Annotated in this window: 215 protein-coding genes, 4 tRNA genes and 11 pseudogenes (2 of these 230 only partly in view); 99 read left to right on the top strand and 131 right to left on the bottom strand. The window is 68.6% G+C overall.

What is annotated here, in order from left to right:
* The 3 genes from KI388_RS03875 to KI388_RS03865 all read right to left on the bottom strand — a co-directional run.
* Positions 1-167, bottom strand: partial view of a hypothetical protein gene (locus tag KI388_RS03875; RefSeq protein WP_004050211.1) — the 5' portion only. 22 nt of this gene lie to the left of the window's left edge; only the first 167 of its 189 coding nucleotides appear in the window; it begins with the start codon at positions 165-167; its stop codon lies off the left edge, out of view.
* Positions 168-256: 89 nt separating this feature from the next.
* Positions 257-838, bottom strand: coding sequence for a hypothetical protein (locus tag KI388_RS03870; protein WP_215088066.1), 582 nt, complete (start codon positions 836-838; stop codon positions 257-259).
* A gap of 101 nt (positions 839-939) precedes the next feature.
* A complete protein-coding gene (locus tag KI388_RS03865) occupies positions 940-1,134 on the bottom strand; it encodes a methytransferase partner Trm112 (protein WP_215088065.1) in 195 nt (64 codons plus the stop codon).
* 142 nt (positions 1,135-1,276) lie between these two features.
* On the opposite strand from KI388_RS03865, the gene KI388_RS03860 reads away from it, so the two are divergent.
* Positions 1,277-1,558, top strand: coding sequence for a ribonuclease P (locus KI388_RS03860; protein ID WP_215088064.1), 282 nt, complete (start codon positions 1,277-1,279; stop codon positions 1,556-1,558).
* 23 nt (positions 1,559-1,581) lie between these two features.
* Here KI388_RS03860 and KI388_RS03855 read toward each other — a convergent pair whose 3' ends face one another.
* The 4 genes from KI388_RS03855 to glpK all read right to left on the bottom strand — a co-directional run bounded on the left by KI388_RS03855 (position 1,582) and on the right by glpK (position 6,415).
* Complete coding sequence (locus KI388_RS03855) at positions 1,582-2,262, bottom strand: HAD-IIB family hydrolase (RefSeq protein ID WP_215088063.1); 681 nt, start codon at positions 2,260-2,262, stop codon at positions 1,582-1,584.
* A 128-nt stretch (positions 2,263-2,390) separates the two neighbouring features.
* Entirely contained in the window at positions 2,391-3,563 is a 1,173-nt protein-coding gene (locus tag KI388_RS03850) for an AAA family ATPase (protein ID WP_215088062.1), read from the bottom strand.
* Positions 3,564-3,787: 224 nt separating this feature from the next.
* Positions 3,788-4,876 carry a hypothetical protein gene (locus KI388_RS03845; RefSeq protein ID WP_215088061.1) on the bottom strand — a complete coding sequence of 363 codons (1,089 nt, stop codon included), beginning with the start codon at positions 4,874-4,876 and terminating at the stop codon, positions 3,788-3,790.
* Positions 4,877-6,415, bottom strand: coding sequence for a glycerol kinase GlpK (gene glpK, locus KI388_RS03840; protein WP_215088060.1), 1,539 nt, complete (start codon positions 6,413-6,415; stop codon positions 4,877-4,879). It abuts the gene before it with no gap.
* A 380-nt stretch (positions 6,416-6,795) separates the two neighbouring features.
* Here glpK and glpA point away from each other — a divergent pair, with 380 nt between their 5' ends.
* The 14 genes from glpA to KI388_RS03770 all read left to right on the top strand — a co-directional run bounded on the left by glpA (position 6,796) and on the right by KI388_RS03770 (position 20,416).
* On the top strand, positions 6,796-8,571 hold the full coding sequence (glpA, locus tag KI388_RS03835; protein ID WP_215088059.1) for an anaerobic glycerol-3-phosphate dehydrogenase subunit GlpA: 1,776 nt from the start codon (positions 6,796-6,798) through the stop codon (positions 8,569-8,571).
* Positions 8,571-9,950: a glycerol-3-phosphate dehydrogenase subunit GlpB gene (gene glpB, locus KI388_RS03830; protein WP_215088058.1), complete on the top strand. Its 1,380-nt coding sequence runs from the start codon at positions 8,571-8,573 to the stop codon at positions 9,948-9,950. Before glpA ends, glpB begins: the two co-directional genes overlap by 1 nt.
* A complete protein-coding gene (locus tag KI388_RS03825; RefSeq protein WP_215088057.1) occupies positions 9,947-11,377 on the top strand; it encodes an anaerobic glycerol-3-phosphate dehydrogenase subunit C in 1,431 nt (476 codons plus the stop codon). The genes glpB and KI388_RS03825 overlap by 4 nt, the downstream gene beginning before the upstream one ends.
* A 134-nt stretch (positions 11,378-11,511) precedes the next feature.
* Positions 11,512-12,606, top strand: a complete 1,095-nt coding sequence (locus KI388_RS03820) for a hypothetical protein (protein ID WP_215088056.1) — start codon at positions 11,512-11,514, stop codon at positions 12,604-12,606.
* An 80-nt stretch (positions 12,607-12,686) separates the two neighbouring features.
* Positions 12,687-14,093: a CRTAC1 family protein gene (locus tag KI388_RS03815; protein WP_215088055.1), complete on the top strand. Its 1,407-nt coding sequence runs from the start codon at positions 12,687-12,689 to the stop codon at positions 14,091-14,093.
* Between the two features lie 103 nt (positions 14,094-14,196).
* Positions 14,197-14,397 (top strand): hypothetical protein, encoded by a 201-nt coding sequence (locus KI388_RS03810; protein WP_215088054.1) that lies wholly within the window; start codon positions 14,197-14,199, stop codon positions 14,395-14,397.
* An 84-nt stretch (positions 14,398-14,481) separates the two neighbouring features.
* Positions 14,482-15,207 (top strand): ribosome assembly factor SBDS, encoded by a 726-nt coding sequence (locus KI388_RS03805; protein WP_215088053.1) that lies wholly within the window; start codon positions 14,482-14,484, stop codon positions 15,205-15,207.
* Between the two features lie 91 nt (positions 15,208-15,298).
* A complete protein-coding gene (locus tag KI388_RS03800) occupies positions 15,299-15,784 on the top strand; it encodes a YbaK/EbsC family protein (protein ID WP_215088052.1) in 486 nt (161 codons plus the stop codon).
* Between the two features lie 130 nt (positions 15,785-15,914).
* Positions 15,915-17,006, top strand: a complete 1,092-nt coding sequence (locus tag KI388_RS03795) for a zinc ABC transporter substrate-binding protein (RefSeq protein WP_215088051.1) — start codon at positions 15,915-15,917, stop codon at positions 17,004-17,006.
* Positions 17,007-17,112: 106 nt separating this feature from the next.
* Complete coding sequence (locus KI388_RS03790; RefSeq protein ID WP_215088050.1) at positions 17,113-17,853, top strand: metal ABC transporter ATP-binding protein; 741 nt, start codon at positions 17,113-17,115, stop codon at positions 17,851-17,853.
* Positions 17,853-18,929, top strand: coding sequence for a metal ABC transporter permease (locus tag KI388_RS03785; protein WP_215088049.1), 1,077 nt, complete (start codon positions 17,853-17,855; stop codon positions 18,927-18,929). The genes KI388_RS03790 and KI388_RS03785 overlap by 1 nt, the downstream gene beginning before the upstream one ends.
* Positions 18,930-19,021: 92 nt before the next feature.
* Positions 19,022-19,306 (top strand): hypothetical protein, encoded by a 285-nt coding sequence (locus tag KI388_RS03780; RefSeq protein WP_215088048.1) that lies wholly within the window; start codon positions 19,022-19,024, stop codon positions 19,304-19,306.
* A 77-nt stretch (positions 19,307-19,383) separates the two neighbouring features.
* The gene (locus tag KI388_RS03775) at positions 19,384-19,827 is read left to right on the top strand and encodes a DUF393 domain-containing protein (RefSeq protein ID WP_215088047.1); all 444 of its coding nucleotides are present in this window, start codon (positions 19,384-19,386) and stop codon (positions 19,825-19,827) included.
* A 76-nt stretch (positions 19,828-19,903) separates the two neighbouring features.
* Positions 19,904-20,416: a GIY-YIG nuclease family protein gene (locus KI388_RS03770; RefSeq protein ID WP_215088046.1), complete on the top strand. Its 513-nt coding sequence runs from the start codon at positions 19,904-19,906 to the stop codon at positions 20,414-20,416.
* 21 nt (positions 20,417-20,437) lie between these two features.
* Here the strand turns inward: KI388_RS03770 and KI388_RS03765 are convergent, their stop codons facing one another.
* From KI388_RS03765 to KI388_RS03755, 3 genes are all read right to left on the bottom strand, one after another.
* Positions 20,438-20,920, bottom strand: coding sequence for an acyl-CoA thioesterase (locus KI388_RS03765; protein ID WP_215088045.1), 483 nt, complete (start codon positions 20,918-20,920; stop codon positions 20,438-20,440).
* A 113-nt stretch (positions 20,921-21,033) separates the two neighbouring features.
* On the bottom strand, positions 21,034-21,492 hold the full coding sequence (locus KI388_RS03760) for a bifunctional nuclease family protein (RefSeq protein ID WP_215088044.1): 459 nt from the start codon (positions 21,490-21,492) through the stop codon (positions 21,034-21,036).
* Positions 21,493-21,609: 117 nt separating this feature from the next.
* Positions 21,610-22,338, bottom strand: coding sequence for a winged helix-turn-helix domain-containing protein (locus KI388_RS03755; RefSeq protein ID WP_215088043.1), 729 nt, complete (start codon positions 22,336-22,338; stop codon positions 21,610-21,612).
* A gap of 127 nt (positions 22,339-22,465) precedes the next feature.
* Here KI388_RS03755 and KI388_RS03750 point away from each other — a divergent pair.
* From KI388_RS03750 to purM, 3 genes and pseudogenes are all read left to right on the top strand, one after another.
* Positions 22,466-24,240, top strand: a pseudogene (locus KI388_RS03750) (TraB/GumN family protein).
* Positions 24,237-24,908, top strand: coding sequence for a metalloprotease (locus KI388_RS03745; RefSeq protein ID WP_215088042.1), 672 nt, complete (start codon positions 24,237-24,239; stop codon positions 24,906-24,908). The pseudogene KI388_RS03750 and the gene KI388_RS03745 overlap by 4 nt, the downstream one beginning before the upstream one ends.
* A gap of 82 nt (positions 24,909-24,990) precedes the next feature.
* The gene (gene purM, locus KI388_RS03740) at positions 24,991-26,031 is read left to right on the top strand and encodes a phosphoribosylformylglycinamidine cyclo-ligase (RefSeq protein ID WP_215088041.1); all 1,041 of its coding nucleotides are present in this window, start codon (positions 24,991-24,993) and stop codon (positions 26,029-26,031) included.
* Positions 26,032-26,446: 415 nt separating this feature from the next.
* Here the strand turns inward: purM and KI388_RS03735 are convergent, their stop codons facing one another.
* The 3 genes from KI388_RS03735 to KI388_RS03725 all read right to left on the bottom strand — a co-directional run bounded on the left by KI388_RS03735 (position 26,447) and on the right by KI388_RS03725 (position 28,925).
* Positions 26,447-26,740 (bottom strand): DUF6360 family protein, encoded by a 294-nt coding sequence (locus tag KI388_RS03735; protein ID WP_215088040.1) that lies wholly within the window; start codon positions 26,738-26,740, stop codon positions 26,447-26,449.
* 2 nt (positions 26,741-26,742) lie between these two features.
* A complete protein-coding gene (locus tag KI388_RS03730) occupies positions 26,743-28,527 on the bottom strand; it encodes a ferredoxin--nitrite reductase (RefSeq protein WP_215088039.1) in 1,785 nt (594 codons plus the stop codon).
* Between the two features lie 92 nt (positions 28,528-28,619).
* Positions 28,620-28,925 carry a hypothetical protein gene (locus tag KI388_RS03725; protein WP_215088038.1) on the bottom strand — a complete coding sequence of 102 codons (306 nt, stop codon included), beginning with the start codon at positions 28,923-28,925 and terminating at the stop codon, positions 28,620-28,622.
* 216 nt (positions 28,926-29,141) lie between these two features.
* Between KI388_RS03725 and KI388_RS15485 the strand changes: the two genes are divergently transcribed.
* Together KI388_RS15485 and KI388_RS03720 are read left to right on the top strand one after the other, a co-directional pair.
* A complete protein-coding gene (locus KI388_RS15485) occupies positions 29,142-29,267 on the top strand; it encodes a hypothetical protein (protein WP_256441514.1) in 126 nt (41 codons plus the stop codon).
* Positions 29,264-29,473 carry a hypothetical protein gene (locus KI388_RS03720; protein ID WP_215088037.1) on the top strand — a complete coding sequence of 70 codons (210 nt, stop codon included), beginning with the start codon at positions 29,264-29,266 and terminating at the stop codon, positions 29,471-29,473. Before KI388_RS15485 ends, KI388_RS03720 begins: the two co-directional genes overlap by 4 nt.
* A 6-nt stretch (positions 29,474-29,479) precedes the next feature.
* On the opposite strand, the gene KI388_RS03715 is transcribed toward KI388_RS03720, so the two are convergent.
* The 12 genes and pseudogenes from KI388_RS03715 to KI388_RS03660 all read right to left on the bottom strand — a co-directional run bounded on the left by KI388_RS03715 (position 29,480) and on the right by KI388_RS03660 (position 40,146).
* Positions 29,480-30,019 carry a CBS domain-containing protein gene (locus KI388_RS03715; protein WP_215088036.1) on the bottom strand — a complete coding sequence of 180 codons (540 nt, stop codon included), beginning with the start codon at positions 30,017-30,019 and terminating at the stop codon, positions 29,480-29,482.
* Between the two features lie 68 nt (positions 30,020-30,087).
* Positions 30,088-30,462, bottom strand: coding sequence for a DUF555 domain-containing protein (locus tag KI388_RS03710; protein ID WP_215088035.1), 375 nt, complete (start codon positions 30,460-30,462; stop codon positions 30,088-30,090).
* A gap of 92 nt (positions 30,463-30,554) precedes the next feature.
* The gene (locus KI388_RS03705) at positions 30,555-31,553 is read right to left on the bottom strand and encodes an isocitrate/isopropylmalate family dehydrogenase (protein WP_215088034.1); all 999 of its coding nucleotides are present in this window, start codon (positions 31,551-31,553) and stop codon (positions 30,555-30,557) included.
* Positions 31,554-31,558: 5 nt separating this feature from the next.
* Positions 31,559-32,182 (bottom strand): 3-isopropylmalate dehydratase small subunit, encoded by a 624-nt coding sequence (gene leuD / locus KI388_RS03700; RefSeq protein ID WP_215088033.1) that lies wholly within the window; start codon positions 32,180-32,182, stop codon positions 31,559-31,561.
* A complete protein-coding gene (leuC, locus tag KI388_RS03695; RefSeq protein ID WP_215088032.1) occupies positions 32,182-33,642 on the bottom strand; it encodes a 3-isopropylmalate dehydratase large subunit in 1,461 nt (486 codons plus the stop codon). Before leuC ends, leuD begins: the two co-directional genes overlap by 1 nt.
* A 52-nt stretch (positions 33,643-33,694) precedes the next feature.
* Entirely contained in the window at positions 33,695-34,753 is a 1,059-nt protein-coding gene (gene ilvC / locus KI388_RS03690) for a ketol-acid reductoisomerase (RefSeq protein ID WP_215088031.1), read from the bottom strand.
* A gap of 45 nt (positions 34,754-34,798) precedes the next feature.
* The gene (gene ilvN, locus KI388_RS03685; protein ID WP_215088030.1) at positions 34,799-35,518 is read right to left on the bottom strand and encodes an acetolactate synthase small subunit; all 720 of its coding nucleotides are present in this window, start codon (positions 35,516-35,518) and stop codon (positions 34,799-34,801) included.
* Positions 35,515-37,323, bottom strand: coding sequence for a biosynthetic-type acetolactate synthase large subunit (gene ilvB, locus KI388_RS03680; RefSeq protein ID WP_215088029.1), 1,809 nt, complete (start codon positions 37,321-37,323; stop codon positions 35,515-35,517). The genes ilvN and ilvB overlap by 4 nt, the downstream gene beginning before the upstream one ends.
* Before the next feature lie 373 nt (positions 37,324-37,696).
* A complete protein-coding gene (locus KI388_RS03675) occupies positions 37,697-38,857 on the bottom strand; it encodes a 2-isopropylmalate synthase (protein ID WP_215088729.1) in 1,161 nt (386 codons plus the stop codon).
* Positions 38,858-39,188: 331 nt separating this feature from the next.
* Positions 39,189-39,461, bottom strand: a pseudogene (locus KI388_RS15550) (ABC transporter ATP-binding protein); the annotation flags it as partial.
* A pseudogene (locus tag KI388_RS15545) lies at positions 39,447-39,611 on the bottom strand (aliphatic sulfonates ABC transporter substrate-binding protein); the annotation flags it as partial. The pseudogenes KI388_RS15550 and KI388_RS15545, both read right to left, overlap by 15 nt.
* A 256-nt stretch (positions 39,612-39,867) precedes the next feature.
* On the bottom strand, positions 39,868-40,146 hold the full coding sequence (locus tag KI388_RS03660) for a hypothetical protein (protein ID WP_215088028.1): 279 nt from the start codon (positions 40,144-40,146) through the stop codon (positions 39,868-39,870).
* A gap of 128 nt (positions 40,147-40,274) precedes the next feature.
* Between KI388_RS03660 and KI388_RS03655 the strand changes: the two genes are divergently transcribed.
* Positions 40,275-41,204, top strand: a complete 930-nt coding sequence (locus tag KI388_RS03655; protein WP_215088027.1) for a 1,4-dihydroxy-2-naphthoate polyprenyltransferase — start codon at positions 40,275-40,277, stop codon at positions 41,202-41,204.
* Positions 41,201-42,319 (top strand): enolase C-terminal domain-like protein, encoded by a 1,119-nt coding sequence (locus KI388_RS03650; RefSeq protein WP_215088026.1) that lies wholly within the window; start codon positions 41,201-41,203, stop codon positions 42,317-42,319. The genes KI388_RS03655 and KI388_RS03650 overlap by 4 nt, the downstream gene beginning before the upstream one ends.
* Before the next feature lie 77 nt (positions 42,320-42,396).
* Here the strand turns inward: KI388_RS03650 and KI388_RS03645 are convergent, their stop codons facing one another.
* The gene (locus tag KI388_RS03645) at positions 42,397-42,831 is read right to left on the bottom strand and encodes a halocyanin domain-containing protein (RefSeq protein ID WP_215088025.1); all 435 of its coding nucleotides are present in this window, start codon (positions 42,829-42,831) and stop codon (positions 42,397-42,399) included.
* Between the two features lie 125 nt (positions 42,832-42,956).
* Between KI388_RS03645 and KI388_RS03640 the strand changes: the two genes are divergently transcribed.
* On the top strand, positions 42,957-43,406 hold the full coding sequence (locus KI388_RS03640) for a DUF5799 family protein (protein ID WP_215088024.1): 450 nt from the start codon (positions 42,957-42,959) through the stop codon (positions 43,404-43,406).
* A gap of 44 nt (positions 43,407-43,450) precedes the next feature.
* Here KI388_RS03640 and KI388_RS03635 read toward each other — a convergent pair whose 3' ends face one another.
* On the bottom strand, positions 43,451-43,600 hold the full coding sequence (locus KI388_RS03635) for a hypothetical protein (protein WP_215088023.1): 150 nt from the start codon (positions 43,598-43,600) through the stop codon (positions 43,451-43,453).
* 105 nt (positions 43,601-43,705) lie between these two features.
* The gene (locus KI388_RS03630) at positions 43,706-45,820 is read right to left on the bottom strand and encodes a hypothetical protein (protein WP_215088022.1); all 2,115 of its coding nucleotides are present in this window, start codon (positions 45,818-45,820) and stop codon (positions 43,706-43,708) included.
* Between the two features lie 142 nt (positions 45,821-45,962).
* On the opposite strand from KI388_RS03630, the gene KI388_RS03625 reads away from it, so the two are divergent.
* Entirely contained in the window at positions 45,963-47,018 is a 1,056-nt protein-coding gene (locus KI388_RS03625) for an aminoglycoside phosphotransferase family protein (protein WP_215088021.1), read from the top strand.
* 30 nt (positions 47,019-47,048) lie between these two features.
* On the opposite strand, the gene KI388_RS03620 is transcribed toward KI388_RS03625, so the two are convergent.
* Positions 47,049-47,846 carry an aldo/keto reductase gene (locus KI388_RS03620; protein WP_215088020.1) on the bottom strand — a complete coding sequence of 266 codons (798 nt, stop codon included), beginning with the start codon at positions 47,844-47,846 and terminating at the stop codon, positions 47,049-47,051.
* Between the two features lie 163 nt (positions 47,847-48,009).
* On the opposite strand from KI388_RS03620, the gene KI388_RS03615 reads away from it, so the two are divergent.
* Positions 48,010-48,897, top strand: a complete 888-nt coding sequence (locus KI388_RS03615) for a DUF5821 family protein (RefSeq protein WP_215088019.1) — start codon at positions 48,010-48,012, stop codon at positions 48,895-48,897.
* Positions 48,898-48,958: 61 nt separating this feature from the next.
* Here KI388_RS03615 and KI388_RS03610 read toward each other — a convergent pair whose 3' ends face one another.
* Positions 48,959-50,479, bottom strand: coding sequence for an aldehyde dehydrogenase family protein (locus KI388_RS03610; protein WP_215088018.1), 1,521 nt, complete (start codon positions 50,477-50,479; stop codon positions 48,959-48,961).
* Positions 50,480-50,548: 69 nt separating this feature from the next.
* Positions 50,549-51,379, bottom strand: coding sequence for an RIO1 family regulatory kinase/ATPase (locus KI388_RS03605; protein ID WP_215088017.1), 831 nt, complete (start codon positions 51,377-51,379; stop codon positions 50,549-50,551).
* Between the two features lie 110 nt (positions 51,380-51,489).
* On the opposite strand from KI388_RS03605, the gene KI388_RS03600 reads away from it, so the two are divergent.
* A complete protein-coding gene (locus tag KI388_RS03600) occupies positions 51,490-52,638 on the top strand; it encodes an acyl-CoA dehydrogenase family protein (protein WP_215088016.1) in 1,149 nt (382 codons plus the stop codon).
* A gap of 42 nt (positions 52,639-52,680) precedes the next feature.
* Here the strand turns inward: KI388_RS03600 and KI388_RS03595 are convergent, their stop codons facing one another.
* Positions 52,681-53,271, bottom strand: coding sequence for a hypothetical protein (locus KI388_RS03595; protein WP_215088015.1), 591 nt, complete (start codon positions 53,269-53,271; stop codon positions 52,681-52,683).
* Positions 53,272-53,450: 179 nt separating this feature from the next.
* On the opposite strand from KI388_RS03595, the pseudogene KI388_RS03590 reads away from it, so the two are divergent.
* A pseudogene (locus KI388_RS03590) lies at positions 53,451-53,985 on the top strand (halocyanin domain-containing protein).
* Between the two features lie 77 nt (positions 53,986-54,062).
* On the opposite strand, the gene KI388_RS03585 reads toward KI388_RS03590, so the two are convergent.
* Positions 54,063-54,581 (bottom strand): hypothetical protein, encoded by a 519-nt coding sequence (locus KI388_RS03585; RefSeq protein ID WP_215088014.1) that lies wholly within the window; start codon positions 54,579-54,581, stop codon positions 54,063-54,065.
* Positions 54,582-54,760: 179 nt separating this feature from the next.
* On the opposite strand from KI388_RS03585, the gene KI388_RS03580 reads away from it, so the two are divergent.
* Positions 54,761-55,036: a cytochrome C oxidase subunit IV family protein gene (locus KI388_RS03580; RefSeq protein ID WP_215088013.1), complete on the top strand. Its 276-nt coding sequence runs from the start codon at positions 54,761-54,763 to the stop codon at positions 55,034-55,036.
* A gap of 181 nt (positions 55,037-55,217) precedes the next feature.
* Positions 55,218-55,877, top strand: coding sequence for a thiaminase II (tenA, locus tag KI388_RS03575; protein ID WP_215088012.1), 660 nt, complete (start codon positions 55,218-55,220; stop codon positions 55,875-55,877).
* A gap of 56 nt (positions 55,878-55,933) precedes the next feature.
* Here tenA and KI388_RS03570 read toward each other — a convergent pair whose 3' ends face one another.
* Complete coding sequence (locus tag KI388_RS03570) at positions 55,934-57,421, bottom strand: aldehyde dehydrogenase family protein (protein ID WP_215088011.1); 1,488 nt, start codon at positions 57,419-57,421, stop codon at positions 55,934-55,936.
* A gap of 146 nt (positions 57,422-57,567) precedes the next feature.
* On the opposite strand from KI388_RS03570, the pseudogene KI388_RS03565 reads away from it, so the two are divergent.
* Positions 57,568-58,529: pseudogene (locus KI388_RS03565) on the top strand (ArsR family transcriptional regulator).
* A 732-nt stretch (positions 58,530-59,261) separates the two neighbouring features.
* Here the strand turns inward: KI388_RS03565 and sod are convergent.
* Positions 59,262-59,861 (bottom strand): superoxide dismutase, encoded by a 600-nt coding sequence (sod, locus tag KI388_RS03560; RefSeq protein ID WP_215088010.1) that lies wholly within the window; start codon positions 59,859-59,861, stop codon positions 59,262-59,264.
* Between the two features lie 202 nt (positions 59,862-60,063).
* Between sod and KI388_RS03555 the strand changes: the two genes are divergently transcribed.
* Both KI388_RS03555 and KI388_RS03550 read left to right on the top strand, forming a co-directional pair.
* Positions 60,064-60,861: a pirin family protein gene (locus tag KI388_RS03555; protein WP_251133200.1), complete on the top strand. Its 798-nt coding sequence runs from the start codon at positions 60,064-60,066 to the stop codon at positions 60,859-60,861.
* Positions 60,862-60,925: 64 nt separating this feature from the next.
* On the top strand, positions 60,926-61,675 hold the full coding sequence (locus tag KI388_RS03550) for a GNAT family N-acetyltransferase (RefSeq protein ID WP_215088008.1): 750 nt from the start codon (positions 60,926-60,928) through the stop codon (positions 61,673-61,675).
* Positions 61,676-61,699: 24 nt separating this feature from the next.
* Here KI388_RS03550 and KI388_RS03545 read toward each other — a convergent pair whose 3' ends face one another.
* Together KI388_RS03545 and KI388_RS03540 are read right to left on the bottom strand one after the other, a co-directional pair.
* Positions 61,700-62,689, bottom strand: a complete 990-nt coding sequence (locus KI388_RS03545; RefSeq protein ID WP_215088007.1) for an NAD-dependent epimerase/dehydratase family protein — start codon at positions 62,687-62,689, stop codon at positions 61,700-61,702.
* A gap of 58 nt (positions 62,690-62,747) precedes the next feature.
* Positions 62,748-62,891, bottom strand: a complete 144-nt coding sequence (locus KI388_RS03540) for a hypothetical protein (RefSeq protein ID WP_215088006.1) — start codon at positions 62,889-62,891, stop codon at positions 62,748-62,750.
* Positions 62,892-62,968: 77 nt separating this feature from the next.
* Between KI388_RS03540 and KI388_RS03535 the strand changes: the two genes are divergently transcribed.
* Positions 62,969-63,478 carry a zinc ribbon domain-containing protein gene (locus tag KI388_RS03535; RefSeq protein WP_215088005.1) on the top strand — a complete coding sequence of 170 codons (510 nt, stop codon included), beginning with the start codon at positions 62,969-62,971 and terminating at the stop codon, positions 63,476-63,478.
* Between the two features lie 29 nt (positions 63,479-63,507).
* On the opposite strand, the gene KI388_RS03530 is transcribed toward KI388_RS03535, so the two are convergent.
* Positions 63,508-66,006: a cbb3-type cytochrome c oxidase subunit I gene (locus KI388_RS03530; protein ID WP_215088004.1), complete on the bottom strand. Its 2,499-nt coding sequence runs from the start codon at positions 66,004-66,006 to the stop codon at positions 63,508-63,510.
* Positions 66,003-66,779, bottom strand: coding sequence for a cytochrome c oxidase subunit II (gene coxB, locus KI388_RS03525; RefSeq protein ID WP_215088003.1), 777 nt, complete (start codon positions 66,777-66,779; stop codon positions 66,003-66,005). Before coxB ends, KI388_RS03530 begins: the two co-directional genes overlap by 4 nt.
* Positions 66,780-67,029: 250 nt before the next feature.
* On the opposite strand from coxB, the gene KI388_RS03520 reads away from it, so the two are divergent.
* Positions 67,030-67,452 carry a hypothetical protein gene (locus KI388_RS03520; protein WP_215088728.1) on the top strand — a complete coding sequence of 141 codons (423 nt, stop codon included), beginning with the start codon at positions 67,030-67,032 and terminating at the stop codon, positions 67,450-67,452.
* Between the two features lie 57 nt (positions 67,453-67,509).
* On the opposite strand, the gene KI388_RS03515 is transcribed toward KI388_RS03520, so the two are convergent.
* A complete protein-coding gene (locus KI388_RS03515; RefSeq protein ID WP_215088002.1) occupies positions 67,510-70,008 on the bottom strand; it encodes an MMPL family transporter in 2,499 nt (832 codons plus the stop codon).
* Positions 70,009-70,131: 123 nt separating this feature from the next.
* Complete coding sequence (locus KI388_RS03510; RefSeq protein WP_215088001.1) at positions 70,132-71,844, bottom strand: hypothetical protein; 1,713 nt, start codon at positions 71,842-71,844, stop codon at positions 70,132-70,134.
* 168 nt (positions 71,845-72,012) lie between these two features.
* Between KI388_RS03510 and KI388_RS03505 the strand changes: the two genes are divergently transcribed.
* On the top strand, positions 72,013-72,729 hold the full coding sequence (locus tag KI388_RS03505) for a TetR family transcriptional regulator (protein WP_215088000.1): 717 nt from the start codon (positions 72,013-72,015) through the stop codon (positions 72,727-72,729).
* A gap of 14 nt (positions 72,730-72,743) precedes the next feature.
* On the opposite strand, the gene KI388_RS03500 is transcribed toward KI388_RS03505, so the two are convergent.
* On the bottom strand, positions 72,744-73,445 hold the full coding sequence (locus KI388_RS03500; RefSeq protein ID WP_215087999.1) for an HD domain-containing protein: 702 nt from the start codon (positions 73,443-73,445) through the stop codon (positions 72,744-72,746).
* Between the two features lie 171 nt (positions 73,446-73,616).
* Between KI388_RS03500 and KI388_RS03495 the strand changes: the two genes are divergently transcribed.
* The gene (locus tag KI388_RS03495; protein ID WP_215087998.1) at positions 73,617-74,540 is read left to right on the top strand and encodes a cation diffusion facilitator family transporter; all 924 of its coding nucleotides are present in this window, start codon (positions 73,617-73,619) and stop codon (positions 74,538-74,540) included.
* 69 nt (positions 74,541-74,609) lie between these two features.
* Positions 74,610-75,314: a DUF2071 domain-containing protein gene (locus KI388_RS03490; RefSeq protein ID WP_215087997.1), complete on the top strand. Its 705-nt coding sequence runs from the start codon at positions 74,610-74,612 to the stop codon at positions 75,312-75,314.
* Positions 75,315-75,359: 45 nt separating this feature from the next.
* Here KI388_RS03490 and KI388_RS03485 read toward each other — a convergent pair whose 3' ends face one another.
* Entirely contained in the window at positions 75,360-76,649 is a 1,290-nt protein-coding gene (locus KI388_RS03485; protein ID WP_215087996.1) for a Glu/Leu/Phe/Val dehydrogenase, read from the bottom strand.
* A gap of 171 nt (positions 76,650-76,820) precedes the next feature.
* Here KI388_RS03485 and KI388_RS03480 point away from each other — a divergent pair, with 171 nt between their 5' ends.
* Positions 76,821-77,285, top strand: coding sequence for a PH domain-containing protein (locus KI388_RS03480; RefSeq protein ID WP_215087995.1), 465 nt, complete (start codon positions 76,821-76,823; stop codon positions 77,283-77,285).
* A complete protein-coding gene (locus KI388_RS03475) occupies positions 77,282-79,405 on the top strand; it encodes a PH domain-containing protein (protein WP_215087994.1) in 2,124 nt (707 codons plus the stop codon). The genes KI388_RS03480 and KI388_RS03475 overlap by 4 nt, the downstream gene beginning before the upstream one ends.
* Before the next feature lie 18 nt (positions 79,406-79,423).
* Here KI388_RS03475 and KI388_RS03470 read toward each other — a convergent pair whose 3' ends face one another.
* Positions 79,424-80,614, bottom strand: coding sequence for an acyl-CoA dehydrogenase family protein (locus tag KI388_RS03470; RefSeq protein ID WP_215087993.1), 1,191 nt, complete (start codon positions 80,612-80,614; stop codon positions 79,424-79,426).
* 177 nt (positions 80,615-80,791) lie between these two features.
* Between KI388_RS03470 and KI388_RS03465 the strand changes: the two genes are divergently transcribed.
* Complete coding sequence (locus tag KI388_RS03465) at positions 80,792-81,853, top strand: phytoene/squalene synthase family protein (protein WP_215087992.1); 1,062 nt, start codon at positions 80,792-80,794, stop codon at positions 81,851-81,853.
* A gap of 30 nt (positions 81,854-81,883) precedes the next feature.
* Here KI388_RS03465 and KI388_RS03460 read toward each other — a convergent pair whose 3' ends face one another.
* The 3 genes from KI388_RS03460 to guaB all read right to left on the bottom strand — a co-directional run bounded on the left by KI388_RS03460 (position 81,884) and on the right by guaB (position 86,195).
* On the bottom strand, positions 81,884-83,899 hold the full coding sequence (locus tag KI388_RS03460; protein WP_215087991.1) for a DEAD/DEAH box helicase: 2,016 nt from the start codon (positions 83,897-83,899) through the stop codon (positions 81,884-81,886).
* Between the two features lie 78 nt (positions 83,900-83,977).
* Entirely contained in the window at positions 83,978-84,565 is a 588-nt protein-coding gene (locus KI388_RS03455; protein ID WP_215087990.1) for a HalX domain-containing protein, read from the bottom strand.
* Positions 84,566-84,707: 142 nt separating this feature from the next.
* The gene (guaB, locus tag KI388_RS03450) at positions 84,708-86,195 is read right to left on the bottom strand and encodes an IMP dehydrogenase (protein WP_215087989.1); all 1,488 of its coding nucleotides are present in this window, start codon (positions 86,193-86,195) and stop codon (positions 84,708-84,710) included.
* Positions 86,196-86,726: 531 nt separating this feature from the next.
* Here guaB and KI388_RS03445 point away from each other — a divergent pair.
* From KI388_RS03445 to KI388_RS03425, 5 genes and pseudogenes are all read left to right on the top strand, one after another.
* Positions 86,727-87,746 carry a DUF5794 domain-containing protein gene (locus tag KI388_RS03445; protein WP_215087988.1) on the top strand — a complete coding sequence of 340 codons (1,020 nt, stop codon included), beginning with the start codon at positions 86,727-86,729 and terminating at the stop codon, positions 87,744-87,746.
* A 58-nt stretch (positions 87,747-87,804) separates the two neighbouring features.
* Complete coding sequence (locus KI388_RS03440) at positions 87,805-88,029, top strand: DUF5795 family protein (protein WP_209546124.1); 225 nt, start codon at positions 87,805-87,807, stop codon at positions 88,027-88,029.
* A gap of 137 nt (positions 88,030-88,166) precedes the next feature.
* Positions 88,167-88,341, top strand: a tRNA-Trp gene (locus tag KI388_RS03435).
* Between the two features lie 192 nt (positions 88,342-88,533).
* Positions 88,534-88,749 (top strand): hypothetical protein, encoded by a 216-nt coding sequence (locus KI388_RS03430; protein WP_215087987.1) that lies wholly within the window; start codon positions 88,534-88,536, stop codon positions 88,747-88,749.
* A gap of 209 nt (positions 88,750-88,958) precedes the next feature.
* Positions 88,959-89,471, top strand: a pseudogene (locus tag KI388_RS03425) (transposase); the annotation flags it as partial.
* Positions 89,472-89,730: 259 nt separating this feature from the next.
* On the opposite strand, the gene purT reads toward KI388_RS03425, so the two are convergent.
* The 3 genes from purT to KI388_RS03410 form a co-directional block, all read right to left on the bottom strand.
* Positions 89,731-90,933: a formate-dependent phosphoribosylglycinamide formyltransferase gene (purT, locus tag KI388_RS03420; RefSeq protein WP_215087986.1), complete on the bottom strand. Its 1,203-nt coding sequence runs from the start codon at positions 90,931-90,933 to the stop codon at positions 89,731-89,733.
* A gap of 110 nt (positions 90,934-91,043) precedes the next feature.
* Complete coding sequence (locus KI388_RS03415; protein WP_215087985.1) at positions 91,044-92,948, bottom strand: ABC transporter ATP-binding protein; 1,905 nt, start codon at positions 92,946-92,948, stop codon at positions 91,044-91,046.
* A 96-nt stretch (positions 92,949-93,044) separates the two neighbouring features.
* Positions 93,045-94,265 carry a lactate 2-monooxygenase gene (locus KI388_RS03410; RefSeq protein ID WP_215087984.1) on the bottom strand — a complete coding sequence of 407 codons (1,221 nt, stop codon included), beginning with the start codon at positions 94,263-94,265 and terminating at the stop codon, positions 93,045-93,047.
* Positions 94,266-94,712: 447 nt separating this feature from the next.
* Here KI388_RS03410 and KI388_RS03405 point away from each other — a divergent pair, with 447 nt between their 5' ends.
* A complete protein-coding gene (locus KI388_RS03405; protein ID WP_215087983.1) occupies positions 94,713-95,033 on the top strand; it encodes a hypothetical protein in 321 nt (106 codons plus the stop codon).
* Between the two features lie 35 nt (positions 95,034-95,068).
* Here KI388_RS03405 and KI388_RS03400 read toward each other — a convergent pair whose 3' ends face one another.
* Together KI388_RS03400 and KI388_RS03395 are read right to left on the bottom strand one after the other, a co-directional pair.
* Entirely contained in the window at positions 95,069-95,470 is a 402-nt protein-coding gene (locus KI388_RS03400; protein ID WP_215087982.1) for a DUF4864 domain-containing protein, read from the bottom strand.
* Between the two features lie 620 nt (positions 95,471-96,090).
* Positions 96,091-96,375 carry a hypothetical protein gene (locus KI388_RS03395; RefSeq protein ID WP_251133199.1) on the bottom strand — a complete coding sequence of 95 codons (285 nt, stop codon included), beginning with the start codon at positions 96,373-96,375 and terminating at the stop codon, positions 96,091-96,093.
* A gap of 257 nt (positions 96,376-96,632) precedes the next feature.
* Between KI388_RS03395 and KI388_RS03390 the strand changes: the two genes are divergently transcribed.
* Positions 96,633-96,959, top strand: coding sequence for a hypothetical protein (locus KI388_RS03390; RefSeq protein WP_215087980.1), 327 nt, complete (start codon positions 96,633-96,635; stop codon positions 96,957-96,959).
* 78 nt (positions 96,960-97,037) lie between these two features.
* Here KI388_RS03390 and KI388_RS03385 read toward each other — a convergent pair whose 3' ends face one another.
* The gene (locus KI388_RS03385; protein ID WP_215087979.1) at positions 97,038-99,092 is read right to left on the bottom strand and encodes a cryptochrome/deoxyribodipyrimidine photo-lyase family protein; all 2,055 of its coding nucleotides are present in this window, start codon (positions 99,090-99,092) and stop codon (positions 97,038-97,040) included.
* A gap of 755 nt (positions 99,093-99,847) precedes the next feature.
* Here KI388_RS03385 and KI388_RS15620 point away from each other — a divergent pair.
* Together KI388_RS15620 and KI388_RS03380 are read left to right on the top strand one after the other, a co-directional pair.
* A pseudogene (locus KI388_RS15620) lies at positions 99,848-99,979 on the top strand (oxidoreductase); the annotation flags it as partial.
* 492 nt (positions 99,980-100,471) lie between these two features.
* On the top strand, positions 100,472-101,908 hold the full coding sequence (locus tag KI388_RS03380; RefSeq protein ID WP_215087978.1) for an ATP-binding protein: 1,437 nt from the start codon (positions 100,472-100,474) through the stop codon (positions 101,906-101,908).
* A gap of 1,202 nt (positions 101,909-103,110) precedes the next feature.
* On the opposite strand, the gene KI388_RS03370 is transcribed toward KI388_RS03380, so the two are convergent.
* Together KI388_RS03370 and KI388_RS03365 are read right to left on the bottom strand one after the other, a co-directional pair.
* Complete coding sequence (locus KI388_RS03370) at positions 103,111-103,692, bottom strand: HAMP domain-containing sensor histidine kinase (protein WP_251133198.1); 582 nt, start codon at positions 103,690-103,692, stop codon at positions 103,111-103,113.
* A gap of 429 nt (positions 103,693-104,121) precedes the next feature.
* The gene (locus tag KI388_RS03365; RefSeq protein WP_251133197.1) at positions 104,122-106,590 is read right to left on the bottom strand and encodes a PAS domain-containing protein; all 2,469 of its coding nucleotides are present in this window, start codon (positions 106,588-106,590) and stop codon (positions 104,122-104,124) included.
* A gap of 224 nt (positions 106,591-106,814) precedes the next feature.
* On the opposite strand from KI388_RS03365, the gene KI388_RS03360 reads away from it, so the two are divergent.
* A complete protein-coding gene (locus tag KI388_RS03360) occupies positions 106,815-110,990 on the top strand; it encodes a PAS domain S-box protein (RefSeq protein WP_215087976.1) in 4,176 nt (1,391 codons plus the stop codon).
* On the opposite strand, the gene KI388_RS03355 is transcribed toward KI388_RS03360, so the two are convergent.
* From KI388_RS03355 to KI388_RS03340, 4 genes and pseudogenes are all read right to left on the bottom strand, one after another.
* Positions 110,991-111,215, bottom strand: coding sequence for a hypothetical protein (locus KI388_RS03355; protein ID WP_215087975.1), 225 nt, complete (start codon positions 111,213-111,215; stop codon positions 110,991-110,993).
* A 259-nt stretch (positions 111,216-111,474) separates the two neighbouring features.
* On the bottom strand, positions 111,475-112,923 hold the full coding sequence (locus tag KI388_RS03350; RefSeq protein ID WP_215087974.1) for a response regulator: 1,449 nt from the start codon (positions 112,921-112,923) through the stop codon (positions 111,475-111,477).
* Between the two features lie 421 nt (positions 112,924-113,344).
* Positions 113,345-113,719 (bottom strand): annotated as a pseudogene (locus tag KI388_RS03345) (IS4 family transposase); the annotation flags it as partial.
* A 263-nt stretch (positions 113,720-113,982) separates the two neighbouring features.
* Positions 113,983-115,950, bottom strand: a complete 1,968-nt coding sequence (locus KI388_RS03340) for an ATP-binding protein (protein ID WP_251133196.1) — start codon at positions 115,948-115,950, stop codon at positions 113,983-113,985.
* 227 nt (positions 115,951-116,177) lie between these two features.
* Between KI388_RS03340 and KI388_RS03335 the strand changes: the two genes are divergently transcribed.
* Positions 116,178-116,687, top strand: a complete 510-nt coding sequence (locus tag KI388_RS03335) for a DUF5821 family protein (protein ID WP_321169312.1) — start codon at positions 116,178-116,180, stop codon at positions 116,685-116,687.
* 129 nt (positions 116,688-116,816) lie between these two features.
* Here KI388_RS03335 and KI388_RS03330 read toward each other — a convergent pair.
* Positions 116,817-117,455, bottom strand: a pseudogene (locus KI388_RS03330) (IS6 family transposase).
* 41 nt (positions 117,456-117,496) lie between these two features.
* Between KI388_RS03330 and KI388_RS15220 the strand changes: the two are divergent.
* From KI388_RS15220 to KI388_RS03320, 3 genes and pseudogenes are all read left to right on the top strand, one after another.
* Positions 117,497-117,865, top strand: coding sequence for a hypothetical protein (locus KI388_RS15220; protein ID WP_251133195.1), 369 nt, complete (start codon positions 117,497-117,499; stop codon positions 117,863-117,865).
* Between the two features lie 213 nt (positions 117,866-118,078).
* Positions 118,079-118,189 (top strand): annotated as a pseudogene (locus tag KI388_RS15215) (VapC toxin family PIN domain ribonuclease); the annotation flags it as partial.
* A 165-nt stretch (positions 118,190-118,354) separates the two neighbouring features.
* Positions 118,355-118,591, top strand: a complete 237-nt coding sequence (locus KI388_RS03320; RefSeq protein ID WP_215087972.1) for a hypothetical protein — start codon at positions 118,355-118,357, stop codon at positions 118,589-118,591.
* Positions 118,592-118,635: 44 nt separating this feature from the next.
* Here KI388_RS03320 and KI388_RS03315 read toward each other — a convergent pair whose 3' ends face one another.
* A complete protein-coding gene (locus KI388_RS03315) occupies positions 118,636-118,836 on the bottom strand; it encodes a hypothetical protein (protein ID WP_215087971.1) in 201 nt (66 codons plus the stop codon).
* 111 nt (positions 118,837-118,947) lie between these two features.
* Between KI388_RS03315 and KI388_RS03310 the strand changes: the two genes are divergently transcribed.
* Positions 118,948-120,249, top strand: a complete 1,302-nt coding sequence (locus KI388_RS03310; protein WP_215087970.1) for a PQQ-binding-like beta-propeller repeat protein — start codon at positions 118,948-118,950, stop codon at positions 120,247-120,249.
* Between the two features lie 24 nt (positions 120,250-120,273).
* Here KI388_RS03310 and KI388_RS03305 read toward each other — a convergent pair whose 3' ends face one another.
* On the bottom strand, positions 120,274-120,471 hold the full coding sequence (locus KI388_RS03305) for a DUF5800 family protein (RefSeq protein ID WP_215087969.1): 198 nt from the start codon (positions 120,469-120,471) through the stop codon (positions 120,274-120,276).
* Positions 120,472-120,965: 494 nt separating this feature from the next.
* Complete coding sequence (locus tag KI388_RS03300; protein ID WP_215087968.1) at positions 120,966-121,145, bottom strand: DUF5786 family protein; 180 nt, start codon at positions 121,143-121,145, stop codon at positions 120,966-120,968.
* 176 nt (positions 121,146-121,321) lie between these two features.
* Between KI388_RS03300 and KI388_RS03295 the strand changes: the two genes are divergently transcribed.
* Complete coding sequence (locus tag KI388_RS03295) at positions 121,322-122,464, top strand: polymer-forming cytoskeletal protein (RefSeq protein ID WP_215087967.1); 1,143 nt, start codon at positions 121,322-121,324, stop codon at positions 122,462-122,464.
* Between the two features lie 288 nt (positions 122,465-122,752).
* Complete coding sequence (locus KI388_RS03290; RefSeq protein ID WP_215087966.1) at positions 122,753-123,634, top strand: hypothetical protein; 882 nt, start codon at positions 122,753-122,755, stop codon at positions 123,632-123,634.
* 77 nt (positions 123,635-123,711) lie between these two features.
* Here KI388_RS03290 and KI388_RS03285 read toward each other — a convergent pair whose 3' ends face one another.
* Positions 123,712-124,482, bottom strand: a complete 771-nt coding sequence (locus KI388_RS03285; protein WP_215087965.1) for a ribonuclease H-like domain-containing protein — start codon at positions 124,480-124,482, stop codon at positions 123,712-123,714.
* Between the two features lie 134 nt (positions 124,483-124,616).
* Here KI388_RS03285 and KI388_RS03280 point away from each other — a divergent pair, with 134 nt between their 5' ends.
* Both KI388_RS03280 and KI388_RS03275 read left to right on the top strand, forming a co-directional pair.
* On the top strand, positions 124,617-125,303 hold the full coding sequence (locus KI388_RS03280; RefSeq protein ID WP_215087964.1) for a glycerophosphodiester phosphodiesterase: 687 nt from the start codon (positions 124,617-124,619) through the stop codon (positions 125,301-125,303).
* Positions 125,304-125,363: 60 nt separating this feature from the next.
* The gene (locus KI388_RS03275) at positions 125,364-126,098 is read left to right on the top strand and encodes an SOS response-associated peptidase (RefSeq protein ID WP_215087963.1); all 735 of its coding nucleotides are present in this window, start codon (positions 125,364-125,366) and stop codon (positions 126,096-126,098) included.
* Positions 126,099-126,129: 31 nt separating this feature from the next.
* Here the strand turns inward: KI388_RS03275 and KI388_RS03270 are convergent, their stop codons facing one another.
* The 4 genes from KI388_RS03270 to KI388_RS03255 form a co-directional block, all read right to left on the bottom strand.
* Positions 126,130-127,605, bottom strand: coding sequence for a methyltransferase (locus KI388_RS03270; protein WP_215087962.1), 1,476 nt, complete (start codon positions 127,603-127,605; stop codon positions 126,130-126,132).
* Positions 127,606-127,631: 26 nt separating this feature from the next.
* A complete protein-coding gene (locus tag KI388_RS03265; protein WP_215087961.1) occupies positions 127,632-128,405 on the bottom strand; it encodes a prephenate dehydrogenase/arogenate dehydrogenase family protein in 774 nt (257 codons plus the stop codon).
* 101 nt (positions 128,406-128,506) lie between these two features.
* A complete protein-coding gene (locus tag KI388_RS03260) occupies positions 128,507-129,838 on the bottom strand; it encodes an MFS transporter (RefSeq protein WP_215087960.1) in 1,332 nt (443 codons plus the stop codon).
* A gap of 104 nt (positions 129,839-129,942) precedes the next feature.
* Complete coding sequence (locus KI388_RS03255) at positions 129,943-130,611, bottom strand: DsbA family protein (protein WP_215087959.1); 669 nt, start codon at positions 130,609-130,611, stop codon at positions 129,943-129,945.
* Between the two features lie 112 nt (positions 130,612-130,723).
* On the opposite strand from KI388_RS03255, the gene KI388_RS03250 reads away from it, so the two are divergent.
* On the top strand, positions 130,724-131,140 hold the full coding sequence (locus KI388_RS03250) for a DUF5779 family protein (protein WP_251133194.1): 417 nt from the start codon (positions 130,724-130,726) through the stop codon (positions 131,138-131,140).
* Between the two features lie 42 nt (positions 131,141-131,182).
* Here the strand turns inward: KI388_RS03250 and KI388_RS03245 are convergent, their stop codons facing one another.
* A complete protein-coding gene (locus tag KI388_RS03245; protein ID WP_215087958.1) occupies positions 131,183-132,799 on the bottom strand; it encodes a long-chain-fatty-acid--CoA ligase in 1,617 nt (538 codons plus the stop codon).
* A 99-nt stretch (positions 132,800-132,898) separates the two neighbouring features.
* On the opposite strand from KI388_RS03245, the gene KI388_RS03240 reads away from it, so the two are divergent.
* The 4 genes from KI388_RS03240 (at position 132,899) to KI388_RS03225 (ending at position 135,490) form a co-directional block, all read left to right on the top strand.
* Positions 132,899-133,138: a hypothetical protein gene (locus KI388_RS03240; RefSeq protein WP_215087957.1), complete on the top strand. Its 240-nt coding sequence runs from the start codon at positions 132,899-132,901 to the stop codon at positions 133,136-133,138.
* A gap of 181 nt (positions 133,139-133,319) precedes the next feature.
* Positions 133,320-133,394 (top strand) — tRNA-Met (locus KI388_RS03235).
* Positions 133,395-133,628: 234 nt separating this feature from the next.
* Positions 133,629-134,240, top strand: coding sequence for a translation initiation factor IF-2 subunit beta (locus KI388_RS03230; protein WP_215087956.1), 612 nt, complete (start codon positions 133,629-133,631; stop codon positions 134,238-134,240).
* A 74-nt stretch (positions 134,241-134,314) separates the two neighbouring features.
* Positions 134,315-135,490: a Xaa-Pro peptidase family protein gene (locus KI388_RS03225; RefSeq protein WP_215087955.1), complete on the top strand. Its 1,176-nt coding sequence runs from the start codon at positions 134,315-134,317 to the stop codon at positions 135,488-135,490.
* A 72-nt stretch (positions 135,491-135,562) separates the two neighbouring features.
* On the opposite strand, the gene KI388_RS03220 is transcribed toward KI388_RS03225, so the two are convergent.
* The 3 genes from KI388_RS03220 to KI388_RS03210 all read right to left on the bottom strand — a co-directional run bounded on the left by KI388_RS03220 (position 135,563) and on the right by KI388_RS03210 (position 138,940).
* Positions 135,563-135,715, bottom strand: a complete 153-nt coding sequence (locus tag KI388_RS03220; RefSeq protein ID WP_215087954.1) for a hypothetical protein — start codon at positions 135,713-135,715, stop codon at positions 135,563-135,565.
* 86 nt (positions 135,716-135,801) lie between these two features.
* Positions 135,802-138,171, bottom strand: a complete 2,370-nt coding sequence (locus KI388_RS03215) for an ATP-dependent DNA helicase (protein ID WP_215087953.1) — start codon at positions 138,169-138,171, stop codon at positions 135,802-135,804.
* A gap of 112 nt (positions 138,172-138,283) precedes the next feature.
* Positions 138,284-138,940 carry an HAD family hydrolase gene (locus KI388_RS03210; RefSeq protein WP_215087952.1) on the bottom strand — a complete coding sequence of 219 codons (657 nt, stop codon included), beginning with the start codon at positions 138,938-138,940 and terminating at the stop codon, positions 138,284-138,286.
* A 136-nt stretch (positions 138,941-139,076) separates the two neighbouring features.
* Here KI388_RS03210 and KI388_RS03205 point away from each other — a divergent pair, with 136 nt between their 5' ends.
* Positions 139,077-139,538, top strand: a complete 462-nt coding sequence (locus KI388_RS03205) for a TIGR00725 family protein (protein ID WP_215087951.1) — start codon at positions 139,077-139,079, stop codon at positions 139,536-139,538.
* A gap of 28 nt (positions 139,539-139,566) precedes the next feature.
* Here the strand turns inward: KI388_RS03205 and KI388_RS03200 are convergent, their stop codons facing one another.
* Positions 139,567-140,721 (bottom strand): cobalamin-independent methionine synthase II family protein, encoded by a 1,155-nt coding sequence (locus tag KI388_RS03200; protein WP_215087950.1) that lies wholly within the window; start codon positions 140,719-140,721, stop codon positions 139,567-139,569.
* Between the two features lie 164 nt (positions 140,722-140,885).
* On the opposite strand from KI388_RS03200, the gene KI388_RS03195 reads away from it, so the two are divergent.
* Complete coding sequence (locus tag KI388_RS03195; RefSeq protein WP_215087949.1) at positions 140,886-141,086, top strand: hypothetical protein; 201 nt, start codon at positions 140,886-140,888, stop codon at positions 141,084-141,086.
* The gene (locus KI388_RS03190) at positions 141,083-141,298 is read left to right on the top strand and encodes a hypothetical protein (protein ID WP_215087948.1); all 216 of its coding nucleotides are present in this window, start codon (positions 141,083-141,085) and stop codon (positions 141,296-141,298) included. The genes KI388_RS03195 and KI388_RS03190 overlap by 4 nt, the downstream gene beginning before the upstream one ends.
* A gap of 392 nt (positions 141,299-141,690) precedes the next feature.
* Here the strand turns inward: KI388_RS03190 and dph2 are convergent, their stop codons facing one another.
* On the bottom strand, positions 141,691-142,734 hold the full coding sequence (gene dph2 / locus KI388_RS03185; RefSeq protein ID WP_215087947.1) for a diphthamide biosynthesis enzyme Dph2: 1,044 nt from the start codon (positions 142,732-142,734) through the stop codon (positions 141,691-141,693).
* Between the two features lie 167 nt (positions 142,735-142,901).
* Between dph2 and KI388_RS03180 the strand changes: the two genes are divergently transcribed.
* Both KI388_RS03180 and KI388_RS03175 read left to right on the top strand, forming a co-directional pair.
* A complete protein-coding gene (locus KI388_RS03180) occupies positions 142,902-143,555 on the top strand; it encodes a dienelactone hydrolase family protein (RefSeq protein WP_215087946.1) in 654 nt (217 codons plus the stop codon).
* 65 nt (positions 143,556-143,620) lie between these two features.
* Positions 143,621-143,995, top strand: a complete 375-nt coding sequence (locus KI388_RS03175) for a YlbF family regulator (RefSeq protein ID WP_215087945.1) — start codon at positions 143,621-143,623, stop codon at positions 143,993-143,995.
* 11 nt (positions 143,996-144,006) lie between these two features.
* Here the strand turns inward: KI388_RS03175 and KI388_RS03170 are convergent, their stop codons facing one another.
* On the bottom strand, positions 144,007-145,290 hold the full coding sequence (locus KI388_RS03170; RefSeq protein WP_215087944.1) for an RNA-guided endonuclease TnpB family protein: 1,284 nt from the start codon (positions 145,288-145,290) through the stop codon (positions 144,007-144,009).
* A 259-nt stretch (positions 145,291-145,549) separates the two neighbouring features.
* Here KI388_RS03170 and KI388_RS03165 point away from each other — a divergent pair, with 259 nt between their 5' ends.
* Both KI388_RS03165 and KI388_RS03160 read left to right on the top strand, forming a co-directional pair.
* Entirely contained in the window at positions 145,550-146,248 is a 699-nt protein-coding gene (locus KI388_RS03165; protein ID WP_215087943.1) for a P-loop NTPase, read from the top strand.
* Positions 146,249-146,369: 121 nt separating this feature from the next.
* Positions 146,370-146,990: a transcriptional regulator gene (locus KI388_RS03160; protein ID WP_215087942.1), complete on the top strand. Its 621-nt coding sequence runs from the start codon at positions 146,370-146,372 to the stop codon at positions 146,988-146,990.
* A gap of 38 nt (positions 146,991-147,028) precedes the next feature.
* On the opposite strand, the gene KI388_RS03155 is transcribed toward KI388_RS03160, so the two are convergent.
* Positions 147,029-147,289 (bottom strand): hypothetical protein, encoded by a 261-nt coding sequence (locus tag KI388_RS03155; protein ID WP_215087941.1) that lies wholly within the window; start codon positions 147,287-147,289, stop codon positions 147,029-147,031.
* 115 nt (positions 147,290-147,404) lie between these two features.
* Positions 147,405-148,331, bottom strand: coding sequence for a peptidylprolyl isomerase (locus KI388_RS03150; RefSeq protein ID WP_215087940.1), 927 nt, complete (start codon positions 148,329-148,331; stop codon positions 147,405-147,407).
* A 170-nt stretch (positions 148,332-148,501) separates the two neighbouring features.
* On the opposite strand from KI388_RS03150, the gene cyaB reads away from it, so the two are divergent.
* Positions 148,502-149,083 carry a class IV adenylate cyclase gene (gene cyaB, locus KI388_RS03145; RefSeq protein WP_215087939.1) on the top strand — a complete coding sequence of 194 codons (582 nt, stop codon included), beginning with the start codon at positions 148,502-148,504 and terminating at the stop codon, positions 149,081-149,083.
* 11 nt (positions 149,084-149,094) lie between these two features.
* Here cyaB and KI388_RS03140 read toward each other — a convergent pair whose 3' ends face one another.
* Positions 149,095-149,580 carry a MaoC family dehydratase gene (locus KI388_RS03140; protein WP_215087938.1) on the bottom strand — a complete coding sequence of 162 codons (486 nt, stop codon included), beginning with the start codon at positions 149,578-149,580 and terminating at the stop codon, positions 149,095-149,097.
* Between the two features lie 445 nt (positions 149,581-150,025).
* On the opposite strand from KI388_RS03140, the gene KI388_RS03135 reads away from it, so the two are divergent.
* Complete coding sequence (locus tag KI388_RS03135; protein ID WP_215087937.1) at positions 150,026-150,907, top strand: CoA ester lyase; 882 nt, start codon at positions 150,026-150,028, stop codon at positions 150,905-150,907.
* A gap of 108 nt (positions 150,908-151,015) precedes the next feature.
* Positions 151,016-152,269 (top strand): Glu/Leu/Phe/Val dehydrogenase, encoded by a 1,254-nt coding sequence (locus KI388_RS03130; protein WP_215087936.1) that lies wholly within the window; start codon positions 151,016-151,018, stop codon positions 152,267-152,269.
* Between the two features lie 45 nt (positions 152,270-152,314).
* Here the strand turns inward: KI388_RS03130 and KI388_RS03125 are convergent, their stop codons facing one another.
* From KI388_RS03125 to KI388_RS03105, 5 genes are all read right to left on the bottom strand, one after another.
* Complete coding sequence (locus tag KI388_RS03125; RefSeq protein ID WP_215088725.1) at positions 152,315-153,031, bottom strand: diphthine--ammonia ligase; 717 nt, start codon at positions 153,029-153,031, stop codon at positions 152,315-152,317.
* A 59-nt stretch (positions 153,032-153,090) separates the two neighbouring features.
* Positions 153,091-153,660 (bottom strand): hypothetical protein, encoded by a 570-nt coding sequence (locus KI388_RS03120; protein ID WP_215087935.1) that lies wholly within the window; start codon positions 153,658-153,660, stop codon positions 153,091-153,093.
* 165 nt (positions 153,661-153,825) lie between these two features.
* The gene (locus KI388_RS03115) at positions 153,826-154,170 is read right to left on the bottom strand and encodes a glutaredoxin family protein (RefSeq protein WP_215087934.1); all 345 of its coding nucleotides are present in this window, start codon (positions 154,168-154,170) and stop codon (positions 153,826-153,828) included.
* 560 nt (positions 154,171-154,730) lie between these two features.
* Positions 154,731-155,366, bottom strand: a complete 636-nt coding sequence (gfcR, locus tag KI388_RS03110) for a transcriptional regulator GfcR (protein ID WP_215087933.1) — start codon at positions 155,364-155,366, stop codon at positions 154,731-154,733.
* The gene (locus KI388_RS03105) at positions 155,353-156,423 is read right to left on the bottom strand and encodes a glucose 1-dehydrogenase (protein ID WP_215087932.1); all 1,071 of its coding nucleotides are present in this window, start codon (positions 156,421-156,423) and stop codon (positions 155,353-155,355) included. Before KI388_RS03105 ends, gfcR begins: the two co-directional genes overlap by 14 nt.
* Before the next feature lie 105 nt (positions 156,424-156,528).
* Here KI388_RS03105 and KI388_RS03100 point away from each other — a divergent pair, with 105 nt between their 5' ends.
* The 3 genes from KI388_RS03100 (at position 156,529) to KI388_RS03090 (ending at position 158,269) form a co-directional block, all read left to right on the top strand.
* Positions 156,529-157,338: an NRDE family protein gene (locus KI388_RS03100; RefSeq protein ID WP_215087931.1), complete on the top strand. Its 810-nt coding sequence runs from the start codon at positions 156,529-156,531 to the stop codon at positions 157,336-157,338.
* A gap of 70 nt (positions 157,339-157,408) precedes the next feature.
* Positions 157,409-157,762 (top strand): MarR family transcriptional regulator, encoded by a 354-nt coding sequence (locus KI388_RS03095; protein WP_215087930.1) that lies wholly within the window; start codon positions 157,409-157,411, stop codon positions 157,760-157,762.
* A 147-nt stretch (positions 157,763-157,909) separates the two neighbouring features.
* Positions 157,910-158,269 carry a hypothetical protein gene (locus tag KI388_RS03090; RefSeq protein WP_215087929.1) on the top strand — a complete coding sequence of 120 codons (360 nt, stop codon included), beginning with the start codon at positions 157,910-157,912 and terminating at the stop codon, positions 158,267-158,269.
* A gap of 42 nt (positions 158,270-158,311) precedes the next feature.
* Here KI388_RS03090 and KI388_RS03085 read toward each other — a convergent pair whose 3' ends face one another.
* The 14 genes from KI388_RS03085 to KI388_RS03020 all read right to left on the bottom strand — a co-directional run bounded on the left by KI388_RS03085 (position 158,312) and on the right by KI388_RS03020 (position 172,334).
* Complete coding sequence (locus tag KI388_RS03085) at positions 158,312-160,090, bottom strand: Na(+)/H(+) antiporter subunit D (protein WP_215087928.1); 1,779 nt, start codon at positions 160,088-160,090, stop codon at positions 158,312-158,314.
* On the bottom strand, positions 160,087-162,216 hold the full coding sequence (locus KI388_RS03080) for a cation:proton antiporter (RefSeq protein ID WP_215087927.1): 2,130 nt from the start codon (positions 162,214-162,216) through the stop codon (positions 160,087-160,089). Before KI388_RS03080 ends, KI388_RS03085 begins: the two co-directional genes overlap by 4 nt.
* On the bottom strand, positions 162,213-163,889 hold the full coding sequence (locus KI388_RS03075) for a proton-conducting transporter membrane subunit (protein WP_215087926.1): 1,677 nt from the start codon (positions 163,887-163,889) through the stop codon (positions 162,213-162,215). Before KI388_RS03075 ends, KI388_RS03080 begins: the two co-directional genes overlap by 4 nt.
* The gene (locus tag KI388_RS03070; RefSeq protein ID WP_215087925.1) at positions 163,882-164,403 is read right to left on the bottom strand and encodes a cation:proton antiporter subunit C; all 522 of its coding nucleotides are present in this window, start codon (positions 164,401-164,403) and stop codon (positions 163,882-163,884) included. Before KI388_RS03070 ends, KI388_RS03075 begins: the two co-directional genes overlap by 8 nt.
* Positions 164,403-165,137: an MnhB domain-containing protein gene (locus KI388_RS03065; RefSeq protein ID WP_215087924.1), complete on the bottom strand. Its 735-nt coding sequence runs from the start codon at positions 165,135-165,137 to the stop codon at positions 164,403-164,405. The genes KI388_RS03070 and KI388_RS03065 overlap by 1 nt, the downstream gene beginning before the upstream one ends.
* Positions 165,134-165,724 (bottom strand): DUF4040 domain-containing protein, encoded by a 591-nt coding sequence (locus KI388_RS03060; RefSeq protein WP_215087923.1) that lies wholly within the window; start codon positions 165,722-165,724, stop codon positions 165,134-165,136. Before KI388_RS03060 ends, KI388_RS03065 begins: the two co-directional genes overlap by 4 nt.
* On the bottom strand, positions 165,721-166,053 hold the full coding sequence (gene mnhG / locus KI388_RS03055) for a monovalent cation/H(+) antiporter subunit G (RefSeq protein ID WP_215087922.1): 333 nt from the start codon (positions 166,051-166,053) through the stop codon (positions 165,721-165,723). The genes KI388_RS03060 and mnhG overlap by 4 nt, the downstream gene beginning before the upstream one ends.
* Positions 166,050-166,355: a cation:proton antiporter gene (locus tag KI388_RS03050; RefSeq protein WP_053772262.1), complete on the bottom strand. Its 306-nt coding sequence runs from the start codon at positions 166,353-166,355 to the stop codon at positions 166,050-166,052. The genes mnhG and KI388_RS03050 overlap by 4 nt, the downstream gene beginning before the upstream one ends.
* On the bottom strand, positions 166,352-167,680 hold the full coding sequence (locus tag KI388_RS03045; protein ID WP_215087921.1) for a monovalent cation/H+ antiporter subunit E: 1,329 nt from the start codon (positions 167,678-167,680) through the stop codon (positions 166,352-166,354). Before KI388_RS03045 ends, KI388_RS03050 begins: the two co-directional genes overlap by 4 nt.
* A gap of 150 nt (positions 167,681-167,830) precedes the next feature.
* Positions 167,831-169,000: a bifunctional phosphopantothenoylcysteine decarboxylase/phosphopantothenate--cysteine ligase CoaBC gene (coaBC, locus tag KI388_RS03040; RefSeq protein WP_215087920.1), complete on the bottom strand. Its 1,170-nt coding sequence runs from the start codon at positions 168,998-169,000 to the stop codon at positions 167,831-167,833.
* A gap of 52 nt (positions 169,001-169,052) precedes the next feature.
* Positions 169,053-169,568 carry a hypothetical protein gene (locus KI388_RS03035; RefSeq protein ID WP_251133193.1) on the bottom strand — a complete coding sequence of 172 codons (516 nt, stop codon included), beginning with the start codon at positions 169,566-169,568 and terminating at the stop codon, positions 169,053-169,055.
* A 229-nt stretch (positions 169,569-169,797) separates the two neighbouring features.
* Positions 169,798-170,955: a DUF63 family protein gene (locus KI388_RS03030; protein ID WP_215087919.1), complete on the bottom strand. Its 1,158-nt coding sequence runs from the start codon at positions 170,953-170,955 to the stop codon at positions 169,798-169,800.
* A 107-nt stretch (positions 170,956-171,062) separates the two neighbouring features.
* Complete coding sequence (locus tag KI388_RS03025) at positions 171,063-171,512, bottom strand: Lrp/AsnC family transcriptional regulator (protein WP_215087918.1); 450 nt, start codon at positions 171,510-171,512, stop codon at positions 171,063-171,065.
* Positions 171,513-171,569: 57 nt separating this feature from the next.
* Positions 171,570-172,334: a 4-phosphopantoate--beta-alanine ligase gene (locus tag KI388_RS03020; RefSeq protein WP_215087917.1), complete on the bottom strand. Its 765-nt coding sequence runs from the start codon at positions 172,332-172,334 to the stop codon at positions 171,570-171,572.
* 199 nt (positions 172,335-172,533) lie between these two features.
* Here KI388_RS03020 and KI388_RS03015 point away from each other — a divergent pair, with 199 nt between their 5' ends.
* Positions 172,534-172,770, top strand: a complete 237-nt coding sequence (locus tag KI388_RS03015) for a hypothetical protein (protein WP_215087916.1) — start codon at positions 172,534-172,536, stop codon at positions 172,768-172,770.
* A gap of 681 nt (positions 172,771-173,451) precedes the next feature.
* Here the strand turns inward: KI388_RS03015 and KI388_RS03010 are convergent.
* Positions 173,452-175,152: a methylmalonyl-CoA mutase family protein gene (locus tag KI388_RS03010; protein ID WP_215087915.1), complete on the bottom strand. Its 1,701-nt coding sequence runs from the start codon at positions 175,150-175,152 to the stop codon at positions 173,452-173,454.
* Between the two features lie 127 nt (positions 175,153-175,279).
* Between KI388_RS03010 and KI388_RS03005 the strand changes: the two genes are divergently transcribed.
* A complete protein-coding gene (locus tag KI388_RS03005) occupies positions 175,280-175,633 on the top strand; it encodes a hypothetical protein (RefSeq protein WP_215087914.1) in 354 nt (117 codons plus the stop codon).
* A 44-nt stretch (positions 175,634-175,677) separates the two neighbouring features.
* On the opposite strand, the gene KI388_RS03000 is transcribed toward KI388_RS03005, so the two are convergent.
* The 16 genes from KI388_RS03000 to ribH all read right to left on the bottom strand — a co-directional run bounded on the left by KI388_RS03000 (position 175,678) and on the right by ribH (position 190,087).
* Positions 175,678-177,372: a potassium transporter TrkG gene (locus tag KI388_RS03000; protein ID WP_215087913.1), complete on the bottom strand. Its 1,695-nt coding sequence runs from the start codon at positions 177,370-177,372 to the stop codon at positions 175,678-175,680.
* Between the two features lies 1 nt (position 177,373).
* Entirely contained in the window at positions 177,374-178,057 is a 684-nt protein-coding gene (locus KI388_RS02995) for a TrkA family potassium uptake protein (protein WP_215087912.1), read from the bottom strand.
* Between the two features lie 94 nt (positions 178,058-178,151).
* Positions 178,152-178,592 (bottom strand): universal stress protein, encoded by a 441-nt coding sequence (locus KI388_RS02990; protein ID WP_215087911.1) that lies wholly within the window; start codon positions 178,590-178,592, stop codon positions 178,152-178,154.
* Between the two features lie 120 nt (positions 178,593-178,712).
* On the bottom strand, positions 178,713-180,281 hold the full coding sequence (locus KI388_RS02985) for a TrkH family potassium uptake protein (RefSeq protein WP_215087910.1): 1,569 nt from the start codon (positions 180,279-180,281) through the stop codon (positions 178,713-178,715).
* Between the two features lie 104 nt (positions 180,282-180,385).
* Positions 180,386-181,888 carry a TrkH family potassium uptake protein gene (locus KI388_RS02980; protein ID WP_215087909.1) on the bottom strand — a complete coding sequence of 501 codons (1,503 nt, stop codon included), beginning with the start codon at positions 181,886-181,888 and terminating at the stop codon, positions 180,386-180,388.
* Between the two features lie 7 nt (positions 181,889-181,895).
* A complete protein-coding gene (gene trkA / locus KI388_RS02975) occupies positions 181,896-183,233 on the bottom strand; it encodes a Trk system potassium transporter TrkA (protein ID WP_215087908.1) in 1,338 nt (445 codons plus the stop codon).
* 84 nt (positions 183,234-183,317) lie between these two features.
* Positions 183,318-184,211 (bottom strand): mechanosensitive ion channel family protein, encoded by an 894-nt coding sequence (locus tag KI388_RS02970; protein WP_215087907.1) that lies wholly within the window; start codon positions 184,209-184,211, stop codon positions 183,318-183,320.
* On the bottom strand, positions 184,211-184,456 hold the full coding sequence (locus KI388_RS02965) for a YhbY family RNA-binding protein (protein WP_215087906.1): 246 nt from the start codon (positions 184,454-184,456) through the stop codon (positions 184,211-184,213). Before KI388_RS02965 ends, KI388_RS02970 begins: the two co-directional genes overlap by 1 nt.
* A 66-nt stretch (positions 184,457-184,522) precedes the next feature.
* Positions 184,523-184,978, bottom strand: coding sequence for an SHOCT domain-containing protein (locus KI388_RS02960; RefSeq protein ID WP_215087905.1), 456 nt, complete (start codon positions 184,976-184,978; stop codon positions 184,523-184,525).
* Between the two features lie 113 nt (positions 184,979-185,091).
* Positions 185,092-185,598 (bottom strand): DUF5797 family protein, encoded by a 507-nt coding sequence (locus KI388_RS02955; RefSeq protein ID WP_215087904.1) that lies wholly within the window; start codon positions 185,596-185,598, stop codon positions 185,092-185,094.
* On the bottom strand, positions 185,595-186,899 hold the full coding sequence (gene gatA / locus KI388_RS02950) for an Asp-tRNA(Asn)/Glu-tRNA(Gln) amidotransferase subunit GatA (protein WP_215087903.1): 1,305 nt from the start codon (positions 186,897-186,899) through the stop codon (positions 185,595-185,597). The genes KI388_RS02955 and gatA overlap by 4 nt, the downstream gene beginning before the upstream one ends.
* Positions 186,900-187,205 (bottom strand): Asp-tRNA(Asn)/Glu-tRNA(Gln) amidotransferase subunit GatC, encoded by a 306-nt coding sequence (gene gatC, locus KI388_RS02945; RefSeq protein ID WP_215087902.1) that lies wholly within the window; start codon positions 187,203-187,205, stop codon positions 186,900-186,902.
* 102 nt (positions 187,206-187,307) lie between these two features.
* Positions 187,308-187,736, bottom strand: a complete 429-nt coding sequence (locus KI388_RS02940) for a DUF5788 family protein (RefSeq protein WP_215087901.1) — start codon at positions 187,734-187,736, stop codon at positions 187,308-187,310.
* A 91-nt stretch (positions 187,737-187,827) separates the two neighbouring features.
* Entirely contained in the window at positions 187,828-188,352 is a 525-nt protein-coding gene (locus KI388_RS02935) for a universal stress protein (RefSeq protein WP_215087900.1), read from the bottom strand.
* A 105-nt stretch (positions 188,353-188,457) separates the two neighbouring features.
* Complete coding sequence (locus KI388_RS02930) at positions 188,458-189,660, bottom strand: pyridoxal phosphate-dependent aminotransferase (protein ID WP_215087899.1); 1,203 nt, start codon at positions 189,658-189,660, stop codon at positions 188,458-188,460.
* Between the two features lie 22 nt (positions 189,661-189,682).
* Positions 189,683-190,087: a 6,7-dimethyl-8-ribityllumazine synthase gene (ribH, locus tag KI388_RS02925; RefSeq protein WP_215087898.1), complete on the bottom strand. Its 405-nt coding sequence runs from the start codon at positions 190,085-190,087 to the stop codon at positions 189,683-189,685.
* A gap of 477 nt (positions 190,088-190,564) precedes the next feature.
* Here ribH and msrA point away from each other — a divergent pair, with 477 nt between their 5' ends.
* Together msrA and KI388_RS02915 are read left to right on the top strand one after the other, a co-directional pair.
* Positions 190,565-191,104: a peptide-methionine (S)-S-oxide reductase MsrA gene (msrA, locus tag KI388_RS02920; protein WP_215087897.1), complete on the top strand. Its 540-nt coding sequence runs from the start codon at positions 190,565-190,567 to the stop codon at positions 191,102-191,104.
* 429 nt (positions 191,105-191,533) lie between these two features.
* Positions 191,534-192,214, top strand: coding sequence for a metallophosphoesterase family protein (locus tag KI388_RS02915; protein WP_215087896.1), 681 nt, complete (start codon positions 191,534-191,536; stop codon positions 192,212-192,214).
* Between the two features lies 1 nt (position 192,215).
* On the opposite strand, the gene KI388_RS02910 is transcribed toward KI388_RS02915, so the two are convergent.
* Positions 192,216-194,441, bottom strand: a complete 2,226-nt coding sequence (locus KI388_RS02910; protein ID WP_215087895.1) for a prolyl oligopeptidase family serine peptidase — start codon at positions 194,439-194,441, stop codon at positions 192,216-192,218.
* Positions 194,442-194,498: 57 nt separating this feature from the next.
* Positions 194,499-194,816, bottom strand: coding sequence for a hypothetical protein (locus tag KI388_RS02905; protein ID WP_215087894.1), 318 nt, complete (start codon positions 194,814-194,816; stop codon positions 194,499-194,501).
* A 179-nt stretch (positions 194,817-194,995) separates the two neighbouring features.
* Here KI388_RS02905 and KI388_RS02900 point away from each other — a divergent pair, with 179 nt between their 5' ends.
* On the top strand, positions 194,996-196,072 hold the full coding sequence (locus KI388_RS02900; protein WP_215087893.1) for an NAD(P)/FAD-dependent oxidoreductase: 1,077 nt from the start codon (positions 194,996-194,998) through the stop codon (positions 196,070-196,072).
* Positions 196,073-196,287: 215 nt separating this feature from the next.
* Here KI388_RS02900 and KI388_RS02895 read toward each other — a convergent pair.
* A tRNA-Gly gene (locus KI388_RS02895) sits at positions 196,288-196,358 on the bottom strand.
* Between the two features lie 238 nt (positions 196,359-196,596).
* Between KI388_RS02895 and KI388_RS02890 the strand changes: the two genes are divergently transcribed.
* Both KI388_RS02890 and KI388_RS02885 read left to right on the top strand, forming a co-directional pair.
* Complete coding sequence (locus tag KI388_RS02890; RefSeq protein ID WP_215087892.1) at positions 196,597-197,121, top strand: DoxX family protein; 525 nt, start codon at positions 196,597-196,599, stop codon at positions 197,119-197,121.
* 13 nt (positions 197,122-197,134) lie between these two features.
* Entirely contained in the window at positions 197,135-197,419 is a 285-nt protein-coding gene (locus KI388_RS02885) for a hypothetical protein (protein ID WP_215087891.1), read from the top strand.
* A 79-nt stretch (positions 197,420-197,498) separates the two neighbouring features.
* Here the strand turns inward: KI388_RS02885 and KI388_RS02880 are convergent, their stop codons facing one another.
* The 4 genes and pseudogenes from KI388_RS02880 to KI388_RS02865 all read right to left on the bottom strand — a co-directional run bounded on the left by KI388_RS02880 (position 197,499) and on the right by KI388_RS02865 (position 204,841).
* A complete protein-coding gene (locus KI388_RS02880; RefSeq protein WP_215087890.1) occupies positions 197,499-200,111 on the bottom strand; it encodes a methyl-accepting chemotaxis protein in 2,613 nt (870 codons plus the stop codon).
* 60 nt (positions 200,112-200,171) lie between these two features.
* Positions 200,172-200,822: a class I SAM-dependent methyltransferase gene (locus KI388_RS02875; RefSeq protein WP_215087889.1), complete on the bottom strand. Its 651-nt coding sequence runs from the start codon at positions 200,820-200,822 to the stop codon at positions 200,172-200,174.
* Between the two features lie 43 nt (positions 200,823-200,865).
* Positions 200,866-203,105 (bottom strand): annotated as a pseudogene (locus KI388_RS02870) (type II secretion system F family protein).
* The gene (locus KI388_RS02865) at positions 203,102-204,841 is read right to left on the bottom strand and encodes a type II/IV secretion system ATPase subunit (protein WP_215087888.1); all 1,740 of its coding nucleotides are present in this window, start codon (positions 204,839-204,841) and stop codon (positions 203,102-203,104) included. Before KI388_RS02865 ends, KI388_RS02870 begins: the two are co-directional and overlap by 4 nt.
* 161 nt (positions 204,842-205,002) lie before the next feature.
* Here KI388_RS02865 and KI388_RS02860 point away from each other — a divergent pair, with 161 nt between their 5' ends.
* On the top strand, positions 205,003-205,485 hold the full coding sequence (locus KI388_RS02860) for a DUF5793 family protein (protein WP_215087887.1): 483 nt from the start codon (positions 205,003-205,005) through the stop codon (positions 205,483-205,485).
* Between the two features lie 18 nt (positions 205,486-205,503).
* Here KI388_RS02860 and KI388_RS02855 read toward each other — a convergent pair whose 3' ends face one another.
* Both KI388_RS02855 and KI388_RS02850 read right to left on the bottom strand, forming a co-directional pair.
* Positions 205,504-206,427 carry an SAM-dependent chlorinase/fluorinase gene (locus tag KI388_RS02855; protein WP_215087886.1) on the bottom strand — a complete coding sequence of 308 codons (924 nt, stop codon included), beginning with the start codon at positions 206,425-206,427 and terminating at the stop codon, positions 205,504-205,506.
* Positions 206,428-206,959: 532 nt separating this feature from the next.
* On the bottom strand, positions 206,960-207,490 hold the full coding sequence (locus KI388_RS02850) for a nicotinamide-nucleotide adenylyltransferase (protein ID WP_215087885.1): 531 nt from the start codon (positions 207,488-207,490) through the stop codon (positions 206,960-206,962).
* Between the two features lie 170 nt (positions 207,491-207,660).
* On the opposite strand from KI388_RS02850, the gene lonB reads away from it, so the two are divergent.
* From lonB to KI388_RS02825, 5 genes are all read left to right on the top strand, one after another.
* Positions 207,661-209,949: an ATP-dependent protease LonB gene (gene lonB / locus KI388_RS02845; protein ID WP_215087884.1), complete on the top strand. Its 2,289-nt coding sequence runs from the start codon at positions 207,661-207,663 to the stop codon at positions 209,947-209,949.
* Between the two features lie 96 nt (positions 209,950-210,045).
* Positions 210,046-210,828 carry a CBS domain-containing protein gene (locus KI388_RS02840; protein ID WP_215087883.1) on the top strand — a complete coding sequence of 261 codons (783 nt, stop codon included), beginning with the start codon at positions 210,046-210,048 and terminating at the stop codon, positions 210,826-210,828.
* A 151-nt stretch (positions 210,829-210,979) separates the two neighbouring features.
* Positions 210,980-211,210: a glycine zipper domain-containing protein gene (locus tag KI388_RS02835; protein ID WP_215087882.1), complete on the top strand. Its 231-nt coding sequence runs from the start codon at positions 210,980-210,982 to the stop codon at positions 211,208-211,210.
* 72 nt (positions 211,211-211,282) lie between these two features.
* Positions 211,283-212,227 (top strand): NOP5/NOP56 family protein, encoded by a 945-nt coding sequence (locus KI388_RS02830; protein WP_215087881.1) that lies wholly within the window; start codon positions 211,283-211,285, stop codon positions 212,225-212,227.
* Positions 212,220-212,858 carry a fibrillarin-like rRNA/tRNA 2'-O-methyltransferase gene (locus tag KI388_RS02825; RefSeq protein WP_215087880.1) on the top strand — a complete coding sequence of 213 codons (639 nt, stop codon included), beginning with the start codon at positions 212,220-212,222 and terminating at the stop codon, positions 212,856-212,858. The genes KI388_RS02830 and KI388_RS02825 overlap by 8 nt, the downstream gene beginning before the upstream one ends.
* Here KI388_RS02825 and KI388_RS02820 read toward each other — a convergent pair whose 3' ends face one another.
* From KI388_RS02820 to KI388_RS02810, 3 genes are all read right to left on the bottom strand, one after another.
* The gene (locus KI388_RS02820) at positions 212,859-213,053 is read right to left on the bottom strand and encodes a helix-turn-helix transcriptional regulator (RefSeq protein ID WP_215087879.1); all 195 of its coding nucleotides are present in this window, start codon (positions 213,051-213,053) and stop codon (positions 212,859-212,861) included.
* Positions 213,050-213,466: a DUF2178 domain-containing protein gene (locus tag KI388_RS02815; protein ID WP_215087878.1), complete on the bottom strand. Its 417-nt coding sequence runs from the start codon at positions 213,464-213,466 to the stop codon at positions 213,050-213,052. The genes KI388_RS02820 and KI388_RS02815 overlap by 4 nt, the downstream gene beginning before the upstream one ends.
* 143 nt (positions 213,467-213,609) lie before the next feature.
* Positions 213,610-213,918, bottom strand: coding sequence for a transcription initiation factor IIB family protein (locus KI388_RS02810; RefSeq protein WP_215087877.1), 309 nt, complete (start codon positions 213,916-213,918; stop codon positions 213,610-213,612).
* 120 nt (positions 213,919-214,038) lie between these two features.
* Between KI388_RS02810 and KI388_RS02805 the strand changes: the two genes are divergently transcribed.
* The 5 genes from KI388_RS02805 (at position 214,039) to KI388_RS02790 (ending at position 217,104) form a co-directional block, all read left to right on the top strand.
* Positions 214,039-214,740 (top strand): endonuclease III, encoded by a 702-nt coding sequence (locus tag KI388_RS02805; RefSeq protein WP_215087876.1) that lies wholly within the window; start codon positions 214,039-214,041, stop codon positions 214,738-214,740.
* Positions 214,741-214,782: 42 nt separating this feature from the next.
* Positions 214,783-215,022 (top strand): hypothetical protein, encoded by a 240-nt coding sequence (locus KI388_RS15210; protein WP_251133192.1) that lies wholly within the window; start codon positions 214,783-214,785, stop codon positions 215,020-215,022.
* Positions 215,022-215,354, top strand: a complete 333-nt coding sequence (locus tag KI388_RS15205) for a phosphatase PAP2 family protein (protein WP_251133191.1) — start codon at positions 215,022-215,024, stop codon at positions 215,352-215,354. Before KI388_RS15210 ends, KI388_RS15205 begins: the two co-directional genes overlap by 1 nt.
* Before the next feature lie 68 nt (positions 215,355-215,422).
* Positions 215,423-215,507 (top strand) — tRNA-Leu (locus KI388_RS02795).
* A gap of 310 nt (positions 215,508-215,817) precedes the next feature.
* Entirely contained in the window at positions 215,818-217,104 is a 1,287-nt protein-coding gene (locus KI388_RS02790; RefSeq protein WP_215087875.1) for a sulfatase-like hydrolase/transferase, read from the top strand.
* An 8-nt stretch (positions 217,105-217,112) separates the two neighbouring features.
* Here the strand turns inward: KI388_RS02790 and KI388_RS02785 are convergent, their stop codons facing one another.
* The 4 genes from KI388_RS02785 to KI388_RS02770 all read right to left on the bottom strand — a co-directional run bounded on the left by KI388_RS02785 (position 217,113) and on the right by KI388_RS02770 (position 220,353).
* Entirely contained in the window at positions 217,113-217,595 is a 483-nt protein-coding gene (locus KI388_RS02785) for a metal-dependent hydrolase (RefSeq protein WP_215087874.1), read from the bottom strand.
* 90 nt (positions 217,596-217,685) lie between these two features.
* On the bottom strand, positions 217,686-218,708 hold the full coding sequence (locus KI388_RS02780) for an NADP-dependent oxidoreductase (protein ID WP_215087873.1): 1,023 nt from the start codon (positions 218,706-218,708) through the stop codon (positions 217,686-217,688).
* Between the two features lie 216 nt (positions 218,709-218,924).
* Positions 218,925-220,079, bottom strand: a complete 1,155-nt coding sequence (locus KI388_RS02775; RefSeq protein ID WP_215088723.1) for a CapA family protein — start codon at positions 220,077-220,079, stop codon at positions 218,925-218,927.
* Positions 220,080-220,152: 73 nt separating this feature from the next.
* Positions 220,153-220,353, bottom strand: coding sequence for a hypothetical protein (locus KI388_RS02770; RefSeq protein WP_215087872.1), 201 nt, complete (start codon positions 220,351-220,353; stop codon positions 220,153-220,155).
* Between the two features lie 246 nt (positions 220,354-220,599).
* Between KI388_RS02770 and KI388_RS02765 the strand changes: the two genes are divergently transcribed.
* The 4 genes from KI388_RS02765 to KI388_RS02750 all read left to right on the top strand — a co-directional run bounded on the left by KI388_RS02765 (position 220,600) and on the right by KI388_RS02750 (position 224,816).
* Positions 220,600-221,709, top strand: a complete 1,110-nt coding sequence (locus tag KI388_RS02765; protein ID WP_215087871.1) for a GTPase — start codon at positions 220,600-220,602, stop codon at positions 221,707-221,709.
* Positions 221,710-222,139: 430 nt separating this feature from the next.
* Positions 222,140-223,327, top strand: a complete 1,188-nt coding sequence (locus tag KI388_RS02760) for a redox-regulated ATPase YchF (protein ID WP_215087870.1) — start codon at positions 222,140-222,142, stop codon at positions 223,325-223,327.
* A gap of 93 nt (positions 223,328-223,420) precedes the next feature.
* Positions 223,421-224,251, top strand: coding sequence for an amidohydrolase family protein (locus KI388_RS02755; RefSeq protein ID WP_215087869.1), 831 nt, complete (start codon positions 223,421-223,423; stop codon positions 224,249-224,251).
* 79 nt (positions 224,252-224,330) lie between these two features.
* Entirely contained in the window at positions 224,331-224,816 is a 486-nt protein-coding gene (locus KI388_RS02750; RefSeq protein WP_215087868.1) for a DUF371 domain-containing protein, read from the top strand.
* Between the two features lie 447 nt (positions 224,817-225,263).
* Here the strand turns inward: KI388_RS02750 and KI388_RS02745 are convergent, their stop codons facing one another.
* Positions 225,264-225,389, bottom strand: the end of a protein-coding gene (locus tag KI388_RS02745; RefSeq protein WP_215087867.1) for a CoA pyrophosphatase. It continues 474 nt past the right edge of the window; 126 of the gene's 600 nt are visible here — the last part of the coding sequence; the start codon falls outside the window, past its right edge; its stop codon occupies positions 225,264-225,266.

Here is a 225,389-nt window from a genome sequence, read left to right as displayed (position 1 = left end):
TCGAGCGCGTCCTCGGGGACGCCGGTCTCCTGCCCGTCCTCGAAGCTGACCGTGTACGTCGCGTCGCCGAACATCGTCTCCATCACCTGCGTGATCGTCCCCGTCTCGCCGTCGTACTCGCTGTGTTTGTCGTGGAGCACGACCTCGTCTTCCTTCTCGAAGCTCATGGCCTCTCGTTCCGGTGGGACGCTTAAAAGCGCGCGGATCCCGAGCGGCGCGCCGGGGAGCCGACAGGGGGTCACCGCGCCCCGCGGCGTCAGACGGCCGCGAGCAGCGCCGCCCCGAGCGCGACCGTCAGCGCGACGCCGACGGCGAGCCAGACGAGGGCGCTGTCGACGGCGAGCGCGACCGCGACCGCGGCGGCGACCGCGACCAGTCCGAAGGCGGCGCCCGCGACCCCGCCGCGCCGGACGAGGCGGTCGAGCGCGTTCACCGCGCGCTGCCGCGGCGGGGGGTCCGGACTCCGCTCCGGGGGCGCAGAGAGGGTCTCGTCGACGGCGACCGGCTCCGCCGGGGTCTCGGGCGACGGGTCGATCCGCACGTCGACGTAGCGCGTGTTCGACCCGTAGCCGGTGACGACCTTCAGCTTCCCGCGGACCGGTTCGTCGACGGCGGCCGTCGAGACGTGGACGTGCCGGGTGGCCTCGTCGGCGACGAAGTGGTTCACCTCGTCGACGGCGGTCACCCGGTCGAGTTCGTCGTCGAAGTGGAGGTGGACGTGCGTCGAGCGCCCGCTGTTCTCGAGCACGACCGGAAACGGCCCGTCCGCGGCGAACGAGTCCGGCGCGTCGATGTCGTGGACCGCCTCCCCGTTCAGTTCGACGTCGAGTGTCGGCACGGTCGAGACCACGACCCCGTACTAAAAAAAGATTCACACGAGCGAGGGGTTTCGGGGAGGGTGTCGCCCCCGTCGCCGCGGTCCGTCCGCGTCGGAGAGTCCTACGCCGCGGCCTCTTCGCGCATGTCCGGCGGCAGGAGGTTCGGAATCCCGTCCTCTATCGGGTACGTCTCGCCGCACTCGGCACAGGTAAGCGTCCCGGCGAGGACCTCCTCGTCGTCCGCGTCGTCGACGTCGAGTTCGAGGGTCGCCTTGTCGAGCGGACAGCAGATCACGTCCATCAGGGATTCCTTCATACCGCTCGGTTGGGTCGGACCGATAAAAAAGCGTGCGGGTCGCGCCCGCCGCGTCGCGTTCGGCACGTCCGACCGGTCCGGAAGGCGGCCGCGCCCGGCCCGGATAACAACCTCTTTGCCGCCGCGCGCCGCCTCCCGTGACATGAGCATTCCGGCGGAGCGGATCGAGCGGCTGTTCGCGCTCGCGCGCGAGGCGGTCGTCGACGACGAGTGCGACCGCGCCCGCGAGTACGTCGCCCGCGCCCGCCGTATCGCGGAGCGAAACCGCTGTGGGATCCCCTCTGAGCTCTCCAGACGCGCCTGCGACGACTGCGCCGTCTACCTCCGGCCCGGGAAGACGAGCCGCGTCCGGACGCGACCCGGGCGCGTGGTCGTCCGCTGTACGGAGTGCGGGTCGACGGCGCGGTACCCGTACGGGGAGTGAGAGAGGGGGAAGGAGGCCTCCGACTACTCGGCGCGCTCGCGCAGCCGTTCGAGCACCGAAATCGTCCCGTCCATGAACCCCTCCTCGATCAGCTCGCCGGCCGCCTCGCGCGCGGCGGCGTCCGCGTTGGCGACCGCGTACGACTCGCCGGCGACGCCGAACGTCGAGACGTCGTTCTCGCTGTCGCCGACCGCGACGAACGAGGCGGGGTCGAGCCCGAGCGCGTCGGCCACGACGCCGAGCGCCCGGCCCTTGCTCACGCCCGTCGACTTGACGTGGTAGGCGTAGCCGGTGTCGACGACCTCCACGCCGTCGACGGCAGCGGCGACCTCGCGCAGGAGCGCCGCGTCGGCGTCGGGCGAGAGCGCGACCTCCGTCTCGCGCCACCGGTTCACCGTGTCCCCGTCGCCCCAGCCGACCTCGCCGCCGCGCTCGCGGAACGCCTCGACGACGGCCCGCGCCGTGTCCGGGTCGCCCACGATAGTCGTCTCGCCGTCGGCGTACGCGACGCCGCCGTTCTCCGCGATCACCGTCTCCTCGCGGCCGAGGAAGTGGGCGAGCGCGACCGGGTACGGGAACGCCTTCCCGGTGGCGAACACGACCGGCGCCTCCCACGCGGGCAACAGCTCGAAGACCCGCGGGTCGATCCGGCCGGTCGGCGTCGTCAGCGTGCCGTCGATGTCGAGCGCGAGGGGCGGAACCATACCCGAGACTCGACGGCTCGACGACAACTGTCTTCCGTTCGATCGAGAGGGAGGGCTCCGACCCGGCTTGGCGGGCGTACCGGGTCGCCGGGCAAACCGACTTGACCCGGCAAGCGCGCCGGACCGGCCTATCCGGTCCGAGTCTGCCGGTCGAACAGCTCGCGGAAGACGACAGTCGGGAAGAGGGGCACGAGCCGGCTCGGCGGCCGACCCTTCCCGCCGCTCTGGTGGACGGTGACGCGTTCGAGCAGGCCGTCGTCGGCCTGCTCGTAGAGCACGCGCCGCACCGTCGACGCCGAGAGGTCGACGCCGGGGCGCGCCGCGATGGCCTCCGTGGCCGCACCCACCGTGGACCGCTCGTCGTCCGAGAGCCCGGCGAGCTCGTAGAGGAGCCGCTGGCGGCTCTCGGGCAGCGCGAGGACGCGACCCAGCGCCACCGAGGGGCGCGGAACTCCCTCAATCCCGGCGTCGACGTCGGCCGAGCGGACCGTCGACGCGCCGGCCCGCTCCGCGCTGACCGCCGCGCCCATCACGGCGGCGAGCGCGTCGTGGGCGTCGCCGGCGGACCACTCGACTATCTCGCGGATCTGGTCGTGGGAGAGCGCTTCGCGGCCGAGCCCGGTCGAGCACCGGCTCGTCAACAGCTCGACGAGGACGTGCCGGCGGTACTTCGCGAACTCGACGGTGGTCTCCGGTTCCCAGTCGATCGCGTCCGGCGGGTCGCGGCCGAGACACGCCGGAGCGAGCCGCTCGCCGACGTCGGTGAGCCAGTCGACGAGCGTCGCCGCGGTCGGGGTCTCCGGCTCGTTCGTGTGGTCGACCGCGACCACGAGGTCCGGGCCGGTGCGCATCGCGTCGCGCAGCGAGTCGGCCAGCTCCTCGGTCCCGATCCCGTGGTCGGGGACGGGCTCGTCGCTCATCGCGGCCAACATCTCGTGGTACAGCCGGAATCGGGTCGACGCACACCGAGCGTCGACGTAGACGAATCCGGGTATCGTCGGCTTGACCGCCCGGGTCGTCGTCTGGATCGCCTGTCGCGGGCCGCTGTGGGCCGCGAGGCGGTCGAACAGCGCGGAGACGACCGCCGACTTCCCGCTCCCCTTCGGGCCGTACACGTAGAGGCTCGGCGGGAGCGACCCGGAGAACGCGGGGGCGAACACGTCGAGCAGGCGCTCGATCGACGGGCCGCGACCGACCGGCGACTCGGTGTGCGAGACCGGCGAGACGGCCTCGAAGTCCGCGAGCACGCTCAGCCCGGTGTCGTAGCCGAGCCGTCGCTCGATACGGTCGTCGATGTTCACGGCCGACCCTCCGAGACGATCGAGGAAAACTGGTGCGAAACGGAGTCAATGCGCGGCTCGTCGCGGTCGAGAGCGGCGTCGCTCTCGGAACGGTCGCGTCGGCCGTCGCGTGTCCGGTCTGGTCTCATTGGTGTCCGGCGGCTTGGTCAGAGGGTGTTTCGCGCGTGGAACCGTCCTCGGCCGCTACGGGGAGGCCGACGCCGCGTCGGCTCCCGCGAGCGGGCTCAGAGGTACCCGGCGTTCGGCAGGACGCCGAGGATGCCGAGGATACCGACGACGAGCATCATGATCGCGATGGCCATCGCCGGCGGGTCCACGTGGGTTCCGGAGTGCGAGTAGAACATCCGCTGCGTGACCTCGCCCACGAGGCCGCTGAGCGCCCCGAGGACGCCGCCCGCGAGCAGCGCCACGACGCTGCCCGCGACGGGGTCGATGACGACCGCGCCGACCGCGCCGAGCAGCGTGATGTGGTGGGTCACCGGAATCTTCTCGACGCCGAGGTTGAGGAACAGCAGGCTGATGGCGGAGATGGCGTAGCCGAGGAAGATGCTCCCCGTCTGCAGCCAGATGTAGCCGCCGAGGATGCCGCCGACGAGACCGATGGCGGTGACGCCCGACCACTCGTACTGGTGCGGGAGCCACGGCTCGGTCGCGGGGCGACCGGCGTGTTCCTCGTCCGTGTCGGCCTTCGGGTGGTCCTCGCCGCGCTCGAACGGCGACATGTCGAGCAGTCCGTCGCCCGCCGGCTTCCCGACGATCGGGTACCCGAAGACGGGCCGAGCGAGGAACGCGGTCGCGAACACCGACACCGCGATGAAGTCGGTCGGCGGCGTCATCTCCAACACGTTGAGGAAGAGCCCGTTCGCGAGCTGGGTGATCAGCATCCCGAGCACGCCGAAGATCGCTCCGACGGCGAGGATGTCGGGCTTCGTGCCGAACGCGTACGTGATGTCCTTCCCGAAGTGGTACCCGCCGTCGGCGGGGTTCATTTCGGGGTACTTCTTGCCGGCGTACGCGGAGGCGGCCACGCCGCCCGCGAAGGCGATGTGCGGGCCGGTGATCGCCCCGAAGCCGATGACGCCGGTGATGCCGGCGGCGAGCTCGCCGGCCGGGATCGCCTCTGTCGCACCGACCTGCCGCTGGAGTATCCCGATACCCTCACCGAGGAAGACGACGAACCCGGTGAAGATGAACGCGGGCAGCGCGCCGATGGCGGCGCCGAACGCCCCGCCGGCGAGGGCGGTGATGAGGAGCAGCAGGAACGGCTCCACCTCCATCCCGATGACCGGGATCTGGAGCAGCAACTCGTTCATTTACTCCTCCTCCTCGTCGATCGCCCAGTTCTTCGAGCGCTCGACCGCGTCGTCCCAGCGGCTGTACAGCTTGTCGACCTCGCCCTGCGACTTCTCCGGGTTGAAATCGCGGTCGACCTGCCAGTTGTCGCGGAGCTCGTCGACGTTGTCCCAGTAGCCGACCGCCAGCCCGGCGGCGTACGCCGAGCCGAGCGCGGTCGTCTCGTCGACCTCCGGCCGCACGATGTCCGTCTGGATGATGTCGGCCTGGAGCTGACAGAGGAAGTTGTTCTTGACCGCGCCCCCGTCGACGCGGAGGCTCGTCATCTCGACGCCCGAGTCGGCCTCCATCGCCTCCGCGAGGTCGCGGGTCTGGTAGGCGATGCTCTCCAACGTCGCCCGGACGATGTGTTCTTTGGTGGTGCCGCGGGTCATCCCGACGATGGTCCCGCGGGCGCGGCCGTCCCAGTGCGGGGCGCCGAGCCCGGTGAACGCCGGGACCATATAGACGCCGTCGGTCGAGTCGACCGAGCTGGCCAGCTCCGCGGTCTGTGCGGCGTTGTTGATGAGGTCGACGTCCTCGAGGAACTCGATCGCCGCGCCGGCGATGAAGATCGACCCCTCCAGCGCGTACTGTACCGGTTCGCCGGACATCTGGAAGCCGACCGTCGTGAGCAGTCCGTTGTCGGACGCGACGGCCTCTTCGCCGGTGTTCATTAGGTAGAACGCACCGGTCCCGTAGGTGTTCTTCGCGTCGCCCTTGTCGAAACACGTCTGTCCGAACAAGGCGGCCTGCTGGTCGCCCAGCGCGCCCGCGACAGGGATTTCCTCGCCGAGGAAACCGTCGGCGTCCGTGTGCCCGTAGTAGTCCTCGTCGGAGGAGGGGCGTACCTCGGGCACCATCTCCTTCGGCACGTCGAACTCGTCTAAGAGCTCGTCGTCCCACTCCATCTCCCGGATGTTGTACAGCATCGTCCGGGAAGCGTTGGTGACGTCCGTGATGTGGTTGCCCGTCAGGTTGTAGATGAGCCACGAGTCGATCGTGCCCATGACGAGCTCGCCCTCGCGAGCGCGGTCACGCAGGTCGCCGCCGCGCGAGCTCTGCATCTTGAGCGGCTCCGCGTTGTCGAGTATCCACTCCGTCTTGGTCGCGGAGAAGTACGCGTCACATTCCAGCCCGGTCTTCTCGCGGATCTCCTCGACTTTCTCGTCCTCCTGAAGCTCCTCGACGCGGTCGGTCGTCCGGCGGTCCTGCCACACTAGGGCGTTGTGGACGGGGCGGCCGGAGTCTTTGTCCCAGACGATGGTCGTCTCGCGCTGGTTGGTGATGCCGATCGCTTCGAGCTGATCGGCCTCGAGCCCCGCGTCCGCGAGGCCGTCGAGGACGACCTGTTGGGTGTTCTCCCAGATCTCGATCGGGTCGTGTTCGACCCAGCCCGGGTTCGGGTAGATCTGTTCGTGCTGTTCGTATGCGTTCGCGACGACCTGGCCCTCGTGGTCGAACACCATGAATCGGGTACCGGTCGTCCCCTGGTCTATCGCACCGACGTACTGTGTCATGTTGTGGATCCCTCCTGTGGCGCTGGTCCGTGCGCGGCGGTGACCGGGTCACCCTCGCCGTCGAGGGCGACCCCAGTGCCGCGTTCGCCGTCGCGTCGCGCGACCGCTCGGGCAGACCCGTCCGGAGTCGGCCCGAGACGGCCGTGAGGCGCATCGGCCCCGTCGCGACATATCTTCACGGAAGCTACCACGCCGGTCGTGAACATAATGTACTACCATAATAATCTTCCTGTTGAAATCCGGATTTCTGCGTGAGTGAAAAAGTATGGTATATAAACTAATCGGCCGCGACAGCGATTACACCACTTGAATGACCCTGATAGTTATGCGTGGGGCACCTCGGGAGGTAAAGTAAAGTGGTCGTGGGACAAGGACCGCCCATGGACAGACAAGTTGACGTCGTCGTCGTCGGTGGGGGGTCGACGGGGTGCGGCGTCGTCAGGGACCTGGCGCGACGCGGACTCGACACGGTCCTCGTCGAGAAGGGGAACCTGACGCACGGGACGACCGGCCGGATGCACGGACTCCTCCACAGCGGGGGGCGCTACGCGGTCTCGGACCAGAAGAGCGCGGAGGAGTGTATCGAGGAGAACATGGTGCTCCGCGACATCGCGGCCCACTGCGTCGAGGAGACCGGCGGGCTGTTCGTCAAGCGACCGGAGGACTCGGAGGAGTACTTCCAAGAGAAGCTGGAGGGGTGTAAGGCGTGCGACATCCCCGTCGAGGTGATCGACGGCGAGGAGGCGCGCCGCCGCGAGCCGTACCTCGCGCGCGACGTCGAAAAGGCGATCGCCCTGCCCGACGGCGCGGTCGACCCCTTCCGGCTCTGCGTGTCGAACGCCGCGGACGCCCGCGAACACGGCGCGCGGGTCGAGACGCACGCCCCGGTGACGGACGTGCTCGTCGAGGGCGGCGAGGTCGTCGGCGTCGAGATAGAACACGAGACCGGTCCCGGGAAGCGCGTTCACCACGAGCCCGGGACGACAGAGGAGATCCGCGCGCGTCACGTCGTCAACGCGACCGGCGCGTGGGCGGGCAACGTCGGGGAGATGGCCGGCGTCGACGTGGAGGTGCGCCCCTCGAAGGGCGTGATGACGGTGATGAACACCCGGCAGGTCGACACCGTGATCAACCGGTGCCGACCGAAGGGCGACGCCGACATCATCGTCCCCCACGAGACGGCCAGTATCCTCGGCACGACCGACGAGGAGGTCGACGACCCCGAGGACTACCCCGAGGAGGACTGGGAGGTCGACCTGATGATCGAGACGCTCTCGGAGCTCGTGCCGGCGCTCGAAGACGCCCGCACGCTCCGCTCCTTTTGGGGCGTCCGGCCACTCTACGAGCCGCCGGGAACGGGCACCGAGGACCCGACGGACATCACTCGCGACTACTTCCTCTTGGACCACGGCGACCGCGACGACCTGCCGGGGATGACGACCATCGTCGGCGGGAAGCTCACCACCTACCGGATGATGGCCGAGTCCATCTCCGATCACGTCTGCGAGACGCTCGGCTACGAGGCGACCTGCGACACGGCCGACGCGCCGCTCCCCGGCTCGGAGAGCGAGGCGCGCATGGCGGAGCTGATGAACGAGTTCGGCCTCCGCTCGCCCGTCGCGCGGCGGTCGGGCCAGCGGCTCGGCTCGCGGGCCGACGACGTGCTCGACGAGTACGACCCGAACCCGATCGTCTGCAACTGCGAGAGCGTGACGCGCGCGGAGGTCCAGGACGCGATAGGGGAGGCCGGCTCCGACCTCAACGCCGTCCGCCTGCGGACCCGCGCCTCGATGGGGAACTGTCAGGGCGGCTTCTGTACGCACCGGATCGCGTCGGAACTCGCACAGGAGTACCCCGAGCCGGTCGTCCGCGACGCCGAAGACGAGCTGTATCAGGAGCGCTGGAAGGGCCAGCGCCACGCGCTGTGGGGCGAGCAGCTCTCGCAGGCGATGTTGAACCACCTGCTCCACGCGACGACGATGAACCGCGACGGCGACCCCGCGAACCTCGACGAGGAGGTCGACTTCGGCGCGTTCGACGCCGGAGCGGAGTCGCCGGACGCCGCCGGCGCCGACGAGTCGGGAGGCGAAGAGGGGACTGTGGCCGCCGACGGCGGCTGCGCAGGTGACGACGCGGCCGCCGAGGGGGACCGCTGATGGCGATAAACAGCGACGTCCTCGTGGTCGGCGGCGGCCTCGCCGCGGTCGCGGCCGCGGTGTCCGCCGCCCGCGAGGGGGCCGACGTGCGGCTCGTCTCCCACAAGGCGAGCACGCTGCGGCAGGCCTCCGGGCTGATCGACGCGCTCGGTTACGTCCCGGCGACCGAGCCGGCGAAGCCGCTGCGCGACGGGCCGCCGACCGCGGGCCGGAACCTCGACCCCGACGAGTGGCCCGACCCGGAGGGACCGCTCGCGGACCCGTTCGAGGGGATAGACCGGCTCCCCGAGTCGCACCCGTACCGGGTCGTGGGCGGCGACGCGCTCCGCGACGGGCTGGACCTGTTCGACGACCTCGCGGGCGACGCGTACCGCGGCGGCCACACCGAGCGCAACGCGCTCGTGCCGACGTTCGGCGGCGCGGTGAAGCCGACGGCGCGGTACCCCGCGGCCGCCGAGGCCGGACTCGCCAGCGACGACCGACCGATGCTGGTCGTCGGGTTCCGGTCGCTCACGGAGTACGACGCGCGCGCCTTCGCGGGGCGGCTGGAGGCCGCGGGCGTCCCGTTCGACGTCGCCGGCGCGGAAGTCGAGTTCGCGGAGGCGTTCCGCGCCGACGCGAAGATAACCCGGGTCGCGAAGGCGCTCGACCACGACGAGGAGATAGACGGCGTCCCCGCCCGCGAGGCGCTCGCGAAGGCGGTCGCGCCACACCTCCACGACGTAGTCGACGAGTCGGGCGGCGTCGACCGCGTCGAGCGCGTCGGCTTCCCGGCGTTCCTGGGTGACGACGAGGGCGACGAGGTCCGCGAGGAGCTCGCGGACCGGCTCGGCGCGGACGTGTTCGAGATACCGATGGGGCCGCCGAGCCTCCCCGGCCTCCGCTTAGAGGATCGGCTGTTCGACGCGCTCGACGCCGAGGGCGTCCGGTTCGAGACCGGCAACCCCGTCGTCGGCGTCGAGTCCGCGAGCGACGGGCGGGTGGAGACGGTCGCGGTCGACCGCAATGGGCGGACGACGCCGTACGGCGCCGACGCGTTCGTGCTGGCGACCGGCGGCCTCGTCGGGAAGGGCCTCGACTCGGACCGCGAGGGCGTCCGCGAGCCCGTCTTCGACCTCCACGTCGACCAGCCCGAGGACCGGTACGAGTGGTTCGTCGACGACGCGTTCGGCGATCAGCCGTACGCGCGGTTCGGGGTCCGACCCGACGAGCGGTGTCGGCCCGCCGACGCCGAGGGGAACGTACAGTACCAGAACGTGTTCGCGGCCGGCGGCGTCGTCGGCGGCGCGGACGCGGCGAGGGAGAAGTCCGCGAGCGGGGTCTCGCTCGCGACCGGCATCGTGGCCGGGCGGCAGGCGGCGACGGAGGCGAGCCAATGACACGACACACGGACGACGACGGAGACGCAGGGGACGCGAACGGGACGAACGAGCGCGGCGACGACCCCGTCGCGGAGCGCGCCGCCACCGACGGCGGCGTCGAGAGCGCCTCGGGCGGCGCCGAGAGCGCGACCGGCGGGACCGACTCGACGGAGCTCGACCCGGACGCGTACGACCCGGTCGACGTGTTCCCCGGCGGCGACCTCGACCTCCGTGAGGGGGCCGACTCCTGTTACAAGTGTACGAGCTGTGATACTTCCTGCCCGGTGGCGGAGGTCGACGACGAGTTCCCCGGCCCGAAGTTCCAGGGGCCGGAGCAGTGGCGGCTCAAGCGGAAGGAGGACCACGACATCGACGAGTCGATCACCTCCTGTTCGAACTGTATGCGCTGTGACGACGCCTGTCCCTCCTCGGTGCCGCTCTCGCAGATGCACAACGAGGCGCGCGGGCAGTACGTCGAGCGACAGATGGAGAAGCTCTCCGTCGAGTACATCCGGAACCGGATCCTGGCCAACTACCGCACCTCCGCGAGCCTCGCGAGCAAGTTCCCGCGCACGGCGTCGTTCGCGATGAACTTCGGGCCGGCGCGGTGGGCGATGGAGAAGGTGATGGGGATCCCCAAGGAGCGCGACTTCCCCGAGTTCGCCACGGAGACGTTCCGCGAGTGGTGGAAGGCGCGCGGCGGCGCGAAAGTGGAGAACCCCGACAAGCGAGTGGCGTACTTCCACGGCTGCTACTCCAACTACAACACTCCCGAGGTGGGCAAGGCCATGGTGCGCGTCTACGAGCACTTCGGCTACGAGGTGATGGTCCCGCCCCAGAAGTGCTCGGGCACGCCGATGTTCGCGAACGGAATGCTGGACGACGCCCGACGCCACGCTGAGACGAACGTCGAGAACCTCGTCGAGGCCATCGGGCAGGGCGCCGACGTGATCGCCTCCTGTACCTCCTGTTCGATGTCGCTCCGGCAGGAGTACCCCGAGCTGTTCGACCTCCACGGGATCGAGGACCTCGCGGAGCACACCTTCGAGGCGCTGGAGTACCTCCGGATCCACGAGGACTTGGAGGGCGAACTCGACGCCGCCGGCGGGCTGGACGACGAGCGCGCGTTCGCGTACCACGCGCCGTGTCACGCCCGGAATCAGGGGCTCTCGCGACAGGCCGTCGAGACGTTCCGCGACGTCGACGGCGTGACGATGGAGGACGTGGGCGACTCCTGTTCGGGCATCTCCGGCACCTACGGCTGGAAGGAGGAGAAGTACGAGAAGTCGATGGAGATAGGCGAGGAGATGTTCGAGCACATGGAGGACGCCGAGGGCGAGGTCGGCATGACGGAGTGTCCGACCTGCGCGATGCAGATGGAACACGGGACGGGGTACGAGATTGAACACCCCCTCCAGCTGTTGGAGGACGCGCTGGGCGCGTAACCGGTTCGGACGGCCGGTCGCCGGACCAGACCCGTTTCGGGGATCGGGACCTCCCGACCGCCCGACACGCCCGTTCTTAGATATGATAGCTACGCGGGAACCCTTATGAGTCGAACTCTCGCAGTCCGGACTACGTGACCCTCGAACGGTTTCTCGATCGCTTCGACGGACCCGAGCGCTCCGTGGTCATCGTCAACCGGACCGACCCGGACCCCACCTTGAGCATGCTCGTGGACACGTTCGGCGACGACGCAGTACGGGTGGTCGACGGCCGCGTGACCGACGGCGCGGGCGACGGCCGCGTGACCGACGGCGCGGGCGACGGCCACGTGACCGACGGCGCGGGCGACGGCCGCGTGACCGACGGCGCGGGCGACGGCCGCGTGACCGACGGCGCGGGCGACGGCCGCGTGACCGACGGCGCGGGCGACGGCCGCGTGACCGGCCGGTCCGTCGGTCTCACCGCGCGAGAACTGGCGAGGACCGGCGTGGTCGACCGGAACGGCGAGGCCGTCCCGTCGCTCGACGTCGAGGTGCTCCGCCGCCACGACGACGTCCCGTTCGACGGCGGCGACCCCGACGAAATCGAGAACCTCGTGTTGCTCATGGAGGGCGACGAGGTCGTGGCCGGGTCGACGCTGGACGAACTCGGTGACGCGGTGCTTTTCGTCAACTCCGACCTCTACACCACCGGCGCGCGGTCGCTCAGCGATATCGACCTCCCGTCCGTGATAAGCGGACTCGACGACGCGACGTTCACTCTCCGGGGGTACCCCGAGTCGAACCGACAGAAGCTGCTTCTCATCACCATCTCGCGGTTCATCGAGCGGGTGGCGTGGGTGGCCGGCGACGGCACCCTCCGCTCGTCGTTCCAGCGGCTCTCGCGTATCGACGACGAGGTCGGCACGCGGGCGGTGTACGAGCGCATCTCCGGTACGGCCGTCGACACGCACCTCTACGGGGTCCCGGACGATATTCCGGAGGACCTCGACGCGGTGATCCACGCCGGCGCCGAGCCGGACTTCACCGACAGCTGGTTCGTCGTGTACCGACCGCCCGAGGGGCCGCATTCGGCGGAAAGCGACCCGGAGAACGACCTCAAGCGAGGGGTAGAGGGGGGCGTCGGGCTCCTCGCGGTGGAGGCGGAGCCGCGCGTCTGGCGCGGCCTCTGGACGTTCGACGCGGATCGCCTCTCGCAGATGAACCGGTACATCGAGCGGAACCTGTAGGCTCGCTGTATATTTCTCCCGCCGAAGTCCGCCCGTATCCAACCCGTGCGTTCATATCCTCGGAGCGGTGACGGGCGGCCATGTTCACGGAGCGGTCCGCCCTCGTCGACGACGGACGCCCGATGCGCGGGTACGGCGTCGCGGTGACTCCCGGCCGCGACGGGCCGCTCGTCCTCGTCGCCGGCTACGGCGAACCGAACCGGCTGTACGCCCGAGAGGGCGACCGCTTTTCGGACACCGCCTGCGGCATCGTCGCGGACGGGACGCGCCACGGGATGGGCGTGTGCGCGGCCGACCTCGACGCCGACGGCTGCGAGGAGGTGTACGTCCACAACTGCGCGCGCGGCGTCGACGGCGGCGACCCCGACCTCCTCTTGAGCCGGCTGGAGGCCGACCGGTACCGCTGGACCGACGTGTTCGCGCGGGAGGTGAACGCCGACCGGCTCGACGTCCGCGCCGGCCGGTCGGTCGCCGCGCTCGACCGGCTGGGAACGGGTCGCTACGGCGTCGCCGTCTCCGGCTACGCCGCGCCGCTCGCGTTCTACGAACTGGGCGACGACGGCGAGGTGACCGACATGGCCGAGGCGGTCGGGCTGGAGGTGGAGAGCGGCTGTCGGTCGCTGCTCGCGGTCCCGTACCGCTCCCGCGAGGGGGACCTGTTCGCGGGCGTCGAGGGCGGCCCGAACCGACTGTTCAGCAACCGCGACGGCCACTACGCCCGGACCGACGGCGGTCCCGAGCTCTCGGACCCCGGCGGAGACACGCGCGGCGCCGCGCTCGTCGACGAGGGCGGCACGTTCGCGCTCGCGGTCGGCAACGAGGCGGCGCCGAGCCGCCTCCTGCGCTGTTCGCCCGGCGGCGGCTACGACGACGTGGCGCCGCCCGCGCTGCGCGACGCGGGCGCGGTCCGGACGGTCGTCGCTGCGGACTTCGATAACGACGGCCGCGAGGAGCTGTTCTTCAACGTCTGCGGCGCCGAGAACCGGCTGTTCGAACGGGTCGACGGGTCCGGCGAGCCGTCGCGCTGGGAGCCCGTATCCCTCGGCGCGGCGGCGGAGCCGGACGGGTTCGGCACCGGGGCGGTGGCGGCCGACCTCGACGGCGACGGGGCGCTTGAGCTCCTCGTCGTCCACGGAGAGGTCGCCGCGCAGCCGGTGACGGCCTACGGCGACCCGGACGCGCCGTCGGCCGGGTGGCTCCGCGTGCGCCCGACGACGCGTCAGGGCGCGCCGGCCCGGGGGGCGGTCGTGACGTTGGAGACCCCCGACGGCGTCCAGCGGCGGACGGTCGACGCCGGCGGCGGCTGCCTCTGTCAGACGGAGCCGGTCGCGCACTTCGGGCTGGGGGACGCGGAGCCGCTGCGCGTGGACGTGCGGTGGCCGGACGGCCGCGAGCGGACCGTCGTCGGCCCGAGCGCGGACCGCGAGATCACGGTCAAACACCCGTCGCGGAGGGCGACCGACCGCGACGCGCGGACGACGAGATAGCGCCCGAACGGTCTCGGCCGAGCCGTCGCGCGGACGGCCGCGACCCGTGGCCAGAACTTGCCGCCCTTCGCGGGTTCAAGTGCCCCCGGGCGTACGGTGAGGTATGGTGGATCCGACCTCGGAGCTCGAGGAGGACGTCGACGAGGAGTCCGCGCCGAGTTGCGCGACGTGCGGCGAGCCGGCCCTCGGGAGCGGTCACCGAACAATCACGTGGGTCGACGGCGACGACGTCGTCCACCGGCACTTCTGCTCGGAGTCGTGTCGCGCGGACTGGGACGACGAGCGACCGCCGGCGGCGGGGTGACCGGCGCGGCGGGGACGGCGACGCTCGGCGCGGCGACCGGCGGCGGCGGGAGGCTTTTTGCCCGCGGGGGTGGTAGCGTTCGGTATGATATCGCTCGACGAGGCCGTGACGGCCCGACTGGAGTCACACGGGGAGCGCTTCGAGGTCCTGATAGACCCCGACGCCGCGCTCGCGATCAAGCGGGGAGAGTTCGACGAGGACTTAGAGGAGGTCATCGCCGCGGAGGACGTCTTCGAGAACGCCTCGCGGGGCGACCGGCCGGCCGAGGAGGACTTAGAGACCGTCTTCGGCACGACGGAGCCGCTTGAGATCATCCCCGAGGTCGTCGAGCGCGGGGAGATACAGATCACCGCCGAGCAGCGCGCGGAGATGCAAGAGCGGAAGCACAACCAGCTCGTCACCACCATCACGCGCAACGCCGTGAACCCGCAGATGGACGACTCCCCGCACCCGCCGGAGCGGATCGAGCGCGCCCTCGAGGAGGCCGGGTTCCAGATCGACCCGATGGAACCGGTGGAAAACCAGATCGACGACGCGCTCGACGCGCTCCGCCCGGTGATCCCGATCCGGTTCGAGGAGGTGACGATGGCGGTGCAGCTCCCGGCCGACTACGCGGGATCCGGACAGGCGCAGATCAGGGAGTTCGGTGACCTCGAACGCGAGGAGTGGCAGAACGACGGCTCGTGGGTCGGCGTCCTCACCTTCCCCGCCGGCCTCCAGAACGAGCTGTACGACCTCGTCAACGAGGTCACCTCCGGGGAGGGGGACGCCCGGGTGGTCAAGGACAAAGACGAGCTTCGGACCCGCTGACGGCTCCTGACTCCCTTCGACACGACGCGAGCGCCCGCGCAGTTTCACCGCCTCCGGGAGCTTGATACCGACGGGACGCGGCTCGGATCGCATGCATCCACGCGCGGCGGAGTTCGAGGAGCGGGCGCGGGAACGGTACGGGGTCGACCTCGACGTGGTGGAGTTCGAGGCGGGCACGGAGACGGCGGCCGCCGCGGCCGACGCCGTCGGCTGCGAGACGGGCGCCATCGCGTCGACCATCGTCGCGGCGCTCTCGGGCCGCGAGCGAGACGGGGCGCTCGTCGCCGCGGTCACGAGCGGCGCGAACAGACTGGCTCTCGACGCCGTCGCTGACTACTTCGACGCCGACGCCGCCGAGATGGGCGACCCGAGTCGCATCCGCGAGGTGGTCGGCTGGAGCATCGGAGGCGTCCCGCCGATCTGTCACGACACCGCGGTCCCGACCGTCTTCGATCCGGCGCTGACCGAGTACGGCACCGTCTACGGCGCGGCGGGGACGCCGAGCGCGGTGTTCGCGGTCGACCCCGAGACGCTCGTCGGCCTCGCGGACGCGACCGTCGTCGACCTCACCGAGTGACTCGCGGCGTGGCTTCCCGTCGCGGGCACCGCCGGCGAGTTGTTAAGCCGAGACGCTCTCGACGCCCGAGTTATTAATATAGAGTTGTGAAATAACAACCTTTTTCTATTAATCGACGGTACCGATCGGTATGACTCACTCACGACGGTCGGTGCTGCGGCGGGGCGCCGGACTCGCGGTCGCGGGGACGGCGGCGTCGCTGGCGGGATGTTCCGGCGCCGCGGACGGCGGGTCCGAGGGTTTCGACTCCGGGTACGCGGCGTTCTTCACCCTCAACGACTGGGCGAACGAGGTCGCGGGCGACCGCGCGAGCTTCGAGGACCCCGTCGACGTGGGGCGGCTCGGCCACGGCTGGACCCCGGACGGGACCCTCGCCGCCGACGTCGCCGCGACGGACGCGTTCGTCTACCTCGACAGCCCGGAGTTCTCGTGGGCGCAGGACCTGGCCGGAACGCTCGAAGCCGACTACGACACGGTGGCCGTGATCGACGGGCTGGCCGGGCTGGAGGACGACCTCCTCGACTGGGACCACGCGCACGGCGGCGAAGACGAAGAACACGACGAGGGCGGCGAGACCCACGACGGAGAGGGAGGGAACCACGACGGAGAGGGGGAGGACCACGACGGAGAAGGAGGGAACCACGACGGAGAGGGGGAGGACCACGACGGAGGGGGCGAGGAGCCCCGGTACGACCCGCACGTCTGGGTCGACCCGGTGTTGGCCGCGGACGTCGTCGACACGATCGCAACGGGGCTGGGCGAGGCGGACCCGGACAACGCCGACGCGTACGCCGACAACGCCGACGCGTACGCCGAGGAACTCGGCGCGGTCGACGACGCCTTCGAGTCGATCGCGGAAGACGCCGCCCGGGACGTGGCGGTGCTGGCGGGCCACAACTCCTTCCAGTACCTGGAGGCGCGCTACGGCTTCCGGCTCCGCTCGCCGGTCGGCGTCTCGCCGCAGAACGAGCCGACGCAGTCGGAGATCGCCGACACCATCGACCTCGTCGACGACGAGGGGATAGACGTCGTGCTGTACGACCGCTTCCAGTCGCCCCGGCTCGCGGAGTCCATCGTCGAGAACAGCGACGCGACGGAGGCGCTCCCGGTCACGCCCGCGGGGGGAACGACCCGCGAGTGGAACGACGCCGGGTACGGCTACCTCGAACAGATGACCGAGATCAACGTCCCCGCCTTCGAGCGGGCGTTCGGCGCGCAGTGACCCGGTCTCCCAACGAGCGCGCGGTGCTCGCCCCCGAGACCGACCGCCGCCGCGACGCCGGAGTAAAAGAGCTAAACGTGCGGCCGGCTCAGATCGGAGACACATAGTGAGCGCAATCGTCGACCTCGACGGCGTGACGTTCGCCTACGGCGACACGGTCGCCGTGAGAGACGTCTCTCTGACGGTCGAGGAGGGCGACTTCCTCGGGCTGGTCGGGCCGAACGGCTCCGGGAAGACCACCCTGCTCCACCTCATGCTCGGCCTCCACGAGCCCGACGAGGGGTCCGTGGAGCTGTTCGGCCGCCCCGTCGACGAGTTCGACGACGGCGGCCGGATCGGCTACGTCTCCCAGAAGGCGACGAGCCGGGGCGGCGCGATGCCGGTCACCGTCCGCGAGTGCGTCACCATGGGCCGGTTCGCGCACGCCGGACGGGGGCGGCTCTCCGAGGCCGACCGCGCCGCCGTCGCGGACGCGATCGAGACCGTCGGGATCGGGGGCCTGACCGACAGGCTCGTCTCTGAGCTGTCCGGCGGGCAGAAGCAGCGGGCGTACATCGCGCGGGCCCTCGCGAGCGACGCGGACCTACTCGCGCTGGACGAGCCGACCGTCGGCGTCGACGCCGAGTCGCGCGACGCGTTCTACGCCCTCCTCGACGACCTCAACGGCGAGGGGATCACCGTCATGCTCATCGAGCACGACATCGGCGTCGTCACCGACCGCGCGAACCGCATCGCCTGTATCAACACCGAGCTGTACCACCACGGGGACACCGAGTCGTTCGTCGAGAGCGACGCGCTCGCGGAGGCGTACGGCACGACCGGACAGGTCGTTCACCACCACCACTGATGAGCGGAGAGACACCGGCGGACGGCGGCGACTCGACACGGTCCGAGCGTCGCCCCCGCCAAGAGAGAGGGCTCCGCCGGACCGCGGAACTCGCCGGTATCGGCGTCACCGCGGTCGTCGCGGCCGTCATGCTCGGATTCGTCCTGCTGTACTGGGCACAGGACCTCCCGGTGGCGAGCGACCTGTACGCCGCGTTCCGCTCGCTCGGGCGGGGGATGGACGCCGCGTTCGGCACGAACGTCTTCCGGCACCCGATCATGTGGCAGTCGATGGCGGTCGGCGTGCTCGTCGGCGTGGTCGCGCCCCTCGTCGGCTCGTTCCTCGTCCACCGCGAGATGGCGCTGATCGGGGAGACGCTCGCGCACACGGCGTTCGCCGGCGTCGCGGTCGGAATCCTCGTCACCTCCTCAACTGGGTGGAACGGGTCGCTGCTGCTCGTCGCGCTCGTCGTCGGGGTCCTCGGCGCGCTCGCGGTCCAGTGGCTCACCGACCGCACCGACGCGTACGGCGACGTGCCCATCGCGATCATGCTCAGCGGGAGCTTCGCGGTCGGCACCCTGATCATCAGCTACGGCGACGGGCTCACGGGAGTGAACATCCAGGGATACCTGTTCGGGAACCTCGCAGTCGTCACCCCCGAGGGAGCGCGGCTGATGGGCGCGCTCTCGCTTCTCGTCGTCGCGGGCGTGGCGCTGACGTACAAACAGCTCGTCTTCATCACCTTCGACGAGCAGGCGGCGCGGGTCGCACAGCTGAACGTCACCGGCTACAACACCCTGCTCGTGGTGTTGACCGCCGTCGTCGTCGTCGGCGCGATGCAGGTGCTCGGCGTCATCCTCGTCGCCGCGATGCTGGTCGTTCCCGTCGCGGCCGCCTCGCAGGTCGCCCGGAGCTTCCGCGAGACGGTGTACCTCGCGGTGATCTTCGGCCAGCTGTCGGTGCTCGGCGGCTTCGCGGTCTCCATCGGTCTCGGGCTCCCCTCCGGGGGATCCATCGTCGTCACGGCCATCGCGGTGTACCTCGCGAGCATCGTCGGCTCCGGCTTCTCCGTGAAGGCCATCTCGGCGCACGGATGAGTTCGATCGACCGCGCGAGCCTCGGGAGCGGCGCGCGCGCCGCGCCCGTCCGGTTTCCACAGACCCTTATGTCGCGGCCGCGACCCGCCAGTATGGGAGACACCGAGACATACACGATCAGCGGTCCCGACGGTGACGAAGAGTCGTTCGAACTGCCCGCCGGCCTCGTCGACGTCCTCAGCGAGCAGGGCGAGCCGGCGACCGCCGTCGTCTCCGACGTGGTCGTTCAGGCGATGGCCCAGCAGGCGCACGTCATCGTCCACCACAGCGAGGGCGACGTGCCCGAGGACATCGCACAGATGGAGGAGACGGCCGCGGAGCTGTTCGAGGAGCGGTTCGGACAGCCTCTCGAAGAGGCGCTCGGCCACTCGCATTAACAGAGTCGACGCCGCAGTTCACCCGAACAAGTTCGCCCGACCGGCCGCTTAAGCCGGTCGAGACCGTATCTTTTCGTATGCCTACCGACCCGGACGACGCCGACGCGCCGGTGTTGATCTTCGACGGCGACTGTCCCTACTGCTCGGTCGCGGCGGTCGCGCTCCGCCGGCTCGACGGCGTGGTCGCGGTCCCGTGGGAGGCCGACCCGGTCGGGCCGTTCCTCGACGCGCAGTTCGGCTCGCGCCCGTTCGCGATGGTGCTCGTCGACCCCGCAGAGCGCCGGGTGTACGCCGGTCGGTCGGCGGCCGAGGAGCTGGCCGGCCGCGCCGGGACGCCCGGGATCGTCGGCGGACTCGTCCGCGACAACTACGACGCGATCGCCGGCGTCGTCGGCGCGCTGTCGGGCCGCGACCGCGACCCGGCGGACTTCCACGACACCTACCCGCTCGACGGCGACGCGGGCGAGATGGTGACCTCGCTCCGGACGGCCGCCGACGAGGCGCCGGCCGCGCTGTCGTGAGGGCGGCGACACCTCCGGGGGTTGGCGCCGCGACAGGCGACGTCCCGTCGGTCGACGCTCCGGCGGCGATCCGTCGATGAGCGACGCCGACGGCGGCAGCTACACGCTCGTCGTCGCCCTCACGGACGACGCGACGCTGTCGGCGGGCGCGCTCGGGGAACACCGGTTCCCGGCCGGCGCGTACGCCTACACGGGGAGCGCGCTCGGCTCGGGCGGCTTCTCGCGGGTGGACAGACACCGCCGGACCGCGCGCGGCGACCACGACGTCCGCCACTGGCACGTCGACTACCTGCTCGGGCACCCGGCCGCGCGGATCGACCGCGTCGTCCGGAGCGTCAGCGTCGACGTCGAGTGCGCGGTCGCGGAGCGGCTGCCGGCCGGGCCGATAGCGGGGTTCGGCGCCTCGGACTGCGGCTGTCCGAGCCACCTCGCGAGCGGCGACCGGGACGAGACCGCCGAGTGCGACGGCGATGCCGGCAACGCCCTCGACGCCCTCGCGGAGCGCGCGCTGGCGGCGCACGAGGCGGCGGTCGCGGAGACCGACGACTTAGACGCGACCGTCGAGGTCGTCGCGGGTTCAGAGGAGTAGGGCCGTCCGGACCGCGCCGGCTCAGAGGTCGTACCGGTCGACGACCTGTCGCAACTGCTCCTCGCGGCCGCTCATAGCGTCGTCGCGGAGCGCCGCCTCGTCCTCGCTCGGACACTCCAGATCGGGGACCGGCGTGGGGCGGCCGTCGTCGTCGAGCGCGACGAAGGTGAAGTAGGAGGTGGTCGTGCGGCGCGTCTCGTCGGTTCGGGGGTTCTCCGCGCGCACGTCGACCTTCACGTCGACGCTCGTCCGGCCGGTGTTGAACACGTACCCCTCGATGATGGCGACCTCGCCCATCTCGATGGGCGCGATGAAGTCGACGTGGTCCATCGAGGCGGTGACCACCTGCCGGTTCGAGAAGCGCATCCCGGCGATGGCGCCGCAGATGTCCATCCAGTGCAACACGGCGCCCCCGAGCGCGCGGCCGAGGTTGTTCGTGTCGTTCGGCAGCAGCATCTCCGTCATCTCGGTGTGCGAGGAGGCGAGCGTGGCCGTCTCGTCCATGCCCGTCGTGGGACGGCCGGCGACTTGAACGGTCGGCTTTGGCGGCGGCGCGGGTGGAATTCGGCGGCGGCGCGACGGCCTGCGAACTCGACGGCGCGACGGCCTGTGAGCCCTCAGCGCTCCTCGGAGGGGTCGCCGTCGCCGCTGAACTGGACCGAGTCCGACGGGCGGCCCGCCTCGTCTATCACCTCGTCGGTCACGACGATGGGACAGTCGACGCGCACCGCGAGCGCGAGCGCGTCGGAGGGGCGCGCGTCGAAGACGAACCGCTCCGGCTCGCCGTCGTCGTAGCGCTCGGCGTCGACCTTCGCGTAGAAGGTGCCGTCGCGGAGGTCGTCGACGCGGACGCGGTCGATGGCACCGCCGAACTCCGTGAGGATATCGACGAGGAGGTCGTGCGTGAGCGGTCGGTCGAACGGTTCCCCCTCCAGCGCCATGCCGATCGATCGAGCCTGGTCGCCGCTGACGAATATCGGGACGTACTCGCCGCGAGCGGACAGGATCACCGCCGGGACGTCGCCGCTCGGCGCCGACCCCGCACCGACCCCGACGACCTCGGCCTCGTGTTCCATACGCGAACGTGGTGACGGCGGCTTGAATAGCTGTCCCACGCGCGGGTCGCTCGGGTCGCGTCGCGGCCCGACAGAGCGGCGAAGCGGTGCGGCGCGCCACCTCGTTCGACGGGCGCCCTAGTTCGACGAGCGGTACCAGTACGCCCACGCGAGCGTGAACACGAGCGCGGCGGCGACGAAGAAGACGACCCCCGGCTCGACGAGCGAGACGGCGTACTCCGCGAGCGGGTCGCCCACGAGTTCGATCGCGCCGTCGGCGCCGTCGGCGGCGGTGTTCTGGTCTTGAACGCTCTCTATCCCGGGACCGTCGGCGCCGTCCGCTCCGCTCCCGTCCGCGCCGTCGGTCGTCGCCGTCCCCGCGTCGCCGCCGCCGGACGCGCCCGCGTAGCCGGCCGCCCCACCGAGCGAGCCGACCGCGAGGAGCCGCTGGGCCGCGACCGCCGCGAGGCCGATTACCCCGTAGCCGCCGAGCAGGCGCATCAGCGCGGTCTTGATCCCGGTCGACTCCTCGGAGCCGCCCGCGAACAGCACGAGCGGCTCGTCCGCGGCGGCGTACACGTCCATCTCGCGGCCCTTCTCCGAGTAGGCGGTGTCGACGACGTCGACGAGGTCGGCCTCGTCGAGCCGCGAGAGGTGGTACTGGACGTTCTGGAGCGAGGTGTCGACCTCCTCTGCGAGCTCGGACTTCGTCGCCGGGCGGTCGTGGAGCGTCGAGAGGATCGCTCTGGCGGTCTCGGAGCCGAGGGCGGCGATGAGGTCGTCGGCCTCGTCGTCGTCGACGCCGACGACCCGGGGCTCGCGCTCCTCGGGACTCGCGTCCGGCAGGGAGGGCAACAGCCGGGACATACGGTCTCGTGGGACGCGTGAGGATACAAACTTGTTGGATCGCGGGGGACGTACCGGCGGTCGGGCGGCGGCACGGAGCCGAGACCGACTCACAAACCCTAAACGCGGTGACCGAGTACGTCAGGTGATGACAGAGACGTCACGGGGGCCGGAGGAGGCGCCCCCGTCGACCGACTCGTCCCCGCGGACCGACGGCGGCGAGTTCGACGAGCCGACGCGTCGCGACCCCGACGGCGACGGGAGCGTCACGGTCGTCGGGACCGCGCACGTGTCGGAGCGCTCCGTCGACGAGGTCGAGGAGACGATAGAGCGGGAGCGACCCGACGTCGTCGCGGTCGAACTCGACGAGGGGCGCTACCGTCAGCTCAACGGCGAGACCCCCGAGGACCTCGACGCCGGCGACCTGCTCAAGGGGAACACCGTGTTCCAATTTTTGGCGTACTGGATGCTCTCGTACGTCCAGACCCAACTGGGCGAGCGGTTCGACATCGAGCCGGGCGCGGACATGAAGGCCGCCGTCGACGTCGCGGAGTCGCTCGGCATCGACGTCGCCTTGGTCGACCGCGACATCCAGACGACGATCCAGCGGTTCTGGGCGCGTATGACGATAACGGAGAAGCTCCGGCTCGTCGGCGGGCTGGCGTTCGGCGTCAGCGACCCGCGCGTCGCCGGCGTGATCGGCGGCCTCTTCGTCGGGATCCTCGCCGGCCCGGCTATCGGGCTCTTCGGCGGCGCCGTGGGGATCACGGAGGCCGTGCTGACGAGCGTCGCCGCGGGCGTCCTCGTCGCGCTCGTCGTCGGCATCGCCGTCGACCAGGTCGGGACGCTCGCGCTCTCGCCGATCAGCGGCTCTACGCCGCGGCCGGCACCGGGCTGGCGGCCGGCGTCGCCGCCGGAGTCACGGGCGCCGCCGACGGACTCGTCTCAACGTACCTCGGCGGGTTCCCCGTGACGGCCATCGGCGGGTTCGGGATCGGCATCGGACTCGGGCTGGTCGTCGGCGCGGTCCTCGCGGTCGCGGTCGGCGCGGTCGCCGGCGGCGAGGTCGACGCCGAGGCCGGCGGGATCGAGGAGTTAGACGAGGCCGACCTCACCGACACCGACGTGGTGACGATGATGATGGAGGAGTTCCGGCAGTTCTCCCCGGGCGGCGCGGAGGCGCTCATCGACGAGCGCGACGCGTTCATCGCCCACCGGCTCGTCGCGCTCCGCGAGGCCGGCCACGACGTGGTCGCGGTCGTCGGCGCCGGTCACCGTGCGGGGATCGAGGGGTACCTCGCGAACCCGGCGACGCTCCCGCCGATGGAGAGTTTGGTCGGACAGGAGTCCGGCGGGGGGCTGCCGTGGAAGAAGGCGATCGGCTACGCGATCACGGTCGGATTCGTCGGCTTCTTCCTCCTGTTAGCGCTGGGCGGGGCCGGCAACGCGTTCCTGCTCCGGCTGTTCGGCGCGTGGTTCCTGATCAACGGCGTCTTCGCGTTCGCGTTCGCGAAGGTCGCCGGCGCGCGCTGGCTCTCGGCCGGCGTCGGCGGCGCCGTCGCGTGGATGACCTCGATCAACCCGCTGCTCGCGCCCGGCTGGTTCACCGGCTACGTCGAACTCCGGAGCCTCACCGTGAACGTCGCGGACATCGGCGCGCTCAACGACCTGCTCGCCGACGAGACGCGGTCGGTGACGGAGCTTGTCTCCGCAATGCTCGACGTGCCGCTGTTCCGGCTCATCGTCGTCGTCGCGATGACGAACGTCGGCAGCATCGTCGCCAGCTTCCTCTTCGCGGCGTACGTCATCCCGGCGATGTTCGGCGCCGAGGTCGGCGGCGTCGAGGACGTCGGGCGGCTGCTGGTCGACGGCGCGGTCAACGGCGCCGACCTCGTGCGCGGCGCGGTCGGGGGGATCGCATGAGCGGCGCGACCTTCTCCGGGCGCCGGATCGGCGGCCTCTACTTCAGCGGCGCGGAGCTCCGCGACCTGCTCGTCGCGTGGCTCGCGCTCGGCGTGGCGTTCACGCTGTTCTTCGTCGGCGGGTCGGGGGGGATCGGCCGGATCCTCGCGGCGGGCGTGCTCCCGCCGCTGTTCGTCGCGCTCGCGACCGCCGGGGTCGCCTTCCTCCTCCACGAGGTCGCGCACAAGGTGGTCGCGGTCCACTACGACCAGGTCGCGGAGTTCCGCGCGGACAGCGGCATGCTGTTTATCGCCGTGATGAGTTCGCTTCTCGGGTTCATCTTCGCCGCGCCGGGCGCCGTCCACCACCGCGGGCGGCTGACGCCCCGCGAACACGGCCACATCGCGCTCGCCGGCCCCGTCGTGAACCTCGGGCTGATGGTCGTCTTCTTCCCGCTGTACGCGCTCGGCGGGATCGTCGGCAGCGAGATAGTGACGGTCCTCGGCGCGCGCGGCATCGCGATCAACGTCTTCCTCGCGGCGTTCAACCTCGTCCCGTACGGCCCCCTCGACGGGAAGACGGTGCTGAACTGGAGCAAGCCCGTCTGGGCCGGCTCTTTCGCCGTCTCCGTGCTGCTCACGGTGTGGCTCGTGTTCGTCATCGGACTCGGCTTCGGCGGCCCGTTCTGACGCGAGGGGGTCCGCTTTCCCCGTCTCTCGTCCACCCGGAGGGAACGGTGCGTTTTTGCTCCGCGGGCGTGCTCTCACACACATGTCCGAGGGCGACGAGGGCGACGACGGGGGACCGGGCGGGGCGACCGACGGCGACGAACTCACCTACGCGGACGCGGGCGTCGACATCGACGCGAGCGAGGCCGCGACCGCGGCGCTCGTCGGCGCGGTCGGCTCGGATCCCGACGCGGACGACGCCGGGAGCGACTACGCCGGCCTGCTCGACATCGGCGACCGCTACCTCGCGCTCGCGACCGACGGCGTCGGAACGAAACTGCTCGTCGCGGAGGCGCTTCGCGACTACTCGACGGTCGGGATCGACTGTATCGCGATGAACGTCAACGACCTCGTCGCGGCCGGGGTCCGCCCGGTCGCGTTCGTCGACTACCTCGCGGTCGACGAGCCGGACGAGCGGTTCGCGGAGCAGGTCGGTGCGGGGCTCTCGCGGGGGGCGGAGCTGGCCGACGTCGAACTCGTCGGCGGCGAGACAGCGGTGATGCCCGACGTGATTCGCGGGCTCGACCTGGCGGGGGCCTGCGTCGGTCTCGCGGCGAAGGACGGCGTGTTCGACGGCCGGGCGGAGCCGGGCGACGCCTTACTCGGCTGGCGCTCGTCGGGGATCCACTCGAACGGGCTCACGCTGGCGCGGGAGGCGGCGACCCGCAATCACGAGTACACCGACGCCTGTCCGTTCGAGGGGTACGAGACCGTCGGGGAGGCGCTCTTAGAGCCGACCCGAATCTACACCGACCTGCTCGACCCGATGCGCGAGCGCGGCGTGCGCGGCGCGGCCCACGTCACCGGCGGCGGCTGGACGAACCTGACGCGGCTCGGCGCGAACCGGTACGTCGTCGAGGACGCGTTCGACCCCCAGCCCGTCTTCGAGTTCGTCCAGCGCGAGGGGGGCGTCTCCGACGAGGAGATGTACCGGACGTTCAACATGGGAACCGGCTTCGTCGCGGCGCTCGACGCTGACGACGCCGAGTCGCTGGCCGACGAGACTGACGGTCGCGTGATCGGGCACGTGGAGGAGAGTGAGGGCGACGGGGGGAGCGTCGCGATCCGCGGACTGGATTTATAAGTGGGTGCCGCCGACGCCGTTCTCGATCGCTTATAAAACCGCAACTTCGGCTCGACGGCGAGTACTTCCAAAGCCTTCGCTCATTTATAAATCGTTGCTGCCGAACCGACGGTGAACACCTCCAAAGCCCCAGCCGCGAGGACTCGCGCGGCTTGCTGCGCTCCTCGCTCGCGTTGCTCGCTGCGGTGCTTACTGCGCCGTACTTCGCCCTCGCGACTGCCCCTTTGAGTCCCTCCCCGCACCGCACAGCACCTCACGCCTCCCCAGCCTCGCGGCTCCCTTCGCTTCGCTCCGGTCGCCGCGTCCAGCGAGAATCGAAGATTCTCTGGCAGCCGGCGGCTTCGCTGCCGGCGACCTCGCGCGTGCGACTCGCGCCCTGCGGGCGCTCGTCGGCACGCGCCACAGCGTTGTCCACTTATAAATCGTCGCCGTTCTGCGCGGCTTCGACGCGGTCCGCCGTCGACTCCAAGGCCTCGGCCAGCGTTCTCGCTTGCGCGGGCGAGAGGTCGAACTCGTCGGCGTGGGCGGCGAGGTCGTCGATTTCCGTTCCGTCCAGTTCGACCTCCAGCGTGACGTGGTCGGGGTCCTCCCGTGGCGCGGTGACGTTCACGACGCCGGGCGCGTCGCTCTCGAACTCGTGGCCACGGGCGCGCCCGTCGACCAGATCCAGCGTCGTGTAGGCGTTCACGCGGAGCAGGCGGTTCGGCATCGTCAGTCGTCCGCCGGGGTCGGCGGCGCGTCGTCCATCGAGTCGTCCTCGGCGTACGGGTACCAGGTGCGCTTCGTGTTGTGCATCATCGGGTCCTCGTAGTCGGTCTCCTCCGGCTCCACGAGGGCGTCGAGTTCGTCCTCGTCGTGGCGGGCGACGAACGCCCGGAACGACTCGCCCTCGTCGCGCTCGGCGGCGAACGACTCGATCAGGTTCGCGATCGCCCCCGGGACCTCGTCGACGGGCACGCGCTGGGTGACCCAGCGGGCGAACCCCGGGTCCTCCCCGAGGCCGCCGCCGAGGCCGACGTCGAGCGCCTCGACCGGGTCGCCGTCCTTTCGGGTCTTCATCCCGCGCAGACTCACGTCAGCGATCTGCGGCTGCGCGCACGAGGCCGTACACCCGGAGAGGTGGACGTGGAACTCGTCGACGCCGTCGGGGAGGTCGACGTTCGCCTTCAGCCAGCGCGCGAACCGGACCTGCCGGTTCTTCGTCTCGACGATAGACAGCGAGCAGAACTCGGTGCCGGTACACGCGACCGATCCGCGCATGAACGGCGACGGGTCGGGCGAGTAGTGGTCAAAGAGGGGTTCGTCGAGGAACTCGTCGAGGGCGTCGTCCGGCACGTCGGTGACGATGACGTTCTGTCGCTGCGAGAGCCGGACCTCGCCGGAGCCGTACTCCGCCGCGAGGTCGGCCAGTTCGAGCACGTCGTCGGCGCCCATCCGCCCGACGAGCACGTTCAGGCCGACGAAGTTCGTCCCGTCCTTCTGGTCGTGGACGCCGATCAGGTCGTTGCGCTCGCCCTCGCCGGCGTTGTAGGTGTACTCCTCGCGCACGTCGCGGCCGGCGGTCTCCAGCTCGAAGTCGACGTACTCCTCCTGCAGCGTCTCGCGGACCTCCGCCGCGCCCCACTCGTCGACAAGGAACTTCACCCGGGCGTTGTACCGGTCCTCGCGGTCGCCGTGGTCGCGGAACAGCGCGGAGAGCCCGCCGGCAACGTCGGGGACCCGCTCCGGCGGCACCCAGACGTCGATGTCGCGGGCGAACCGCGGCTCGTTGCGCGCGAGCCCGCCGCCGACGCGGACGTTGAAGCCGACCGCGTCCCCGCTCTCGTCGCCCCCGTTCTCGCCGTCCTCGCCGTCCCCGCCGACCGTCTTGTACGCCGGCTCGAACGCGAGGTCGTTGATGTCGCCCTGTCCGGAGCCGTCGGCCGAGCCGGTCACCGACACCTTCCACTTGCGCGGGAGGTTCGCGTGGTCGTCGTTCCCCTTGAACCGCTCGTTGAGGTCGTGGATGACCGGCCACGCGTCGATCACCTCCTGTCCGTCCTTGCCCGCGACCGGGTTGCCGACGATGTTCCGCCACGAGTCACCGCAGGCCTGCTGAGTCGAGAGGCCGTTCGCCTCCAGCTTCTCGAATATCGCCGGCACGTCCGACAGCTCGATCCAGTGTAGCTGGATCGACTGTCGGGTAGTGAAGTCGGCGTACGCGTCACCGAAGACCGGGTTCGTTCCGGGACCGCGGGCGTACTCGTCAGCTATCTCCCCGACGACGCGGAGCTGTCCCGGTTCGAGCACGCCGTTCGGGGTCCCGATCCGCAGCATGAAGTGCCCCTCCTGTCCGTTCCGCTGGTGGTACAGGCCCCACCATTTGAACCGCTCGAACCACGCGTCCCGCTCGTCGTCAGGGATCGAGTCGAACCCCTCCTCGGCGAACTCGAACAAGCGGTCGCGCACCTCGTTGCCGTACACCTCCGATTTCCAGTTCTCGACGTCCGTTGGCATCGATCCGGCATACAGCCGACTCCCACATAGCTGACGGCGTGGCGTCAACCTTCCCCGGTGCCCCACCGATCTGGCACGTGTTGCCGCTACCCTCACCGCCGCACCCGTCGAACGGCGGAACGGTCGAATTCGACGAACTCGCCCCCGCGTACCCGTCCAATTGGCACCCACCCGGTGATCCCGGTCGCCCCGCACGCGATGCACTGGCCGTACACCTTCGCCTCCACGGTCGGGCCGTCGACGCCGACCGACTGGAAGTTCTCGACGACCAGGTCCGCGAGCGCGCACTCGCACAGGTCCGGCGCGTCGAGCCGCCACAGTTCGCTGACACGCACTTCCCGGCTGTCGTTGACGGAGATCCACGCACCGTCGTCGAGGACGCGCAGTCGAGTGGTCACGCCCGGGTTTCGGCCGCGACGACCCAATGGGTGACGCTGCTCGCAACCGTCGACAGTACCGATGACGGCCCGACGGCGGAAAACCGGCAGACTACGCCGAGACACCGTGTGAAATTAGTCTCCGATCTACCGGACACGAAATCCGGTATCCGAGAGTAGTGGTCCGATTTACGCGCGTGCCGACGCTTATGGCTCGCGCCCGCGTACGTCGGTGTGATGACCGATCCGGTTCCCGACGCCGCCGACGATCGACCGGTCGACCCGCCCGACGTGACGCACCGACAGCACGCGTCCGCGGACGTGGCGCCCGAACTCTTCGAGGACGTCCCGGAGCGACGATGACCGAGCGAGGCGATTCCCGAGCGACCGACGACGACGAGCAGAGCGACGTCGGGAATGAAGTCGACGCGGAGGAGGAAACGGACGCTGAACCCGACGCCGAGGGGGAAACGGACGCTGAACCCGACGACGACCACCTCGACGACGTCGAGGACGGCGCGGGGTGTACGGAGATCTGGGAGCGGCTCTCCGAGCGGCGGGGGGAGTAGCGGGCGTTACGACAGCTGCGCCGCGATGTCGGCCTCGGTGATGATCCCGACCGTCTCGCCGCCGTCGGTGACCATCACGGCCTTGTAGTGGTCGAGGAGGTTCCGGACCTCGTCGACGGTCGCGGACGGCGCGACCGTCGGGAACGACTCGCTCATCACCTCGCTGACGGGGTGGTCCCCGACGTTCTCGCCCGCGTGGACGATGTCCCCCTGACTGATCGAGCCGACCGGCACGCCGTTCTGGAGGACGGGGAGCTGCGAGTACGCCTCCGCCTCCATCAGGTCGATCGCCTCGCTCACGGCGTCGTCGGGCGCGACGCTGATCACGGTCTCGTTCATCAGGTCGGTCGCGCGCACGACCTCGCCCTCCGCCTCCTGGAGGGCGTTCACGATGCGGCGCAGCGTCGAGAGCCGCGGGTCGACGTCGCCGCCCTCGATCCTCGCGATGAGGGGCTGGGAGACGTCCGCGGCGTCCGCGAGTTCGCTCTGGGTGAGCTCGAGCGCGGTCCGGCGCTCGCGGAGGTCCTGTGGCGTCGGCAGTTCCATACCGACGGATTACTTAAGGTTATTAGAAAAGCTTTCGGCACCGACCGAACTCGCCCCGGCGGCTCCGCCTATCGCGCCGCGTCCTCGTCTTCCTCGTCCGCCTCGGTCTCGAAGACGTCGATGACTTCGAGAGGGACGTCGCGGAGCGCGCCGCCGACCTCGCTTTTCGCGATCCGCTCGGCGTGCTCCTCGCTGTCGGCGTTGAAGATGTCGATCTCTAAGAGGAGCCCCACGAGCGCCGTGTTCGCCGCGAGGAACGCGGCGTCGAACGGCTCGCCGCAGGCGGGACAGCCGGTGACGCCGGGTTCGACCTCGACGTACTGCTTGTCCGTCTCGTTGAGTCGCTTGCCGGCCTCGCTGACCGCGACGCCGATGGCGTCGTCGGTCTCCTCGACGTCTCGGACCAACCAGGCGGCTTCCATCGCGACTTCGTAGTTGCTCATATTCGGCCGGAGGTGCCGCAGGGTTTCTTGTCTTGTGGTTCGCCCGCGGTCACGACCGCCCCGTCAGCGGGACCGATTCAGGGGAACCGCCCCTACAGCCGGTCGACGATGGCCGCGGTGACCTCGTCGGTCGCCGCGTCGCCGCCGAGGTCCCCGGTGCGCGGGCCGTCCGACAGGACGCCCTCCACCGCGTCGCGGACGCGCTGGCCCTCCTCAACGTGGCCGAGGTACTCCAACAGCATGGCGGCCGAGAGGACCGCCGCGGTCGGGTTGGCGACCCCCTCGCCCGCGATGTCGGGCGCGGTGCCGTGGACCGGCTCGAACAGGCCGTTGTCGTGGCCGACGTTCGCGGAGGGGAGCAGCCCCAGCCCGCCGACGAGGCCGGCGGCCAAGTCGGAGAGCACGTCGCCCGCGAGGTTCGGGCAGACGATCACGCCGTACTCCGTCGGGTCGAGCGGGAGCTTCGTCGCGAACGCGTCCATCAGTTCCTCGTCGGCGTCGACGCCGCGCTCCGCCGCAACCGAGAGGACCTCCTCGCGGAAGCGCCCGTCCGTCTCCCGCATCACGTTCGCCTTGTGCGCGACGGTGAACCCCTCGTCGGGGTCGCCCGCGGGGCCGCGGCCGTCCCGAACGAACTCGCAGGCGTACTCCGCCAGCTCCCGCGAGGCCGACGAGGTGACGACCCGCGTCAGCGTCGAGAGGTCCTCGGAGAGCCGGTCCTCGTGGCCCGCGTAGACGCCCTCGGTGTTCTCGCGGAGGAACACCACGTCCGTCTCCGGGCGGAGCGCGTCGACGCCGGGGTACGCCCTCGCAGGGCGGACGTTGACGAACGAGTCGACCGCCTCGCGCAGCGGGAGGATGACGTCGGCGGCGGTCTCGCCGGCCGCGCCGAACAGCGTCGCGTCCGCGGCCGCGACCGCGTCGTACGTCTCGGCCGGGAGCGCCTCGCCGGTCGCCTCCCGCGTCGCGTCGCCCGCTTCCGCCTCGACGAACGCGAAGTCCAGATCGAACGACTCCAGCACCTCGACGGCGGCGGGCACTACCTCGCGGCCGATCCCGTCGCCCTCGATGACGACTATCTCGTCGCTCATCCGGCTCAGTCGTCCCCCTCGACGTACGGCAGGCCGGCGACCGTCTCGTCGACCTTGCTCCGGTTCGAGTACATCAGCGCGGTCGTGTCCCAGATCCCCTCGACTAATGCCTCCCGCATCGCGTCGTCGACCTCGACGTCGATGATGGTGTCGCCGTACGTGACCGTCTCGTCGTCGACGTCGACCTCGATGTCGCCGTCCGGGTTCGCCTCGATCCACTCCTGAAGCGCCACGACGGTCTCGTGGTCCGCGGTGACGGCGGGGATGCCGAGCGATTTGCAGTTGTCGCGGAAGATCTCGGCGTACGACTCGCCCACGACCCCGTCGACCCCCCAGCGCATCATCGCCTGCGGCGCGTGCTCCCGGGAGGAGCCGCAGCCGAAGTTGGAGTTGACGACCGCGATCGACGCGCCCTCGAAGCGGTTGAGCGGGTGGTCGTTGAGCTCCCCGTCCTCGTCGCGCCGGGCGTCGTAGAAGAGGTAGTCCGCCATGTTGTCGAACGTGACCTCCTTCATGAACTGCGCCGGCAGGATCTGGTCGGTGTCGACGTCGTCGCCCGGGATGGGGACGCCGGTGCCGGAGACCTCGGTGATGTGCTGATCGCCGCCCGCGTTGGCGTCGGGGGCCATCAGTCGGCCACCTCCTCGACGCCGCCGGCGCCGCCGGTCGGCCCGTCGTCGAGGTAGTCGCGCGCGTCGACGACCTCGCCCTCGACGGCCGCGGCCGCGACCATCGCGGGGCTCATCAGCACCGTCCGCCCCTCCTTCGACCCCTGCCGGCCGACGAAGTTGCGGTTTGACGAGGAGGCACAGACCTCGCCGGCGCCCAGCTGGTCGTCGTTCATCGCGAGGCACATCGAGCAGCCGGCGCGCCGCCACTGGAAGCCGGCCTCGATGAACGTCTGGTCGATGCCGCGCGCCTCGCATTGCGCCCGGACGGTCTCCGAGCCGGGCACGGCGAGCGCGCGCACGTCCTCCTCGACGCTGTGGTTCTCTAAGATTCGCGCGGCCTCCTCGAAGTCGGAGAGCCGACCGTTCGTACAGGTGCCGAGGAACGCCACGTCGACGTCGTAGCCGAGCATCGACTGCCCCGGCTCGACCTCCATGTGGTCGAGCGCCTTCTCGGCTGCCTCGCGGTCCGTCCGCGCCTCGAAGTCGTCCGGGTTCGGCACCGGCTCGTCGACCTCGACGACCTGCCCGGGGTTGATCCCCCACGTGACGAGCGGGTCTAGCCCGTCGGCGTCGACGGTGACCACGTCGTCGTACTCGGCGTCGTCGTCGGACGCGACCGACTCCCAGTACCGCTTCCGCTCCTCGAACGCCTCGCCCTCGGGGACGTACTCGCGGCCCTTCAGGTACTCGTAGGTGGTCTCGTCGGGGTTGACGTACCCCGCGCGGGCGCCGCCCTCGATGGACATATTACACACCGCGAGCCGCCCCTCCATGTCGAGCGCCTCGATGGCGGGGCCGCCGTACTCGTACACGTGGCCCACGCCGCCGTCGACGCCGAGGTCCTTGATCACTTTCATGATCACGTCCTTCGCGTAGACGCCCTCACCGAGTTCGCCCTCGACCTCGATTCTGCGCACCTTCTGTTTGTCCGCCGCGATGCAGCCGGTCGCGAGCACGTCTCGGATCTGGCTCGTGCCGATGCCGACGCCGATGGAGCCGAAGGCGCCGTGCGTCGCCGTGTGGCTGTCGCCGCACGCGACCGTCATCCCCGGCTGCGAGAGGCCGAGTTCGGGCGCGACGACGTGGGTGATCCCCTGTTTCCCGGAGTCGAACCCGAAGAAGGTGATCCCGCTCTCGCTGGTGTTGCGTTCGAGCGCGGAGAGCATCTCCTCGGCCTGGTCGTCGGCCAGCGGTCGCTCGCGCTTGTCGGCCTCCGTGGGCGCGATGTGGTCCGTCGTCGCGAACGTCCGGTCCGGGTACGCGACGTCGAGGTCGCGCTCGCGGAGCATGCCGAACGCCTGCGGGCTGGTGACCTCGTGGACGAGGTGGAGCCCGACGAACAGCTGGTCCTGCCCGTTCGGGAGCTCCGTCACCTTGTGGCGGTCCCACACCTTGTCGTACAGCGTTCCCTCGCTCATCGGGAGTCACCCCGGACCGCCGCGCCACCGACCGCCGGCTCCGATACGCCCATCAGGCGGTCACCTCGGGGCTCTCTTCCTCCTCGTCGTCGGCCGACTCCTCCCACGCGAACAGACCGCGGAGCTCCTCACCGACGGCCTCGATCTCGTGGTTCTTCTCCGCTTCGCGGAGCTGCGTGTAGGAGGGCCGCCCCGCCTGGTTCTCCGAGATCCACTCGCGGGCGAACTGCCCGTTCTGGACCTTTTCGAGCACTTCCTCCATGTTCTCGCGGGCGTGCTCGTCGACGACCACGTCTCCCTGCGTGAGCCCGCCGTACTCCGCGGTGTCGGAGACGGAGTCCCACATGCCGCCGAGCCCGTCCTCGTACATCAGGTCGACGATGAGCTTCAGCTCGTTGAGACACTCGAAGTACGCCATCTCCGGGGAGTAGCCGGCGTCGACGAGCGTCTCGTACCCCTGTTTCACCAGCGAGGTGACGCCGCCGCAGAGGACGGCCTGCTCGCCGAACAGGTCGGTCTCGGTCTCCTCGCGGAACGACGTCTCGACGACGCCGGCGCGGGTACAGCCGATCGCGGCCGCGTACGCCAGCCCCTCGTCGTGCGCGTCGCCGGTCGCGTCCTGATACACCGCGAGCAGGCCGGGCGTCCCCTCGTCGTTCTCGTAGTTGCGGCGGACGAGGTGGCCCGGCGACTTCGGCGCGACCATCGTCACGTCGACGTCCTCGGGCGGCTGGATCTGGTTGTAGTGGATGTTGAACCCGTGCGCGAACTGGAGCGTGTCGCCCGCGTCGAGGTTCGGTTCGACCGCCGCCTCGTACACGTCCGGCTGGACGGTGTCGGGGACGAGGACGCTCACCACGTCGGCCTCGGCGGCCGCGTCCGCGGGGGTCTCCACGCGGAGCCCGTCGCTCTCGGCTGCGCTCCGGGAGGAACTGTCCTCGCGGAGGCCGACGATCACGTCGACCCCGCTCTCGGAGAGGTTCTGGGCGTGCGCGTGACCCTGCGAGCCGTAGCCGAGGACGGCCACCGTCTTGTGGGCGATGGCCTCCTCGTCGGCGTCGTCGTCGTAGTATACTGTCGAATTGAACGTCTGCGTGTCTTCTTCGGTCATATGTATCGTGTGTGGGTTCGCTGTGTGTTCGGGTGCGTCTGCGCGTCAGTCGTCGTGGGTGGTCGGTTCGCCGGCCGTTCCGGGTTTCTCTCCCGGCGCCGTCGGGGTGTCGCCGCGCGCGAGGGCGGTCGGTCCCGTCCGCGCGATCTCGACGATGCCGAACCGGTCGAAGGCGCCGATCGCGTTGTCGATGCTCGCCTTGTCGCCGGTGAGTTCGACGGTGATCGTCTCCGGGCCGGCGTCGACCGTCCGGCCGTCGTACATATCGGAGACTGCGTGGACCGCCGCCGGGTCGTCGGCCTCGACCTTCAGCAGGACGAGCTCGGAGGTGACCGCGTCGCCGGCGACCTCGCCCACCGAGATGACCGGCTTCAGCTTCGCCATCTGCTTTTCGATCTGGTCGATGCCGGGGTCCGTCTCCTCGACGACCATCGTGATCCGCGAGTGGCCGTCCACGGTCGTCGGCCCGACGGTGAGGCTCTCGATGTTGAACTGCCGCCGCGAGACGAGCCCCGAGACGCGCGCGAGCACGCCGGGTTCGTCCTCGACGAGCGCCGAGATGACGGCGCGCCGCGACTCGTGTTCGGCCTCGACGACGGGGTCGATCCGGATCCCTTCGAGGTTCCGGCGCCCCTCGGGGTGGTCGCGCTCGTCGGGACCGGGCTGCTCGCCCGGCAGGGGTCGGGAGTCGGTCTCGGGCGCGCCGGCGCCGGCGGCGGAGCCCCCGTCCGTCGCGGGGCGGGAGTCGGGCGAGTCGCCGCTCATAGCTGGTCCTCCGCGGCCGCGAACTTGCCGTTCGCGCCGCCGCTCGGCACCATCGGCAGGACGTTCTCCTCGGGGTCGACGTGGAAGTCGACCACGGCGGGACCGTCGTAGTCGAGCGCCTCCTCGACCGCGGGCGCGACTTCGTCGTAGTCGTCGACGCGGATCCCGAGGGCGCCGAACGCCTCCGCGAGCTTGTCGAACTCGGGCATCCACGTGTAGTCGGACGCCATGTGGCGTCCCTCGTAGAAGGCGTCCTGCCATTGCCGGACCATCCCGATGTACTCGTTGTTGAGCACCGCTATCGTGACGTCGAGGTCCTCGCGGACCGCGACCGACAGCTCCTGCATCGTCATCAGGAAGGAGCCGTCGCCGTCGAAACACACCACGTCGCGGTCCTCCTCGCCCATCGTGTCGGCTGCGACGCGCGCGCCGACCGCGGCCGGCACGCCGTACCCCATCGTCCCCAGCCCGTGCGAGGAGACCCACGTCCGCGGCTCCGAGTACGTCCAGAACTGCGAGGCCCACATCTGGTGTTGGCCGACGCCGGTCGTCACGATGGTGTCGTCGTCGGTCGCCTCGTCGAACGCCTCGACGACGAACTGCGGCTTCAGCGGTTCGTCGTCGGGCGTCGCGTACGTGAGCGGGTACGTCTCCGTCCACTCCTCGCACCGGTCGCGCCACGCCTCGGCGGCGGGCGCCTCGCGGACGGCGGCGGTCAACTGGTCCAAGACGCGTCCCGCGTCCCCGACGAGCGGGTAGTCGGCGTGGACGTTCTTCGATATCTCCGCGGGGTCGATGTCGACGTGGATCACCTCGGCCTCGGGCGCGAACGTGTCGATCCCGCCGGTCAGCCGGTCGTCGAACCGGGTGCCGACCGCGATCAGGCAGTCGGTGTGGGTGATTGCGAGGTTCGCGTAGCCGGTGCCGTGCATCCCCGCCCACGAGAGACAGAGGTCGTCGTCCTCGGGGAACGAGCCGATGCCCGGCATCGTCGTCGTCACCGGAATCCCGTAGCTCCGGGCGAAGGTCCGCGCCTCGGCGCTCGCGTCGCCCTTGATGACGCCGCCGCCGAACAGGCAGACCGGTCGCTCGGCCGACTCGATGGCGCGCGCCGCCTCCTCGACCGCGTCCGGGTCGGCGTTCGGGTCGGGGTCGGTCCCCGCGGGCGGCGTCGCCGGCCCGGGCGTCCGGTCCGTCTCGTCCTGCGTCACGTCCTTCGGGAGGTCGACGAGCGTCGGCCCGGGGCGCCCGGCCCGCGACAGTTCGAACGCCTCGCCGACGGTGTCCCCGACGGTGTCGGCGCCGCCCGCGAAGTAGTTGTGCTTCGTGATGGGGCGGGTGACGCCGACCGTGTCGGTCTCCTGAAACGCGTCGTTGCCGACGAACTCCGTGGGGACCTGCCCGGTCAGCGCTAACATCGCGTCCGAGTCCATGTCGGCGTCCGCGATGCCGGTGACGAGGTTCGTCGCGCCCGGGCCGGAGGTGGCCATACAGAGCCCCGGCTCGCCCGCGACGACGCCGTACGCGTCCGCGGCGTGGGCGGCGCCCTGCTCGTGGGCCATCGTTACATGTCGGATCGACGAGTCGTACAACGCGTCGTAGACGGGCATGATCGCGCCGCCCTGAACGCCGAAGGCGGTCTTCGCGCCCGCGGCCTCGAGGGCGGCGACGACCGACTCGGCGCCGGTCGAGACGGGCCCCGCGGCGGGGGCGTCGTCGGCGTCGGGCGTCCCGTCGTCGGCCCCCGCCGGCTCCGCGGAGCCGTCCGGGTCGTCCTCTCGTGTGTGTGCTGCTGTGTCGCTCATTGTCGTGGTGGTGTTCGGTGTGGGGTCTGGCGGCTGGTGTCGGTCGCTGCGAACGCGGGACGGGCGGGGTCGAGGCTCGCGCCTCCGAAACTGAACTCCGCGCGTCGGAAACGGCCCGCTCGCCCGCGTTCGGCGGTACGTCGGGTCGGTGAGGAAGGGATAGTGTAGGGGCTTATACCCCTACAATGATCGGCGCGACGGCTGCGGGAACGCCCGTTCGCTCCGCGACCGCGGTGTGCCGTCGCATCTCGCCCGAAGCAACGCGGCCGGGGTATAAATTCCTGTCGGGAGTCCGGAACGGGTCCGCGGCCGGACCCCTCCCGCGACCGCGACGGCGGTCGCTCGGGGCGCGCTCCGGTCGAGGACCGGGTCATCAGACCCGGACCTCCTCCTCCCGCGTGACGTCCGCCTCCTCGGCGAACCGCTCGACGTCGCCAGCGGTCACCTGCCGCTTGCCGGAGCCGTACTCCTTGACCCGCTTCGTAATCGACCGGACCTCGCTGTCCGTCGGGTCGAAGCCGGCCTCCACCAGGTGCTTGCGCACGCTGTGGGTGCCCGTGTGTTTGCCCAGCACGAACTCGCGCTCGGCGCCCACCATCTCCGGGGTCATCACGCCGGTCTCGAACGTGTCGCTGTTCTCGATGACGCCGGCGGCGTGGATGCCCGACTCGTGGGCGAACGCGTTCCGCCCGGTGACGGGCTTGTTCGCCGGCACCGGGATGTCCGAGGCCTCCTCGACGATCCGGGCCAGCTTGGTGATCTGGGTCGTGTCGATACCGGTGTCGACGCCGTACACCGACTCGACGGCCATGACGACCTCCTCGTAGGCGGCGTTGCCGGCGCGCTCGCCGATCCCGTTGACCGACACCTGCGCCTGCTCCGCGCCGTTCTCGAAGCCGGTGACCGCGTTGGCCGCGGCCATGCCGAAGTCGTCGTGGGTGTGGACGTCGACGCGGGCGTCGGTCGCCTCGACGACGGCGTTCACCGTCTGTCCGAAGCTGGTCGGCATCCCGACGCCGCAGGTGTCCGGGATGTTGATCCAGTCGGTGCCCGCTTCGGAGACGGCCTCGACGATGTCCACCAGGTAGTCCGGGTCCGTCCGGGTGGCGTCCATCGGGGAGAACATACACTCGACGCCGGCGTCTTTCACCTGCTCGACGGCGTCGACCGCGCGTTCCTTCGCCTCCTCGCGGGTCGCGTGCATCGAGTCCTCCAGCTGAACGTCGCTGGTGGAGACGAACACGTGGACCATCTCGACGCCGGAGTCGATGGCGGCGTCGATGTCGCCCTCGACGACCCGCGCCAGCCCGCAGACGGTGGTGTCCGTCGCGGCGGCGATGTCGCTGACGGCCTCGAACTCCGCGTCCGAGTTGACCGGGAACCCCGCCTCGATGACGTGGGTGTTCATGTCGTCCAGCGTCGCCGCTATGCGGCGTTTCTCCTCGTAGCTGAACGACGTGCGTGGTGACTGTTCTCCGTCTCGCAGGGTCGTGTCGAAGATCCGTACAGGACCGATTTCGACGTTAGAAGCTATCGTGCCCTGGAAGAACTCGATCCGCCGGGGTGTCCGACGAAGCCTCCGTGATGTCTGTCATCGATCCAGGACAAGACGGTCGGGTACTTAACGGTTTGGACGATCGCAAAATCGGAACTAACCGCTAGTCGCCTCCCAGCAGAGACCTAAACGAAAACCGCACGACTGCGTCGGTGTCAATACACCTTAAGGAAGTTATACGCACACCGATGATCCGACGTGTATTCCGATTCGGAAGCGGGTTAATAAGCCGGATCGACGTTCGTTTCGTTCGGAGTCGGGCCGGCGCGCGGGTCGTGACAGCTATCCGCACGGGCGAGGCGGGACGCCGCTACCGGCCCAGCGCGCCGGTCACCTCCCGCCGGAGCGCGACCAAGTCGGCGTCCGCCCGCTCGCGGGGGCGCTCGATGTCCACGTCGACGACCGACTCCACCGTGCCGGGCTGGCCGCCGAGGACGACGACCCGGTCCGCGAGGTAGACGGCCTCCTCGACGTCGTGGGTGACGAGGACGACCGTCGTCCCGCGCTCCTCCCACACGTCGAGCAGGTGGTCCTGCTGGTCGGCCTTCGTCAGCCGGTCGAGCGCCGAGAACGCCTCGTCGAGCCAGCCCTTCTCGCGCAACACGAGGCTGACCGGGTTGTAGTACGCGTAGTCGACGGTCACCGTTCCCGATCCGCCGCCCCCCGCGCAGCCGGCGAGCGGCGAGCCGCCGATCGCCGCACCGGTACCGCGCAGGAATTGTCGTCGTTCCATCGTGGTTCCCCCTACCGGCGCCGCTCATAAGCAAATATGGCTACTGAGAATATTTAATTCCGATTGTGATGTTTGATAGTTATTTATTTTCGACAGTAAGCGTCGTTCACACGGGCTTCGATCGGCCCCTCACGACGGTTAACGCCCGGTCGTGCGCTCACGAGTCGCGTTCCCTCGCCGCCGAAGCGGTTCGGCTCCCGTTCCGGGTAGCGGACGATGTTGCTGGTTGATCGCCGGCGGGGCGCCGACGGCGCGGCTACATCCCCATGTCGGCGGCGGCGTCCGGCACCGGGAGGTCGGGGACCGCGACGCCGAGCAGCTCAGCGGCGTGGTCGAGCGCCATGTCGAACCCGTAGTACCGCTCTAGCTCGTCTCCGTCGGGACCGGCTCGGACCTTCAGCATGGCGTACCCCTCGGCGTTCTGTGCGACCGTCGCCTCGCGGCCGTCTCGGGAGAAGGTGAGCAGGCGCTCGCCGTCGGTCTCCTCGTACCGTGCCTCGATGCCGTTCCCCGACTCGGCTTCCGTGTCGGTCATACGGGACACACGGGCCGGTCCCTGTCGAACCTGTCGGTCGCCGCGGGGGGCCCGGTGGTGAACTCGCCGCGCGGCCCGCGGCGTCCGCGATGGCAAGGTTAAGGGACGCCACGCACCAATCGACAGTAATGAGTACCGAGGTGACCCGTCGGCGGGCGTGGGTGATCGCCGCCCGGCCTCAGACGCTCCCCGCGGCGGCCGCGCCGGTGATCGTCGGCGTCGGACTGGCGCTCGCAGACGGGGTGTTCGCTCCGCTGCCCGCGCTGGCGGCGCTCGTCGGCGCGGCGCTGATCCAGGTCGGCACGAACTTCGCGAACGACTACTACGACGCGATCCAGGGCGCCGACACCGACGACCGCGAGGGGTTCACCCGGGTCGTCGCCAGCGGCCTCATCGAGCCGGCCGAGGTGAAGCGGGCGATGTGGCTCACCTTCGCGGCCGCGATCGGGGTCGGCACCTACCTCGTCGCCGTCGGCGGCGTCCCCATCCTCGTGATCGGGCTCGCCTCCGTCGCGGCCGGGATCGCCTACACCGGCGGCCCGTACCCGCTCGGCTACCACGGGCTGGGAGACCTCTTCGTGTTCGTCTTCTTCGGGGTGATCGCGGTGACCGGGACCTACTACGTCCAAGCGGCCGCGCTTCTCTCCGGGTGGTTCCCGGTCGGGGTCCCCGACGGCACCGTCGCGCTCGCCGCGGTCGTCGCGAGCCTCCCGATCGCCGCGCTCTCGACGAACATCCTCGTCGTCAACAACCTCCGCGACCGCGAGGAGGACGCCTCGACGGGCAAGCGAACGCTGGCCGTCCGCTTCGGCTACCGGTTCGCCCGCGCCGAGTACCTCGCGATGCTCGCTGTCGCGTACCTCGCCCCGCTCTGGTTCGTCGCGCGCGGCGACGACCTCGCGACGCTGCTCCCGCTCGTTACCCTCCCGCTGGCGGCGACCGTCGCCCGGACGGTGGTGACCGAGACGTCCGGCGAGGCGCTCAACCCCGCGCTCGAATCGACCGGCAAACTGCTCGCGGCGTACGCCGTCGCGTTCGCGGTCGGACTGGCGGCGTGACCGACCGCCGACCCACCGACGGGAACCCGACTCTCGCGGTGCGACACCGCCCGTTCGCACTCGACCTGACCCGCCCGCTCGGCACCGCCCGGGGGGAGATACGCAGCCGAGAGGGGTTCGTGGTGACGGCCGGCGGCGAGGGCGACGAGTCGGCCGCGGTCGGCGTCGGTGAGGCCACGCCGCTCCCGGGGTGGACGGAGTCGTACGAGGCGTGCGCGGCGGCGCTGGACGGACTGTCGGAGGGGACCGGCGACGGGCCGGTGGGCGACGCCCTCGACGACGGGGCGACCCCGGCGGCCAGACACGGCGTCTCCCTCGCGCTCGCTGACGCCGCGGCCCGGCGGTCGGGAGAGCGGCTCGCGGACCGGCTCGCGGCCGGGGCCGGGGTCGACGCGTCGGTCGCGGACGCCGTCCCGGTCAACGCGACCGTCGGAGACGGCGAGCCGACCGAAACCGCCGACGAGGCGGCGCGAGCGGTCGACGAGGGGTTCGACTGCCTCAAGCTGAAGGTCGGCGCCCGCGACGTCGGCGCCGACGTCGAGCGCGTCCGCGCGGTCCGCGAGGCCGTAGGAGGCGCGGTCTCGCTCCGGCTCGACGCGAACGGGGCGTGGGACCGGGAGGCGGCGCGGCGCGCGCTCGACGCGCTGGCCGCGTTCGACCTCGCGTACGTCGAGCAGCCGCTCCCGGCGGACGACCTCGACGGGCTGGCGGCGCTCCGGGGAGCCGAGCGCGGCTCCGGGGTTCCGGTCGCGGTCGACGAGTCGGTCGCGGCCCGGGGGATCGGCGCCGTCTTGGACGCGGACGCCGCCGACGCGGTCGTCCTCAAGCCGATGGCGCTCGGCGGTCCCGACCGCGCGCTGGCGGCCGCGCTCCGGGCGCGGTCGGCCGGCGTCGACCCGGTCGTCACCACCACCGTCGACGCGGTCGTCGCGCGCGCCGCCGCCGTCCACGTCGCGGCCGCGGTCCCCGAGGTGTCGCCCTGCGGGCTCGCGACCGGGTCGCTGCTCGACGAGGACTTAGCGCCCGATCCGTGTCCGGTCGCGGCGGGCCGGGCGACGGTCCCGTCCGGTCCGGGGCTCGCGGGCGGGGCGTTCGACGAACTGCGCCGTTCGTAGGCGGTCACCGCTCTGGGGCGGGCGACCGGCCGGCGGAGATGGGTGAGCGACCGGTCGGAGAGGGGGATCGACCGGGGTCAGCCGTCGCCGGGCGAAACGACCTTCACGCTGCCGCGCATGCCGCGGGTCTGGTGGGGCGTACAGACGTACTCGTGGGTCCCCGGCGTCTCGAACGCGCGCTCGTAGGTGTGGCCCTCCTCGGCCACGAGTTCGGACTCGAACGAGCCGTCGACCGCGTACACGTTGTGGCCGCCGCCCTTCCCGGTCCACTCCCAGACGACGGTCGTTCCGGGGTCGACCCGGACGTGCGCCGGCGCGTACGCGAACCCGTCGTCCGCGCCGACGTCGACCGCGACCGTCTCCTCGCCGGTCCGGTCGACCCGCTCGTCGCCCGACCCGCCGGCGTCGTCGCCTCCCGCGCCGGGGAGGACGGCGTCGGCACAGCCCGCGAGGGCGGTCGCGCCCGCGGTCCCCGCGGCGGCGAGGAGCGCGCGACGGCTGCTGTCTCTCATACCTCGGTTGAGGGACTCCGGCGTATAAACTCCTCCGCGTCGTCGCCCGCGACGGGAACCGGTTCGCGGCCGACGGCTCGCCGCGGGGGAACGGACTTTTCACCGCGACCGTCGAACGGAGGCGTATGAGCGAGTGGACCGACGCCATCGTCGGCGAGCGGATGACCGTCGACAACCAGTTCAACGAGCGCGTCGCCTCGTCGCGCTTCTCCAGCCAGGAGTGGGGACTGATCATGACGGCGACCGAACTGGAGATCGAAAACGCCGACGACCCGGAGGCCGCCCGCGTCGTGGCGGACACGTCGAGCCTCCCCGCGATCATGCCCGAACTGGAGAACCTCCGGTCGCAGATGGCGGGGATGGGCGGCGCTCCCGGTGGCGACGCCGGGGGGTCAGGCGGCGGCCTCGTCGACTCGATCAAGGGCGCGCTCGGTCTCGGCGGAGGCGGCGGCGGGACCTCGGACGAGGAACTGGAGGCCGCGGAACGGCTCGTACAGGAGTATGCCGACGAGCTACAGGCCCACCTAGAGGAGGTCGGCAAGTGGGAGCAGGTCCGCGTCGCCTATCAGGAGTAGCCGCCGTCGGGTCCCGCCGACCCGGTGCGTCCGTTCGGCTCCCGTTACTCTAGGTCGCTACCGCGGAACAGGGTCAGCTCCTCCGCCTCGTAGATGTTGATGAGTTCGCTGACTATCTCGTCGTACTCCTCGTCGTCGACACGGAGCGCGTCGAGTCGCTCGACCGTCTCCTCGTCGAGGTGGATCTGGGGCATACGCGGCGGTTCGTCGGCCGGGAAATAAAGGATGTCGGCGGGCGTAAGACTCAGAGAACGCGGGCAAGCACGGTCGGCATCGTAGGGAGAACACGCGGGGGCGGCTCAATCCCGGCACTGCGATTCGACGCCCGACCCGGAATTTGATTCCGGCGGATCGTCGGCGGCGAGCGCACGGCGGGCCGAGGCCTCGATTTCCTCGACGGTGAGTCCATCGTTCTGGAGGAAGATGTCACCGAACAGGTGAAGCACGGGCCCTTTTTCGTCGTGAATACGGAGAATTCCAGAAGCGTCTGTTTCCCCGACGGTGCGCTCTTTGCCGGCCAGAGACGGCGTCGAGTCGAACAACTCGGAGACCACCTGATAATCTGTCCCGAGCAGTACCTCTGTCGAGAGGAACGTCCGGGATCGAACTTGGAACGAGTCCGGTGCGGTAGGGTGACAGGGGAACACCTGCGTCGGGAGTCTCCTGTCGGTGGCAACCGCCATTCCCGAGTCACCGACGAACCGTGCCGCCGGACCTGTCGAGTCGAGCGCCAACCGAGCCGCGGCGACGACCGGGCACCCCGCGGCAAGCAGTCCAACGAACGACCGGATTCGGTCCGGTGCGATGGTGCTGTCGAACGTCGCCCCTCCGATCCCGCCCCGATCGACCGAGTCGAGGACGGGAGTGACGTCGTCAGTTCCCTCGAAGACGGACACCGCCGGGGCACTGAGGTCCGATCCGGCGGATCCGCTCTGAATTTCGACCGGTCCGTCGGCCGCCTCAACGACGCCGTTCCGCGTCGGGAGCCCGCAGAGAACGAGGTCGAGCGACGGGTCGGACAGCGTTCCGGCGACCGCGTTCCGGTTCGGAGAAACATCCACGGACCAGGAACCGATCCCGTCGGGGACCGCGGGAGTCGTCAGCGAGTGTCGGAGTTTCCGGGCCCGCTCGTCATCGTCGAGCAGGAACGCGACGCGTACCTCCCCTCGGTCAGCTAGCTCTCTGCGTAACCGAGTCTCGTAGGTGGCGGGCGTCAAGACGGACGTTCCCGCCGGTATCGGGTCCGTTTCCGGATTCGGAGCCGGGTCGGGCGGGGAGTCCCAGCCCGGCGTCGCTAGTCCGATGGGCGCGTCCGACCGCGTTGGCTTGGCGGCACCGCGGACGCGAACCGGTGCGAGGACCCGCGCGAGATGCGGGAGCAACTCCGCGGCGGCGGGCGTGGGACGTAGGGTCGCCTCGGTCGGCCACGCGGGGGCGTACGGTGCGACCGTCTCCGCGTCGACTTCCAGATACTCCATCAGCCGCTCGCTCATCGACAGGTCTGCGAGATTGGGCGGGTAAAAGGGGAGGTCCGATCCGACGGCCTCGTACTCGTACCGGTTCGACGGCGTGTACCCCTCGATCCGCGCGAGCGTGTCGAGGAAGAACCACGTCCGCGACAGCTCCTCGACGCGCGCTTCGAGCGCACGACGCTCGGTAGGTAGCCGTTCCTCGTAGCCGTTGTCGAGCCGGATCGCCGGCGCGTCACCGGTCCGCATCCGAGCACCGAGATAGAACGAGAGCGTCGAGAGCCGGTAGACGTCGGCGTACGTCGGGCGGACGATCACCTCGATACCGGTGTCCGGCGCGACGAGGGGGCTCGGGATGTCGAGCGCGTCGCCGCGCTCGATCCGCGGCGGGTACCCGCGGAGGGTCGGCCACGACCGCTCCGGCGAGAACTCCCGGATCGACGACCCGAGCACCGACACCGCCTCCGCGAGGGCGCTCGGGTCGTCGGGGACCGTGATCGTCGCTTCGGGGCGCGTGTGGAAGGACCGAGCGCCGACCGTCACGGTGCGCGGCCGGTCGAACGCGAACTCGATCGGGTCGGAACCGCGCATCCCGCTCATCGCGATCTCGACGTCGTTCACCCGGACGTACGCCTTCGTCGTCCCCGTGATCTCGATATAGTACGACCCCCGCGGGAGTTCCGTCGCCTCGTTGGTACGCCCGACGAACTCGCCCTCGTCGTCGCGGAGGATTATACTGGAGTACTCCGCGACCGACACCGACTCCGCCTCGAAGCTGACCGCCCGGTCGACGGGCAGGGGGAAAAGCGCCGTGAGCGCCGACGAGAGGTCCGGCTCTCGGTCGACCCGGATCCGCATCCGCTTGCCCTCGATCGCGTCGCGAACGGTGAGCGTCGTCCCGTCGACCTCGAACCCGATCCGTCCGTCGGCTGACCAGTCGTTCACTAGATTAGTTTGATTCGCCAACACGTATGAGCGTGTCGGTGAAACGGCGCCGAGCGACACGCTGCCCCGCGTCTAAGACTTCACGTGGGGTAAACGAACGTGTGACAATAATCTTAACAACGCCCCGTCCGGAGGGTGTCGCATGGACGGCGTCGAGTCGACGACGGTCGCACGGGCGCTCCGCGAGGCGTTCCCGGGCCGACCCGTCGACCGGGTGACGGGCGTCGGCCCGTCGTGGAACGGCGCCAACGAGACCGTCGGGGTCGTCTTCGTCGACGGCGGGCGGGCGTTCCTCAAGGTCGCCCTCGCGGACGAGAGCCACCGGCTCGCCCGCGAGTGCGCCGTCCTCCGGTACCTGCGGGCGAACGGACCGCTCCCGGTCCCGGAGGTGCTGGCGGCCGACCCCGACGGCGACCCGGCGTACCTCGCGACCGCGCCGGCGCCCGGGCGAGAGCTGCTGGGCGCCTACGAGGCCGCGAGCGACGACGAACGCGAACGCCTCCTCCGGCGCGTCGGCGGCGCGCTCGCCGCGCTCCACGCCGACCGCTTCGCGGCGCACGGGGAGATCGTCGGCCCGGGGACGGAGACCGGATCGGCCGCTAGCGGGGGCGCGATCGGGGAGAACAACCAGCCGACCGGACTCTCGGTCGAGTTCGCGTCGTGGACGGAGGTGTTGCTCGCGACGATCGAGCGGACGCGCGAGATCGGCACCGCGGAGCGGCTCGCGGGCCACTACGACGCGGTCGTCGACTGCGTCCGCGCGAACCGGGACCTGCTCGACGGCGCGCCGGCCGCGCTGCTCCACGGCGACGTCGCCAAGCCGAACCTCTTCGTGACGAGCGACCCGGACGAGGACGGCTCGCTCGGCGGGTGCGGTCTCGGCGTCTCGCCGATCGACTGGGAGCTGTCCCACGTCGGAGACCCGGCGCGGGACCTGGTGCGCGCGGAGGACCAGCTTCTCAACGGGTTCGACTCGACCGGCCCGGACCGGTTCGCAGCGTCCCTCCGCGAGGGGTACCGCGACCGCGCCGGGGGGCTTCCGGAGGGGTTCGAGCGCCGCCGCCCGGTCTACGAGGTCGTCAGGATCCTCGGCCGCTCCGGGTTCGTCGACCAGTGGGCGACGCACCTCGACGAGCCGCTCGACGACTTAGTCGAGCGCGCGGACGCGGAGCTTCGGGCGCGGCTCGACGCGGTCTGAAGGCGGCGACGAACCGGAAACCGGGCCCTCTCAGCGGTTCCACGCCGCGTCGTCGGGGTCTATCCGGCGGTCGCCCGGGTCGAGCGCGTCGATCTTATCGAGGTCGGCGTCGGGCAGGTCGACGTCGACCGCGCGGAGGTTCTCCCGGAGGTGGTCGCCGCGCGCCTTCGGGATCGGGACGACCCCGCGGTCGAGCGCCCACGCGAGCGCGACGACCGCCGGCGAGAGATCGTTCCGCTCCGCGACCTCGGCGATTTCGGGGTCATCGATGATCTCGCCGCGGCCGAGCGGGGAGTAGCCGACGAGGCGGTGGTCGAACTCGGCGGCGAGGTCGCGAAGCTCCGGCTGCCGGAACCGCGGGTGACACTCGACCTGATGGGCCGCGATCGGCGCGTCAAGGATCTCGCGGGCCTCGCGCAGCAGGTCGGGGGTGAAATTCGAGACGCCGACGTGGTCCGTGACCCCCGCGTCGCGGAGGTCGTCGAACGCGGGCAGCGTCGCCTCGGCGTCGTACGCGCGAATCGGCCAGTGGACGTACAGGAGGTCGACGCGGTCGAGACCGAGTCGGTCCAAGCTCGCGCGCGCCGTCTCGCGGACGTCGTCGGGCGCGAGGTTCTCCGGGTGGACCTTGGTGGCGACGACCACGTCCTCGCGGTCGACGTCGCTCTCCGCGATCCCCGCGCCGACCGCGGCCTCGTTGTCGTACATCTGCGCGGTGTCGACGTGGCGGTAGCCGGCCTCGAGCGCCGCGGCGACGGTGTCGGTACAGGTCTCGGGGTCGTCGAGCCCGGACGTTCCGAGCCCGATCGACAGGTCGAGCGGTGGCACGCCTCCGGGTTCCGAGCGCGAGGTGAAAAAGGCGTGCGAGCCGGCAGGTCGGGAGCCGCGATCTCTCCCGCTACGGTGCGTCTCGGTCTCCCGCGCTCCGGTGCGCCGCGGTCGCCCCGCCACGTCCCGCAGACTTAATCCGTCGCGTCCGTAGGATCGGTCGATGGCGACCGGTCCCGCACTCCCCTCGTCCCCGGAGCCGCTCCCGCTGGGCGCGCTCTCGGACCCGCTCCTCGTCGACCCCGGGCCGCGGCTGCTCCGGGCCGTCGTCGAGGCGTACCGCGAGGCCGCGCCGGCGCTCGTCGACCCGAGCGTCGCGGAACTGGCGGACGGGGAAACTCCCCTCGACCGGTCCTCGGATCTTCCCGCGCTGAAGGTGTTCGCGGGCGAGGCCGCGCTCGACGCCGCGACCGCGGGGTTCCGACCGGCGAGCCGGCTCGCGGCGCTGGCGGACGGCGACGCCGTCGACCTCCGGGTCCTCGACGCCCCCCAGCCGAACTCGGTGCTGGCGGGTTCCGAGACGGGGTTCGCGCTGATCGAGGGTCGGGAGACGACCGAGGACGAGACCCGATGGCACCGCGTGGGCGACGACGCGTCGCTCCGTGGACGGTACGCGTCGGGGTTCGCGGACGCCGAGCCGTACCGGCTCCGAACCCCGAGCCGGCGGCGCGCGTACGAGGGGTTCGCGTCGCGGTGCGACGAGTCGGTCGCCGCCGCGGTGCTCCGCGCGCTCGACGCCGAGGTCGAGTCGGCTTCCCCCGAGTCGTCGGGTCCGGACGCGGAGGAGACTCGGGTCCGCGCCTACGCGGTCGGCGCTCGCGAGGGCGTCCTCGACCGCTCCCTCCGGCGGGCCTGCGAGGACGCCGGACTCGGGAGTCCGTCGACGTTCACGCGGATAAAACGGCTCCTGCGGGAGGCGGACCTGATCGAGACGGTCTCCGAGCCACAGCCGGTGGGACGCCCGCGGGAGCGGCTCGCGGCCCACGGCGCGCTCGCGGCGACTGAGACGCCCGAGGAGACCGCCGCGGCGGTTCGGGGCGTAACTGAGTGACGCCGGGCGTCGCGGCGGTGCGGGACGTGACGGAGGCGAGAGAGGCGCGCGTCCGGCTATCTTACTCGTCTTTCGTCTTGATGTCCGCGGAGAGGCCCTGCGCCATCTCGATCTCCTTCGAGTTGTTGAGGGTCCACGCGGTGCGGTCGGTGACGGCCTCGATCGCCTCGCGGGCGGAGGGGTAGCCGTTGCCGGACTTCTTCACGCCGCCGAAGGGGAGCTGGACCTCAGCGCCGATACACGGGAGGTTCCCGTACGCCAGCCCCAGTTCGGCGCGGTCGCGGTAGTAGTTGATCTGCCGGTAGTCCTCGGAGATGATCGCGCCCGCCAGCCCGTAGTCGACGTCGTTCTGGATCTCGACGGCGCGCTCGATGTCCCCGTCGTACTCGAGGAGCGCGACGTGAGGACCGAACACCTCCTCGTGGGTACACCGCAGGTCCGCGTCCGGGTCCGCCTCGTAGACGAACGGGCCGACCCAGTGGCCGTCCCCGTGGCCGTCCGGAATCTCGTCGGGAGCGAGTTCGGTCCGGTCGACGAGGACGTTCACGCCCTCCTCGCGGGCGAGTTCGTTGTACTCCGTGACCTTCTCTTGGTGCTCCGCCTCGACCAGCGGGCCCATGAACGTGTCCTCGTCGAGCGGGTCCCCGACCGCGACCGACTCCGCGACCTCGACGAACCGCTCTTTGAACTCGTCGTACACGTCGCTGTGGACGATCAGGCGCTCGGAGGAGACGCAGCGCTGCCCGGTCGTCTTAAACGAGGACATCACCGCGGAGTGGACCGCGACGTCGAGGTCGGCCGCCTCGGTGACGACGACCGCGTTCTTCCCGCCCATCTCGCAGGCGGCCCGCCTGCCGGGGACGCCGCCGAGCTTGTCCTGAATGTGGTGACCGACCTCCGCGGAGCCGGTGAAAAGCACCGTCGGGACGTCGTCGTTCTCGACTATCGCGTTGCCGGCGTCGCCAAAGCCCTGTACCATGTTGAACACGCCGTCCGGGATGCCCGCGTCGTCGAACATCTCCGCGACGACCTGCGCGCACCACGGCGTCTGCTCCGCCGGCTTGAACACGACGGTGTTCCCCTCGACCAGCGCGATGGCCATGTGCCAGTACGGGATCGCGACCGGGAAGTTCCACGGCGTGATGCAGCCGGTGACGCCGCGGGGCTTCCGACGCATGTACGCGTCCTTCGACGGGATCTCCGAGGGGACGATGTCGCCCTTCGGGTGGCGGGCGTCGCCCGCGGCCCACTCGACCATGTGCGCGGCCTCGACCACGTCCGCCTTCCCCTCCGATATCTCCTTGCCGCACTCCTTCGAGACGATCTCGCCCAGCTCGTCGGTGCGCTCGCGGAGCTCGTGGTACACGTCCCAGAGGTACTCCGCGCGCTGGATCCGGGAGAGCTCGCGCCACTCCTCGAACGCCGCGTCCGCGGCCTCGACCGCGCGGTCGACATCGTCGGGGGTACCGCGTCGGAACTCCCCGAGCGACTCGCCCGTCGCGGGGTTCTCGCTCTCGAACGTCTCGGACCCGTCGCCGTCGACCCACTCGCCGTCGATGTAGTGCTGGTACGGCTGCGCCATGGACGCAATATTTGCGTGTCCGGGTAAAAAGTCACCTCTCCGTCGGCGCGGTCGCGCGAACGCCGGCGTTCACTCCGCCCGCGACTCCTCGCCGGACCGGAGTTCGCCGGCCCGCTTGTCGAACTCGCCGCGCAGCTCCGCGGCGTCGAACTCGTGGTCGGGACGGATCGCGACGAAGTCGAGGAACCGCTCGCCGGCGAGCAGGTCCTCGGTCGAGTAGCTCGTCAGCGCGGCCTCGACCGCGTCGGCCGCGCCGATCAGCGGCTCCAGCGCCGCGAGCGCGCTCGCAAGGTCGTAGGCGCGCGCCGCCTCGCGGCCGTCGTCGCTCACGCGGGTCGCGTCGATGACGTACAGCTCCCCGTCCGCGACGAGGACGTTCTCGGCGCGGAGGTCGCCGTGCGCCATCCCCGCGTCGTGGACCGTCCGCAGCGTCGCGAACAGCTCGGGCGCGAGCCCCGCGACGGCCGCCCGGTCGAGCTCACCGAGGGTTCGGAACTCCGGGAGGTACTCCAACACGAGGACGCCGAGGCCGTCCACCTCGAACGCCTCGACCGGTGCTGGCGCGTTGACGCCCAGCTCGCGGACGCGTCCGGTCGCCTCCAGCTCGTGGCGCGCCATCTCGTAGGGCGTCTCGTAGCGCTCGAAGAAGCCCTCGGTGCCGGCCGAGAACGCCCCGAGGTTCCGCCCGGTGGTGAACAGCGCGTGGACGAGCGTGTTCTGTCGGGTGATCACCTTCACGAAGAGGTCGTCGTCGACGACCATCGGGGTCGACAGCCAGTTGTCGGCGTCGAGGAACCGCACGCGCACCTCGTCGCGGTCGTACCGGGCCGCCAGCTCGCGGGCGACCCGCTCGACGTCGGGCCAGTCGACGCGGCCGCGGACGAGCTGTCGGAACTCCATACCGGCGGAACGCGGCGGCGCCTCATAAGTCGTCGGCTCGCGGCGGGCCCGTGCCGCGGTCTGTCACGGTCGTTCGCATCGTTTATGTCCGCGGGTCGCAATTCTTGCCCATGGACTTCGAGGTACCCGCAGAACACCGGATGATACGAGACACCGTCCGGGAGTTCTGCGAGGCGGAGATCGCGCCCGTCGCTCAGGATATCGAGGACGAACACCGCTTCCCCGAGGAGGTGTTCGACTCGCTCGCGGAGCTCGACGTGATGGGGATCCCGGTCTCCGAGGAGTACGGCGGGCTGGGCGGCGACCAGCTGATGTACGCCCTAGTCACCGAGGAGCTGGGCCGCGTTTCCGGCGGCATCGGCCTCTCGTACGCCGCGCACACCTCGCTGGGCGCGAAGCCGATCGACCTGTTCGGCACCGACGAACAGAAGGAGGAGTGGCTCCGCCCGCTCGCGGAGGGCGAGGGGCTCGGCGCGTGGGCGCTCACCGAGCCGGGCAGCGGCTCGGACGCCTCCGACATGGACACGACCGCGGAGTACGACGCCGACGCGGGCGAGTACGTGCTGAACGGCACCAAGCAGTTCATCACGAACGCGAACGTCGCCAACTCGGTGCTCGTGAAGGCGGTGACGGACCGAGAGGCCGGCTACGACGGCATATCGACGTTCATCGTCGACCCGGAGAACGACGACGGCTTCGAGGTGACGACCGTCTGGGACAAGATGGGGCTCAACAGCTCGCCCACCTGCGAGATCAGCTTCGACGACGTGCGGATCCCGGAGGACCGGCTGCTGGGCGAGGAGGGCGACGGGTGGACACAGACGATGAAGACGCTCGACGGCGGCCGGATATCCATCGCCGCGCTCTCCGTCGGCCTCGCGCAGGGCGCCTACGAGGCGGCGAAGGAGTACGCGGGCGAGCGCGAGCAGTTCGGCAAGCCGATCGCGAAGTTCGACGCGGTTCGCGACAAGGTCGTTCATATGCACCGCCAGATCGAGCGTGCCCGGCTCCTCACACACCGCGCCGCGTCGCGGTACGACGCCGGCGAGTCGGTCACCCGGGAGTCGGCGCTCGCGAAGCTCGACGCCAGCGAGGCGGCCCGCGAGGTGGCCGAGGAGGCGGTCCAGACGCTCGGCGGCTACGGCTACACCACCGACTTCGCCCCGCAGCGGTTCTACCGCGACGCGAAGCTGATGGAGATAGGCGAGGGGACGAGCGAGATCCAACACGTCGTCATCGGTCGCGAACTGGGGCTGTAAGCGGTCGCAGCCTCGGACTGGGGAGCTGATTTTCGGGCCGCGTCAGTGGAACTCGATCAGGTCGTCGTCGACGCCGCGTAAGCTCTCCGCGAGCCGCGAGTCCGCCGGTACCGCCCGCCGGAACGGCTTCGACCCGAATCGGACCTCGCCGTTGACGGAGACTAACCCGAGCGCGGCCGGGTCGCCGTCGAGTCCCGTCAGGAACGCGACGGTGCGGACCGCGGGCACGTCGCCGGCCCGCCCCTCCGGGTCGACGGAGCCGTACAGCGTCCGGTTCGTCGCGACGTGGTGGACGCAGGTCGGCGTCGGCGCGAAACACAGCAGGTAGCGGGCGCCCGGTTCGGTGCGACCCAGTTTGGGTCGGAGGGCGTGGCGCTCGTCGGCGTGGAAGTACCGCTCCATCCGACGGTACTGCCGGAGGACCTCGTTCGCGCCGGTGGCGCGGCGGACCGCGGCGTCCGACTTGAGTTCGATCACTCGGTCGACCGGCTCGGGCGTCCGCGTCCGGACGAACAGGTCCGCCACGCCCTCTCGCCCGTCGGCGTCGTACGGCTCTTCGAGCCGGATCGCCGGGTCGTCGGCCGTCGCCTCGTAGTGCTCGACGAGCCGGGTCGCCAGCGCGTCTTCGCGCATGCGTCTCCGGAGGGAGCGAAGGGCGATAAACCCGACTCTCGGCGCGCGCGCAGCGGGGCGGATCGGGTGCCAACCGGGAAGGCTCCGGTGCGAATCGGGCGCACGGCGAGACGGGGAGGCGTTCCCACGAGCCGAAAGCCGTCACGGGGTTTGTAAGGCTTCGTCCCCTACCTTCGCTGATGTCTGATAAACTGTCCAGACGGCGGTATCTCGCCGGAACCGGAGCCGCGTTGACCATCGGAACCCTCGCCGGCTGTTCCGGCGGCGGGGACGGCGGCGACGGGTCGGACGGAAGCGATGGCTGACGGCTCTGACGGCTCTGACGGCTCTGACAGCGGGTCCGGAGACGTGCCGGGCGAGATCGACGAGTACCTCTCCGACGCCAACCAGTACGACGGGGCGATCGAGGACCACACCGGCGAAGACCAGGTCACCGTCGAGGTCGGCACCGGCGACGTCGGGTTCGGCTTCTCGCCCGCGGCGATCCGGATCGACTCCAGCACCACCGTCGTCTGGGAGTGGACCGGGAACGGCGGCGCCCACAACGTCGAGTCGGTCGAGGACTCCGAGTCGGACTTCAGCAGCGGCGACTCCGTCGCCGAGGAGGGGACGACCTTCGAGCAGTCGTTCGACAACACGGGGATCCAGCTGTACCAGTGTACGCCCCACCAGGCGAACGGGATGCTCGGCGCGATCGAAGTCGTCGAGGCGTAAGCCGCCTTCGGCGGACCGTTCGGACGCGAACCGGCTTTTTTCGACGACGGTTCGACCGACGAGAGGAACGACCCGAGCTACGAGAGGAACGACCAGCGGACGTCGACGATCCGGTCGCGCTCGCTGGTGACCGTCGGCCGGGCGAGGTGGTCGTTGGCGTTGGCGCCGGCGTCGGCCAGGTGAGCGAGCGCCTCGTCGAGCGTGCGGTCCGAGCGCTTCACGCTGGCGTCGCGCTCGTAGGGGGCGTCGATCGGGTCCGCCCGCGAGTTCGAGATCGCGATCGCGTCGGTGAGGTCGCCGCCGATCGCGTGCGGCGGCTGGTGGAAGTGCCAGTCACCGACGGTGAGGAACAGCCACACGTCGCCGTTGATGGCGTGGTACTCGCCGGTGACCCGGTCCGCGTCGTACGCGACCATCCGCGAGAGGACGGCGGTCTTGAGGCGGTAGAGCGCGTCTTTCCGGGCCGAGCGGACGTTGCTCTCGGTGACGTCGCCGCGCTCGTAGGCGGCGGTGGCCTCGTCGGCGAACTGCTTCGCGACCTTGTTGACGACGTACAGCGATTCGAGCAGGTCGTCCGTCGGTTCGAGCGGAGTCACGTGGGGTCCCGATCGCGTACTGCGACCGGCCGGAGGTCCGGCCGTCGCGCGGATAGGCGTTTCGGGATCCGAAACGTCGTCACAGGCCCGCTCGGCGCCCCCGCGGGACTCGTTCGGGAGCGACACCGGGACCCCCGGATGGTTAATTCTTTAAGCGCAGGGACGAAGTGGGGTGTAAGATGGCGCACGACTCCGTGAAGCTGTATACGGCGATATACGTCGCCCTTCTCGCGGCGGCGACGCTGAACTTCCTCCTCTTCGAGTCGGCCTTCGTCGAGTTCACGTACGCCCAAGCGGTCGGCGGCACGCTGCTGATCGCGACGGTCAAGACGCTGCTCATTGTCGCGTACTTCCAGCACCTCCGCTGGGAGAACCGCTCGCTCACCTACCTGATGGGACTCGCACTCGCGCTCACCATGCTGCTGATGGCGGCCGCGACGTACTCCATCTCGTAACGACTCCGCGTCCGCGCTCCCCTCGAAGCCCTCTCGAAGTACGCTGTCTTCCCGACCCCGTTTTTTTTCGACCCCGTTTCGTCCCGCCCGCGATCCGCGTCCTCGACGGCGGCCGTCCGAGATGTTATTAGTAGGTGGTATCAGTTAGTTATATCACTCCCCGAAACGAGGCTCCGACGAGATGGGATTCAGCGACCGACTCCTCGAGGCCGGATCGGACGTCTGGGACGCACAGAAGGAACACCCGTTCGTCGTCGAACTGGCGGAGGGAAGCCTCGACGAGGCGGCGTTCCGCCACTGGGTGAAACAGGACTACCGGTACCTGCTCGATTACGCGCGGGTCTTCGCGCTCGCGGGCGCGAAGGCGGACGACGAGGAGACGACCCGGCGGCTGACGGCGACCGCCCACGCCACGCTGGACGACGAGATGGACCTCCACCGGTCGCTCGCCGCCGAGTGCGGGCTCTCGCCCGCGGAGTTGGAGGCCGTCGAGAAGGCCCCGACCTGCGCCGCCTACACCGACTTCCTCGTCCGGACGGCCCACGAGGGGTCGATCGCGGAGATAGCCGCCGCCGTCTACCCGTGCGGACAGGGGTACCTCGACGTGGCGGACCACATGGCCGCCCTCGCGACCGAGGACCACCGGTACACGCCGTTCATCGAGAAGTACACGAGCGAGGAGTTCCGCGAGACGGTCGGGTGGATGCGCGACCTCGTCGACCGGTACGGCGAGGCGTCCCCCGGCGAGCGCGACGCGATGCGGGCGGCGTTCCTGCGGAGCGCCCGCCTCGAGAACGCGTTCTGGGAGATGTGTTACACCGAGGAGGCGTGGAGCGTCTGAGGCGACGCGCCGACCGAGGCGGCTCGGTCAGCGGCCGGGTGACGGGGGAGGCCCGCTCAGAACGGGTACTCGCGCGGCTCGTGCTGGATCGAGATCCACTTCGTCTCGGTGATCTCGTCGAGGAAGGCGTCGCTGTTGTAGTGGCCGACGCCGGAGGCGCCGATGCCGCTGAACGGGACGTGCGCCTCGTCGTTGATCGGTTGGTCGTTGATGTGGACGTTGCCGGTCTCCATGCGGTCGGCGATCTCCTTCGCCGTGCCGAGGTCGCCGGAGTGGACCGCGCCGGAGAGACCGTACTCCGTGTCGTTGGCGATCTCGACGGCCTCGTCCACGTCGGAGAACGGGATCACCGGCGCGATCGGACCGAAGTGCTCGTTCGCCGCGGCGGGCATGTCGTTGGTGACGCCCGAGAGGACGGTCGGAGCGACGACGAGCGAGTCGTCGACACCGTCGACGTCCACCGCGTGGCCGCCGGTCTCCAGCGTCGCGCCCGCGTCGACCGTCTCGTCGACGTAGCCGAGCATCTCGTCGCGCTGCGACTCGTCGATGATCGGCCCGACGATCGTCTCGGGGTCGTGGACGCTACCGGTCGGCAGCGACTCGGCGCGGTCGACGAGCCCCGCGACGTACTCGTCGTAGACGTCCTCGTGGACGACGTGGCGGTTGATCGAGATGCACACCTGTCCCTGGTGGACGAACGAGCCGAAGGCGGCGGCGTCGAGCGCGCGGTCGAGGTCGGCGTCCGCGGTGACGACGTGCGCGTTGTTTCCGCCCAGCTCCATCGCCGGGACGGCGAGGTTCTCGCCGGCGAGGCCGGCGACGCGCTTGCCGACGCTCGTCGAGCCGGTGAACGCGACGACGTCGCTCTCGGGGTGGCTCGCGACGCGGTCGCCGATCTCCGAGCCGCGACCGGTGACGACGTTTATCAGGCCGTCCGGGAGGTCGGTCTCCTCGAACAGCTTCGCGAACAGCAGCCCGCCGGTGACCGGGGAGTTCGTCGAGGGTTTGAGCACCACGGCGTTGCCGGCCGCGATGGCGGGCGCGACCGCCCGCATCGAGAGGTTCAGCGGGAAGTTCCACGGCGAGATCACCGTGACGACGCCCTTCGGGCCGACCTGAAGCTGGTTCTCCTTGCCGGGGATGTTCGAGGCGGCGTGCTCGCCCTTCATCCGGCGCGGGAGCGTCGCGGCCTCGCTGGCGTGGTCGCTCGCGATCTGGATCGACGTCTCGCCCATGATGGCCGAGCCGCCGACCTCGTACTCTAACAGCTCGATGATCTTGTCGGCGTGGGCGTCGAGCGCCTCGTGGAACTGCTCGACGACCGCCTGTCGGCGCGCGGGCGGCTGCTCGCCCCACGACTCCTGCGCCTCGGCGGCGGCCTCGTAGGCGGCGTCCACGTCGGCCTCGGTCCCCGAGGCCACCTCCGTCACCGTCTCGCGCGTCGAGGGGTCCTCGACGGCGATGGTCTCGCCGCTCTCGCTGGCCCGCCACTCGCCGTCCACGTAGAGGCGGTCCCAGTCCGCGTCGATCGATAGGTCAGTCATTGCGTTTTACCAAACGGTAGAAAAAGCAAAAAGCGGACAGATAGCGGAGATGCCCGCCGGATCGGTGGAATCGGCCGACCGAGACGCCGCCCCACCGCCCCCGACGCTCCAACAGACTTTACCGGGTGGTAAACGAGGGGTGACGTATGAGTCAGTTCGACCGGTCCGGCGGCGTCGCCTCCGACGGGGAGCGCGCGGACCGCATCGACGGCGCCGACGCCACGGCCGCGACACCGCGGACCGAATCCCGGATCCCGCCCGCCGAGGTGTTCGCCGTCCTCGGCAACGAGACGCGGGTCGCGGTCCTCCACGCGCTGCTCGAACTCGGCGGCGACGAGTCGCCCGTGAGCTTCACCGACCTGTTCGAGCGGGTCGGCGCGACGGACAGCGCGAACTTCAGCTACCACCTCGACCAGCTCACCGACCACTTCGTTCGGCGGCGCGACGAGGGGTACGAGCTCCGCGCCCCCGGGCGGAAGGTCGTCAGCTCCATCTTCACCGGCACCCTGACCGAGCGGGCGCAGCTCGGCTTCTTCCCGGCGGAGGGGTCGTGTCACGCCTGCGGGGGCGACCTCCACGCCTGGTACGTCGACGACACGCTCTCTATCGGCTGCGCCGACTGCGGCGCGATCCAGGTGAGCTACCCGTTCCCCGCGGGCGCGCTCGACGGGCGCTCGACCGACGACCTGCTCGAGGCGTTCCACCACTACGTCCGCCACCACTACTGCCTGGCCGCCGACGGCGTCTGCCCCGAGTGTACCGGGACCGTCGAGACCGACCTCGTCCGGACGCCCGAGGAGGGCGGACGGGAGGTCGCGGTCGAGCACGCCTGTCAGCGCTGTAGCTACGACCTCCGCTCGACCGTCGGCCTCCTCCTGCTCGACGACGCCGACGTGCTCCGGTTCCACGCGGACCGCGGCGTCGACCTGAGTTCGGCGCCGTTCTGGGAGTTCGACTGGTGCGTGAGCGACGCCGCGACGACGGTCGTCTCCGGGGACCCGCTCCGCGTCCGAGTGACCGTCGCCTGTGCGGGCGACGAGATGCGCGTGGCGTCGACGAGAGCGGGACGGTCGTCGAGACCGACGGCCCGGAACTCGACGCGCGGTAACCGCCTGCGCTCGCAGCCCGCGGTCGACGACCGCGGAACGGTGACGACTATTTATAAAGGAACTGCGGTGGCGCGTGCCTGCGAGGCCGCTTCGCGGCCGAGCAGCACGCGCGAGGTCGCCGGCGCTACGCGCCGGCTGCCAGAGGGACCTTCGGTCCCTCGCTGGAGTCAGTCGGCCGGAGCGTAGCGGAGGCCGACTGACGAGGCTGGGGAGGCGTGGGGTGCGGTTGCTGTGCGGGGTGGGACTCAAAGGGGCAGTCGCGAGGCGGGCGCAGGCGTTCACGAGAGCGGAGCTCTCGTGAGCCAATCAGAACGCGAAGCGTTCTGATGACGACGTAAGCACCGCAGGAACGAGCGGAGCGAGTGACGAGGAGCGTGGTTCGAGAGAGCGAAGCTCTCTCGTCATCCCGAAAATCGGAGATTTTCGGGCGACAGCGAGCGTGCGCGCCTCGCGACGCCCGCGCTCGCGACTGGGGCTTTGGCGGTGCTGGCCACCGATCAGCAGTAATCTACGTACAGCCGAGCGACTGGGGTTTTGGCGGTGTTTGCTGCCGGTCTGTGGTTAACTAGATATAAACGGGCGATGAGATATCCGGAGAAACGGCTTCGGAATCGAGAAGACAGAGAGAAAGAGGCCGCCGCGGCTGCCCACAGTCCCGCTCCGTCGCCGGCGGCCGGGCACGAGGAGCGTGGAACCGGCATCTTGGACGCGTGACGCGTCCGATTACCCGATTACTCGAACAGTTCGACGGCCTGCTCGAAGCGGGCGGACGGCTCGTCCCAGTCGACGACTTCGAAGAAGTTGTCGACGAACTCGCCGCGGGCCGGGCCGTAGTCGTGGTAGTAGGAGTGCTCCCAGACGTCGAGCGCGAGGACCGGGTGCCCGCCCCAGACAGCGCCCTGGTCGTGCTTGTCGACCACGACGTTACGGAGCTGGTTCGAGAACGAGTCGTACACGAGCAGGGCCCAGCCGCTCGCCGCGGAGGCCGCCGCTTCGAACTCGCCCTTCCAGGCCTCGTACGAGCCGAAGTCCTTCGCGATGCGGTCCGCGAGGGCGCCTTCCGGCTCGGCGCCGCCCTCGGGCGACATGCTCTGCCAGAACAGGTCGTGGAGGATGTGACCCGAGGAGTTGTGGGTCACGTCGCGGATGGCGCCGCCGGACGAGGAGAAGTCGCCCGCGTCGCGGTTCGCTTCGAGCGTCTCCTCGGCCGAGTTCCAGCCGTTGACGTACCCCTGGTGGTGGGTGTCGTGATGCCATTCGAGCACCTGCTCGGAGATGTGCGGTTCGAGTGCGTCGTAGTCGTACGGCAGCGGATCGAGTTCGTAGCTCATTGTTGCGTTCCGTCGTACTCGCGCCACGGGTAAGAAGATTCTCTGTAGCGCGTTCCAGTAAACTATCTGTTTATTAGCGAATACTCGAAGGGCAGCTCAATAAGGTTACTGGGCGGCGTTCACAAATTCACAATAAGGAAATTGACTATTTCTCGGTTCCGTAATCGTGATGCTTATCGCCCGCGGTCGGCTCGGGTCGAACGTGACTGAACACGAGTCGAGCGCGGCCCGGACGGCGCCCCGCTCGGGCCAGACCGTCCGCCACGGCACCGGGGTGAACTCGAACCGAGCGTTCCCCACCGAGGCGTTCCCGCGGCACCTCGATCCGTTCGTCCTCTTCGAGCGGTTCTACATCGAGCCGAACGAGGGGTTCCCGATGCACCCGCACCGCGGGTTCGAGATCGTCTCGTACATGATCGAGGGCGGGATGGACCACGAGGACAGCCTCGGGGTGACGAACACCGCCCGCGAGAACGAGGCGATGCACATCACGACCGGCGGCGGGATCCGACACTCCGAGTTCCCCGCGGACGGCGCCGGCTGTAACGGCCTCCAGCTCTGGGTGAACCTGCCGCGCGAGGACAAAGAGATGGATCCCGACTACTCGGACGCCGCGGCCGGCGAGCTTCCGACCAAGGGGGTCGACGGCGCGACGGTCACCACCGTCATCGGAGAGGGCTCACCGCTCGCGACGCACACGCCGCTGGAGTACCTCGACGTCGAGGTCACCGGCTCGTGGCGGTGGTCGATTCCGGACGGCTGGACCGGCTTCCTCTACGCCGTGGACGGCGCGGGGACGGTGAGCGCCGGCGGAAGAGAAGCGACCGACGGAACGGCGGACGACGGAGCGGGAGGCGACTCGATTACGGAGGGCGAGGTGCTCCCGGTGACCGACGCCGACGCCGTCGACGTCGGCAGCGAGGGGTCGCTCCGCGCCGTCGCGGTCGCGGGGCGTCCCCACGGCGAGCCGATCGACCAGCGCGGGCCGTTCGTCCTCTGAGGTCCGCCGGGTCGCGGTGAGAACGCCGACCGAGTTTTTTGTAGCCGGGGTGCGATCTACCCGCATGGACCTACGCGCCGCAACCGCCGCGGACATCGACGCGGTCCGCTCGGTCGCCCGCGAGTCGCTGGTGGCCTCGTACGGACACGCCGTCGACGAGGAACTGTTGGACGAGGCCGTCGAGGAGTGGTACGACGCCGGCGACCTCGGCGAGGACGTCAACGACGACGACGCGGTGTTCCCCGTCGCGCTCGTCGACGGGGTCGTCGTCGGCTTCGCGGAGAGCTACGTCGTCGGGCGCCGCGAGCGGGTCGGGGAGATCGACTGGCTCCACGTCCACCCCGACCACCGTGAGTCCGGCATCGGCTCCGCCCTGCTCGAACGCGTCGAGTCCGCGCTCCGCTCGGCCGACGTCGACCGCATCGAGGCGCGCGTTCTCGTCGACAACGAGGCGGGGACCGAGTTCTACGAGCGCGAGGGGTACGAACTCGCCGGCGAGCGCGACGTCGACATCGGCGGCGAGCGGTTCGCGGAACGGGAGTACCGCAAGCAGGTCGGCCGCCTCACCGGCATCTCCGAGGCGACCTACGAGACCGAGGAGGACGAGACGGTCCACGTCGCGTTCGACGAGAGCGACCGCGGATCGCGGGCGCCGTTCTACGTCGCGTACGCCGATCCGGACCACGAGCGGCGGTACGGCTACCTCTGTGGCAACTGCGAGGGCACCGACGTCGCGATCGACACGATGGACCGGATGGAGTGTCGCGCCTGCGGGAACCGGCGGAAGCCGACCCGGTGGGACGCCGCGTACTGACGGTCGTCGTCGCGACTTTCCCCCTCAGAGCGTCTCCTTCACGCCGATAACGCGTTCCTCGGCCTCGCGGCCGGGGTCCCACTCGCTCCCGTCGCGGTCCGAGTCGCGGTGTTCGCTCACGGTGCGTTCCATCGCCTCGTCGACCGGGGTCGACTCCCAGCCGAGGTCGGCCAGCGCGCAGGTGTCGAGCAGGTGCGGGTACTCGCGGTAGAGGGTGAAGTCGTCGGGTTCGAGTCCGCCGGCCGCCAGCGCGTCCTCGCTCGCCGGGACGATTTCCGGGTCGACGCCGGCGGCGTCGGCTATCGCCTCTAGTGTCTCCCGCAGCGTAAGCGCGCGCCGGTCGCCCACGTTGTACGCCGCGCCCGGTTCGCCGCGCTCCGCGACGATCCGCAGCGCGCTCGCGACGTCCTCGACGTACGCCCGATGCCAGAGGTTCTGCCCGTCGCCGGGAACCACCACGCGGTCGTAGTTGAGCACGCGGTCGATCCAGTAGTCGAGCCGCTCCGTGTAGTCGTGCGGGCCGTAGACGATACACGGGCGGACGGCCATCGCGGAGACCCCCTCCTCGGCGGCCGCGAACACCGCGCGGTCGCCCTCGGCCTTCCGGTTGCCGTACGTCTCGTGGGAGTCGTCGGTCGCCTGCTCGGCTGTACACGGCTCCAGCGGCGTCTCTCCCTCTCGCTTGGGGATCTCCTCGGCGGCGTAGCTGGACCCCGACGAGATGTACACGTAGCCGTCGACGTCGGAGAATATCTCGGTGGCGGCCTCCACGTCGGCCGGCTGGTAGGCGACGCAGTCGATCACGACGTCTGGTTCGACCGACAGCTTCGCGGCGCGGAGCGCGGTCTCGTCTTTCCGGTCGCCCTCGACGCGGGTGACGCGATCGTCGTCGAAGGGGTTCTCGTGGTTGCCGCGGTTGAATATCGCGACCTCGTAGTCGTGCGCCAGCAGTTCTCCGACCGCGTGTCGACCGATGAAACGCGTCCCGCCGACGACGAGCGCCGTGTCTGTCATACTCGTGATCGGACGAGCGAGGTGAAAAGCGTGGCCGAACCGGAATTCGAGCGTCGGTTCAGTCGTCGCCGTCGCGAGGACCGTCGCCCCGCCACCGGCGGTACAGGAGGTAGGCGACGCCGAGGCCGATCCCCCAGGTCCCGACGCCGAAGACCGCGAACGCGGCCCCGGAGAGGAAATCGCCGAGCGGAACTCCGAGCATACCCGAGTTCAGCGCGTCCGCCACATAAACGCTCCGAGAGAGGTAGCTTCTCGGGCCGGGGGGCCGTACGGCGGCCTATGACGGAGCACACTCGTCGACGGCCCTGGCTCGCCGCCCTGCTCGCGCTCGTCGTCTCCGGGCTCGGCCACGCGTACCTCCGCCGGTGGGCCCGCGGGCTCGGCTGGTACGTGGCGGTCACCGCGGCGGTGTTCGTGTTCGTCCCCGAGTCGGCGATCTCCGGCGCGCTCGCCGGTGACCCGCCGCCGGTCCGGGAGGTCGCGCCCGCCGCCGCGGTCGTGGGCGCCAGCGTGATCGACGCGTACGTCGTGGCGATCCGGAACAACCGGGCGTACGAGCAGGAGCGAGAAGCGGCCCGCGCAACCGGCCGCACGGAGTCGCTCGACCACGAGACTGCGGAGGAACCGAGCGCGCAGTCCGCGGGGATGACAGCGGAACCGGACGCGCGGTCCGCGGGGACGGCGGACGGCGACGGGACCGTGCGTTGTCCGGAGTGCGGGAAGGAGACCGATCCGACGTTCGACTTCTGTCAGTGGTGCGCCGAACCGGTCGGTGAAGGCGACGCGTAGGAGAACAAAAAACCGAACCGCGGACCGCCTCAGAAGAGGTAGAACAGCGGGAAGACGAACACCCAGACGATGTCCACGAAGTGCCAGTAGAGGCCGAAGTACTCGATCGGCCGCTCGTCGTCGAGGTAGTGGCCCTGGTAGGTCCTGACGAACAGGAAGATGGCTACCACTAATCCGAGCAGTACGTGGATCCCGTGGAGTCCGGTCGTGACGTAGTAGATCGACGCCTGAATCGGGTCACCGTGAGCGTTCGCGGAGATCGTCACACCCTTGTCGAAGACCTCGTGGTTCCACTCCCACATCTTGATCGCCATGAAGACGAACCCGAGCAGGATGGTCGACCCGAGCGACGCCAGCAGGCCCTGCCGGCTCTTCCGGCGGGCCGCGACCAGCGCCAAGATTACCGTGAACGATGACGTGAGCAGCACGAATGTGTTGATCAGTCCGGGTAGCGGGTCGGTCAGCGGCTCCCACGTCATCCAGCCGGCGTTGTACCGGATGAAGATGGCCGCAGACAGCAGGGCGCCGAAGACGAGAACGTCGGACGCCAGGAAGAACCACATCCCCAGTTTGACCTTCTCGACGCCGTTGAACGGCCAGCGCTCGGCGAACTCGGTCGGCGGGGCGTAGAAGTCCTCAGTCCCCCACTTCACGCCGGTGTAGAGGAGTCCGCCGATCCCGGCCAAGATCGCGGTCGGGTAGAGCAGGTTGGAGATGACGACGTCGCTCTGGAGCGCCGTCTCGCCCAGTTCGACGGTGACGGAGTCGGCGAAGCCGGAGAGGCCGAACAGCATCACTCCGAGGGCGAGCGACAGCGCGAACGGCCAGATACTCGCGTGACTCGGATGTTTGTCCCAGTGAGCGTATCTCGAGATGTGCGACGAGTGGGTGTCGCCGCCGTCGGTTGCGACGTCGCCGTTGTCGTCCGTCTTCATCGCGGGGCCGCCGTCCGGCACGTAGTCTTTCACGAACTCCAGCTTCCCGGAGGCGTACGACGGCCGGTTAGGCCAGTTCTCGAGCGGCGGGGGCGAGGAGACCGCCCACTCCGCGGTCCGCGAGTAGTCCCACGGGTTGTCGCCGGCCGGCTCGCCGGAGACGTAGGACTTCCCTAGGTTGTAGAACATGATGAAGAAGGAGAACCCGAGCACGAACGCCCCGATCGTCCCGAACTGGTGGTAGATCTGGAACTCGGGATTGTACTCGAACACCCGGCGCGGGGTCTCCCAGGCGAGGAACATCGAGAAGTAGACGGCGTTGAAGCCGAGGAAGAAGATCGCGAAGTGGAGCTTCCCGAGGAACTCGTCGTACATCTTCCCGGTAACTTTCGGGAACCAGTAGTAGATCGCGCCGACGAGCGCTGTCGCCCCACCGAACATCACGTAGTGGAAGTGCGCGACCACCCAGTAGGTGCCGCGGAACTCGTAATCGAGCACGATGGCGCCGAGGAAGACGCCCGTGATCCCGCCGAGGATGAACAGGAGCAGCGCGCCGAACGCGAACAGGAACGGCGTCGTGAACTGGATCCGGCCCTTGATCAGCGTGTAGATCAGCGAGAAGACGATCAGGTCGAAGGGAAGCGAGATACCGATCGTCGTCGCCATCATCAGCGTCTTGATCTCCAGGTTGATCGTCGTCAAGAACATGTGGTGCATCCACACGAGGAACGACTGGACGGCGATCAGACAGATGGAGATGATGACCCACTTACGACCGACGAGGCGGCGGCCGGAGAACGTCTGGAACAGCTCCAGCATGACGCCGAGCGCCGGGAAGAAGACGATGTACACCTCCGGGTGGCCGAAGAACCACCAGAGATGGCTCCACAGCAGGGCCCCTCCCTCAGTCGCGGAGAAGTAGACGCTCCCGAGCACCCGGTCGGAGCCGAGGATCAACAGCGCGCCCAGCAGCGCCGCGAACGCGAACAGCATCATCCACACGGTCGCGAGGATCGACCACGAGAACAGCGGCATGTCCATGATGCCCATCCCTTCAGCGCGGGAGTGATGGATAGAAGTGAGGAAGTTCACCGTCGACGCGGTGACGCCGATAATGAACATTGTGAGCGCGAGGATCGCGCCGGTCGACCCGATACCGGGCGTGTACATCGGCACGTTGAGCGGCGCGTACATCGTCCAGCCGGCGGTCAGCGTACCGCCTTGGAAGAAGCTGATCCCGAGCAGCACGCCCGAGAACAGGTACAGCCAGTACGAGAGGGCGTTGAGCCGCGGGAACGCGAGGTCGTCCGCGCCGATCTGGAGCGGGACGAAGTAGTTTGCGAAGCCGAACGCGAACGGCGAGAGGAACCAGAACACCATGATGAGCCCGTGGGCGGTGACGGCCTCGTTGTACGCCAGCCCGGAGAGGATCTGGCTCGTCGGGTCCCACAGCTGGAGGCGGATGAGCAGCGCCATCACGCCGCCGAACAGCAGGAAGAACAGCGCGGTGATCGTGTAGAGGATGCCGACGTCCTTGTGGTTAGTCGTGACGAACCACCGCTTGACCGAGGTCGTCGGCGGTAGTTCGCTCATGCGCTCACCCCGCTCGGTGTCACAGCTCCGAGCTCGGAGGCCTCGATACTGGCGCTTTCAGAGCCGTTTCCGGTGTTAGCGTACCACTCTTCCCACTCGTCTTCCGGAATAACGGTTATCTGTCCATCCATTGCGGAGTGACCCGGACCGCACAGTTCGAAGCACTCGACGGGGTACGTCGCCTCACCGCCTTGCGCTGCGACGTCCTCGGAGCTCACGGAGAACCAGTTCTCGTTGTAGTCACCGGGAATAGCGTCGGTCTTTATTCGTAAATCCGACGAGCCGAAATTGTGCCAGACATCCCTTGAGGTCACGTTGATATCGATTCGCTGGTCAGCAGGCACGATCAGTTCACCCCGTTCGGTGTGGCCGTTCGGGTACTCGTACTCCCAACCGTACTGATATCCTTCGACCATGATCTCGATGTCACCCTCGTCGCCGGTGTCTGGTCCCTCTTCGACGTAGAGGAGCAGGCCGTACGAGTACACGACCAGACTGATGACGACAATCGCGCTCAACCCGAACGAGAGGAAGAGCTTCTTCGCTTTCGGACCGCCCTGTCCCGTCGGGAGCTCGCCGACGACCGGCGCGTCGAACTCCTCGTCCGACCGGTTCCCGTCGTCGCGGTACTTGTACACGTTCCACAGCGTGTACGCCACGACGATGGTGCCGACGAGGGTGCCGAGCGCGAGGAAGACGAAGAAGATCTCGTCGAAGACCTCCGCCTGTGCGCGCCAGTCGCTCCCCTGTTGTAGGATAACTGGGTCTATCATGTTCGTCTGTCTGCTCTTGTCTCTCCCTTGGCGATGGTACACTTATCTCTTGTGTAGCGGGGCGGGCGGTCAAGGGTCGAAGTGCCGACCCTCCGCCCCGGACGCGACCCGGCACGCGGTCGAGCGACGCGTCGAACACGGAGCCGTCGATAGGGGCGGAGGACGCGCGTCGAAGGGTATTTGTACGCACGAACGGACGCCCTAACAACGGATATCCATGACATCACTCAGCCTCTTGAGTACGGGCCTGATGGGCCTGCTCGTCGTCGCCACCTTCATCGCGGTCGCCGAGGTCGGAGGGAAACGTGTCGCTCCCGGCCGCGACGAGGCCGGCGGAAGCTACGAGGCGCTCGTCGAGACCCTCGCCGGCGTCGTCCGGACGCCGGTCGTGTGGGCGGTCTCGTTCGTCGGTATCACCGTCCTCGTCGGTGGGAGCATCCTCCTCGGCGTCGGGAGCTTCGGGATCCCCGAGGGGCTCGCCGGGACGCTGGTGAGCGTCGCGTACCTGATCGTCGGGCTCCTCCTCGTGGGGTTCGTCTTCCTCGGCGCCTACTTCGCGACGCGGAGCCGCGGACTCGGGAACGCGCACGGCGTCGCCGTCGGAACCCTCGCGACCGGCGCGGCGTTCCTCGTCCTCGTCACCGTCCAGCTGGTCGTCGGCGTCGTCGGCTGATCGGCCCCGTCGCCGCTTCTTCGTTGCCCGCTCCCTGAGTCGCGAAAAGCGCCGCCGTCAGCGCCCGCTCTCGGCGTTCGCTCCGCGGAGCCCGTCGTCGAGGCCGAGCCCGACGAGCGGGCCGTACCGGTCCCACACGACGACGAGCGACGGGACGAGCAGGATCGAACAGAGGTAGGCGTAGAACACGCCGAGCGCGAGCAGGATACCGAAGTCGCGCAGCAGGGGGATAACCGCCAGGAACAGGACACCCAGCCCGGACACCGTGGTGAGCATGCTCCCGGTGAGCGCGCCGCCCGTCCCGGCGATGGTGACGTCGAGCGCCTCGTCGATCGGGAGGCCGGACTTGAACTCGTCGACGAACCGGTGGACGAAGTGGACCGTGTAGTCGACCCCGAGGCCGATGGAGACGGAGAGAATCGGCGCGTTGATCGGCGTCAGCGGAATGTCGAACAGCCGCATCGACCCGACGAGCAGCCCGACGGTGACGAGGACGGGAACTAGGTTCAACAGGCCGTAGACCGCCTTCCCTTCGAGGTACGCGTACGACAGCGCCAAGAACAGCGCCGTGAGCCCGAAGGCGGCGAAGAGGCTCCGGATTGCCGACTCGGTCAACAGGTCGATCACGGCCTCGTTGACGACGAGGTCGCCGGTCGGCACGGCTTCGAGCGGGGTGCGCTCGGCGAGGGCGCGCACGTCCGCGACCGCCTCGGAGTTGTCGACGCCCGGCTCGATCGTGTAATCGATCCGCGCGCTGCCGCGGTCGGCCGCCACGTACCCGCGGGCCTGATCCCCCGCCGGCGAATCGAGCAGCGCGTCGTACACCTCGTCGACGTTCCGGTCCGGCACGCCGTTGCCGAGGCGGTCGTTGCGCTCGACCAGCGCCGCGAACTCGGGGTCCTGCGCCGCCCGGTCGTCGATCACGGTGACGACGCTGGTCGACTGCGCCCGGCGCTCGTCGGTCGTCGCGAAGGTGTCGGGCGGGTTCCGCGTCGTCCGGTCGATCAGCTCCAAGGAGTCGTCGTCTCTGACCGATTGGTCGATGTACAGCGTCACCGACCCAACGAAGTCCTGTTCGAACTCCTCCTCGAAGAGGTTCAACACGTCGAGGAAGGTGTACTCCGTCGGCGCGAACGGTTCCGGGAGGTTCGAGTACGTCTCCAGTCGGTCTTGGTCGGGGAAGAACGCCTCCTCCGAGAACTCCGTGTTGACGCCGGTCCCGTAGGCGCCGCCGACCGCACCGCCGACGAGGAGGAGGGCGACGACCGCGACCGGGGCGATCCGCGAGAGGTCGACCCCGACGTGGAGGACCCTCGCCAGCCGCGAGCCGCCGGAGCCGAGCGCGCTCGTGCCGAACTCCGGGATCGGCAGTCCCTCTCGCCACCGGTCGATGAGCACCTTCGCGGCCGGGAGGTAGACGCCGAATATCACCAGCGTGAAAATGATTCCGGCGGCCGCGACGATGCCGAAGTCGCGGTTGGGGTCGAAGGGACTCACCACGTTAGAGACGAGCCCGAACACCGTGGTGATAGTCACCAAGAGGAAGGCGATGAGCAGCTGGTCCGTCGTGGTCCGCATCGACGCCTCGATCCCGGTCCCGGTCGCGCGCTCCTCGCGGTAGCGGTTGACGATGTGTATCCCGAAGTCGATCCCGACCGCGAGCAGGAGCGGGAAGACGGTCACGAGCGAGTCCGAGAAGGGAATCCCGGCGTACCCCATGAAGCCGAACGTCCACAGGAGCGACAGCAGCAGCGCCGAGATGCCGATCGCCATGTCGAACGGGTCCCGGTACGAGAAGATCAGGAACCCGACGATCAGGATTAGCGCCGCCGGAAAGACGATGATCGCGGTGTCGGTCAACAGGGCGGTGATCTCCGACTGGAGGACGCCGTCGCCGAAGAGGATCGCGTTCTCGCCGGCCTCGTTGCCCGGGACGGAGTCGACGATGTCGACGCTGCGGGTCTGAAGCTCCGTCACCCGCGCCGTCGTGGCCGCGTCCGGCAGGTCGTAGGTGATCCCCACGATGGCGGTGTCGGCCGCCTGCGCGGTGGGGTTGTAGTCGACGGACACCTGCGCCGCGATGGCGCCCGCGGCGTCCGCGTCCGCGATCGCCGTCCGCAGTTCGGCGGGCGTCGCCTCCGCCACGGCGTCGCGCCGCTCGGCCGCGCTCGCGGCGTTCGGGTCCAGCTGTCTCGCGATCGCGTCCGCGTGGCTCGACGTCGACGCGACCCGGAGGGTGGAGCGCGACTCCAACCGGTGTTGCGTCTCCAAGGTCCGAACCAGGGCGTCCCGCGAGAGGACGTTGTCGTCGGAGACGATCACCTGCGCCGAGGTGGCGGAGCCGCCGATCGACGTCTCGAACTCCTCGTCGATCTCGTCGAGCGCCTGCTGCGCGGGGATGTCCTGCGTGAACTGGTCCGCGCCCGCGCTCGTCTCGATGCCCGTCAGGCCGCCCGCGAAGGCGACCGTGAGGAGGAGGAAGACCGCCAGAACCGCCAGCGGCCGCTCCGTGACGACGCGGTCGATCTCCTCGATGAGGCGGTCGGCCGCGGTCACCGGCGCCCCGCTGTCCGGCGTCTCGCCGTCGGGCGCCCCGGTACCGGTCGAGCCGACGCGCTCGTGGCCGGCCGAGCGCGGACTCCGTCTCGCGGTCGAGCGGTGGCGTGTCCCGTCATCCGATCACCGCCGTCGGTACCAGACGGCGCCGCCGACGGCAGCGACGACGAGCAGGACGCCGACGGCGATCAGTCCGGTTGGCGTCCCCCCGTCGTCGACGGGAGCGGTCACCGACACCGGGACCTGCGTGACGTCCGAGATGCGGTCGTTGCCCCGCTCGTCGTCGTACCGGAAGTCGAGTTCGATCGGGTGGTCCTCGACGCTCGCGCTCGACGCGGCGGACACCTCGAACCAGATCTCCTCGGACTCGCCGGGCTCCAGTTCGTCGACGAACGCCTCGTCGTTGACGGCCGTCAGCGGGCTGTCGGCGTACAGCCCGACGTTGATCGACGAGAGGGTCTCCGGCCGCTGGTTCGTGATCGTGGCGTTGATCCGTCGGGTCTCGCCGGCCGGGACGGTGGCGTTGTCGACCGCGAGCTCGAACTCGGGCTGCCGGGGCGCCACCTCGACGCGACGGGTCTCCTCGACGGCGACCGTCGAGTCGCCGCTGTCGTACTCGGTGGTGAACCGGAACTGCCGCGGTCCGGGGTCCGCGCTCCCGCTCACGTCGGCGTCGAACGAGAACTCCGTGGACTCGCCGGGCGGGATCGTCGGGAGCGCGTAGCGGCTCTCTCCGAGGCTCACGCGGTTGCTCCCGGAGTCGGCCACGAGGACGGCGTCCTCGACGGGGAGCGGTCCCTCGTTCGTGATCGTCCCGGACACCGTTCCGGAGTAGCCGACTTCGAGCGTCCCGGAGACGTCCTCCAGCGAGAACGACTGCTCGCGGATCGGGACGACCCCGGCGCGCGCGGCCGCCGCGGTCGCGTCGACGCCGTCGGGGTCGCGGTAGTCGACGGTCGAAGAGAGCGCGTACGCGCCGCCGCCGAACGACTCCGTGACCGCGGAGTCGAACGTCACCGTCCGGTTCTCGCCGGGCGCCCAGTTACCGACGAACGACTCGCCGCCGCCCTCTCCGAGGCGGACGCCGGGCGCGGTCGTGGTCCCCGAAACGACCGCGTCGCGGGCGGTCTCGTCGCCGACGTTCGCCATCGTGACGGTCACGTCGCCGCTCCCGCCCACCTGCGCGTCGGTGTCGGTCTCCAGCACCGCGAAGCGCGCGCCGTCGTCGACGACGATTGTCAGGTCGAAGTCGTCGACGCCGCGGCGGTCCTTGTGGTCGTTGAACTCGGGGATTATCTCGAAGGTGTACTGGTAGCGGGCCGTCGCCTCCACCTCGTACCTGCCGTCGGGCACGTCGTCGGGCACGGTCACGTCCAGTTGGACGGGGACCGGGCTCGCGGCGGTCGAGACGTCGCCGACCGGTATCTCGCCGTCCTCAACGTCGATCGGCACGTCACTGTCGTCGATCTCAAGGGTGAGCCCGCGCGCGGTCGTGACCCGGGAGTTGAGCTGGTTACCGATCTCCATCTCGCCGGTGTTGACGATGTCGACCGTGACGGTAGACTCCGCTCCGGCCGGCACCGACCGCTGGGAGGCGAACAGCTCCAACACGGGCGACCCGCGGACCTGTCTGTCAGTCGGGTCCGATTCGGTACCTGCCTGCGCGACTGCGCCATCGGCGAGCGGGCCGTCGATTCCGGAGAGCGCGGCCGCATCGCCGCCGTCCGCCGTCCCCGCGCTCGGCGCCGCGGCGCCGGCCAGCGAGACGCCGACGAGCAGCGCGCTCGCGGCGACGACGGCGAGCGCGACGGTCGCGATCCGCGTCGACCGACTCATCGATCCCCTCCGCCGGTCCCGCGAGCGAGTCTGGTCGCCCGCGGCGACCGGCCGTACCGTGACGCGTCGGAACGAGTCATACAGATCGCTGGGTCGCCCGAGAAATAAGCGTGTTGAATGAACGTTCAATCAGGGCTGCTATATATCGCAGCCGCCTACGAGCCTCGTATGAACGACCCGTTCGCGGAGCCGTCGGACACCCGACAGGCCATCCTCGGCGCGGCGTTCCGCGCGCTCTGTGAACACGGGTACGCGAACGTCACGATCCAGCGGATCGGCGACGAGTTCGACAAGAGCCCGTCGCTCGTGTACCACCACTACGACGGGAAAGACGACCTGCTTATCGACCTGTTGGAGTACCTCCTCGACGAGTTCGAGGCGTCGATCGCGGACGGCGCCCCCGCGGAGGCGTCGGCGGCGGACGACGTGCCGGAGATGGCTCCGGAAGAGGCGTTCGACCGCTCGGCGCGCGAGCAGCTCGACGGCTACCTCACGGCCGCGGTCGACCCGGCGTCGCTCGACGACGAGTACGCCCCGGACGCCCGGTTCGTCACCGTGATGACCGAACTCCGCTCGCAGGCCGGCAGCGACGAGGCGTACCGCGAGCACTTCGATCGCAGCGACCGCGTCTTCGGCCAGTACCTCGAACGGCTCGTCCGCGAGGCGGCGGCCGAGACGCCCCGCGGGGACGCCGAGCGGGCGGACGGCGACCGGACCGTCCCCGCGTCGGAGGTCGCGTCGACGCTCCAGACGTTCGCCACCGGAGCGATGTTCCGGTGGGCGACGACGAACGAGCGGGAGTGGGTCGCGTCGTCGCGGGCGGGGATCGATCGGTACCTGGAGGCGACGCTGCCGCTCGTGGAGACTACCGGTTCGGGGGAGTAGGGACGGAGGCGCCGTCAGCGGTCGGTGACGCCCTCGGCGTCCATCCGCGAGACCTCCTCTTCGAGCCACTCGCGGATCCACTTCACGCGCTTGATTCGCTGGTGCGCGATGCTCTCCGCGGTGTCGGAGACGACGCGCTCGGTGTGGTCGTGCGCGCGCTGGAGCACGCGGTCGACCATCTTCGCGCTGTCCATGTGCGTGCGCGACTCGTATCCCATCCGCAACAGCATGAGGACGGCGCCGTTTGCGCCGACCTTGTCGAGCACGTCGGCCTCGATCAGGCATCGGCTCTCTAAGGACACGTTAGCGAGGTCGCCGGTGTACGAGTGGTCGACGACGGCGCCGCACACCTCCTCGATGAACGACTCGGGGTAGTTGCCGCGGCTCTGGAGGTACTCGCGGGTGACGCGCGCGCCGGCCTCCGCGTGGACGTCCTGTTCCGCCTCCAGTTTGGCGACGTCGTGGAAGACGGCCGCGACTCGGACCACGTCCACGTCCGCGCCCTCGGCCTCCGCGATCTCCGTCGCGAGGTCGACGACGTTGAGGATGTGGTTGAAGCGGTATGACGACGAGTGCCACGGGTACCAGCGCATGCGTCCGCCGTCGTCCTCGCCCTCGACGCTGGCCGCGAGGTAGTCGCGGACGAACCCCTTCATCTCCTCGAAATCCTCGTCGCGCACCTCCGTTTCCTTAATTTCGACGCCCACCGGGACCACCTCGGGCGAAAAGATCGTGATTCATTACCGTCACCGAGGAGCGTTTCGGTCTTAGGCGTTACGACGGAGTCTCCCGGCGGAGACGGCCGCCGACGGCGGCCGCCGTCGGGCGACGAGGCACCCCCGGCGCGACGCGGGACGCTTAACAGGATAGGGGGCACACCGGCGTCTATGTCGAGTCCCTTCGGGAGCGGCGACCGCGCTCGGTTCCAGCGGGCGGCGGCGGTGAACGTCGCCGGCAACGCGGTGAAGATCGCGGTCGAGGGGGCGGCGGGGCTCGCGTTCGGCAGCGTCGCGCTGGTGGCCGACGCCGCCCACTCCGTGGCCGACCTCGTCGCCAGCGCGGTCGTGTTCGTCTGGGGGGGCTCGCGGTACGAGAGCGCCGACGAGACCCACCCGCACGGCCACCAGCGGATCGAGCCGCTGACGGCGCTTTTCGTCGGCGCGACGATCGGTATCCTCGGCTTAATCCTCCTGCGCGAGTCGCTGCTCGGGTTCGTCGGACCGGTGGAGGTGACCGCCAGCCCGGTCCTCGTCGCGGCCCTCGTGTTCGCGGTTGCCGACATGTACCTGCTGTACTGGTACACCGAACTGGTGAACGCCGACCTCGGCTCGACCGCGCTGACCGCCCTCGCGGCCGACTGCCTCAACGACATCTACACCACTATCGCGGCGCTCGTGGGCGTGTTCGGCGTGTTCCTCAACGTCCCGATCCTCGACCCGGTCGCGGGGGCGCTCGTCAGCGTCCTCGTCGTGTATCAGGGAGTCGAGATCGGCCGCGAGAACGTCACCTACCTCGTGGGGGGTGCCCCGCCGCCGGGCGACCGCGAGCGCGTCGTCGCCGCGCTCCGCGATCAGCCCGCCGTCGAGGGGGTCCACGACCTCACCGTGTTCTACGACGGGACCGACCTAGAGGTGGAGGTCCACGTCGAGGTCGACGGGGAGATGACCCTCCGCGAGGCCCACGACGTGGAGACGGAACTCGTCACGTCGCTCCGGGCGCTAGAGGACGTGGGCGACGTCCACGTCCACCTCGACCCCTCCGGACTCGGGGAGTGGAAGGACTCGCCGGAGGGGTCGGACGCCGCCGAGTGAGACCGTGCGCTCCGGGCCGAAACCGCCGGCAGCGTGCGGGTTTTGCCCCTCCGGCCCCGACGATCCGATATGCTCGGTCGCCGCTGGCTGGAGATGACGTGGCGGGACGGACTGTTCGCGCACTGGCCCGTCGACCCGGCGACCGTCGCCGCGGCGCTGCCCGACGGACTCTCGGTCGCCACCCACGAGGGCGACGCCTACCTCGGGGTCGTCCCGTTCGTGATGGACGACATCCGCCCTCGGGGAGTCCCGATGGGGCTGTCGTTCCCCGAACTCAACCTCCGGACCTACGTCGAGGGACCGAACGGTCCCGGCGTCTACTTCCACAGCCTCGACGCCGACGACCGCCTCGGCGTCGCGGTCGCCCGCGGGCTGTTCCGGCTCCCGTACTACCGCGCCGAGACCGACGTGCGGCGGACCGTCGCGGACGGCGAGTTCGATACCGTGCGGTTCGCGAGCCGCCGCGTCCACGAGGGCGTCCCGCACGCGCGGTTCGACGCGACCTACGCGCCGACCGGCGAGGCGTTCACGCCCGAGCCGGGGTCGCTGCCGGCCTTCCTCCTAGAGAACTACCGGTTCTACACCGCGGGGGCGGGCGGGCGGCTGTACGTCGGTGAGATAGACCACGAGCCGTGGACGCTGCGGCCCGCGGAGGCGGAGATCCGGGCGAACACGCTGTTCGCGGCCAACGGCTTCGAGGCCCCCGAGGGCGACCCGGTGATCCACTACGGCGAGCCGATCGCGGTCACCGCGGACCGGATCAGGCGGGCCTGAGGGCCGGCTGGGGGTCCGCGGGGAGCCCGGCGGCGGTCGGTTCGCTCACGGGAACAGCCCGCGGTACTCGTGGGCCTTCGCGGTGCGCTCCAGCGCGAGCGTGTAGGCGGCGGTGCGCAGGTCGGGGAGGTCCTTCGTGTCGTACTGCTCGATGGTCTTGTCGAAGGCGCTCCCGATGCGGCGCTCTAGCTCGGCGTTGACCGTCTCCAGCGGCCACGAGAACTCCTGTGCGTTCTGGACCCACTCCAGGTACGAGACGATGACGCCCCCCGCGTTCGCGAGGATGTCCGGCACGACCTGGATGTCCCGCTCGCTGAGCGCCTTGTCGGCGGCGACCGTCGTCGGGCCGTTGGCGGCCTCGACGATAGCCGACGCGCGGAGGTCGTCGACGTTGTCGGCGGTGATAACGCCCTCGACGGCGGCCGGGATGAGCACGTCCACGTCGAGCGTCAACAGCTCCGCGTTGGTGATCGCGTCCGGGTCGTCCCAGCTGGAGCCGTCCGCGTTCCCCCGGTACTCGCCCGCGACGTACTCCTCTATCAGCCCGCCGGCGTCGACGTGCGCGCCGAGCGCCGCCACGTCGAGCCCGTCGGGGTCGTACGCCGCGCCCGTGACGTCCGAGGTCGCGACCACGTTCGCGCCCGACTCGTCGAGGAGCCGGGCCGCGTTCGACCCGACGTTTCCGAACCCCTGAATCGCGATGGAGGCGTCGGAGAGGTCGCGGTCGAGGTACTCGAAGAGCCGTTCGGTGACGAGCGAGACGCCGCGACCGGTCGCCTCCACGCGGCCGGGCGTCCCGCCGATCTCAAGCGGCTTGCCCGTGACGACCTGCGGGATGGAGTGTCCCTCGTACATCGAGTAGGTGTCCATCATCCACGCCATCGTCTGCGGGTTCGTGTTCATGTCCGGGGCCGGCACGTCGGTCTCGGGACCGATCATCCGGCGGATCCCCTCGGTGTACCGGCGAGTGAGGCTCTCCAAGTCGTTCTGGGTGAGGTCCTTCGGCTCGCAGATCACGCCCCCCTTCGCGCCGCCGTAGGGGAGGTCGACCAGCGCGGTCTTCCATGTCATCCACCCGGCGAGCGCCTCGACCTCGCGCTGGGTGACCGACGGGTGGAAGCGGACGCCGCCCTTGAACGGCCCGCGGGCGCTGTCGAACTGGCAGCGGTACCCCTCGAACACCTCGACCTCGCCCGAGTCGAGTTCGACCGGGAGGGTCACCTTCAGCGTGCGCTCCGGGTGTTTGAGCCGCTCGAACACCCCGTGGTCCACGTCTGCGTACTCCTCGGCGCGATCCATCTGGGCGAGCATGTTCTCGAACGGGTCGTCGGCCATGGCTGGCACGACTCGATCACCCGTGATATCGGTTTCGGCAAGTATCGCCATCGGTAGAGAATATATCCCATGATTTTTCGACCGGAATTCCCGGTCGTTTCCGGCCGGACTTATACGTCGGGACCGTCAACCGCCGGCCATGACACGCGGACACGCGACGGGGGACCGTCGATGACGGCACAGACGCTCCACCCCCGAGTCCAGGTCGTGTGGGTCCTCCGCGCGGTGCTGCTCTCGGCGTTCGTCACCGCTCCGTTCGTCGGCGGCGTGTACTTCGAGTACCTCCCGCGGTGGGCGCCGGTCGCCGTCGGGGGCGTCGTCCTGACGCTCACGGTCGCGCACGCGCTGCTGCGCTACCGCCGCTGGAGCTACGAGATCCGCGAGGACGCGATCTACCTCGACCGCGGCGTGATCACGCAGGTGCGGACCACGGTGCCGCTGGTGCGGATCCAGCACGTCGACTCCCGGCGCGGCCCGATCGAGCGGACCGCCGGGCTCGCCTCCTGCGTGGTGTACACCGCCGGGTCGCGGGGCGCGGACGTGCGGATCCCGGGGCTCACGCCGGACGGCGCGAGCGACCTCCGCGAGGAGCTGAAGCGGCTGGCGATCCGCGCCGACGGGGAGGACGCGGTGTGAAGCTGGCGCCGCAGTCGGTCCCGTACCGCGCGCTCCAGAAGGCGGCCGGGACCGCCGTCGGGCTGTTCGTGATCGTGAACAGCGGCGGGTTCGGCCTCCCGCTCGCGGTCGGGGGCGGGGTCGCGATCCTCCTCGCGATGCTCGCCTACGAGGTCGCGTACTACCGGCGGTTCGAGTACGTCCTCACCGAGGACACGCTCGACATCTCCTCCGGCGTCATCTCCCGGCGCGAGCGGGAGATCCCCTACCGCCGCATCCAGAACGTCGACGTGAGCCGCGGCGTGCTACAGCGCGCCATCGGCGTCGCCGCGGTCGATCTAGAGACCGCGGGCGGCTCCAGCACGGAGGGGTCGATCCGGTACGTCACGCCCGACGAGGCGACCCGGCTCCAGCGCGAGGTCCAGCGGCGGAAGTCCGACGCGAGCCGTCCGGACGACGCCGCCGAGGGGACGTCGACCGGCGCCGACGCGGTCGACCGCGGCCGCGACGACGCGTTCGCGCCGGACGAGGAGGAGCTGTTCGCCATCTCGTCCGGCGAACTCGCCTTAGTCGGTGCGCTGTCGTTCGACGGCCGCCTGATCGGGCTCTTAGCGTTCCTCAGCTCCGGGTCGTTCCCGGTGCTCTCGGGATTCCTGCCGGAGACGTCGGCCGCCGCGCTGACCGCGACGGCGATCGTCGGCGTGGCGGCCCTCTTCATCGCGTCGTGGCTCATCGGCGCGGGGGTCGCCTTCTCGAACTACTACGGGTTCCGCCTCTCGCGCGCCGGCGACGAACTCCGCTACGAGCGCGGGCTGTTCCGCCGGTACAGCGGGTCGATCCCGACCGAGAAGGTCCAGACGCTGCGGATCACGGACAACCCGGCCAAGCGTGCGCTCGGCTACGCGAGCCTCTCTATCGAGACCGCGGGGTACGCCCCCGGACAGGGGGGCGACTCCGGCAACCAGTCCGCGGTGCCGATCGCCGCGACCGACCGCGTCTACCGGCTCGCACACGAGATCGAGTCGTTCGGGACCCCTGAGTTCAACCGGCCGCCGAAGCGGATCCGATGGCGCTACGTCATCCGGTACGCGATGGTCGTCGGCGTCCTCACGGGGATCGCGTACGGCGTGAACTGGTACGTCTCGCCGTCGCTCCCGTGGTACGGGGTCGCCGCGCTCCTCCTCGCCGTGCCCCCCGCGGCGCATCTGAAGTGGAAGCACCGCGGCTACTGGCTCGGGGAGGACCACCTGCTCACGCGGAACGGGTTCTGGAGCCGGACCGTCGCCGTCGTCCCGTACTACCGGATCCAGAACGTGATCGACAGCCGGACCGTCTTCCAGCGCCGGTGGGACGTCGCGACGATCGTCGCGGACACGGCGGGGACGGGGTCGCTGACCGGCAGCGACGCCGCCGCCGTGGACTTCGAGATCGAGGAGGCCGAGGCCCTGAAGGAGACGCTGACCGATCGCCTCGCGACCGCGATCGCGGCGCGGCGCAGCGAGGGGAGCGACCGCTTCGAGTGGGTCGACGAGGGCGACGGTCGGGACGGCCGCAACGGGAGCGACGAGCGCGTCGGCCGCGACGAGGACACTGAGAGCGCCGGAGTCGACGCGGAACCGGACACGGCGCCAGACGAAACGGAATCTGCCGCGGAGCCGGAGTCCGCCAGTTCTGGCGCCGAGACCTATGTCGACGCGCCGACCGGCGGTCCGGAAACCGATGACGGACCGACAGACTACACGCCGACCGACGACGAACCGACAGACTACACGCCGACCGACGACGAACCGACAGACTACACGCCGACCGACGACGAACCGACCGACGACGCCCCCGACGTTCCGGACGACGGCGTCGTCCGTCCGGACTTCTCGCCGAGCGACCGCGACTACTCGGAGCCCGCGGAGCGGATCGACACCGGCGGGTACGCGGTCGACCAGAACCCGTCGGACGCCGACGTGGCGCACGGACCCCGGGCCGACGAAGCGGGCGACGCAGGCGAGACGGAAAATGACCGGGACGGAGACGGGACGAACGGCGACCGCAACGGGGACCAACGAGCGGACGCCGCCGACGCTGACGACCATCCCGAGAACGACGACGAAGACCCCGAGAACGGCGACCCCGACTCGCGGCCCTGACTGACGGGACGGGCGGCGTTACTCGTCGAGCAGCTGCTGTGCGATCGTGTTCCGCAGCACCTCGCTCGTCCCCTCGTAGATCTCCGAGAGCTTCGCGTCGCGGTAGTATCGCTCGGCGGGGAAGTCCTTGGTGTAGCCGTAGCCGCCGTGGATCTGGATCCCCTCGTTGGCGACCTCGCGGGCGATCTCGGAGGCGTACAGCTTCGCCTGCGCGGCCTCCTTGATGTACTCCTCGTCGCGCATCTTCAGGTCGGCCGCCTCGTGCATCAGCAGCTCCGCGGCGCGCGCCTTCGTGTCCATGTCCGCGAGCTTGTGCTGGATCGCCTGGAAGTCGCTGATCGGACGGTCGAACTGCTCGCGCTGTTGCGCGTACGACTTCGCCTCGTCGAGCGCGGCGCGCGCGATCCCGACCGACCGGGCGGCGATGGTGATCCGGCCGCCGTTGAGCGTCTTCAGCGCGTGGACGAACCCCTCGCCCTCCGCACCGAGCAGTCGGTCCTCGGGGATCCACATGTCGTCGAACCGCAGCTCCGCGGTCGGACACCCCTTGTCACCGAGCTTGTCCTCGGTGCCCTCGACGACGAACCCGTCGTCCTCCTCGGGACGCACGACGAACGACGAGATGCCCTTCCGGCCCGCGTCGGGGTCGGTCTTCGCGAAGAGGGTGACCGTGTCCGCGACGGAGCCGTTCGAGATCCAGAGCTTCCCGCCGTTGACGAGGTAGCCGTCGCCGTCCCGCTCCGCGGCGACGCCGCTCCGTTCCGAGGCGCTTTGCGCCTCGCGCTCCGCGGTGGTCGACATCGCCGGCACGTCCGAGCCGGCCTCGGCCTCCGAGAGCGCGAAGGCCCCGATCTCCTCCCCGGTGTTCAGGGCGGTGAGGTACTCCTCCTTCTGGGCCTCGTTCCCGAACTCGTAGAGCATGTTGCCGGCCAGCGACGTGTGGGCGGCAACGACGGTTCCGAGTCCGCCGGAGCCGCGGGATATCTCTTCGAGTCCGATCGCGTAGCTGTGGTAGTCGAGGCCGGCGCCCTCGTACTCGACCGGGAAGGGCATCCCCATGAGACCGAGGTCGGCCATCTCCTCGATCAGGTCGGCGGGGAACTCGTCGTTCTCGTCGATCTCGGCCGCGCGCGGAACGACCTCCTCGTCGACGAACTCCGCGACCGTGTCGCGGATCTGGCGCTGCTCTTCGGTGAGCGTGAACTCCATGACGGGACGTTCGGCCGGGCTGACTTAGCCGTTTCCACACGGTTGTACACGGGTCGGCGGCTCGTCGCCGCGAGCGGCGGCGGGGTCGTTCGGTTTCGGCGCCGCGACCGGCGCGCGGCGGCCGGCGACCGTTCCACGAGGCTTTTTACCCGTTGTGCCGTAAGGACTGGCAACTGAATGAGCGGACGAGAACACGGCCCCGGCGAGGCCGACCTCGCGTGGTGTCACGAGGCGGTCCAGGGGGTCTCGCGGACCTTCGCGCTGACCGTCGACGTGTTAGAGGAGCCGATGGCCTCGCAGATCTGCGTCGGTTACCTCCTCTGTCGCGTCGCCGACACGGTCGAGGACGCCGGCCACATCCCGCCGGACGCCCAGAGCGACGTGCTCCGGACGTACCGGCGAGCGATCGATCCGGACGACGCCACCGAGATCAGCGAGTTCCGCGAGGCGGTCGACGAGTGGCTGCCCGCCGAGCGCGACGACGACTGGACCGTCGTCGCGGAGGCGCCCACGATCGCCGCGACGTTCGGGGAGCTCGACCCGGAGGCGCAGGCGGCGATCGTCCCGCCGGTGTTGGAGATGGTCGACGGGATGGCGATGTTCGTCGACCGCCACGCCACCGAGGGCGGCCTCCGTATCGACGACCGCGACGAGCTGGAGCAGTACTGCTACTACGCGGCCGGCACCGTCGGCAACCTCATCACGAACCTGCTCACCCGCGGCGACGTGGGCGAGGAGCGCGCGGAGCGCCTGCGCGAGACCGCCGAGGAGTTCGGCCTCCTCCTCCAGCTCGTGAACGTCTCGAAGGACGTCTACGACGACTACACCGAGGAGAACAACGTCTACCTCCCCGCCGAGTGGCTCGAAGCGGAGGGCGTCGACCAGGAGCGCGTCGTCCACCCCGAGAACCGCGAGTCGTCCGCGCGCGTCGTCGACCGCACCGCCGACTACGCCCGCTCGTTCCTCGACGACGCGCAGGCGTACTTGGAGACGATGCCGCTCTCGAACGGAAACACGATGGAGGCGTGGACGGTGCCGTACCTGCTCGCGGTCGGCACTCTCCGCGAACTCGGGAGCCGCCCGGAGGACGCGCTCACCGAGACGGGCGTGAAGGTGTCCAGACAGGAGGTGTTCGCGGTGATGTCAGCCGCGAGCGACGTGGGCCGCGACTCGCTGGCGGAACTGCGACAGACTATCGCGCGGACCCCCTTCCACCGCGCGGTCGGCTCGGCGGACTGACCGTCCCGGCCGGACGCTCCCGCTGACTTCTCACAGCCGCGACCGCGCCCGCGACACCGCGGGGACGCTGATACCGGTCGTCTCGCCCAGCGCCTCGGCCGCGCTCAGCAGCCACTCCGCGCGCTCAACCCGCGAGTCGAGGTCGCCCGGCCCGATCCGGTAGCGCTCGACCAGCTCCTCGACGGTCGCGCCGCCGATCCACTCGTCTAAGATGCGCGCGGTCTTCACCGACTCCAGCCACCCCTCGAAGTCGTCGGGGTCGGTCATGTCCGTCGTCAGGCGGGCGGCGTTCGTCCGCGCGAACTGGTAGACGTCCGCGCGCTCCTCGTTTCCGAGGTAGGTGTCCTGCATGTCCGGCGTGTCGCAGATCACCTCGAAGGCGGTGAGCGTCGTCGCGTCCGGCAGGTCCGCGGCCGCCCGGAGCCCGGCGACGATCCGCTCGCCGGTCTCGGGGCGGACGTACTGCTTCGAGGTGGTCTCGCCGACGGCCGTCGCGACGAGCCGGTAGTCCTCGACGCCGCCCGTCTCCCGGGCGACCATCCCGGCCGCGACGAGGTCGTCGACCGCGACGGCGACCGCGTCGGCCAGGCCGCCCGCGCCGGTCTCCCGCGCGTAGAACGTCCCCTCGAACACGTCGAGGACCTCCGTCTCGGTCGCCGCGAACCCCGTCGCGACCGCCGCGAGGACGTGGGTGCGGAGCGCGCCCGGGTCCGCGAGCTTCGACTCGACGGCCTCCGGCTCCCCCTCGACGTACCGCTCGCGCACCGCCTCGCGCGTGTCGGCGTCCGCGACGAGGACCGCCTCGCCGTGCGGGTCGAGTCCGGGGCGCCCCGCCCGCCCGCACATCTGGTGGACCTCGAGCGTCGGGATCCACGACATGCCGCCCTCCCCGTACCGGCGCTGGTCGCGGACCACGACCCGCCGGGCGGGGACGTTGACGCCGGCGGCCAGCGTGGGCGTGGCGCAGATACAGGCCACGTCGCGCTCGCGGAACGCCGACTCGACGACCGCGCGGTGGCCCGAGCGGAGGCCGGCGTGGTGGAACGCGACGCCGGCGCGCAGGCAGTCCGCGAGCTGCCGGCCCGTGAGCGTCCCGTCCACCTCGGTGGCTTCGTCCGCCGCCGCGGCCGCCGCGTCCTCGACCCCCAGCTCCGACGCGAGCCCGTCGTCCGCGAGCCGCTCCGCGAGGTCGACCGCCTCGCGGCGGGAGCGGACGAACGCGAGACACTGGCCGCCGTCCGCGACCGCGTCGGAGACCAGAGCGGCCGTGACCTCGGTCGGGTCGGTCTCCGCGTCGTCGTCTCCGGCGTCGTCGCCCCCGGAGCCGCCGTTGACCGCGTCGGGATCGACGTCGTCGACGCCCGTTTCGCGGTCGGCCGCGACGTCGACGGAGAGGCTCGTACCGTCGTCGAACGCGACGTCTCCGCCCACGGCGACGCCAGTCCGCAGCTCGACGGGGCGCCAGTCGGACTCGACGAGGGCGGCGTCGAGCCAGTCCGCGATCGCCTCGGGGTTGTCGACGGTGGCCGACAGCGCGACCGTCTGGAGGTCGGGGTTCCGGCGGCGGAGCGTCGCCAGCGTCACTTCGAGCGTCGGCCCGCGCCGCTCCGCGCCGAGCAGGTGGACCTCGTCGACGACGACGCAGGCCAGCTCGTCGACCCACGAGGCGCCGTTGCGGATGGCCGAGTCGACCTTCTCGCTCGTGGCGACGACGACGTCATTGCCCGCGAGCGCCTCGCCCGTCGCGTCGAAGTCGCCGGTCGAGATGCCGACGTCGACGCCGGGCAGCGCCGCGAACGTCTCGTACTTCTCGCGGGCGAGCGCGCGGAGCGGACAGACGTACAGCCCGGGGCCCTCCGCGGTCAGCAGCGCCAGCTGGGCGACGAACGTCTTGCCCGACGCGGTCGGCACCGCGGCGACGACGTCTGTCCCCTCGCAGACGCCCGCCTCGACCGCCGCGCGCTGTGGCGGGTACAGCTCGCGCACGCCGCGCTCGGAAAAGTGGTCGACGACGGACTGCGAGAGCGGCAGGTCCCGGACGCGCATGTACCGCTCGTTCGGCTCGATCGGTCATAAAGAGTCGGCAGAATCCCCCTCGCAACGGGCCGTGCGTCGGCGTCGGAGCTAGGAGTCGGCGTCGAACTCCTGAAAGAGCTTCTCGTAGTCCTCGTCGTCGGTCGCGACCGCGTCCCGCGACTCGTCGGCCTGCTCTCGGAGGTCGGCGATCCGCTCGGTGAGCCGCTGGTACTCCTCGTTGTCCGCGAGGTCGCTCGCGCTCTTTTCGGACTCTAGCATCGCCTTCTTCGAGGTCAGCGAGAACAGCTCCTGAACCTCCGAGTCGTACTCGCCGCGCCGCAACAGCCCCTCGACCGTCTCCCGAAGGGTGTCGCTGGTGACGGGCTTGACGAGGTAGTCGTCGAACCCCATCTCCAGGATGTCGAAGTCCGGCTCGACGGCGGTGACCATCGCGACCCGGCAGTCGATGCCGCGCTCGCGGACGGCGGTAAGCACCTCGTCGCCGGAGAGTCCGGGCATCCGTCGGTCGAGGAGGATGGCGTCGACGTCGTTGTCGGCCTCGTCGAGCTGATCGAGGGCCTCGTGGCCGCCGTACGCGGTTCGGACGCGGTACTCGTCGCCGAGCCAGGCGGCGTACAGATCTGCCAGATCGGGTTCGTCCTCGACCACGAGGACCAGCGGCGGTTGCTCACTCATGGATGACGGGAGCGAGGGGGTGTTCGCTCACACGTTTCCTCTCTTCGCTGGCTATATTAAAATACCTCTTCGACGCGCCGCGGGATCGGTCCCGCCGTCGGGCTCGGGCCCGGTCGCGCCCGGCCGAGCCGACGGTCCGGAATTACTCGTCCGGGCTGTAGTTGGGCGCCTCGTCCGTGATCATCACGTCGTGCGGGTGGCTCTCGCTCTGACCCGCGGTCGAGACGCGGACGAACTCCGCGCGCTCGTGGAGGTCGGGGACGGTCTCCGCGCCGACGTACCCCATTCCGGAGCGAATCCCGCCCGTGAGCTGGTGAAGCTCGGAGGCGAGGCTCCCCTTGTACGGAGTGGCGGCCTCGACGCCCTCGGGGACGAACTCCTCGTCTTCCTCCTCCTCCTTGAGGTAGCGGTCGCCGCCGCCAGATTTCATCGCGCCGACTGACCCCATCCCGCGGTACTGCTTGTACTTCTTCCCGTTCATCGTGATGACGCGGCCCGGCGCCTCGTCGGTGCCGGCGAAGTAGGAGCCGAGCATCACCGCGTCCGCGCCCGCCGCGAGCGCCTTGATAGCGTCGCCCGAGTAGCGGATGCCGCCGTCCGCGATGACCGGCACGCCGTGTTCGGCGGCGACGTCCGCGACCTCCGCGACCGCGGTCATCTGGGGCATCCCCGCGCCGCTGACGACGCGCGTGGTACAGATCGAGCCCGGCCCGATACCGACCTTCAGCCCGTCCGCGAAGTCGACGGCGGCCTCGGCCGCCTCGCGCGTCCCGACGTTGCCGACGACGACGTCGGCGTCGACGGTCGCTTTGATCGCCTCGGCGGAGTCCAAGACGTTGAGATTGTGCGCGTGCGCGCAGTCGATGAAGATGATGTCGACGCCGGCCTCGTCGGCCGCGACGGCGCGCTCCTCCTCGAAGGGGCCGACCGCGACGCCGGCGAGCAGGCGGCCGTCATCGTCGCGGGCGGCCTCCTCGTGTTCGCGGCGCTGGAGGACTCCCTGCATCGTAACGAGTCCGACCAGCCGCTCGGCGTCGTCGACGATCGGGACGCGCTCGATCTTGTGGTCGTACATCAGTTCGAGCGCCTCGCGCGCGTCGACGTCCTCCGGCGCGGTGATGACCTCGTCGGTCATCGCCTCGCGGACCGCGTCGTCCTCGCCCACCTCCAGGTACGGGCGGATGTCGGTCCCGGAGATGATCCCGAGGACCGTGTCGTCGTCCGCGACGACCGGCGCGCCGGAGACGCCCTGCTGTTCCATCACGGCGTCGGCCTCGCGGACGGTGTCGTCCGGCGAGACGGTGACGACGTTCTCGCGGCGGATGACGAGTTCGTGCGCGCGCTTGACGCGCTCGACCTCGGCGGCCGTCTCCTCGACGGTCATGTTACGGTGGAGGACGCCGAGACCGCCCTCGCGGGCCATCGCGATGGCGAGGTCGCTCTCGGTGACCGTGTCCATCGCCGCCGACAGCACCGGGACGGTCAGTTCGACGGTCTTCGACACACGAGTGCTCAGGTCCGCGTCGTCCGGCTCGACCCGGCTCTCCTTCGGGCGGAGCAGCACGTCGTCGAACGTCAGCGCTTCCGGAACGTCGAGCTTCTCGGAGAATCGGCCAGAATCTGTCGCCATATAATCCGTCATGAACGGCCGATGAAAAGCGTTGCGAGACGGCACGGACGTGGTGGTTGTTCACATTCAAATACGTGTTTTACCCACGTTCATGTGTACACAGAGGGCAGACGCGGTCGCGTTCGGAGCGACTCGACGCCCGTGCCGCTTCGGGTGAGAATCGGGCCGGCCGGGCGTGACCGGTTCAACTGCCGAGGAATGATCGGAAAAACGCGGAGTCAGCCGACGTATCCTCGTCGACGAGAGACGTTCGCCGTCGATCCATCGTGTCGTGCGGACACGTCTCACACAACCTTTAACGCGACCGAAACACGTATATTAGGTATGGACTCCGACAGTCCCGTGAACGCGCGCATCGCCGGCCAGTCGAACGCCGACCTCGGCGTCCGCTTTACAGCCGGCAATCCGCGCAAACACTTCACATGGGCTCGTCGGACCTCCCGCGGCGTGGACTCCGCGTGCTGGTCCCCGGACCATCGCGAGTCGCACGCGTCCCACCGCCGCCCCGTCGGTCAGGGCTATCGTCCCTAAATGAGCACTTCACGCCACCCGGTCGCCCTCCGATTAGAACAGCGGGTCGGGAGCGCGACGCGGTTGCTCGCGACCGTGATGGTCCTGCCGCTCGTCGACGGCATCTTCCCCGCGTTAGTCGTCGCCGGCGTCCTCGGGTCGGCCACCGGCGTCGTCGAGACGGGAATCCTGATCTTCGGCGGCTCCGCGACCGCCGCGGTGATCCTCGCGGAGATGGACGGCACCCGCCGGGAGATGGTGACCTCCGTGCTGCTGATCGGCGCGGTGATCATCCCGGTCGCCGCCGTCGAGGCCGCCCTCGCGCCGACCCTCCAAGGCCTCCTCGACCTGCTCGTCTTCGAGCGGTTCGCCGGGCTGGTCATCCTGACGATCGCCGCCAAGACCGCAAGCTCCGAGATCGGCGAGTACCTGCCGAGCCCGGGCGTGATCATCGGGCTCGGTCTCGTCGCGAGCTTCGACCCGTCGGGCTTCGCGTTGGAGACGTCGACCGAGTACGTGGTCAACGGCACCGCGGCCGCCGCCGTCGGCGTCGGATTCGCGCTGTCGATCGCGCTGCTGTCGCCGCACCTCCGCGGCCGCGTCGACATCGATCGCTTCCGGTTCGGCTCCGCGGTCGCGCTGGGCGTACTCGCGCTGCCGATCCTGCTCGGCCCGTTCGACCTCATGCAGACCGACGCCCCGGTCGCGCTCGCGGTGCTCGCGGTGACGACCCTGTTCGCGTACGACCCGAACGCGGAGGGCGTGGGGTCCGCCGACGGCGACGACGCGCCGGACGATGGCGACGGGCCGGCGGACGGGTCCGCCGACGAGGGGGAGACGGACGGCTCGGAGTCGACCGATTCCGACGAGTCGGACACGGACGCGCCGGGCGAACCCCCGCTCGACGCCCCGCCGGAGGGCCCGTCTCCCGTCGTCGACGACGACGTGGCGGTGCTCGCGAACGGCGGCGAGGGTCGAGAGAGCGACGACGACGCAACGGACCCGTTCGCGGACGACGACTCGCGGGCGCCGTGGCTGTGACCCGTCCGCGCCCCGCGCGTGTCGCCGGGGTTTAGGTACTCGGTCCCGAACGGCCGGTATGTCGAACCGCGTCGTTCAGGGGCGGATGGTGACGCCCGAGAAGCTCGCAGAGCTGGTCGAAGGAGAGTCGGTGCTGGAGGCCGAATCGATCACGGACGCCGACCGCGACTGCCCGGAGTGCGGCGGCGACGTCATCTCGGTCGGGTACATGCCGAGCGTGACCGAGTTCGTCACCGGCTACAAGTGCCAAGACTGCGACTGGAGCGACGACGACCGGGAGTAGCGGTACGCTCCGCCCTCGTCGCCCGGCGCGAGGAGCGCCGGTTTTCGCGGGACCGAGAGCGCGTCGCCGTCCCCCGAACGGCTTCGATCGAAACCCCTTTATCCGCGTTTCGGCAACGGTCTGATGCGAGATCACGCGGGGCTGTGGCCAAGCCAGGCATGGCGACTGACTCCAGAGGCTTGCGCCCGGGACGACACTCCAGACTGATATACCGAGCGGCCGACTGATCATCGGTCGTGTTGACGACCCTCTGGAGTTCCGAGGCGCACCGGAGATATCAGTCGATCGGGGGTTCAAATCCCTCCGGCCCCATTTTCTGCTGCCGCGAGCAACGTCGCGAGCGGCAGCGATATGCCGAGGAGGGATTTGAACCCAGCGGACGAGCGGAGCGAAGTCCGCGTGGTTCACAATCCCTCCGGCCCCATAGCGGTTTTCACCCTAACGTATCACTTCTTAGTAACAGGTATTCGAGAAAAACAGGTCCGTAACCGGAGGTGTCGGCGCGTGAGCCTCGGCTACTCCGGGAGCTTCACCGCCGAGAAGGACCGCGAGTTCTTCTGCGACACCTGCGGTGCGCGCTGTACGCGCAGCATCAACGGCGACCTCGAGTACGGCCACCTGGTCGGCTGTCCCGAGCGCCTCGACGAGTTCAAGATCGGTACCTCCGAGGGCCGGCGCTACCGTCCCGACGAGGGCTCAGACGGGGGTGCGTCCGCGTGAGCGACGACGACCTTGGTCATGCGAGTTCGCTCGCGGAACAGCTCCGGGTCGCGGAGGAGACGGGAACCTTCCCGACGAGCTCGCAGAGAAACGCGAGGACGACGAGACCGAGGAGGTGGACGATGTCGAGTGAACGGGTCACCGCGCCCGGCGTGGGCCACGTCGGCCCGCTTCTCTCGGCGCGCTGTACGGGCTGCGGGAAGACCTCGGAGAAGGGGTCGAACAACTACGAGAAACAACGAGTTGAAGTTGCCAAAGTCAAGCGTCGGATCCGTCGGAAGGTGCTGGACTACCAGCACAAGATAACGACATGGCTCGTCCGTGAGTACGACGCCGTATTCGGCGAAGACCTGAACGTGAAGGGGATTCTTGAACAGTCGCACAACACTCGAAACAAGCAGGATGCGGCGTAGCGACAGTTCATGACCCTGCTCGAATACAAAGCAGAACTGTACGGCAGTCACGTCGTACAGGTCGAAGCCCGAGGCACGACCAGAGAATGCGCGTCGTGTGATGTGGAGACAGCGAAACCCATCTGGGTCAGGGAACACTCCTGTCCGTCGTGTAGATTTGAGACGGACAGAGACGCGAATGTGGCGATGAACGTCTTACAGAGAGGATGTTCTGAATTAGGGCTGGGATGGCCCGGAAACACGCCCGTGGAGACTGTGACCGCTACGGACACGACTTATACAACGCAAGGAGAATACCTGCGCCTTTAGGCGCGGGATGAATCCGGCAACTCGTTCAACAATCCACCGCCGATGGCAAGGCCGGGTACTTCACGCTCTCAGCCGAACCTTTACAAGAGAAACTCATCCTGAGTCCGTGTCTGTAAGTCACGTCGTGGGAATGGGAAGCCCTTGGGCTTGACCCCGAGGCGATTCACGAACCGGCGTCTCCACGTATGAGAGTTCGCCAAACTTCACCGAAAATCTATATCGGCGTAGGCACAGACGTTGGTTCCTGAGTGATTGACGCTCATTGCTCTTCGACGACAGAGAGTTGATCAAGAGCGTCGCTAGCACGCCCTTGAGCAACCTCCGTATCCGTACCGGTCGCAACGACGACACCCATGCGCCGACCGTCGTACGCCTCTGGTTTGCCAAACAACCGGATAGCCGTCGCTGGTGTCTTGAGCGCATCAGCAACGCCGGTGAACGCTGGCATCTCGATCGATTCGTCGGCGACTAATGCCGCGCTCGCGCCAGGTTCATCAACGGTCACGTCTGGGACCGGAAGCCCCAGAATAGCGCGTAAGTGAAGTTCGAACTGGCTGTGTTGTTGCGACCCAAGAGTTACGAGCCCCGTGTCATGCGGACGCGGCGACAGCTCACTAAACAACACTTCTCCATCGCGGACGAAAAATTCGACCCCGAAGATTCCGTTTCCGCCAAGCCCAGCAGTAACCTGCTGGGCCATTTCTTGAGCAGCCTCCAGTTGCGTGCTAGTGAGTCGGTGAGGCTGCCAGCTTGTCCGGTAGTCACCACCTTCCTGTGTGTGTCCTATCGGTGGGCAAAACGTTGTTCCGTCGGCGTGTTGGACCGTCAAGAGAGTGAATTCAGCGTCGAAATCGACTAACTCCTCAACAATGACCCGTCCAGTATCCGAGCGGGATCCAGCTCGAGCAGCCTCCCAAGCGTTATCAATCGTATCGGCGTTGCGCACGATCGACTGGCCTTTTCCAGACGACGACATCGTCGGCTTGACGACGACCGGAACTCCAATATCCGCAACTGCCTCACTGTACGCGTCGTAATTGTCAGCGAACGCGTACTCGCTCGTCGGGACTCCAATATCCTCTGCGGCGAACTCACGAATCCATTCGCGATCCATCGTCAGCCGCGTCGCTTTGGCAGTAGGAACGACATCATACCCCTCGTCTTCGAGTCGCTCCAACTCATCTGTCGCAATCGCTTCAATTTCTGGGACGATCAAGTCGGGCGTTTCTGCCGATACGACATCTCGGACGGCGACCGCATCAGTCATATCGATAGTGTGTGACCGGTGGGCTGCCTGCATCGCCGGGGCGCCCTCGTACCGGTCGACAGCGATTGTTTCAATACCCAGCTGTTGAGCCGCGAGCACGACCTCTTTGCCGAGTTCTCCACTCCCGAGTAACAGTACCGACGTCGAACTGTTCGCACCGGGCGTCCCGAGCCGATCCGCGTGTGTTGGCGACACACGTAGTTGATCGGACGAGCAACCAAAAAGATGGGAGTGACACCAGAAACCGACCTCAAATATCGGGTCATTCTGAGACTAATTTTGGGTGACAGGGACTAGTTGAAGTGTCAGTCGTTGGCAGCAGAAACCTCGGCCTGCCCCTGCCAGAGGTTCGCATATGTTCCCTCGCCCGCAACCAGTTCTTCGTGCCCACCCCGCTCGACAATCTGGCCCTCATCCATTACGATAATCTTGTCTGCGTTCTGGATCGTTGAGAGCCGGTGCGCAATGATGAATGCGGTTCGCTCCTCGACCAGCCGCTCAAGACTTTCTTGAATCAGCTCTTCGGTCTCCGTATCAACATCTGATGTGGCCTCATCAAAGACGATGATCTCAGGATCATTGAGTAGTGCCCGGGCGATGGCGAGACGCTGCCGTTGGCCGCCCGAGAGTTTGATACCCCGCTCGCCAACTTGCGTGTCGTATCCATTCGGGAGGTCTGTAATGAACTCGTCAGCTGCGGCGGCCTCTGCCGCCTGCTCAACCTGATCGCGGGCGCTTTTGTCAGGGTCTTCTGCCCACTCGGCGTCAAGTATCTCGCGGTCGCCGTACGCGATATTCTCTGCGACAGTCCCCGAGAACAGGTACGGATTCTGCTCCACAATCGCGATCGAATCCCGTAACGACTGGAGATCACACTCCCGGACGTCAGTCCCGTCAACCCGGACTGCCCCGTCATCGACATCGTGGAAGCGGGGAATGAGTTTCAGGAGTGTTGACTTGCCGGCCCCGGTCGCCCCGGCAAGCCCGATGGTTGTTCCCGCGGGAACATCAAGCGAGACGTTTTGGAGGACAGGCTCGCGGTCCCCGTAGGCGAACGTCACATCGTCAAACGTGACCCTCCCGTCGACCGACTCAGGGACGTACGCCGAGTCAGGGCTGGTTATTGTCGGCTCGCGGCCAAGTAACCCGAACACCCGCTCGGCACTCGACTTCGCAAGCTGGTACTTATTTGCTGACTTCCCGACACGACGCATCGGCGAGTACAGCCGCCGCAACAGGAGGAAAAAGAGCGCGAACCCACCAAGGGTCAGTGCCCCTGCCTCGCCAGGAACGCCAGTGATGATATCAGTGCCACCGATGTAGAGAACGAGGACGAACACGACGCCGGTTAACAGCCGCAGCGTCGCAAAGAACCCACGTCGGATTCGCAGCGCCGCGACCTTCTCATCGTGGTACGCCTCGCTCTGCTCAGCAACCCGATGCTTCTCAAAGCCATACCGGTCGAACGACTTAATCACCGCAGCGCCACCAAGGTTGTTCTCAAGCCGCGTGTTCAGTCGAGCGACGGTCTCGCGAATCGATTTATACCGCGGCTCGATCCAGGTGAGAAACTGGCTACTCGCCAGTCCGATGACCGGGACCGGTGCGAGCGCGACGAGCGCCAGCTTCGGCGAGTATGTCCACAAGATGATCGCAATCCCGCCGACCGTTGCGATCACGCGGATGAGTTGTCGAAACTCCGTGTTCAGGAACTGCTCAAGCCGATTGATATCGCTGTTGAGGATCGACATCATGCCGCCTGTCTGATGATCGGCGAAGAAATCCATCGAGAGCCGCTGGAGATGGTCGTACGTGTCGTTTCGCAGATCACGCTGAACCTTCTGCGCAGTCGCTTGAAGCAGATACCGGGACACAAACCGAGCGACCGACCTGACCAAGTACGCGAGAACCGCGATGAGCACGAGTTGTTCGAGCACCGCGAGGCGAGCCGCTTCGCCGGTGATCTCACCCGGGGACAGCAAGCCCACGTCGGTCAACAGTCCCGCGTCGGCCGAGCCGCGGATCGCTCGATCGATGGCGGCCGCGACGACAATCGGTGGGATCAGTCGGGCAAATCTCGTGAGGAACGCCGCGAGCACGCCGAGCGTGAGAGTTACCCAGTAGGGTTTGGCGTAGCTGAGCAAACTCACCATCGGGTGGCCGTCGACGTTCTCCCGAGCGTGTTCGAACCCGCCGTGGTCGTCTGTCACTGGATTCGCTAGTGTGCTCGCGCACAAGTATTCGGTGACATGGCGCTGTTACGGGGAATCAAGAGGAAAGCTTCGCGCTTCAGTGCGGGGAGGACGTCAAAGCGTTCGTTCGTCGCGGATCGCCTCGGACCCGATCGATTTCGCTTCGTCGATACCAGCTAATCCCATCGTGAGGTCGAACTGCGAGAGCGTGTTCTCTAAGACATTTCGCACGCCAGCCTCACCGGAGTGAGCGAGTCCGTACGCGAACGGGCGTCCGATCATGACGGCGTCGGCTCCCAGCCCCATCGCCTTGAACGCGTCTTCGCCGCGTCGGATGCCCGAGTCGAACAGCACGGCCGTCCTGTCGCCGACTGCGTCCGCGACCTCTGGCAGCGCTTCGACTGCCGAGATCGATCCGTCGACCTGCCTACCGCCGTGGGTTGACACTTGGATCCCATCGGCACCGTATTCGACCGCTGTCTTGGCGTCCTCGGGGTGGAGCACACCCTTGATAACCACCGGGAGGTCCGTCCGATCGAAGACGAACTCGAGGTCGTCCCATGTGAGCGACGCGTCACCAAACACCTCCAAAAAGTGGTCGACAGCCGCTTGCGCGTCTTCCTCGGGTGGGGCGTCGAGCGATTCACGGAATGCGGGATCAGAGAAGTAGTTTGCCATCCCCTCTCCTTCCAGGAAGGGGTAATACCCGCGCTCTAACAGGCGCTCGCGCCACCCAAGCGTTGGCGCGTCGACCGTGACAACAATAGCGTCGTAGTCGGCTGCCTCCGCGCGGTCAAGGAACGACGCGGCGACCTCACGATCCGAAGACCAGTAGAACTGAAACCACTTCGGGGTGTCTCCTAGCGTCTCCGCCACCTCTTCAAGTGGCGTCGACGACAGCGACGACAGCACGAACGGCACGTTCAGTTCCTCGCACGCACGAGCGGTCGCGGTCTCTCCCTCCTCGTGTAGTAGCGTCTGGACACCGAGGGGCGTGACCATGAGCGGATACTCGTGTTCGGTTCCGAGCACGTTGACCGAGAGGTCACGGTCGGCTACCCCCCGTAGCATCCGCGGCACGATTCGCCACCGCGAAAAATCCTTATTCCGCTCGAATGTCTCTTCGGTGCCCGCTCCGCCGTGGACGTACGCCTTCGCGTTCTCTGACATCCGCTCGAAGGCCGCTTCCCGGAGTTCGTCGTACGAAAGCGGGAAATCAGGCGTTTCCCCGTTGTACATGCCGCGACGATACGCCTCACGAATCCGCTTCACTCCGAATTGCTCAGCATGAACATCGCCGCTTTCTCTCGAATCGCCTGGCTCTCCTGTGTCCATCTGTTCCTCAGGTTTAGTCACAAAGTAACAGGGTAGTTCAGTATACCTAATTATAAATAATAAAGTAATACCGGACGCGGCCGGAACCACTATTACGGTGAATCAGGAGCGGACACACAGTACGTACCCTCCAAAATTTCTCTCTTAGGGGTTGGTGACTAGGGGACGGGAGGCGACCGTGTTGACGACAATACATCCGCTGAAAATCAAACGGAGTTCAAACAGGTTGTGATGGCGTTTTCAACATTACTAGACAAGGGGAGAAGCGGGAAGGCTATTTCATTGAGTATAAAGAGACACTGAGACAGTTGGGAGAGTCCCTACGGGATGGAAAAATCAACGGTGCCGGGATCTATTGATCGCAACGGACCGCTTGTCCGGTAGAGGAATACGGTTGGGTAGTGGGGAAAGCCGTATGCGTACTGAGGCTTGTATCTCAAGTGGCGAATGGACCAGCGAACGCTCGGCGGCGACAATATAACTTCGTTACGCGGGAGATATCTTCAACGGGTTACCGAAGCACTCCCCGAGGCGGCATCCGAAGCCGGCGACTGGCCAATCCACCAAGACCACTGTTTTGCCCGTGTGGTGCTGGACACGCTGTTCCAAGGCGTCTGGTATGACCACATCGATGGGACTCCCGCGTACGAGCAACTGTCAATCGAGGAACTGCGGGAGGCGATCGAAATCGCTGATAGGATGCTCGAAAATGGAGAGCCCACCGTTGAGTCCCTAAATCGGCAGTCGCTCGAATGGCGGGATCACTGACTCGGACACAAGCGCTCACTAGACGGTCGGTCAGGCTACTCTTGAACGACGCTGTCTGTCAGCCAGTGCTCATCGAATTCGCCGCGTCGACGTCGCGATAACCTGAAAGCGTATGTAACCGTCCGACCGTTGGGACCGGTCAGCGTGACGCGCTGTGTGGCGCTATCGTCGTCGCGCTCAACAGGGCCTGTCGTCGCCTCGACGTGGTCGATCATCGGGGCATACCGTGGATTGTGTACCATCTGTCGAAAGCGGTCAAACGGGCCTGTCGCTCGCCTGTTCGCCGGGGATGCGAAGTTGTACGCGGTGCCAATGCCAGCGTCTTCGAACGGCTCGTCGTTGGTTGCTAGTGCCTCGAGTTGGACTGAGACCACTCGGCCGGGTCCGTACGTGGGGCTCGGCGTTGGGAGCTCCGCTATCGGGTACTGCTCAGACATCTTGATACCGGACTTAGGGTCGCGAGCGGCATCAAGCGTCCGCTGAGACGGACTTTACCTGAGTTGAATCTCGATACGAGAGCCGATTCGTCGCGGCCGTGACCACTGTCGTCGCGGTCCCGTCGTGCGTTGGTTAGTGCGTCGAAACTACTGTTTCGACTCAGGAACAATGTCCATCGTAATCTCAATGAGCAGCACGAAGTATCCGGCGAGGTCCCCGAGTGTCACCGCGTGGGGCGTGCCGCTGCGACGGTCTACTGACAGGGTCGCGACGAGAAGTGCGATAGGTGAGCCGAAGCGAATCACTAGACGGCGCCAGCGGCGAGCCATCCGCTCCGGCCACCGTGCGAACACGACCTCAACGAGCACTACGACGACCACACCGCCAAAGAATGGGACCGGCCGAACATCAACCGTGGAGGCAGCCCCTCCTGTCGTCTGGCGAGCCAGACGACGAGTGCGACCAACGTAGCCGAAGCGGCGTCACTACGTCGTGTCGACATGGTTCATACTCTATCGGCTCTTTGAGTCTCGATGTTGATCGTGACCGACCTGACCGGCGTCACACGCTGTACCCACTAGTGCTAGAGATAAAACCGCAGCCGAACCCGCAGCTGATCCTACCGCGCCTCGTCCTCGTTGACAGCCGCGAGAACATGATTGAGTTCTCGGCTGACTGCGTCTACGGCGGCATCGAGTGAATCGAATGTGTTGCTCCCCGCATCACTACAGCCGCGCTTACGGACAAGTCGGACGGTTGCATCGCTCAGGATATCAGGACGAACTGCGATTTTCGCCGCAGTACAGGGACTGTTTTTGTCTGGAAGTCGGTACTCGACGATGCCACCGGGCTCTTCGTTCCGTTCCCAGTTACCTGGTGCTGCTGGAAGCTTGTCGATCAGCATCTGCGGGTTGGCTGCCGTTGCGACAGTTGTATTTGACATACAATTTGTTGGGTTTTCACGCACAAACCGGTGTCGGCGTCGTTCAGCCAGACACCCAATCACCGGCAGAGTCCCACGGCTTGGTAGCGGAATCGGCACGAGGTAGCTCGGGCTACCGAGGGCGAACATCCACCGTTCAGCGGTCGGGGTTAGCATCGCTGTTGGTGTGGGACTGACGGCAATTTTACTCTTATCCGTCGTGGGCTCGTAACTACTGTATGAGTACGATTGTGACGGAGCACGACGGGCTCATGTTGGCTCGGTTCGAGAGCAGCGACCGCGTGTTCGAGGTGAGCTTCGACGCCCTTGAGCCGACTGACGTGACGCTTAGATTTCGCCGAGACGGTGAGCGTGTCGGCAGTATTTATAATGACAAGGGGACCGACCGGACGATGGCGCGGTTGACCACGGCCCGCGACGGGGCCGATTTCATTGGCGTCGAAGTACCGAAGGGATTCGTCGAGGAGGTTCTAGACGCTGCTACTGAAGCTGGACGAGTCACGGACGAGACCGCCGCTACCGGGTACCGACTTCGAGTGCTCTGACGGCGAGGCCCGGTCGGCTGCTTTGTTGACGAGAACGTCCCAACAGCGCGTGCTGTCGACGAGCCACCGGGACGTTCGTCATTCGAAGTCGCGGAATCGAGTCTGTCCGGTGTGCTGTATGTCTATTTCTTCATCAGACTCGGCATCTTCGTCGCTATCTCCGCGTGGTCCCGAGGCTGCCGCGCGGTCGTCCGGTGACGGCTCACCAGCATTTTGTCCCGCTCCAGTCGGGATGGTCATCTGCGTATTCGACTCGCGCGGATCAGCCGGTGTTGAGTCGGTCGATTCTGTCGCGTTCGTCTGTTTCGGTGGCCTCAACCTCCCTTCCTCCACCTTAGCAGCACCATCCGTGTCAGTGAGTTCGCCGAGCGAGATCTGCGTTCCGTCCGGCGTGTCAGCGTCAACTGCCCCGTGTTTGTCCGCGATGGCTCGAGCAGCGTCATACCCGCCAGAGAATGAGGCCCGTTTTGCGATCGCTGGCTGTCGAAGCTTTCGCGCGGCCTCAGACCGCCGATCTTCATACCGTGACCAGAACTGTTCGCGGCGCGCCTCAAAGTCGACAACCGGACGCGGGTACATCTCACCGACGTGGACCCCACATTCCTGCTGGACGGCAAGCGGCGCCTTCTCAGGTTGATCAAGGAACTCACTGGGCAGGTCAGCAAGCTCGGGAACCCATCGCGTGATCCAGTCGCCATTAGGGTCTTGATCGCGAACCTGCTTTCGAGGGTTGTACACCCGCTGTGACGGTTTCCCGATGAGCCCCGCCTGACTCTGCCACTGTGTGTAGTTGATTCCGACATCGCTGTCGATGAGGTGATGGTGATACCAGTCCGCCCCGATCCACCACGGTTGGTGGAGAATATGCGTGAAAAATGACGCACACATCGCACGCATCCGGAAGTTGAGCCACCCGGTTTCTTGGAGACACCGCATCGATGCGTCGACCATTGGAAACCCCGTCTGTCCGCGTTTCCACGCGGTAACGAGATCTGGGTCGTGAAACGCCTCATTGCGGCCTTCGAACACCGGATTAACCGCCTGCTCAGTCCAACCCGGCCAGTCGACGAGTTTCTGATTGTAATGGAGGTTCCAAACGAGCCGACTCTCGAACATATCTGCTCCCCGGCACGACGGCGCATTATCGACAACGTACTGGTGTGCCTGCCGGACTGAGAGCAGCCCAAAATTGAGGTACGGCGAGAGTCCACTTGTGCCGTCCCGAGCGTCCTGCGGTGCTGAGATGTTGCTCGGGTACGATCGGACGCGGTCGGCGAACTCTCGTAACGCAGTCATCGCCGCTCGGTGGGTACCCACCGGAACTTGGGTCTTTGTGGGGGAGATATCGAAGTGACGGTCAATCGCTGCCGGCGTGACGCCGGTGCGGATTGTAGCTCGAAGCGGATTGCGGTCGCCCCACCCTGGCGTGTGTTGTTCGGCCGCGAGCCACTCGGTGATTTGTGTCTGCCAGGCTGACCGCGGCCACTCTTCGTCGCGAACGAGTCCGTCACCAGAGACGAACGTAACTGCGTCGCCACAAGTGTCCCGCACACGCTCGTCCCGTCGCTGACCGTAGCGGCTTGTTGGCGTCGCCATCGTGATGATTTGCCAGCCGCGGTCGACGAAGCGAGACAAGATATTGACCGGATTGCCGTACCCAAGAGTCAAACCCGGTGGGTCTGGTCGTTGGAGCGCCTCCGGCGACTCGCTGGCAGCCCCAGCCGTAGACGTATTCGAATCCAGAGTGTCAGCGAATTGTGCTGCTGAATCCGTTGTGCCCACATGCGTCGCGCTAGGTGGTGTCGCGGCGTACAGCCGGTCAAGGCTCGCAACTGCTTCCTCGAACAGGCGGATCCGAGCGTCGCACGCAAGGCCGCTGTCTGCGTAGAACGTCGGGTCGAACACAAACAACGGGCAGAACACGTCACCGTCAGCGACCGCACGTGATACTGCCAGCTGATCCTTCAGGCGAAGGTGTTTCCGATGCCACACGACGATACCAGTCGGGTTGACGGCATCACAGATCGCGTCTGGCGGCGGGATCTCTGCCGGCAGCGGACTCGTTGGCTGTGACAGTTTGCCGCTATCTACGGACGCCGAGCGCTCGGTCTCGCGATCGATGTCGCCCGTCATTCACAATGATAATATTACAGAGACAGAATTTTAATCCGTCGACCGGCGAACCGAATTCCCGGCGATATCGGCTGTCAGCGTGTCAGTCGCGCGGTCGGGGCTTGGCGTATCGATTGGCAGGTCGTAACGAGTATCCGCATGGCGCCGGATATCATAATATGAACTGGCGCTCGACTTCCAGCCTCGGGGCGTCACACGACTCGCCAACGAAAGGCGATATCGACGCGAAACGGCCTCCTCACTTCCGCCCATGCCAGTAACGACGCATCTCAGTCTCGTCTCGCCCGATCGGAACGCACTACTAGATGTCATCGATGACGCTGAGGCAGCGTTTTTCGAGTACGGACTAGCGCCCGACATCAGCGACGTCCAACACCTGACGGGCACGGTGTCGGATTCAATCGAGGGCAGCCGCGTGACCACTAACGACGCGCTTCCAGATCACTTCTCGTCAGAATTCACCGCCGAAATATCGCAGTTCGACGCTGACAGGGTTTATTACGCGGCCATGCGCGGACTTCCGGTAATTGGACGGGTTGTTCGTGAAGAGACACCAAGTCGGCCGGGCGTGGTCATCCAGTCGAACAGACAAACTGGGAGCGGCCCCAGCTGTAGGGTGTACCGGCACGACAAGCTCACTAGTGACTACAAATTACTCTCGAAGGGTGACAGCCGTCTGGGCTAGTGAACCGAACATCAGCTGCCAGTCGCGCCGTTTGCGGGTCTCAAACACAGAGGCAGGCGTGGACACGTTACCGCGAGGGCGTCCCGCCTCGTTCGATGATGTTGCTGCTCCGCTGTGGTTCTTTTTCAGTGATGCGGCCGACTACATCAGCAGAAAGAACGTGGCGGTCGATGGCGGACGGATGCCTGAGTTCGACAGTTGAATCGATCGGCGTGCGCCACAATTGAGATGCCTCACCGGTGTAACCGACCAAAGACAGATGCCGGGAAACACGTCACCTGACGAGTCACAGAGGATTCCTGTCGATCCGGTAATCCATGTCGAAACGTTTGCTACTCATCGGACGTTACCGTGGAAATCTGGGACTCGGGCGCAGTTCGTCGAAGCGGTCCGTGCGCTTGACGTAGTGCCGTCAACGGCGTCAGTAGTCGTCAACGACACGGCCGTTGCCGGGCGGCAGCACCACTCAGTCTCGGACCTCGAAAGCGTGAGTAACACTACAACGTATCTTCGGATCGAGCCGGACGCCTCGTGGACGCTCTCATGGGAGCAACGAACGGACCCAACTGTTTCTGTAAGCGGAACGCCGTCAGCAGCGCTGTGCCGTCGTCTTCACTGCCACACGACCGGCTGCTTAGACTGGTGTGACGAAGTGAGTAACAAGCAATATGTGGGTGCGCCTACAGTAATATGTATGTCTAGACTGCGAGGATCAGCCGTGGTCATGACATTCGGTGGTCTGCTGTTAACCCTATCCGTTGGCCACCATGTACGAGAGATTGCTGCACTTTCCACTCAACTTGGACCGATGATCGCACTATTTTTAGACGGGAGCCTCAGTCTCGGATTAATATACGCAGGATACTGGCTTCGTCAGGAAAATTTGACCCCTACAACGGAATGGTCCGTTGGTATTTGGACGATTTTGGGTGGTCTTGTAGGAGCTACTATTGCGGGAATGACACTTGTAGTGGAGGTAATTGAGGGTCGGCCTCTCATAGAACCGCAGTTTAGGGTACTCGTTTCTGCGGGTGGTGGCGCGTTAGTACTGTTTACTGCCGGATACTACGCGGCCCGTCAACAAACGCTCAATCACCGATACGAAACCCTGTTCAATAACACGATTCAAATAACCGGCCTCTTACGATTAGACGGGAGCATTATCGAGGTCAACGATACGGCACTAGAGTTTGGTGGGCTTGAGCGTGACAACGTCATAGATAACCAGTTCGACGAGATCTCGTGGTGGACGCACTCTGAAGAGGTCCAAGAACGTATTCAAGATGCGATAGCACAAGCAAGAGACGGTGGATTTGTTCGTTACGAAACTGAAGCGAGGGGAGCCGATGGCCTTCGAACTATTGAGGTTTCAGCGAAGCCAGTTACTGATGAGAACGGTGAGGTCATACAGCTCATCGTGGCTGGCTACGATATAACTGACAAACAACGGCAAAGAGAGCACCTCCGAGTTCTCCACCGTTTGATGCGTCATAACATACGAAACGATTTGATGAAACTTAATGGCTGGACACAGATGGCTGCGACAGCGGTCTCTCGTGAGAAGCGTGTGTCTCACGCAAATAGAGTCAAGAATACTTTGGACTCATGGGAAAAAATAACAAATGATATGAAAGAAATCCAATATATAGTTGAGTCAGAAACGGGACAACCAGATCATGAACCGCCCGGTGAGTTATTACCAGATATCGTTGAGTCCCAACAATCTAAACATCCTGACGCCGAGATCTCGTTGACACTAGACACTCCACTCGCTGGGCGCATCCCAAGGTATGTAACGAAAGCAATCATCGAAGCAATTGATAATGCCGTGGCGGCAAGCACTGAAGAAACACCAACAGTAGGTGTGACCGTGTCGAACCCGGACAACGATTGGATCAGGATTACGATTGCGGATGATGGACCCGGAATCCCACCTACAGAAGCTGCGGTATTAGAGACAGGGCAAGAATCGGCATTAATGCACGGTAGCGCCCTAGGAATCTGGAAAATTCGGATGGCAGTCAGGCAAGCGGGCGGCAATATCTCAGTTGATGACCTCGATAGCGGGACCGCAATCCAGTTTCAACTCCCAAGCAGGGGTGAACAACAACAGTCACTTGCCAGTGTGTGATTCTCAGACCATATTCAGCACAGTCGCTGGAACGTATTGCGTCCACTCGCTAAGCCCCCTCCCTACTGCGCTACTCGGTCGCTTCGCTTTTTGCGTTGCTCCTTGAGGAAGGGGGTTTAGCGCCTAATTCCACCTAAACACTCTTGCTGGCCAGACGTACGAGGTCTTAGCTATGTGAATTCCACTCTTTGGATCCGATAGAGCGCTGTATCATACTAAGGTACAAACGATCTAGTGTCGTCACACCGACGATACGTCGTTCCGTTTGACAGAGATCGTAATCGCTTTCGAGCAGATTCAGTACCAGCGGTGAGGGGCGCTGCGCCGTATTCGTGTTCATCAAAGTCTGAAATTCGTGGCACCTCTCTAGTCTCAATACCGAGTGTATGTGGGTTAGCCAGATACGCCTCTGGGTCCGAGGGCAGCGTTGTAGATGGTCTCATATCGGTCGCCCGATCGTTAGGAACGGACGTGTAGGTGACTCCAGTGCGAGTGAGAGCACGCTGAACCGCACGGTCACGCTGACGAGCCAGTTGTGAGTGATCTTGATTCCACACGACCCGTTCGGCTCCAATAGTTCTCGCGATACGACTCACGATGTCGGTCGGGTCTCCGTGCTGTATCACGAGGTCACTACCATAGCCTCGATACCAGTCTCGAAGCTTGCGGAGAGAACCGAGCATGAACGCGACTCCTAAGCCGTCGGCCCGTGACAAAATCGAGTCATCCAGCACGAACACTGGCACCACACCGCTATCATCCCGTTTAGCACCGATGAAGGCAGTCGAAAGCCCCGGATTCGGACTTGGTTGGAGCGTGCGACGGTGCCAATACAACTGCATACATACGAATAGAGGCTTTCGGTAAGAAGGGTTTTGAAACCCGACTAAAGAGATGATCCAACCTCACAGTAGACGTACCACCCACTTGCCGGAGTTAGTTGAACCATGATCGAATTCGATCAAACAAGCCAGTAGTGTTACTCAGATTAGCAGCTGAGACTGTCCCTGATGTTCCAACTCTATATCTGGCGCGTCCTCTGATAACAAAGAACACGTTGTATGGCTCTGTTGAAACACCACTCTTCAGACATATTCTCACCTGAAACAGCCGGTTGATGAGATTTGCGAATCCACCAATGAGAATTGTATACCTGATCTAAGTTCTCAGGAACATATCAATATAATGCGCGTATCGGCCACTCAACTGTTTTCTATTCCAGTAATCTCGAACCGCGCCCCACCCTCGGCACTCTCCGTGAGGTGTATCTCCCAGCCGTGTGCTTCAACAATGTCACTCACGATTGAGAGCCCAAATCCGATGCCGTCGTCAGCAGTCGTATAGCCTGCCTCAAACACATCGTCTCGCTCGTCTTCGGGGATGCCGTCTCCGTCGTCTGCGATATAGATTCCGTCCGTAACTTCACCGATAGTGACCGTCACAGTCTGTTCTGTATGTTCAATCACATTCCGTATCAGGCTCTCGAACACGTGTGCCAGTCGTCCTTGGTCAGCCTCAACTGTGCCAGTAATATCGAGCTGTATCGTTGCGTCGGTCGTCTTGATGTTTCGCCAGCAGTTCTGGAATAGCTCGGCGAGGTTGACCGACTCCGTGTCATTCAGGTGTTCATCTGTACGGGCCAACTGGAGGAGATCCTCAATGAGGTCATCCATCCGAGCGAGTGCTGACTCGATAGTCTCGATTCGGTCGCTGTTACATCCTTCCCGCAGTAGTTCCAGATTCCTCTCTGCGACAGACAATAGATTGCGGAGGTCGTAACTCACGACGCTTACAAACTTGTCGAGTCGTTTATTCTGGCGTTTGAGTTTCTGCGTTCGGACTTTCCGTTCAGAGATGTCTCGTAAGATTCCAGCAGAACCGTTGAAATAGTCTCTTTCGTATGGAAGAGCGGTCGTATGATCTTCACATAAGTCTATTTGTCACTTTTTGCTCGTATTTCCGTCTCAAAGTATACATTGTCAGCCCCTTCAGCGGATAATATCTGCCTGAGATTTGCTCGTCCCTATTCCATGGCTGTCTCGTCCGTGACTAGTGAAATATCGTTCCCGAGTAGTTCATCCTGTTCGTAGCCAAACCTCGTCGGCGCAGGCAGCTTTCCAACCGATTCGCCCAATTTCCCACTTAATCCGGGGTTAGGGCCCGAGCGGCGACCGTCTGCCTCGATCGATCTCACTCGCTTGCCCCGGCCCGTCTCACTCCCCGTCGGCACGCGGCAGTTCGACGACGAACCGAGCCCCTCCGCTTTCGCTGTCTTCGACCCACACGGCGCCGCCGTAGCGGTCGACGAGCGTCTTGACGAGGTACAATCCGAGCCCCGTCCCGTCGCTGTCGATCCCCTGCGTACCCTCGTTGAAGATGGTCCGCTTCAACTCGTCCGGCACCCCGGGACCGTTGTCGGCGACGGCGACGCGGACCCGGTCCGGAAGCGCCTCCGTCGAGACGCGGATCGACGGGCTGTCGCTGTCGTTGTGAATCGCGGCGTTGCGTAACAGGTTTCTGAAGACGGATTTCAGCATCTCGTCGGCGAGTACGGGCTTCTCGTCGGACCTGCCGACTCTCGTCACGCTGACCGACCGATCGCCCGAGCGGACGGCACTGATCTGCCGGGTGAGTACGGGGGACAGCGGCACCGGTACGGGGTCCCTGTCGGCCTCCATCAGGAGTTCCGTGACTTCCCTGGCCGAGACGGTGATATCGACCGCTTCGTCGGCGGCCGTCCGGATGGCCTCGAGAAGCCGGTGGTTCTCGGCATCGAGACGGTGCTCGAGGAGTTCCGCGCTTCCGCTGACGACTTGGAGCGCGTTGCGGATGTCATGGCGAACGATCTTGTTGAGGACGGAGAGACTGTCCCGCTGCCGTTCGAGACGGTGCTCGTATCGACGGAGCGGCGTGATGTCCCGAGCGTATCCCAACATGGCGTCGTCGTCCGTGCCCGCGACCCGGTACGGAATCTTCGTCGTCTGAAACAGCCGCGTCTCGCCGTCGGCCGTCGTCAACTCTTCCTCAGGGATCTCGAGCTGTTCGTCCGACTCGATCACCCGCTGGTCGTCGGCCCGGAAGTGAGTGGACTGGGCGCTGTCCGGGAGGATTTCAGCGTCCGTGCTCCCCTCCGTCTCGGCGACCGTCAGCCCGTACGCCTCCGCGGTCGCTTCGTTGGCGAGGAGGTACGTTCCGTCGTCACGTTTTGCGAAGATCAGGTCGGGGACGAGGTCGATTACCTGCCGGAGCTCGTTCCGGGCGCGTTCGATCGCCGCCTCCTGTTCCTTCTGTGCGGAGATATCGAGATGGATCCCGACGGCCCGCGTCGGGCGGCCGTCGGCGTCGCGGTCCACGACCTTCCCGGCGTCCCGAATCCACAGCCAGTCGCCCTCGGCCGTGCGCATCCGGTGATCGCAGTCGTACATCTCGGTCTCGCCCTCGATGTGAGCGTTGAGAGCCGCCTTCACACGCGAGATGTCATCGGGATTAACGCGGTCTTCCCACGTGTCGAGACTGGGTTCGATAGCGTCCGGCGAGAGGCCCAGCATCGTCGCCCACCGGTCGTTGAACACGACCTCGTCGGTCGTCATGTCCCAGTCCCAGACGCCGAGGTTAGCGCCCTCGACCGCCAAGTCGAGCCGCTCGCGGAGTTGGTCGAGCTGTTCGTCGCGCCGCTTTCGCTCGGTGATATCCTGAAACACGCCGACCGCCGCGACCACGTCCCCGTTCGCGTCGGTCCGGGGTTCGCCGACCGTCCGGACCCACCGCGTCCGGTCCGCCGCGGTAACGATCCGGAGTTCGAGGTCGTACGACTCCCCCTCGTCGACGAGGCGGTCGAACGCGTCGGTGACGACCCCCCTGTCCTCGGGGTGGTAGAAGTCGAACCCGTCTTGTAGACTGATGTGCGCGTCGACGGGCAACTCGTGGATCCGATACACCTCGTCGGTCCAGTGTAACGATTCGGTCGTGAGATCGACCTCCCAGCCGCCGACGGCGGCGCTCGCCTGCGCGCGCTCAAGGAACTCGCGGGTCTGTTCGAGCTCCCGTTCGCGGGCCTTCCGCTCGGTGATGTCCTTGTTCACGCAGACGAGGGTGCCGTCGTCCAGAAGCGAGAGCGAGACGTCTTGGGGGACGCCGCTCCCATCGCTGCGCCGCCCCTCGGTTTCACCGCGCCACTCCCCCTCCCGTTCGAGCTGCGGAAACACCTCTCGTTCGATCCGCTCCTCCTCCGCGTCGCCGTACAACCGCCGCCAGCTCTTCCCGAGCAGCTCGTCGGGCTCGAAATCGAAGATCGCGGCGTGAGCCTCGTTCATGTACACGTACTCCTCGTCGTCGAGGATCGCGATACCGTCTATCGCCGCGTCCGCGGCCTCCGACAGCCGCGTCCGGTCGCCGTCCGGCGCCGGCGAGACTGTCACGGTCATCCCGGTCGCCGACGGATGCGCCCCCATGCGGACCCACTGCCGGTCGGTCCCGTCGTACGCGGTCACAGACCGCGTCGCACTCGCCTCGAACGCCTCCCGGAGACGGGCCTCGGCCTCCACGCCGAATCTGTCCCGCAGCTGCTCCCAGACGGTCTCATCCAGCGGGACGCCGTCCGCGCTCCCGAACAGGTCCGAAGCGGGCTCGTTGGCGAACGAAAGCGCGCCGCGTTCGTCCAGCGCGAACAGCGGGTCCGTCACTCGCCTGAGGACTTCCGACGCCGACGTGCCCGGTGCGAATTCCCCGGCGTCGTTCATCGCCTGTCACACCACATAATCGACCTACGCCGAGCGCCTACTTGAGTGCGTTGCGCTGATTCGCAGAGATAATATCTGACTGCCTCGGAGGCGGATCGCGGCCGTTCGGTCCCGACGCCGATCGGTCGCACCGATACGATAATAATCATGCGCGTTGATACGTTTGTATGCAATATCCCGCTGGTCGGTCTGGCGTGGAGGCCGAGCTGCTGGCATTCGCCGAGGCGCTCGGCGGCGCCGAGTCGGCCGACGTCGTCCTCGCTCGCTCGCTCTCCGTCGTCCGGTCGCTTCTCTCTGACGCCACCGTCACGTACCACGGGCTCGACGCGGGGTCCGACGCCGTGACGACGTTCGAATCGACTGACACCACCGAGGCCGTCCGCAGATCGGGAGACGAGGCGGTACCAGTTTCGGTCGTGCGTTCCGTGATCGAAGCCGAGTCGGTCACGAGGGGCGACGAGTTTGCGACGGAGGCCGACGCCGAGGGGTGGGACACGGCCACAACGGATCTCTTTGCGCCCGTCGCCCATCACGGCGTCCTCCGCGTGACGCTCCCGTCGGCGGACGGAGCCGCCGATCGAACGACCGCCCTGATCGAGCGGGTCGCATCGGCGGCTGCAGCGGCGCTGAACCGAGTCGTGGGGAGCCGCGAACCTGACCGCGAGCGGCGACGGGACGCGGCCGCGCTCGACGCGGCGGCGCTACACCAGTTCCACGAGACGACGATGGCGGGGGCCGAGTTCGACGCGGCGGTCGCGGAGCTGCTCTCGCTCGCCCGCGACTACGTCGACCTCGACGTGGGGATCTTCTCTCGCGTCGAGGACGAGACGTTCACGGTCGAGAGCGTCGCCGACCGGACCGGAACGTACGAGACCGGAGCGACGTTCGACGCCGCGGAGGCGATCTGCGCGGCCACGCTCGACGGGAACCCGACCGAACCCGTGGCGTTCGCCGACGTGACCGAGACCGAGTACGCGGCGTCCTCGGCCGCGGAGGGCGTGGACGCGTACATCGGTGTGCCGGTGTTCGTCGACGGCGCGAGTTACGGCACGGTCGCCTTCTTCAGCGAGGAGCCGCGGTCGGCGCCGTTCCGAGCGGGCGAGCGCGAGTTCATCAAGCTCCTCGCGCAGTGGGTCGGAACCGAGATCGAACGGCGGCACCGGCTCGAGGAGCTCGAGCGGTACGAGACGATCCTCCAAGCGGTCGACGACCCGGTGTACGCGCTGGACGCCGCCGGCGAGTTCACCTTCGTCAACGAGGCGGCGAAGCGGGAGTTCGGCTACGGCGACGAGGTGGTCGGCGCCGATCCGTCGATCGGGATGGCTGAGGCGGACATCGCTCGCGTCCGGGAACAGATCGTCGAACTGACCGAAGGAGACGAGCGATCGAAACGGGCCGAGTTCGACCTCCGCACCACCGACGGGGACCACAAGATCGTCGAGAACCGCATCGCGCTGATCGGCGACGACGAGTTCCGCGGCACGGCGGGCGTCCTCCGCGACATCACGTCTCGGAAGCGACGGGAGCGACAGCTGGCGTCGATCAAGCGGGCGATCGAGCAGAGCGCCGACGGGTTCGCCATCCTCGACGACGGGGAGTACACGTATATCGACGAAACGCACGTCGGGATGTACGGCTTCGAGAGCGAGGCGCAGCTCCTCGGGAAAAGCTGGCGGCGGCTGTACGATGACGGCGAGATCGAGCGGCTGGAGGCCGAGGCCTTACCCGCCGTTGAGGCCGAGGGGCGGTGGCGCGGGACGGTCACCGGCCGGCGCCCCGACGGGACGACATTTCCGACGGAGATCTCGCTCACCGCCGTCGACGACGGCCGGATCGTCTGTACCGCTCGCGACCAGAGCGAGCGGCAGCGCCAGCGGGAGGAGCTTGAGCTGTTCCAGCAGGCCATCGAACAGGCGGCCGACGGCGTGGCCGTTCTCGACGACGACGAGTACACGTACATCGATGAGACGCACGTCGAGATGTACGGCTTCGAGAGCAAAGCGCAGCTCCTCGGGGAGAGCTGGCGGCGGCTGTACGACGACGACGAGATCGAGCGGCTGGAGGCCGAGGCCTTCCCGGCGCTCGAGGCCGAGGGGAGATGGCGCGGGGCAGTCACCGGTCGGCGCCCCGACGGGACGACGTTCCCGGCGGAGCTCTCGCTGACGATCATCGAGGACGGCCGCCTCGTCTGCACCGTGCGCGACGAGACGGACCGCAAAGAGCGCGAGCGTGAGCTGGAACTGAAAGAACGGGCGATGGACGAGGCCACCGTCGCGATCCAGATCGCTGACGCGACGCGAGACGACAACCCGCTGGTGTACGTTAACCACGGGTTCGAGCAGGTGACGGGGTACGCGCCCGAGGAGGCGCTCGGTCGGAACCCGCGATTCCTCCAAGGCGAAGACACCGACCCGGAGCAGAAGGCTCGGCTACGCGAGGCGATTGAACGGGACGAACCGGTGTCGCTCGACATCCAGAACTACCGGAAGGACGGCACGCCGTACTGGAGTCAGCTCTCGATCACGCCGGTCACCGACGACCGGGGGGTCGTCCGGAACTACATCGGTATCCAACAGGACGTCACCGAACGCAGCGAACGCGAGCAGAAGCTGTTCGCGGAGCGCGAGCGGTTCCGCCTGCTGCTCGAGAGCATCGACGAGTACGCCTTCCTCGTCGTCGACGAGGAGGGACGGATCCAGACGTGGAACGAGAACGCCGAGAGCCTCTTCGGATACGGCGAACAGGCGGCGGTCGGCATGTCGATCGCCGGGCTCCATCCGGTCGACGACCGGGAGACCGGGCTTCCCGACCGCCTGCTGGACCAAGCACGGATCGCCGGCCAGAGCGCCCACGAGGGGTGGTACGTTGGAGCCGACGGCGACCGGTTCTACGCGGACGTCCGGTACGCGCGGCTCGACCACGACGACGGGACGTTCCGCGGGTACGCGATGATCGTCCACGACATGACCGAGCGACGCCGCCAGCAGCGTCGGACCGAGCGGTTCGTCGAGGAGTCCGACGACGTGATCACGGTCGTCGACACGGACGGGACGGTCACGTACGCCAGCGGGTCGAGCCGGAGCGTGCTCGCGCACGAACCCGACGACCTCGTCGGCAGGAACCTCTTCGATCACGCGCACCCGACCGACCGGAAAGAGACGATGGAGGCGTTCTTCGAGGCCGTCGACCGGCCGGACTCGAACCGAGAGCTGGAGTTTCGGCTTGAGTCGGGCGACGGCGAGTGGCTCAACGTCGAGGGGCAGTGCCAGAACATGCTGGACGACGGCGCCATCGACGGGATGTTGCTGTACCTCCGCGACGTCACCGACAGGCGCGAGCGCGCCCGGCGGTTCGAGAGCGTGTTCAACCAGACGTTCCAGTTCGCGGGCCTGCTGAACCCGGACGGCACGATCGTGGAACTGAACGACACGTCGTTTGCGCTCGACGAGGAGACGCGGGAAACGCTCGTGGGAGAGCGGTTCTGCGACACGCCGCTGTGGGAGCACTCGGACGCGGCGAGGACCGACCTCCGCACCGCGGTCGAGCAGGCCGCGGACGGCGAGGGCACCCGGTACGAGACGAAGATGCGCGGCGCGAACGGGCTGGTGACGGTCGACCTGTCGGTGAAACCCGTGACGCGCGAGGACGGCGACACCTCGCTGATCGTGGTCGCTGGTCGGGACGTTTCCGCCGAGCAACGCCAGCGGCAGCACCTTGACGTCGTCCATCGGGTGATGCGACACAACATGCGGAACGACCTCGGGAAGGTCCGGGGCTGGGCGGAGTTGATGTGCGAGGAATCGGACCGGGACGCGCGCACGGAGCATCTGGCGATTCTCAACCGCATCCTCGACAAGTGGGAGTCGATGACCGAGCGGGTGAAGCAGGTTCGCCGGGCCTCTCAGCGGATCGACCAGTCGACGGGGGCGGACCCCGAGTCGCTGGTCGCAGATGCCGTGGCGCCGGTTCGCGACGAGCACCCGGACGCGACGATCTCGACCGAGGTGTCGTCCGACGCGCTGACGCGCGTTCCGGCGACGCTGCTCGACGCGATCCGCGAGCTCGCGGAGAACGCGGCGAACACGGGCCCCGACGCCGACGTCGAGGTCGAACTCAGCAGTCCGGAGGACGGCTGGATCGAAGTCAGCGTGCGCGACGACGGACCGGGACTCCCGCAGATGGAAGCCGAAGCGCTCGAAACCGGCGAGGAAACGCCACTCAACCACGGAAACGGGCTCGGGCTGTGGATGGTTCGGATGATCACCATGCAGGCCGGCGGCGACATCTCGGTTCGTACGGCGGAGGCCGGAACCGACGTGCGACTCCGCGTTCCGATGGAGTGATCACGGACAGGTGCGGCCGAACAGCGCGAAATCGGCCGCGAGTCGCCGCCGCCCGCTGAAACCCGTCTCCTCGTGAGGGATTCGGCCGCGCCGCCGCTCAGTCCGCGCGCCCGCGGGCGCCAGCCCGAACGCCTTGTCACGGACGTGATTCTCGACGAGCAGCAGGTAGGTCGCCTGGCTCCACCGAAGGTTCGAGTTCCACCGGACGTCGCCGGTCCTGTCCACGCGCTCAAGGAGGAGCCCGGCGGTCGTCGTCCACTCGTGGCGTCCTCAAAGGCGTGATCCGCGACCGCGTCGGAATCGCTTCCGCCGAGCCAGCGGGCGACGTCGGCGCACGCCTCGCAGAGCGGCCACCCGCCGTCCTCGACAGTCCCCGTCGGCGTGTAGCGGTCGCCGGAGTACCGGCCGAGACAGGGTGAATCGCCTGAGATACTTTCGGCGGGTCTGGGCTTCATTCACCTGCCTATCGCCTCGCGAACCCGTCTCACGGTGAGATGGGTGCGCTACGGTCCTCCGAGGTTTCCGGATTCACATTAAACTCGAATCGAACACCACCAGATCTGCTGTTACTAACCGAAATCGTCCACCCATGAGCGTCAGCAATCCGTTTGACAATAGTCAGCCCGAACCCCGTCCCGTCCGTCGCTGTGGTGTAGCCGGGTTCAAATATCTGCTCACAGTTCGTTTCGTCGAGTCCCGGCCCGTTATCGGCTATATAAAACCCATCTGTCGTCTGTTCGAGCGTCACCGTTACCGGTGATTCGCAGTGCTCATCGGCATTTCGGAGCAGGTTCTCTAGTAACCGCCGGATACGGGAGCGATCACCGTTGACGGGGATTCCGGTGTCGGGCACTTCCAAGGTATCTGCCGGACATCCGAACGGTTCCCACGCGTCCGTAGCGAGCGTGCTGATATCGACCTGTTCCGTCTCAGAAACGGTTTCGCCTTCCTTCGCGAGCGTGAGCAGGTCATCAATCATCTGGTCCATCCGCTTATGTTCTTGATTGAGGGAGTCGAAAAAAGTCTCATCGCCTGAGGTCCGGGCCATCTCCGCGGCCGTTTTCGCGTTCTGAAGCGGGGTCCGGAGGTCATGCGAGACAATCGAGGTGAACTCATCAAGTCGCTCGTTCTGCCTGATGAGCTCCTCGCGCTGTTGTTGTTCGCGGGTTGCGTCTCGGAGAATTCCGACAGAGCCGCGGAACTCGTCATCGAAGGGTAGCGCTGCCATGTGATCGTAACACGGCACCGTATCGCCGTCTTTCGTCTGGATATCAACGCGGAACTGCTGTGTCTCTGCCCCTGAACTCGAGACAATCGTCGCAAGCATATCGTTTGCCCGGCGAACTCCCTCCTCGGTTTTGACTTTCCCTGGTTGGCTGCCAATGATCTCATCACGACTGTACCCAACCAGGTCAACGAACGCCTGATTGACGTACTCAAATTCGGCGTCAGCGTTCACCACATAGATCGGGTACTCGAGTGCTCGCAACACCGTCGAGTACCGCTCTGATTCAATCTGCGCGCGATACTCTGTTGCGGCATGTTTGACGCGATTGGCTAAGCGTCGATGCTGGTCTGGGCCACCCTTCTGGAGATACCCAGTGACGCCCGCGTTGATTGCTTTGGCCGCGATCTCTTCGCTGCCTTTCCCCGTGTAGAGAATAAACGGAAGATCGCTGTACTGGTCACGAACGCTGTCGAGTAACTCAAGCCCATCCATGTCGGGCATTTCGTAGTCACTGACGACACAGTGGACCGTCTGGTCGTCGAGTGTTGCGAGCACCTCGTCTGGACTGCTCACGGTCGTGATATCAATGGCGTCTAATTCGTTCTCTAAGAACGATTCGGTCAGATCCAAAAACATCGGATCATCGTCGACATGTAAGATTTCAATTGACGCAGCGGCCGCTTTGTCCGGGTTATCGATCGACATCCTAACTATCGAATTACACGGGCTGTACAGAGAAAAATGACGGGTCTAACTCCCAGCCTCGACTACTCTCACATGGTGTCTTCGGACACGACTGATTTTGTCATATAATTTTTTGATCATGATAGTGCCTGCTCGTATGGACACTAGGAATTACCCAACAAAATCACGCTTCACTCGACTGTGTTGGTTACGATTGGGGCAGTAGCATAGGAGAACATCCGGACCCTCTTCACGCTAAAATCGGTCCCGCCCTGGACGACCACAGCGGTGCCGACGACCTCTGTGTGATGTCTTGGTTTACCACGAGATTCTCTTAACTGACTAGTCAGTTAGTATCGATCACGTGGCCCTCAAGAGTACTACTGGGAGGTTAAAAGGGCTGTGTTGAATCACCATACAGCAGCGGGGCATCCGCCTTTAGTTAGGCCTCACACCTCGGTTGTGTAGCGGTAGCGAGTGTCTCTTGTAAGATTGGTCGTTGCCTGTGGACCTTCTGAGCGTCTTCGATCAACCGTTCTAGAAGTGGCGGCGGTGAGTAGCCGAGATATTCACCGAGTTCGTAGAGGATGAGATGGGCGTGCGACCGAAAGGTCGCCGCCCAGCGCTCTGTCGGAAACACGATCCCATCACCCGCTTGCTCGGTCACCAGATCTAACAGATCACGGCTTACAAGCAGCGATAGCAACGCTGCGTACAGTAGGATCTTTACCGCTTGTTCACCACTCGTGTCGAACTCATCCAGTTCGTACTGCGGCTTCAACTCACGGAACAACGACTCAACCTCCCACCGACATCGGGAGGTCTGCGCGGCTCCGTTGAAATCCTCTGTATCTCGCACGCCGTTTCTGTCAGATTCAGATGATTTCAGCAACTCAATCGTAGTGTAACCAACATCTGCCGCAGCTACGATAGACTATGATGAACTTGGTATCTGATGATTGAGAATCGGTTTCTCGAATGAATTCTGTAGCCGAATACCGGATCATCCTACAGCTAAAGCTACAGTATATTTTTTGAACTTGTATAATATAGTTTAATAAGCTAAACAGTCGAGAATATTTATGGGGAGTCCGTAGGGGTTGGGAGGTGGATCTGGATGGTTGTCCCCGATTCAGACCCGGACACTTCGATGTCCGCTCCTACCGTGACGACAATCCAATACGCGAGATAGAGACCGAGCCCTTGGCCATGGACTAATGATTGCTCTTTTCCTTTAACCAGAACTTCTTCTTCTTCTTTCGGGATTCCAGGCCCCTCGTCCGCGATGGTCAGCACAACTGAGTCATTACGCTCGATTACAGTTGCCTTGACGGCCGGGTCCGAGCCGGTGTGCTCCGCAACGTTTTCGAGCAACTCCCACATGGCCGTCCCGATCCGTGGTAAAGTTTCTGCGACCGCAGTGTCCGGTAGCTCGGTTGTCACTCCCACTTCCGGGTGCCGCTGTTCGAGTTTTGCGATCGTATCGCTGACGGTCGGAATAATATCGACTGCTTGAAGTTCCGGCGACACCTCCCGATTCTCTTCGATCTGTCGCGCTGACTCGGCAATGTCCAACAGGCGTTCACCAGCCTGAACGATCGTCTCAGCGCTCGATTTAGCACCTCCGTCAAGTTCGTTTGCGAGCAGTTCGGCACGGCCATTGATCACCGTCAGTTCGTTCCGGACATTATGTCGTAACACGCGATTTAATACGCTGATCAGGCCCTCGCGCTTTCGTCGCTGGCTCGCGTCTTGAACCATCACTTGGACTTCTGTGACGTCGTCGGCCGTCCGCTTGTCGCGGCTCACAGAAGGGTCGTAAATTGGAACGAGCCGCATGTCGATATAAGTGGTGCGACCCGACTGTGTCACGATAGGGTGGTCGCGCATCTGAGCTGTCTGGCCATTTATGACCTCGTCGAGACGCTCCACTGCTGTTGTGAGGCTCTCGTCATCTGCGGCAAGTACTGAGATGTGCTCGCCAGTCAACTCTTCAGGCTCGTATCCCACGAATGATTCGGCCGACTCGGACACATAATTGAATCGCATCTCGATGTCGATCCGGAACACGAACGAGAAGCTCGCAGCCAGAATGGCCCGGTAGAGCTCGTTCCGTTGGTCGAGTTCGCGTTCTCGCTTTACCAGTTGCTGACGCTGCCGCTCGCGTTCCGAAATGTCATTGAGAGTCAAAACGTCTGTCTCCGATCCCCCGACACCCATTGACTGTGACGACACGAGGTAGTGGCTCGGCTGAGCGCCGTTGTTCTGCGTGACGACGTTTTTTGTCCCGTTCTGGGCCGCACGGAGTTCCGGAAACACATCTTCGAGACTCTTGCCGACTGATCCACTAAGATCCGGAAACGAGTCTACCATCGCGGCTGAGTAGTCTTTGATCCGACCATCGTCGTCGACGATCACGGTCAAGTTGCCGGCTTGGGAGGCCGCGCCGACTGCTAGGAACCGGTCGCCGAACAGGAACACTGCCCCGACTGCGAACCCTGCTACCCCAACTGGCGCGTAAATGAACTCAATCAACGTCGGTATCATAATAGCGATGAGATCAAAGATAACAGGCAAGCCGAGGAGGCCGGCCATGCCAGTCAGCAGCCGTGAGTCATACTCCGACTTCACATATACTTCGAATACCATGAACAGGCCGACGGCTGCGAGCACATACGAGAACCCAGTTGCTATCCAGTGGACTATACCGTGGTTGATCGCCAAATAGCGAAAAGGCGTGGTAGCTTCACTGATCGTAAAATAGAGGCCGTGTAACGGATTGGTAAGCTTCACCGTTGCCACGGAGAGAAACACGCCGGTACTGAGGAGACGTATACTCGAGTTCTGATGTAGTTGCCGGCCGCTATAGGCGGATGCGAAGTACAACCACGCCCAAACGGTCCCGAATCCGAACACGAGTCCAATAATATACGCGGGCTCCTTGAGTGGGTCCGGCACAAGAAAGTATCCCGTTTTGAACATTCCCCAGATTCCGGTCGCCACAAGCATTCCGACCAAGCCGCGACGGATGTCGGCGTCGGAGATCATCCTCGCACGCGGAATAGCCGCAAAACAGATGATGCCACTAATAAAAAATAAACTAATATATGCGATACCCGCTGGTGTCGTCAATACTCCAGCCATCACGCGGTAAATTCCCTACGCTTGTGACTTTCTGATATTGGGACACCCATCAATATGAGTGCGTTTGATGGTGTATATGTAATAACCTACGGCCGAATTATTTGATCTGATATCGGACTGATAGCTAACAAATTATTGAAATCTCTTCTCGGAGCCCTTCTGGCAAGCACAGTATCTCGAGTTCGGATCCCAAACTGGTCCCATCAGTCTACGGCGAGTTCGACCCCAGATTCGAGGCTGCCGAGCAGTATCACCTTCGGACACCTCACCTCTCAGTAGTGAAAGAGACGCTCCGGGAGAAGATTGGCGACGATGTCGCTGACGAACTCACCGAAGTCCTCGCACACGCTGAAGAGATTTCCAACAGCAACGAATGCCTCAGTATCGTCGAGGTCATGCTCATCCTCACAGCCCGCAACAAGGTCCTCTTCTACGACGTCTCGAAATGGGGAGAGGATACGGGTATCGCTTCGAAAGCAACCTTCTCACGGGCCAAATCAGCACTCGAAGATGCTGGCCTCATCGAGACTGAAAAAGTCCCACTAGACATCGGTCGCCCCCGACTTCGGCTTATCGCAACCGACGAACTCGCGACAGCAGACCTGAAAACACTCTCCACCGAGATCCGGTCTTCGCTGTAGCATCCGCCCCACGACAGCCACCGACTATCGAGACGGGAATATGATGCTTCTCCGACTCAAGCGTGAGATGATGCAGTCAAAATCGCTGTGTAGAGGGTGTGATACGTATTCTATAACACGCAGGTCGCGTTAACTTTGGCGTGAATTGTGGTAGACGGCGAAGGCTTCGAGCCAGTTTTGAGCTGTCTCTAACGCGACATTGCTGAAACTATTCGTAAACGATGATGTTCGTCGTTCTATTTCTCAAAAGATACGTTCGATAGCATTCCGATTTCCACCTTGAATGAGTTGAAATCGATAGCCGTCTTCAGCGAGAACGGATCCGAGATAGTCTGCGTCATCGGCGAGAAATTCCACGCTATCGAGCTGATAGCGCCGGTGTAGCTCGGTGAGAAACCATCTCGTCGTCTGTTTATTTGCGGTCGGATAGCGGCTCACGTGAAGGATCTCGTTCGTCTGTGGATCAACCGCGCCGTACAGCCAGAACTCCTGGCCGTGGAGGCGGATCATCTTTTCGTCAACCGCGAGTTGATCCTCGGAGACGGTCGAGGTCGGCTGTAGTTCGGCCTTATGAACCCAGTTATGGATCGCGACATGACTCCGATCGATCCCAAACAGTTCAACATGCTTACTTACCTCTTATGCTGACATACCGGCCAAGTGACAGCGGATCCCTACTCCAATCGCCCATCGCGGCGTTCGATCTCGCTCCACAAACGACAACTCGATCCACGCGATACGTTCGCTGAGGCGCTCGGTTTCGGCCATAGACACTCTGAAGTCGAGCGCCTCATCCCGACCACCGGAACGTGCTCCAATCGCTCGACGCGCTCGTAGACCGGCGTCACGGCGCCGACGGCGAGACAGTCGCACGCCTCGCCGTTCGCGAGGACACCCGGGTCGTGGACGAACTCGATCTCCGCGACCGGTTCCGGCGCGACCTTGACGCCGACCGCGTGATCTCGCTCGTCGAGGACCTCGGGTACCACGCCGGCGAGCGCGAGCTTGTAACCGATGGCGGTATCGATCAGCCGGGGAGTACCGGCGACGAATCCGAACGCGGTTTCGGCGGCAGAAAGGGAGGAATACGCAGGTGCGTACCTCTGACGTGGTGTGCCGATCACACCAAGACAGATCAAGGGCTAGATACAGAAAATTTTGCTGGGAAACGCGGCTGATGACCGACGGCGGTCGCGAACAACGCGACGACCTGGAGCGGATCGCGGACGCCCTCGAACTCCAGAACGCGCTCCTCTTACAGCTGGTCCAGGACCGAGAGCGCGAGCGCGCTCAGGCGCTTCCGGACCCGGACCACACGGGCCGGGTCGGACCACGCGATCGCGACCGACGTCGAGAGCGGACACGACGCGTGGGGCGTCGACCCCGAGTAGATGCCCCGGGCACTCGTCGACACGAGCGTGCTCTCCGCGGCGGCGTACCGCCGGGACAGCGCGCACGAGGACGCACTCCCGATCCTCAGGGGGATCGACGCCGAGGACGTGTCCCGCCCCGACGTCGCGACCGATCCGTATCAGCCGGACCGAGCGAGACGCGCCCCTCTTTCGGGCAGGTGGACACGGCGGGCCGGCGGGGTCCGTTCCGGACGGCGCGGACCGTTCGGAACGCGCCGGGTCAGTATAAACCACGCGTCGGGCGGGCCCCGACGCATGCCGACTCGCACCGAGGCGACCAGCACCGCGCGACGACACCGTCTGGTACGACCCCCCGGATTCCAGCGCGACCTCTTCATCGCCGCCACCGAGGTCGATGTCGAGGAACTGCCGAAGGGCCTCGCGCTGAAGGAGCGCTTCGAAGCGCGCTACTCCGGCCCGATCAACCACAACCGCCTGTACAGCGACATCGGTGTCCCCGTCGTCGCCGCGGTAGTAGTACTGAGAGTATAGGGAGCCTGCTGCGGGCAACGCTCGGAATCCGCTCCGACCCGCGACTACCGACGCGACACGATCCGCGCGGCCATCACGCCGACGAGCGCGATCATGCCCGCCATCGCGAGGTAGATCGCTAGTCCGATCAGTTCGCCGTTCGACCCGTTCACGCCCGCGAGGCCGAGGAACACGACGGCGATGACGGCGTGGAGCGCGAACACGCCGGACGGGACGTTCGCTCCGAGTTCGAATCCGATCTCCATACCGGGGGTTCGGCCACCGTCGGAAAAAGTCGTCCGGTCGGAAGGCGCGACGGCGCCCGCGACCGACGCGGTCCCCCACACTAAAGCGACCGCGGCGCGAGGGACACCTCGATGACCGACGCCCCCTCCCGACGCGAGTGGCTCGCCGCGGTCGGCGCGGCGGCGACCGCCGGCGCCGCCGGCTGCGCCGCCCTCGACAGTTTACCCGCGGACGGCGACAGGGACGCCCCCGACGTGGAACCCGGCGCGGGCGACTCGACGCGGCAGACGATTCCCTCGGGCGTCGCGCAGTTCCGCGGCTCGCTGGAGCGGTGGGGGTACTACCCCGACGAGACGGTGCCCGACGCGGTCGAGGAGGCGTGGCGGATCCCCGAGGTCAACACCGGCGATCACAGCGCGGCGAAGGCGAGCGCGGTGCCCGCCCCCGACGGGGGCGTCCTCCTCCCGGGCGACACCGGCGATCTGCTCGCGATTACGGCCGACGGCGAGGTGCGCTGGCGCGGCGAGACGGACGCCGGGGGGCGCGGGATCCACGGGACCCCGGCGGTGGCTGACGGCCGCGCGTACGTCGGCGCGTACGACGGCGTGCTCTACGCGTTCGCGCTCGGCTCGGGCGAGTTGGAGTGGTCGACGAACCTCGGCGGCTCCATCGGCTCCAGCCCGCTGTACGTCGGCGGCGAACTGTACGTCTCGGTGGAGTTCCCGACCCCCGAGGGGCGCATGTTCGCGGTCGACGCGGAGACGGGCGAGGTCACTTGGGCGGAGCCGGACCACCGGCCCACCGACCACCCGCACTCCTCGCCGGCCGTCTCGCTCGACGCCGGCCGGATGGTGTGCGGGTCGAACGACGGCTATCTCTACTGCTGGAGCTTCCCGGACCTTGAGTTCCGGTGGCGGTTCGCGACCGACCCGCCGGGGACGAACAGCGGGGAGATCAAGGGCCCGATCGCGACGTACGACGGTGCCGCCTTCTTCGGCTCGTGGGACCACAGCGTCTACCGGGTCGACCTAGAGACGGGCGATGAGGACTGGGCCTTCGAGACGGGCGACCTCTCGATGACGGGACCCGCCGTCGACCCCGAGCGCGACGCGGTGTACATGGGGAGTCACGACGACCACCTGTACGCGCTCGACGCGTCGACCGGCGAGATGGAGTGGCGCTTCCGGACCGGCCGCCCCTTGACCGGCTGCGCGACCGTCGCCGGCGACCGCGTGCTGACGGGGTCGAAGGACGGGAATCTCTACGCGCTGGAGGCCGACTCGGGCGAGGAGGTGTGGCGGGTCGAACACGACGGGTGGATAACGAGCGCGCCGCGCGTCGTCGACGGCGACGTCTACTACGCCGAGCGCGCGCCGGACCCGGACGGCGGTGACACCGACGGCGGCGGCTACAAGCTCGTCGCCGCGGAGTAAGAGGAGACTGCTCTAAAACCGATTCTACAGCACGTCGCCGATCCGGACCGGCTCGCCGTCCAGCTCCGGATCCTCCGCGACGATTGTCAACACCTCGTGGTCGGTGACGTCGCGGTACGACTTCCCGGTCGCCTCCTCGATCAGCGCCTTCTCCAACTCGAACTCGGTCCCCTCGTAGACGACGTCGACGCCGCGGTCGGTGAACGTCAGGTCCGTGCTCATACGCTCGGCTACTCCGTCCGCGGGCATAAGCGGCACGCAAACGGGAGGGCGACGGAGTGGCGACGCGTCACCGCGGGCTACCGGCGCCGAACCGGAGCCGCCGTCAGATGACCCTACAGGCGGCGTCGTGTCCGGACTCACAGAGTCGTTCGAGCGTTTCGCAGGCCTGTTCGTTCCCGTTCGCGCAGAGGCGTCGGGCGAGCGCGACCGTCGCGGCCGAGGCGTCGTCGCCCTCCGTGTCATCGACGTCGTCCGCCCGCTGGTCTCGGTTCGCGTCTCCTGAGCGACCGGCGCCGAGCCTTCGCCGTCGGCGACTCCGTCGCGTCGTGCGCTCGGGTCGGTTCGTTCCGCCGTACCTCCGTGACATATGGTAACACATGCCTCGAAAGACTATAAATCTCAACGGGTCGTGCGAACGGTACGCACACCGGGCGCCGCCGGTCGTCCTCAGGGAGTACCGCTTCGTCGGAGGCGCTCCACAGGAGAACGGGGTCTCAGTCGTCGTCGTCGTCGCGCATCTCGGAGAGGCGGCCGACGAGGTCGTCGGTGTCGGCGTCGCCCTCGATGGAGACGTCGCCGTCGTGGTCGTTCTCGTGGACGTTCACCGCGTCGTCCTCGTCGGTGTCCACGTCCTGGTCCTTCTGTTCGCTCTCGTCGTACGATCCAAATCCCATACCCGAACCTTCGGCGGCAGGGTGAAAAGCACAGCGACCACGACTCGGTACGGGAGCGGTTCACGCGGGAGCGGGGACGCTCCGGGGAAACGGCGCCGGAACGCGGAGCGCCCGCCGCGTCCGACGAACGTCGGACGCCCCGCACCGTTTATACCCGCGGGGCGACTGCTCCCGGTGTGTCGCTGCGAGGAGACGGGCCGGTCGAAGAGCTCGCGATCCCCTCGGGGACGACCGTCGAGGAACACGACGTCGTCGTCGACGGCGACGTGCTCGTGGGCGGACAGTCGACGGTCGAGCTCGGCGTCCGCGGCCGCAACGTCGCGATAGGCGAGCGCGTGAGCGTCGCCAACGACATCGAGGCCGAGGGCGACTGCCGGCTCGACACCTGGTGTTCCGTCGACGGGAACGTCTTGGTGGGCGAAGACGCGTACATCGGCGAGCGGGTGACCGTCACCGGCCGCCTGATGGTCTCTGGCGACCTCGACATCGGTGACGACGTGACGATCGAGGAAGGGTTCGAGGCCAACGGCTGGATCGTCATCCGGAACCCCGTGCCGACGATCGTCTTCTACTTCATCGTCCTCTCGCAGCTGCTGCGCGTCGGTGAGACCGACGCGGCCGACGAACTGGCCGAGGCGCTCGCGGACGGCGACGACGTCCGCGACCCGCTCTTGGTCCCGCGGAGCGCCGAGATATCCGACGACGCCTGGCGCGTGTCGACGCCGGCGACCGTCGGTGACGACTGCCGGCTCCACGGCAACCTCCGCGCGGAGTCGATCCGCGTGGGCGAGCGCAACGAGGTGTTCGGATCGCTGCGCGCCCGCGACGACATCGCGGTCGGCGGCGAGACCGTGATCCACGGCGACGTGACGACTCGCGGCGGGACCGTCACCGTCGAGGCCGGCGCGCGCGTGCTCGGTGACGTCTCCGCAGGCGACCTAGTCGTCTACGACGGGGCGGAGATTCAGGGCACCCTTAGGGCGCGCGGGGAAATGAAACTGATCCAAGAGACGGAGCGGGAGAGCGAGCCCGAGGAATCAGAGACCGAGGAACCGGACGAGAACGAGTCCGAGCGATCGGACGAAGCCGGGACCGAAGACTCGGACGAAACTGGGACCGGAACCGACAGCGACAGCGAATCGGACGAGGATGTCGGTTCCGACGACGACGCGGCCGAAAGCGAGACCGCGGAGTCCGCGCGCGAGACAGAGGCCGCCGAGTCCGAGGGGGGGCCCGACCCCGGGACTGAGGAGACCGCGGCGGTGACGGCCGACGCGAAACCGTCGGCGGACGGGTCGGGATCCGAGGGCGATCCCTGACCCATCGGGGCGAATGCGTTCGATTCGACCGGGTCAAAACCGTACTATCTGTTTTTAGCGACTAACACGCCGGCTATCGCGTGATAACCGGAGTGTTTTAACCGATAAATGGCCGGTCGGACGAACGTTTAACTCGATTTTAGCCGGTTTAATTTCGGGGACTCTCTAAACTGACACAAGGCACTTACAACGGGCACCGAAAGCGCCGGCCGCGTCATGAGCCGATCGCTGACAGCGACCCGCCGCGCGACGCTGGCGGGACTGGGTGCGCTCGTCGCCTCGAGAAGTGTGACTACAGTCGCCGCGGCCGCGGAAAGCGAGTGGAGCGTTGAGGAGACGGAGACGGACGGTACGCTTCACGACGTGGTGTCAGCGGATGCTGGCCGCTTCGCCGTCGGCGGCGGCGGTGTCCTCACCGCGCCCGCGGAAGCGGGCTGGAAGAAGCTCCGCGACGGCGGCCCGACCGGAAACGGGAACGACCTCTACGGGGCGTCCGTCACGGACGACGGCGAGCGCGTCTGGTTCGTCGGCGCCAGCGGCGCCATCGGGGAGTACGTCCCGGCGACGGACACGCTCGTCGACCACTCGGCGCCGATGGGCAACACGAACAACTACAACGACGTCGCGGTCACCGGCGAAGCCGGCGAGGCGAACGTCTACGTCGCCGGCGACTCCGGGAAGATCTACTACAGCTTCGAGAACGGCGCGACGGGGACGTGGGACTACGTCACGCCGGGCGGCGGCTCCGCGCTCCCCGCGATCGACTTCCACGGGCCCCGGAGCGGCCACGCGATCGACACGAACGGCCGCGTCTTCGTCACCGACGACGGGGGTACCTGGAACGCGATCGGGATCGAGAACGCCGACGTGACGTTCTACGGGCTGGACAGCGACGCGCCCGACGACGTCGCCGTCTCCGGAGGGAACGGCACCCTCCTGACGTACGACGGCGCGGCCTGGACGCCCGACGTCCTCGGTGATGCCGACCTCGTCGACGTCGAGACGGACGGCGAGGCGGGCTACGTCGTCGGCAGCGGCGGCGTCGTTCAGGAGCTGACCGCCGACGAACAGGTCGTCCTCGACACGCCGGTCGGGGAGAGCCTGAAGGCGGTCGACGGCGACGGCGACGCCGTCGTCGTCGGCGCCGGCGGTACCGTCCTACGCCGGTAACGGCGTCGGCGGTGGCCGCCACGAGAACAGCAGTCGCGACGGTCCATACCCGTCGTCCGCGACCTATCGGGTCCCTCTCAGTCGCCGTCTCCGTCGGGGGCGGCGACGAACACCTCGTCGTCGAGCCGCGCACAGACCTCGTCGGCGAGCGTGCGTAGGTTCACGGTGTCCTCGCGGTTGTACGAGACGAGCGTCTCTAAGGCCTCGTCGCTCCCGCGCTCGTGCTCGCGCCACAGGCGGACCGCGTCGCGGCCGGAGATGTCCGGCCGGTCGCGCTCGATCCCGATCTCTTTCTCTATCGGTTTCAGCCCGCCCGAGAGCCCGATCCGCTTCGCGGGGTACATCAGGTCGAGGTGCGGCGTGTCGATTCCGACGTCGAAGGAGGTCTCGAGGAAGGGGACGTCGAAGCGCGCGCCGTTGAACGTCGCGAGCAGGCTCGCGTCCGCGAACTGCTCGCGGAGCCGCCGCGCGGTGAGGTCCTCGCCGGCGACGAGCGTCGTCGTCTCGCCGCCCTGGTGGAAGCTGACCGTCGTCACCCGGTCGCGCCGCTCGTCGAGCCCGGTCGTCTCGATGTCGAAGAAGCAGGTCTCCTCGCGGAAGTTCTCGTAGAGCCGCCACCGCTCGCCGGAGGGGAACTCCCGGTCGAAGTACGCGGAATCGCCGTCGTCGAGCCGCGCCAACGCCTCCGCAATGAACGACTCGATCCGGTCGGCGGTCGTCGCGCCCACGCCCGCGACGTCGACCGCGGGGTCGAACTCCTCCCACCTCGTGACCCCTCGCTCCCAGAGGCGCCGTTCAGTCGTCTCGCCCACCCCCTCGACGGGGATGAAGCTGTTCTCGATGCGCATGTCCGTCCCGGAGCGACGCGCGGCAAAAAACCCGACGGGAGCGGCCGCGCAGCCGACATCGGGGGAAGAGGTAACACGGTCGGGTCCCGAGACGCGACCGTGAGCGACCGACCGAGCCGGCGGGGAGGAGAGAGATGAACCGGACGAGCCGCGGCGACGTCACGCTGATCGGCCACCGCGGCTGCGCCGGGCAGTACCCGGAGAACACGGTCGCGGCCGTCGAGCGCGCGGCGCCGCACGTCGACGCCGTCGAGATAGACGTGCGTCGGTGTGCGACCGGCGAACTCGTCGTCTTCCACGACGCGGAACTCGACCGGCTGACCGACGCGTCCGGGCCGGTCGCGGACGCCGACCGGGACGAACTCCGCGGACTGACGGTTCACGACTCCGGCGAGCCGATCCCGGGGCTCGACGAGGCGCTCGCGGCCGCGCCCGACGACCTCCTCGTCAACGTCGAACTCAAGGAGCCGGGCGCCGCGAGCGACGCGCTCGACGCGGCCCGTCGGGCGGAAACCGACGTGTTATTCTCGTCGTTTCACCCCGAGGCGCTGGCGACGCTGCGAGAGCGCGACCCGACGACGGACCGCGCGCTGCTCGTCGCTGACGAGGGCGTCGAGCGCGCGGTCGAGGCGGCGACCGACCTCGGCTGCGCCGCGGTCCACCCCCCGATCGATATCGCGACCGAGTCGGGGTTCGTCAAGACGGCGCACGACGCGGGTCTGACGGTCAACGCGTGGACCGCGGCCGACCGCGAGGACGTCGAGCGGCTCCTCGCGGCCGGGGTCGACGGGGTCGTCTCCGACCGGTGGGACCTGTTCTGAGTCGGGGAGGGCGTCCGCTCCGTCGCGGAATTAAGTGTCTCCCGGACGAACGTGGGACACATGTGCGGCCGCTACACCCTCTTCACCCCGACCGCCGACCTCGAAGCCCGGTTCGGCGCCGACTTCGGCGGTCACGAGCCGAGCTACAACTGCGCGCCGGGCCAGTCGCTCCCCGTCGTCACCGACGAGGACCCCGAGGAAGCGACGCGGATGGAGTGGGGCCTGACGCCCTCGTGGGCCGACGAGTCGTTCGACCTCATCAACGCCCGCGCCGAGACGGTCCGCGAGAAGCGGAGCTTCGCGGACGCCTTCGAGCGCCGGCGCTGTCTCGTCCCCGCCGACGGCTTCTACGAGTGGGTCGGCGGCGACCGCGGCTCCGGGAAGACCCCCTACCGCGTCGCGTTCGAGGACGATCGGCCGTTCGCGATGGCGGGCGTCTACGAGCGGTGGGAGCCGCCGACGCCGGAGACGACCCAGACCGGGCTCGGCGCGTTCGGCGGCGGGAGCAGAAGCGGAGACGATGGTGCCAACGACGACCCGGACGTGATCGAGACGTTCGCGATTGTGACCACCGAGCCGAACGACCTCGTCGCGGACCTCCACCACCGGATGGCGGTAATCCTCGACCCCGATGCGGGTGAGGAAGAGACGTGGCTCCGAGGGGATCCGGACGAGGCCGCCGCCCTGCTCGACCCCTACCCGAGCGACGAACTCACCGCGCACCCGGTGTCGACGCGCGTGAACTCGCCGGGCGTCGACGCGCCGGACCTGATCGAGCCGGTCGCCGGGGACTGAGCGGCGGCTACCGGAGGAAGGGGTCGGCCGCTCAGGGCGCGACGAGGTCGACGACCGTCTCGTCGTCGACGACGACGTTGTACGCGCCCTCGTCCTCGTTCCAGAGCACGAGCCCGTTCTCGACGAAGACGACCGACCCGTAGCCGGCCTCGCGGAGGTCGCGGTTCAGCGCCGTTTCGCGGGTACAGACGAGGTAGTGGTCCGTCGCCTGCGATCCGTCGCCGATGCGGTACAGCGCGTTGTCGCCTTCGCTTAAGTCGTGGCTCAGCTTCACCGCGAGCAGGTTCACCCGGTCGGTGACGTGGCGCTCCGACTGGGCCATGCGCGCGCACCGCTCCGCGCTCGCCTCGACGTCGACGCGCCGTTTGCCGTCCGAACGGAGGATCGAGTACGCGAACTGGACGTCGACGTTGACGAACTCGCCCGGCTCGTCGGTCTCCCCGCGCGCCGTCGCCTCGTCGAGCCGGCGCTGGAACGGCGGGACCGCGAGGTCGGCGGCGACGTCGAACGACCAGCCCGGGTCGCTCGGGACCGCGTCGGGCCACAGCCGGAGCGCGGGCGCGTATATCTCGGCGTCGCGCCCGGGGTCGCCGCCGCCGGGCCCCTCGCCGTCTCCCGCGACGAGCGCGCGCTCTATCTGACGGAGCCCGATCGCGGTGTTCCGGTCGGCGGGCGCGAACGCGACGAGGCTGCCGTCAGGCGCGAGCGCGTCGAGCGCGGCGCCCGCGACCGCGACGGGGTCGTCGAGTTCAGAGAGGACGTTGCCGAAGACGACGAGGTCGAAGGAGTCGTCGGCCACGGAGGCAGATTCCTCTTTCTCGTCGAGCCCGAGGAACGCCTCCGCCGTCGCCTCGTGGACCGTCGTCCGGAAGTTGCGGCCGGTCTCCTCTAACATCCGGTCGAGGACGTCGGTCGCGGCGCTCGGCTCGACCGCGTGGTAGTCGACGACGGCGTCGTCGGGGAGGTAGTCGTGGAGACCGAGCGCGGGACCACCGACGCCCGCGCCCACGTCGAGGACGCGGAGCGTCCGGTCGAGCAGGCCGTTCTCGGTCAGGTCGTCGAGGACGTAGCCGACCGTCGCGTAGTACGCCGGCAGGTGGTATATCGCGTAGCCGAGCGCCGCGACGCGGTCGTACTCGACCTCGTTCTCGTAGAGGTAGTCGGTCTTCAGCCGGCGGACGCGCTCGCGGAGCTCGTCGCCGGAGTCGCCGCGGTGCCAGTTCGCGCCGTACTCGCGGACGAGCAGGTCCTCGACCGCGAACGCGTACGTCTCCGGCAGCGCCTCGGGCGACCAGCCCGGCGGGTCGACGGGCGACTCCTCGACGGGGACGAAGGCGCCGTCCTCGCGCTCGCGGAGCCGGAGGTCGAACGCCTCCTCGCGGAGCGTCTCGCGGACGACCGCCGGGTGCGGGGTCCCCTCGATGTACTCCGCTATCTCCTCGGGGTCGATCGGTCTGACGTTGCGCAGGTAGTTCGCGTTGTTCCGGACCGCGGTTCTGTCGATCATTGGATTTTCGTCTGCCTCGCGTCGTCTCACTCCAGCCGCTCCCGCCCCTCGCGGTCGCCGCGGGCGCGCTCGTAGAGGGCGGCGAACGCCTCGTCGTCCGCGTCCGCGATCGCCGCCGCGGCGTCGGCCACGTCCTCGGCCCCGTCGAAGGCGCGCTGTATCTCGGCGTACACCGCGGGCGACCCCTCGGTGACGGTGTCCGCGACCTCGTCGAGCGCGGCCGAGACGGGCGTGTGGAACTCCTCGCGGACCGGCCCGGCGGCGAGCCGCCACGCGAGCACCGCGGCGTGGGCGCCCGCCTGAACGGTCTCCATCGCCTCGTCGTGCTCCTCGGCGGTCGTCTCGAACACGTCGTTGCCGCCGGCCTCGACCGCGGCCGAGAGGGAGTCGACCAGCGGGCCGCCCTCGTCGACGACGACCGCGACGTTGCCCGGGACGCGCGGCGGCGCGAAGAGCGGGTGGTAGCTCGCCCGTTCGAGGTCGGAGGCGTGCTCGCGCATCGCGGCGACCGCGTCGGTCATCTCGCCCGAGACGTCGACTATCGCCCGCTCCGCCCGGGGCGCGTACGCCTCGACCGCCGCGGGCACCGCCGACATCGGCACCGCGAGGCAGACCGCGTCGTGAGTGGTGTCGCCGTCGGCGTCAACCGTCCGCGCGTCGCGGTCCGCCGCGGCGTCGGCCGCGACGGCCGGGTCGCGGTCGACGAACGCGACGCTCGCGTCGACCGGCGCGGCGTCGACCGAGACGGTGTCAGCGACCCAGCGCCCGATCTCACCGGCGCCGACGACGAGGAGGTCCATCGGTTACGGAAACGGAGGTGACGCGCCGGTTAAAAGGACTCGCCTCGGGACCGAGGGGTGAGACGGTCCCCTCGCCGCCCTCGTTCGCCCCTCCCGACCCGTCACTCCGCGCGTCCCTCCGCGCCGAGCCGGTTGATCACTCCCGCGCCGGGGGAGATCGACCGGACCGCCGGCAGCAGCGCGATCGCGATCGCCAGCTCCAGCCCGCCGACCGCGAGGAACGCGGGCGTGTAGCCGAACGCGCCCGTGGCGCTTCCGCCGATGAGAAAGCCCGTAAGGAAGCCGAGCGAGCCGAACACGTTGAACAGGCCCATCGCCGCGCCGCGCGCCTCCGGCTCGACGAGGTCGGTGACGAGCGCCATCGTCGCCGGCGCCATCAGCGCGCCGCAGACGCCGACCAGCACCATCAGCCCCGCGGCGATCGGGTACGCCGGCGCGACGCCGACGCCGATCGTGGCGACGCCGTACGCGAGCGACCCCGCCACCACGGGAAGGAAGCGACCGATCCGGTCCGAGAGCGCGCCGAGGGGAGACTGGAGCAGCGCGAACGGGACGAAAAAGAGCGCGAGCGTCGCGCCCGCGCCGGCCGCCGACAGCCCGAACGTCGCCGGGTCTTGGAAGTAGTAGACGCCGACGAGGGCGAAGAATCCCGCGGTGAGGCGGTCGACGAAGCCGAACGCGAGGGGGACGAGGAGGCCGGGCGTCGTCCGGGCGCGGGCGAGCACGTCGCGGAACCCGACGTCGTCGGTCGCCTCCGCGTCACCTCCGTCACCCGTCGAGACCGGCGCCGCCCGGTCGTCGACCGTCGCCGCGAGCAGCCCCGCCGCGGCCAGCACGGCCGCGCCGGCGTACACCGGGTAGAGCGCGTCGAGGTCGGCAAGCGACCCGCCGACGACCGAGCCGACCGCGGCGCCGAGTCCGATCGCGAGCCCCGCGGTCCCCATGTTGCGGCCGTTGCCGCCGCGGAGGTCCATCAGAAGGGTGATCGAAAGCGAGAACGCGCCGATGGTGAGCGCGCCACCGACGACCCTGACGAGGAGTGCGGCCTCGAATCCGAGACCCAGCCCCGGCAGCGACGCCAGCGCGACGTAGGAGGCGGCGCCGCCGAACGCGCCGGCGACGACGAGGGGGACCCGCGTTCCGAGCGCGTCCGAGAGCGCCCCCCAGACGACGGCGAACGTCACGAACGCGCCGAACTCCGCGACGAGGAACCACATGCCGGCGTCGATGCCCGCCGGCGCGCCGAGCGCGACGACGAGGTCGGGCACGCCGGGGTAGAGGAGGACCTGCGAGATCAGTACCGCGAGGACGACGCCCCCGAGCCGACGGCGGTCACCGGCGTCGGTCTCGGCCGCGAGGGACGGGTCGCCGTCGACAGCGGCGTCGCCGCCGCCGGAGGGACCGGGTTCGACGGTGGGGTCGGCGTCGCTCATCTACTTATAAAACGGGTCGAACGGGCAAAAGATCGACGCTCCGGGAAGCGGCGTCCGGCGACCGAGACGGGGCGCCGCCCGGGTTCGGTCGATGTCGTCGCGCGTCAGAGCTCGGCGTCGATCGCCGCGGCGATCGACTCGGCGGCGTATCCGCCCTCGACCGGGCTTCCGTTCACGAAGATCGCCGGCGTTCCGGAAACGCCCATCGACTCCCCCTCCGACTTGTCGCTCTGACTCGCCTCCTCGTACGCGGTGAACTCCGCGTCGGAGAGGACCGCGCAGGGGTCGGCGCCGCCCGGCATGGTGTCTACGCTGCTGCCGTCGCCGTAGACGCCCTGCGACTCGTAGGCGGCCGAGGCGAACTCGAAGAACGCCTCGTCGCCGTGGCGGTCCCCCACGCCGCGGGCCGCGCTGGCGATCGGGACCGCCCACTGCTCGTCGACGGGGAGCGGGAAGTCCCAGTGCTCGTAGTGGACGTCGCCGGGCTCGATGTAGTCTTCGCGGATCGTCGGGAAGTGTTCGAGCTTGTACGTCGCACAGTGGCCACAGGTGAAGTCCTCGAACGCCCGAACCGTCACGTCGGCGTCGGGATTCCCGAGGGTCGGTCGATAGTCGAGGTCCGGATCGCTCGGCTCCGTCAGGTCACAGTCGTACGCCCCGGCGTCGAAGCTCAGTCCGCCGCTCCCGCCGTTTCCGCCGCCGAGACACCCCGCCGCGCCGACGACGCCGACCGACGCCGCGCCCGCGAGCAGGGACCGCCGCGTGCGTTCCATACCGCTCGCTGGGGCCGGCGCGCACTTAACGACTCCGCGACCCGTCGGGGGCCGGAAACGGGGAGCGGTCCCGCTCCCGAACGCTTTTGCCGCCGCCTGTCGACCCCCACGTATGAGCGACTGGGACCTCGACCTGCGGGACGCCGAGGCGAAGATGGACGAGGCGTTCGCGGCGGCGGGCGACGTCGTCCTCGGCGTCTTGGACGGCACGACCGACCCGGAGGAGTGGGTCCGCAGCGTCGACTACGGGAACACGCTGGTGCTGTCGATCGAGGGCGACCTCAACGAGCTTGCCGCCGGCTTCGCGCGCGACGTGAAGGAGATGGACGGCGAGCTGATGCACTTCCGCGGCTTCCTCGTGGTGACCCCGCCGGGCGTGAGCATCGACACCGACCGCCTGAGCGATCCCGGCGCAGACGGGGAAGGCGTCGAGGCGGACGATCCCGGCACGGACGACGCGACAGCGGCGGACGGCCCTGCCGACGTGGCGGCGCCGGCCGACGACGAGAACGGCGGCAACGAGAACTGAGCGGGCGTTTCCTCGCCGGAAGGCCGAGCGGACCGGTACTGCCTACCCCTCACCGACCATTCGGTCTTCCTCGTCCCACTCGCGTTCGCGCAGTTCGTACTTCTGTATCTTCCCGGTCGCGGTGGTGGGGAGCTCCGCGACGAACTCCACCTCGCCGGGCGTCTTGTAGTCGGCCACGCGCTCGCGGACGAACGCCTTGAGCTCCTCGGGCGTCGCGCCCGCGTCCTCCGGGTCCCCGCTCTCGGGGACGACGAACGCCTTGGGCGTCTCGCCCCACCGCTCGTCGGGCGCGGGGATGACGGCGACGTCGGAGACGGCGTCGTGCTCGAAGAGGGTGTCCTCCAGTTCGATCGAGGAGATGTTCTCCCCGCCGGAGATGATGATGTCCTTTTTGCGGTCTTGGATCGAGACGAAGCCGTCCTCGTCGACGACCGCCAGGTCGCCCATGTGGTAGTACCCCTCCAGCCGCTCCGAGAACGCCTCCTCGGTGGCCTCGGGCTTGTTCCAGTAGCGGTCCATCACCTGGTTGCCGCGGACGACGATCTCGCCTATCGTCTCGCCGTCGGCGGCCACGTCCTCGCCGTTCTCGTCGACGACGCGCACGTCGGTCCCGAGGTAGCCGATCCCCTGCGTCTTCTTCACCGCGAACCGGTCGTCGGCCCCCTCGTCGAAGTGGCGCTTCGCGTCCGAGGTGGTGATCAGCGGTCCGGTCTCGGTCGCGCCGTACACGTGTTTGAGGTCCCAGCCGAACTCCTCCTCGACGGTGCGGATCGTCGCCTCCGGCGGCGCCGCGCCCGCGGTGGCGACGCGCACGTCGTTGTCGCCGGTCGTCTCCCCGCCGTGCTCGGCGTAGTGGTCACCGAGCATGTTGAGGACGGTCGGCGCCGCACAGAAGTACGACACGTCCTCGCCGCGGATCCGGTCGAACGTCTCCGCGACGTCGACCCCGCGGGTACAGACGTGCCGGGCGCCCGCCCCCGTGATCGCGTAGATGTGTCCCCACCCGTTGACGTGGAACATCGGCAGCGTCCAGAGGTACACGTCGTCGTCGGTGATCTCCTGATGGATGGAGATGAGGTACGCGTGGAGCGTCTCGGCGCGATGGGTCCGGCAGACCCCCTTCGGGTCGCCGGTGGTCCCCGAGGTGTAGTTGATCGTGATCACCTCGTCTTCGTCCATCTCCGGTCGCTCGTAGGCGTCGGGGTCGGCGTCGTCGAGCGCGTCGTCGAACGACTCCCAGTCGCCCTCGACCGCGTCCGCGTCGTTCGTGAGGAACGTCTCGGTGGGGACCTCGTCGCGGACCGCCTCGACGTTCGCGGCGTACTCGGCGTCGGCGTAGATGGCGTCGACGCCGGCGTCCGAGAGCATGTACGAGAAGTCGTCGGGCGTGAGCCGGTAGTTCAGCGGCGCGTGGATAGCGCCGACCTGCATCGCGCCGTAGGCGGCCTCCAGGTGGTAGTGCGTGTTCGGGTCCAACACCGCGACCCGGTCGCCCTTCTCTATCCCGCGCGCCTGAAGCGCCGCGGAGAAGCGGTCGGCGCGCTCGCCCAGTTCCGCGTACGTGTATCGCGTCCCGTCGACCGCGAGAACGGCCTCCTCGTCGGCGTAGTGGCGTCGCGCCCGGTCCAGAAAGTCCGTGGTCAACAGCGGCTTGTGCATCATCCTTCACTATCGATGATGGGTGAAATCGTTTGCGGCCGACGCAAGGGAGGGGTGAGCGCGGGACCCTTTTCAGGGTCGGTCGCAGAGGGATCGGAGATGAGCGACGAGTCCGGCGGGTCGGCGTTCTCCGAGGGGTACGTGATTCCGATCGCGGGGCTGCTGTCGTTCGCCTTCGCGCTGATGGCGGGGCTCACCGCGCAGCGGGCGCTCTCCGGCGATCCGGCCGACGTCGCCGTGCCGGTCGGCTTCGCCGCCGTCGCGGTCATCGCGCTGCGGCTGCGGATCAAAGCGATCGCGGCGCGGTCGGGAGACGACGGAGACGCGAGCCGGAAGTGACCGCCCGTGCGGTCGCCCGCCGCGGCCGATACGGCCGGCTGCCGGGTCGACCGACGCGGACGGGGAGGGCGGACTGACCGGGTGCCGTCGCGGGAGAGGCGACCGCGGTGAACGCGTGGACGAATCGCACACGGGCGGCGGGATCAGAACCCTTAACAGTCGCACGCGGTTTTGCTACGATAGCGGGATGGGATAGCCAGGAGATTCCGCCGGGCTCATAACCCGGAGATCGGTAGTTCAAATCTACCTCCCGCTATCTGTTGTCGACGACGCTAAACGCCGAGCGCAGCGAGGCGTGAGCGCCGTCGTCGGCGAGATAGCCCCGGGAGAGGTTTGAACCAGGAAACGAAGCGGCGCGGAGTGACCGTGGTTCAGATCTACCTCCCGCTCCTTCTGGCCGACTGCTACCCTCCTAGCCTCGCCTCTGTCTTCCGGAGTCGTCGCCACCGAACCCGGAAGCGATTTCCGTCGCGCTGTCGTTTCCTCCCGTATGGATTACGAATCGAGCCTCGACCGCGCGATGGAGGAGGTGCCGGACCTCGGCGGCTCCGACGAACGCTTGTCGGTTCCGGACCCGGAATGGCAGAAAGACGGGGCGTTCACCCGGCTGACCAACCTCTCGGGGATCGCGGACGCCCTAAGCCGCGACCCCGAACACGTCCACTCGAAGATCCAACAGGAGCTCGGGACGGCCGGCCAGTACGAGGACGGCCGCGCACGATACAGCGGGAACTTCCGCGAGCGCGACTTCCAGGCCGCGATCGACTCGTACATCGAGTCGTTCGTCACCTGCTCCGAGTGCGGGCTCCCCGACACGCGGCTGGAGACCGAAAACCGGACGCCGATGCTCCGCTGTGAGGCCTGCGGGGCGTTCCGGCCCGTCGCCAAGCAGAACACCTCGAACACCCAGCGGCAGGAGGACGCCGTCGAGTCGGGCAACACGTACGAACTCGAGATCGTCGGCACCGGCCGCAAGGGCGACGGGGTGGCCGAGCGCGGCGAGTACACCATCTTCGTCCCCGGCGCACAGGAGGGCGAGACCGTGACGGCGTACATCAAGAACGTCTCCGGCAACCTCGCGTTCGCCCGCCGAGAGGACTGACTCGGCACCGACGGAAGCCGGCCGCGGCGTTCCGCTACCCGACCGTTTATCGGCGTCTTCGTTCATCGTGAGGTATGGCCACGCGACTCCCCGAGTCGGCCTTCGCGGACCGGCTCGCCGCGGTCCGAGACCGGCTCGCAGCGACCGACGCCGACGCCGCGACGTGGGTCGGCGCGACGTCTATCGAGTACCTCACCGGGTTCCATCACATCCAGACGGAGCGCCCGGTCGTCCTCGCGGTCACAGACGACCGCGTCGAGATCACCGTCCCCCGCCTGGAGGTCGAGCGCGTCTCCCCCAACCCGCGGATCGACGCCGTCAACGACTACTTCGACTACCCCGGCGGCGAGCCGGTCTCGGTGGCGGTCGAGATGCTCGACGGTCTCGGCGCCGACGCGATCGCCGCCGACGCCGACGGGCCGCCGGGCGTGATGGGGTACGAGGGGCCCGCGTTCTCCGAGTCGCTCGACGTCGAGACGCAGTCGTGGGTCGACCGGATGCGCTGGGCGAAGTCCGACGCGGAGGTCGACCTGATCCGCGAGTCCGCGAAGTGGGCGAACCTCGGGCACCGCTACCTCGCGGACTTCTCCGAGCCGGGCGCGCACCCGGCGACCGTCTCGCAGCGGGCGTCGACCGAGGCGTCTCGCGCCATGCTCGACACGCTCGGGGACGCCTACAGCGTCCGCGTCCGCGGCGACGGGCCGGTCCACGCCGGCTACATCTCCGGCGAGGAGACCGCGCTCCCGCACGGGCACACCCCGAACGAGCGGCTCTCCGAGGGCGACGTGCTGGTCACCGGCGCGACCGCGAACGTCGACGGCTACCGCTCCGAGTTGGAGCGGACGATGTTCGTCGGGGACTACTCCGACGAGCAGGAGCACTACTTCGGGCTAATGCTGGAGGCGCAGACGCTCGCGATCGACGCGTTAGGGCCGGGCGTGCCGGTCGCGGAGGTCGACCGCGTCGTCTGGGAGTACTTCGAAGAGCAGGGCGTGACGGACCTCGCGCAACACCACGTCGGCCACAACATCGGGCTGGGCGGCCACGAGCCGCCGTACATCGACCGCGGCTGGGGCGAGCGCTACGACGGCGACGACGCCGTGATGGCGCCCGGGCACGTGTACACGATCGAACCCGGACTCTACACCGACGAGTACGGGTACCGCCACTCCGACACGGTCGCTATCACCGAGTCGGGAACGGAACAGCTCACCAACTTCCCGCGGGACATCGACTCGAACGTGGTCTGAACGCAGCGTCGGCCGACCGCACCGTCGGCTGAACGCGGGGCGACTCGCCGGCGTCGTCGCCCGGGCCGATCGTCACTCCACCCGATCGACGGCGACGCGGTGCCCGGTCTCGTCGACGTGCTCGCGCCGGAGCGCGTCGGCGTCGTCCGGCGCGTCGCACAGGTGTTCGACCGAGCACTCGCGGCAGACGAGGTGATACCGTTCGTTCCGAGAGACGGCGTCCATACGTTCGACACGTGGTATACCCGTATAGTTACAAGCCGCCTACCGGCGAGTAACGCGCCGTTATCCGGCGGCAGGCGGACCCGCCGTCACTCGCTCGTTGCCGGGGACCGCGACTCGAATCGGTCCAGCGCCACCTCCAGCATGTCCGGGCTCACCGGCTGGTACTCATTCCGCTCGTGTTCGGGTAGGTACTCCCGGACCCCGTTCCACGAGTCGCGGGCGTACCGGGCGTCGAGGAGGACGCGGACGCCGCGCTCGTCCGGCCCGCGGATGACGCGGCCGACCGCCTGCCGCGCCTTCCGCACGGCGGGGACGGTGAGGGCCGTCTCGAACCCCGACTCGAACCGGCGGTCGTAGGCCGTGATCACCGCGCGGGTCTGCGGCCGCGCCGTGTTGATGATCGGGACGCCGCAGACGACGGCGGCCGAGAGGCGGTCGCCGCGGTAGTCGACGCCCTCCGTGAGGGTGCCGCGGAGGCTCGTCACCAACACCTTCCCGTCGCCGGCGAAGAAGTCGTCCTTCAGCGACTCGGTCTCGCGGTCGCCCGAGGACTCGTCTAAGAGGACCGGCTTGTCGAGCCGCTCCGAGAGCGACTCGGCCATCCACGTCGCCTCGGCGTAACTCGGGGTCCCGACGAGGACGTTGCCCTCGCGGCGCGCGACCGCGGCGGTCGCGTCAAGGTGCGCGAGCCGCGTCGGGTTCTCCTCGCCGGGCGCGCCGCGGTTCTGGTGGGTGAACTTCGGCGCGTCGACCGCGAGGCTGGCCCGGTTCCCCTCTGGGAAAGAGAGGCCGTACGTCCGCTCGACGACCGGACGGCCGCGTTCTTCGAGGTGATCGAGCCCGGTGACCTCCCGGAACAGGTCCATGGGCTCCAGCGTCGCGCTCATGAGGACGCCGCCGCCAAACGACGCGAGTCGGTCGCCTATCGGCTCGCTCGGCAGGCAGTTGTGGAGCGCGAGGCGCGCGTTGTACGCCCGCCGCCACGAGTCCGGCGGCTCCGTCTCGTCGAACGTGCGTTCGAGTTCGATCGCCCGGAAGAAGTCGGTGTGGCCCTCGCGGTACCAGGCGTTGAGGGTGCGGCCGACGCCGGGCGCCGCGCGCTGTTTGTCCTCGTCTTCCAGCGAGTCGAGGACGCGCCCGACGACCGCGCCGACCTGTTCGGCGCGCGCCCAGACGCGCTCGCCGTACCCCTCGTCGTCGGCCCACGCCGTGACCTCGTCTTCGCTCGGCTCCTCGGGGTCGCGGAGGGGGATCTCCGTATCGTCGAGGTCGCGCATCGACGCCCGCCAGTCCGGGCGCTCGCGGTCGAGGTGCGCGGTCACGCGCCGGTCGAGCTCGCCGCGGAGGTCGGCGTAGAACTCGCGGACCGCCTCGATCTCTTCGACGGTCACGTCCGCGTCCTCCAGTTCGCCGCGGACCACGGCGGCGTCGTCGGACTCCGCGCCCGCCGACTCGAAGGAGAGCGGCTGGACGACGCGGGTGAGCTCGTTCTCGGCGTCGCGGAGGCTGGCGTCCGCGACCGCGTCGCTCACGAGGTCGCGCACGCGGGGTTCGAGCATGTGCGCCTCGTCGCAGACGACGAACGTCGAGTCGTCCAGCAGCGCGCCGGTGAACGTGCCGGTCGTCACCGGGTCGAAGGCGTGGTAGTAGTTGCCGATGACGACCTCGACCTCCGGGACGAGCGCGCCCATGATCGAGTGGGGACAGGAGCCGTGGCCCGCGGCGAGCCGGACGAGTTCGTCGGCGTCGACGTGACCGAGTTCGGCCACGTCGAACGGGACCGCCTCCGCGGGGTCGCCGTCCTCCGGGAGGTCGTCGAGGAAGCCGGCGTAGAACGGACAGAACTCGACGTCGTCGTACTCCTCGGTGTCGGGGCGGTACGGGGTCGGCTCCCCGTCAACGGAGAGGTAGTCGGCGGCGCCGGACTCATCCGCCGACGGGCCGGCGTCGGCACCCGAGTCCATCAGCCCGACCTGCTGGCTCCGCGCCTCGCTCACGAGGTTCGAGGTCGTCGTCGCCCCGCCGTCGCCCACGAGGTTGCGGGTGCGCTCGCGGAGCCCCTCGCAGCGCTCGTACACGTTCTCGCGGTCGATCCCGCCGCGGTTCTCCCGCGCGTACGGGCAGACGTCCGCCTTCCCGACGAGCGTGAGTCCGGAGACGGGGTCGTACTCCTCCGGGAGGTCGTCGTTTATCGTCCGCAGGTCCGTCTCGAACTGGCGCAGCTGCTGTTTGACGCTGGTGAGGACGAAGACGCGCTCGAACTCGGAGTCCGGGTCGCGGACGCGGTCGAGGCCGGCGGTGAGCGCGAGCATCGTCTTCCCCGTCCCGCAGGCGCCCTCCAGCGCGAGGAAGCCGCCGTCCTCGGCCGCGTCGACGGCGGCGTCGATGCCGTCGGCCTGCTCGGGGTAGGGTTCGGGATGGCCGAAGAAGTCGGCCCACGGGGGCGAGTCGGTCACGGGAGCGAGTTACGCCCCATCCGATTTAAACGCTTCATCGGCGGCAGCGGGCCGGGGTCGGCGCCGCCGACGCGTCGCTGCCGGACGGCGCGGCGACGGGGACGAGCCGGTCTCAGTCGACGATGTCGTGGAGGTCGGACAGGTTCTCTATCTCCCAGGTCGGCCAGACGTTCAGCTCCCAGTCGCGGCGGTGAGGACGGCGGATGAACGCCGAGTCGATCCCCGCGTTCTCGGCCGCGCGGACGTCGGACTCGTTGTCCCCGACGAACAAGGCGTTACCCGCGTCGAGGTCACCGAGCGCCTGCTCGATGTAGTGCGGGTTCGGCTTGCGGAGCTGGAGCGAGTGGATCGTCGGCTCGCGGCCGTAGGCGGCGCCCATCCGGTCGAACCCGTCGAAGTGGTCGACGAGGAAGTCGACGGTCGCCTGCTGGTTCGAGGAGACGATTCCCATCTCGACGTCGAGGTCCTGTAGCTCGTCGAGGTCGTCGTATGGGGTCTTGCGCCCCTCGCGGGCCTCCTGCTGTTGGGCGCGCGACACCACGTCGTCGCGCGTCCGCCAGAACGACCCCGGGTCGAGGTCGTACGTCTGACAGACGGTGCCGACGCTACCGGGGGTCGCACCGATGGTCATCTGCTCTACGTCGTCCGGATCGGGCTCCTCGACGCCGCACTCCTCGAACGCGTTCCGGGTCGCATCCCGGAGCACGTCGAAGCGCGTGCGGCCCACGAGGACACCGTCGTTGTCGAACACGACGGTATCGTACGTCATAGGCTCCATTCACGGCGGGCGGGGATAAGGGTTTCAGTGACGGTCTCAGCGGCGAGAATCGACGCGAGGCGACGTTTCAGCCGATATCGACGCATCAACCGGTCGGTTTTACCAGCCGCGGCGCCGCGAAGCATCCATGCGCGTCAGCGTCATCGGCGGGAGTTCGATCGGTCCAGAGACGGCGGCGGCCGCGGAGGCCCTCGGCGAACGGCTCGCGGAGCGGGGTCACGTCGTCGTCTGCGGCGGTCTCGGCGGCGTCATGGAAGCGGTCTGCCGCGGCGCCCGAGGAGCCGGCGGGGAGACGATCGGAATATTGCCGACGGGCGACCGGAGCGACGCGAACCCGCACGTCACGATCCCCGTCGCGACGGGGATGGGCCACGCGCGCAACGCGCTCGTCGTCATGAACGGCGACGCCGCGGTCGCGGTCAACGGCGCGAGCGGCACGCTCTCGGAGATCGGGCTCGCGCTCGCGCAGGGTCGCCCCGTGGCGGGGCTGGACACGCACGACGTCGACGGCGTCGAGGCCGTCGACTCGCCCGCGGCGGCCGTGGAGTACGTGGAGCGAGCCGCCGGTCGCGGCGGCGGGGTCGACTGACCCGGGAGTCAAGGGGTTTCGCGTCGGCTCAGTCGAGCCGATCGTTCGCGATCTCGGTGCCCTCGACGAGCGCCTCCAGTTTCGCCCACGCGATCTCGGGGTCGACCATGCCGATGCCGGCCTGCGTGCCGAACCCGCAGTCGGGGGCGGCGACGAGCGGGGTCCCGTCGTCGACGGCGTCCGCGACGCGCTCCAAGCGGTCCGCGACCGTTTCGGGGTGGTCGATGATGTTCGTCTTCACGTCGACGACGCCGGGGATGAGCGTCCAGCCGTCGGGGAGCGGGTGCTCCGCGAACGCGCGGTGCTCGTGTTGGTGGCGCGGGTTCGCCTGCTCGACGCTGAGTCCGGTGATGTCCGCCTCGTAGATCAGCGGGAGCATCTCCGCGAGCTCGGTGTCGAAGTGGTGGGGCCCCTCGTAGCTGCCCCAGCAGGTGTGGAGCCGGACCTGCTCGGCGGGCACGTTCGCGAGCGCCTCGTTGAGCGCCTCGACGTGGAGCCGCGTCGCGTCCTTCGCGGCCGCCAGCGGCTCGTCCGCGTACGCCGCGGTGTGGCCGACGGTCAGCAGCTCCGGGGCGTCGATCTGGAGGGTAAGCCCGGCGTCAGCGACGAGTTCGTACTCCGTCTTCATCGCCTCGGCCACCGCGAACAGGAACTCCTCGTAGTCGTCGTAGTAGTCGTCGACGTGGGTCGCGGTGACGACGCTCGGCGACGCCGCGGTCATGAACGCGTCGTCGACGTCGCGGTCCGCGACTGCGAGTGCGTCGGTGAAGCCGTCGACCTCCGCCTGCGCCTCCTCGCGGCCCGTGTACTCGACCGCCTCGGCCACGACCGGGTGCATCGAGAGGTCGATCACGTCGGTCTTGAACGTCTCCTCGGCGTAGGACGGGAACTCCTGGAGGTCGGCCCACAGCTCCGTCTCCCGCTTCCCGTCGATGCCGCTGAGCCGGTCCGCGACGTACCAGTTGAACGAGACGCGGGACTGCTCGCCGTTGTTGATCGAGTCGAGACCGGTCTCGACCTGTCGGTCGACGACGTCGCGGGTCGCGTCCGCGACCGTCTCGTTCCACTCGTCCGGGTCGACCGTCTCCCCGTCCTGACGGCGGGTGAGCAGGTCGAGCAGTTCCGGCGGTCGCGGCAGGCTACCGACGTGCGTGGTGGAGATGTGGCCGTCGTTCGTCGTCATCGATCGGGATTACGGGACGCACTCCGAAAAGGGCGGAGGATCCGGCGGGGTCGGCGCGATCGGGTTGCGGTCTGTCTCGATCTCCGAGCCGCGCTCCCGGGCGGGAACGACCGGTAATTAGATGTAATTAAGATTTATCAGTCCGGAGCAGGACGGATCCGTCAATGAGCGACTACACCACGATTTCTCTGCGGAAAGAGTTCGTCGCGGACGTCGAGGAGTACATCGAAGACGAGCCGTTCGGCTCGGTCAAGGAGTTCGTGAAGCACGTCGTCGTCCAGGAGATGGAGTCCGATGAAGGGGTCTCCGAGGCGGAAGCGAGACAGATCGCTCAGAAGCTCCGGGACTTGGGGTACATGGAATGAGCGGGCGGCATCCGGGGGTCGGGTCGGCTAATTCCGGCGGGATCGAGCGCGCCGACCTCATCCTGCTCGCGATCCCGCTCGCGTTCTGCGCCGTGTACGCCGTCGGGTCGCTCCTCGCTCAGGGGTACGCGGTGCCCGTCGCCGGCGCGTCGCTCGCGGCCGCGGTCCTCGTGGTCGACGGACTGTTCTGGCACCCGCCGAACGAGGCGTGACATCGGTTCCGGGTCAGATGACCACTGATCCTTCGGAGAACACCTCCAAAGCCCAGCCTCGTCGCCGGACTCCGTCCGGCTGTAAGCGAGAGCTCCGCTCTCGGCCTGTCAGTCGCCCTCGCTCCGCGTCGGGCGACTGACTCCAGCGAGGGACCTTCGGTCCCGGTTCGCGGTCAAGAGGCCGCTCGCAGGCACGCGCCACCGTCTACCTTTATAAGTGAACGTCGCTGCCGCTCACGGCTATTTAAATATCGTTTCACAGCGACCGATTCGAGTGATCCACTCCCGCTAGCTCACCGCTATTTCTGCGCCGACCGAAACGGAAGCAACGCGTCTCGCCTTCTGAAGACTTCAACGGAGCCGAAAAGGCGATCCCTCGCTTTCGCGCCGCCCTACCAGGTGTCGTGGAACGTGTCGAACTCGATCGAGTCGAGCGGCTTCTCACCGATGGCGGCCTCGTACTCGCCCGGCGTTAACATTGGCTTGTGGAACCGCGGGCCGTCGTCGGTCGTGATCCGCGGGCAGCCGGTGTTCACGAACGCGTCCATGTCGAAGTTCCGCAGGCGGTCCGGCGTCACCTCGTCCATCGTGATCAGGTAGGCGTTCTCGTTGTTGTCGACGATCTCCTGGGCCTTCTCCCACCGGCCTTGCCCGATCTTCGTACAGAAGATGACGCCCCACTTCTCGGCGTCCATCGCCTTGTGAACCGCAGCGTAGCGCTGCTTGAGGAACTGGTCGTGTTCCGCGATCGACACCGCGTTGTTGACCGGGTCCGCGATGACGACGCGCTTGTCCGGGTGTTCCATCGCGAGCCCGACCGGGTGGAACTTCCCGCCGCCGACGTACAGCACCTGCTCGGCGTCGATGTCCGCGGAGGCGTAGTTACAGCCGAGCACCTGCCCCTCCTTCGTGAGGCGGTCGTCGCCGCGTCGGGTGTGGACCTCGTAGCCGCGCTCTTCGAGCCAGTCGGTCATCTCCTCGAAGCGGTTCATGTGTTGGGCCGTCGTGACGAGGCCCACGTCGGCGTCCTCCTCGGGGGGCGTTAGCTCCTCTTCGAGCGCGTCCTCCATGATCGGGAAGGGGTCGACGTTCGAGAAGAGGGGGACGTAGACGATGCTGTCGGACTCCTTCATCGGCGTGTGACCGAAGTGGACGAACACGTCCGTCCGGCGCATCAGGTACGTGTCGAGGTCGCAGGCGCCGTAGCAGGGCTGTCCAGAGAGCATGAACGTCACGTCGTCGGGCGCGACCTCGCGGAGGTCGTCCGCGACCTTCGGCCCGCGGCGCTTGAGTCCCTCGGGGAACTGGAGGCCGACCTTGGAGGCGTCGCGCTCCTCGATGGCCTCTAAGATCCGGTCGAGTTCGTAGTCCCACTCGCGGTCGTGTTTCAGGGCCATGCCCGTCTTCGTCAGGTCGCCCTCCGTGGAGCCGCTCATGTGAGCCGGATTGTGCGGCAGGACGGTTAAACGGCGCGTTCGGAGACGGATGGTGTAACCGCTCCCGGTTACCAGTATCGGGTCGACGGTGTTCGCTCGCGCCGAGCGTCCTCGTGTGCCTGCCGCGGCCGACGGAGCTAACCGCCGCCCTCGCCAACCGCGCACCGATGACCGACATTCCGCTCGAACACGTTCACGTCGCGCCCGACGAGGGGTTTGACGGCGAGCCGGCGCCGGCCGTCTTCGTCCTCCACGGTCGCGGCGCCGACGAGGAGGACCTGCTCCCGGTCGCCGCCGAGTTGCCGGACGAACTCCACGTCGTCAGCCTCCGCGCGCCGGACCCGCTTCAAGGCGGGTACACGTGGTACGAACTCGACCTCTCCGCCGGCGGGTTGGAGTCGAGCCAGCCCGACGCCGACGACTTCCGGCGGAGCCTCGACCTGATAGTCGAGAGCGTCGAGGCGGCGGTTGACGCCTACGGACTCGACGCCGACCGGGTCGGGCTGCTCGGGTTCAGCCAGGGCGCGATCACGAGCCTCTCGCTCTTGCTGGAAGACCCCGACCGCTACGCGTGGGTCGTCGCGCTCCACGGCTATCTCCCGGAGTCGCACGCGGACCTCGATCCGGACGGTATCGCGGGCAAGCCCGTCTTCGTCGGCGCCGGCGCGGGCGACCGCGTGATCCCCGAGTCGCGGACGACGGCGGCCGTCGAGCGGCTCGAAGCCGTCGACGCCGTCGTCACCCACGGCAGCTTCCCGGGGGGCCACGGTATCGGTCCGAAAGAGCTCGACGCGGTCATCGAGTTCGTCGAGTCGCGGTAGAGAGTGGAGGCCGACCCGACCCCCGGCTCCGGCAGGTTCAAACGGCTCGGTCACCACGCTCAGGTATGAGCGTCGAACAGGTCTCCATCGAAGACCTCGGCCGAGAGCTCGGCGACCGGATCGCCGAAACCCCGGAGTACGAGCGGTTCGAAGAGGCGAGAGCGGCGGTCCAGCGCGACGAGGCGGTCCAAGAGCGGATCGACGAGTTCGAGCAGCTGCGCGCGGAGTTCATGCAGGCCCGCCAGACCGGGCAGGCGACGAACGAGGGGCTTCAGCGCGTCCAAGAGGCGCAAGACGAGCTCCACTCGATGCCCGTGATGAGCGAGTACCTCGACGCGCAAGACGAGCTCGAGGACACCCTCGAAGCCGTCAACGAGGCGATTTCCGAGCCGCTCGCCGTCGACTTCGGCGGCGAGGCCGGCGGCTGCTGTCAGGAGTAAACTACCCCACCCTACTCGCTCACGGCGTTTCCGTTCGCTTCGTTGAGGGTGGGGCTTTCGCGTGGACTCCCGTTCTGGCCATCGCTGGCAGGCTCGTAATCACCGTTCACGTTCAACGTCCCGCGATTCAAGCGCACGTTTACGGGTGCGCCTCCGCTCGACGACGTTTGCGCCGAGCGGAGATGCTTCAGACCGATGTTTTTTGCTGCGTTGTAGTCCGCGTGGGGAGTGTATCCGCACTTCAGGCACTCGAATACGTCCTGTCCGTCCGAGGTCGGGCGGTTGTTTTCGTGAGTGAACCCGCACTTGGAACACCGCTGGGAGGTGTAGGCGGGACTCACCTGCTCGACCGAGATGCCGACGACTTCGGCTTTGTACTCGACGTACTCGAACAGACGTTGGAACGCCCACGCGTGGAACTTCTTGGCGTTCGGCATCCGCTCACGAATTCCCGTCAGGTTCTCGAATGCGATCACGTCACAGTCGTGTTCGACGGCTTCTGCGACGAGTTCCTTCGAGACTGTGTGTAAGAAGTGATCGTAGCGTCCCGTCTCTGTGCGTCCGACCGACTGGATGGTTTCGTGAGCCGCCCGCGTCCCGCGCTGTTGGAGCGATCCGCGTCGCTTCTCGAACTCGCGGTGCCAGTGGTTCAGCTCTGCCCCGTTCCAGAACGTGCCTGTTGAAGTGACGGCGATGTTTTCGATGCCGAGGTCAACGCCGAGGACTGTGCTGTGCTCGGCGTTGCCGTCGTCGGCAGTCTCGGACTCCACGTCGGCCTTAGTGCGGACGTGAAGGTAGAACTCGCCGTCGCGGTAGTGGAGTTCCGCGCCCGTCACTTCGTAGTCGTCGTTGAACAGGTACTCCGAGTGGGGTGTCTCGCGGTTATCGTCTGGCAGGACGTACTCGGCCGTGATTCGGCCTTCGACGGTTGAGAGCGTCGCGTGATCGTCGTTGAACGTCGCACAGCGTTTGTCGTAGACGAGTGTGGGGGCGGAAAAGGATGGTTTCCCTGCGTAGTCGCCTTGTTTCCAGCGGGCAACGACGCTTTGGACGGCGTCGGCGGCCTTGTTGCGAGCGTTCTGAACGAGATTCGCTTGTAAACGCGTCTCAGCCCGCACGTCGTCGTAGGTTTCACGTTGGAGTTCGGCCTTGCTCGTCGTTTTATACTCGCCTTGCCAGGCGTGGTCGACCACGTAGTTGGCGGCCCACAGGAACTCGGAGATGGTTTCATGGAGGAGATCAGCGTCGCTGTCGGCCATATCGAGCTTGACTGGCACGGTGCGCCGTACCTCCATCCGTACTTCAGATGTATTTCTTACTTTTTATATTAGTAACGGTTCGGTGGGGACCAGTCAGCGATCGAACGAGGAGCCTGCCATCACATGTCGATTTCCTCGCCGACCTACTCGCTCCCTTCCGTCGCTCCTTGAGGTCGGGAGCTCCATCTTGAATTGTGCTGACCGCGATCCGCATCCGCCGCCACGGTGAGCTGAACACCGTACCGTCCGGCGACCGCGGCCGACTCCTTATACCGGATGCCGACCCACGCCCGACGTGATAGCCGTCGCCGGCGGGAAGGGCGGAAGCGGAAAGACCACGACCACCCTCGGGCTCGCCCGCGCGCTCTCGCGGCGCGGCGCCCCCGTCGTCGCGGCCGACGCCGACTGGGACCTGCCGAACCTCGCGCGGTTGGCCGCGGAGACCGCGGCGGACCGCGTGCCCGCCGGAACCGGACTGCGGGCCGCCGAGGAAGACGGTCGGACGGTCCTCGACGCGGCCCGCGGGACCGAGCGGGTGCGTCCCGACCGCTCCGAGCCGACGGTCCTCGCGGCCCCCGACTCGCCGCGGTCCGTGGACGCGCACGCGACGTTCGACGCGCTCGACGCCGCGACGCCGAACGACGCGCCGGTGTTGCTCGACTGTCCGGCCGGCGCGTCGCCGGACGTGGCCGCGCCCCTGCGGGCGGCCGACCGCGCGCTGATCGCGACGCCGCTCAGGCGAGCCGCGCTCCGCGACGCGGCGAAGACGGCGGCGATCGCCAGCCGTCTCGGCTGTCCACCGGTCGGCGCGGTCGTGATCGGTGAGACGAGCGTGCCGGACCGGGTGGCGGCGCTGCTCGGCTGTCCCCTCCTCGGGAGCGTCCCGGACGGCGGGGCGGCCCCGCTCTCCGACTCGGCGGTCCGAAGCGCGTACGACGATATCGCCCGCCGCCTCGGAGAGACCGAGGCCGCGGCGGCATGGACGGTCGCGTGAGTCGGAGCGTCGCGTGAGAATCACGGCTGCGGACGGCCCGGGAACGGCGGACTGCGGGGCCGCGGCCGGGCGAGAGGGGCGCCATCGACAGACCCAAGCGTCCACAGGCGGCAGCGATCGTATGGAGACGCTTCCGACCGGGATCTCGGTGCTGGACCGACAGTTCGGCGGCGGAATCCCGAGCGGTAGCGTCGTCGTGTTGAAGGCGAACCCCGACAGCCAGTCCGAACTCATCCTGGACCGGTTCGCTCGGATCCGGCGGTGCCGCTACCTCACGACCGTCCGGTCCGCCGAGGCGGTGGAGTCGGCCCTCAGTCTCGACGGGGACGAGGAGACGACCGTCGAGGCGACGCAGGACGCCGGGGACCTCCACGAGGCGGCGTCGTTGATCGACGACCTCTCGGAGGGAGAGACCCTCATCGTCGACTCCGTGGAGCCGCTGGAGGACGGGGCGTCCCCGTCGGCGTACGCCGAGTTCCTCGACGGGGTCAGGTCCCGCGTCGACGCCGCCGGGGGCGTCGCGCTGCTCCACGCGCTTCGCGGCGGCGAAGACCCTCAGACGAGGCGGATCACGGAGCAGGTCGCGGACGTCGTGTTCGACCTCCGAACCACGGTCACCGGGACCGAGATCGCGAACCGCCTCATCGTTCCCAAGTTCCGTGGGGGCGCCGCCCTCGAAGAGCCGCTGAAGCTGAAGCTCACCGACACGGTCGCCGTCGACACGAGCCGCGACATCGCCTGACCCGGCCCGACGCGCTCGCAGTCGGCTCGGTTCCCGAGTCAGAACACGGCGGAGACGCCGATCACGACGACACCTGCGACGACGGCCGCGACCGCCCAGTTCCGCGCGGTGTCGACGGCCCCGTACGGCCCGCCCTTCCGCGAGAAGAGGTACAGCGCGTACACGGCGAGCGGCGCCAGCGTCGGGAGCGTCGCGACCGAGACGACACCGGTGAAACTCGACAGCAGCGCGAGCGCGACCGTCGTCGCGCCCGCGACCGCGGCGACGAGCGCGTCCTCGCGTGCCCGTTCGATCTCCATACCCAGTCTGGACGCGCCGGCGGGCAAAAGGGATCTGTTCGGCGGTCGAAGCGGTCGCTACACGCGGCGTGAAAAACGGAAGAATCCGCGGACCGGCGGCGGAAAGAGCGGCCGGTTACTCCTCGTCGATCTCGTCGACGATCTCGTCGGCGTCGACGTCGACGTCTTCGAGCGCCTCCTCGATGTCGACGTCGCCGGCGCCGCCGCCCATGCCGCCCATCATGCCGCCGAGACCGCCCATGCCGCCGCCCTCGATGACCTCCTCGACGACCACGCGGTCGAGGTCGAGGCGGCTCATGAGGTCCTGCGCGATCTGCTGTTTCTGGAACATCCACTGCTGGTTCATCTGCATCGCCTGCGTCGCCGTGACGTAGAGCACGTCCTTCTCGACCTCCTCGGTCTCGACGGTCTCCTCGCCGTCGTCGTCCTCGGTGACGGTCTCCTCCTCCTCGGTGACCGTCTCGATGCGGACCTCCGGCGCCTCCTGGAGGTACATCCCGAGCATGCCGGCGGCCTGCTGCTCGCGGTCGTCGATCGCTTCGAGGATCTCGTACTCGTACTCGAGGTCCTCGCCGGCCAGCGGGTGGTTGAAGTCGACGCGGGCGCGGCCGCCGATGATCGTTTCGAGGTGGCCCTGCTGGTTGTCGATCTGGACCTGCGCCCCGGGGTAGCGGTCGTCCTCGGGGATCTTGTCGGCCTTGACCGTCTCGACCTCGTCGGGGTCGTACTCGCCGAAGGCGTCCTCGGCGGGGACGTCGACGGTGCCCTCGTCACCGACGGCGCCGCCGACGAACGCCTCCTCGACGGAGGGGAACACGTGGCCGGCGCCGAGCGCGATGATTCGCGGCTCGAAGTCGTACTCGTCGACGTCGATCTCGGCGTCCTCGGCCGTCTCCTTGTCGGTCGTGTCGATGACGCGACCGTCGTCGGCCGTTCGGATCGTGTACGCGACGCGGACGAAGTCGCCGTCTTCGAGTCCGTCGGCGTCGGTCTCGGTCTCTTCGGCCTCGTCGGCCGCGTCCGCTTGCTCCTGATCGCTCATACCTGAAGGTCACCTGTTACACCCTTAAGAAGCACGGTTCGGCCCGAAGGCCGCCGACGAGCGGGAAACAGCGGCGGTTTGGGCGCTGACGCGCCGCCCGCGGGTCGCGGCGGCCGTCCTCGGAGCGCGGTCCCGGGTCCCTTTTGAACGCCCCGAACGCACGCACCGCCATGTACGAAGTCGAGATCAAGGTCCCGGCCGGCCTCGACGCGACGCGGGAGCGGCTCCGCGAGGCCGGCGCCGAGCGCGTCGATTCCCGACTCCAGCGCGACACCTACTACGACGCGCCGCACCGCGAGTTCGCAGAGACGGACGAGGCGCTTCGGATCCGCCGCGAGACGCCGCTGGCGGAGGACGGTGGATCGGCGGCGGAGGACGGAGAGTCTACGGCGACGGTCACCTACAAGGGGCCGCTCCTCGAGGAGGCCTCAAAGACGCGCGCCGAACACGAGACGGGCGTCGACGACGGCGAGGCGCTCGCCGCGGCCCTCTCGGGGCTCGGCTTCGAGCCGGCCGCGACGGTCGAGAAGCGGCGGGAGTTCTGGTCGTACGACGGGTTCACGGTGACGCTCGACGCCGTCACCGGGTTAGACGAGTACGTCGAGATAGAGCGCGCCGTCGAGACGGAAGGCGAGGTCGACGCGGCCCGCGAGGCGGCGGTCGAGGCGCTCGGCCGCCTCGGCCTCGACGCGGACGACCAGGTCCGGACCTCCTACCTCGGGCTGTTGCTGGCCGCCGAAGGCGGGAGCTAGGCGTCGCCGTCTCAGTCTCTCCCTCCGTCCGCGTCGCCTTCCGGCCGCTTCTCGGAGAGCACCGTCCGCTCGAACTCGCAGACGAGGACGTCGTCGTCGCCGTCGACGATCTTGAACGCCTCCACGCGCATGGTGACGACGCCGCGTTCGCCGTCGCTCGTCTCCCGCTTGTCCGTGACCGTCGACCGCGCGCGGATAGTGTCGCCGTGGAACACCGGGTTCGGGTGCTCGACCTCGTCGTACGAGAGGTTCGCGACGATGGTCCCGTCGGTCGTCTCCGGGATGGAGACCCCGACCGCGAGCGACATCGTGTACAGCCCGTTCACCAGCCGCTCGCCGAACTGGGTCTCGCCCGCGAAGTCCGCGTCGAGGTGGAGCGGCTGCTGGTTCATCGTCATGTCGCAGAAGCGCTGGTTGTCGGCCTCGCTTATCGTCCGTCGCCTCTCGTGTTCGATCGTCTGGCCGACCTCGAACTCCTCGTAGTACAGTCCGGGCATGACGCGCCGGTCGCCCGGCGTCGTGAAATCGGTACCGCTCTTTACTGGAGGGCCGTTCGTGGTGACTCCCTCCGAAAGGCAGTCGGTCATTTACAAATGGCTGCCGGCCGATCGGCGGTGAGCACCGCCAAAGCCCCAGTCGTGAGGACGCCGCACGCTCGCCGCGCTCCTCGTCGCTCGTTCCACTCGCTCCTGCGGTGCTCGCGTCACCTGCGCCGTCCTCACGACTGCCCCTTTGAGTCCCACCCGCCCGCGACCGCACAGCACCTCACACCTCCCCAGCCTCGTCGGCCTCCCTGCGGTCGGCCGACTCCCTCGCGCGTGCCGACTCGCGGCCGCCGATGGCGACCGCTCGCAGGCACGCGCCACCGCACCGCCTCGTTTGCTTATAAATTGTCCCGCTCGAACGCCCACGATTTATGTCCGACGACGGGGAGGCCTCGACATGGCCAGACGAAGCCTGCTGTTCTCTCCCGGCGACAGCCCCGACCTCATGCGGAAGGCGCCCGGGGCCGGGGCGGACGTGATCTGCTTCGACCTCGAAGACGCTGTCGCTCCCGCCCGAAAAGACGAGGCGAGAGCGGCCGTCCGCGAGGTGCTCTCGGACCCCGCGTTCGACCCGGACGCCGAGGTGTGCGTCCGGCTGACCGTCGAGTCGCCCGCCGCCGACCTCGACGGCGTGTTGGGGGGCGACGCGGGCGGCGAGAGCGGCGCGGAGAGCGAGACGGACGACGTCCGCCTCGACGCGGTGATGCTCCCGAAGGTCGAGGCGCCCGGCCGCGTCGCGGACGCCGCCGCGCTGTGCGCCGAGCGCGGGCGCGACCCGGCCGTGTTCGCGCTCGTCGAGACCGCCGCGGGCGTCCTCTCGGCCCAGTCGATCGCGGCCGCGGACCCGACCGACGCGCTCGCCTTCGGCGCCGAGGACCTCGCCGCCGACGTGGGCGCGACCCGGACCGACGAGGGGACGGAGGTGCTGTACGCCCGGGAGCACGTCGTCCTCGCGGCGAGCGCGGCGGACGTCGACGCGCTCGACACGGTGTACACGGACTTCTCTGACGACGCGGGGCTCCGCGAGGACGCGGCGTTCGCGCGGCGACTGGGCTACGACGGGAAGCTCGCGATCCACCCGGCGCAGGTGGCGCCGATCACCGAGGCGTTCACCCCGGATCCGGCGGACGTGGAGTGGGCGGAAACCGTCCTCGACGCCCGCGGCGAGGCGGAACGCGAGGGTCGGGCCGTCTTCGAGGTCGACGGCGAGATGATCGACGCGCCGCTGATCGCGCAGGCGGAGCGGATCCTCGACCGGGCGCCCGACGGCGACCGCTGAGTCCGCGTGGCCGGGCGGTTCCGCCGGCGGCGGCCGCGGGCGGTGTCGGCACGCACAATTTCCGTTCCGGTCGTCACAGTTAACCTCCGGCCGCCAGCACGTGATCGTATGTCTTCTGAGGCGAACCCGTTCGAGAGTCTGCGGGAGCAGGTGGACGACGCCGCGGCGGTCGTCGACGCCGACGCGGGCGTCATCGAGCGGCTGAAGAACCCGGAACGGGTGTTAGAGACGAACCTGACGTTCGAGCGCGACGACGGCTCCCTAGAGACCGTCCGCGCGTACCGCTCGCAGTTCAACGGCGACCGCGGGCCGTACAAGGGCGGGATCCGCTACCATCCGGGCGTCACTCGCGACGAGGTGAAGGCGCTGTCGGGGTGGATGGCGTACAAGTGTGCCGTCGTCGACGTCCCGTACGGCGGCGGCAAGGGCGGTATCGCGATCGACCCGGCCGACTACTCCGCGGACGAGCTAGAGCGGATCACCCGCGCGTTCGCGACCGAACTGCGCCCGCTGATCGGTGAGGACCGCGACATCCCCGCACCGGACGTCAACACCGGCCAGCGGGAGATGAACTGGATCAAAGACACCTACGAGACCCTCGAAAACACCACCGCCCCCGGCGTCATCACGGGGAAGGCGATAGACTCCGGCGGCAGCGAGGGGCGCGTCGAGGCGACCGGCCGCTCGGTGGCGCTGTCGGTTCGCGAGGCGTTCGACTGGCTCGATCGCGACCTCGCGGGCGCGACGGTCGCCGTTCAGGGGTACGGCAACGCCGGCTCCGTCGCCGCCGCGCTGCTCGACGACCTCGGCGCGAGCGTGGTCGCCGTGTCCGACTCCTCCGGCGGAATCCACGACCCCGACGGACTCGCCCCCCGCGACGTGAAGGCGCACAAGGCCGAGACCGGTTCGGTGACCGGCTACGCCGGCGCCGACGCCCTCACGAACGACGAACTGCTGACGCTCGACGCCGACTGCCTCGTCCCGGCGGCGCTGGAGAACGCGGTCGACGGCGACCTCGCGACGGACGTCCGCGCCGACCTGATCGTCGAGGCGGCCAACGGCCCGCTCACGCCCGACGCCGACGACGTGCTGGCCGAGCGCGACGTCCACGTCGTCCCCGACATCCTCGCGAACGCCGGCGGCGTCACCGTCTCCTACTTCGAGTGGGTCCAGAACCGCCAGCGGTTCAGTTGGACCGAGGAGCGCGTCAACGAGGAGCTGGAACGCGTGATAACGGACGCGTTCGACACGCTCGTCGACACCTACGAGTCGAACGACGTCCACAACCTGCGGACCGCGGCGTACGTCGTCGGGATCGGTCGGATCGTCGACGCGTACGATCAGGCCGGAAACTGGCCGTAAAAGAAGCTTTCGGGGAAGGGAAGGGTTTCGCCGGCGCCCCCCGACTCACTCCAGCGACGCGTCCCGGACCTCCACGTGGCCGCGGTCCCCCTCCCACACCGCGTCGTAGGTCAGGTCGATGCGGCGGTCCATGTGCGGGCCGTCGACGACGTACGTCTCGAACTCGCCGCCCTCCCCCAGCGGGTGGACGCCGTACTCCTCGCGGAGCGCGAGCAGGTCGTCGAGCGCGTCGGCGTCGTACCGCCGGCCGAGCCACGACTCGTCGAGTCCGTACGCCGCCACCTGAACGATCCGGATCTCGAAGCCGGCGTCGAACATCGCCGCCGCGAGTTCGGCGGGGTCCTCCTGCCACAGCGGCGCGAAGAGGTCGATCCCGAGCCGGTCGCACATCGCCTGGATCCGGCTCGTCTGGAACGCGCTTTCGACAGCGCCGGCCGTGACGCCCGCGAGGTCGACGCCGTCCTCGGCGGCGATCTCCTGCAGCGCGGCCTCCATCGGTTCCAACTCGGCGTCGCCCTGCGCGCCCGCGTCGTCGACGTCGTCCGCGCCGAAGTCGTCGGGCGACACCTCGACGATGTCGACCCCGACGCTCTCGGCCGCGAGCGACGCTAGCTCAGTCGCCGGCGTGTGGTACATGTACGAGTCGCCGGCGGGGTGGACGGTCAGGAGTCGCGAGACGTCGAGTCCCTCCTCTAACGCCTGATACAACGCCCACGAGGAGTCTTTCCCGCCGGAAAAGAGGCTCACCCAGTCGCTCATGATCGGAAGAGCGTGTCGCGCGGATAAAGGGTCGGCGGTCGGTCGCGGCGGCCGCGTTCGGCTCAGTCCGAGATGAACTCGTTGTCGCGCCAGTTGACGCCGCCGTCGCCCTCGCCGGCGCCCTGCGGGCTCTCGACAACCTCGATGCTCGCGGGGCGCCGCTCGCCCTCGACGATCCGGGTCGCCTCGAGATCGCCGTCCTCCTCGGTTATCGCGGTCAGCGTCCCCTTCTCAGAGCGGGTCGCGATCTCGCGTAACACGAGGAACATGGGGTACTGGAGCGCGGAGTTCTGGAGGACGGTCTCGCGGTCGCCCTTGAAACAGGCGAACTCGACGAGTTCGGAGGGGATCTCCTCCTCCTCGTCGTCCATCCACTGCGGCCCGCCGGCGCGCGGCGGCTCCTCCTCCCAGACGCGCGTCTCCGTGACCGACGCCTTCAGCTGAGCGGTCGGCGTGTACTTGCTGATCGACTCGTCGTCGGACAGGGCCTTGATGATGAGTGTGTTGTTTCGACGCGTGATGTCGATGTCGTCGATCTCCGGCGGGAGATCGGGATCTTCGTCGAAGTACGTCTCTACGTCTTCGAGTGGCAGTTCGAGCGTCGAATGGAGTCTGAACACGCGGCCTGTCATTGTTTGTGGAAAGCGGTGGGGTCGAACCGGTGGTCGCGGCGGCAGCGGCAACGCCTGCTTCTACCCTTACATAGGCACCGTGGGTTTATATGGACTGCCCTTCGAAACCCAAAGATCGGCGTGTCACGCGCGGGCGACCCCTCACGAACTGGACGGCGCCGCGACTCACTCGGCGCCGAGCTCGGCCGCGAGCTCGCCCCGCTCGTCGAGTTCGGAGAGCACGTCGCTCCCGCCGACGAACTCGCCGTCGACGAACGTCTGCGGGATCGTCTCCCAGCCGCTGTGCGACTCCAGGGCCTCGCGGTACTGCGGCAGCGCGGGCAACACGTCGACCGTCTCGAACTCCTCAACGTGCTGGGAGATGAGCTCGACGGCGCGCTTCGAGTAGCCGCACTGCGGCATCAGGCGGTTCCCCTTCATGAACAGCACCACGTCGTTGTCGGCGATCGTCGTCTCGACGCGCTCGGTGATCTCGTCCGGGTCGGCGTCGGTCTCTGGACTGAACGTCATGGAGGCGCGTACGCGACGGCGAGACAAAGGGGTTCCGCACGGGAGAGGGGTGATCGTGAGGCGGTTCGGACGCGGAGGCCTCTCGAATCGGGATAGGGTGCGACTGAACAGGCAAAGAGCGCCGCCGACGCAGCGGAGTGTTATTTATAAGCGATCAAGTGAGGGTGGTCGATGACCACCGCCGAAGTCCCAGCCGCTTATTTATAAATAACTGCCACCTGATCGGCGGCGAACACCGCCAGAGCCCCAGCCGCGAGGCGGGCGCACGCTCGTTGTGCCCTCAGTCGCTCGCGTTGCTCGCTTCCTGCGGTGTCGCCGGCGGCTGCCCCTTTGAGTCCCGCCCCGCACCGCACAGCACCGCACCTCACGCCTCCCCAGCCTCGTCGCCGGACTACGTCCGGTGACAGCGAGGCGCGACGCCCCTCTGGCAGTCGGCCGAAGCCCGACGACCTCGCGCGTGCGGTTCGCGCCGCGGTGCGGCGCTCACCGGCACGCGCCACCGCAACGTGTCACCTGGTGGGTCGATATTTATAATTGAAGAGCCCAGAACCGTGGCAACCCTACTCGTCGCGGTCGACGCGGACGACGTCGACCAGCGAGTACACCGGGACCCCGTCGATCTCGTCGTACCCCTTCTTGTCGACCAACACGACGCACGCGACCGGCTCGCCGCCCCGGTCGCGGATCGCGTCGATCGACTCCCGCATCGTCGTCCCCGAGGTGATGATGTCGTCGACGACGTAGCAGTCGCGGTTCCGGATGGCCGCGAAGTTCCGCGAGAAGCCGCCGCCCTGCTCGTCGATGTCGCCCTCGTCCCACTGGTGTTTCGCGGGCGCGTAGGTGCCGAGGTCGGTGTCGAGCCGGTCCGCGACCGCGGTCGCGAGCGGCGCGCCGGCCTTCTCGATGCCGACGGTGAGGTCGACCGCCTCGCCCTGTTTGGCCAGGAGGTCGGCCATCGCGCTCGCCGCGTAGCCGAGGCGGGTCGAGTCGCGGCCGAGCGCTGACCAGTCGACGTGGATGTCGGCGGACGCCGTCGCCCCCGCGGGCGCGTCGGCGGCCTCCGAGCCGCCGCCGCGCTCGACCAGCCAGCTCGCGGTCTCCCGGGAGACGTTCAGTTCGTCCGCGATCTCTCCCTTCGAGAGCCCGCGCTCGGCGAGGTCGGCAGCGCTGTCTATCAGGTCGTCAACGTTCTTCATACGCGGCGAATTCGACCGCCGTTTTAATAGTCGTGTCGTCATCCGCGAACGCGGCCTCGAACTCGTCGAGGCCGTGGACGCCCGTCACGAGATCGCCCAAGAACTCCGCCGAGAGCCCCGAGAGCGACTCGATCGCGGTCTCGAAGTGACCGTAGCCGGAGTTGACGCTGCCGACGAGCGCCTTGTTGTGGAGGACGAACTCCCGGTGGAGTCGGCCGCCGTCGATCTCGAACTCCCAGTCGCCCGGGACGCCGAGCAGCGCGCCGACGCCGTTGGGCGCGAGCGCCTCGATCGTCTCGAACGCGTGGGGCGCGTGGCCGGTCGCCTCGAAGACGAGGTCCATCGGCTCGTACGCGTCGGGGACCTCTGAGACCGCCGTCTCGTTGGAGTTCACGTACGTCGCCCCCAGCGACTCGATGATCTCGATCGTCGGGTCGGGGCGCTCGCGCCGCCCGAGACAGTAGATCCGGTCGAACTCCTCGTCGAGGGTCGCGACCGTCAGGAGTCCGAGCGACCCGTTGCCCAACACGAGCGCCGACTCCGGCTCCCAATGGAACGCCGACCGGGTGGCGTAGGCGTGTTCGATCGCCTTCTCCGCGATCGAGACCGGTTCGACGAGGAACCCCCACTCCGCGAGCGCCGGGGGAATCTCGACTAAGAACTCCGCGGGGCTGGTGAAGTACTCCGCCATGAAGCCGTGCGCGCCCACGATACCGCGCTCGTGGTACTCGCCGTCCGGCGCCATGTCGGGCTCGCCCCGCGCGAAGTACTCGTTGGCGCCGTTGGGCGGGCGGCGCACCGTCGGGACGACGACGTCGCCGGCCTCGAACGGCGTGTCGTTCGGGTCCTCGACCACGCCGACCGCCTCGTGACCCAACACGAGGTGGTCCTCGCCCGCGGGCGTCCCGCCGTGCTCGCCGGCGATCACCTCGTGGTCGGTCCCGTCGACGCCGACGCGGAGGGTTCGAACCAGCGCCTCGCCGGGCGCCGGCTCCGGTCGCGGCTTCTCGGTCACGACCGGTTCGTCGGCCCCCTCGTAGACGGCAATCGCGTTCATGTCTCGACTCAGGCGGCCAGTCACCAAAAGATTTCTTTTATTGTGAGTAAACGGTGTCCCCGCGTCCCCGGTGGATTTTCACCCGGTCGCGGCGTAGCGACGGGCGTGTGTACCCTGACCCTCGCGTGGCGGACGTTCGGTGACGCCCCCGTCGCGCTCGCGGCCACCCGCGACGAGGCGCTCGACCGACCGAGCGAACCGCCGTCGCTCCGGAGCGGCGGCGAGACCGGTGGCGACGACGACGGCGACGGAGACGGCGGCGTCCGATACGTGGCCCCGCGCGACGCCGAGGCCGGCGGGACGTGGATCGGGGCCTCGGAGGACGGCCTCGTCGTCGCGGTCACGAACCGGTGGCTCGACGCCGACCGCGAGGGCGACCGCTCACGCGGGCTGCTCGTCCGCGACTGCCTGACCGCCGGTTCCGCCGAGGCGGGGGTCCGAGCGGTCGAGCGCGAACTCGACGACCGCACGTACGACGGGTTCAACCTCGTCTTGGCCGACGAGCGGGCGGCGTTCCTGCTCGCCTACGACGGCGGCCTCGTCGTGACTCGACTCGACCCGGGCGTCCACGTCGTCGGCAACGTCGGCGGCGTGGTGAACGGCGCGGAGCGGTTCGCGATCCCCGAGCGTCGACTGGAGTTCGGCCGGGAGCGCGCCGACAGCGCTAGGCGGATCGCGGCCGCGCTCGCTCCCGAACCGGGCGAGTCCGGAGCGTCGTGGCTCGACCGCGCGAGCGGCGTCCTCGCGGACCACGAGTACGACGCCTGCCTCCACGGCGACGAGTTCGGCACGCGGTCGTTCACCCGGGTCCGGACCGGCGAGGACCCCGCCGTCGCGTACGCGGACGGCCCGCCCTGTGAGACGCCGGCCGAACCGGTGTCGCTGCCGGCCGACTTCGCGCGCTCCCGGGGATGAGGCGGTGCGGCGCGGTCGGAGCGGCCGACCGGAAAGCCAGTTTTAAGCGATTCGGGGGGCGTGTGAAACCATGAGCGCGTCCGAAATCGAGTCCGAGCTGTCGGCGGACGAGCGCGCCGGTCTCGAACTCATCCGCGAGACCGGCGGCATCCACCAGAGCGACTTCTGGAAGGAACTCGACGTCTCCTCGCGGAAGGGGAGCCGCATCGCCGAGTCCTTAGAGGAGTCTGGGGTCATCCAGCGCGAGGAGACCGTCTACAACGGCCACAACACCTACTACCTGGAGCCGGCGCCGCGGGACCTCGACTTCTCGCTCCTGATGGCCGGCGACATGCTCTCGCCGTTCATCGGGGAGGAGGAGGTCGACGCGCAGGCCGACGCCTTCTCGCAGTGGATGATGAACCTCGCGTACGAGGAGTACTGACGCCGCACCGCTCCCTTTTCGACCGTTCCCGTTCCGTCGTCCGACCCATCTCGCGGCGACGCCGTTCGACTCGCCTCTCGTCGACGCCGTCCGACCCGTCCCGCGTCGCCACCGGGCTTTACCTTCTCGCCCCCGGACCGGACAGCCATGAAGCGCGCCCTCCCGCTCGCGGCCGGCGTCGGCCTCCTCGTCGCGGCCGGCGTCTCCCGGCTCGTCCCGAACCTCCCCGCATCGCTCGGAACCGGCGCCGTCTACGCCGGGGCCGCGTACTTCTACGTCGCGTTCGACATCTCGCTGCTCGCGGAAGCGCCGCGGTTCGACGAGCGCGTCGATCGGGTCGGCTACGGCGTCGGTCTCTTCGGCGTGAGCACGGGTCCGCTGCTTTTCGCGCACCACACCGGGGCGGGCGACGGGGGGACGCTCGGGTTCGCGGTCGCGTTCGTCGGGACCGTGGCCTTTCTGACCCTCAGCGAACAGGCGCGACGAATTCGTGACGGGGTCGAGTGATCCGGCGGGGCGAGCCGCCGGCACCGGCGACTCGACGCCCGGTCAGAGCAACAGGGAGGCGAACAGCGCGACCCCGGCCGCGAGCGTTAAGAACAGCACGCTCCGACCGATACCGGCCCGGATCTCCGTGTCGACCCCGGCGCGCGCGAGCGCCTCGCGCGGGCGGGTCGCGGTCCGCATCGTCGCGCCCGCGAGCGCCATCACCGTGCGGTCGACGGCCGCCCACAGCTCCGTGACGCCCCACACCGAACCGCGCCCGAGGTAGAAGGCGCTCGGGAAGAGGACGGCGTCGATGTCCGGCATCCGGTGGGCGAGCCAGCCGAGCGGCCGCTTCAGCGCGAAGAAGCCGACGAAGCCGGCGACCAGAAGCGCCGCGCTCTCGGTCAGGTGGCTCTGACTGTACGGCTTGAAGTACACCTCGTCACTCAGGATGAGGTCGGTGAACGGCATCAGCTCGATCAGCTGGGTGTAGAAGACGCCGAAGAAGACGCACGCGCCCGCCGCAAGCAGCATCCCGACCGTCTGGAACGGCGTGGCGTCGTCCGGCGACAGCGTGGCCGAGCCGTGGAAGAACACGTAGTAGCCGAGCTTGATGAACGACATGAACGTCCCCACGCCGCCGAGGACGAGCAGCCACCAGAGCAGCCCGCTGTCGAGGAGGAGGACGTACTCGTGGACCTCGTGGGCGGAGTCGAGCACCATCCCCTTCGAGATGAACCCGTTGAACCCCGGCACAGCGGTAATCGAGGCCGCACCGACGAGGTAGACGAGGAACGTGACGGGCATCACCCGCCACAGCCCGCCCATGTCTCGGATGTCCTCGACGCCGGTCCGGTAGACGACGACGCCGACCGCCATGAAGAGGAGACTCTTGTAGAGGACGTTGTTGAACAGGTGCGCGAAGCCGCCGACGACGGCGAACTCTCCGACCGCCGTGGCGAGGCCGAACCCGGCGAGCATGTAGCCCAGCTGGGCCTGGATGTGGTACGACAGCAGCCGCCGGGGGTCGTACTGGAGCAGCGCGAAGAACGCGCCGTAGACGGCCATGAACCCGCCGAGGTACGCGAGCCACATGCCGCCCTCGGGGAACGCGCGGTACATCACGTAGGCGGCGGTCTTCGTCGTGAACACCGAGAGGAACACCGACGCCGCGACGTGCGGCCGCGGGTAGGTGTCCGGCAGCCAGCTGTGCAGGAAGATGAACCCGCAGTTGATGCCGATGCCGACCGCCGCGAGCACCGTCGCGGCCGGGTGGATCCCGGCCGTCTCCGAGAACAGGAACGTCCCGGCGTTGGCGAAGTGGACGACGACCGCCGCGAGCAGGATGGTCCCGCCGGTGCCGTGGAACAGCGCGTAGCGGTAGCCCGCCCGCACCGCCTCGCCGCCGTGCTGCCAGACGAGCAGCGTCGAGGTGACGGCCATCAGCTCCCAGAAGAAGATCAGGGTGAGCCAGTCGCCGGCGTATATCGTCCCCACGGTCGTGGCGACGTACGTCAGCGCGAACGCGGTCACCCACGTCGGCGCCTCGCTGCCGTACGCGTACAGCACCGCGGCCGTCGCGAGGAATCCGACGACGACGCCCATCAGCAGCGAGAACTGGTCGACGTTGAAGAACACGACGTCGAAGCCGAGGAACGTCGTCGCGAGGTGCGCGCCCGTGCCACCGTCACCGAGCAGCACCGCCTGCGCGAAGGTGAACGCCGTCGCCAGCGCGGCGACCGCGTGTCCCGACCGACGCGGCAGCGCCAGCACCGCGAGCGCCGCGAACGCGATCAGGACGTACGGCGGAATCGACGCGAGGAGGCTCGTGGGCACCGTCACGGGCGCATCACCTCCTCGGGGAGCCGCGTGTCGACGATGAGCTCGATCAGCTCCAGGAAGCCCATCTCGTAGGGGATCACCCCGAGCAGCACCGCGAGCGTCATCGAGGTGAGAATCGGGCCGAGCGTGAACCACGTCGACTCGCGCCCGCGGAGGGCGTCGAGCCCGGCGACGTGCTCCCAGCCGCCAGCCGGCGGGCCGCCGTGGTGGCCGTCGTCGTGGTCGTCGGCCCCGTGGTCGTCGTGATCAGCTACGGCGTGGTCGTCGCCGGCGTGAGCGTCGTGAGCGTCGGCGGCGGGTTCGCCGTCGTCGTGGGCCTCGGCGGCGTCGCCCGCGCGCTCGTCGGCCGCGTCGGCGCGTCCCGGGCCGAACGGCACGTCGGCGTCGGAGGGGCGCTTGTCGACAGCGTAGTCGCCCGTGTCGACGCGCTCGGCCGGCTCCGAGAAGTCGCGCTCGCTCGCCGCGAAGTCCGGCCGGACGACGCCCTCCTCGTCGGTCGGGAGGTCGTCGAGGTCGGCGTCCGGAATCTCGGACTCGTCGACGCCGTCGGCGTCGGACGAGGAGTCGTCCGCGTCTCCCGCGTCCGCGACGATGTCGTCGACGGTGTCAGCGGATTCCCCCTCGTCATCGTCGTCAGAGTCGTCCGCGTCGTCACCTGCGCGGCCCCCGTCGGTCGCCGCCACGATCGACCGCGACTCGCCGCCGAGCGGGAAGTCGACGAGCGGCTTCGCGTCGTGGGCGTCCTCCGCCTCGAAGAAGGCGGTGTAGATAACCGGCCAGAAGTAGGCGACGTTGAGTACGCCGGAGAGGAGGAGCGCGCCCACGAGGTAGTACGCGATCGGGGTGAGCTCCATCCCCATCTGAACCCCGCCGATCAGCATGTAGTACTTGCTGACGAAGCCGGCGAGCAGCGGGATCCCCGCCATCCCCAGCGAGGCGACCGTGAACGCCCCCATCGTCAGGGGCATCCGCTTGCCGATCCCCGCCATCTGGGAGATGTAGTCCGTGTGGGTCGACACGTGGATGTTGCCCGCACAGAAGAACAGGGTGAGCTTCATGAACGCGTGCGCCGGGATGTGTAAGAGCGCGCCCACCAGCCCGTACCAACCGAACAGCCCCAGCCCGAGGATGATGTAGCTCAGCTGGCTGATCGTCGAGTAGGCGAGTCGGCGCTTCAAGTGGTCCTTTCGGAGGGCGATGAGGGAGGCCGCGGTGAGCGTGATCGCCCCGACGGTCGAGAGGACGAGGCCGGCGGAGAACCCGAGCGGTAGCGAGAGGTCGAAGACGAGTTCGGGACCGAACACGTCTAAGACGACCCGCGAGACGCCGAACGCGCCGGACTTGACGACCGCGACCGCGTGGAGCAGCCCGGAGACCGGCGTCGGCGCCACCATCGCCTCGGGGAGCCACTGGTGGAGCGGCATGATCCCGGCCTTCACGCCGAACCCGATCGCGAGCAGGAAGAAGGCGAGCATCGCCAGCCCGGGGTCGGCGTTCGCGAGCTCCGCGATGCCGCCCGCGGTGAAGTCGACGGAGCCGGCGAGCAGGTAGACGAGCGCTGTGCCGGCGAGGACGAGCACGCCCCCGCCGAACATCGTGTACGCGAGGTACTTGCGGCCGGCCGAGCGCGCCTCGGCCGTCTCGTCGTGCGCGACGAGGGGGTACGTCGCGATCGACAGGATCTCGTAGAAGACGAAGATCGTCACGAGGTTGCCCGCGAACGCGATCCCCATCGTCGCCGCGAGCGACACCGCGAACGCCGCGAAGTACCGGGTCTGGTTCGGCTCGTCTAACCCGCGCATGTAGCCGATGCTGTAGAACGATGTGACGATCCACAGCCCGCTCGCGAGGAACGCGAACAGCATGCCGAGCGCGTCCGCGCGGAGCGCGAACTCGATCGGCGCGCCGACCCCGGGGAGGAACGCCCCGGCCGACCACTCGAACACCGCGCCGTCGAGGACCGCCGGGAGCATCGACGCGACGACGCCAAACTTCGCGAGCGACGCGACGAGCGTCCACCCCTCTCGGACGTTCGGCGAGCGGTGCGACGCGACGATGAAAAACGCCGCGACGAACGAGACGAGAACCGCCAGTAGGGGACGTATGTCGGGTGTAGCTTCTATCATGCGAACGCCTCCGTGAGGAACGGGTCGAACCACTCCGCGAGCGCGAAGCCGCCGAAGCCGAGCGCGACCGTCGCGAGCGCCGCCAGCCCGAGCGCGAGCAGCGGCGCCGTCGGCACCCGGTCGGGGACGAGCGACGACCGCGGGGCGCCCTTGACGGGCGCGGGAAGGCCCTCCGCGGTCGTCGCGGGGGGCCCCCGCCCGTCGGTCGCCGCGTCGTCGCCTGCGCGGCCACCGTCGGTCGCCGCGTCGTCGCCTGCGCGGCCACCGTCGGTCGCCGCGTCGGCGGAGGCGTCCCCGCCTCCCGCGGCGTCGTCGCCGTGGTCGCCGGGAAGCCCGGCGCCGGCGAAGTAGAACCGCTCTAACAGCCGCGCGACGTACGACAGCGTGAACAGCGTGCTGACGAATATCGCCGCCGCGACCGCGATGCCGACCGCGCCCCCGCCGGCGAGTCCGGCGTCGACCGCGCCGACCCCGATGTACCACTTGCCGAGGAAGCCGATCGAGGGCGGAATCCCGACGAGGCCGAGTCCGAGGACCGCGAGCGCGCCGGACGTGTACGGGGCCGCGCGGGCGACGCTCGCGAGGTCCCCGATCTGACGGCTGCCGTAGCCGAGCGCGAGCAGCCCGATGCCGAGGAACAGACCGAACTTCATGATCCCGTGGCCGACCAAGTGGACGATCCCGCCGAGCAGCGCCGTCTCGTTCGCGAGCGCGACAGCCGCGCCGATCATCCCGAACTGCGCGACCGACGAGTACGCGAACATCCGCTTGAGGTTCGACTGCATCGCGGCGAGCGCGGAGCCGGCGACGATCGAGACGGTCGAGACGACGAGCAGCGCGGTCGCGATCCCCTCGTTCGCGGCGAGGAAGTCAACCGTGAACACGGTGTAAGTCACGCGGATCAGCGCGTACGCGCTCGCGGTCGATACCAGGGCCGCGACGATGGTCGTGACCGAGTCCGGCGCGCGCTGGTAGGCGTCCGGCTGCCACGAGTGGACCGGGAAGATGGCGATCTTCAGCGCCAGCCCGGTCACGATGAACGCGTAGCTCGCGCGGACGAGCGGGTCGCCGTAGCCCGCCTGCGAGACGATCTGCTCTTGGACGGCGACCATGTTCAGCGTCCCCGTCGCGAGGAAGGCGTAGCCGACGCCGAGCAGGTACAGCGAGGCGCCGACGGTCCCGACGACGAGGTACTTGAGCGAGGCGTACGCGCTCGCCCCCGAGCGGTCCGAAGCGATGAGCGCGTACGTCGTCAGCCCCGTGATCTCTAAGAACACGAACAGGTTGAACAGGTCGCCGGTGAGCACCATCCCGACGAGGCCGCCGACCAGCAGGAGGTACGCGCTGTAGAACGGGTTCCCCCGCGGACCGGCGACCCGCGCGAACGCGAGCGTCGCGACCGAGACCGCGGCCACGAGCAGCAGCACCGCCACCGACAGCCGGTCGGCCACGAGTTCGATCCCGATCGGTGGGAGGAACCCGCCGAGCGCGTGCCTGAACGGCCCGTCTATCACCGTCACGACCGCGATCGCGGCCGCGATTCCGGCCGTGGCAGTCGTCCCGACCGCCGCGACCGGCCAGCCGACGCGGTCGTACCGGAGGCCGAGCGCCAGCGGCAGCGTCGCCGCGACGATGGGGACGACGACCGCGAGCGGCAGGAGGACGTCAGTCATCGGCCCCACCTCCGTCCGCGGGGTCGTCGCCCGTCTCGCCGGGCGCTGGCGCCGCGGACGAGGGAGACGGCTCCCCCGACGCGCGCGGCGCCTCCGCCGAGCGTGGCGACGGGATCGACCCCTCGTCGCGGAGCAGTTGGCGGAGCGTGTCGGTCCGGAGCGTACCGTACTCGTCGTAGATCCGGATGCACAGCGCGAGCGCGACCGCGGTGAGGCTCACGCCGACGACGATGGCGGTGAGCACGAGCACGTGCGGCAGCGGACTCACGTAGAGTCCCCCCTCCGGGCCGCCGGTCGGAACGATCGGAATCGATCCGCCGTCGACGTACGCGGAGGCGATGAACAGCAGGAATATCGCCGTCTGGAACAGGTTGAGTCCGATGATCTTCTTCACGAGGTTGGGGTTCGCTATCATCATGTAGAGCCCGATACAGAGCAGCAGCGCGAACGCGACGTAGGCGTGTCTGGTCGCGAGGATTTCGACGGCGCCGCCGGTCGACGCGAGCGCGAACATCACCGCTCACCCCCGTCGGTCGCGGCCGGTCCCGGGGCGTCCGAGTCCGACCGGTCGCCCGTCGCCTCGGCGTCGGCCGAGTCGGGTTCGTCGCCGTCGTCGGTCGCGTCGGCGTCGCCGCCGACCTCGTCGTCGAAGGCGCCCGCGGCGGCGAACCCGCCCGCGTCGCTGAAGCCGTTCGCGAGGACGAAGAACAGCCCCATGAGCACGCCGGCGACGATGGTGCCGATCCCGAGGATCTCGACGCCCTCCATCCCGTACTTGACGGGGTCCGGGATCGGAAGCAGTTCGTACTGGAGGAACGCGCCGCCGAGCGCGACCGGGACGAGTCCGATGCCGGCGAACACGAGCGTGCCGCCGACGGCGAGCGCGACGATAACGGTGTTCGCGAGCCACTCGCGGGTGGCCTCGATGCCGAACGCGAACGCGATCATGAACACGACCGCGGCCACGATCGCGCCGCCCTGGAACCCGCCGCCGGGCGAGCCGCCGCCGTGGAAGGTGACGAACAGCCCGTAGGTGAACGCGAACGGGGCGACGATCTTCACCGTCGGCATGATCACCTGACTCTCCGTGTACGGGGTGCCCTGCCGGCTGTCCGAGTCGAGGCGACCGTCGCTTCGCGGCGGCCGGTCGCGACCGAACCCCCCGCCGGAACCGGGGGCGGCGGGTTCGGGATCGGCGTCGGAGTCGGGGTCGGCGCCGGGGTCGAGGTCGGCGTCGGAGCCGCTCATGCGAACACCTCCCGGTGGAGGACGATGAGGGCGGCGATCCCGGCCGCGAAGACGACGACCGCTTCTCCGAAGGTGTCGAACCCGCGGAACGCCGCCAGCACGGCCATCACCGCGTTCTCGACGCCCGTCTCCGCGTACGTCTCCGCGATGTACCACTGGCTCACGTCCGGGTTCGACCAGATCGGCGCGTCCTCGGACCCGACCGCCGGGATGTCGCCCATCGTGAGCAGCAGCCCGCCGAACAGCAGCCCCGCCGCGCCCGCCGCGGGCAGGTTCACCGACTCGAAGGCCGCCTCGTGGTCGGCCCGGGTCGTCTTCGCCAGCGTGAGCAGCAACAGTACGGTCGTCACGCCGGCGGAGATGGCCGCCTCGGTCATCGCGACGTCGGGCGCGCGGTAGAACGTGTACAGCGCGGCCATCCCGAGGCTGTAGGCGCCGAAGATGATCACCGCCGCGAGCACGTCGCGCGCCAGCGCGGTGAACAGCGCGGTCAACACCACGAAGACGAACAGGCTCGCCTCGACGGCCGTCACCTGCGCGACGACCGGCGCCCCGGGGGGAGCGGCGGCCGCGAGCGCGCCCGTCATCGGCGCTCATCCCCGTCGGTCCACGGCACGATTCCCTCCTCGAAGGCGGCCCGGGCGATGGCGTGGGCCGCGGTCGGGTTCGTCACGAAGATGAAAAACAGCAGCAGGACCGACTTGAACCCGGCCCCGGCCAGCCCGACGGTGAGCGCGACGGCCGCCAGCCCGAACCCGGCGCCCAGCGTGTCGGCCTGAGAGGCGGTGTGCGCCCGCGAGTACAGGTCGGGCAGGCGGAGCACGCCCGTCATCGAGACGAACGAGAAGAACAGCCCGAGTAGCGTGAGCGCGACGACGAGCCAGACGCGGGCCGTCTCCAGCGCGGCGGCGGTCACAGCACACCACCCCGCTCGACGGTGAACTTCGAGATGGCGATGGCCATCAGGAAGTTGAGCAGCGCGTACACCAGGGCGATGTCGAGGAACGTCGGCTCCCCGAGCGCCGCCCCGAGGATGGCGAGGATGACGACGGTGTTCGTCCCGAGGACGTTCACCGCCAGCACCCGGTCTTGCATCGTCGGCCCGACCACCGCGCGGTAGAGCATGCCGACCGCGAGGACGGCGAAGCCGGCGGCCGCGACGAGCAGGAAGTCACCGAGGGTGTAGCCGGCCGCGAGCGGGGCGTCCACGAGGCTCATCGGTCGGTCACCTCGTCGGCATCGCCGTCGGTGCCGTCGGACTCGTCGCTCGCGTCAGCCGCGGCGGTCGCATCGCTCGCGTCGGCCTCATCGGTCTCGGCGGCCTCGGCGGTCGCGTCGCTCGCGCCGACCGCGCCGCCGTCGGCGGCGGCGATCGGTAGTTCCTCTGTCGCGTCGTCGCCCTGAAGGATCGCGACGTCGTCGCGCTCGCGGGGAGTCGGCAGGCGCGCCGAGCGGCGCCCGTAGTAGACGAACCGGGTCCACCGCTCCAAGGAGCCGTCGAACAGCCCCTCGCGGGCCCACGGGACGAGCGAGTGAACGTACAGGTCGCTGTCGCGGGCGCGGACGGTCAACGTTCCGGGCGTCAGCGTGATCGAGTTCGCCAGCGTCATCAGCGGGAGCCCGCTCCCGACGATCACGCGCATCCGGTTCATCGTCGGCTCTATCGGGAGCCGCGGATCGAGGATGACGCGGGCGACCACGAGGTTCGCCTTCACGATTTCGTAGAGGAGCACCGGGACGTACACCAGCCCGCGGAGAATTCGCATCGGGGTGCGCGGGATCGCCGGCGTCGAGTCGAGGCTCACCCGCGAGAGGGTGATCGACACGACCGCGGCGGTCGCGACCCCCGTCACGAGGTCAAACCAGTAGGTCGGGTCGCCCAACAGGAGGTAGAAAGCGAGCGAGAGGCCGAAAAGGGCCACGAACCGGCCGGTTGTCGCCTCGGTCCGGAACCGCTCGCGGCGCGTCGGTCGGTCGACCGGCGCGGTCTCGACCGACAGCGACGTGTTCGAGAGCGCGAACTCCAGCGGCTGGAGCAGCGTCGTGTTGCCGACCGGGGTGTACTCGGGGTCGAGCACGACGCGGTCGGCGGCGTTGGCCTCCGCGTACTCGGCCAGCACCCGGACGTAGTCGTCGGCGCCGAACAGGTAGTCGTCGGCGCCGATCACCGCAGTAACGACCTCGACGTCCGCGGCGCCGGGCGCCTCGGAGTCGTCGAGGTCGGCGGTCGCCCACGCCGCAGCGCGTTCGAGCACGCGGTCGGCCGCGGCGGCCCGCTCGTCGCTTTCCGGGTCGCCGTCCCGCCACGAGGCGATCTCGACGAGGTGGATCGCCGGAGCCCCCTCGGCCGCGGCGGCTTCTGCGACGTGCGCGATCGTCGACCGGAGCGTGGAGGTCGGCTCGACGGGAACGATGACCGCCCCGACCGCCGCGTCGTCCGTCGACGCGGATTCGGAGTCGGCCGGGTCGGTCGACTCGGCGGAGTCGACCGAGTCGGCACGGGCGGCGGTCCCGTCGCCGGGCGGCGGGTCGGCGTCAGCCACCCACCACACCTCCCACGGAGCCGTGCGTGACCGTCTCGTTGTACATGAGTATCTCTACCCGTGTGGTTACTCCAACGCCTCAAAACAGTTTGTATCCGCGGGGAGCCTGCCGGGGGCGGGCGATCCGGCCGCCGGGTCGCCCCGTCGGACTCACGCCGACGCGTCGAGCGCCGCCGCGAGTCGGTCGGCGATCCGGCCGGCGACCGCGCCCTTCGAGCCGGCGACCTCCTCCGGCTCCGTCCCGTCCTCGCCCACGATGAGGACCCGCGTCTCGTCGTCGCCCATCACGCTCGCGTCGTTCGCGACGACGAACGACAGCCCCACGCGGTCGCGGATGCGCTCGGCCTCCGCGACCATCGCCGCGTCGTCGCCCGACGTCTCTGCCTTGAACCCGACGATGGGGAGGTCTGGGTACGCCTCGCGGACCGAGTCGATGAGCTTCGGCGTCGGCTCCAGTTCGACCGACAGCGGCGAGCCGGACCGGATCTTCTCGTCGACGGCGTCGGCGGTGAAATCGGAGATGGCAGCCGCGGAGACCAGCGCGTCCGCGGTCGCCGCGGTCCGCCGGCAGGCCGCCATCATCTCGTCGGCCGTCTCGACCGCCGCCACGTCGGCGTACGGCACCTCGGGACCGTCCTGGACGAGCGTCACCCGGGCGCCGCGGGCGTAGAGCGCCCGCGCGACCGCCCGGCCCGTCTTCCCCGACGCGCGGTTCGTTAAGATTCTGATCGGGTCGATCCGCTCTTTCGTCGCGCCCGCGGTGACGACGACGTGCGACCCGGCGAGCGTCTGCGGAGTCGTCGCCCGCGCGACCTCCGTGACGATGTCGTCCTCGGCCGCTATCTTGGCCTTCCCCTCCTCGATCCGCGGGTCAGCGAAGCGGACGCCCCACGACTCCAAGCGGTCGAGCGCGTCGAGGACGCCCGGGTGGTCGTACATCGGCTCGTGCATCGCGGGCGCCATCACGACGGGCACGTCCGCGCCGAGCGCGGTCGTCGCGCAGGTGGTCACGGGCGTGTCGTCGACCGCGGCCGCGACTTTCCCCGCGGTGTTCGCGGTCGCGGGCGCCAAGAGGAGCGCGTCCGCCCACCCCTCGCGGCCGCACAGCTCGACGTGCTCGACGCTCCCGGTTATCTCGGTGACGACGGGCTCGTCGGTGGCGAAGTCGACCGCCCACGGGTGGACGATGTTCGTCGCCGCGGGGGACATGACGGCGCGGACGCTCGCGCCGTGGCGGCGCAGTTCGTGGGCGAGTTCGACGACCTTCACCGCCGCGATGCTCCCGGAGACGCCGAGCGCGACGTTGACCCCATCCAGCATTACCGAGACCGTTCCGCCCGCGGCGGCTTATAAGGTGTCGTTGCGGAGCCGGTCAGGAGCCGTTCGCCTGCTCGCCGTCCTGCGGGGCGGGGAAGTCGGCGGCGGACAGCAGCGCGTTCACCGGGTCGGCCTCCAGCGTGTCCAGCACCGCCGCGGCCGGCCCGCTGACCAGCACGGCACCGGCCTGCTCGTTCGCGTTCTCCACGGAGAGGCCGTCCACCCCGGTCGCGTACGACTCCAAGTCCTCGACCGCGGCCGAGACGATCTCGGCCTGCGCGTCGAGCAGCTCCGCCTGCGCCTCCTCCTGCGAGAGGTTCCCCTCCTCGACCCGCGTCCCGATCTCCTCTTGGGCCGCCTGAATCTCCGCCTGGACGTCGAGCGCGACCGTCGCGCGCGAGTCGCTCTCGGAGCCGCCCCCGCCGTCGCCGTCGTCGCTCTCGTTCGCTCCGTCGTCGGTCTGTCCGGCGGCGTCGCCGTCCGATCCGCCGAGGCCGCCGCAGCCGGCGAGCCCGAGCGTCGATCCCGTCGCCGCGGCCGCCAGCACGCGTCGTCGCGGTGTGTCAGTCACGGTCGCGCTCGGCGCTCGGTCCACTTGTCGGTTCCGTATAAAGCCGCGCCGGCCGAGGGCGGCACGGCCTCGCGCCTCCCCAGCCTCGGCGGGCGGGCCGCGCGGACGGCGCCGCGCGGCCCGCTCGCCTCCCTCGCGTTCGCGTCGCGCCCCGGCGGGAGCGCGACGCGGCGCGCCGTCCGCCTTTTAAACGGTCAGTTGAGTCGCAGCGGGCGTTGAATCGCCCGGTTCAGACCCCGAACGTCGCGCGGAGCATGTCCCGCGTGCCCGGCCCGAGTCCGACCGCGAGGACGGTGATGAGGAGCAGCAGCGTGTACCGCGGCGACTCCTCGTACATCTCGCCGTTGAACACCCAAACGACGAACGTCGCGGCCGCGAGCTTCACGAGGAGGAACGGCCAGGCGTCGCCGGTGACGGCGAGGATCGAGTCCGGCAGGAGCCGCCCGGTCCAGTCGACGATCAGCGCGTTGACGACGTGTTTCGGGACGAGGTTCGCGGTGTCGGTCAGCGCGGGCATCCAGTTGAGTCCGATCACGTTCGCGACCCCGTCTATCGCGTGGCCCCAGATGATCACGATCCCCGCGGCGCCGGTCCCCTGCCGGAGCGTCGGAATCCGCCGGGTCGCCAGCGCCCACGTGCCCGCGGTCGCGAGCGTCGCGATGACGAGCGTCGGGACGAGCACCTGCGGGTAGAACTCGACGTAGTCGGTCGCGACGGCGAGATACGAGAGGTAGCCGACCGCGAGCGCCAGCCCGGCGGCGCCCGAGGCGAACAGCGGGCGCGCGTAGTCGTCGACGACGCCGCGGCGTTCGAGCGCGTACGCCGTGACGACGCACGCGAGGGTGAACAAAAACACCGTGAAGTAGATGAACGGGCTGATCAGCAGCGCGCTCGCCGGGAAGCCGATCAGCGGTTCGACGCCCGCGGCGGTCGCCGCCACGCCCGCGTCCTCGACCGTCCGCATCGCCCCGCCGAACAGCATGAACGGGAACAGCGCGTAGAAGAACCGGAGCTCCGTCGCGATGTCGAGCCGGCGGAGCAGGAAGACGACGCCGATCAGCATCGCCAGCAGGATCACCACGTAGCTCACCGTCGAGAAGGTCGTGTACCCCGGGGTCGCGACGACCTCGCCGGCGCTGGCGGCCGACTGACACGCCGCGCCGCTCCCGAGCAGCTCCGTGGTGCCGCCGACCTCGCGGACCGCACACTGCGCGCCCTCGCCGTCCGCGACCACCGGTCCCCAGAAGTAGCGCCAGAGGAAGCGGTCGTAGACGACGCGCGGGAAGACGACGGACCCGAGCGCCAGCAGCGCCGTGACGCCTCCCACGACCGCCGCCCATGCGCGCTCCGGCGACGGGTCGAACCCGTCCGCGACACCTGTGCTCATGGTCACCGTTCGGAGAGGTCCCGAGTTGAGCGTTCCGGTCCCGAGCGAGCGCGGCGCCGTTTGACGCCGGCGTCGCCGCCCGTCTCGACGGCGCGGTCCGCGTCCCGCTACAGCGGCGGGCCGGGCTGCTCGTAGTCGGTGCCCAAGATGACCATCGTCTGCGAGCGCGAGAACCCCTCCGTCTCCGCGATCCGCTCGAACATCAGCTCTCGGAGCCGGTCGGTGTCGGCCGCGACGACCCGGAGGATGACGTCCCACTCCCCGGTGGTGAGGTGGATCTCGCGGACGCCGTCGATGCCGCGGAGGCGTTCGAGCGCGTCCTCCTCGCGGCCCTGCTCGACGCGCAGGCCGACGAACGCGCCGACGCCGTGGCCGACCGCCTTCGGGTCGACGTCGGCGTGGTACCCGCGGATGACGCCGGCCTCTTCGAGGCGGCTGACCCTGTCGTGGACGGTCGCGCTGGACATGTCGATCCGACGAGCGACCTCCGAGAACGGTGTCCGCGCGTCCTCCTGAAGGATTCGCAGGATCGCCCGGTCCGTCTCGTCGAGTTCCATGCGCCCGGTAGGGGCGGCGCACGCTTTTGCCTTCCGGCGGGCGGCCGCTCGTCGTCCCTACTCCCCGTCTCCGTCCGCGAACGACCCCTCTCGGATCGCCGCCTCGGCCGCGTCGAGCGCGGCGTCCGCGTCGAACTCGCCGGCGATCCGGTCCAGTTCCGCGGGCGTCGCCTCCGCGAGGTTCCGCGCGTGTTCGGTCACGTTCGGCACCGCGCGCAGCAGGTTGTCGATTATCGGCACGTCGGCGGTCCGCGGCGAGCGGCTCCCGGGGTTGAGGTCGATCACGATCTCCGTCTTCCCCATCGCGTCGAGCGCGGCCGCGCGGTCGCCGTCCTCCAGCGGGACCACGACGACGTCGGCCGCCTCGATCCCGTCAGCGTCGACGACCCCGCGCGCGTGGTCCAGCCCGGGTATCTCGCCGTCGCCGGCGAGTCCCTTCACCTCGTCTGCGCCGTGCTCGCGGAGGTGGGCCGCGATCCGACGGACCCGCTCGTCGGTGTGGTTGAACAGGTTCACTTCGAGGTCCGCGTCGACCGCGTCAGCGAGGTCGACCGTCTCGCTCGGCGCGAGCGCCGCGACGTTGCCGTTCACCGAGATCACCGGGCGGTCGGCCGAGAGGAGCGTCGCGGCCGCGGCGCGCGCGGCCGCGTCGGCGCTCGGGAGCGTGCGCTCGCCGAGGAGGTAGTCGAACGCCTCGCCGCGCCCCTGCGCGATCAGCCCCTGCTTCGAGGTGATCCCCCGCTCGACGCCCGCCTCGATCCGGTGGCGCGTCACCAGCGACGCGTAGCGCGGGTGGTCCTCGGGGATCTCCGTCTCCGTCATACCCGAGCGAAGCGATGGGCCGATTAAAATGGAACGTTCGCGGTCGGGGACGGGCCGGCTCGCGTCCGGGTCTGCTCGCGTCCGGATCTGCTCGCGGTCGACTTCCGACACCGCCCCGCCGTCGAGGCGCGTAGACGCCGCCGTACACGGCCGTAGGGATGGCATAACTATGATTCCGGAAGCCGAAACGCCGACCGTGATGAACCGGACTGGAAAGTACACGGTCGTGAAGGCGTGCAACGACCACGGGGCGATCACGCTCCGCGAGTACCCGCGCAACGGGACCCTCTACGTCGTCGAGTACGACGACCCCGACGTGGAGGCCGAGCTCTCGTCGCTCGACGCGGGCTCCGTCGTCGAACTCGACCTCCGGCGGGCGGGCCGCCGGGGCAACGCGTGGTGCGCGGAGGCCGCGCGCCCGGTCGAGACGGCGTGACACCGACAGATCGGTCGCGTTTCGTCGTTCCCGGGTTTTCGCTCTCTACTCCGTCGAAATCGGCGTCTCCTGACGCGTTCGGCCGGTTGCGATCAGTAAAGTTACAGCGACGATCGATAGCGGGAGTGTGCTGACAGGTTCGCAGCACCGCTATCGTATTTAAATACCGGTCGATGAACGGCGACGATTAAATATAAACCGGTCCGCGGTGGCGCGCGCCTCCGAGCGGCCGCCAAAGGCGGCCGCGAGGAGCGCGTGCGAGGGAGTCAGTCGCCGGAGCGGAGGCGACTGACGAGGCTGGGGTGGCGTGAGGCGCTGTGCGGTGCCGTGCGGGGCGGGACTCAAAGGGGCAGTCGCGAGAGCGGCGCAGGCGACATAAGCACCGCAGGAACGAGCGAAGCGAGCGACGAGGAGCGCAGCGAGCGACGAGGAGCGCAGCGAGCGACGAGGAGCGCAGCGAGCGTGCGCCGCTCTCGTGGCTGGGGCTTTGGAGGAGGTCCCCGCAGTGTCATCATTCGTTGGCAAACGGCCGACGACAGCAGCGCTCCCGCATTTATAAACAAACTCGTAAGCGACCTGTTCAATTCATTCCCGCCATCGATCAGCGGGTGGTGCGCATCAATCGACCGTTCCCGACTAACCGACGCCTGAAGAGGAGCGGTTCAACGGAGCTCCGCTCGCTCACGCCACGCCGATCCGCTCGCGGTAGGTCCCGTGTTCCGCCTCGAACACTTCCATGATCTCGCCCATCGTCGCGTACGCCTTCGCGGCCGCGACGATCGACGGCATGACGTTCTCGCCGGCGTCGACGGCGTCGCGGAGGTCGTCGAGCGCCTCCTCGACGGCGTCGTCGTCGCGCTCGGCTTTCACCGACTCCAGCCGGTCGAGCTGTCGCTCGCGGGTGGTCTCGTCCACCTTCAGCAGGTCCGGCCGGGTGTCCTCGTCGATCTCGTAGGCGTTGACGCCGACGACCGTCTCCTCGCCCTCGTCGACGCGCTCCTGGTACTCGTAGGCGGACTCCTGGATCTCCCGGTGGAAGTACCCCTGCTCGATGCCGCGGAGGACACCGTCGCGCACGGAGCCGTCGCCCATCTCTTTGATCTCCTCGATGTACGCCATGGCGTCGGCCTCCGTCTCGTCGGTCAGGCTCTCGACAGCGAACGAACCGCCGAGCGGGTCGACGATGTCGGCCGCGCCAGACTCCTCCGCGATGACCTGCTGGGTCCGGAGCGCGACCCGGACCGCCTGCTCGGAGGGGAGCGCGAGCGCCTCGTCGAAAGAGTTGGTGTGGAGGCTCTGGGTGCCGCCCAGCACGCCGGCGAGCGCCTGAATCGTGACGCGCGCGACGTTGTTCAGCGGCTGCTGGGCCGTCAGCGACTGCCCGGCGGTCTGGGTGTGGAACTTCAACTGCTTCGACGCCTCGGCCTCGGCGTCGTACCACTCCTCCATGATCCGGGCGTAGATCCGGCGCGCCGCGCGGAACTTCGCGACCTCCTCGAACAGCGAGTTGTGCGAGTTGAAGAAGAAGGAGAGCTGTGGGGCGAACTCGTCGACGCCGAGGCCGCGGTCGAGACACGCCTCAACGTAGGCGAACCCGTCCGCGAGGGTGAAGGCGAGCTCCTGCACCGCGGTCGACCCCGCCTCGCGGATGTGGTAGCCAGACACCGAGATGGGCTTGAACTTGGGCGTCTCCGCCACCGCGAACTCGATCGTGTCGGTCACCAGATCGAGGGACGGCTCCGGCGGGATCACCCACTCCTTCTGCGCGATGAACTCCTTGAGCATGTCGTTCTGGAGCGTCCCCCGAAGCTCCGCGCGCGGGATTCCGCGCCGGTCCGCGAGCGCGACGTACATCGCGTAGATAACCGGCGCGCTCGGGTTGATCGTGAAGGAGGTCGACACCTCCGCGAGGTCGATGCCGTCGAACAGCACCTCCATGTCGCGCAGCGTGTCGACCGCGACCCCCTCCTTGCCCACCTCCCCGAGCGACATCTTGTCGTCGGAGTCGATCCCCATCAGCGAGGGCATGTCGAACGCCGTCGACAGCCCGGTCTGCCCCTCGTCGATCAGGTAGTGGAGCCGCTCGTTGGTCTCCTCCGCGGTGCCGAAGCCCGCGAACTGGCGCATCGTCCACGTGCGACCGCGGTACATCGTCGGGTAGACGCCCCGGGTGTACGGGGGCTCGCCCGGGAACCCCAGGTCCTCGTCGTAATCGAGGTCCGCGACGTCCTCCGGGGTGTATAATCGATCCACCTCGCGGTTCGACACCGTCGCGAACCGGTCTTTGCGCTCCCCGTGGCGGTCGAGCGTGGGGTCGAGCGTCTCCGCCTCCCACGACGCCTTCGCCTCGCGGATCTCGGAGAGCTCGTCGTCGTCGTACATACTGCCCGTTATCCGCCGATACCGTATAAATATTCATTATATTTTAAAAGGGAGTAGTGGTCCCACTCCCGTCGTCCCGAGCAGCTCCGCGGATCGATTATATGGGTTGGGAGTCAACCCCCGGCGCATGACCGACTCCTCGGAAGGGCCGACGCCGCCGGAAGGGCTCCCCTCGAACGTCGTCGACGCGCTGACCGACTGCTCGCCCGGAGCGCTCCGCAAGGCGATCGTCCACGCCCAGGAGCTGCTCCACTACCACGGGGAAGCGGAGCTCCCGGTCACCGCCGAGGGCAACGAGGACATTATCCGCGTCACGGAACACGAGGGGTACACCGAGGTCGTGAAGGAGTTCCGCTGTGCGGACGGCTGCGACGACTGCCCGCACGGCCCGTACCTCTACCACGTCACGGAGGAGCCGCAGCCCGACGGGAGCCGCAAGGTCCACTGGTCGTTCGTGGGCGCCGTCAAGGGATCCGAGTGATCGGGGCGACCGCGGGCCGTCGGCATTGACGTCCTCCCCCGCGATCAGGGATTCAGTCCCCAGATTCCCGCCCGCAGGAACACGAGGACCGGGATGATCTCCAGCCGGCCGATCCACATGTTGAACAGGAACATCCCCTCCGCCAGCGGCGGCATCGACGGGCCGGTAATGCCGGAGGAGAGACCGACGTTCCCCTGCGCGCTGGCGACCTCGAACAGCGCGTCGGCGTAGCCGAACTCCGGCCCGGCGACGTTGACGAGGACGAGGCTGCCGACCGCGAGCGCGAGGAGCCACAGCAGGGTGACGATGGCGGCCTCGCCGAACTCCCGCTCCATCGTCTCGCGGTCCAGCGTGCGGTCCCCGATGCGCGTGGTAATGACGGCGTTCTTCGGGAGGAACACCCGGGAGAACTGCCAGGCGATCCCCCGAGCGACCGTGTACGCGCGGATTATCTTGATGCCGCCGACGGTGGAGCCGGCCGCGCCGCCGAGCACCATCGCGCCCACGACCAGCACCTTCGCGCCGGCGACCCAGTTCCCGATCGGCGCCGACTGGAAGCCGGTGGCCGTCATCGCGCTGATCCACTGAAACGTCGAGTCGCGGACCGCGTCGAGCCCCGCGCCGTCGAGCAGCGGGACCGGGAACGAGAGGAACGACTCCGTCGCGAACGCGCCGGACGTGACCGACACCGACGCGACGTTCTGCGTCGAGAGGACGGCGACCCCAGCGGCGAGCAGGACGAACAGCCACCGGGTCTGGAGGTCGCCCGCCAGTTCGCGGAGGCTTCGGTCCCGCAATACGACGTAGTGGACGGGGAAGGCGACGGCCCCGAGCACCATGATCGGCAGCAGCGCGGCCTCGACCAGTGGCGAGCCGTACGTCGCGATGGAGTTGTCCGTGACGGAGAACCCCCCGGTCGTCAGCCCGGTCATGGCGTGGTTGAGCGCCTGCCAGGCGGTCTCCCCGAGCGAGAGCGACCGGGCGTACGCGCTCTCGCTCGCGTTGATCGCGGCGAACAGTACCGCAACGGACAGCAGCGTGTACCCGACGACGAGCTTCCAGACGGTCCGGACCGTCGAGACGACGCTCGGGTGGATCTTCTCCTCGCGGGCCTCGCTCCGGTAGAGGGCGTAGCTCCCGCTCCCCGGCCGGGAGAGGATGGAGACGGTGAGGACGACGACGCCGACCCCCCCGACCCACTGGATGAGCGACCGCCACCACTGCACCGCCCGCGGCAGCGACGGCTCGCGGACCGCCATCGTCAGCCCGCTCCCCGTCCACCCGCTCATGCTCTCGAAGAAGGCGTGCAGCGGGTCGCGGAAGTAGGCGAGACTGGAGAGCGTCGTCGATCCGCCGACCGCGACCGGCTCCCACGAGGCGGTGTCCGCCGCCGCGGGGACGAACGCGTCCATGACTGCGGGGGGCGTCAGCCACGCCGCGAGGAACAGCGGGAGTGCGCCGAAGAGGGCGACCGCGAGCCACCCCCCGGCCGCGATCACCATCCCGTGTTTCATCTTCGGCTCGGGAGCGTTGGCGAACCGTCGATTGGCGAGACCGCCGATCAGGGCCGTCACGCCGCCGGCGATCAGGAACCCGAGCGCGACGTGATACTCCCCGAACCCGAGCGCGACGGCCACGGAGACGGTCATCAGTCCGGCCTCCATCAGGACGAGCGACCCCACGTCGCGCGCGATGATCCCGAGGTCCGCCGGAAGCCGCCCGTCGGATCGGTCGGTCATCTCACTCGCCGTCCTCGGCGTGGCCGAACACGTCCGTCAGTTCGGGCGTCACGCCCTCGCCGGAGTACACCGTGAGGAGGTCGCCCCCCTCGATTCGGGTGTTCCCGCGCGGCGTTATCGGCGTCCCCTCTCCGTCGCGCTCGATGGCGACGATCAGTGTCTGCCCGCGGATGAGGTCGGCCTCGTCCGCCTCTCGCAGCGTCTTGCCGGCTATCGGCGCGCTCGGTCCGACAGTGATCTCGAACACTTCAGCCTCCTCGCCGATGTGCATGAAGTCGACGACCGACGGCCGGCTCACGGCGCGGTAGAGGTACTCCGCGATCAGGCTCTGGGGGTTCTGCATCGTGTTGACGCCGATCTGCTCGAACACGCTCATGTGCTCGGGGTTGTGGACGACCGAGACGATGTTCGGGACCGACAGCTCCTGAGCCAGCAGACAGACCATGATGTTCGTCGCGTCCTGATCCGTCGTCGAGATGAGCGCGTCGGCGCGCTCGGCGCCGGCGTCCTGGAGCGTCTCCTTCGCGGTCGCGTCGTCGTTGATGACGAGGCAGTCGTACCCTCTCGACGCTCGCTCCGCGCGCTCCTCGTCGCGCTCGATGACGACGACCTCGTTGCCGCCGGCGGTCGCGAGGTCGACGAGCGGGGTGCCGATGTCGCCGGCCCCCACGACGATCAGATACATGTGGCACGCCTTCAGAACCGACCGCCGAAAGCCTACCGCTTGCGGGAGGCGACGGGACCCTCGCTCCGCGCGGGACCCGCGGAACGGCCGGCGCTCAGTCCTCGTCGGCAGCGGCAGGGAGCGCGATCACGGGGAGCGGCGCGTTCGTCACCAGCTTCAGCGAGATGTCGCCCGAGAGGAACTGCATGAGCCGGTTCCCGCCGCGCGAGCGGTAGGCGACCGCGCTCGCGTCGACCTCGTCGGCCGCGTCGAAGATAGCCCCGACCACGTCGCGGGCGTACGCCGTGTGCTCGTCCGCGTCCGGGAACACCGTTCGGACCGCCGCGTACGACTCCGCGGCCAGTTCCTCGGACTGTTCGACGGGCGTCTTGTCCGGGACGCCCTCGCCCTTCTCGACGACGTGGAGCGCGGTCACCCGCTCCGGGTCGTACGGTTCGAGCGCCCGCGCGGTCGCCAGCGCGTCTTCCTCGTGTGCGACCGGGAGGAGGACGTGGCCGAGCAGGTTCTGCCCGTCGGAGTCGTCGGTACTCGTCATATGAACACCACGATCCTCGGCAGTTAAGAAGATACGCTCTCCGCGTTCGGGGCGACAGTGAGCGATAGAGCCCCCCTTCAGCGATCTGACGGCCGCGTTCGCGACGAGCCGAGGGACCGCTCACCGACCGTCGACCGCCGAGATGAACACCGCGAGCACCGGGACAATCTCCAGCCGGCCGATCCACATCAGGAAGATCATCAGCAGCTTCGACGTGTCCGGGAAGAAGAGGTAGCTCCCGAAGGGGCCGAGTCGGCCGAAGCCCGGCCCGATGTTCCCGATGGTCGCGAGCGAGGCGCTGATCGACTCCAACACCGACAGCTGAATCCCGACCCGGGTGGTGTCGAGCGCGATGAACACCGCCGAGAACGCGAACAGCACCACGTACAGGAGGGTGAACGACATAATACCGCGGATCGCGTCCTCGTCGACGACGGTCCCGCTGAGCCGGACCGGCTGGACGACGTCGGGGTGGGCCGACGTGAACAGCTCGCGCCGGATCGCCTTCGCGACGATGATCCACCGGACGACCTTCACGCCTCCGCCGGTCGAGCCGGCTGAGCCGCCGATGAACATCGCGAACAGGAGGAATATCTGCGCGTGTGGGTCCCACTGCGCGAAGTCGGCCGTGGCGTACCCGGTCGAGTTCAGCAGCGACCCGATCTGGAACGCCGCCTGCCGAAGGGAGTTCCCGGCGAACCCTTCTGTCGTGCCGCCCAGTTCGATCGGCGGTGCCGCGCCGCGGAAGAGCAGCAGCGCGAGCACGGCGGTGACGACCGCGAGGGCCCCCGCGTACACGCGGAACTCCGTGTTCTCTAACATTACCTCCGCCTCGCCGCGAAGCACGTGCCAGAACAGGGCGAAGTTGACGCCGGCGACGACCATGAACGGGATGACGACCCACTGGACCGCGGCGGAGAACGCGCCGATGCTATCCGCCTGCGGCGAGAAACCGCCCGTCGGAAGAGTGGTGAACCCGTGGGCGACCGCGTTGAACAGGTTCATGTTCGGCGCCATGCCGAGGAGGTGGAGCACGTACAGGAGAGCAGCGAGCAGCACGGTGAAGCCGAAGTAGATCAGCCAGAGCGCGCGCGCCGTCTCGGCGATCTTCGGCGTGAGCTTCTGGAGCTCCGGCCCCGGCGCCTCCGAATCCATCAGCTGGGCACCGTTGACCGCGACCTCGGGGAGGATGGCGATCATCAGGACGATGATCCCCATCCCGCCGAGCCACTGCGTGAGCTGTCGCCACATCAGCAGGGCGTGGGAGTGCCGGTCCGTGCCGATCTCGCCGAGGACGGTCGCGCCCGTGGTAGTGAACCCGCTCATCGACTCGAACAGCGCGTTGACGACCGACCCCGTCAGCGCGCCGACGGACCCCGTCTGGAGGCCGACCGTCGACGCCGTCCCGTAACCCGCGAGCAGGTACGGGATGGTGCCGATGACCGCCGCCGCGAACCACGCGAGCGAGACGAAAAGGAGCGCCTCGCGCGGGCCGAGGTCCGGGTCGGGGTCGACCCGCTCGACCGCGAAGCCGAGCGCCGCCACGAGCGCCATCGAGACGAGGAACACCCAGATGTCCTCGCCGTACGCGACGGCGACGACCAGCGGCACCAGCAGCGTGAGCGCGAGGTACTTGATCCCGACCCCGAGAAGGCCCACGCTCGCCTTCCAGTTCACGCCCCAGGACATAGTTGCTCGATCGATATGGGAGTCGCCCGTTCGCTGTATTAAACTGTCGAAGGGGCGACGGCGGCGTCACGGAGAGCGCGCGCGCGGCGGTCGCTCGCGATGGCTCACGACGTCCAGAACGCCTTCGTGAACAGCACGAGGACGGGAATTATCTCGATCCGTCCGATCCACATCAGGACGACCATCACGGCCCGGGTACTCATCGGGAAGGTCGCGAACGTCCCGTACGGTCCCGCCGCCCCGAACGCCGGCCCGATGTTGAGGAACGTCGTCGCCGCGGCGCCGAGCGCCTCGAACTCGGTGACTCGGACGTCCCCTCGCTCCGCGTCGACGACGATGACCACGGCCAGCAGGAAGAAGATCACGATGCTGAGGAGGAGGTACGCGTAGATGTCGCGGATCGCGCCCTCGTCGACCGACTTCCCCGAGATCCGCACGGGGCGAACGGATTCCGGGTGGATCGCGGTGAAGAGGTCCCGCCTGAACGACTTCAGCGCGACCAGCCACCGCAGCGACTTGATCGAGCAGGTGGTCGAGCCGACCATCCCGCCGATGAACATCCCCATGAACAGCATGTGCTTCGCCGCGGGCGCCCACTGCACGTAGTCGGTGCTGGCGTACCCCGTCGTCGTCACGATGGAGGCGACGTTGAAGACGGCGTGCCGGAGGGTCGCCTCGGGACCGTACGCGACGCTCGGATCGAGGAATAAGCCGAGGGCGACGATAGACGCCAGCGTCGCCATCGCGCCGAGGTAGAAGTGGAACTCCTCGTTCCGGAGGAGGCGCATCGGCTCGCCGTTGATGGCGAAGTAGATGAGGACGAAGCTGGTCGAGCCGACCACCATGAACGGGACGACCGCCCACTGGATCAGCGGGTGGAACGCGCCAACTGAGAGCGGCTCCGGCGAGAACCCGGCGGTCGCGACCGAGGTGAACCCGTGCGCGACCGCGTTGTACAGGCCCATCTGCGGGTCGACCGCGAGTCCGAGCAGGAAGTAGACGGCGACCGCCAGCCCCGTGAGTCCGAAGTAGATCCCCCAGATGAGCTGTGCGGTCCGCGATATCTTCGGCGTGAGCTTGTTGACGTCCTGCGTCTGCGACTCCGTCTCCATGAGCTGTGCCCCGCCGACGCCGAGTTCGGAGAGCACCGCGGTCGCGAGGATGAGGATTCCGAGCCCGCCGAGCCACTGGATCACCTGCCGCCACATCATGACCGAGCGCGAGTGGATCGAGAAGTCGACGAGGACCGTCGCGCCCGTCGTCGTCAGCCCGCTCATCGCCTCGAACATGGCGTTCACCGGGTGCGCGACCGTACCGACGCCCGCGACCACGAACGGGACCGCGCCGACCGCGGCGACGAGGAACCAGATCAGCGCCACAGCGAGGAACGCCTCGCGGGGGCCGAGATCCTCCGCCGGGTCCTTCATCGACCGGAACGCCGCCCCGAGCGCGAGCGAGACCGCGATCGCCGCGAGGAACGGAATCGACGACTCACCGTAGTAGAGCGCGACGAGGAGAGGGAACGCCAGCGGGACGGGGAGGGCGGCAAGGACGTCGCCGGCGAGTCCGACGCTCGCCCGCCAGCCGACCCGGATCCCGCTGGTCACGACCGCCTCACGCCATCGAGGTGATCGCGCCCACGGAGTCGGAGTCCACGAGCAGGATAACGTGGTCGCCCGGCTGCAAGACCGTGTCTCCGCGCGGCGTCACGAGCTGGTGGTCGCGGGTGATCGCGCCGATGACGAACCGGGCGTCGACCTCCGAGACCAGCTCCGAGATCGGTCGCCCGACGAGCGTACAGCCCTCGGTGAGCTCCAGTTCGAGGACCTCCGCCTGATCGTTTTCCAGCACGGCGATGTTCTCCGCGACGCTCTCGTAGGTGAACCGCGTGATCTCCTCGGCGGTCACGGTCCGCGGGTTAATCGCGATGTCGATCCCGATCTCCTCGAAGACGGTGACGTAGTCCGGGCTGTCGACCACGGCGATCACGCGGTCGACCCCGAGCCGTTTGACGAGCACCGAGACCAGGAGGTTCTGCTCGTCCGAGCCGAGCGCGGTGACGACGATGTCGGCGTCGTCGACGTTCTCCCGGGTGAGGAACTCCGCGTCCGTCGCGTCGTGTTCCATCACGACGGACTTCGGGAGCTGCTCTGCGAGCCAGCGGGCTCGGTCGCGGTCGCGCTCGATCACCCGGGGTTGGAGCTCGCGCTCGCCGAGGAGGCGGGCGGCCTGGTACCCGATCTCGCTGCCGCCGACGATGACGATGTCGTCCGCGTCGTCCGGCGTCGTCTCCGGCGCGACGTCGGTCGCGAACGCCTGAACGCTCTCGGGGCTGCCGATCACCACCGCGCGGTCGCCGGCCTCGATACCGGTGTCCCCGCGCGGGATCGTCATCTCGCTGTCGCGGAACAGCCCGACGAACGTGAGCGACTCGAACCGATCGGCCTCCGAGACCGTCTGTCCCGCGACCGGGCTCCCCTCGTCGATCTCGAACTCCGCCATCTGGACGAGCCCGCCGGCGAACGGGTCGACGTCGATCGCCGCCGGCAGCCCGATGATACGGACGATGTTCTCCGCGGTCAACAGGTCCGTACACACCATGAAGTCGACGCCGAACGCTCCCTCGCTGCCCTGCCACGTGCGGAGGAAGTCCGTGCTCTTCACGCGGGCGATGGTGAAGCCGCCGCCGAGCGTCTTCGCGGTGCCGCAGGCGACGAGGTTCGTCTGGTCGTTGTCGGTGCAGGCGATGACCATGTCCGCGCGGCCGACGTCCGCGGCCGTCTGGATCTCCGAGGACGTGCCGTCGCCGGCGATGGTGAGGACGTCGAGTTCGTACTTGAGCTGTTCCGCCCGGTCCGGGTCGACGTCGACGACGACGACCTCGTGGTCCGACGCGAGACTCGCGGCGATGCTCGTCCCGACCTCGCCGGCCCCGATGACGACCACGTACATGGCCGAACCGACCACGCGGACCCACTAGTGGGTTACTATCGAACCCGTGGGGCCGGAGGCGCGGCTTCGGCCGTCGCCGCCGGTTCAGTCGCCGCCGCCGAACGACGAGGGGTCCGTCCAACTGTTCCGCCCCGAGACGGTGCGCTGCGGGAAGGGGATCGAGATCCCCTCCTCGTCGAACCGCTCCTTGACGGCCTTCACGTAGTCGGCGCGCGTCTTCACGAAGTCCGCCCGGGAGGGGTCGTCGATCCAGATCCGCGACTGCAGGCCGACGTAGGAGTCGGCCAGCTCCGTCAGCCGGACCGACGGCGCGGGCTCGTCTAAGATCGCGTCGCTCTTCTCCGCCTCCTCGACGATGATCTCGGTCGCCGTCTCGACGTCGTCCTCGTAGTCGATCCCGAAGACGAACTTTAAGCGGAGCGTCCGCTTCGCGACCGGGTTCTTCACCACGTCGCTTGTCAGGGCGTGGTTCGGCACCGTGAGCAGTTCGTTGTCGAATGTGCGCACGCGGGTGACTCGGAAGGAGATGTCCTCGACGACCCCCGAGTTGTCGTTCCACTCGATCCAGTCGCCGATGCGGAACGGCTTGTCCGTGTAGATGAAGACGCCGGCGACGAAGTTCTTGATCACGTCTTGGAGCGCGAAGCCGATCGCGAGCGTCGCCGCGGCCGCGATCGTCGCCAGCGAGCGCAGGAATCCCTGATACCCCGCCGCGCCGAACGCGGCCGTGACGCCGGCGAACAACACGAGGAACGCCACGATCTTCTGGAGCGGGCGCCGCGCGTGCTCGTCGAGCCCCCGCCTGTCGAAGACCCGGCGGACGAGCGAGGTGACGACCGACTTGTAGAAGAGGTACGTCGCGACGATGACGACGAGGAAGACCGCGGCGTCGGTGACGATATCGGTCGCGGGACCGAGGTAGGGGTCCAACGCGCCGGAGAGCGCGACGACCGCGCCCCCGTCGCCCGGCGCGCCCATCAGTGAAGCACCGCCGTGTTGCCGCGGGTCTCGATCAGGTCCGCGCCGACCGCCTCCGCCAGTTCCTCGGCGAGCGCCTCGGTCGAGGTCCCGCCCCGGGCCGCTCGCAGGAACTTCACCTTCACCAGCTTCCGGTCGTCGAGCTGGTCGGCCGTCTCGTCGACGACCGAGTCGATGCCGTGCTTCCCGACCCAGACGGTGACGTCGAGGTCGTGCGCCTCTTTTCGGAGCTCTTGGTCGCTCATACGCGGTCGAGTCGGCCGCGCGCATTGAACCTTGAGGTTCGACCGCGTCGGCGCGACGCGCCGCCGTCACCGCTCGCGCTCGACCTCGCGGTCCGACTCGCGGCTCCGCCGCGCCTCTCGGTTCCGTTTCGCCCACTCGGCGGCGTCCTCGGGCGTCTCGGTCTCCAGCAGGCGGTCGAGCTTCCGCTCGAACTGCTCGTCGGTGAGGTCGCCGTTCGCGTACCGGGTGCGCAACCGCTCGAGTGCGTCCGCGGTGTCGTCGGTCGCCTCCCCGCGCTCCGCCGCCGTCCCGCGCTCGACGCGGACGGAGCCCGACTCCGACTCGACCCGGACGGACTCCGCCTCCTCCTCGTCGAACAGCATCGAGACGAGCGGGACGATGACGACGTACCCGAACAGCATGAACGGGAGCCACCACTCGGCGCCGAGAAGCAGCGCCGCCAGCCACGTCCCGGTCACCGTCGTGGCGGCGATGCCGCTCGCGTTGCGGCGGAAGCGCTCGCGGATGGTCTCGTCGGCCATCGAACGCACGGTTTCCGCCGCGGTACAAAATCGTATCGGCGGGAAGAGTGCCCGCGGCCCCGAAGCGAGCGGTACCGTCGGGCAAGCGGGCGCCACCGGTCACGCCGCGCCGCCTACTCTTCGATCTCGACCGTGATCTCGTCGCGCTCGACCGCCAGCCGGAACGTCGGGACGGTCCGGTAGACGACCTCGACGACGTTCTTGCGTTCGAGGCTGCGGAGCGCCCGCCGCACCGCGTCCACCTCGGGGTCGGCGTCGTACGCCTCGCGGAGGGCGTTGAGCACGCTGACGACCGACTGCGAGCGCTCCTCCGGGCCGGCGAGCACGTCCACGACTCGCGACTCAAGCTCCGGGACGCGGATCGTCTCCGGGACGGCACCGCGCGCGACCGCGTCGGGCTCGATCCCCGGCTCGACGTCGACGAGGTCGTTCGCCTCCGCGGTCGCGCGGATCAGGCTGTCGTCGTCGCGGTAGTAGTACTCCTTGAGGTGGTCTTCGAGGTAGCCGTGGACCTCGCTGCCGCTCTCCATCTCCCAGACGTCCTGTAACTCGCCGTTCTTCGTCGGCTGGAGGCGGACCACGTCCGCGAGCCGACCGCGTTCCTCGTCGCTCAGGCTCATCTGCCCTCGACCGCGCTGGCGGCGCGGACGATGGTCTCCTCACCGAACTTCGGTCCGACGAGCTGGAGCCCGACCGGCAGCCCGTCGGCCTCGCCGGCCGGCACCGAGATAGCGGGGAGATTCGCGAGGTTGACCGGGGTCGTGTTCGCGTCCGCGAGGTACATCCGCAGCGGGTCGTCGAGGCTCTCGCCCAGCTCGAAGGGGAGGACGGGCATCGTGGGCGAGGCGACCACGTCGACGTCGTCGAACGCCTCCTCGAAGTCCCGGCGGACCCACGCGCGGGCGTCCTGCGCCTTCTCGTAGTACTTGTCGTGGTAGCCGGCCGAGAGCGCGTACGTGCCGAGCAGGATCCGGCGTTTGACCTCCGCGCCGAACCCCTCCTCGCGCGTCTCCGCGAACGACTCGTTCCAGTTGCCGTCCGACTCGGCGCGGTTCCCGTACCGAACCCCGTCGAAGCGCGCGAGGTTCGAGGAGGCCTCCGCCATCGCGATCACGTAGTACGCCTGAACCGCGTGTTCGACGGAGGGCAAAGATATCTCGGTCGTCTCCGCGCCCTGCGCTTCGAGGTCCTCGATGGCGGCCTCGACGGTCGAAACGACGCGCTCGTCGGCGCCCTCGAACAGTTCGGCGGGGACGCCGACCGTCAGTCCCGCCACGTCGCCGTCGGCGGCCGCGGCGTAGCTCGCGTCGGGGTCCGCGCCCTCGACCTCGGTCAGGTCGCGGGTCGTCCCGTCGTTGGGGTCGTCGCCCGCGATGGCGTCGAGCGCGGCGGCCGCCTCCTCGACGGTACCCGCGATCGGGCCGATCTGTTCGAGGGAGTTCGCGTACGCGATCAGGCCGTACCGGGAGACCAGCCCGTAGGTGGGCTTGATCCCGACGACGCCGCAGAACGCGGCCGGACAGCGCACCGAGCCGCCCGTGTCGGAGCCGAGCGCCACGTCGGCCTCGCCCGCCGCGACCGCGGCCGCGGACCCCCCGGAGGAGCCGCCGGGCACGCGGTCGGTGTCGACCGGGTTCCGGGTGGGACCGAACGCGGAGGTCTCCGTCGTCGTCCCCATCCCGAACTCGTCCATGTTCGTCTTGCCGACGACCGTCGCGCCCGCGTCGGTCAGGCGGTCGACGACGGTCGCGGAGTACGGCGGGACGTAGTCCGCCAGCATCTCCGAGCCGCAGGTCGTCCGGATCCCCTCGGTAGAGATGTTGTCCTTCACCGCGACGGTCGCGTCTGCGAGGGGGCCGTCGGCGTCCGCGTCGCCCTCGATCCGCTCCTCCGTCACGAAGGCGTTGAGGTCGGCCGCCATCTACGACACCTTCGGCCCGACGAAGAAGCCGTCCTCAGTCTCCTCGGCGTTCGCGAGCGCCGCCTCCTGTGAGAGCCCCTCCTCGATTTCGTCGGGGCGCATCACGTTGACCAGCTCCTCCTCCCGCTCGGTCTCGGGGACCTCGTCGAGCGCCTCGAAGTACTCCAGGATGTCTCCGAACTGCGCCGCGAACTCGTCGACCTCGTCGTCGGCGAGCCGCACCCGCGCGAGATCGGCGACGTGTCTGACCTCCTCGGCGTCGACGGCGGCCGCCTCACCGTCGTCCGACGCTGCGGTGTCGCTCATACCCGAACGTACCACGCGGGCGGCGAGTAAGGGTTTCGGAAGGGGGCCGGCGAGGGGGGAGCCGAGAGGGACGGCGGCGAGGAGGCCGAAGGGGACGGCGAGTCACCGAACCTGATCGACGAAGGCGAGCCAGCGCTCGTGGCCCGCCACCGTGTCGGCGTGGTGTTCGTCGGCGAACCCCGGACGACGGATCCCCTCCAGGGCGTTAAGCGCGCGGTCGATGCCGATGACCTCCTCGGCGAGCGTCTCCGCAGTCTCCCGGTCGATCGGCTCCGTCTCCAACCGGTCGAGCCGCCGCTCCCGCTCCCCGCGGAGGGCGTTGCGCGCGGCCGTCACCTTCCGGTTGAGCGCGGGCGGGACGGCGTCGACCTTCCGGCTCTCGACGATGAACGCGGAGAGGTCGACCGCGGTCCCGTCGACCTCGATCTCGTCGGGGACGCTCGCGCCGACCGTGGCGCTCTGACTGGTCACGCGGTCGAGGAGGGCCTCACGAACGTCGTCGCCGATCGTCGTTCGCTCCGATTCGCTCATGAGTGACTCTAGTCGACAGGGCCCGAAAAACCGTTGGCCGGCGGGCCCGACCCGCCGGACCAAATGTCGAAACCAGCTCTGACCGCCGTCGTCACGCTTCCTCGTCCGCCCGCACCGTCACCACCGGGGCGTCCGACAGCCGCACCACCTTCTCCGCGACGCTACCGAGAAGGTACCGCTCGACGCCGGTCCGACCGTGCGTGCCCATCACGACGAGGTCGACGTCGTTCGCCGTCGCGTACTCGAGGATGGCCGAGTGCGGTGTCCCCGTCTCGACGGCCGTGACCGTTTCCGGCTCCCGGTCGCCGTCACCGAGGGACGCGGCCGTCGCCTCGACGACCTCCTCAGCGTGCTCGACGAGGGCCGACCGCGTCTCCCCGGCGTCCAGGTCCCCGCCGGCCATGCCGCTGTCGTCGCCCGACGCCGGGTCGGCGCGCACACCCGATCCCTCGTCCGTCAGGAAGGTGCCGCTCAGTCCGTAGTCGGCGCTTCGCGCGTCGATCACGTGGAGGACGTGAACGGTCGCGTCGAACGCGGCCGCGAGTTCCCGGACGTGATCGGCGACGGCCGCCGATCCTTCGCTCCCGTCCGTCGGATAGAGGATAGTCTGGTACATGTTGTCACCACTCTCAAGTTTCGATGACCCGACAGATAACGTTGGCGGCGGGCGGAGAAAGCTCCCGGAAACGCCGGCGTCGGGACGATACCGCCGAATCGGGGCCTAAAGCAGGTCGTTCGCGACGAGCCGGTCGACCGCCTCGCGCAGGCGCTCCTCGCTCGCGGCGTAGGAGATCCGCGCGAAGCCGTCTGCGTTGAAGGCGCTTCCGGGGACGCAGGCGACCGACGCCTCCTCGATGGCGCGCTCGCACCACGCCTGGTCGTCGGCTCGCGGCTCGTCGCCGCTCGCATCCGAGGTGCTCTGCACCTCGCTGTCGTCCACGGGGATCATCATGTAGAAGGCGCCGTCACCGACGTCGACGTCGACGCCGTGCTCGTCGAACAGGTCCACGAGGAGGTCGCGGCGGTCCGCGAACGCGTCGCGCATCTCCTCGACCGCCGCCTCGGTGTTCTCTAACGCCTCGATCCCGGCGCGCTGGACGAAGTTGGTCGCGCAGGAGACGGAGTGCGAGTGGAGCTTCCCCGCCTCACCGACGAACTCGTCGGTGGCGTGGAGGTAGCCGAGCCGCCAGCCGGTCATCGAGTACGCCTTCGAGAAGCCGTTGATCGTGACGGTGCGGTCGGCCATCCCGTCGAGGCTCGCGAGCGAGACGTGCTCGGCGTCGTAGACGATGCGCTCGTATATCTCGTCCGAGATCACGGCGACGTCGTGTTCCACGGCGAGGTCGCGGACGCCCTCCAGCGCGGTCTCCGAGAACACAGCGCCGGTCGGGTTCGACGGGGAGTTGACGACGAGCAGTTCGGTGTCGTCCGAGACGGTCTCCGCGAGGTCGTCGAGCGCCGGCTCCAGCTGGAAGCCGTGGGGCGCGAGGTCGACGCGCGAGAGGTCGGCGCCCGCCAGCTTCGCCATCGCCTCGTAGGAGACCCACGCCGGATCGAGGAGGACGACCTCGTCACCCCCGTCGATCAGGGTCTGGAACGTCTCGTACAGCGCCTGCTTGCCGCCGGGGGTGACGATCACCTCGTCGGCGTCGGCGTCGACGCCGTTCCCGCGGAGCTTCTCCGCGATCGCCTCCTTGAGTTCGGGGACCCCGTTCGAGGAGGTGTACCCCGTGTGGCCGGCGTCGAGCGCGTCCTTGCCGGCCTCGACGACGTTCGCCGGGGTGTCGAAGTCCGGCTCGCCCACCGAGAGGTCGACGATGTCGGCGCCCTCCGCCTCCTTCTCCGCCGCGAGGTTCGATATCGCCAGCGTCGCGCTGGGTTCTACGCGTCCGATCCGCTCCGAGAAGTCGTATGCGTCGCTCATGTGTCGTGTGTAGTCGCCTCGGTCAGCCGAGCTCTGCCGCGAGGTCGATCGCGGCCGCGGCCGCGTCCGCCCCCTTGTCGATCCGCTCGCGCGCCTCCGCGCCGGACATCCCCGGGCCGCTCACGCCGAAGGTGACCGGGGTGTCCCGGTCGAGACTCACGTCGGTGAGCTTCTCGGCGGTCGCGGTCGCGATGACGCGGTCGTGGTCGGTGTCGCCGGTGACGATGGCGCCGACGACCGCGACGGCGTCGACGTCCTCGCGCCGCGCTAACCGGTCGGCGGCCAGCGGGCTGTCGTACGCGCCCGGCACGCTCAGTTCGTCGACGACGACGGCGTCGCGGTCGGCGGCCGCCTCCCGGGCGGCCTCGGCCATCGGCTCCGTGACGGAGTCGTTGAACCGCGCCACCACCAGTCCCAGCGAGACCATACCGGGACTGGTGCGGGCGACGGCAAAGGTCTACCGTTCGACCGCAGGGTTGCCGGACGAACCTGTTCGGGGACGGGTCCGGACGGACGAACGATTGGTTATAAACGGACCGCGGTGGCGCGTGCCGACGAGCGGCCGGAGGCCGCGAGTCGCACGCGCGAGGGACGCGGCGAACGCGAGCGGCGCAGCCGCGAAGCGTGAGCCGCGAGGCTGGGGAGGCGTGAGGCGCGGTTGCGGTGCCGTGCGGGGCAGGACTCAAAGGGGCAGCCGCGAGGACGAAGCACGGCGACGTAAGCACCGCAGGAACGAGTGAAACGAGTGACGAGGAGCGCAGCGAGTCGCGCGAGTCCTCGCGGCTGGGGCTTTGGAGGTGTCCGTCGTCGATCCAGCACGGTTTGTTTATAAATAAACGAGCCAGTCCACGCTCACGTCTCGCGCCACGCGTGATTAATACGTCTGCGACGCTAATAGTGAGTTATGACGAACACGGAAACCGCGACGTTCGGCGGCGGCTGCTTCTGGTGCGTCGAGGCGGCGTTCAAGGAACTCGACGGCGTCGAGGGCGTTACCTCCGGTTACGCCGGCGGCCACGCCGAGGACCCGACCTACCGCGAGGTGTGCTCCGGCAACACCGGCCACGCCGAGGTCGTTCGGGTCGAGTACGACGTCGACGCCCTGTCGTACGAGGACATCCTCGAAGTGTTCTTCACCGTCCACGACCCGACCCAGCTGAACCGGCAGGGCCCGGACGTGGGGAGCCAGTACCGGTCGATCGTCCTCTACCACGACGACGAGCAGCGCGACGTGGTCGAGCGGTACGTCGAGGCGCTCGACGAGGAGGGCGGCTACGACGACGAGGTCGTCACCGAAGTCGAGCCGCTGGAGACGTTCTACCGCGCCGAGGAGAAACACCAGGACTACTTCGAGAAGAACCCGGCCGACGCCTACTGCACGATGCACGCGCAGCCGAAGGTGGAGAAGGTCCGCGAGCGGTTCAACGAGAAGGCGAAGGCGTAGGGAGAGTCGGTGGACACCGCTGAAGCCACAGTCGATCTCTTATAAACGGTCAAACGCGGAGCGGCGGCAAACACCACCGAAGCCCCAGCCGCGAGGCCGCAGTACGCTCGTTGCGCTCCTCGTCACTCGCTTCGCTCGTTCCTGCGGTGCTTACGTCGCCTACTGCGGCCTCGCGGCTGCCCCTTCGATTCCCACCCCGCACAGCGCCGCAACCGCACCTCACGCCTCCCCAGCCTCGCGGCTCCCTCCGCTTCGCTCCGGTCGCCGCGTCCCTCGCGCGTGCTCCTCGCGGCCGCCGAAGGCGGCCACTCGGAGGCACGCGCCAGTATCCCTATTTAAGCCCTCTCGAAACGCCGAGGCCCCGCTACCCGTCCCGCGACACGCTCCTCGCCGCAACCTATTCCCTGCCGCCGACCGAATCCTCGGGCGATGAAGATCGGCCTCATCTCGGACGTCCACGCGAACCTGCCGGCGCTGGAGACCGTGCTCGACGACATGCCCGCCGTCGACCGGATCTACTGCGCCGGCGACGTGGTGGGCTACAACCCGTGGCCGGCCGAGTGCGTCGAGCGCGTGCGCGATGTCGCGGCCGCGACCGTGCGCGGGAACCACGACCGCACCGTCGAGACCCCGGAGCGCTACGGCGCCAACCGGATGGCCGAGGCGGGACTCGAACTGGCGAAGGCCTCCCTCTCCGACGAGCAGCGCGAGTGGATCGACGGCCTCCCGCGCACGGAGACGTTCGGCGGCGACCGCTTCCTACTGGTTCACTCCCATCCCGCCGCCGAGCGCGAGGACGCCTACGTCTACCCGGAGGAGTTCCCGAACCTCGACCGCCACATTGGCGAGTACGACGGGGTCGTCCTCGGCCACACGCACGTTCAGGGGTGCCGCGCGGTGGCCGGCGGGTTCGTCGTCAACCCGGGCAGCGTCGGCCAGCCGCGCGACGGCGACCCGCGGGCCGGCTACGCCGTCCTCGACACGACCACCGACGGGACCGACGCGGTCGAGACGCACCGCGTGGAGTACGACGTCGACCGCGTCGCGGACGCGGTCCGCGACGCCGACCTCCCCGAACTGACCGCCGAGCGGCTCTACGAAGGGGAGTAGCTCAAGCGTCGTCGCGGTCGCCGGTGTCGCCTCCGTCGCCCGCCGCGTCGTCCCCGACCTCGACCCCCAACTGCTCGTAGCAGAACGCCCACGAGTCGGTCTGCTCGTCGACGATCATCGACGCGGGCTTGCCGACCCCGTGACCGGTCTCGGCCTTGGTCCGCAACAGGAACGGCCCGCCGTCGGCCTCGTTCTGGAGCCGCGCGGTCATCTTCCGGGCGTGCGAGGGGTGGACCCGCGTGTCGCTCGCGGCCGTGGTGAAGTAAACGGGCGGGTAGGTCTCCCCGGACTCGACGTTGTGGTACGGCGAGTACGCGCGCAGGTACTCGAACGCCTCCGGGTCCTCCGGGTGGCCGTACTCCGTCGTCCACGACTCCCCGAGCAGGAACCGGTGGAACCGGAGCATGTCGAGCAAGGGGACCGCGCACTGCGCGGCCGCCCACAGGTCCGGGCGCTGGGTGACGACCGCGCCGACCGAGAGCCCGCCGTTCGACCCGCCGGCGACCGCCAGATGGTCGGCGTCGGTGAGTTCCGAGTCGCACAGCGCCTCGCCGGCGGCGACGAAGTCGTCGAAGGTGTGCTGCTTGTCGGCCAGCATGCCCGCCTCGTGCCACGGCTCGCCGTACTCGTAGCCGCCGCGGGCGCACACCGCCGCGAACGCGCCGCCGTCCGCGAGGAACGGCAGGCGGAACCGCCCGAACGAGGGCGTGATGCTGTTCCGGAACCCGCCGTAGCCGTACAGGAGCGTGGGGCGCGGACCCTCCACGGCGACGCCCTCGCGGTAGCAGACGAACACGGGCACCTCGGCGCCGTCCGCCGAGTCGACGAACCGCTGTTCGACGACGAGGTCGTCGGGGACCGGGAGGTCGACCGAATCGATATCGGTCGACGCGAGTTCGGGCTTGCCGTCGGAACCGTCGCCTCCGATTCCCGATTCGCCGGCGAGGTCGAGTCCGCGGACCGCCGGCGGCCGGTCGAAGCCGGTGAGACCGAAGAACGCCTCGGGGGCGTCCCGGCTCCCGGAGACCCACGTGACGGTACAGTACGACGGCAGCGAGGCGTCGCGCAGGTGCGTCCCGTCGCGGTCGTGGACCGAGAGCTCGGAGTGCGCGTCCCGCTGGCGGTGGACGAGGAGCCGGTCCGGGGTCGGCACGACCGACTGGATGATCCCCTCGCCGCCGGGGAGGACCTCCCGGCACTCCTCGAACGAGAGGTCGCCCTCGCGGAAGCGGTCGACGGAGCAGGCGAGCAGCCGCCGCCGGGGCGCGCCGTGGTCGGTCGTGACGAACGTCGTCCCGCCGTGGAACCGGACCGACGTCTCGGCGTCGGTACCGGTCAGGACGGGCCGGAGGTCGCCGTCGACGTGGACGTACCACTCGGTGCCGCCCACCATCTCGGAGAAGGCGACCGCGAGCAGGCCGGAGTCAGGGTCGATGGTCACCCGCGGCCAGACGTGCTGGTCGTCGTGCTCGAGCAGGAGTTCCTCCGCGTCCGGGCCGTCAGCGAGCCGGAACCGCCGGAGCTCCTTGTCCATCTGTGCGCCGTCGGCCGCGGCGCCGGTGGCGACGTAGACGAACCCCTCGCCGTCCGCTTCCCACGCGAGGCTCCCGGCGTTGACTCGGCCGCGCTCCGGGAGGACTGCGACCTCCTCGACGCCCGCGCCGTAGCCCGCCGCCGCGTCCGATTCCGGATCGGCCGCGGCCGAGTCCGACTGCTCCTCGCTCGGGTCGGGCACCGAGAGCACCCGCACGTCGTAGTTCTCGTCGCCGCCCTCGGTGACGCCGACCGCGACGCGCTCGCCGTCGTGCGACGGGACGTACCACGCCATCGACCTGGGCGGGCGGTCGTCGTTGCGGTTCGCCGCCCACGCGTTCGGGTCGACGAGGACGCGGTCCCCGCCGTCGGGCGCGTCGCGGACGACGAGGCGGGCGTGGTCGGCGCCCGGCTCGCGGACCGTCGCGAAGTACCGCCCCTCGCGGACCGCGATCGGGCCGTAGTCGGCCACCTCGACGAGGTCCTCGAACCGCGGGCGGAGCCGGTCCCGGAGCGCGTCGTCGAGCGCGCCGTCGACGTGGGCGTTCTGGGCGTCGGTCCACTCGCGGACCGCCTCGTCGTCGCCTTCGAGCCACCGGTACGGGTCCTCGACGTCGACCCCGTGGAGCGTCTCGGTGACGACCTCGCGTCTGGTCTCCGGGGGGGACTGGGCCGGAGCGGATTCGCGTGACATACGTTCGCCTCTCGCCGATGAGGCAAAACGGCTGGGGTCGCGGAGGGCCGCCGTCCCCTACGGCCACATGCCGGCGACGAACAGGAGGTTCCGGGCGGCGACCGCCAGCGAGAGGGCGCCGACGCCGGCGCACATCAGGGTCGCGACGAACCGTCGCGTCCCGCCCGCGACCGCGACCGGGACGCCGATGACGACCATCCCGACGACTTTCGTGAGGAGCATCCCGCCGAGGAGGCCGAACCGAGCGATGAACAGGCGGCCGACGGGCGACCCCTCGACGTACTCGCTCCCGGTGAGGGCGACGTACGTCGTCCCCACGTCGGCGGCGGCCCCGACGAGTAGGAGGCCGACGGCGAGGGCGAGACGAGAGGGCACTGGCCGACCGAACGCGATACGCACGCATAAACGTCCGGGCAAGCGGTCGGGCTACGGCGACTCGGTCGCCGCGGACGCCGAACGCACCGCGAACGCGGCCCGGACCGACCCGGCGTGGCTGGTCGCCGGCCGCGCACAGCACGGGGTGATTTAAACCGCCGGGACGCGTACGATCGGTAATGAGTTCGTCCGACGACGAGTACGATATCGCCGTGGTCGGCGGCGGGCCGGCCGGGCTGACGACCGCGTTGTACGGCGCCCGACTGGGCCACGAGACGGTGCTGATCGACCGCGGCGGCGGGCGCGCGGCGATGATGGCCGACACGCACAACGTGATCGGCGTCACCGAGGAGGTGTCCGGGAACGAGCTGCTCGCAACCGGCCGCGAGCAGGTACAGTCGTACGGCGGCGCCTTCGAGCGCGGCTTCGTCACCGACGTCGAGCGCACAGCCGACGACCGGTTCCGCCTGTCCACGAACGACACCGAGATCCTCACGGACCGCGTCGTGCTCGCCACCGGCTTCTCCGACGAGCGTCCCGACCCGCCCCTGCCGCGGAACGCCAAGGGGCTCCACTGGTGTCTCCACTGCGACGCGTACATGTTCGTCGACGAGCCGGTGTACGTGATGGGCCACGGGGAGGCCGCCGCGCACGTCGCGATGATCATGCTGAACATGACCGACGACGTGGACCTCCTGACCCGCGGCGCGGAGCCGACGTGGAGCGACGAGACGGCGGCGCAGCTGGACGCGCACCCGGTCGACGTGGTCCACGAGGACGTCGCCGGCGTCGAGAACGACCCCGACTCCGGCTGGCTGGAGGCCATGGAGTTCGAGGACGGCACCCGCCGCGAGTACCGCGGCGGCTTCCCGATGTACGGCTCCGACTACAACACCGCGCTCGCGGAGGGGCTCGGCTGCGACCTGACCGACGGCGGCGAGATAGACGTCGACGACCACGGCCGCACCAGCGAGGACGGCGTGTTCGCGGTCGGAGACATCACCCCCGGCCACAACCAGGTCCCGGTCGCGATGGGCCAAGGGGCGAAGGCGGGCATCGCGATCCACAAGGAGATCCGCGAGTTCCCGCGCTCGACCGAGGAGATCGAGGCGGACGGCCCCGTCGACGCCGACGAGGTGCCCGCCATCCCGCCGCACCTCATGGCGACCGCCGTCGCTCACGAGGGGCACGCGGGCGGGCCGCGCGAGTCCGCCGAGGCCGAGAGCGCGGAGGCGCCCGCGGCCGACGACGACTGATCGACGCCGAGCATTCGGCGGGAATCGAACACCCCGCCGGTCGAGACCCCTTTTTGTTGACGCCCGGGCGCGACTGAGCGGATTCCAGCCCTCGGCGGATCCACTCGCACGAACTCACTCGTCGCTGTCGCTCCTCGTTCGTAGTGTTCGAGAGATGCGCCGGCCGGGACTCCCGCGAGCGAGCGGGAGTACGGGCGGCGCACGACCGAAGGGAGTGCGCCGGCCGGGATTTGAACCCGGGCCATGAGCTTGGAAGGCTCAGGTCCTACCACTAGACCACCGGCGCTCGCGTCGGTCGATGACGCACCTACACGTAGGCGCAACGAGTTTCATAAGCGTTCCGTGTTCGGGCGGGATCGCGACCGCGGACCCGGGGCCCAGCCCGCCGATCCCCGGCTGTAGTATTTAAATACCCACGATACTGCGGACCCCTCCCAGCACGCTAGAACGCTTTTCAGCCGCTTAGAAACCTGTTCGGGACATATACGTATACCCACCCTACGTACACCCGTGAGGTGACACCGATGTCATACCAATCTAGCAATCCGCTGGTCGGCGAGACCGAGTTCGCGCTGGAGGGACCCTGGGCGACGTACTGGATCGCGTTCCTCCGCGTCGTCACCGGCTGGTGGTTCTTCCACGCCGGGATCACGAAGGTGATCGAGAACGGGTTCTCGTACACTTACGGCTCGGCGTACATGTCTGAGATGAGCGGGACCGCCCTCGGCGGGATCCCCGTCTGGATGGGGAACAACCTCGCGTGGCTCATCGAGCCGGGGGTTCCCCTCTTCGAGACGCTCATCGGCCTCGCGCTGATGGCCGGCGCCGTGACCCGGCTCGCCGCGTTCGGCGGGGTCATCTTCATGGTCCTGTTCTGGATCGGCAACGCCGGGTTCACCAACGGCGTCGTCAACAGCGACCTGATGGGACTGCTCCTGTTCCTGACGGTCATCGTGCTCGCGGCCGGTCGGTACTACGGCCTCGACGCGCTCGTCGAGGAGACGGAGTTCGTCAAGCAACACCCCAAGCTGCGGTACCTGCTCGGCTGAGAGGTGACCACCAATGACTGACATCATCGACACGGCGGCGCGGGCGCTGAGCGCGGGACTGATGCTGTTCGGGATCGTCGTCCTCGGGGTCGTCGAGATCCTGGCGGGACAGCCCTACAGCCCGGTCCCGATAACGAACGAGGCGGGCGAGGTCACCGCGATACCGCTGATCTCGCCGGAGATCCGCACGGCGTTCGTGCTGGCGGGCGTCGCGGTGCTGGGCCTGTACGCGGCGTACCGGTTCGTGGCGCCGCTCCCGGACGACCGGGGCGTCAGCCACGAGAGCATGGCCGACTGAACCGAGCGAAAAGCCGCTAACCGCGGCGCGACCGGCGGAGCGTCGTCGCGGGCGACGACAATCGCTTTCTGTTCGACGCCTACTCGTCGAGCGACCGCTCCGCCGTTCCCGAGTCGTCGACGTCCGGACCGTCGCTGTCCGACACGCCCGATTCCTCCGACTCGCTCGGCTCGCCCGACGCGCCCGATTCCTCCGGTTCGATCGCTTCGGCGGCGGTCCCCCCGTCCGTGCTGGCGGGGGCGGCGTCCGTCGACTCCCCGTCGGTGCCGAACGTGAACTCTGACTCGTCCGGCTCGGCCGCGTCCGTCTCCACCCCGTCCGTCGGATCGGGACCCGCGTCCGCCGCCGCCTCGTCGCCGTCCGCGTCGTCGGCTGCGTCGGCCGCGTCGTCGGCTACGTCGGCCCCGTCGGAGTCCGCGGCCGCAGCCTCGACCGCCTCGGTCCCGGCGCCAGTCCGGTCGACGTCGACCTCGAAGTCCTCGGTCGTCTCCCGCAGGCCGCGGGCGCGCTCGTGGAGGTCGTGCGCCTGCTCGGAGACGGTTCCGAGCGTGGCGGCCTGCTCCTCGGCGGCGGACGCGACGGTGGTCGCCTCGGCGGTCGTCTGCTGGCTCACGCCCGCGAGGTCGTCGACCGCGCCGGTCACCTCGTTGACCGACTGCGCCTGCGCGTCCATCGCGCCGGATATCTCCTGAACGCCGTCGTCGGCCTCACTCACCCGGTCCGCGACCTCGGAGAGCGCGTCCTCGGCGTCCTCGACGACCGCGACGCCGTCGTCGACCCCCTCGCGGATCGCGGCCATCTCGTCGACGCTCTCGTCGGTGCGCTCGCGGAGGCCTGAGATTAACGTCTCCACCTCGGCGGCGGACTCCTGGGTCTCCTCCGCGAGCGACTTCACCTCCTCCGCGACGACCGCGAAGCCGGAGCCGGCCTCGCCCGCGCGGGCGGCCTCGATCGAGGCGTTCAACGCGAGCAGGTTCGTCTGGTCGGCGATCTCCGAGATCGTCTCGACGATCGCGTCGACCTCCGCCATCTCGGCTTCGAGCCGCGCTATCGTCTCGGCGGCGGACTCGGAGCGCGCCTCGATCCCGTGGAGCTCGTCGACCGCGTCGGCGGCCGCCTCGCGGCCCTCCTCGGTGAGGGCGTCGGCCTGCCGCGAGGTGGTCGCGACCTGGTCCGCCGAGGCGGCGACCTCCTCGACGGTCGCGGACATGTCCTCCATCTCGCCGGCCACCTCGGAGAGCCGGCGGCTCTGCCGCTCCGCGCCGGCGGAGATCTCGTCGATCGACTCGCTCGTCTCCCGGCCCGCGGCCGCGGCCTCGTCGGTGCCGTCGGTGACCGCGTCGCTCCGCTCGGCCACCTCGACCGCGAACGCGTCGACCTCCGCGATCGCGGCCTCCAGCTCGTCCATCGCGTCGTTGAACTCCGCCGCGATGGTGCGGAGCGCCTCGGGGTCGTCGGGGTCGGCGCGGAGCCGCGCGGTGAGGTCGCCGTCGGCGCAGGCCGCCATCGTCTGGCCGAAGTCGGTCGCGCGCGACTCCAGCCGGTCGGCAAAGGCCTCGCTCTCCGCCTTCGCCGCCTCGGCGCGCTCGCGCTGCGTCTCCGCCGACTCGATCTGCTCGCGCAGCGAGTCGCGCATGGTCGCGAACGCCTCGGAGAGGTCGCCGAACTCGTCGCGCCGCTCCGTGTGGAAGTCGACGTCGAGGTCGCCGTCGGCCAGCGCCGTCGCCCGCCCCCGGAGCTGGTTCAGCTCGGAGACGGTGCCGCGGCCGAGCGTCGCGCCGAGCAGCCCGAGCCCGACGACCGCGACGCCGACGATCAGGAGCAGGTTCCGCCCGATCATCCCGGAGAGCGCGTACGCCTGCGAGAGGGGGACGTGGACGGCGACGTACCAGTCCTCGGCCTCCATCGGCGCGTAGGCGACGAGGTACTCGCCGCCGTCGGCGAAGCCGAACGTCGCGGACGGGAGGAAGCCGACGGTCCGCTCCTCGCCGAACAGCGCGGACTGGACGTCGTTGCTGTAGCGGACGCCGGCGGCGTAGTCGTTGCTGCTCGCCGTGATCTCGCCGCTGGGCTCGACGATGGTGGTGAACGCGCCCTCGGTCGGCTGGCGGAGGTCGGCGGTGACGGGCGCGAGCGACACCTCCATCACAAGGTAGTCGCCCCGCGGCGTCGACGTGACGTACGCGATCCGGCGCTCGCCGTCGACCCTGTACGTCTGACTCCGGAACATCTCGTCCGCGAACACGAGGTCGTCGGTCAACCACCCCTGCGAGGCCACCGCCTCGCCGCCGTCCGCCCCGTCGCTGGTGGCCATGACGGTCCCCTCGCTCGGGTCGACGAAGTGGAAGGCGACGACCGACTCGCCGGTCCGCGAGAGGTGCGACGAGAGGTAGGTGTCGACCCCGCCGGCCTCCGCGGTGAACACGTCGTTGTCGGCGACCTCGCGGAGCAGGGTGCGCCGCTCGGTCGCCCATGCGTCGAGGTCGGTGGCGCTCAGCTCCGCGACGGCCGTGTAGTCGTCCTGTGCGTTCGATTCGAGCTGCTCCGTCGTCTCCGCGTACGTGACGGCCCCGACGGCGCCGATCGCAAGCACGACGACGACGAGGGCGACGAGGAACTTCGCGAGGTAGCTCCGGGCCACCGCGCCGGGCGCGACCCGACGCAGGAGCCGTTCGAGAGGGGTGTCGGCCATTACCAGCAGGCGGTCGACAGGGCCTATTTAATCCACCCCCGTCGTTATCTCTCGTGATAATCAGCCGCTCGGTGCCGAGACCTCCGCGTAGCAGTTCCCGCTCGAAACGCGCGTCCGACGCGGGTCGAGGTCGCTCGCCGCGAGGTCCGACTCGAACTCCGCGGGCGAGTAGATGTGATAGTACCGCGGAACGGTCTCGCCGCCCGGCAGCGTCCAGTCGATTGTCGTGTCGAACCCCTCGTCGCGGTCGAACCGGTCGTGGGCCGTGCTCCACGCGCTGACGAGCGCGACCCCGTCGGGCGCGAGCGCTCGCGCCAGTTCGTTCAGGCTCTCGACCCGGTCCGCCCGCGGCGAGAGGTGATGAAGCGTCGCGACGTACACCGCGAGGTCGACCGCGTCGTCGCGGACCGGCAGCGCGGCCGCGTCGCCGTGGACGAACGCGGCCGCGTCAGCGAACCCTCGGTCGCGGGCGCGAGAGACCGCCTCGTCGAGCAGCCCGCGGCTGAGGTCGACCCCGACCGCGCTCTCGGCGCGCGCCGCGAGCGCCTCCGTGTGCCGACCGTTCCCGCAGCCGACGTCGAGCGCGCGGGCGACCGACCGTCCCTCCAAGAAGTCCTCGACCTCGGGCCACGCGTGCTCCCGCGTCTTCGAGAAGTGCGTCGCGATGCGGTCGTAGGTCGACTGCGGATCGCCGGTCGACTGCGGGTCCATACCGGGGTCTCGGCCGCGACGGGTATATGCCGACCGGACCGCCTCACACCAGCCCGATAACGACGAACGCGACGAGCGTGACCGCGAGCAGCACCACGACGTGTTTCGCGCCGTCGCGCACCGACCCCTCACCGAGCTGGCCGGCGACGAGACCCGAGCAGACCGCCTGAATCGCCGCGGCGTGGAAGAACAGCTGCTCGTAGGCGTCGACGTCGATGTCGTCTATCCCGTCCGCGATCCCGCCGGGACCGGCGGGGACGGCGCCGCCCCCGGTTTCCGGGAGGCCGCCGCCCGTTCCCGGGACGCCCGCCGACTCTATCGCCGGGATGAACGACACCGACAGCGCCGCGATGATCCCGAGGAAGACGAGGAAGGAGATGTAGATAACGATGAGGTACGTTAGCATTACCTGTCGGCGCTCGCGCCGGAGCGACCACGTCGCGCGCGACTCGTCGGCCGCGATCCGGAGGACCGGCCCGACGTCGCCGCTCGCCCGGATCGCGTTGGTGACGAGCGCGACCGCCCGGGACATCATCGGCGACCGGACCCGCCGTTCGAGGCGGCGCAGCGCGGTCGAGACGTCCGCCCCCCAGTCGACGTCGCGGCGGGTCCGACGGAGGTCCTCGGTCAGCGCCTCCAGGTTCGAGTCCGCGACGCGGCGGACGCTCCCGACCACGGCCGTCCCCGCCTCGTTGACGCTCGCGAGGCGGTCGAGGAAGTCGGGCACCGCGGACTCGACGCGCCGGACCCGGCGCTTGCCGAACTCGTAGGCGACGGCGTAGGCCGCGAGGACGAACGCGGTCGCGGCGACGAGCGGCCCGTCGACCTGCCCGACCATCTCCACGGGCGTCCCCAGCGTGATCGGGAACGCGAAGACGAGCAGCGCGGCGACCGCGATCGGGACCGCGGCGAGAAGGACCGTCCGCGGCGAGGCCAGCACCGTCTCGACCGGGGACTCGGCCAGGCGGCGCAGCCGGCTGAGCCGGTCGTAGACGCGGAGCCGCTCGCGGCTCTCCGCCCAGCGGTCGGGGCCGACTCCGTCCGCGCCGAGACCGTCCGCCCCGGGACCGCCCGAGCCGCTCCTATCGGCGCCGGCGCCGTCCGGGTCCCGTCCGGCCGCCGTTCCCCCGTCGAACCGCGGGGCGTCGCCTCGGTCCCCCGGCCCGTCGGCGGCGTGGCGCACGCCCGACACCGACGGCGTGTCCGGGTCCCCGAGCGACGACTCCGCGACCGTCTCGGTGCCGCCGACGCCCTGCGTCACGCTGTCGACGTAGACGACGAACCCGAACGTGGCGAGCGGGACGCCGACGTAGACGATGACGCGGAGGATCGGCATCGTGTCCTGTAAGACCAGCCCGATGACGACGAGGATGGTGATGAAAAAGAGCGGGCCGGCGACCAGCGCCGTGACGTACGCCTCCGCGAACGTCGAGAGCAGCTCTAAGTACTGCTCCTGTTTCGCCTCCGCCTCCGCCTGATAGCGCTCGTACTGGTCCTTGAGGAACGTCGACACCGGCTGCCCGGTGCCGAGGACGGAGGCGAGGTTCTCCGCGAAGTCAGCCAGGTCGTCGCTGGGCGTCCGGCGCGAGATCCGCTGCAGCGCCGTGAGCGCGTCGGTCCCGAAGGCGTTCATGTCGCGGACCGCGACCGAAAGCTCCGTCGCGGCCTCGCCGTAGACGGCCTCGTTCTCCGCGAGCGTGTCCATCACGCGCGGGAACGCCATCCCCGAACGGGAGAGGGCGTACATGAACGCGACCGTCCGGGCAGGGTGGCGTCGATCTCGGCCGCGCGGGCGTAGGCCCGCTGGTCGAGGAGCCGCCAGCGAGCGACGTACACGCCGAGCGCGAGCCCCGCGCCGACGGTGGCGGAGACGACCGTAAGCAGGACGAAGAGCCGGCCGAGTCCGAGGTCGGCCAGCCGCGCGACGACCGCAACGAACTCGAACGCGCTCGGGACCGCCTCGCGGATCGTCGCCTCGCCGACGTCGAGCGCGGCGAGCAGGGCGCCGGCCGCGTACACGCCGATCACGCTGCCGGCGACGCCGAGGACGGCGGCGTACAGCAGGGTCCGCGAGGCGTACACGCGGTGGGTCGTCCCGGCGACGTGAGCCGCGCGCATCCGGTCGCGCTGGGCCCGCCGGCGCGCCTCGCTCTCGCTCACGTAGTCGCCGAACGCCGACAGCGCGACGCGAGTGACGAACAGGTCGGCCCGGTCGTCGACGAGCGGGACAGCGAGCGCGAGGCAGGCCGCGAGCGCGGCGGCAAGCGGGAGGTACTCGATCATCGGCCCGGGGCGTCGGACCCGCTCCCGGCGCTCGCGCCGTCGGCGGGGGCGGGACCGCGGTCGCTCCCGCTGCGCGCGCCGTCGCCCTCGTCCGCGAGGTCGTCGGGGTCGACGCCGTCGGCCGCGCTCGCGCGCTCGTCGAGCTTGTTCATCACGCGTTCGGGGTCGGCGTAGTACTCGTTGACGAGGGCCGTGAAGGTGCGGTAGTCGTCGATCCCGAGCGCGGAGAGCAGTTCGATGAACCGCTCGCGGCGGCGGACCTCCCGGAGCAGCTCAGACCGGGACCAGCCGCGGTCGTCGGCTATCTCCTCTAACAGCGAGGAGTCGTTCCGCCGGAACGTGTCGGAGTCCGGCACCCACTCGAACGCCGAGGAGTAGTCGAGCTCGCCGGTCCGCTGGTCGATGCCGCCGATCTCGCCTATCGTCTTCGCGCGGCGCACCCGCTCGTCGTCCGAGCGCGTGAGCGTCTGCACCGAGAGCATGTCGAGCGACTGCACCATCGCGCGCGGGACGTTGATCGGCTCGTTCTCCAGGCGGTTGATCACCGTCTCGATCGAGTCGGCGTGCATCGTGGAGAAGGTGGTGTGGCCCGTGTTCATCGCCTGGAACAGGGTGATCGCCTCCTCGCCGCGCACCTCCCCGACGACGATGTACTCGGGGCGGTGGCGGAGCGCGGAGCGCAGCAGGTCGTACATGTCGATGTCGGTGCCCTCGTACCGACGTTCGCGGGTGACCGCGGAGAGCCAGTTGTCGTGGTATAAGGAGAGCTCGCGGGTGTCCTCGATGGTGAGCACCTTCGCGCGCGGCGGGACGAACATCGACACCGCGTTCATCGAGGTGGTCTTCCCCGACGCGGTGCCGCCCGCGAAGATGAGGCTCTTGTTGTGCTCGATACAGAGCCAGAAGTACGCCATCTGCTCGACGGAGAAGGTGCCGTACTCCACGAGGTCGACGGGGGTGAACGGGTCCTCCGCGTACTGGCGGATCGTGAACGCCGAGCCGCGCGGGGTCACCTCCTCGCCCAGCGCCAGTTCCGCGCGCGAGCCGTCGGGGAGGGTGGTCTCGACGATGGGGTCACCGACGGAGACGTGACGGCCGGACTGCTGTGCGAGCCGGATCACGTAGCTGTCGAGCGCCTCCTGTCCGAACGAGACGTTCGTCTCGACGTCCGTGTACTGGTCGTGGTAGACGAAGATCGGGAGGTCATAGCCGTCACAGGAGACGTCCTCGATGTGGCGGTCGTTCAGGAGGGGATCGACCTTCCCGTAGCCGCGGAAGTCCCGGAAGAGGTAGTACGCGAGCGCGTGGAACGTGTCCATCCCGGCCTCGATACCGTACCCCTCAAGCAGCGTCTCGAGCTCCGACCGCAGGGTCTCCTCGTCGGCCTTTCCGGCCCCCTCGCGGTAGAGCAGCGGGTCGCGGATGTCGTCGACGACGCGGTCGAGGAGGTCGCGCTCGAACGCGTCCAGCTCCGGCTCGACCGCGTAGTAGCGGTGTTCGCTCTCGACCTCGTCGTAGGTGATCACGACGTACGCGTACGGCGCGTTCACCCAGTAGCGGTCGACCTCGCGCTCGTCCTCGGGAACCGCGAACGAGGCGAGCGGCCCGTCCTCGCCCGGGCGGAACGGGCGGACGTCGAGCGTGGACCCCTGAAGCAGCTCCCACGCCCGAGAGAGGCGACGCTGGAGGGCCCCGATCCGGTCGCCGAGGTCGCTCCCGCCGGCGTCACTCGCCATGGATACGGGAACGTTGCGGCGGGGGGAAGTTAAACTACCCCCGACAATTATCAGCGGCGACATCGGGACGGTTCGGCCGCCGAGTCCGGTCGCGGCGGGTCCGGAACCGCCGATCCGCCCGTTACGTTGATACGGCCGGGCCGCAAAGCGTTTGATAGGAAATGCGGCGTGACTACTTCGATTTGACCGTCGACGGCGTCGGTGACGGCGCCGACTCCCGGTCGCCCCCGCTGGTGCGGATCGACTTCCACGGGCCGGCGGAACTGCTCCGCGGGCGGCTCTCCGGGGGCGGGAGCGACGACGGCGCCGACGGCGACGACCTGCTCACGGCCGACGAGATAGACGTCGCCTTCCGGCTCCGCGAGCCGCTGGGCGAGGCGGACGACCCCGAGGGCGTCGTCGGCGTCACCAACCGATACACCGGCGACTTCATCCTCGAACTCAACGAGACCGCGACCGACGTACTCCCCTTCATCCACGCCGCGCGCGACGCGACCGATGACGGCGACGCCCGGTACCGCGTCGAGATCGACGTCGAGGGCGAGCGGCTCGTCGCCTACGACAAGGACACCTTCCTCGTGTACGACCACGAGGGGAACCTGCTCCGGAGCGAGAGCCTGATCCCCTCGGGCGTCGAGCTGTAGCGGCGGCCTTCCCGAGTTCTAGAGGCTGACGCTGTCGGGGACGAGCCGCACCGAGTCGCCGGGCCGCAGGTCGAAGACGCCGTCGCCGCGGCCGTCGTTGACGTCGCACTCCACGTAGCCGTGGCTCCCGACGGTGACGAGGCGCTCGCCGGGGTCGACGGCGCCGAACGTCTCCGCGACGGGCGTGAGGTCGCCGTCGACGCGGATCCAGTCGCGCCCGCGGACCAGTTCTCCCGGGACGTTGGTGATCACGTTCCCGAACCGGTCGATCGCGAGCACCTCGCCGTCGACGGCGACGACCTCGCCGTCGCTCCCGTCGCCTCCCGCCTCCCCGCCGCGTCCCGCCTCACCGCCGGCCTCTTCGCCGCCGCCTCCCGCCTCGCCGGCGCCGGCCTCGGCGCGCTCCACCGTCGGCTCCGGGAACCGGATGTCGACCGGGTCGCTCGCGGGCGCGAGGTCGTCCATCGCCGCGAGCTCCTCGTCGACCGCGTCGGCGTCGAGCGAGCCGGGTCCCGCTCCCGATGCCTCGTCGAGCGCCGCCCGAATCCGGGCCGCGGTCGGGGCGAACACGTCGCGGCCGTGGAACGTCTCGCTCGCCGGCTCGTCGACGGAGATGGTCCGGACGGCCACGTCCGACTCGTCGCCCGCCAGCGCCCGGGCGGGCGGCATCGCGAGACCGTTGTCGGGCGCGACGACGACGTGCGCGCCGGCGCGGACGACCAGGGCGTCGCGGTCGGTGCCGACGCCGGGGTCGACGACGGCGCAGTGGACCGCCGGCGGGAACTCGGGGAGGACGAACCGGAGCCAGAACGCGGCCGCCCGCGGGTCCCCGCGCGGCAGGTCGTGCGCGACGTCGATCGTCTCGGCGTCCGTGTGCCGGCGTATCACTCCCTTCATCGCGGCGGGATACGGCGACCCGAAGTCCGAGGTGAGCGTGATCATGTCAGAAGTCGCGTGCGGCGCACGTTTAAAAGGAACGGGCGGCGGCGCTGTCGGTCCTGCGGTGGCGCTGTCGGTCCTGCGGCGGCGCTGTCGGTCCTGCGGTGGCGCTGTCGGTCCTGCGGTGGCGCGTGCCGACGAGCGCCCGGAGGGCGCGAGTCGCACGCGCGAGGGAGTCGCTGGCGCCGGCGGCGCCAGCGACGAGGCTGGGGAGGTGTGAGGTGCTTTGCTGTGCGGGGTGGGTGGGACTCAAAGGGGCAGTCGCGAGGGCGAAGCACGGCGACGTAAGTAGCGTGGCGCTACGCGCCACGGAAAGCCGGCGGCGCCGCCGCCGGCGACACCGCAAGGAGCGAGCGAAGCGAGTGACTGAGGACCGCAGCGAGCCGCGCGAGTCCTCGCGACTGGGGCTTTGGCGGTGTTCACAGTCGATCCAGCAGCAGCCATTTATAAACGATCAAAGCCTTCGAGGATGTTCTCCGTCAGTCCGCAATCGACCATTCGCGCAAACGGGCATCTTCACGTCCACACCGCCGGATTATTCGTCGGAGGGCTCGTCGCCATTCGCGTCTGTCTCCGCGATTCGGCGGATGCGCTCGACGCCGCCGACCTCGCGGATCACGTCGACGACGGCGTCGGGGACGAGGCCCTCCCAGTCGCGGCCGCGGATCATCCGCTCCCGGAGTTCGGTCCCCTCCAACACGTCGCGGCGGAACATGGGGGACTGGCGGACCTCGACGCCCGCCTCCTCGAACAGGCGGACCACGAGCGGGTTGTTCGAGTACGCGACGTCGAACCGCGGCGTCATGCTCTGGACGTGGCTCACCCAGACGGAGTTGCGGTCGAGGTCCTCGATGGGGACGACGTACGTGGTGGCGTCTAACTCCTCGACCGCCTTCGTCACCATCATCACGCGCTCGCCGGCGGTGAAGGGGTTCCGCGTGGTGTGGGAGTCGCCGGCGGAGCCGATACCCAAGACCAGCTCGTCGACGTCCGCCGCGATCTCTTCCACCATGTGCTGGTGACCGTCGTGGAACGGCTGGTACCGGCCGATGTAGAACCCCCGCATGGATTCACGTAGTACCGGCGTCATTTATAAACCCCGTGGGAACGGTCGAACGGGGAGATCGAGGGATTGACGGCTTCAAGACGGCGTTTACCGCACCGGGGGAGACGGCTCCGGGGGGAGAAAGTATATCAGTAGCCGACCCTTCTTTTTCGGTAGCGATACCCGATTCTATGAGCAACGAGAAGGACACGAACGACCCGACGGCCGACGACCCCGACGAACCGCCTCACGGCGGCGTCGACGACTCGAGTCCGGCGGGGAACGGCGAGGAGGCCGCGCGCGGCGACCCCGAGCCCGACGACGACCCGACGAGCGGGCCCGGCGTCGACGAGGACCCGGTCGCGGACTCCGGCGAGGAGTCGGCCGCGGACCCCGACGACGCGGACGAGCCCTGGGACGACGGCGTCGTCGTCGACGAGGGCGACGGGTTCGAAGACACCGAGGTCGTCGGGGGCGGTCCCGACGAGGACCGGAACGGCGAGACCGCCGGCCCGGCCGACGACGGCGGGATCGACGAGCTCGGCAGCAGCGTCGAGGTCGAGGGCGCCGAGATAGACGAAGACCCGGAGGAGGACGACCTCCTCGGCGGGCTCAACATCGACACGACCGCCGAACTCGAGATCCCCGACCGGCTCGTCGACCAGGTCATCGGGCAGGAGCACGCCCGCGACGTGATCATCAAGGCGGCGAAGCAGCGCCGCCACGTGATGATGATCGGCTCGCCCGGGACGGGGAAGTCGATGCTCGCGAAGGCGATGTCCGAACTCCTCCCCAAAGAGGAGCTTCAGGACGTCCTGGTGTATCACAACCCCGAGGACGGCAACAAGCCGAAGGTCCGGACGGTGCCGGCCGGCAAGGGCGACCAGATCGTCGAGGCGCACCGCGAGGAGGCGCGCAAGCGCAACCAGATGCGGTCGCTCCTCATGTGGATCATCATCGCCGTCGTGCTGGGCTACGCGCTCATCATCGTCGGCCAGATCCTCGTCGGCATCATCGCCGCCGGGGTCGTCTACCTCGTCTTCCGCTACCTCAACCGCGGGTCGGACGCGATGATCCCGAACCTGCTGGTGAACAACGGCGACACGAAGACCGCGCCGTTCCGCGACGCGACCGGCGCGCACGCCGGCGCGCTGCTCGGTGACGTCCGGCACGACCCGTTCCAGTCAGGCGGGATGGAGACGCCCAGCCACGACCGCGTCGAGGCCGGGGCCATCCACAAGGCCAACAAGGGCGTGCTGTTCATCGACGAGATCAACACGCTGGACATCCGCAGCCAGCAGCACCTCATGACGGCGATTCAGGAGGGCGAGTTCTCGATCACGGGCCAGTCCGAGCGCTCCTCGGGCGCGATGGTCCAGACCGAGCCCGTCCCGACCGACTTCGTCATGATCGCGGCCGGGAACCTCGACGCGATGGAGAACATGCACCCGGCGCTGCGGAGCCGCATCAAGGGGTACGGCTACGAGGTGTACATGGAGGACACCATCGAGGACACCCCGGAGATGCGCCGGAAGTACGTGCGCTTCATCGCCCAGGAGGTCGCGAAGGACGGGCGCCTGCCGGAGTTCTCGGCGGAGGCCGTCGAGGAGATCATCCTCGAGGCCAAGCGGCGGTCGGGCCGGAAGGGCCACCTCACGCTGAAGATGCGGAACCTCGGCGGGATGGTCCGCGTCGCGGGCGACATCGCCCGCGGCGAGGACGCCGACGTCACCACCCGCGACCACGTGCTACAGGCGAAGGGCCGCTCGCGGTCCATCGAACAGCAGCTCGCGGACGACTACATCGAGCGCCGGAAGGACTACGAGCTGCAGGTCTCGGACGGCTACGTCGCCGGTCGCGTCAACGGGCTCGCCGTGATGGGCGAAGACTCCGGGATCATGCTTCCGGTGATGGCCGAGGTGACGCCGACCCAAGGCGGCGGCCAGGTGATCGCCACCGGCCAGCTCAAGGAGATGGCCGAGGAGTCGGTCCAGAACGTCTCGGCTATCATCAAGAAGTTCTCCGACGAGAACATCTCCGAGAAGGACATCCACATCCAGTTCATCCAGACGGGCCAGCAGGGCGTCGACGGCGACTCCGCGTCCATCACGGTCGCGACCGCCGTCATCTCCGCCTTAGAGAACGTCGGCGTCGACCAGAGCCTCGCGATGACCGGCTCGCTGTCGGTCCGCGGCGACGTACTCCCCGTCGGCGGGGTCACCCACAAGATCGAGGCGGCCGCGAAGGCCGGCTGCGACCGGGTGATCATCCCCGCCGCCAACGAGCAGGACGTGATGATCGAAGACGAGTACGAGGAGATGATCGAGATCATCCCCGTCTCGCACATCAGCGAGGTCCTCGACATCGCCTTAGAGGGCGAAGCCGAGAAGGACTCGCTCGTCTCCCGGCTGAAGTCGATCACCGGTTCGGCGCTGAAGGACGGCAACGTCTCCGGGCCGTCGAACCCGAGCCCGCAGTAGGCGGGCACCGGTTCGCTTCGCGGTTTTTCCTTTCTCGCGTTCCACCGCTGAGCCTCCTCCCCCCTCTTTTTATTCCGGGAGCGTCTACGGCGGACGATGACCGGGAAACCGACCGTCGGGGAGTACATGACCCGCGAAGTGGAGACGGTTAGCCCGGACGAGACGGTGGCCGAGGTCGCGCGACGCATGGCCGACAGCGACGGACACAACGGGTTCCCCGTCACGCAGGGCCGCACGGTCGAGGGGTTCGTCTCGGCCGGGGACCTGCTGCTCGCGGACGAGGAGGCCCCCGTGTTCACGGTGATGACGGAGAACCTGATCGTCGCGCACCCCGACATGAAGGTGACGGACGCCGCGCGGGTGATCTTACGCTCCGGGATCCAGCGGCTCCCCGTGGTGGACGACGCCGACAACCTCGTCGGGATCATCTCGAACACCGACGTCGTCCGCTCCCAGATCGAGCGCGCGACGCCCGGCAAGGTCGGGAAGCTAATGAGAACCCTCTCGCAGATCCACGGCGTCGAACTGGACGAGGAGCGCCGCGAGGTCGAGATCGCGGCCCTGACGCCGACGCAGGCCCGGGTGTACGCCGACGAGCTGGAGGGCCGGCAGTACGAACTCGAACACGGGCTGGCCGAGCCCCTCGTCGTCATCGACAACGGCGGCACCCTCTACCTGGCGGACGGCCACCACCGAGCGATGGCCGCCCGCGAGGCCGGCATCGAGGCGATGGACGCGTACGTGATCGTGCCCCGGAGCACGGTCGACCTCGGAATGGCGAAGACCGCCGAGAACGAGGGGCTCCGGGTCGTCGACGACATCGAGATCGTCGACTACGCCCGACACCCCCTCGTGGAGACGACGAAGCGGCTTCAGTAGGGGGACGCGACCCCGTCCGCTCGGAGGCGCCGATCCGTAGCTGACCGGGCGGGCCGGAACGCGTCGGCGACCGGGCGGTCGGTTGCGCCGGCGAGGGTAATTCGTGGTTTTCGCAGACACACTTTTATGAGTCGACAAGAAAGGGAGAGGTATGGGACGAATTCGAAACGCGGTCGACAGGGCGAAGTACGCGGCCGTCGGCGCCGCGGTGGGCGCCGCGGTCGGCGGCGTGTGGAGCCGGAACGCGGCCAGCACCGGCGGCGCGCTCGGCGGGTTGGCGGGCGCGACGCTGGCCGAACTGAAGTCCGGGGCCGGCGGCGTGTTCGCGGACGCCGAGGAGGAGGCGGACGGTGAGGACGTCGACGTCGACGCGGCCGCCTGAGCGGTCCGCGAAGCGGTTCCTCTTCGGTCGCATCGGGAACGTCTATACCGGCGGGGCGAGTAGCCGCCGGCAATGAGTGACACCGACGCCGAACCGGACGCGACCGGCGCGTCCGACGGCGGGGACGGCTGGTTCGAGACGCTGCCGTCGGGCGCGCCCGCCGACGGGGCCCCCGAGAGCGGAAGCGACGACGCGACCGCGGCGGCCGCGGCGCGGGTGCGCGACGGGAGCGCCGCGGCGCCCGACGACTGGCCCGCCCGCGCCGTCGAGTCCGGGTTCGCGGACGACGCGCACGAGTACTACGACCGGCTCAAGGCCGCGACGACGCGCGCGACCGGCGAGGCGGTCCGCGAGCGGGAGCGCGCGGACGACGCCCAGCTGATCCACGCGGTGCGGGCCGTGGACGACTGCGAGCGCACCGCAAACGAACTGGCCGAGCGCGCCGTCGAGTGGGCGGGGAGCCTCTTCGACGACGTCGGCTCCGGCGTCGAGGGCGCCCGCGAGGTCGCGTCGCGGGAGCCGGAGAGCGAAGTCGAGCGGCGGGCCGTCTCCCTCGCGGAGCGCGCCGCCGAGCTCGACGACGAGCGGGCGGCGCTCGCGGAGGCCATCGGCCGGACCGCGCCCGCGGTCGCCCCAAACCTCACCGAGATGGCCGGGCCGGAGCTCGCCGCGCGCCTGATCGCGCTCGCGGGGGGGTTGGAGTCGCTCGCGAAGAAGCCGTCCGGGACGGTCCAGCTGCTCGGCGCCGAGGACGCGCTGTTCGCGCACCTCTCGGGGCGGGCCCCCTCCCCGAAACACGGGATCATCTACACCCACGAGTTCGTCCGCGGGACGCGGCCCGAGGACCGGGGGTCCGCCGCGCGTGCGCTCGCCGGGAAGCTGACGCTCGCGGCCCGCGCGGACCACTACGCCGGCGAGCGACGCGAGCGGCTCCACGACGACCTCCGCGAGCGGATGGCGACCATCCGGGGGCGCGCCGAGGCCGAGGATGAGAACGGGGGGACCGACGATGAGTGACCCCGCCCTCCCCGACGGGGTCGAACGCCGCGATATCGACGGCGAGGAGCGCTTAGCGACCCGCGGCGAGCCGGTGTACGGCGAGCCGACTGCCGACGGCTGGCGCGCGTGGGACCCGGGGCGGTCGAAGCTCGGCGGGATGCTCGAACTCGGGTTCGAGACGGGGCTGACGGGCGGCGAGACCGTCCTCTACCTCGGCGCCGCGAGCGGCACCACGGTCAGCCACGTCGCGGACTTCGCCGGTCCCACCTACGCGGTCGAGTTCGCGCCGCGACCGGCGCGCGACCTGCTCGACGCCGCCGCGTCGCGGGAGCGGCTGTTCCCGCTACTCAAGGACGCGCGGAAGCCGGAGACGTACGCGCACGTCGTCGAGAGCGACGTCGACGCGATCGTTCAAGACGTGGCAACTCGGGGGCAGGCCGACGTGGCCGTCCGCAACGCGGAGTTTTTGGCCGACGACGGACGGCTGTTGCTCGCGGTCAAGGCGCGCAGCGAGGACGTGACGGCGGAGCCGGAGGCGGTGTTCGAGGGCGCGCTCGACCGGCTCCGCGAGGCGTACGAGATACTGGAGACGCGGCGGCTCGACCGGTTCCACGAGGACCACCTCGGCGTCGTGGCGACGCCGAAGTGATCACTCGGCCGGGTCGAACAGGTCCTCGATCCGGCAGTCGAAGTGCGCGGCCAGTTTGAAGGCCAGCTCCAGCGAGGGGTCGTAGCGCTCGCGTTCGATAGCGTTGATCGTCTGGCGGGTGACCCCGACGGCGGCGGCGAGGTCGGACTGACTCTCGCCGGTCTCCGCGCGCCGGTCGCTGATGTCGTTCCTCATGTCCGGTACTTGTGGTAGAGGACGGACGAGCCGTAGACGACGAAGACCGCGAACAGGGTCCACATCGCGCCGTAGAACTCGCCCGGGAGCGTGACGAGGCCGCTCTCCTCTAGGGCGAGTCCGCTGGGCGCGCCCAGGACGAAGACGTACGCGAAGCCGTTCATCGTATTCTCGCTGGCCTTGCGGCTGATGGTGCCGTCGCGCTCGTCGTACAGTTCGACGGGGCTAAACCGCTGGACGAGCCCCATGCCGAGGCCGCCGGCCCAATACAGGGCCACGCCGAGGACGAAGCGGTCGACCGCGATGCCGACCCACAGCGCGAGGATACCGGCGCCGAGCAGACCGTACGCGATTCGCTTGTACCGTTTCCGTGTGGAGGGCCGAGTCGTCGCGGAGGTGGTGTGTTCGCTCATGGTGGAGGGTAAAGCGAGAGCGGGTCGACTGTAAAGCTCGCTTTACAGTAAAGGAGACTTTACGTTGGATATTAAATCTATCGCCGGCGAGGTCTCTGGCGGAGAATCGCGTGAGAGCCGTTCGTACGCGTGTTTTCAGGACTTCACCACGACGGCGGCGAGAAGCCGGCGTCTTCTAAGATCGGCTTCCACCGCTTCTGGACGGAGAGCCGCGAGACGTCCATCGCGTCCGCGACGGCGGACTGCGACCGCTCCTCGCCGCGGATCAGGCCGGCGGCGTAGAGGCTGGCGGCGGCCGCGACGCGCTTCCCGCGGTCGTCGTCGGGGGCGCGAGAGAGGAAGAGGTCGACCGCGGTCGACCGCGTCTCCCCGTCGAGGTCGAGCGAGGCGCACGCCTCGTCGAGGAGTTCGATCCACGCTTGGTTGTCGACCCGGTCGCTCGCCCGGTACACGCGCCGGGGTAGTCGGCGGAGAGGTATAAACGGCCGCGTCGACCGCGGGATTCAGGGCCGGTTCGGTTCGACACCGCCCGCCTCCGCCGCCCTGAAGTCACCCGCGCACGTAGCGCGCGTATGTCGACGCAGACGTGGGACGAGACGCGGGTCCGGGCGCTTCACGACGACCTCGCCGAGCTGTACGAGCCGGTCGATCGGGCGGCCGAACACGGCGCCGACCCGACCGCCGAGCCGGGCGAGGGCGTCCGCCAGCTGGTGACGACGATCCTCTCGCAGAACGTCGCGGACGAGAACACCCGGCGGGCCTCGGAGGCGCTTTTCGACCGGTACGACGACTTCGCGGCGGTCGAGGCGGCCGACCACGAGGAGCTGAGGGAGACGATCCGCGTGGCCGGACTCCCCGACCAGAAGGCCGCGCGCATCCAGCGCGCGCTGACCGCGATCCGCGAGGAGACCGGGGGCGCGTACTCGCTGGCGTTCCTCGACGCGATGGCGACCGACGACGCGAAGGGGTGGCTCACGGAGATCAAGGGCGTCGGGCCGAAAACGGCTAGCGTCGTGTTGAACTTCCACTTCGGGAAGCCGACGATGGCGGTCGACACCCACGTCGAGCGCGTCTCGAAGCGGTTCGGGCTCGTCCCGGAGTCGGCGTCGAATCAGGCGGCCCACGACGCCCTCGACGAGGTGGTGCCCGACGAGCTGACCTACCCCCTCCACGTCCTCCTGATCCGACACGGTCGGGAGCACTGCTCGGCGCGCGGCGCCGACTGCGACAATCCCGTCTGCGAGGCGTACTGCGACTGCGAGTTCTGCCTCTGAGCGCGGCCTCTATGGTCGTCCGGCCGATAGGGTCGGTCGTCCATGTTCGCGCTTCTCGGGGAGGTCCTGAACGCTATCCAGTTGGTCGACCGGCTCGCCGTCGAGTTCGTCGGCGCGATCCGCACGTCGCTTCTGACCGTAATGATGACCTCGATGACCGGGCTCGGCTCCGTCACGGCCGGGGCCGTGTTCGTCGGGCTGTTCTACCTCGCCGGCTGGCGCGAGGAGTTCGTCAAGAGCGTCGTCGCGCTGTCGCTGCTCGGGTCGTCGTCTGGGGGCTGATGTCGCTCGTCGAGCGCCCGTTCCCGCCGAACCCGATCTGTATCACCGAGAGCGACACCGGCGTGACGAGCTCGTTCCCCTCTGGGCACGCGGCCGCCGTGACGGCGTACGCGGCGATCGCGCGCAACTCCGACGAGCTTCCGTTCGCGGTCGCCGCGGGCTTCGCCGGCCTGATCTCCTTCTCGCGGATCTACCTCGGCACCCACTACCTCTCTGACACCCTCTTCGGGATGGGGCTCGGGGTCGTCGCGGTGCTTTTCGCGGAGCGGCTCCTCGACCGGGTCGGTGAGGAGGCGGTGCTCGATCTGTTGCCGTTCGAGACCGACATCTGAGCGGGAGGCGGGTCGCCGCGGGTCGGTAGCGACAACTATTTTTGAACCACTCGGGTACGGTAACTCGCGCGCGGGTTGCCGAGCCAGGCCAAAGGCGTAGCGCTTAGGACGCTATCCCGTAGGGGTCCGCCGGTTCGAATCCGGTCCCGCGCATGCCTCTCCGAGCAATTCGCGAGGAGAGGCATCTCGACGAGGATTCGAACCCTGGAAGTCGCGCGCAACGAGCGAAACGAGTGAGCACGTCTTCTTCCGGTTCGAATCCGGTCCCGCGCATGCCTCTCCGAGCAATTCGCGAGGAGAGGCATCTCGACGAGGATTCGAAGCAGGGAACGGAGCGAAGCGGAGTGACCGAGGTTCGAATCCGGTCCCGCGCATGAGCGAACGGAGTGAGCGAAGAGCAGGAGCGGATTTGAGCCCGAGGACGACAACAGATATAACGTCAGTCACGGCGTAATGCGGGCAGATGTCACGCCGCCCGAACGTGTTCCTCCTCTCCGCCGACGCGCTCAGGGCGGATCACGCGACCGAACTCGTCGACGAGGTCGCGGGGCTGACGGGGGGGACCCGGTTCGCGAACGCGGTCGCTCCGGCCTCGCACACGGCCAGTTCGATCCCGGCGCTCGTGACCGGGCGGTTCATCGACGAAGAGGGGGCGGTCGACGACCCGCTGCTCCCGTCGTCGCTCTCGGCCGACGGCTACCGTACGCGACTGCTGACCGACAATCCCCTCGCTGCCGACGCGCTGACCGAGCGGTCCGCCGGGGAGGCCGGCGGCCTGAGCAACCTGTTGGACGACCTGCTTCCGCGCGACGTGACCCGTCCCGTCGAGCGGGCGTACTTCCGCCGCGTCTGGCCGACCATGCGCCGCGTCGGGCTGGCTGACCCCTACTACCGGCCCGCGGCGCGGCTCAACGAGCGCGCGCTGGACGCGCTGTCGACGGGGACCGACCCGACGTTCTGCTGGCTCCACTACATGGACACGCACAGTCCCTACTACGTCCCGAACGACGGCGAGGTGGCCGGGGCGCTCGACCCGGACCGGGCGGCCGCGATGAGCCGGAGCCTCACGATAGGGGACGCCGCGGACGTGGACCGCTCGGAGGCCGAGACGGTCGCGCGGCTGTACCGGCGGGCCTGCGACCACCTCGGCGGGTCGGTCGTCGAGTTCGTGCGCGAACTCCGGGAGCGGGGGCTGTACAGGCCCGACCGGGACGTGCTCGCGGTGACGGCCGACCACGGGGAGTGTCTCGACCCCGAGCGGGGGGTGTTCGGCCACCTGCCGCCGGCCTCGTGGGAGTCACTCGTCCACGTTCCGCTCGTCGTCGCGCGCCCGGACTGGCCGGAGTCGACCGTGGACGAGCAGGTCTCGCTCGTCGACCTGCCCGACATGCTCCGACCCGATCCGGGTGAGGCGGCTCCGCCGACGTCGTTCGGCCGGGAGTACGTCGAGACGGTCGCGGGGACGCTCACGGCCGCGGGGGTCGTCCGCGGGGTGCGCCGGGCGGACGGGGAGAAGCTGTTCGGGCGGCGGACGACGGACGGCACCGACGTGGTCCACGCCCGCTACGAGGTCGGGGACCCGGCCGCGGAGACCGTCGTCGGGAACCCGTACGGCGAGGGCGCGACGGCGACGGGCGTCTCAGACGGGCTGCTCCAACGGGCCGCCGAGGCGGGCGGGCTCGTCGGCGACGAGCAGTACCTGGCGGGAATCGACGAGTCGCACCTGCGGGCGCTCGGCTACGTCGAGTAGGAGACGCGTCACGCGTCGGTCGCCGGCGGCCCGTCGCGCAACAGGAGCGCCCCGGCAAGCAGCCAGATCGCGACCTCGACGTAGAACGACGGCGTCCAGAGGTACTGGAGCGCGAACGACCCCGGACCGAGTCCGATGGAGTTCCAGCTGCGAACAAGCGGCCAGAGGAGGAACACCACGTTCTCCGGCCGGCCGTTGATACTGATGTGGACGGCGTCCGCGACGAGGTGCGTCACCCAGCCGACCCCGACCGCTGTGACGGCCCCCGGCGCCGTCGCGGCCTCGTACCGGCGGGCCGCCAGCCAGCCGGCACCGAGGACGCCCGCGAACAGCGCGGAGTGGGCGACGGAGTGATAGGTGGGGACGAGCCCGACCATCGCCAGCGGCTTGTCGACGAGGTCCGGCAGCGCCGCGCCCGCGACGACCCACGCCACCGGGAAGCGGTTCCGCGCGACGAGCGCGCCGATGAGGAGGTGGGTCGCGAACAGCATGGGTGTGTTACGCGCTATCGGGATTTTTGCGTTGCGCTCCGATCGACACGCGCCTCACTGCCGAAGAGGGACGACACCGAGTCTGGGCCCCTACTCCGCGTCCGCCGCCGACACCCGCACCACCTGCTTGCCGATGTTGTCGCCGGAGAACAGGCCGAGGAAGGCGTCGGGCGCGTTCTCTAACCCCGCGACGACCGTCTCGCGGTGTTTCAGCTCGCCGGTCGCGACCCACTCCCCGAGCCGCTCGCTGGCCTGACCGAACCGGGTCGCGAAGTCCCCGACGAGCAGTCCCTGAATCGTGGCGCGCACCGGGATGATCTGCGGGAGCTTCCGCGGGCCGGTCGGAACGCCCTCGTCGTTGTAGTGGGCGATCTGGCCGCAGACCGCGACGCGCGCGTCGAGGTTCAGTTTGGTGAACACGGCGTCGGTGATCGGGCCGCCGACGTTGTCGAAGTACACGTCGACGCCGTCGGGCGCGGCCTCGTCGAGCGCGGCGCGGTAGTCGTCGGTCGCCTTGTAGTTGATCGCGGCGTCGAAGCCGAGCTCGTCGGCGAGCCAGTCGGTCTTCTCGTCGCTGCCGGCGAAGCCGACCACGCGGCAGCCGTTGCGCTTCGCGATCTGGCCGACGACCGAGCCGACCGCGCCCGCGGCGCCGGAGACGACGACCGTGTCGCCCGGCTTCGGCTCGCCCACTTCGAGGAGGCCGAAGTAGGCGGTCCGTCCGGGCATCCCGAGGACGCCGAGGTACGCCTCGGGGTCCGCGACCGCCGGGTCGACCGGCGCGACGTCGTCGGCGTCGAGGGTCGCGTAGTCGGCCCACTTCCCCTCGCCGGTCACGAGGTCGCCCGCCTCGTACGCGTCGCTCTCGCTTTCGACCACTTCACCGACCACGCCGCCCTTGAGCGTATCGCCCACGTCCCACGGCTCGGCGTACGACTCGACGTCGCGCATCCGGCCGCGCATGTACGGGTCGACGGAGAGGAACCGGATCCGGACGAGGAGTTCGCCGGGGTTAGGCGTCGGGACGTCCGTCTCTCGCAGTTCGAAGCTGTCGGTGTCGGGCTCGCCTTCGGGTCGCCGGGCGAGAAGCCACTCGCGGTTGGTGTTTGTCACGGTCCCCGTTGGGAGATGAAACCCAATAGGGTTTGGACCCCAGCAGCCGGCGTGGGGATTCGGAAGTCCGGGCCGGCGTGGGGATCCGGTAGTGGAACCGGCTCGGACCTTCCCCGCGCCGGCGCGGGGTTTGAGGACAGGTTTGAGGGGCGCGGGGTTTGAGGACAGGTTTGAGGGGCGCGGGGTTTGAGGACAGGTTTGAGGGACAGGAGAACGCTACCCGTCCCCGAGCGGGATCCGCAGCCGACCGTCGGAGCGTTCGCCGTCGACGCCCTCGACCGGCGTGTCGTGCGGCGCGGACCGTTCCGCGACCGCGTCCCGGACCCAGGCCGCGGCCTCGCCGCCCGCGAGGCCGGCGGTCTCGTCGGATATCTCCGTCGGCACGACGTCGAGCGCGACGGGGTCGCCGCCGCGGACGACGAGTTCGAACAGCGCGCTCCGCTTGTTGTAGACGCCCTCGCGGTCGCGGTAGCTGACGTAGTCGTCGACGAAGTCGCCGGCGTCGTAGACGATGGGTCGGCCGTCGTACACCTCGACGCCCTGGAGGACGTGCGCGCTGTGGCCGTGGACGACGTCGACGCCCCGCTCGACGAGCCACCGGCCGAACCGCTCGTGGACCGCGCGGGGTTCGGTCTCCCAGTTCGCCCCCCAATGGAGCGAGGCGACGACGAGGTCCGGCTCCGCGTCCGCGACGCGGTCGAGGACGTCTCCGACGAGGGCGCGGGTCGCGGCGACGGACGGGTCGAGCCGCGCGAACGCGGTCCCCGGGTCGGAGTCCGTCGCCGCGAACGCCGTCGACTGATCGGTGAGACCGAAGGCGGCGACGGTGAGGTCGCCCGCCTCGAACGTCGCGGGTTCGAGCGCCGCGTCGGCGTTCGCGCCGGCGCCGGCGCGGGCGATTCCGGCGTCGGAGAGGTTCGTCCGCGTGTCGCGGAGCGCCGGCTCCCGGTAGTCGAGGACGTGGTTGTTGGCGAGCGAGACGAACGAGGCGCCGGCCGCCTCCAGAGCGGGCACGGCGAACGACGGCGGCGATCGGAAGTAGTACGTCTTGTCCGGCCAGCGCTCGCCGCGGTCGGAGACGCAACACTCCAGGTTCCCGACGAGCGCATCGAGGTCGCGGAGCCGCGGAAGCGTCGTCCCCCAGACGCCCGCGGGGTCGTCGGCGTCCGCCCAGCGGTCAGCGACGCTGCGGCCGAGCATCAGGTCCCCGACGAACCCGATCCGCGCGGCGCGGGCGTCCTCGTCGCCGCCGTCGGCGGTGCCGCCGGCGTCCGTCTCGCTCTCGTCGGAGCGTTCCGAGTCGGCGGCGCAGCCGGCGATTCCGCCGATTCCGACGGCGCCAGAGGCGAGCAGCGCGCGGCGGGAGACCATCATCAATCGGTCTCGACGAGCGGGGACTTCAAGCCTCCGAACGGGGCGAACGGAGTCCGCATCGGCGGGTACGTCACGCGACCGCGACGCCGTTCCGGGTGAGGTAGTCGCTCGCGGCCTTGATCTCGACCGGGCTGCCGATGATCCGGTACTGCTCGGGCATCTCGACGACGGTCACCGTGAACCGCCTCTCGAGACACTCCCGGTACCCGTCGAGCGCCCGGTGTGGGAGGACGATCTGCGTGCTGTCTCGGAGGCTCGACGGATCTGGCATTCGGCGTGTCCGAGAGTTATTCGTCACCGATATAACCGTGTCGAAATATCGGCGCACCAACCACTCTCGCGGCGGCGATCCGGCGGTTCGCTGGCAGCGGTCGACGGCTCGGACCGACGGACGCGGCCGGCGGCCGGTGGCTCGAACCGGCGGACGCGGTCGACAGACGGCGTGTCAAACCGACAGTTCGCGTCCGGGCGGTTCGAAGGAACACCTTTAACGAGCCGACCGGCCGAGAAACGGGTAATGGGACTGGAGGAGGAGATCGAAGACCTCCGCGAGGAGATCGCCGAGACGCCCTACAACAAGTCCACCGAGGCACACATCGGGCGTCTGAAGGCGAAGCTCGCGGAGAAGAAGGAGAAGCTGGAGAACCAGTCCTCCGCCGGCGGCGGCCACGGCTACGCGGTCGAGAAGCACGGCGACGCCACGGTCGCCTTGGTCGGGTTCCCGAGCGTCGGCAAGTCCACCCTCATCAACGCGCTCACCAACGCCGACAGCGAGGTCGGCTCCTACGAGTTCACCACGCTTGACGTCAACCCCGGCATGCTTCAGTACCGCGGCGCGAACATCCAGATCCTCGACGTGCCGGGCCTGATCGAGGGCGCCGCGGGCGGCCGCGGCGGCGGGAAGGAGGTCCTCTCGGTGGTCCGGACCGCGGATCTGGTCGTGTTCATGCTTTCGGTGTTCGAAATCGAGCAGTACGACCGCCTGCGCGAGGAGCTGTACGCCACCAACATCCGCCTCGACACCGAGCCCCCGAACATCAACATCCGGAAGACGCACAAGGACGGCCTCGGCGTGACGATGAGCGACGACGTGAGCCTCGACGAGGAGACGGTCAAGCAGGTCCTCCGCGAGTACGGCTACGTCAACGCGAAGGTGACGATCCCCCACGACCTCACCATCGACGAACTCGTCGACGCCGTGATGGACAACCGCGAGTACCTCCCCTCGATGGTCACCGTCAACAAGGCGGACCTCATCGACAAGAGCTACCTCCCGACGGTGAAGGAGGAACTCCGCGAGCGCGACCTCGACCCCGACGACGTGCTCTTCATCTCGGCCGAGAAGGAACTCGGCCTCGACGGACTCAAAGAGCGGCTCTGGGAGGAGCTAGGCGTTATTCGCATCTACATGGACAAGCCGGGCCGCGGCGTCGACTACGAGGAGCCCCTCATCCTGTTCGAGGGCGACACGGTCGGCGACGCCTGTACGAAGATCGGGGGCGAGTTCGACGAGCGATTTAAATTCGCGCGCGTCTCGGGCGAGAGCGCCAAACACGACGACCAGCAGGTCGGGAAGAGCCACGAACTGGCCGACGAGGACGTGTTGCGGATCGTCGCGCGGAAGTAGACTTTTAAATAGGAGTCGGCGCAGCGACCGCTCCCGATGCGTTCGTTGCTCGTTTATAAATAGATCATAGAAAATTGGCGGCGAACACCTCCAAAGCCCCAGCCGCGAGGACGGCGCACGCTCGCTGCGCGCTTCGGTCGTTCGCTTCGCTCACTCCCTCCAGTGCTTGCGTCGCCTCCGCCGTCCTCGCGGCTGCCCCTTTGAGTCCCACCCCGCACAGCGACCGCACCTCATGCCTCCCCAGCCTCGTCAGTCGCCTCCGCTTCGCTCCGGCGACTGACTCCCTCGCACGCGCTCCTCGCGCCCTCCGGGCGCTCGGAGGCGCGCGCCACCGCACGGCCTCGGTTGGTCGTCGTTCCTCCCTTCCGATTTCGCACGTCTCCCCGTGGCCGACCGAAAGGCGCTTTTCGCGGGGCCGCGACCCTCGGGTATGCTCACGGTCGCGCTCGCGGGCAAGCCGAACGCCGGCAAGTCCACCTTTTATACCGCCGCCACGATGGCCGACGTCGACGTCGCGAACTACCCGTTCACGACCATCGACGCCAACCGCGGGGTGACCCACGTCCGCACCGAGTGCCCTTGCCTCGCCCGCGAGGAGCGCTGCGGGTCGGAGAACTGCCACGACGGGAAGCGGTACGTCCCGGTCGAGTTGCTCGACGTCGCGGGACTCGTACCGGGCGCGCACGAGGGCAAGGGCCTCGGCAACCAGTTCCTCGACGAACTGACGAACGCGGACGTCGTCTTGAACGTCGTCGACGCCTCCGGCGCCACGAACGCCGAGGGAGAGCCGGTGGAGGTCGGGAGCCACGACCCCCTCGACGACGTGGACTTCATCGAGGAGGAGATGGACCTGTGGCTCGCGGGCATCGTCGACCGCAACTGGGAGGGCGTCGAGCGACAGTCGCGCTCGCCGGACTTCGACCTCGAAGCCGCGCTGTCGGACATGCTCACCGGCTTCGGCGCGACCGAGCGCGACGTGACCGCGGTCCTCCGCGGGCTGGAGTACCCCGACGACCCGAAGGCGTGGACCGACGGGGACCGCGAGGCGCTCGCGCGGGCGGTCCGCCGCCGCACCAAGCCCATCGTCGTCGTCGCGAACAAGGTCGACGCGGCGCCCGACGGCGCGGTCGAGCGGGTCCGCGAGGGCACCGACAAGCCGGTGGTCCCGGCCACGGCCGACGGCGAACTCGCCCTGCGCCGCGCCGCGGAGGCGGGCGTCGTCGACTACGACCCGGGCGACGAGTCGTTCGAGATCGTCGGCGACGTCTCCGACGACCAGCGCGCCGGCCTCGACGCGCTCCGCGAGTCGATGAGCGACCACGACGGAACGGGCGTTCAGGCCGCGCTGAACGCCGCCGTCTACGACCTGCTCGACCGGATCACGGCCTATCCGGTTCAGGACGCCGGCAAGTGGACGGACGGCACGGGCAACGTCCTCCCGGACGCGTTCCTGCTGCGGTCGGGGGCGACCCCTCGCGACCTCGCGTACGCGGTCCACTCCGACATCGGCGAGGGGTACCTCCACGCGGTCGACGCGCGCGCCTCGCGCCGGATCGGGGAGGACCGCGAGCTAAGCGAGGGCGACGTGGTGAAGATCGTCTCGACCACCGGGCCGTAGTCGAGACCGGGCGGCGCTAGCGCGTGGCACGGACTCGTCGCACGACCGACAGGCACATCCGGGTCGACCGAGACGGGCCGGTAGAGAGCGCCGATGCTCGGGCTCGAACACGACTTCCGGATCGTCGACACCCGCGCGACCCTCGACCCCGACGAGTCGTCGGTCGCCACCCACGGGCGGGACATCTCCCCGGAGCGGCTGGAACGCGAGATGCTCCAGGCGGGCATCGTCCGCGCGGTCGCCAGCCCCGGCCAGCGGGCTACCGGCCGGAGCTACCTCCGCGCGAACAACGCCGTCGCGCGCCTGTCAATCGACCGCCCGTTCGTCGCGTTCGCCCGCCTCAACGGTCCCCGCGACCCGGGGACTGGACCCGTGTCGGCCGTCCGGAACCTCCGCGCCGAGCGCGACGACCACCACACCCGGCCGGACGACGTCGAGCAGTACTCCTACGACGACCGCTTCCACGGCTTCACGCTCGCTCCGCACGTCGACGGCCTCCCCGACGAGGACGTGCTCCGCCGACTGGAGGACGCCGACCTCCCCCTCTTCGTCCACGCGGGCCGGGAGTTCCCGCCCGAGGCGGTCGAGACGGAGCTGCTCGGCTACGACCTCCCGCTCGTCCTCGGGAGCTTCGGCGGCTACCCGCTGGACGCCGAACTGATGAACCGGACGCTGGATCTGCTGGACGACCACGACCGCCTGTACGTCGACACGAGCGCGGTGCGGTACCGCGAGGTGCTCGAACGCGGCGTGTTGGAACACCCGGACCGCGTCCTCTTCGGCTCCGGCGCGCCCGACGTCCACCCCAACGTCGGCGTGATGGAAGTGCTCACCCTCGACGTCTCCGAGGACCTGATGCGGCGCGTGTTGGCGAAGAACCCCGCCCGCCTCGTCCCCGCGCTGGCCGAGGGCGCCGACGTTTGAGCGCGGAGGCCGCCGCACGGGGATCCCCCCTCGCCGTCGAAGCGACGCGCACTTGTCGCGCCGCGGCCGACCGACGACAATGAGCGATGAGGACGCAGACCCCCCGCGGATCGGCGCCGACGACCCGCTGGTGGAGGTCGTCCGCGCGACCGGCCACGAGAACGTCACCGCCGAGCACGCGAGCACGGTCGAATTCACGACGGACGACTGGCTCACCCCCGCCGGCGACTGTATCGTCGGGATCGAGGCGGACCGGACCCCCCGAGACTTCTCGACCGAGTTCCGCCAGGCGTGTCGGGACGCGGACGCGACGATCGAGGCGACGCTCGTCGTCGACGCGGCCGAGAAGACGTACGAGGAGACGATCACCGGCCGCGGCGACCCCGACCTGACCCTGCTCGACGACCGCTCGATGGTCGGCCGCACGAGCGACTACACCGACGACGAGCGCACGATCCTCGTCGACGGCGACGGCGCCGCGGCCGACCTCGACCGCGACCTCGTCGCCGCGCTGGTCGACGGGGCCGACCTCACGCTGCGGCTCGAAGTCGACCCGGCCGAGTGAGGCGGAGAGTTCAGTTATTTATAAGCGAATCCTCGCGGTCGGCGCGTGCCGACGAGCGCCTGAAGGGCGCGAGTCGCACGCGCGAGGGAGTCAGTCGCCGGAGCGAAGCGGAGGCGACTGACGAGGCTGGGGAGGCACGAGGCGCGGTCGCTGTGCGGTCGGGGGCGGGACTTAAAGGGGCAGTCGCCGGCGGCTTCGCCGCCGGCTGCCAGAGACGCGTAGCGTCTCGCTGCCGCGAGGGCCGCGCAGACGACGTAAGCACCGCAGGGAGCGAACGGAGTGAGCGAGTGAGGAGCACAACGAGTGTGCGCGGCCCTCGCGGCTGGGGCTTTGGAGGTGTTCGCCGTCGATAGGTATTCACCGACGTATGGCCGAGCAGCTGGCGCTTTGGAGGTGTTCGCGGCGTTTTCACCTGCGGACACCCGAGTAATCTGGACTAACGGATAGTTAAATAGGGAGTTCGGCGTCCGCGCCGACCACGCGGTCCGGTTCGGCGGGCGCGCGCCAGTCGGTCGTTCGCTCCAGCAACTGCACCACCATCCGGCCCGTCACGCCCCAGACGGTGTAGCCGTC

It is taken from the genome of Halorubrum sp. 2020YC2, assembly GCF_018623055.1.
GTDB lineage: Archaea > Halobacteriota > Halobacteria > Halobacteriales > Haloferacaceae > Halorubrum.
Note: the sequence above shows the minus strand (reverse complement) of the source record. Positions and strands in the feature narration are given on the sequence as shown.

Bases quoted from the DNA above. Each gene is read 5' to 3' on its own strand.
- KI388_RS03865 (WP_215088065.1), bottom strand. From the start codon at position 1,134: ATGAAGGAATCCCTGATGGACGTGATCTGCTGTCCGCTCGACAAGGCG.
- KI388_RS03860 (WP_215088064.1), top strand. From the start codon at position 1,277: ATGAGCATTCCGGCGGAGCGGATCGAGCGGCTGTTCGCGCTCGCGCGC.
- KI388_RS03855 (WP_215088063.1), bottom strand. From the start codon at position 2,262: ATGGTTCCGCCCCTCGCGCTCGACATCGACGGCACGCTGACGACGCCG.
- KI388_RS03845 (WP_215088061.1), bottom strand. From the start codon at position 4,876: ATGAACGAGTTGCTGCTCCAGATCCCGGTCATCGGGATGGAGGTGGAG.
- glpK (WP_215088060.1), bottom strand. From the start codon at position 6,415: ATGACACAGTACGTCGGTGCGATAGACCAGGGGACGACCGGTACCCGA.
- glpA (WP_215088059.1), top strand. From the start codon at position 6,796: ATGGACAGACAAGTTGACGTCGTCGTCGTCGGTGGGGGGTCGACGGGG.
- glpB (WP_215088058.1), top strand. From the start codon at position 8,571: ATGGCGATAAACAGCGACGTCCTCGTGGTCGGCGGCGGCCTCGCCGCG.
- KI388_RS03825 (WP_215088057.1), top strand. From the start codon at position 9,947: ATGACACGACACACGGACGACGACGGAGACGCAGGGGACGCGAACGGG.
- KI388_RS03815 (WP_215088055.1), top strand. From the start codon at position 12,687: ATGTTCACGGAGCGGTCCGCCCTCGTCGACGACGGACGCCCGATGCGC.
- KI388_RS03810 (WP_215088054.1), top strand. From the start codon at position 14,197: ATGGTGGATCCGACCTCGGAGCTCGAGGAGGACGTCGACGAGGAGTCC.
- KI388_RS03805 (WP_215088053.1), top strand. From the start codon at position 14,482: ATGATATCGCTCGACGAGGCCGTGACGGCCCGACTGGAGTCACACGGG.
- KI388_RS03800 (WP_215088052.1), top strand. From the start codon at position 15,299: ATGCATCCACGCGCGGCGGAGTTCGAGGAGCGGGCGCGGGAACGGTAC.
- KI388_RS03795 (WP_215088051.1), top strand. From the start codon at position 15,915: ATGACTCACTCACGACGGTCGGTGCTGCGGCGGGGCGCCGGACTCGCG.
- KI388_RS03785 (WP_215088049.1), top strand. From the start codon at position 17,853: ATGAGCGGAGAGACACCGGCGGACGGCGGCGACTCGACACGGTCCGAG.
- KI388_RS03780 (WP_215088048.1), top strand. From the start codon at position 19,022: ATGGGAGACACCGAGACATACACGATCAGCGGTCCCGACGGTGACGAA.
- KI388_RS03775 (WP_215088047.1), top strand. From the start codon at position 19,384: ATGCCTACCGACCCGGACGACGCCGACGCGCCGGTGTTGATCTTCGAC.
- KI388_RS03770 (WP_215088046.1), top strand. From the start codon at position 19,904: ATGAGCGACGCCGACGGCGGCAGCTACACGCTCGTCGTCGCCCTCACG.
- KI388_RS03765 (WP_215088045.1), bottom strand. From the start codon at position 20,920: ATGGACGAGACGGCCACGCTCGCCTCCTCGCACACCGAGATGACGGAG.
- KI388_RS03760 (WP_215088044.1), bottom strand. From the start codon at position 21,492: ATGGAACACGAGGCCGAGGTCGTCGGGGTCGGTGCGGGGTCGGCGCCG.
- KI388_RS03755 (WP_215088043.1), bottom strand. From the start codon at position 22,338: ATGTCCCGGCTGTTGCCCTCCCTGCCGGACGCGAGTCCCGAGGAGCGC.
- KI388_RS03745 (WP_215088042.1), top strand. From the start codon at position 24,237: ATGAGCGGCGCGACCTTCTCCGGGCGCCGGATCGGCGGCCTCTACTTC.
- purM (WP_215088041.1), top strand. From the start codon at position 24,991: ATGTCCGAGGGCGACGAGGGCGACGACGGGGGACCGGGCGGGGCGACC.
- KI388_RS03735 (WP_215088040.1), bottom strand. From the start codon at position 26,740: ATGCCGAACCGCCTGCTCCGCGTGAACGCCTACACGACGCTGGATCTG.
- KI388_RS03730 (WP_215088039.1), bottom strand. From the start codon at position 28,527: ATGCCAACGGACGTCGAGAACTGGAAATCGGAGGTGTACGGCAACGAG.
- KI388_RS15485 (WP_256441514.1), top strand. From the start codon at position 29,142: ATGACCGATCCGGTTCCCGACGCCGCCGACGATCGACCGGTCGACCCG.
- KI388_RS03720 (WP_215088037.1), top strand. From the start codon at position 29,264: ATGACCGAGCGAGGCGATTCCCGAGCGACCGACGACGACGAGCAGAGC.
- KI388_RS03715 (WP_215088036.1), bottom strand. From the start codon at position 30,019: ATGGAACTGCCGACGCCACAGGACCTCCGCGAGCGCCGGACCGCGCTC.
- KI388_RS03710 (WP_215088035.1), bottom strand. From the start codon at position 30,462: ATGAGCAACTACGAAGTCGCGATGGAAGCCGCCTGGTTGGTCCGAGAC.
- KI388_RS03705 (WP_215088034.1), bottom strand. From the start codon at position 31,553: ATGAGCGACGAGATAGTCGTCATCGAGGGCGACGGGATCGGCCGCGAG.
- leuD (WP_215088033.1), bottom strand. From the start codon at position 32,182: ATGGCCCCCGACGCCAACGCGGGCGGCGATCAGCACATCACCGAGGTC.
- leuC (WP_215088032.1), bottom strand. From the start codon at position 33,642: ATGAGCGAGGGAACGCTGTACGACAAGGTGTGGGACCGCCACAAGGTG.
- ilvC (WP_215088031.1), bottom strand. From the start codon at position 34,753: ATGACCGAAGAAGACACGCAGACGTTCAATTCGACAGTATACTACGAC.
- ilvN (WP_215088030.1), bottom strand. From the start codon at position 35,518: ATGAGCGGCGACTCGCCCGACTCCCGCCCCGCGACGGACGGGGGCTCC.
- ilvB (WP_215088029.1), bottom strand. From the start codon at position 37,323: ATGAGCGACACAGCAGCACACACACGAGAGGACGACCCGGACGGCTCC.
- KI388_RS03660 (WP_215088028.1), bottom strand. From the start codon at position 40,146: ATGACCGACACGGAAGCCGAGTCGGGGAACGGCATCGAGGCACGGTAC.
- KI388_RS03655 (WP_215088027.1), top strand. From the start codon at position 40,275: ATGAGTACCGAGGTGACCCGTCGGCGGGCGTGGGTGATCGCCGCCCGG.
- KI388_RS03645 (WP_215088025.1), bottom strand. From the start codon at position 42,831: ATGAGAGACAGCAGCCGTCGCGCGCTCCTCGCCGCCGCGGGGACCGCG.
- KI388_RS03640 (WP_215088024.1), top strand. From the start codon at position 42,957: ATGAGCGAGTGGACCGACGCCATCGTCGGCGAGCGGATGACCGTCGAC.
- KI388_RS03635 (WP_215088023.1), bottom strand. From the start codon at position 43,600: ATGCCCCAGATCCACCTCGACGAGGAGACGGTCGAGCGACTCGACGCG.
- KI388_RS03625 (WP_215088021.1), top strand. From the start codon at position 45,963: ATGGACGGCGTCGAGTCGACGACGGTCGCACGGGCGCTCCGCGAGGCG.
- KI388_RS03615 (WP_215088019.1), top strand. From the start codon at position 48,010: ATGGCGACCGGTCCCGCACTCCCCTCGTCCCCGGAGCCGCTCCCGCTG.
- KI388_RS03610 (WP_215088018.1), bottom strand. From the start codon at position 50,479: ATGGCGCAGCCGTACCAGCACTACATCGACGGCGAGTGGGTCGACGGC.
- KI388_RS03605 (WP_215088017.1), bottom strand. From the start codon at position 51,379: ATGGAGTTCCGACAGCTCGTCCGCGGCCGCGTCGACTGGCCCGACGTC.
- KI388_RS03600 (WP_215088016.1), top strand. From the start codon at position 51,490: ATGGACTTCGAGGTACCCGCAGAACACCGGATGATACGAGACACCGTC.
- KI388_RS03595 (WP_215088015.1), bottom strand. From the start codon at position 53,271: ATGCGCGAAGACGCGCTGGCGACCCGGCTCGTCGAGCACTACGAGGCG.
- KI388_RS03580 (WP_215088013.1), top strand. From the start codon at position 54,761: ATGGCGCACGACTCCGTGAAGCTGTATACGGCGATATACGTCGCCCTT.
- tenA (WP_215088012.1), top strand. From the start codon at position 55,218: ATGGGATTCAGCGACCGACTCCTCGAGGCCGGATCGGACGTCTGGGAC.
- KI388_RS03570 (WP_215088011.1), bottom strand. From the start codon at position 57,421: ATGACTGACCTATCGATCGACGCGGACTGGGACCGCCTCTACGTGGAC.
- sod (WP_215088010.1), bottom strand. From the start codon at position 59,861: ATGAGCTACGAACTCGATCCGCTGCCGTACGACTACGACGCACTCGAA.
- KI388_RS03550 (WP_215088008.1), top strand. From the start codon at position 60,926: ATGGACCTACGCGCCGCAACCGCCGCGGACATCGACGCGGTCCGCTCG.
- KI388_RS03545 (WP_215088007.1), bottom strand. From the start codon at position 62,689: ATGACAGACACGGCGCTCGTCGTCGGCGGGACGCGTTTCATCGGTCGA.
- KI388_RS03540 (WP_215088006.1), bottom strand. From the start codon at position 62,891: ATGCTCGGAGTTCCGCTCGGCGATTTCCTCTCCGGGGCCGCGTTCGCG.
- KI388_RS03535 (WP_215088005.1), top strand. From the start codon at position 62,969: ATGACGGAGCACACTCGTCGACGGCCCTGGCTCGCCGCCCTGCTCGCG.
- KI388_RS03530 (WP_215088004.1), bottom strand. From the start codon at position 66,006: ATGAGCGAACTACCGCCGACGACCTCGGTCAAGCGGTGGTTCGTCACG.
- coxB (WP_215088003.1), bottom strand. From the start codon at position 66,779: ATGATAGACCCAGTTATCCTACAACAGGGGAGCGACTGGCGCGCACAG.
- KI388_RS03520 (WP_215088728.1), top strand. From the start codon at position 67,030: ATGGGCCTGCTCGTCGTCGCCACCTTCATCGCGGTCGCCGAGGTCGGA.
- KI388_RS03510 (WP_215088001.1), bottom strand. From the start codon at position 71,844: ATGAGTCGGTCGACGCGGATCGCGACCGTCGCGCTCGCCGTCGTCGCC.
- KI388_RS03505 (WP_215088000.1), top strand. From the start codon at position 72,013: ATGAACGACCCGTTCGCGGAGCCGTCGGACACCCGACAGGCCATCCTC.
- KI388_RS03495 (WP_215087998.1), top strand. From the start codon at position 73,617: ATGTCGAGTCCCTTCGGGAGCGGCGACCGCGCTCGGTTCCAGCGGGCG.
- KI388_RS03490 (WP_215087997.1), top strand. From the start codon at position 74,610: ATGCTCGGTCGCCGCTGGCTGGAGATGACGTGGCGGGACGGACTGTTC.
- KI388_RS03485 (WP_215087996.1), bottom strand. From the start codon at position 76,649: ATGGCCGACGACCCGTTCGAGAACATGCTCGCCCAGATGGATCGCGCC.
- KI388_RS03480 (WP_215087995.1), top strand. From the start codon at position 76,821: ATGACGGCACAGACGCTCCACCCCCGAGTCCAGGTCGTGTGGGTCCTC.
- KI388_RS03470 (WP_215087993.1), bottom strand. From the start codon at position 80,614: ATGGAGTTCACGCTCACCGAAGAGCAGCGCCAGATCCGCGACACGGTC.
- KI388_RS03465 (WP_215087992.1), top strand. From the start codon at position 80,792: ATGAGCGGACGAGAACACGGCCCCGGCGAGGCCGACCTCGCGTGGTGT.
- KI388_RS03460 (WP_215087991.1), bottom strand. From the start codon at position 83,899: ATGCGCGTCCGGGACCTGCCGCTCTCGCAGTCCGTCGTCGACCACTTT.
- KI388_RS03455 (WP_215087990.1), bottom strand. From the start codon at position 84,565: ATGAGTGAGCAACCGCCGCTGGTCCTCGTGGTCGAGGACGAACCCGAT.
- guaB (WP_215087989.1), bottom strand. From the start codon at position 86,195: ATGGCGACAGATTCTGGCCGATTCTCCGAGAAGCTCGACGTTCCGGAA.
- KI388_RS03445 (WP_215087988.1), top strand. From the start codon at position 86,727: ATGAGCACTTCACGCCACCCGGTCGCCCTCCGATTAGAACAGCGGGTC.
- KI388_RS03440 (WP_209546124.1), top strand. From the start codon at position 87,805: ATGTCGAACCGCGTCGTTCAGGGGCGGATGGTGACGCCCGAGAAGCTC.
- KI388_RS03410 (WP_215087984.1), bottom strand. From the start codon at position 94,265: ATGGACACAGGAGAGCCAGGCGATTCGAGAGAAAGCGGCGATGTTCAT.
- KI388_RS03405 (WP_215087983.1), top strand. From the start codon at position 94,713: ATGGACCAGCGAACGCTCGGCGGCGACAATATAACTTCGTTACGCGGG.
- KI388_RS03400 (WP_215087982.1), bottom strand. From the start codon at position 95,470: ATGTCTGAGCAGTACCCGATAGCGGAGCTCCCAACGCCGAGCCCCACG.
- KI388_RS03395 (WP_251133199.1), bottom strand. From the start codon at position 96,375: ATGCTGATCGACAAGCTTCCAGCAGCACCAGGTAACTGGGAACGGAAC.
- KI388_RS03390 (WP_215087980.1), top strand. From the start codon at position 96,633: ATGAGTACGATTGTGACGGAGCACGACGGGCTCATGTTGGCTCGGTTC.
- KI388_RS03385 (WP_215087979.1), bottom strand. From the start codon at position 99,092: ATGACGGGCGACATCGATCGCGAGACCGAGCGCTCGGCGTCCGTAGAT.
- KI388_RS03380 (WP_215087978.1), top strand. From the start codon at position 100,472: ATGTCTAGACTGCGAGGATCAGCCGTGGTCATGACATTCGGTGGTCTG.
- KI388_RS03360 (WP_215087976.1), top strand. From the start codon at position 106,815: ATGCAATATCCCGCTGGTCGGTCTGGCGTGGAGGCCGAGCTGCTGGCA.
- KI388_RS03350 (WP_215087974.1), bottom strand. From the start codon at position 112,923: ATGTCGATCGATAACCCGGACAAAGCGGCCGCTGCGTCAATTGAAATC.
- KI388_RS03340 (WP_251133196.1), bottom strand. From the start codon at position 115,950: ATGATCTCCGACGCCGACATCCGTCGCGGCTTGGTCGGAATGCTTGTG.
- KI388_RS03320 (WP_215087972.1), top strand. From the start codon at position 118,355: ATGCCGACTCGCACCGAGGCGACCAGCACCGCGCGACGACACCGTCTG.
- KI388_RS03315 (WP_215087971.1), bottom strand. From the start codon at position 118,836: ATGGAGATCGGATTCGAACTCGGAGCGAACGTCCCGTCCGGCGTGTTC.
- KI388_RS03310 (WP_215087970.1), top strand. From the start codon at position 118,948: ATGACCGACGCCCCCTCCCGACGCGAGTGGCTCGCCGCGGTCGGCGCG.
- KI388_RS03305 (WP_215087969.1), bottom strand. From the start codon at position 120,471: ATGAGCACGGACCTGACGTTCACCGACCGCGGCGTCGACGTCGTCTAC.
- KI388_RS03300 (WP_215087968.1), bottom strand. From the start codon at position 121,145: ATGGGATTTGGATCGTACGACGAGAGCGAACAGAAGGACCAGGACGTG.
- KI388_RS03285 (WP_215087965.1), bottom strand. From the start codon at position 124,482: ATGCGCATCGAGAACAGCTTCATCCCCGTCGAGGGGGTGGGCGAGACG.
- KI388_RS03280 (WP_215087964.1), top strand. From the start codon at position 124,617: ATGAACCGGACGAGCCGCGGCGACGTCACGCTGATCGGCCACCGCGGC.
- KI388_RS03275 (WP_215087963.1), top strand. From the start codon at position 125,364: ATGTGCGGCCGCTACACCCTCTTCACCCCGACCGCCGACCTCGAAGCC.
- KI388_RS03270 (WP_215087962.1), bottom strand. From the start codon at position 127,605: ATGATCGACAGAACCGCGGTCCGGAACAACGCGAACTACCTGCGCAAC.
- KI388_RS03265 (WP_215087961.1), bottom strand. From the start codon at position 128,405: ATGGACCTCCTCGTCGTCGGCGCCGGTGAGATCGGGCGCTGGGTCGCT.
- KI388_RS03260 (WP_215087960.1), bottom strand. From the start codon at position 129,838: ATGAGCGACGCCGACCCCACCGTCGAACCCGGTCCCTCCGGCGGCGGC.
- KI388_RS03255 (WP_215087959.1), bottom strand. From the start codon at position 130,611: ATGGAACGCACGCGGCGGTCCCTGCTCGCGGGCGCGGCGTCGGTCGGC.
- KI388_RS03250 (WP_251133194.1), top strand. From the start codon at position 130,724: ATGAGCGACTGGGACCTCGACCTGCGGGACGCCGAGGCGAAGATGGAC.
- KI388_RS03245 (WP_215087958.1), bottom strand. From the start codon at position 132,799: ATGCACAAGCCGCTGTTGACCACGGACTTTCTGGACCGGGCGCGACGC.
- KI388_RS03240 (WP_215087957.1), top strand. From the start codon at position 132,899: ATGAGCGACGAGTCCGGCGGGTCGGCGTTCTCCGAGGGGTACGTGATT.
- KI388_RS03230 (WP_215087956.1), top strand. From the start codon at position 133,629: ATGGATTACGAATCGAGCCTCGACCGCGCGATGGAGGAGGTGCCGGAC.
- KI388_RS03225 (WP_215087955.1), top strand. From the start codon at position 134,315: ATGGCCACGCGACTCCCCGAGTCGGCCTTCGCGGACCGGCTCGCCGCG.
- KI388_RS03220 (WP_215087954.1), bottom strand. From the start codon at position 135,715: ATGGACGCCGTCTCTCGGAACGAACGGTATCACCTCGTCTGCCGCGAG.
- KI388_RS03210 (WP_215087952.1), bottom strand. From the start codon at position 138,940: ATGACGTACGATACCGTCGTGTTCGACAACGACGGTGTCCTCGTGGGC.
- KI388_RS03205 (WP_215087951.1), top strand. From the start codon at position 139,077: ATGCGCGTCAGCGTCATCGGCGGGAGTTCGATCGGTCCAGAGACGGCG.
- KI388_RS03200 (WP_215087950.1), bottom strand. From the start codon at position 140,721: ATGACGACGAACGACGGCCACATCTCCACCACGCACGTCGGTAGCCTG.
- KI388_RS03195 (WP_215087949.1), top strand. From the start codon at position 140,886: ATGAGCGACTACACCACGATTTCTCTGCGGAAAGAGTTCGTCGCGGAC.
- KI388_RS03190 (WP_215087948.1), top strand. From the start codon at position 141,083: ATGAGCGGGCGGCATCCGGGGGTCGGGTCGGCTAATTCCGGCGGGATC.
- dph2 (WP_215087947.1), bottom strand. From the start codon at position 142,734: ATGAGCGGCTCCACGGAGGGCGACCTGACGAAGACGGGCATGGCCCTG.
- KI388_RS03180 (WP_215087946.1), top strand. From the start codon at position 142,902: ATGACCGACATTCCGCTCGAACACGTTCACGTCGCGCCCGACGAGGGG.
- KI388_RS03175 (WP_215087945.1), top strand. From the start codon at position 143,621: ATGAGCGTCGAACAGGTCTCCATCGAAGACCTCGGCCGAGAGCTCGGC.
- KI388_RS03170 (WP_215087944.1), bottom strand. From the start codon at position 145,290: ATGGAGGTACGGCGCACCGTGCCAGTCAAGCTCGATATGGCCGACAGC.
- KI388_RS03160 (WP_215087942.1), top strand. From the start codon at position 146,370: ATGGAGACGCTTCCGACCGGGATCTCGGTGCTGGACCGACAGTTCGGC.
- KI388_RS03155 (WP_215087941.1), bottom strand. From the start codon at position 147,289: ATGGAGATCGAACGGGCACGCGAGGACGCGCTCGTCGCCGCGGTCGCG.
- KI388_RS03150 (WP_215087940.1), bottom strand. From the start codon at position 148,331: ATGAGCGATCAGGAGCAAGCGGACGCGGCCGACGAGGCCGAAGAGACC.
- cyaB (WP_215087939.1), top strand. From the start codon at position 148,502: ATGTACGAAGTCGAGATCAAGGTCCCGGCCGGCCTCGACGCGACGCGG.
- KI388_RS03140 (WP_215087938.1), bottom strand. From the start codon at position 149,580: ATGCCCGGACTGTACTACGAGGAGTTCGAGGTCGGCCAGACGATCGAA.
- KI388_RS03135 (WP_215087937.1), top strand. From the start codon at position 150,026: ATGGCCAGACGAAGCCTGCTGTTCTCTCCCGGCGACAGCCCCGACCTC.
- KI388_RS03130 (WP_215087936.1), top strand. From the start codon at position 151,016: ATGTCTTCTGAGGCGAACCCGTTCGAGAGTCTGCGGGAGCAGGTGGAC.
- KI388_RS03120 (WP_215087935.1), bottom strand. From the start codon at position 153,660: ATGACAGGCCGCGTGTTCAGACTCCATTCGACGCTCGAACTGCCACTC.
- KI388_RS03115 (WP_215087934.1), bottom strand. From the start codon at position 154,170: ATGACGTTCAGTCCAGAGACCGACGCCGACCCGGACGAGATCACCGAG.
- gfcR (WP_215087933.1), bottom strand. From the start codon at position 155,366: ATGAAGAACGTTGACGACCTGATAGACAGCGCTGCCGACCTCGCCGAG.
- KI388_RS03105 (WP_215087932.1), bottom strand. From the start codon at position 156,423: ATGAACGCGATTGCCGTCTACGAGGGGGCCGACGAACCGGTCGTGACC.
- KI388_RS03095 (WP_215087930.1), top strand. From the start codon at position 157,409: ATGAGCGCGTCCGAAATCGAGTCCGAGCTGTCGGCGGACGAGCGCGCC.
- KI388_RS03090 (WP_215087929.1), top strand. From the start codon at position 157,910: ATGAAGCGCGCCCTCCCGCTCGCGGCCGGCGTCGGCCTCCTCGTCGCG.
- KI388_RS03080 (WP_215087927.1), bottom strand. From the start codon at position 162,216: ATGATAGAAGCTACACCCGACATACGTCCCCTACTGGCGGTTCTCGTC.
- KI388_RS03075 (WP_215087926.1), bottom strand. From the start codon at position 163,889: ATGACTGACGTCCTCCTGCCGCTCGCGGTCGTCGTCCCCATCGTCGCG.
- KI388_RS03070 (WP_215087925.1), bottom strand. From the start codon at position 164,403: ATGTTCGCGCTCGCGTCGACCGGCGGCGCCGTCGAAATCCTCGCGACC.
- KI388_RS03065 (WP_215087924.1), bottom strand. From the start codon at position 165,137: ATGAGCGGCTCCGACGCCGACCTCGACCCCGGCGCCGACCCCGACTCC.
- KI388_RS03060 (WP_215087923.1), bottom strand. From the start codon at position 165,724: ATGACGGGCGCGCTCGCGGCCGCCGCTCCCCCCGGGGCGCCGGTCGTC.
- KI388_RS03050 (WP_053772262.1), bottom strand. From the start codon at position 166,355: ATGAGCCTCGTGGACGCCCCGCTCGCGGCCGGCTACACCCTCGGTGAC.
- coaBC (WP_215087920.1), bottom strand. From the start codon at position 169,000: ATGCTGGATGGGGTCAACGTCGCGCTCGGCGTCTCCGGGAGCATCGCG.
- KI388_RS03030 (WP_215087919.1), bottom strand. From the start codon at position 170,955: ATGAGCACAGGTGTCGCGGACGGGTTCGACCCGTCGCCGGAGCGCGCA.
- KI388_RS03025 (WP_215087918.1), bottom strand. From the start codon at position 171,512: ATGGAACTCGACGAGACGGACCGGGCGATCCTGCGAATCCTTCAGGAG.
- KI388_RS03020 (WP_215087917.1), bottom strand. From the start codon at position 172,334: ATGACGGAGACGGAGATCCCCGAGGACCACCCGCGCTACGCGTCGCTG.
- KI388_RS03015 (WP_215087916.1), top strand. From the start codon at position 172,534: ATGAACCGGACTGGAAAGTACACGGTCGTGAAGGCGTGCAACGACCAC.
- KI388_RS03010 (WP_215087915.1), bottom strand. From the start codon at position 175,152: ATGTACGACGACGACGAGCTCTCCGAGATCCGCGAGGCGAAGGCGTCG.
- KI388_RS03005 (WP_215087914.1), top strand. From the start codon at position 175,280: ATGACCGACTCCTCGGAAGGGCCGACGCCGCCGGAAGGGCTCCCCTCG.
- KI388_RS03000 (WP_215087913.1), bottom strand. From the start codon at position 177,372: ATGACCGACCGATCCGACGGGCGGCTTCCGGCGGACCTCGGGATCATC.
- KI388_RS02995 (WP_215087912.1), bottom strand. From the start codon at position 178,057: ATGTATCTGATCGTCGTGGGGGCCGGCGACATCGGCACCCCGCTCGTC.
- KI388_RS02990 (WP_215087911.1), bottom strand. From the start codon at position 178,592: ATGACGAGTACCGACGACTCCGACGGGCAGAACCTGCTCGGCCACGTC.
- KI388_RS02985 (WP_215087910.1), bottom strand. From the start codon at position 180,281: ATGTCCTGGGGCGTGAACTGGAAGGCGAGCGTGGGCCTTCTCGGGGTC.
- trkA (WP_215087908.1), bottom strand. From the start codon at position 183,233: ATGTACGTGGTCGTCATCGGGGCCGGCGAGGTCGGGACGAGCATCGCC.
- KI388_RS02970 (WP_215087907.1), bottom strand. From the start codon at position 184,211: ATGGGCGCGCCGGGCGACGGGGGCGCGGTCGTCGCGCTCTCCGGCGCG.
- KI388_RS02965 (WP_215087906.1), bottom strand. From the start codon at position 184,456: ATGAGCGACCAAGAGCTCCGAAAAGAGGCGCACGACCTCGACGTCACC.
- KI388_RS02960 (WP_215087905.1), bottom strand. From the start codon at position 184,978: ATGGCCGACGAGACCATCCGCGAGCGCTTCCGCCGCAACGCGAGCGGC.
- KI388_RS02955 (WP_215087904.1), bottom strand. From the start codon at position 185,598: ATGAGCCTGAGCGACGAGGAACGCGGTCGGCTCGCGGACGTGGTCCGC.
- gatA (WP_215087903.1), bottom strand. From the start codon at position 186,899: ATGGCGGCCGACCTCAACGCCTTCGTGACGGAGGAGCGGATCGAGGGC.
- gatC (WP_215087902.1), bottom strand. From the start codon at position 187,205: ATGAGCGACACCGCAGCGTCGGACGACGGTGAGGCGGCCGCCGTCGAC.
- KI388_RS02940 (WP_215087901.1), bottom strand. From the start codon at position 187,736: ATGAGCGAATCGGAGCGAACGACGATCGGCGACGACGTTCGTGAGGCC.
- KI388_RS02935 (WP_215087900.1), bottom strand. From the start codon at position 188,352: ATGTACCAGACTATCCTCTATCCGACGGACGGGAGCGAAGGATCGGCG.
- KI388_RS02930 (WP_215087899.1), bottom strand. From the start codon at position 189,660: ATGAGCGACGCATACGACTTCTCGGAGCGGATCGGACGCGTAGAACCC.
- ribH (WP_215087898.1), bottom strand. From the start codon at position 190,087: ATGGTCTCGCTGGGACTGGTGGTGGCGCGGTTCAACGACTCCGTCACG.
- msrA (WP_215087897.1), top strand. From the start codon at position 190,565: ATGACGAACACGGAAACCGCGACGTTCGGCGGCGGCTGCTTCTGGTGC.
- KI388_RS02915 (WP_215087896.1), top strand. From the start codon at position 191,534: ATGAAGATCGGCCTCATCTCGGACGTCCACGCGAACCTGCCGGCGCTG.
- KI388_RS02910 (WP_215087895.1), bottom strand. From the start codon at position 194,441: ATGTCACGCGAATCCGCTCCGGCCCAGTCCCCCCCGGAGACCAGACGC.
- KI388_RS02900 (WP_215087893.1), top strand. From the start codon at position 194,996: ATGAGTTCGTCCGACGACGAGTACGATATCGCCGTGGTCGGCGGCGGG.
- KI388_RS02890 (WP_215087892.1), top strand. From the start codon at position 196,597: ATGTCATACCAATCTAGCAATCCGCTGGTCGGCGAGACCGAGTTCGCG.
- KI388_RS02885 (WP_215087891.1), top strand. From the start codon at position 197,135: ATGACTGACATCATCGACACGGCGGCGCGGGCGCTGAGCGCGGGACTG.
- KI388_RS02880 (WP_215087890.1), bottom strand. From the start codon at position 200,111: ATGGCCGACACCCCTCTCGAACGGCTCCTGCGTCGGGTCGCGCCCGGC.
- KI388_RS02875 (WP_215087889.1), bottom strand. From the start codon at position 200,822: ATGGACCCGCAGTCGACCGGCGATCCGCAGTCGACCTACGACCGCATC.
- KI388_RS02865 (WP_215087888.1), bottom strand. From the start codon at position 204,841: ATGGCGAGTGACGCCGGCGGGAGCGACCTCGGCGACCGGATCGGGGCC.
- KI388_RS02860 (WP_215087887.1), top strand. From the start codon at position 205,003: ATGCGGCGTGACTACTTCGATTTGACCGTCGACGGCGTCGGTGACGGC.
- KI388_RS02855 (WP_215087886.1), bottom strand. From the start codon at position 206,427: ATGATCACGCTCACCTCGGACTTCGGGTCGCCGTATCCCGCCGCGATG.
- KI388_RS02850 (WP_215087885.1), bottom strand. From the start codon at position 207,490: ATGCGGGGGTTCTACATCGGCCGGTACCAGCCGTTCCACGACGGTCAC.
- lonB (WP_215087884.1), top strand. From the start codon at position 207,661: ATGAGCAACGAGAAGGACACGAACGACCCGACGGCCGACGACCCCGAC.
- KI388_RS02840 (WP_215087883.1), top strand. From the start codon at position 210,046: ATGACCGGGAAACCGACCGTCGGGGAGTACATGACCCGCGAAGTGGAG.
- KI388_RS02835 (WP_215087882.1), top strand. From the start codon at position 210,980: ATGGGACGAATTCGAAACGCGGTCGACAGGGCGAAGTACGCGGCCGTC.
- KI388_RS02830 (WP_215087881.1), top strand. From the start codon at position 211,283: ATGAGTGACACCGACGCCGAACCGGACGCGACCGGCGCGTCCGACGGC.
- KI388_RS02825 (WP_215087880.1), top strand. From the start codon at position 212,220: ATGAGTGACCCCGCCCTCCCCGACGGGGTCGAACGCCGCGATATCGAC.
- KI388_RS02820 (WP_215087879.1), bottom strand. From the start codon at position 213,053: ATGAGGAACGACATCAGCGACCGGCGCGCGGAGACCGGCGAGAGTCAG.
- KI388_RS02815 (WP_215087878.1), bottom strand. From the start codon at position 213,466: ATGAGCGAACACACCACCTCCGCGACGACTCGGCCCTCCACACGGAAA.
- KI388_RS02805 (WP_215087876.1), top strand. From the start codon at position 214,039: ATGTCGACGCAGACGTGGGACGAGACGCGGGTCCGGGCGCTTCACGAC.
- KI388_RS15210 (WP_251133192.1), top strand. From the start codon at position 214,783: ATGTTCGCGCTTCTCGGGGAGGTCCTGAACGCTATCCAGTTGGTCGAC.
- KI388_RS15205 (WP_251133191.1), top strand. From the start codon at position 215,022: ATGTCGCTCGTCGAGCGCCCGTTCCCGCCGAACCCGATCTGTATCACC.
- KI388_RS02790 (WP_215087875.1), top strand. From the start codon at position 215,818: ATGTCACGCCGCCCGAACGTGTTCCTCCTCTCCGCCGACGCGCTCAGG.
- KI388_RS02785 (WP_215087874.1), bottom strand. From the start codon at position 217,595: ATGCTGTTCGCGACCCACCTCCTCATCGGCGCGCTCGTCGCGCGGAAC.
- KI388_RS02775 (WP_215088723.1), bottom strand. From the start codon at position 220,079: ATGGTCTCCCGCCGCGCGCTGCTCGCCTCTGGCGCCGTCGGAATCGGC.
- KI388_RS02770 (WP_215087872.1), bottom strand. From the start codon at position 220,353: ATGCCAGATCCGTCGAGCCTCCGAGACAGCACGCAGATCGTCCTCCCA.
- KI388_RS02765 (WP_215087871.1), top strand. From the start codon at position 220,600: ATGGGACTGGAGGAGGAGATCGAAGACCTCCGCGAGGAGATCGCCGAG.
- KI388_RS02760 (WP_215087870.1), top strand. From the start codon at position 222,140: ATGCTCACGGTCGCGCTCGCGGGCAAGCCGAACGCCGGCAAGTCCACC.
- KI388_RS02755 (WP_215087869.1), top strand. From the start codon at position 223,421: ATGCTCGGGCTCGAACACGACTTCCGGATCGTCGACACCCGCGCGACC.
- KI388_RS02750 (WP_215087868.1), top strand. From the start codon at position 224,331: ATGAGCGATGAGGACGCAGACCCCCCGCGGATCGGCGCCGACGACCCG.